Raw genomic sequence first — 230,686 nt, forward strand, 5'->3', positions numbered from 1 at the left:
AAGGATGTTCGGTGGCCACGACGAATCTGGGCACCCGCTGGTCGAGGAATTGCGTCCCGTCATCGACGCGGCAGAACGCCGCGGCGTCGCGGTCGCGCTGCACGTCAGCGGCGAGCTACCCGCCCTCACACCCGCCGAACGCACCCGACTGCTGTCCGCGCCGGTCACGCTGCTCACCGCTGCCCGGGCCCGCGCACGCGTGGTCTTCACCGGATCGACACCGGAGCAGCCGTTCCCGACCATCAGCATCGTCTGCGACTGCGACGACACCGTCCGCGCCACCGCGACCACCATCGCCCCCAACAGCGACATCACCACCGACGAGCAGCTCACCTGGGCAACGTTCACGCTCGATCCCGCCCCGCGACCACTCGAGGAGACAACGCCGTGACCGGCGAGCCGACCACCCCCGTCACCGCCGCGATCATCGACGACCACGAGGTCGTCCACGACGGAATCGCCGGCTGGTGCGCCACCGCGCAACCACCCATCATCCTCAAAGGCAACTACCACGACCCCGGCGACTTCCTCACCGACCCCGCCTGCGACCCCACCACAATCGACGCCGTCGTGCTCGACCTCCAGTTCGACCAACGCGCACCCGACCTGTCGGCGCTGGCCACGCTGTGCCAACGCGGATTCCGGGTCCTGGTGTTCTCCCAGCACACCCGCTCCGACATCATCCTCGACTGCCTCGAACTCGGCGCCGTCACCTACCTGTCCAAAGCGGAAGGGCGCGAACACCTCGTCGCCGCCATCCACGCCGCCCGCTCCGACCGCCCCTACCTCAGCCCCACCATGGCCCAAGCCATGACCGAAGATATCCGCCACACCCGCCCCGCCCTGTCCCCACGGGAACGTGAAGTCCTGCTCGCATGGTTCCAAACCGAATCGAAAACCCTCGTCGGACAACGCCTCTACATCACCACCGGCACCGTCAACACCCATCTCGAACGCATCAGAACCAAATACGCCCAAGCCGGACGCCCCGCCCCAACCAAAGCAGCCCTCGTCGCCCGCGCCATCCAAGACGGACTCATCACCGCCGACGAACTCTGAACCGCCGACGGCATCGTCCTCGCCGCGATCACGTCACCGAGGTGATTGCGATGCTCGGTCCCGATCAGGCGAGCTCCACATTCGATTCCAGCCGTCATTAGCAGACATTGCAGTCCACGGGTAGAGGTAGAACAACGGATATTCGCATCGACGCTCTGGATGCCAGCATCAAGAAGATTGTTTGTTGGCCTGCCCCTGCCGTGGCAGGTATGCGCCTCGGTAGGGCCCCGTTTGATGGAGTGCCTCTTGTCAGCGTGTGATGCGGTGGAAGCGAGCAAATCGCACGATCGATCTCTGCCGGCCCGCCGACGTCGTTGGCTGTCGACCACCGTGCTGGTCGCGACGCTGCTCACGGGATGCGGACAATCGAGCGACTCGACCCCAAGCGAAGCTCGACCTTCCGGTCCAGCCAGCGAATCCCGGTCCGGTCAACGCGTGCCCGAGGTGACTGCAACTGGCGACTGCCGTTCCATGTACCAAGACAATCCGACCTACGATAAGCTGATCGCCGACGCCATCAGCTCCGGCCCCGGCCACCAGTCCGCGCAAACGGGCGAGCAAGACCTGCGTGCCGGAATTGCCGCTGTTCCCGCCGGCGGGATGCGGAACTTCATCCTCGCCACCTGTGCGTTGAACGGAACCAGTACTCCCCGGGCAGGATCGGACACACCCATCGGCGGTGGCAGCGTCGCGGCCGATGCCCAAGGCGTGCTCGTGGCCGTCGGCGAATGTCATGCACTCGGTGCCCTCTACCGAAGCTCCGAACCTTCGGGCATCAGCCGCACCGACTACTTCGTCCAGGTACTCGGCGAGAAAGGCCGGATCCAGGTGCAGTATCTCTGCCCGTAAACCGTGAAGCCGCTCCAGCACGGCCGCCCCCTCCGTGCTCAGATGCGCAGACGGCGTCCCCTGGGCGAATCCATGACCCGGCAACCACCAACTATCGATGTCCGTTGAACGCCGGACAGGCCCAGGGCGAGCTCGCCGTTACCGTTTTTGCACTACGACCGCCCCCGGCCTCGCGACACCGCCCGGCCATCTCTGGGCATCAACAGGACGAGGACAGAAAATGCGCACCTTCCGGTGGTCGACCCCAGTCGGGATCGCAGTGGCAGCGACCGTGCTGGTAGCCGGCTCAGCCTGCACGAACACGCCACCACCTCGAGCGGCAGAGACAACACCAACGGCGCCGGCCACCACAACAGCCACGCCCACCCCGACCTCCGCCGGCCCCGTCACTGTCGCCAACCCGAAACACCTGCCCGTCTCGTTCCGTCGGGGCGTGATGGCGTGGTACTGCAATCACCAGTTCAGCGGCCCGTACAAACCTGAACCGGCAGTGCTGCGGTTGTCGCACAACCCCAACCGCGCGTATGAGATTCCTGCGCCGACCATGCCGAACGAAACCGTCGACCAGGGCGACACCGACACCTGCGCGACCACCGGTGAAGGCGGCGATCTGCGAGTCGTCTACGCGGCTACATCGTTCAAGGCGTCGTCCGGGCTCGAGCCCGAGGCCCACAGCCTCTCGCTCATCTCTTACCGCCTCGGCCAGAGCGCACCCGCTACACGAGTCACCGTGTGGTCGGGCCGCGACCGCCCCGTGGCCGTCAGCTTGCGAGGCACCGCGTCCGGTGTAGCGGTCTCGTTCGACATCTACGGGGTGAACAGCCCCCAGGTGAAAGGCTACGAGGGCACCGATCTGCGCGAGGCATGGTCCATGCCCGGCACAGTCGCAGCCTCGACGAACAAGACCTACGTGGTCACCACACCAGGCGAATGCACGGCCTGCCCAGACAAATGGGTAATCCTCGCAGCCAACGGATCAGTGCTCCACGAACCATCGACCACCATCGCCGTCCCCCTCGATCTGGTCACCGACTACGGATACGGGCTCGAAAGCCCGGACGGCATGCTGTGGTTCGACGAGGCCGCCGGCCGCATCCCCGACGGGGCAGCAGGAGCACTGCGCAACGCCAGCGGGCTGCTCCCGGACCCGATGAGCCCGATGATGGTCGTGAAGTACTCCGAAGCCGGAAAACCCATGTTCAAAGTGCTCGACCGCACAACTTGGCAGGAGCGGCTCGTCATCGACACCGACCGCACCGCGGGCCTGCGAATCGACAGCGTCGCTCTCTACGACGGGCACCTCTACATCCGCAACTCCTCGGACTCGCCGGTGATCAGAGTGTCCGACAGCCAAGTGGTCGCCAAAGGATGGCAGGTGCTACCCGTCGGACGCATCGGCGATACCACCGTCCTGGCCCACGCCCCTGCCGCAGTCGGCTCCAGCAACTGCGTCGAGGACACCCTCGTACTCGACGGCACCTCCCACCACCCCGGGAAGCCCAACATCTACGGGCTGTCGACCTGCACCGAGTTCACCGTCGTGCCCGACGTCGACGGCAAGTTCCCCGGCCCCCGATACTGACGATCCCGGCCCCACGAAACAGGCGAAAACCCCGGGGCGAAGCGTCCAGGCGAGCCGCACACACGCGACGAGATACCGGCCGGCTGCCGTCCTGCCCTCGACGCACCTATGGGCGGACATCGCAATGTAGCCGGCCGATCGAGACCGCTCGCGGGCTGACCCAGGGCTTGTTCAACAAGTTGTGAGATCTCTGTAACACATTGTTAACCAGGGCAGATCTATTTGCCGAACGGCAACCGCCGCGCCACCACAGATGAGGGACAACGACATTGGCTACACCGCAGTACCCGCCCCATGGCTCGGTTCCACCCGGCGGATACCCACCACCGCCCAAGAAGAAGAGCAACACCCTCGTTATCGTGCTCGCGGTCATCGGCGCGGTCATCGTGCTCTGCGGGTTCGGCGGCTGCGTCGCGGCACTGTCCAGCGACGACTCCGACGACACGACCAGCACGACAACCATCACCGCCCCGGCGCCCGGCGAACCTTCACCCGCCGCTGAACCTCCGAAGTCCGACATCGCCCCGGCCGGATCCGCGGTCCGCGACGGCAAGTTCGAATTCGTCGTCACCGCCGTCGACGCCCCGGTCAAGACCGTCGGTGACAACCCGTACCTCCAGAAGACCGCACAGGGCGAATACATCCTGGTGCACATCAACGTCACCAACATCAGCGACCAGCCTCAGACCTACTTCGCCGACAACCAGAAACTGATCGACAGCCAAGGCCGCAAGTTCGGCAACGACACCATGGCCGCGATCAACGTCAACCCCGAAACATCCATCGGATCACCGATCAACCCCGGCAACACCCTCCCGGTAACCATCGCCTTCGACGTCCCACCCGGCACCGTACCGGCAGCCCTCGAACTGCACGACTCCATGTTCTCCGGCGGCGCCAAGGTATCGCTCCAATAGCGACCATCCGTCAGCTGCCCCGGCCACACCACCGTGACCGGGGCAATTCGCCGTACCCATCACCACCTCACGAGGAACTACGTTCGAAATGGGCAGACAACAGCAGCCGTGGCGACCCGGGCAGAAAAGGCTCGGCTGGAGGGCCTGGACCACTATCGGTGCGGGGACATTCGTCGCCGCCACCGCGGTCGGGCTCAACGCCGAGAGCACCGAAACCACCAACACCGCCGCACTATCCACCGCCATACCCGCCTCGACCGCAGCCCCTGCCACCACCGACGTCAGTCCGCCGCCCGGAACCCAGACCCGTGCGGCCGCTCCCGTGCACGAAACCGCACCCAGCCAAGCTCTCGCGGCACTGGCCGCGCTACCGGTCAAAGGCCGAGCGCCGAAAATCGGATACGATCGCGAACTTTTCGGCCAGAGCTGGTCCGATGATGTCTCTGTCGCGGGAGGACACAACGGCTGCGACACCCGCAACGACATCCTCAACCGCGACCTCACCAGCACAACCCACAAGGCCGGCACCCGCAACTGCGTCGTCCTCACCGGCACACTCAACGACCCCTACACCGGCACCGTCATCACCTTCCAGCGCGGCCAAGACACATCGACCGCGGTACAGATCGACCACGTCGTCGCACTGTCGGACGCCTGGCAGAAGGGCGCACAGCAACTCAGCGCCGACGAACGGCAGAACTTCGCCAACGACCCCCGCAACCTGCTCGCTGTCGACGGCCCCGCCAACCAACAGAAGGGAAACGGCGACGCCGCCACCTGGCTACCGGCGAACAAGGCCTTCCGCTGCCAATACGTCACCATCCAGATCGAGGTAAAGACCGCCTACCGACTCTGGATCACACAGCCCGAGAAAGACGCCATGGCCCGCGTCTTGAACAGCTGCACCGACGGTCCCGCTGTCACTCCGTCTGCCGAATCCACGACCTCGAACACGCAACTACCACCGCCGCCACGTTCGGCACCAGAACCGACAACCGCACCCGATCCCCCCATCGCTCCCCCACCCACACAAGCCAGCGTGTACTACGCGAACTGCGCGGCCGCCCGAGCTGCCGGCGCCGCCCCGCTCCACCGCGGCGACCCCGGATACAGCGCCAAACTCGACCGAGACAACGACGGCGTCGCCTGCGAATGAACGATCTGGCATCCAGCCCTCCGGCGCAGGGCAGCATGTGACGGACCCGCAACGCACACATGCCGTCGTGGCACCAATACTGCTGCACGTTGGCGGGTACTGCAGCCAACCACACATGCCGTATCGCAACGCATGGACAGCTGCGCGTCGCACTCCAGACCTGCACCCCATGCCGAAGCGGCGAGGCAACAACTCCGATCACCCTGCCGGCGCCCAGGACACCAGGGTGTGTCCAGTTAACGGCTGATCTTGGTTGTCGATGACTTCAGCTGGTGGGGGTCATGCGGCCTTCGAAGGCGATCTGGAAGGCGTTCAGCGGGGCCTTCCAGCGCATGGTCCATCGTTTTCGGCCCTTGCCGGTCGGATCGAGACTCATCAATGCCATGTAGACGCACTTCAGCGCGGCGGTCTCGTTCGGGAAATGTCCTCGGGCGCGGACGGCTTTGCGGATGCGGGCGTTGACCGACTCGATCGCGTTCGTCGAGCAGATGACCTTGCGGATCTCGACGTCGAAGGCCAGGAACGGCACGAATTCGGCCCACGCATCGGACCAGAGCTTCACGATCGCGGGATACTTGCCGCCCCAAGCCTCGGAGAACTCGAGGAACCGCTCGCTGGCCGCGTCCTCGGTCGCTGCGGTGTAGACCGGTTTCAACGCTTTGGCGATCTTGTCCCAGTCCTGACGGCTGGCGTAGCGGAAACTATTGCGCAGCAGGTGAATGATGCAGGTTTGCACGACGGTCTTCGGCCAGACCGCCTCCACTGCCTCTGGTAGCCCTTTGAGGCCGTCACAGACGAGCATCAGCACGTCGGCCACGCCGCGGTTCTTCAGCTCGGTGAACACGTGCAGCCAGTACTTGGCGCCTTCACCGCCGTCGCCGGCCCAGATTCCGAGGATGTCGCGATGTCCCTCGACGGTGACCGCCATCGCCACATAGATGGGCCGGTTCGCGACCTGGCCGTCGCGGATCTTCACATTGATAGCGTCCACGAACACGACGGGATACACCGGGTCCAGCGGCCGGTTCTGCCATTCGGCCATCCCCTCGATCACCTTGTCGGTGATGACCGAGATCGTCTGCCGCGACACCTCGGCACCGTAGACCTCGGCCAGGTGCGCGCTGATCTCACCGTGGGTCAGGCCCTTGGCCGACAACGACAACACCATCTCGTCCACCCCCGACAACCGGCGCTGCCGTTTGCGCACGATCTGCGGCTCGAACGTGCCGGCAGTATCACGCGGCACCTTCACCCGCACAGGCCCGATGTCGGTGGTCACCGTCTTCGACCTCGTCCCGTTACGGCTGTTACCGCTGCTACGGCCGGCGGGATCGTGCTTGTCGTAGCCGAGATGGTCGGTGACCTCGCCCTCGAGCGCGGACTCGAGCACCCGCTTGGTCAGCTGCTGCAGCAGCCCGCCCTCACCGGTCAATTGCAGGCCGTCGGTGCGAGCCCGATCGACCAGCATCGCGATCAACTGCTCATCCGAAACCCCCGCCGCACCAGACGCGCCGACCTGCCCGGTCACGGCCTCTTCCTCGGCTGCGGTGTCACTCACTTGGCTTCTCTCCCTTGATCATTGAGATCCGCCGTTAATTAGACACTCCCGGGTGCAGCTGCGTCCAGAGGTGTCGGTTCTCGTAGGCGAGAACAACGCGGGCAAGACCACCGTGATCGACGCACTCCGTCATCTCACCGAGGCACTTGACGGGCGGCGGGGCGCGCCGCTTTCCGAGGGAGACGTGCACGACGGTTGTGAGCGAGACGAGCAGATCCATTTGAGCGCAGTCCTCGCCGACATCGCACCGCAGCAGGCAGGCACCTACCGCGACGCCTTTCTCCCTGGTGTCGCGGATGGCGGCGAGCGAACAGCAAAGTGGTCACTCACCTACACTCGACCGACGCTTGGCCGTCGGCGGGGCGTCGTGACTTGGCAACAGGGCGACGGACGCGACTTCCCAGGGGAACCAGCCGTGCGCACGGCGGTTCGCCATGTTCACCTTCCTGCACTTCGAGATGCCGTGCGAGACCTAGGCGTGGCAGGTGGTGCCCGGATACGCGTAATGCTGGAGGCCTTGCTGGGCGAGGAAGCGCAGGTCGATGCATTCGTCGAGCGGGCAGGCGGCATCTTCAGAACGCTCGCGGACGATGAAGCCGTGAAGAAGATCGGAAAGGCTGTAAACCAGCCTCTCGGCGCGATTACAGCCGGTGCGCACCGCCAGCATTCGGGGCTCACAGTAACCGATCCAAACCTAGCCGCAATCTCCCGTGCCCTACGGATGCTCCTGGGAGATGCCGAACTTCCCCTGGACGCGTCGATCGACATCTCCGGACTGGGCTACGCGAATGCCCTATACATCGCGACCGTCCTGGCCGAGCTCGAGACCGCGCGAGAATCGGATCTCACGCTGATTTTGATCGAAGAACCCGAAGCACATCTGCATCCTCAACTCCAGACGCTGCTATTGCGCTATTTGAAGCGTCGGTCTGCCGCGTCCCGTAGTCGCACCATCACCGATCCAGCGCAACCTGCCGGTCATATCCAGATTGTGATAACCAGCCATTCTCCGATCTTGTCCGCGGCGGTCAGCGTAGCGGACCTGGTCGTCATGGCTCGTCGACCGCGGGCAGCGTCTGCCGGCTGGCAGTCCAAGGCCATCGCCGTCGACGATCTCGGCCTGCTACCAAAGCAGGTCAAACAACTCGATCGATACCTCGACGCGACGAAGTCGGCGATGCTCTATGCATCGCGCACCATCCTGGTCGAAGGACTCTCCGAGGCGCTACTCCTGCCGAAGTTCGCGGAGCTCATCCTTGCCGCCGGCCCTGATTCATCCAAAGCGGAGCAGGCAGCGGCGCAGGAGGCGATCGATCGATTTCACGGCTCGTCGCTGATCTTGGTCGACGGTGTGGACTTTGATCCTTACTTGAAAGTGCTTCTTACACCAGTCGGCGGCGTTCGAATCGGTCAGCGCGTCGCTGTGATCACTGATACCGACAATTCGGACGCCCACGAGCCTTCCCGGGTCGAGAAGGCGCGAAGGCTCGCCACTCAGGTAAGCGCGGGGAGCGACGTGATGCGGGTGTTCCTGTCGCATCACACGTTCGAACCAACTTTGATGTGCCCGGAAAACGAGGAGCTGCTCCACGCAGCCTTCATCGAGTGTGCGCCGAAATCGGAGCATCGGTGGCAGGCCATCGCTGCGGCGGACGCCGAAGAGCGTCCTGAGCTGTTTCGACTGTTGTTCGTTTCAAAGAAAAAGGCGGAAGCCGCCCGAGGCGCACCGATCTCGAAAGCCGAATTCGCACACGCGCTTGCCGACAGGCTCACTCCTGATTGCGGATTCAAGGTGCCTGACAATCTTGTCCAGGCTATCCGTTACATCGCCCTGGAAACACCAGAGGGCGCGGCGGAATGACATCAGCCGTTCAGCTTGCCGTCGCTCAGCAAGAGCAAGTGATCGCAGCACCGGCACCCCTGTTCGTTCGTGCCTGCCCTGGAGCAGGTAAGACCCATGTCATCGTCTCTCGACACCTTCGCGGACCTGCTAATACGCTGCGTCACGGTCGTGCATTGTTATCGTTCACCCGTGCAGCGGCAGCACAGACGCGTCGACGTTGCTATCGAGAAGGCCGGCCAGACACAACGGAATTCCCCCACTACATAGGCACCCTCGATGCGTTCATCTGGGACCTGCTCGTAGAGCCGAACCTGCCATCTAACACCCGACTGCAGCGGATCGACAGCTGGGACCGGGTTGAGGCGGAAGTCAAACTTGACAGAACAGTACCTCTCAGCGCACTCACCTTCCAACGCGATTACCGGACCGGCCAGGAGACGATTCGTAAGGATCTTCTCAAACCGCGACATCGCGCTCAGATCGAAGCGAGTAAATACGCCTGGAGAGTCTGGGCTAAGAAGGCCTTCGACACGCGAAGGGCACAATACAAAGCTGGCTATGCGACCGGGCACGAAGCACGATTGCTGGCATTGTGCTATCTGGACCGCGGCGAGACTGTGACCGGCCCGCTGCGCTCCCGGTTCGCCGAAATAATCGTGGATGAGGTACAGGATTGCTCGGTCACAGATCTTGAAATACTCCAACGACTCCACACTGCCGATATTCCGATGGTTGCAGTAGGCGACCCCGACCAGATGATCTACGGATGGCGCGACGCTGACCCGGGCCGGCTTGAAATATTCGAACGCAGTTTGGGAAGCACGCTCAATCTCGTAGGAAACTGGCGCAGCTCGGTAACAGTCTGTCGGCTGGCTTCCACCCTGAGAACAGGTGACAGGGCACCTGATGTGGCAGTTCGCCCACCGAAAGCAGAGCACCCAACGCTCCTCCTGCCCACCCAATTTTCGACTAGTGAGCAGGCAAGACACAGCCGCACCCAGAGTCCGGTCATTGAGGCCTTTCTCGCGCATGCTGATAGACGCGGCATCAATCCCTCTGATTGTCTGGTCACCGCCTACGCGCGAATCGACCTCCCGACGCCCGGTCGCCGGCAGCCGGCAAATCAGGTCACCCTGCTAGCTCGCGCATGGCACGTAATCCAGTCCGGAACTGCCGATCCGGAAGCGTTGGACCACGCGTGCCTAGTTGCTAGCCGGTTCCTGCTCCGGTACTGGTACCCCGATCAGCCTGCAAATGGAAGCCTGCAGGCGCGGTGCAAAACCGCAGGTATCAACTATGGGGAACTCGGCCGCCACGCTTACGCATTCCTGAACAGCCTCCCGGTCCCGCACCCAGATTGGGCCAAGGATGTAAACACTCGCGCGAAGGCTTGGCCGCGGCCGCTGACAGCAGCACCCATCGGATCGAAGGGTCAGCTGCGCGCCAAGCTGGACGACACTGCACCCTGGACAGAGCCTTCTCAGTGTCGAATAGACAACATTGCCCAGGTGAAGGGCGACGAACATGCCGGCGTGCTACTGCTGATAACACCCGAAGACGCCGACACTCGATGGATCCACGGCGACCCTGAAACGGACGAACTCTTGCGAAACTGGTACGTCGCAGTGACCCGTGCTGAAAGCTTCGTCGCTCTCGCTGTGCGAGACAGGCACGTCACGGCAATCTCGAGTCACCTTGCAGCCGCGGGTGTGCCGATTGTGATCGACGATGACGGCCAGTGACCAGGGCGCCAAACCTCGGGGCTTAGCAACTCAGGCTTACTGTGTTCGACACGGCCGTGCTGACTTGGGGCAGAACAGCAGGGACGTACGGCCGGAGTTCTCCGCCGAAGAGTGGACATACACGTGGCACTACTGCACGGACGGCCCTGTGTGCCAATCAATTCCGTCCACGTCTGCAGCCTTCTCGTCTGGAGCGCGACGACCGTGTTTGGCCTCCAGGTCCGCCGCGAGCCATCGATACGCGAGCCATATCAAGAACACGATCGATGGTGCCGCGGCGATCCATCCGATCGCGGTTCGCGTTGGCGATGGGTTCGAAACTCCGAACAACTCAACCGCAATGTACGTCGCCAGGCCATAGGGCAGAGCTATTAGAACCGTTACCGGAACCACAATCACCAGTGGCAGACCTATGCCAGGGAATGGACCTGTGGGATTCTTACGACCTGTCACCCCGACAGATACTACAAGTGCCGACTCAGATACGCACGGCCAGTGCGGCATTCGGCACACAGAAGGGTAAGGTATACGCAAAGGAGACCAACGCAGTCAGGACCATCCCCAGGCAGATCGTCCTCGCCGAGCACCGGCACGATCGCCGGGCCATCATCACCGACCTCGCTATCCAGGTCCGCGCCGGAGCTCGCAATTGGACACCGGCCATTGCCCCGGCCGTGGACGCGACCGCTATAGCGACACCTCGGACATGGACGGCGGGCCCACACGAACTCCACGAGAGCGCCCCAGTGCATCCTCAGCGACACGACCGCGGCTACCAGCCGATGAGCAGCGGTCATATGTCGCCCCCTTGCGACGCCGATGTCGCCCGGGCCAATACGGCGCCGCGGTCCATCTGCCGGTCGCCCACGAGGTCGGCCATCGTCGAGTTCGACGTGACATCCAGCTGGCGCATTAGGACACGCAGCAGGACGATCAGAACTAGGTGTCCCTCGATTCGGACGTGACGAAGCGGCACCTCCGAGAGAACATGAAGGCGATAGCGTACACGCTGCCGGCACCGAAAAGATCATCTCTCGTGGGCGCGATGAAAATTACCGCGAAGAAACCGATGCGGCCTGTGAGGACACCGGATCGTGCGAATCCAGCTCCCCACAGACCGACCTGTTGACCTTACAAGGTTCGGGGCGTCCTGGCGAAACGCAGTTCGGTATCAACCCTTCGGGTGGCTCTCATCGCAACGCGAGTTCCTCGATGGACCGTTTGATGCCGGCTGCCAGGACATCGATGTCACCGGTCGTGTCGTAATCCCCGGTGATTCCGACTGCGAGTTGGTCGGCATAGCTGAGGATCGCGACCGCTGTGCGTAGTCGCATCGCGATGGGAACAGCAGGAAGGAGTTCGAGCACACGGCACCCGTGCAGGGTCAGCGCGTGCCGTGGGCCGGGTACGTTCGTGGCGATCGCGCCGACGCCTCGTTGGGGCAGTTTGCCGACGAGTCTCAAGGTCCATGCGACTGGCGCGAAGGGCAGCCACCTAGCTACTGACAGCACGTTGCGCTCGGCGCTCGACGCGCCGCTCGACTTGTGTTCCTGCATCGTCTCGTGGACCAGGCGCAATCGCTCGACGGGGTCGGGGCAGTGGACCGGCAGATAGGGCAACAGTGCTGACACCCGGTTGTCGAGAACGTATTTGGCGTGTTCGGCTCGCATGGAGACCGGGACCAAGATACGCAGCAGGTGTACCGTGGGCTCCTCGCCTCGTCCGAGGAGAACGTCTCGGTAGCCACCGGCGATCGCGGAAAGTACGACGTCGTTGACGGTGACCGCGTGGGCGGCACTTATGCGAGAGACCGTCGACAGTGGCACGCGAACCGCGGTGTATCGCCGTTGGTGCCCGATCGGGCCGTTCAAGGACGAGCCCGGCCCGGGCTTCACCACGGCGGCGCCCACCGGCGCGAGGTTGCGGATCGTGGTGAGAACGGCACCGGGTATCGCTGCCGGCAGGCGCAGCATGGCAGACAGAGACGGCCGGGTGCGCTGGGGTTGCTGCCTGAGCACCGTGGGACGCGTTTGCTCGGTGACCGGTTCGCAGAGCCGTTCGAACATGGCCACGCCGGAAACACCGTCGAGCAGGCTGTGATGGGCTTTGACTATCAACGCCCGGCGATCGTCGGACACTTCCTCGACTACCACGCATTGCCACAGAGGCCTGTCGCGGTCGAGCCGCTCTTCCAGTTCGACGGCAACCAGTTCCCACAGTGCCGACTCGTCGCGCGGAGTGGGAAGCGCGGCCCAGCGTAGGTGATGGCCGAGGTCGAAGTTCGGGTCGGGCTCCCAGGCCGGTGTGGCTATGTCGAGCGGTGCTCGGTGCACCCGTTGACGTAGCCTCGGCACCTCACGAATCTGACGTTCCAGCGCGTCGAAGAACTGATCACGAGGTGGGGGCGATCCCGCCATGATCGCGACGACCCCGATGCCCAGGCTGACGCGCCAGTCGGCATCTTCGAGTTCCATGAATCCTGAATCAAGCGGCCGGAGGTCGGTCATGGCGTGACCTCCCTGTTGCTCAACAGCGATCGACTCGGTTCGATCGGATACACCAAGAGTCCTCCAGGACATGACGCGCGCGCAGCGGCCGATTGTCACTGCCCGCAGGGCCGGTGGTCGCATGGCTCGATACGCGAACGAAGGCCAGCAGTTGTCGAGTCAGCGATGCGAGCCGCCCTGCTCGAACCAGGCGGAACCAGTGGCCAAGGTCCGTGACAACACCGCCATTCGACACTGTGGCCAAGACCACGTCGGTGCATATGGTGCATGACAGTTGGTCAGTTACGTCTGGGCTCGATGGGAGGCACGGGGCAAATGCGCGCATTGGTGGTCTTCGAATCGGTTTTCGGCAGTACCGCCGCTGTTGCACGCGCCGTCGCCCGCGGCCTCGGTCGGCACGGCACGGTGGAACTCGTTGACGTCGCCGCGGCGCCGGCCACCCGGCCGACCCTGAATGGTGGCGATTTGCTGGTCGTCGGTGGCCCCACCCACGCGTTCGGCATGAGTAGAGTCCGTACTCGACGGCGTGGCGCCGAACGGACCGGCGACACCACGGTCATCGACACCGGCATCAGGGAATGGCTCGCCGCCGCGCCGCCGGCAGAACCAGCCTCATACGCCGCGACGTTCGCCACCCGGGCCGCGAAACCCCGCTGGCTGACCGGCTCGGCAGCACATGATGCCGCCCAGCTGCGGCAATTGGGTTTCGAGCTGATAGCGGGACCCGAGGACTTTCTTGTCGCGAAGACATCAGGACCGCTGCTCAGCGGTGAACTCGAGCGCGCCACACGGTGGGCTGATCGGCTCGGCCAGATAGCGCGCCCTCGTATGTCTCGACCGTACTGACCGGAGAGGACGCACGCGGATGACTCGACTTCCTCCGACCGACTACCTCACGTGGCGATTACAGCGCGATCCCGTTCTCCAGCCGACGATCGTGTCGGTCTTGATGCTCGATAGCAGGCCGGATTGGAACGCGCTCATCGATGCGGTCGATCGTTGCACGCGGGCCGTGCCCGAGCTGCGGCGGCAGCTCATCTCGTCGGCACTGCCACTGACCGCGCCCCATTGGGAATCGGATACATGGTTCGACCTGTCGTGGCACGTACAGCGGGCTTCCCTGATCCCGCGAGTTGATCTCGACGCCGTGCTCGAATTCGCGCGTCGCGAGGCGATGACGCCGTTCGACCCGGACCGCCCCTTGTGGCGCTCCACCTTGCTCACCAGTCCGGACGACAGCAGCGGATCCGCCTTGGTCCTGAAGATCCATCACAGCCTTACCGACGGCATCAGCGGTGTCCGCATCCTCGCCAGGCTCTGCGACCTCGAGCGATCCCCCGATCCAAGCACGATCCGCCCCGCACCGCCCGTGCAGGAGCGTGCGAACCTCCGCAGTTCAGTCATCGGGGAGTGCTCACAGAACTTCAGGTCGATCCAGCGCAATTGCTCAAGATCGGTGGCGGCGTGCTTGGGTCTGGCCAAGCATCCTCGTCAGACCGCTCGTGATGGCTTCGAACTCGCCGTATCCCTGGCGCGCCTGGTTCGGCCGATCACGTCGACCCTGTCCCCGGTGATGGTGAACCGTGGATACGGGCGCCGCCTCGCCGCGTTCGAGGTCCCGGTCGATGCGCTGGTCCGCGCGGCTCATGCCAACGGCGGCACAGTCAATGATGCGTTCTTGACCGCTGTCCTCATCGGCTTGCGCCGTTATCACCTCCTGCATGGGTTCTCGGTGCGAAGCCTGCGGGTCACGATGCCGATCAGTCTCCGGACCCCGGATGACCCGTTGGGCGGTAATCGAATCAGCCTGTCGCGCTTCATGATGCCTGCCGACCGCACCGACCCCGTGGACGTGATGCATCGGGTCCACGAGCTCGTACGCTGCCAAGTGCGCGAGCGTTCGATACAGCACTCCGGCGCCGTGGCAGCGGTCCTGAGCCGGATGCCGATTACGTTGATAGCGGGCATACTCGAACACGTCGACTTCGTCGCCTCCGACGTTCCTGGATCGCCGGCCCCGCTCTACCTCGCAGGCGCGAGGATCGAGCGGCTGTTCGCGTTCAGCCCCACCCTCGGCACGGCGCTGAATGTGACCATGACGTCGTATGCGGGCACATGCTTCATCGGCGTCAATATCGACACGGCCGCTGTACCTGATGTCTCCGCGCTCACGGAGTGCCTCGTCAGCGGCTTCGACGCCGTGCTGGGTCTCTCCGGGGGACGTGCCGCGGAGAGCTGATGAGCGTGCGTGTTGAGCAAGCGGTTGATGCGCGTCCCTCCGCGGCTCGTGCTGGGCCGCTTCGGCCGCACCAACCGTCGCAGCCGATCACTTGCGCCCGTGGGAGTGGCCACCCTCCGTGCGATCGGCCGATTCAACTGATGGCCCGTATCGTGCAGGCGGCCTGTCGCCGGCGCCGGCAGCGCGTTGCGGCAGTAGCCTCATGGCGAACAGGTTCGGGAGTCACGACCGCGTGTGCGAGAACGGGGCTCCCTCGACTGCCGGACTGAACGCTCGGCTCATACCACCGGAGGCGATGATGGTGCGCAGATCCAACCGGAGTCTCGCTGTCGTCGTACTGTTCCTTATGACGACGGGAACAGTGTTCATCGTTGCGATCGGAGCCCTTTCCTTGCTGACGGGCTACCGCCTGACGCTCGGGGCGGTTATCGCGGCCTCGACCGTCGCGGTTCTCGCGACCACTGCACCCCTCGTGTGGTGGCGAGCCCGCGCCGGAATCAAACCCGACCACGGCGACCAGCCCTAGCACTGCGGGCGTTCGAACTCAGTCAGGATGGACCACCATCACCGGACAATGCGCGTGCTGCACCAGATAGTTACTCGTCGAACCGAGCAGCAGTCCGCGGAATCCGCCACGTCCTCGACTACCTACGACGAGCAATTGCGCGCTCTTCGACCACTGCATCAGATGCTGACGTGGACCGGAAAGGTAGACCTCCCGGCTGACCTCTACCGTCGGGTACTTCTCCTGCCAGCCTGCCAACCGCTCCGACAGCAGCGCCTTTTCTCCTGCCTCGAGATCAGTCGTCGGGAGATCCAGGTATGAGGTCCCGGCGAACACTCCCTGGGATAGATCGCTCCAGGCGTGGATGGCGACGAGCCCCGTCGCGCGCTCGGAGGCCTCGTTGAAGGCCGCTTCGATCGCGGGCTCGCCCACCGAACTGCCGTCTACACCGACGACGATGGGTCCACTGTCGCGCACGATGTGCTCGGGATGCGCCTCGCGTACGACGACGATGCGCCCGCGACCATGGCTGACGACGGCCAGCAGGGTCGATCCCAGGTGCGCGAGCGTGCCGACCATGGTCCCGGCACCGATCACCGTCATATAGGCGCTCTCCGACTGCTCGATGAGCAACCGCGCCGGATTGCTTTCCGACAGCTCGATGACGACGTCGAGGTCCGGGTCGATATCAGCTGCTATGCGTTCGGCCGAGGCCAGGACCTGTTCACCATTCTTGCGAACGTTCTCGGCAACGGGCGGCACGACGACGTCGTAAGAGGTGAGCATCGCGCTCGTCGCCCTGAAGTCGTAACCGTGGACGATGACGAGACGACGACCGCGCGCCGACGCGGTTTTCGCAGCCCATTCCACCGCACGGGTGCTCGCGGCTGAGCCATCGGTTCCCACCACCACCGCAGCGGAAGCCAGGGAATGCAGATCACGAGCTGGTTGCGGGGTCATGGCTTATGCCTTCCGTGCCGTTCCGGTAATCCGTTCTCAGTGTCGATCGAGTTCGCGATCTTCCCCAGGGACTTCCGACCCCTCTTGTGAGGACCCGATGCTCTCGGTGTCGACGAGCTGGATTCCGTTGACCAGCGTCGGCTCGATCTCGATCACGTCATCCATGGCCAGGCCGACCCAGGGCCGGAGCAGATCTTGATATCGATTGATCCGATCTCGATCGGTGACCGGCCGCGCGGTTCCTGTCACCACAACCGACCATCCGGTGCGGCTGACCACGTCGATGTCGTCGGCTTGGTAGGCGACGACCATGACCGGCAGATTGTGGACCGCCGCCGAGAAGTCAGAGGCCAGTCGGGTACGGAGGATGACCGAGCCACCGTCGACGATGTGGTTGACCGGCCGGATTGCCGGGAGAGCGTCGCGTGTGTACACGACGCGACCGAAGGGAGCCTTCGCCAGTAGGGCCAGCGCATGGTCGCGCTCCAACTCGACGACTCGCCGGCGCGCTGCATCTGTGGTGATCGAACCGCTCATATTGCTGTCCTTCCAAAGGTTCCCGTCATGGGATGCGGCATGCCGAGAGTCGAATCGCCGATGGCTCGCGGTTCGAGCCGTCACAGGCGGAGTCGTCGATGCGGTTGTCCGCGTCCGTATCTGATGTCCGTCGCCTGAACCGCTCAATATCACCAGGACATCGGATGCGCAGATAGGGCCGAAAGTCGCGGCCGAAGGCGACGAACTACCCCAGTCGGCGAAGATCTGGGCGGCGCGGCGAACGGACTTCCGACGACAAGGGGCCGATGGTCCTCGTCGTACAGGTACGGATGCCCTGTCGGCCGGCACCGACCGAGGGGACGCTCAAAGGTATGAGCGAGATCACCACCGCGAGCTACGTACCCGACGGGCCCACTAAGCGACATGTCGTCGTCGGAGTCGACGGATCATCCACAGCGATCCGGGCTGCTCATTGGGCTGCCGTCGAGGCCGACGCGAGGCAGGTTCCTCTGCTCCTGGTGCACGTGGCACGCCGGCATGCGTGCGCACCCGAGGGTGCCGACATGCTCGAATTCACGCGGCAGGCCATTGTCGAACGGTGGGCACAAACCTCACGGACGGCTCCACCATCCATCACCGCCCTGACGCTGCGCGGGAATCCGGCCACGAAACTGATCGAGTTGTCGACCACCGCCGAACTGCTGGTGATCGGCAGCGTGGGCCGCAGCTCAGGGGCGCGCGCACTGCTCGGATCTGTGGCCACCGACTTGGCCGCGGAATCGCGCTGTCCGGTCGCGGTGATTCGCCCGCTGCAAAGTGGGGCCTCAGCTGTCGGACCGATTCTAGTGGTTACCGAGCCGGCACTCGCGGGCTCACCGAACGCGGTCGCGGAGGCCTTCCAGGCTGCCGCGGACCGCCACAGTGAGGTCTTGGTGGTCGATATCGCCCGACCGACTACGTGGGCTTCATCGGGGCGGGCCATACAACATCATGCCGAGAGTTGGCTCGACGAGCAGCGCCGTTGTCACCCGGCCGTACCGGTCCGCGTGGTGACCTACCTCGGTCACCCCCGGACAGCGATCGAGAAATTCAGTGTCACAGCACAATTGGTTGTCGTCGGACGGACGCTTAAGCAGCACTGGCCACACCTCACCGACGCCATGCGTACGGCGCTGTGCCACACGCGTTGCGCGGTACTGATCGTCCCCGACGGCGATCCTCGGACGCAACAATCCCCCGCACCGCCTACTGCCATCCCAGCAAGGGCCTGACCGGTCTATCGGTCCGGATGTAACGGCTACTGCCGGCTGGTTACCTCGAGGATCTCGTCGACGGTTCGCCTCGGCGTCCGCGGTGGGCGAGCAGCCAACGGCCGACCGACTCGGATCAAGACCTGGGGATGTGCTTCACCAGTGAGCTCGACCAGCATGTTCCTGGCAGCCGGAAGCTCGGTCATGTGAGTCAGAGTGCAGGTGGACAAAGCCTGAACGGTGGATTCGAGCAAGACTGCCGACAATGCCGCCCCGCAGTCGATCAACGCGTTCGGCGAATCGTCGGCGCTCGACAACATGAGCACCGTCGCCTGGTCGTCGACTTCGCTGTCGGAATCGGCGGTGCCGGCCGGAAAGGTTCGGCCGCTGGCCACCCGCGCGCGCTGCTCGGCGGTCGGCAGTGTCGAGGCCGGCACGCCGGGCTCTCCTTCAGGCATGGCCGTCCACCAGGCAAGTTCGGATTGATACTTCGGGTCGTAGCGCCGAAGCCCGGTCGCCACCTGCGAGATCTTGACCAGCTCACGGCGTTGCGCCTCATCGAGGACCAGCAGGGAGACCGAATGTCGACGGCAGAGGTGGTCCAAGACGATCTCGACCGCGGGCCAACCCTCTGGTGCGGCCATCACCATCCTATCGGTGTACCGATCGTCGATCGCGGCGGCAAGCAGCTGGTCCGGCTCTACCGGAACATGGCGGCGGAGCGGGCGCAGAGTCGCGATGTGTGACCGGTCCGGCGGCTCGGGGAACCGGCTGACCTGGACCTCCCAGCCGGCCGCGGCCCACGCCACGGCGGCGTGGTCGAGCATCACACCGCACGCGAGCATGCCTTGGCGGTTGAACGTGTCTGTTGCCGGAAGAAGGCGAGCCGGGGCCAGGAACAGATCCGTGTCGATGCCGTCCCACCGCCACCGCCATGGCTGACTGTTGTGCAGAGAGGGCGCCCGCGATGCGCGCGCCAACACCGAACGGACCGTAGCCAGATCCGGGCTCGGGCTGCTCATCACCTCACCTCTTTCGGCAGTGCGATCAACGCCACGTGGCCCACCGTACACGGCCGGCCAGACGTGGTCCGGTAGCCGATGACCACGGAGTTGATGACCATATGCCCTGGTGGCGACGCCGGGCATGGCCGAATGATGATCCCGAAGGAGCATGCCCATCGGAAGTCAGGAGGTTGTCGTCATGACCACTACAGAGGCTGTCATGCACCCCGACGTGGCCTGCATTACCGTTCGCGACACGATGGATGTCGCTGCCCAGCGAATGCGTCAGCTCGATGTCGGTGCGCTGCCGATCTGCGATGGGGAAGGTCGTCCGGTCGGGATCGTCACCGATCGCGACATCATCATCAAGGTCATCGCGCTCGGCGAGAACCCGAAAACCACCACCGCAGGTGAGCTCGCCCAAGGGGACGAGCTGTTGACAGTCGATGCCGCCGCGGATATCGGCGACGCGCTGTCGTTGATGGAGCAGCATCAGATTCGCCGGCTACCGGTCACGAATCAGGGCAAGCTCGTAGGCATCATCACCGAAGCCGATCTCGCGCGCCGGCTGCCCGAGCAGACCGTCGGGGAGTTCGTCGAAGCGGTGTGCGCCCAACATCTGCCGACTACAACCGAGGCCTGACCTGACCGACACAACAATGGTCTGTCCAGGACCCGACGGATTGCGTCAGCGGTTCGAACAAGGTCATTGGACCCCGCAACCCGGGCATCATGGCTCTCCCGCCCGCACGCCCCGGCGAGAAGTCTTCACAATATGGATAACACCAAGCCCCGCATAGCTATCCTTTACGCGACCGAACAGGGATCGACCCGCGACATAGCCGAGTTCATCGCCGACGACTTGGCCGGGAGAGGCGCCGAGGTAGCGCTGCACGACATCGAACACGCACCGGACTTGTCGCGGTTCGAGACGGTCATCATCGGCAGCGCCATCCACCACATGGACCTGCTTCCGTCGGCGTCCGCCTATATCCGCACGCACCGCGAGGAGCTCGCCGCAGCCAAGGTATGGCTGTTCAGCGTCGGGCTCGGCCCCGCGTTGGGCGGTCCGCTGGGGCGCCGGCTCGGTCGAATCGTTCCGAAGAAGGTTGCCGACCTTCGTGACATGATCAATCCGCAGGAGTACCAGGCCTTCGCGGGACGATACGAACGCGCCGGAGTCGGATGGAAAGCACGCACTCTGTACCGCCTGATGGGAGGCGCCCACTACGGCGATCTGCGGGACTGGGGCGCTATCCGCGCATGGTCGGATCGTGTCGCGAGGGCCCTCGGACTGCCACACCCCGTCACCAACACTGTTCACCCCTGATCCGGATTGCCTACCGAGGCACGACGATAGGACCTGCACGTGCACGATCACGACGACCCGCTCGCCCCGGCGATACACACCGCCTACGAGTGGCTCAGGGCGATCACCGAGGACTTGGGGACCTTCGATCGTGCGTTCGCACACCGGGTGATCCGTGCATGGCTGCACAGCGTGCGCGACCGGCTCGGCGTCGCGACGACCGCCCAGCTCGGTGCCCAGCTTCCGGAGGTCTTCCGAGGAATCCTGTACGAGGGCTGGAGACCCTCACATGTTCCCAAGCGTCACGATACCGACGGATTCCTCGCCCAGTTCGCAGAGGAGGCCGGCGTAACGACCGACGAGGCGGCCGCGCTGGCGGCCATCGTGACCGAGGCATTCTCCGGCCTCTTCTCCGAAGGACAGCTCGATAGAACGTTTGCCGAGCTACCTCGCGATTTGCGTGAACTCCTGCGCGGCGATCTGCTCAGCGGAACGATGCACGACCATGCTGCCCCACATCTCGCACGCCGACGCTCTCCCACTCGAAGCGAAAGCGCCACCGACTAGCCTGGACCCGCAGAACGACTGCGCACGACCAGGCTGTGAGTGGCGGATGAAATCATAGACGCCACGGCGCGGATCGAACACCGTCTGATCACCTGCGCAACTGTCATATATCAGCCAGTTGCCCTGACCCTTCAATAGGGCGGGCTCCACGGCGATTTTTTCGGCGAGCCTGAACTGGGGTGAAGTCTACTTGCGAATATGATTGGCAATGTGATGGCCGATGATTGAAGCCAACGTAGGGCGTCGAGTGGATGTCACGAGGTTGCTCCGAATCCAAGACGCGAGTGATGCGCTCCTCCCGGTATCCGCGTTCGCGAGCTTCTTGAACGATGTGAATTCCGTATACATTGCAGCCGCCCCACTACATCTCGCACGGATTCCTCGGCACAGACTTCACTATTTCGAGAATCCTACCTTCCTAGAAAAATACATCGCCCTAGGCGACGCGGAACGGTACACATTCAGCCGTGAGCCGCTGCCGCTCGTAGTACGAGATGTGCGCATAGGGTCGGTGTGGGTCGACCTAGCGGTAGAAGGTGCTACGACGGGCACCAAACTCGCCGTGGCGTGGGGTTCACTCTGGACCGTTGCGAAGGCGCTCCGGGCTGGACCCGGTCATCTTGCTGACTGGGCTGCCATCGGCCCTACAGCGAAAGCGAAAAGGACGCAGGCACAGGCGGATGAAGCAGAGGCTGAAGTGCGGCTTCGCAATGCGGATTTGGCGCTAGCCCGCATCCGAGCTGCAGCACCGAACCTTACGGCGTTTGTAGTCGACGAGCACGGCACCGAACTCAGAGGCGAACCGCCAGCGCCATCCTAGGGTGTGTTTCCGCAGCTGGTTTCGCGGCAAACAGAACCTGTTGCGGGGCGTGGAAAGTTGGTGATGTGGCGAGATCTCGGCAGTTGGTTGGTCGACCAATATTCAAGTGAACACCGGAGACCTCGTGAACAGCGTAGCGGCGGCGGGCCGTGCCGATCTGACCGATGCCCAATGCTTGGAGTTGAAGCCACTCTTGCCTGCGGGTACGAAACATGGACATCCGACTAGGTGGTCGAACACCAGCTGATCGCCAGCATCGAAGTGGCGGATCGGCGCTGGCATGTCCGTGGCGCGATGTTCCACCGGTGTACCGGGGTGGCGAACCATGTACGGGCTATTGCGCTGGCAACATGACGACACCTAGGGAACGCTCCTCACCGCTCTGCAAGTTCACGCCGATGCCGCGGGCGAGATCGAGTAGATGTTGAGCATGGATTCGGCCGTCGCTGCGCACCTGCACGCCGCTGGTGCCCGTCGCCAGTGAGGCACCGCGAGTCTTCGAATCGAGTGGCAGCCGCCCGGTGAGATTGCAGATGGTGCATTCGATGGCGTACGGCGCCCAGTGTTGCACGGCTTGGAAGATTGGTGGACGGCCACTGCGGTGGACTTTGGCCGCACGATGTTCTGCTTGATCGGCCTGCACTGACCCTCCACAGCGCGCGTCGCGGCGATTAGCCTGCGGTTGTCCAGCCGAAGCCAATGAAACACGGCCTAAAAAATGGCCTCACATTCGCGGGCCTCCGTTTCAGCGGGAGCGAACCACGACGACTGGGCACGTCACGGTGTGCAGTAGGGCATTGCTGGTCGAGCCAAGCAACATGCTGGCGAATCCGCCGCGACCATGGCTTCCGACCACCACCATCTGCGCGTAATCGGATTGATCATGCAGCGCGTGGGTGGGCCGGTTCGGCACAATCAGCCGGCGTACAGCGACATCGGGGTATTTCTCCGCGAAACCAGCGAGCCGCTCCGCCAGGACGGCTCGTTCCGCCTCCCGAACCGAATCCCAATCTTGCACAGGAAGTTCCAGGGAGCTGATGTCGCTCCAGGCGTGCAGGGCGACCACACCGACGTTGCGGCGAGCCGCCGCATCGAATGCGTACTCGATTGCGGGGACGCTGTTTTCGGTGCCATCAACGCCGACGAGGATCGGCTTGCCGGCCGAAACCGGATCGAGGGCGGCGAAATCGTGGGTGACCGCCACCGGGCAATGGGCGTGCCTGGTCACGGCCGTGCTGACCGAGCCCAGCAGGCCACGATGGAACGCGCCCAGCCCCCGGCTGCCAACGGCCAGTATCTGCGCTCTCTTCGAGCGGTCCAGAAGAGTCGGGACGATGAAGTCGGAAGTCACCTCGGTGGTCACCGACAACGCCTGGTCCCCGACAGCTTGACGGGCGACCCTCGCCGCTTCGGTCACGATTCGCTCACCGTCGGTACGCATGTATTCCTGCTCGCTGTCGGAGAGGTCGGTCCCCTCCCGCAACGCCGACGACAACGCCAGCCCTGTCGAGGTGATCAGGTGCAGACGCGCCTGATGCAGCAGCGCTTCGGCCGCTGCCCATGCGCCAGCTTGATAAGAGCTAGCCGATCCGTCGACCGCAGCAAGCACCAGCCGATCACCGGACAGGCGCGGGTTTGCTTCAGACATGTGCATCCCTTTCTTCCATCCTGTCGGTCGGCCGGGTCAGCCGACTACGACATGTCACCGGTGACGGGCTTATCGAAATGCGCCCATTCGCGGTCCCATTGCTGGGCGTTTCGGCGGTCCGCCGCAACCGACGCGACGCGGATGAGTCCCAATCCGAAAAGGCAGGCCGCGGCCATGATGAACGCCGCTACACCGACGCCGGCGAAGACAGCCGTAGCCGGGCTACGCGGAGCTCTGGTCGGTGCGCCCTGATCGTCGAGCCAGACGGAGACGCGGTCACCGATGTCAGTAGTGCGCGGAACGGGGACGGTGCCCGTCCGGGCCGCACCGCCACTATCCCAGCGCACCTGGGCCTCGAAGTCGTGTGCCTCGGTCCATTCCGGCTCGGTGAGCACGGTGGCTTCGACGGATACGGCACTGGCATGCTCGGCTCGGACACGGACCACATCATCGGTGTACACCTCGGTGCCGACCGTCAGCGCCAGCGGCACTGCCAGCACGATGGCGCCGAACACCACCGCGCGCAGGAGGAACAGCATCCGTTCCGACGTGCGCACCAAGGGGCTGGGGTTCCATGGCCGCCCACACCACCACGCCGGAGCACAGCCCATCGAGTGGACCTCTGCGTCGTCGGCCATGGCGAGACCTCCCTCGGAACGGCGAACCCTTGACCTCCTTCGAGCTTCGCGCGCGCAGCGGGCCGAACGACAGGGAAGGAAGTCACCGGAGCGAAGGGTCTACCGGCACCACCGGGCGCGAGGAGGCTTTGTACCCGCTCCGCGAGGACTTCCGACCGGCGCGATCCGGCGCTCACCTGGCATAACGTGCCTGATGAGCGTACGGCGACAAGGAAAGGGACGCAGGCATGTCCGCGCTGGATATCGATGATGAGCGGTGGCCGATCGTGGTCGGCGTCGATGGTTGCGAAGCCAGTGACCTTGCGGTGCGCTGGGCGGCGGAGACCGCCGCGGCGAGAGATCGTCGACTCCGCATCGTACACGCCGTCGACCTGGCAGCCGCAGCGAGTGTGCTCGAGCCCTATGAACTTCTCGTTCCGCCGGTTCGCGAAGCCATGCGCGAGCACGGCGTCGATTGTCTGGCCGCCGCGAAAAGACTCGCCCAGTCCGTCGACGCAGGACTGCGCGTCGACACCGAATCCGTGGACGGCACACCGGCACGAGTGCTCATCGAGCAGTCTGCCACCGCGCACATGACCGCTATCGGTGCGTGGGGTGTCAGCGGCGGCGGTCTTCTCGGTTCGACCGTGCTATCGGTCTCGGCACACGCGCACGGTGCGGTTGTGGTCGTCCGAGACACGGGCACCGAACAGCGAACTCGTCGCTCGGGACCGGTGGTAGTCGGGGTCGACGGCAGCGAGTTCAGTCGTGCCGCGGTAGCTGCGGCCTTCTTCGAGGCCGGCGAACGCCACTGCGAACTCCTCGTCGTCCACTGCTGGAGCGACCTGCGATTCGGCTGGTTCGCCGGACTCCCCGACGCCATCGCCGATCGAGGTGCTGAATCGGCCGCGCAGGAACTGGTGACCCAGCAGCTGGCCGGATGGGCGGATAAGTACCCGGATGTGACGGTGAAGCGCAAGCTCTACATGTCGGGGCCCTGTCATCACTTGGTCGAATGGTCGAAGTCGGCACAGCTCGTGGTGACCGGCAGTCGCGGCCGTGGAGGGTTCGCCGGATTGCTACTCGGCTCGACAAGCAATGCCCTGGTACAGAGTGCTCATTGCCCGGTCATGGTCGTCCATCCGCGGTGACCAGTCATCGTCGCGACGCCGTCAACTCACGATGACGGTGCTGACCGACAGGTACACCAGAATCGACAGTAGATCCTGGACGACCGTGGCCACCGGACCGGACCCGAACGCCGGATCGACGCCGAGTTTCGAGAACAGCCAAGGCAACACCATCGCCACCGCGGCGGCTACCGAGCACGCCGCGAACAATGAGAAGGCGACCGCAAGGGATACCGGCGGCGCGCCCCAGAAAAGCAGTGTTGTGGGATAAGCGACCGCAGCGATCAGTGCGCCGATGATCAAGCCGGTGACTGCCTCGCGCCACACGATGCTGCGCATGCCGACTCCGACGGACAATCCACGGATGACCAGGGCCTCGGTTTGGGTACCGACAGCATCGGCAAGGTAGACCACGCCCGGGATGAAAAAGGCGACCAGGACCTCGCGCTGGAGCTGAGCGTGGAAGGCATCAACGGCCCCGGCTGCCAGCATCGCGCCCATGAGGCCGAAAAGCAGCCATGGCACGCGGTGCCAGAGCCGCCGGCCCACGCGCTCGGTAGTCGCGGAGCGTGCACCCGCGGTCGAGGCCAGGTAGCCCGACAGGCGCGCGACATCCTCATCGTGTTCTTGCAGCAACACCGAGAGCAGCCGCTGTGGCGGGATGACGCCGAGCCAGCGGCCCTCGGCATCGACCACGCCCAGCCCGGCCTCATTGTGGTGCAGCGCCTTCCAGACCGCACGCTCCTGATCTTCGTGGCCGGCCACAACAGGTGGGTCCGGATCCATCACCTCGGCCACTCGAGCATCGGGGCGGGCGGCCAACAGCCCTTCGATCGTGGTCAAGCCGGCGAGGCGGGTGCCGACACAGACCGCGATCACCGATACGCTGGTGAAGCGCTTGCCGTGCAAGCCGGTCAGCACTTGCGCGACAGTCTGATCCGGGCGTGAGACGGGTACGTCCCGCCGCGCGAGCGCTGCCGCCGAAGTCAGCAGCGGAGGTGACGTCATCGACTCACTCGATTGCCGGCTGGCCGGGGATTCCTCGGACCGTCCTGCTGTGTTCGTCGGCGGTTCAATCGACATCGGCTGGGTACAACAGGTCCTCCACCGGTCGACGCGGTGTGGCGGGAATCGGCTCATTGCTGGTCGGCGCCCAGCCGACTCGGATGAACGCGTGCGGATAGCAGGTCCCGTTCAGCATGTCCGACCGGATCCTCTCACGCTGGGCCGGGATCTCGAGCGGTTCGGTGAGCGCACACGAGGCCAACCCGACGTTCGTGGCGGTCAGGAGAACCGCACTCAACGCCTCACCGGCACGCAACCGGGACACACGGTCGTCGGCCGAGGTACCCAGCATCAGCAACTCCGCGTAATCGCGTTCTTTGGCAGGATCGGCCAGTTCAGGGGCTGCGAACGCGCGAGCGGGCAGCTCATCGCCGGCACGCACCGATGGTGTATTGCGGGCCGGCACCCCGTCCAAGCTGCCATGCCTGCCCGACCATACGGCTAGTTCGAAACGATATTCGGGGTCAGCGGCGTGCACGCGCGCCGCTGTCCGGGCGGCGGCAACCAACACATCTTTGTCGGCGTCGCGCACCGGCCGCAGAACTGCCCCCGACGCCGATGCCCGTTCGGTCAGCAAACCGCGGTAACCGGGCGGAATCGGCCACGAGGTGTAGTGGCGGCGATCGGTCCGCCGCTGGTGAATCGCTGCGCTCATCTCAATTTCGAGGCTGGTGGCGCGATGGGCGACCAGGGTGACGGCAGCGAGGTGGTTCGGATCATCCGGGTTCGGCAGCCGGTGAACGACCGTTGCCCAGCCCATCGCCGCGGACGCGACCGACAGGTGGTGCAAAGCAGCACCGCAACTGAGAACCAGGTCGCGCTGATCGGGGTCGGTCGTCGGAAGCGCCCGCGTTTCGTCGAAGTAGAGGTGGACACTGCGATCGGCGATACGCCAGCGCCACGGCTGGATATTGTGCACCGACGGCGCCCGGCCGGCGAGCGCGAGTACCGCCTTAACGGTGTTGTCGTCAGGCAATCCGCGGTCCATGATGTCCGTCCTTCGTTCGAGATGGTTGCCACCACGGTGGCACCGCAGCCACACCGTGGATAAGGGCATGAGGACCCCTCCTGCGGTGACTTCGGACGGCTGTCGCGGTGGCCTGCGGCCGGCGTGGCCCGAACATGTGATGCGCCGCGTCTTTGGTCCTCGACAGCGGTGACCAAGGACCAGCGCCCCTGACTTCATGTACTGCCTAGCCTTCAGCTATCGGGCCGAAAGGGCGCCGCAGTGAACAAGGAAGGGTCCGCTTATGTCCGTACCCACGAATCAACCGGTCGTCGTCGGCGTGGACGGCTCCGAGCAGTCGCTGGTCGCGGTCCGGTGGGCGGCCGAATACGCCGCACACCACCATGCGCCGCTGGAGCTGGTCTACGCGATCGGCGTGCCGGCCGACTTCGTTCCCGGCCTGTCCGGGCCGCCATTGGATTACGAGGGGCTCCGCGAGCACGGTGCGAACGTGCTCGCCGAGGCGGCCGAAGCAGCCACCGAAGCCGCGGCGCCGGCCGCTTCGATCGACGTGACCACCGCGGTAGTCGGCGCGAACCCCATTCCCGTGCTGCGTGACCGAAGCCGCAGGACGCGGCTCGTCGTGGTCGGCAGCCGTGGGTTGGGGGCGTTCCGGCGCACGCTGCTCGGCTCGGTGAGCACGGCGCTGGCCCGGTATGCCGCCGGAGCCGTCGCGATCATTCCCGAGCACGAGGCGCACGGATGGCAGGGCCCGGTGGTGGTCGGCGTAGACGGCTCCCGGCACGGTGCCCGCGCGGTCGCGATCGCGTTCGCGGAAGCGTCTGCCCGAGGCACGAGCCTCGTCGCGGTGCACGCGTGGACCGAATTCGCCCGGTACGAGTCCCGGCCCGCCATGCAGACCGAGGCCGAAGCGCTTCTGTCGGAGAGCATCGCGGGGTACCGCGAGATATACCCCGAGGTAGCGGTGAAACGCGTTGTGGTGGAAGACCGCCCGGTCCGGGCGATACTGCATGCCGCCGAATCCGCACAGCTGATCGTCGTCGGCAGCCATGGCCGCGGTGGGTTCGCCGGAATGACCCTCGGGTCGGTCAGCCAGGCTGTGCTGCACACGGCCGAATGCCCACTCATCATCGTCCGTGAGCCTGGCGACGGGTAATCCCAGCGTAACGACACCGAGGCCCTCAGACACCTGGAACGGTCGCCCCCGATCCCCCACCGGCTTCCGGTTGTGGTCAGCGTGGCTTCAGCCGGAAGACCTGGATACGTCGTCCGATTTCGGCAGTCTTACGTAGGCTTCTCCGCCCTGTGAGCGACCGAACCGTTCGACGAGCCGATAGGCGCGGCCGGTCTCTGTATCCGGATCCACGTATCGCAGAGTCATGGGGCGGTTTTTCCTCGCACACGCCGGCCGTTCGGTTGTTCTTCGGCGACTAAAGGCACTTTTCTTCCCTCGGCATGGCGAGCAAGATCGAGGCGTGCAGGATGCGCACCGGCCCACATCGGGTCCGCAACCAACGACAGGGTCGGTTAAGCGGTTGGAACCGCTATCGGGCTCGTCGCCGCGCACCGCCAACGGCTACGCGGCTGTGGTCTTCGACATGGACGGAGTAGTTACCGACACCGCCACTGTCCACGCCGCCGCATGGAAGACCCTTTTCCACAGGGTTTTGCCGCAGTTGGACGGCAACGCAGCGCCTTTCGATCCGATCCGGGACTACCGTGACTACGTCGACGGCCGAAGCCGGGAGGACGGAGTTCGGTCCTTCCTCGTATCGCGCGGCATCGACCTACCGGAAGGCAGTCCGGATGACGACCCGAGCCGGCTGACCGTCGCGGGCCTGGCCTCGCTCAAACAGAACCTTTTCGCCGATGAACTCGCCGAATCCGGGGTCCGGGTCTTCCCCGACGCCAGGCGCCTGCTTCAGGGCCTGCACGCCGCCGGTGTACCAACTGCCCTGGTGACTGCAAGCCGGAACAGTACGGCCGTCCTCGACACCGCCGGCATCACTGATCTGTTCACTGTCCGAGTCGACGGCACCGACGCTCGACGGCTGGCTCTGCCGGGCAAGCCCGAACCGGCCATGTTCCTCGAGGCCGCGCGACGACTCGGATTCGACCCGAGCGAGGTCGTGGTTCTCGAAGATGCGACCGCGGGAATTCAAGCCGCCGCCCACGGCGGATTCGGCTTCGTCGTTGGAGTCGACCACACCGGAGCTGGAGCACAGCTGGGCTCGGCGGGAGCCGACATCGTCGTCACCGACCTCGCCGACCTCGACCTGATTCCCCGCACCGATTTCCCGCCTGGTCGACGCCTGCGGTGGGGTGCGGGCGCGACCAGCGCGAGTCCGGGCGGATGGAATCTCATCTACGACGACTTCGACCCGGCACAGCAAGGCACCCGCGAAGCACTCTGTACCACGGGCAACGGCTACTGGGCCTCGCGCGGTTCCTTTCCCGGCACGACAGCGGACGGCACCCACTACCCGGGGACCTATTTCGCCGGCGTCTACAACAGGCAGATATCCGAAGTCGGTGGTCACAGCCTCGAAACCGAGCATCTCGTCAACGGACCGGACTGGGCCCACCTCGTCGTCCGCCGAGCCGACGGGACCGAGCTGACGGCCGGAGCACCGGGCATGGTCAGCCATCATCAGAACCTGGATATCCGAGCCGGGGTATTGACCTGCATCGACCGCTATCGAGACCGCGAGGGGCGGTTCACTCGCATCGTCAGCCGGCGGTTTCACTCGGTCACCGACCCGCATCTGGCGGCTGTTCAACTCACGGTCGAGGCGGAGAATTGGTCCGGTACCGTCACAATAACCTCGGCGATCAACTGCCGGGTCGCCAACCGTAACGTCGCCGCCGACCGCGCGCTCAACGCCGACCATCTCGGTTCGTTCCGGCATAGCGAGCTCGATGCCGAAACTCTGTTGTTTGAGGCCATTACCAGACAATCCGAGGTCACGATCGCCACCGCGACCCGCACCCATGTCGCGGACGCCGAACATGTCGAGCGTCGCTATCGCCCGGACTCTCGCTGCCCCGCCCACGAGTTCACCATCGACCTTCGACCCGGAATCCCGGTCGTCATCGAGAAAGTCGCCGCGGCATCGACATCCAGAGATCCGGGCATTTCGACCGCGGCATCCGACGCGGCTTCGCGCATCGAGCAAGCGGCGAGTCTTCCGGTGTTGCTGGCTGCGCATGTGAGCATGTGGGACCAACTATGGGATCGGTTCGGGATTCGCCTCGTCGACGGCTCCCGCCATCGGCTGGCACTCAACCTGCATGTCTTCCACGTCCTGCAGGCAACAGTCACTGCGAACCCCGATATCGACGCCGGGCTGCCCGCCCGTGGTCTGCACGGTGAGGCCTACCGGGGGCACATCTTCTGGGACGAACTGTTCGTGTACCCCATGCTGACCCTGCGCCGCCCCGAACTCACGAGGTCCTTCCTGCTGTATCGGTACCGTAGGCTCGACCGTGCTCGCGCCAACGCGCGCGCCGCGGGCCTGGCCGGCGCACTGTTTCCCTGGCAGAGCGGCAGCGACGGCCGTGACGAAACTCCGCGAGCTTTGCTCAATGTCCGCAATGGCCAGTGGATTCCCGACAACTCGTTCCGTCAGTATCATGTCGGCCTTGCCATCGCCTACAGCGTGTGGCAGTACTACCAGACCACCGCCGATCAGCGATTCCTGATCGACTGCGGAGCCGAGATCGTCATCGAGGTCGCACGACTGTTCGCCTCCCTCGCGGCGCACGATCCCACCGACGACCGCTTCGACATCAGCGGCATCATGGGACCCGACGAATACCACGACGGGTACCCCGACCGTCCGCGCGAAGGCATTCGCAACAACACCTACACCAACGTGCTCGCCTCATGGGCATTGCGCCGCGCGCGCGAGATAGTCACCCTCCTCGAAGGACACGATTGCGGACCACTGTGGGACCGGCTCCGGCTGCGCCCTGACGAACCCCGGCTGTGGGACCGTATCAGCCGCCGGCTTCGCGTGCCCTTCCACCGCGACGGCATCATCAGCCAGTTCGACGGCTACGAGAATCTCGATGAATTCGACTGGGAAGCCTACAGATCCCGATACGGGCACATCGAGCGGCTCGACCTCATCTTGCAAGCGGAAGGCGATACCACCAACCGCTACAAGGTCTCCAAACAGGCCGACGTGCTGATGCTGTTCTATCTGTTCTCCGCCGAAGAGCTCCGGGAGATGTTCGAGCACCTCGGCTACGCGTTGCCACCCGACCTCATCCCACGGACCGTCGATTACTACGTCAACCGCACCAGCCATGGATCGACCTTGAGCCGCCTGGCACACGCATGGGTGCTCGCACGTACCGACCGCGCCAAGTCCTGGTCGTTGTTCACACAGGCGCTGGAAGCCGACCTCGCCGACACACAGCGCGGCACCACTCGCGAGGGCGTCCACATCGGCGCGATGGCAGGAACCGCGGACATGATCCTGCGCTGCTACGGCGGCATCGAGACCCGTCACGACATGCTGCGGTTACACCCGGTGCTCCCTACCGAACTCACCGAAGCCGAGTTCACCGTGTCCTACCGGGAGCAACCCATCACGATTACCGTCACCCACACCCACGTCACCCTTCGACTCCATCCGAGTGCCGCGGCGCCCATACGCGCCCATGTCGAAGACACCGAACGCGACCTAGGACCCGGCCAAATCTGGGAGGTGCCGCTTCAGACGCGCCTCGACCACCTTCGACCCTCGCGATGACGACTTCCGGCACTGTGGACGCCGCCCGTATAGAGCGATCGTTGACTCATGACTCGTCACAAGGATCCTCCAGCTTCTGAATTCGCACGGTGGTCTCTGGTGGCAGCATCGGGGTTCGTCGCCTTCTGGGCCATCGCAGGATTCGTCGGTCTCGCCGGCGGCGGCGCGGATCTCGGAAGCGACATCACTGCACGCCTGCCGTTCGAAAGCCCTGGCCTGGCCGGCGCGCTGCTGCTGGTCATTGTCGGCATACCGATGGCCTGGACATGCGCGGTCGCAGTTTCGCGACCGGCCAAAGCCTCCTTCCTCGCGATGGCCAGCGGTCTTCTGCTCGTCGCCTGGGTGTGTGTCCAGCCGATCGTCATCGGTCGAATTCACTGGCTCCAAATAGCTTTCGGGCTGATGGGAGTGACGGTGGCGCTACTCGGAGCCGGAACACGCAGCCAGCATTCCCCACCGATCGCGCACTCGACGTAGCCCATGCCCGCACTTACGAAAGGAGCTCGCCATGAGCTGGTCAGTAGCTGCTGTCCTCATTGCCGTGATCTTCGCGGCGATGGTGATCGTCTCGACGTATCTGTCCACGAAGAAGCCGTAAACGGTCCAACATCGGCGAGCACCCCCGAAGGTGGTGCTCGCCGTGGCGATCCTCAGAATCGGCCGTCGTTGCGTACCACAGTGATCGACTGTCCGACGGCCTTGGCTGCGGCGCGGATCGGGTCGAGACGCTCGCCGGGTACGAATACGAGTGCCCATCCGTCCGCGTCGAAGTCGAGCGAGACCAGTGCAACGCCAGTCTCGCTGATGCACCGTTCGCCGAACTCCCGCAGGAAGGCCACCGCTGCATCTCCGGATCCCAGCTCGGCTGTTTTCTGGATCAGGGCATCCGACCAGCTAGGGAAACCGCCGTAGCACCCGGAGTACGGATAATCCACGCACGCGTCCGCCGCCAACCGCTGGAGGATCTCCCCTGGTCGATCTTTCCAATCGACGTAGGCATAGGCGAGATACCGTGCCATTTGCTCCAGCAGGGCGTCAAAGGGGTCATCGGCGGCAAGCCGCACCGGCTCCCCGAAGTCGTCGGGCATGTCCGGCCCTCCCAGCAGCTCGGCAAACTCTGCCCACCTCGACCGCTCTACGTCGGATAGCACTGCGAACATCCCCCTTCTCGGTTTCGTGAATCATATCTGCCCAGATGATCCGAGCCGGCGCCCGGCCATCAGCTCGCCCGGGTCAACCCCACCCGTATCCGGCCGTCAACCACTGCAATAGGTTGCAGGTCCCAGGCCGGAGACGCCACCGACTCTCAGCCGACGTCACGACGGCTGAAGCCGATAAACCCCGCAGTAACAAGCGCGATCGCCGCAACAAGCAGTCCGGCTAGTGGGCCCACTGCGGGATCTTCGAGAGGAGCTCGTGGTGTATACCACAGCGGCGAGCCATCTCCGACCCACTGGGGTAGATCGAAGGCATCGATGAAAAGCAGCGTCACGACGCAGTAGGCGAACACCGCCCAGGCCAACACTGCCGCGGCTCGCGGAATCCATCCGAAGCCGAACACCGCGAGCGCAATGATCACCCACACCGCAGGCACATATACCAGTGCGGTCGCGGCGAGTCTGCTCGGTTGCGCTGGCTCAGCGATCGTGACTCCGTACGACACGCCTGCGCCGAATCCGCCGGCCACCGTCACCAGGGCGGTTCCGAACAGCACGACGATCAGATGGCTGCCCAACCAGCGGACTCGACCGATCGGGGCGGCCAGCAGGACGTCGGCGCGGCCCGCGGCTTCTTCGCTCCGAGCTCGAAGGATGGCCGCGATTCCGTAGGCGGCCGCGAGCAACGAGATGATCGAAATCGTCAGTGCGAGGAAGGAGTCGACGGCGTCCTCGACACCGCCGGGCAGGTAGGACGCGATGGCCGGATTGTCTGCCAGGAACTGTTCGATGCTGTCGGCGAATGACCCGTACGCCACTCCCAAGGCGAAGACTCCGCCGCACCAGGCAGCGAGCACACCGCGCTGTAGTCGCCAGGCCAGGCCGAGCGGCGAGCCGAGCCACGCCGACGCGGTCGGTCGGCCGGCACCGTACGGGAGCAGTCCCGCACCGAAATCCCTATGTTCCAACAGAAACGATGCGGTGCCCACCAAGACCGCGGATGCGGCCGCGAGCAGAATCAGCGGCCACCACCGGTTGTCGACATATGGGTACGAGCGCTGCCCCCACCCTATGGGCGATGCCCAGGCCACCGCGCTGTCACCGGCATCGCCGATGGCGCGCAACACGTATGCCCCGGCAATCGTGACCGTGACCGATCCGTAGACGCTACGGGGATTCTCGAATACTTGCGCTGCCACAGCCGTCGCCGCGGCAAAGGTGAATCCGATCCCACCGATCGCGATACCTGCCAAGGCGGAGCCACCGACCGGTAGGCCGCTGCCCGCCGCCGCCGTGAAGACCGCCAGCGCTGCCGCGCAGTTGGCGGCGGCAGCCAGCATGAGGGCGGCAGCCATCGGGGCACGACGGCCGACGCGCGCGGATCGAACCAGCTCCGCTCGTCCGGTTTCCTCGTCGGACCGGGTATGCCGACCGATCAGGAACATGTTCATCAGTGCCGCGACGATCGCGAGGTAGGCGAAGATCTCGAACAGCACCTCGCCGCCGATTGTCTCGAGCAGCCGCGCCGGACCGCCCGTCGCCAGGGCCGCGGCGCTGGCGCCGATGGTGGCCCGCAGTTGAGCCAGCTCCTCGGGAGACCCGTAGAAGCGTTGGCTGCCCACCGACTGCATCATCATCAAGGCACCGAGTCCCAGCAACCACAGCGGGAGAGCGAACCGTTCTCGACGCAGCGCGAAGCGCAGCAGTGCGCCGACACCCGTGATGCCGCTGGGCGGGGCCTCAGTTCTGACCGTCACGACGTCACCTCGGCGTTCATGTCGACCTCCCCGTAGTGGCGCAGGAAGATATCCTCGAGCGTCGGCGCCGTGCTGGTGAGGCTCTGCACGCCGATGTCCGCCAGCACCCGCAGCACTGTGTCCAGATGCGCGGCCTCGGCCTCGAAGCGCGCGTGACGACCATCCATCACCAGGTTGTGCACACCGGCTGTCGTCTCCAGCTCCACCGCCGGGCGATCGGTTTTGACCGTCACCGTTGTTCGGGTGAGATGGCGCAGGTCGTCGAGTGCACCGCTTTCCACGGTGTGACCGCTGCGAATGATGGTGACTCGATCACACAGGGCCTCCACCTCGGCCAGGATGTGACTCGACAACAGGATGGTGCGGCCGCGCGCGATGAGTTCGCGGACACAGCTTTGGAATTCCGCCTCCATCAGTGGGTCGAGACCGACGGTGGGCTCATCGAGAAGCAATAGCTCGGCATCGGATGCCAGTGCGGCAACCAGCGCCACCTTCTGCCGGTTGCCCTTGGAGTAGGCGCGGGCCTTCTTCGTCGGGTCCAGATCGAATCGTTCGAGCAGCTCCGCTCGGCGATGCCGGTCGAGGCCACCGCGCAATCTGCCCATCAGGTCGATGATCTCGCCGCCGGTGATGCCCGGCCACAACGTCACCTCGCCGGGCACATATGCCAGCCGAGCGTGCAGAGCCACGGCATCCTTCCACGGGTCTCCGCCGAGCAGACGAATCCGCCCGGCGTCGGCGCGCAGCAAGCCGAGCAGGATCCTGATGGTCGTCGTCTTTCCCGAACCGTTCGGCCCGAGGAAGCCGTGGACCTCTCCAGCGCGAACCGTCAGGTCGAGTTCATCCAGCGCCTTGGTACGCCCGAAAGACTTGCTCAGCCCGGATACCAAAATCGCTGCATCGGTGATCATTGCTCCATCGTCGTCACCGGTTCGTTCGCGCAGGGAGAGCCGAAGGTCCCGGCAGCTTCAGCTTTGTACCCTGATCGGACTGCGTCGGTTCCCTGGTCCCGGCAGGGTGGGAGCACGACTCTCGCGGTTCTCGAGTTGTATGAGTTCGGCGCCAGCTGGGACAAATGCGCCGCGACACGCAACGAATAGACCGCGTCTAACGGATAATGGGTCGATGTCAGGAAAGATTTGGGGCCCAGCACTCTTTCTGGTCGGTATAGCTGGCTTTGCTGCAGGTGTCTGCCTGTTCATTTGGCTCGGGTTGAGCCGAGGGGATCAGGTGGCCAGCATCGTGAGTGTGTTCGTCGGGATTGCCGGCCTAGGCTTTTCGATAGTCGGTGTGCTGACTGCCCGTCGTGCGGGGACGCGGCCGGCGCAGTCGATCGTGAATTCCTCCGTGGGTGGAAACGCGGAGGTAGTACGAAACGTGGGCGGCGACCTGACCACGCACCGACCGACCTCGACCTCGGCAGCCCCGCCTTCTGTCCCAACAACACGACGACATCGACCCACGGCGGGTAGCACGGCTGAGCAGAGTATCGTCGACGGCCGGATACAGGGCACGGCGCGGTATATCGACAATGTCACCGGGGACGTCGAGACCGACAAATGAAGCCCTTCGGGAGACGTCGCCGCGCCGAGAGAGATCAGACGATCATCGGCAGCGTCATCCATGGTGACGTCATCTACATCTGTGATATCGCCGGAGATGTCACGATCAACAAAGGCGAACGCCGGTACCGGTACTGGTGCGAGCCGTTCCCTGCGGTGACCTCGCCGCGGTCGCAACAGGCCGCAGCGCAGCCGCGGCTCGTCCTCGACCCGGCCTATCAGATCGCGCCGCTGGTGGGTCGCGACCAGGAGCTGGACGACCTCCACAAGTGGCTGGATGGCCCATCATCGGTCGCAGTCCGTCTGCTGCACTCGGAGCCAGGACACGGGAAGACCAGGGTGGTCGAACAGTTGCGTCGCGACGCCGAGCGGCACGGATGGCTGACTGTGCAGGCCGTTCACACGCTCGAATACGTCGACGAGTCAGCCACAGTTGCGATGGGCGAGCGCCGGGCGCTGCTGATGGTCGTGGACGACGCGCATCGTTGGCCCGCAGCTCATCTCGAGGCGGTGGTTGTCAACCTACGCGCCCTCGGTAAGAAGCACCCCGAGTTCACCGCTCGACTCCTGCTGGTAGCGCGCACTCCGGCACCATGGTGGCCAGTACTGGCGGCTCGGTTGCGTCAGCTTGCCGTCGAAGAGAGCGCCGTCGGTCTCGCGCCGCTGGGATTGCGAGTCAACCGGACAGAGATCTTCGACTCTGCGTTCATGGCATTTCGCCAGGCACTGTACGCACCGCCTCCACAGGTCCATCCACCCGACCCAGCCAGATACCGCGCGGACCTCGATCTGGCTGGAACTCAGTTCGATTCAGTTCTCGCGGTCCACATGGCAGCCCTGGTTGCCGTCCACGCGCGCGCCAACCAAACCGAACTGCCGGCCGGCCCCGCTTCAATGGCAGTCTATTTGCTCGACAACGAGTACGCGGAGTGGAGCAGGCGCTATGACACTGGTGAGTTGCGCACCCGCCCGCAGGAGATGCGACGACTCGTCTACCTTGCTGCGCTCACCCGCGGTCTGGCCCGCAAACATGCGCGACGGGTACTAATCATCACTCATTTGGCCGACAACGAATCGCAGGCCGAGGTTCTCCTCGATGACCACGCTCGCTGCTACCCCGACGCTTCCACATCGCTGGCCCCCTTGAAGCCCGAACTGCTTGCCGAGTATTTCCTCGCGCTTAACTCCCCTGGCTATCCAGAAGACACCACGATCTCCTACAGCGCTGATGCCTGGGTCGCTGGCTTGGCCGACGATCTCGCCGGGGCCGATGACATGGCCGGGCCATGGATCCCGCAGATCATCTCGAACCTGATCGAGAGCGCCGGCCGCTGGCCTCACTTGGGCTCGCACATCCTCTTTCCGCTACTGGCACACAACCCGCTGTGGGTGGCGGATGCGGGCGAGGCCGCCCTCACCGGGCTTACACAGCTGCCAGACATCGAACCCGCCGTTCTGCAACGCCTGCACCACCATCTACAAACCACCGGAGATCCTGCAGCCGAGATTCTGCAAACTGCACTCCTGCCATACCTGATCGAAACCAGCATCGACGATGCGGAACGCGCGCGCCTGTACGTCCAGCATGCCGACCAGCTCGGATCAACCCGCCGCTTTCCGCAAGCCTGCGATGCCACCGAACAAGCCGTGAGCCTGTATCGGCGGCTAGCCGAAGAACAACCTCAGGTCTACCTGCCGGACCTGGCAGCAGCCCTCAGCAATCTCGCGAAGAGGTTGAACAGGGTCAGACGGTTTCCGGAAGCGGTGACACTGGCCGAGGAGTCAGTAACCCTGTACCGGCAACTAATCGAGAAACAACCCTCGACCTACCTGCCGAACCTGGCAGCAGCCCTCAGCAATTCCGCGGAGCGGTTGAACAGGGTCAGACGGTTTCCGGAAGCGGTGACACTGGCCGAGGAGTCAGTAACCCTGTACCGGCAACTAATCGAGAAACAACCCTCGACCTACCTGCCCGACCTAGCAGGTTCCTTGAACAGTCTCGGGGTTGTCCTACGACAAATGGGAAGATTTCCGCAGGCGGTCGCCCGGCACGAGGAAGCGGCAGCACTGTATTTCCAGCTGGCCGAGGACCGTCCCATTACCTACCTCCCAGACCTGGCCGGTTGCCTGAACAATCTCGGGGTTGTGTTATGGGAAGTGGGGCGGTTTCGGGACGCGGCCTTGCGAGCGGAGCAAGCGGTGGCTCTGTACCGCCGGTTCGCCGAGAGGCGTCCCGTACGCTTTCTGCCCGACCTGGCATCATCGCTAGCTAACCTCGGAGCCGTGTTGCGGGAGATGGGCCGCATTCGAGAGGCGCTCGCACCATCCGAGGAAGCAGTGGCGATTCTCCGACGGTTGGCCCAGGAACACCCTCTGACCTACCTGCCCGATCTGGCGTCATCCCTGGCTAACCTCGCGGTCGTGCTAGAGGAAGCGGGGAGGTTTCGGGAGGCTGTCGCCCCATCCGACGAAGCAGTGGCCATTTTCCGACGGCTGGCGGAGAAACACTCCGAGACCTTCCTCCCCGACCTAGCGGGCTGTCTGAACAACCTCGGCGTCCACTTCGGAAGAGTTGGGAGATTCAGGGAGGCGGTGGCGCGAGCCGACGAGGCAGTGCTGCTGTACCGGCGATTGGCAGCGGATGACCCGGAGACCTACCTGTCCCGTCTGGCTGGTTGCCTGATCGGGCTCGGAGGCGCACTGAGCGAGGTGCGGCGGTATGGGGACGGAGTAGCCGCGGCCGAGGAAGCAGTGACCCTATACCGGCCGCTTGCCGCAGGTAACCCGGAGACCTACGTGCCCGACCTCGCACTTTCTCTGGCTCATCTCGGGAACCGATTGCGCGAGGTGGAGCGGTTTCGGGAGGCGGTGGCCGCGGCTGACGAAGCGGTGACCCTGTACCGGCAATTAGTCGAGGAGCACTCCGACACCTATGTGGCTCGATGGGCGTTCGCGCTCGTTACGTTCGCGCACACCACAGAACAGGCAGACGACGCCTACTGTGCTGCCGGTGTAGCCGCGGCTGCCGAGGCTACACAGCTTTACGAGCGCCTCGTCGCAGAGCGTCCCGATGCCTACAACCGGGCGCTCAAAGATGCTCGTGACCTCCATGGGCGCCTGTTGGTGCGTTCCGGTGCCCGGGACATATCCCGGTTCACCGACGACGGCTAGCTCTGAATTCACCTCCGTTTGCATTCTCGCCGCCTCCTGGAGCGGCGCGGCCCGTGGTGTTCGGCGAAGCTGATTGGAATCGTTTCGGTCAGGCCCGTTGACGAGTGTCGTCCTTCGGGGCATCGGGCTACTGCCGCAATCAATACGAGCAGGACGACATCAGGCCGAAGGTCCGCGGTCGCAGGTATCACGGCCCTGACTCAGTGCCACTGCCAAGAGGGACGCTGGAGCCGGGACGCGCATTGCACACCCAACGAGATCAACGATGATCGGAGCCGAAGATGGGTGACTACCTGGCCACCTTCGCAGAACTACGCCTCGCCGACGCGAACCGAGCCGGAGGCAAAGGTGCCAACCTGGGCGAGATGGTCGCGGCGCAGCTTCCGGTGCCGCCGGGATTCGTCATCCTGCGCAGCTGCTACGAACACGTGGTGTCGGCCGGCGAAACCGGCAAGGAACTCGAGCGCCTGCACGCTCAGGCCCTCGACAGCTCCGGTGAGCCCCTCCAGCGCCTGTGTACCCGAATGAGGGACCTCGTTCACAGTGCCGCGTTCGGCGACACCGCCCGCCACGCCATCCTCGCCGCGTATCACGACCTCGGCGATGGTGTCGCGGTAGCGGTGCGGTCCTCTGCGGTCGGTGAGGACAGTACGGCATCGTCGTTCGCGGGAATGAACCTCTCGCGCACCAATATCCGTGGCGACGATGCGCTGATCGCCGCCGTCACCGACTGCTGGGCGTCGCTGTTCACCCCACGGGTTGTCACCTACCGTGGCCGGCGCGGCATGCGCCAGGCTCCCGCGATGGCCGTAGTTGTGCAGCGCATGGTCGCGGCTGAACAAGCCGGAGTGGCTTTCACCGCCGACCCGTCCTCCGGTCGCCGCGACCGGATCGTCATCGACGCCGCCAGGGGGCAGGGTGAGGTTGTGGTGTCCGGGGCTGTCGAGCCCGACACCTACATCCTCGATGCGGACGGGCCGCGCCTGATCGAATCTCGCACGGGCAGACAGACTTACGCCATCGTCGCCGGTCCTGACGGAGACAGGCGCGTATCCATCGACGATGAGCAAATGACGGCCCCGGTCCTCACCGAGCAGCAGGCTGTGGCCATCGCGCGGCTCGCGTTGGCCGTGCAAGACCACTACCGCGGCAAGCCGCAAGACATCGAATGGGCCATCGACAGCGAGGGCCTCTGGCTCGTCCAGGCTCGCCCGATCACCATGCTGCCGGATGCCCCGGCCTCGTTCGCACCTGCCTCACCGAGCGACGCCGTCACCATCGTCCGCGGGCTAGCGGTGGCGCCAGGTGTTGCCGAGGGCGCCGTCCGCATTCTCAGCTCACCCGAACAAGGTGATGCGCTGAAGGCGGGCGAAGTCCTCGTGGCACCGATGACCAGCCCGGATTGGCTGCCTACCATCGCACGCAGCGCCGCGGTCGTCACCGACAGCGGCGGCATGACATGCCACGCCGCCATTGTCGCCCGTGAACTCGGCGTGCCGTGTGTCGTGGGCACCCGCACGGCCACCACGACGCTCGTCGACGGTTCGCTGGTCACCGTCGACGGGTCCGCCGGCGAGGTACGCGCCGGACACGCTCCGACTGCGGCGGTCACGGCGACCGCTGCTGTCCCGCCGCCGCCCGGCGACGTAGGGATCCCGACAGCGACCAAGATCTATGTCAACCTCGCGCTGCCCGATGCGGCCGAACGCGTCGCGTCCACCGATGTCGACGGCGTCGGCCTGCTGCGAGCGGAAACCCTACTGTCACAAGCGCTCGGCGGACGACACCCACGAGAGCTCATCGCCCGCGGCGAACAAGGTGCGTTTATCGAGCAGATGTCGCACTCTCTGCACCGCATCACTGCCGCGTTCCATCCACGGCCGGTCATATACCGGGCCACAGACCTGCGTAGCAACGAATTCCGCGCGCTTGACGGCGGCTCCCGATATGAGCCGGTGGAGCAGAACCCGATGATCGGTTACCGAGGCTGTTATCGGTACATCCGCGAACCCGAGGTGTTCGACCTCGAACTAGCCGCGATCGCCCGCGTTCGCGAGGCGACACCGAATCTGCACCTGATGATCCCGTTTGTCGTACGCGATGGGAACTGGAGGCCTGTCTGGAACTGGTCGACGCAAGCCCACTCGGCAAGCACCGCGGGCTGCACCGGTGGGTGATGGCGGAAGTGCCGTCCGTAGTGCACTGGTTGCCGGAATACGTTGGGCTCGGCATCGACGGGGTATCGATCGGAAGCAACGACCTCACCCAATTGATGCTCGGCGTCGACCGCGATTCCGAGCAGTGCGCGGAACTGTTCGATGAATCCGACCCCGCTGTGCTGGATGCGATTTCGCGCATCATCGCCACCGCGCAGCGGCTGGGCATCACTTCGTCGCTGTGCGGTCAGGCCCCGTCCAACCGGCCCGAGTTCGCCGAGCATCTCGTGCGTCTCGGTATTACCTCGATCTCGGTGACGCCCGATGCCGCGCCGGCAGCGCGCCGCGTTGTCGCCGCCGCAGAGCAGCGCCTCATTCTTGACCACGCACTGCGCGCGACGGCGGGCTGAGATATGGAATACAACGACATCGTCACTGTGACCGTCAATCCGACTGTCGATCTTTCGATGGAGGTCGACGAGCTCACCGCTGAGGGCAAGAACCGCGCCCGTATGACATCGGTCCGCGCAGGAGGCGGCGGAATCAATGTCGCCCGGTGTATCGCCCGGCTCGGCGGCAGCGCAACCACGATCCACACCACAGGCAGAGAGACAGGACGGCGACTCGATCGCCTCCTCGACGAGGAAGGCCTACGGCACGTCGGGATAGTCATAAGCTCGGACACGCGGGAAGCATTCGTCATCGCCGACAGCTCGTCAGGGGGCAGCTATCACGTCGTGCCGCTCGGGCCTCGGCTCACGGCACGCGAAGAGTCTCGTCTCCTCACTACGATACGGGCGGCCTCCGCGAACGCCGGTTTCCTTGTCTTGTCCGGCAGCGCCACACCCGAGTTGCGGGTCGACTTCAGTGCGCAACTCACCCGCGAAGCCTCGTCGGGCACCAGGGTGATTCTCGATATTGCCGGCAGCCAACTGCGCACAGCTCTCGCCGAACACAGCTTTCTCATTCGCCTCGATCGACGTGAGGCTGCCACGCTTCTCGGGCATGAGGTCAAGAGCCATGCAGACGCGCGATCGGCGAACGATCTGCTGCTCGCCGGTCGGTCCTGCGACCATGCCGTCACTACGGTGGGTTCGCTCGGCGCGGTCTACTCCGATCAGCGTGCCCACTACGAGATCTCGGCGCCGCACCTCCCCCACCCATTCCGCAGTGATGCGTGCGCCGGCGACAGTCTGGTCGCCGCGATCACGTATCACCTTGCCGTCGGCACCGAGCCCCTGCGCGCATGCGAACTCGGTGTCGCCGTCGCAGCCGCGACCGTGCAATTGCCGGGAACCGACGTCTTCGATGGTGCGAGCGTGGACGCCCTCGTCCGGCAGGTCCGAAGCCGACGAATCGAACGCAGTCCGTCGTTCGCGGCTACGCCTCCGTGAGGTCGGCGCCGCACCGAACTCCACCGGCCGCTGGACACGAAATAGCGCGTCGACATGCCGCGACCCAGCGTTGCCCGGGGCGAAGAAGCTGATATCAGATGCTGCGGTTTCGAGCGGCCCCCGACGGCTGCTCGATGATCAGCGGGAACTGTAGGTGAGGCAGCGAGCCGCATGCTCCCCCGAACCGGGTCCGACGCGGATCTCGGAGGCGGTGCACTCGAGGTCCCGGTTGTGGATGCAGTCGGCGCGCTGACATGCCCCCACCATGCTGGTGACGGTGTCCAGACCGCCCTTCATCGTCAACGGGATGAAGGTTTCGCAGTCGGCGCTGCCGTTGTGCCCAGCTACGTTGATCGCGTAGGCGTGGCAACCGTCGTGGTTGTAGGAGCAGTTGCTGACCGTACATTCGGTGACGTGCGGCATTTCCATCGTCGTCATGTTCAGCCCTCCGTCATCTCGGTGGGAAACACTTCGGTCGAACTCACTCTATGACCGTCCGGAGTGGAAGAAAAGGCAGCTCAGGCTAGCCTCAGACCGATAGTCGGCCAGGTGAAAGCCGGTCGGCTCCCACTGGCCCCCGGTGGACGTTGCCGTACCGGTCAACGCCCACCGTGGCGTCCCGTCGTGATTCGCGTGGGACGGAAACCCACTCAATCAGTAGCTTTGACCTCGACCACCTTGGGTGTTTCCTTCGGTTCTCCCATCGGCACCGCCACCGTCAAGATGCCTTTGTTATAGGTGGCTTCGATTCCCTCCGCCTCGGCACCCTCGGGCAGCGTTACCGACCTGTAGAAGGATCCGTAGTTGAACTCCGACCGTCCCTTCTCCTCCTCCTTCTCGGTCCGCTCGGCCTTGATCGTCAGCTGACGACCCTGCACCGATACTTCGACGTCCTTGGCGGGGTCAATGCCCGGGATCTCGGCCCGCACGATGTAGCGGCCGTCCTCGACCGTGTCCCCCAGACGCAGAAGGTGGGCGCCGAACATCGGGGCCAGCCCGGTCGGCGCGACTGCGTTCCACAGGTCGTTGAGTTCAGGTAGCAACGACTGACGATGATGCGCAGGAAGCAGACTCATGATGTCTCCTCAACTGAGGGCGAATGCTGACACCCCAATCCCACTCCGGCAGCTGAACCACGAATAGAGCACCGCGTCGCCGTCGCCACGGATATCGGGTGCAATACAAGCAGACCAAAGTCCCTCGGATCGGCCCAGATCTGCCCTGGTCACAGTCCGTTCCGCGTCCGAAAACCGGCCACGTCATCGTCCCCAGCTTCGCCTGTCAGGATGCGCGACTTGCTCCCCGTGGGCACCGTCACGAGTCAGAGCACGGTGCCCGACGTTCGGGCATAGCCAGCGCATCCCCGCCCGGCCAGCCACATGTCCTGCAAAGAACCGATACCGCAGGGACCCAAAACTTTTGATAATCAAGGGAATTCAAATCCGGCACAAGGAGAGGTCACGGCAGATGGCAGCCGAAAGCACGGACCCAGCGGTCACTACTGACGAGCTTCGGGCGATCACCACGTTCGAGGAGTTCGGACAGGCGCTGCGGCGCGCCCGCAATCACGCGGGCCTGTCGATGTACGAGTTGATCGGCCGCGGCCGGCAACGAGCTGCGCAAGCCAGAAAGGACCACGAGCCCGGCGCGGACCAGTTTGCTTTGACAAAGCACATCGTCCAGTCCCTCGAGAAGGGCAAGTTCGTCGTGCAGGACAGCGGTGAGTTCTTTGGAGACCGCCGGCTCGACGTGTACCTCTACCTGTGCGACGTCCCCGGCGAGCAGGTGCCGGAATGGCGTGACGCCGCCCGCCGGGCACACCAGGTGGCCACGAACCCGCAGTCGCCCGGCACCGACCCATCGCCGAAACAACCACAAGTCAGTGGATGGTGGAATCGCAGTCGACGAATGGCGATCGCGCAGGCAGGAGCGTTGGTGGTAGTCGCAGCCCTGCTGATCGGCGGAGGGATGTGGGTGACGGACCGCGGCGATGATTCGGTGGCCGGCCCAGGGGCGTCGCCGCCGATCGGCTCAGCAACCGGCCAGGCCGGCCCGCAGGGGCGTCCAGGCGTAACCGAGGGCTGTCCGCACCGCGCACAAGAGGCACCCGCGGTCGCCGATATCTCGATCCTCGCGTGGTGCCTGTACCGGATGACCGAATCAGGTGGGGGTGAGAGCCCGACGCGCAAGCAGATGAAGTTGCGGCCGTGCATCACCAACAACAGCTCGGGCGAACTCGATCTGGGAATAACCAAGACCGCCGACAAGTCCTCGGCGATGCGCCTGCTGGTCAACGCCAAGGACCTGCCGGGGTCGTGGAACCCGCCGCCTGCCACTGCGGCTGCCGGCGACCGGCCAGTCCAGGTGTCCTGGCAGGGCCACACCTATTGGGCAATTCCGGCCAACGTTCCGCACGATGCTGTCGAAGTACCCGTCATCGAGAACGGACAGCAGATCGGAACGACCTGGGATGGCTTCTCGACGATCTGGGAGGACGTCAAGCTCACCCCGGAGAACCGCATTCTGTACGAGCCGATCGAGTACGGCGCCAACGGCTGGCCGATTCAGGAAACCGACCTCGTGTTCAATCTGCCCGGCAGCGACGCCAGCGAGCTCACCATATTCGCGCTCGCCATCGTCGACCGCACGAACCCCTCGATCGTCATCGCCGTGTCGCCGGCGTTCGATCCCGGCGGCGCCTGGCCCGAGAACCAGTGGGCCGCGTACTTCTGACAGTCCCGTCCGACACCGACGTGCGAGCTGCCGCTGCAACCGCGAGTCAGCGGGTTCCACCAGCGTGCTGACATGAACAGGTTCCGAGAACCCATTCAGCAAATGTCTCGCTATCCAATTCGGGATTGACGCGGACTCCCGGCAGGCCGTCCACGCAAGGGTCCGTTCGCGCTGGTTAGCGTGTCAGACCGTGTCAGACTCCGCATATCTGACGAGCATGCGTGGTACCTCGACCTGCGTCTTCGCAGTCAACCAGTCCGAGTATTTGGCTCATGGAAACCTGACAGCAACTCTCCGTCTCGTGGCGGTCACACGGACCACCCGCGGACACACGGAGATGTCATGGACGACACGACTCGACCGGGAACCAACGAGCACGATCGTGACGAGTGGCGGGCAGGCACATCCCGCCGGACCCGGGTGCGCCGGATGACAATCCACCTGGGCGCGACCGGCTCTAGCCTTCTGGGGACCGTGCTCGCAGTCATGGGGCACGAGGAGCTCTCTCTCGCTGCCCACGGCGTCGCGACGAGCTTGCGGGTACTCAACACCGTGCTCGACCACCGCGCCCGCCGGTAGCCGCGCGCACGGCGCACACCAATGACTGAGAGCCCGGAGAACTCGACTCCGGGCTCTCAGTGCGTTCTGGTGCAGGTATTCCGCAGCCGGATGACCATCGACCTGACACCGGCACACCAATGGCCCTAGGGTTTCTCAGCCGCCGAGCGGACGCTGGTTGGCGTGGACAACTCGGCTTCGATACGCAACCGAGCAGGCGCGCAGAAGACCATGCGTACGTGGCGGGTCGACGGACCGGCTCCGATCGATTCAGGTCCTCTACGGATACACGAATCGCCCGTCCCCGCCCCCGAAGCGGGAGACCTTGTGGTGCGGGTGCTGGCCTGCGGGGTATGCCGGACGGATCTGCACGTCGTCGAGGGCGACCTTCCCGTGCATCGTCGCTCTGTCGTACCGGGGCATGAAGTGGTTGGCGAAGTGGTCGAGACCGCCGGGAATACTCGATTCGCCGTCGGTGACCGAGTCGGTATCCCGTGGTTACGACATACCTGCGGCGTGTGCAGGTATTGCCGCCGTGGCGCAGAGAACCTGTGTCCCAACTCGCGCTACACCGGGTGGGACGATGACGGCGGGTACTCCGAATACGCTGTTGCTCCGGCAGATTTCGCGCTACCACTACCCGCCGGGTATTCGGACGCCGAACTGGCACCACTGTTGTGCGCGGGCATCATCGGCTATCACGCCCTGCTGCGTGCGGAACTGCCGGTCGAAGGCGTTCTGGGTATCTATGGTTTCGGCGGAAGCGCGCACCTGACAGCACAAATCGCGATCGCTCGCGGTGCACGCGTGCATGTGATGACACGGGGCGAGGCGGCTCGTGAGCTGGCCGCGGCCCTGGGGGCCGCCTCAGTACAAGGCCAGGCCGACGCACCGCCGGAGCCACTGGACTCGGCGATCCTGTTCGCGCCCGCCGGTGAGCTGGTTCCGCCCGCACTCGAGGCGTTGGACAGCGGGGGCACTCTTGCCTTGGCCGGCATCCACATGTCCGATATTCCGCCTTTGAACTACCAGCGCCACCTGTTCCGGGAACGCCAGCTGCGCAGCGTCACCTCCAACACCCGGGCCCAGGCCCTGGAGTTCCTTTCCTTCGCCGGCCGTCATCACTTGCGCGTATCGATCCATCGCTACACGCTCGACCACGCCGATCGAGCGCTCTCCGATCTCGCCCACGGACGCTTCGACGGCGCCGCCGTGCTCACTGCCTGAGGCCGGCAAGCTCCGGCGGCCTGGGCTTCCGGTGGCTGCCCCACGCGCGTTCGCACGCATCCCCGTTCCGTGGCAGCACGGTATCCGCTGGTCAGCATGGCGCAAAGAATTCTTGGTGACCAGCAATCGCTGGATCATTCGGCCGGCGGCACTGGCGCCGGAACAAGGGAGATCACCATGAAAACCTCGATGAAGCGTCTTATCGTTGCAACGGCTTTGGCGGCACCGCTGATGATTTCGGGAATGGGGCTGGCCGCCGCGGCTCCGTCGGTCACTCCGGGTGGAGCGGGCGCTCCGTTCGACGGCACCGTGAGCGCACCTGCGGGTGAGGTGTGGTCATGCTTGATCACCGCACCGGGCTTCGGGTGGACGGTGGCGACCAGCGTGCCGGTCCCGTTCGTCACAGCACCGCCTGCGGCGGCCCCGGCAGGAGTGTCCGGGTGGTGCGTCGGGCTACCCGGGTTGATCGCACCACTGACCGGCAGCGTGGCCTGACCGAGTCGCCGAATGCCCGGCACCGCAACGAACCGGGTGCCGGGTGTTCACGCGTTCGATGAGCGCAGGTGCTCGAGGACCGCGAGTACGCGGCGGTGATCGTCGGGTTCGGGGTGCAGGCCGAGTTTGACGAAGATCGCCCGAACGTGCGCTTCGACGGTGCGTTCGCCGAGGAACAGGGCGGCGCCGATGGCCTTGTTCGAGCGGCCTTCGGCCATCAATCCGAGGACCTCGCGTTCGCGCTCGGACAGTTCGTCTATCGGCCGTCGCTGACGATGCGGGCGCCCTACCATCCGCTTGATGACGCTCGGGTCGATGGCGCAGCCGCCGTCGGCGACGCGACGCAGGTCGCTGACGAATTCGTCGATATCGGAGACGCGGTCTTTGAGCAGGTATCCCAGTCCCTCGGTACCGGTCGCGATCAGACTCGAGACATGGTCGGTTTCGACATACTGCGATAACAGCAGCACAGCGGTGGCGGGGTACTCGCTGCGGATCGTCATCGCCGCGTCGATGCCCTCGGTGGTGTGCGTGGGCGGCATCCGAATATCGACCACCGCCACCGTCGGATGGTGCGTGCCGACCAGGCGCAGCAGCGACGGCGCGTCAGCTGCTTCACCGACCACGTCGATGCCTTCGTCCTGCAGTAGCCGCACGATCCCGCCGCGCAGCAGCCCAGAGTCATCGGCGATGACAACCCGCAAAGGGCCGTCGCCGTGCACGGCTCCCGTCGGTCCCGAGTCGAGCCGGGTCGCGACGTCGTTCGTCGCAGTAGGGTCGGCGACCAAGCTCGGCTCGACACCGAGTGCCTCGGCTGCCGCGGTGAAGAATGCCCGGCAGGTCGGAAACCGGTCGGCGGGGGCTTTCGCGAGCGCGCGGGCCACCACCGGATCCAGGAGCGCAGAAAGCCCGGGCCGCTGGCGGCTGGGCCGGGGAATCGGCCCGTGACTGTGTGCCTGCCACAGTTGGGCGAGGCTGCGGCCGGAATAGGGTGGCCGGCCGACGAGCAGTGCATAGAAGGTGCAGCCGAGCGCGTAGATATCGCAGCGATCGTCGATGACACTGTCGCCGAACTGTTCGGGCGCCGCGTATTCCAGGCTCGCGACGAACATGCCGGTGCGAGTCAGCCCGGTGGCCTCGTCCAGCGCTTTGGCGATGCCGAAGTCGGCGAGCAGGACGCGTTCGGGCTCGTTCGGGCCCGGTGGCGGACCCAGCAGGATGTTGGCCGGCTTCACATCACGGTGCAACACACCGCAGTGGTGCGCGTAATCGAGTGCCCGTCCGATCTCACTGACGATGTGCAGCGCCCGCCCCGGCCCCACCGGCCCGTCGCGGACCAACTCGGCGGCGGTCGTGCCCGGCACGTACTGCATGGAGATCCACAGCCGGTCTCCGACGTGGCCGCGGTCGTAGACGGCCACGATGTTGGGGTGTTCGAGCCGGGCGGCATGGTCGGCTTCCAGTTCGAAGCGGGCCCGCAGGGAATCGTCGGCGGCGGGTCCGGTGTGCAGAACCTTCAACGCGACCTGACGCGGCAGGTGCGGATGTTCGGCGAGGTACACCGCCCCCATGCCGCCGGTACCGAGCAGCCCCTCGATGCGGTATCCCGCGAAGAGGCTGCCGGTCGTCAACTGCCCGGTGTCCATCGCCAACCACCATCCTTCGCGGCGGCCCACCTCCATTGAACTACGTTCGCGCAGGTCGGGGAACCGGGTACCGACGGTCCGAATCGGGCTCAGGAGCCCGCATCCGGCTCGAGGGGCAGCACAGCGGTGATCCTGGTGCCCTTGCCGACCGGACTATCGACGGTGAGGGTGCCACCGAGCGCCGCGGTGCGATCACTCAGGCCGCTCAGCCCGCCGCCAGGGGTCATGGCCGCTCCGCCGGCGCCGTCGTCGGCGATGACGAGCGACAGGGCGTCACCGTCACAGTGCAGCTCGATGTCGATCAGTCCGGCCCCGGCATGCTTACAGCTGTTCGCCACCGCCTCGGCGGCGATGAAATAGGCCGCGAGCTCGATGCCGGCGGGCGGCCGCGACCGCAGGCCGTCATGGATCTCGACCGGCACCGGGGCCCGCTCGGCCAGTGAGTGCAATGCGGCGGCGATTCCGCGTTCGGCGAGCACCGGCGGATAGACACCACGGGCAAGTTCGCGCAGTTCGGTCAGCGCCGTCGCCAATTCGGTGGCACCGTCGGAGAGCAACGCGCGCAGACGGTCTCCATCCGGTGCGCGCTGCGCCCGGCGCAACAGCAATTCCGCTGCGACCAGGCGCTGCTGTGCGCCATCGTGCAGATCGCGTTCGAGGCGTCGCCGCTGGGCGTCCCCCGCAGCGACGATGCGTTCCCGGGACCGGCGCACCTCGACCAGCTGAGCGCGCAACTCCTGCTGCAACCGCGCATGTTCCAGCGCCAGCACGGTGGCTCCGCGCACCGCCGCCAGCAGTTCCGGCTGTGCACGCAGCGTCTCGTCGTAGACCAGGGCGCCCGCCGGCACCCCCTCGCGTTCGAGAACAGTCGCCGCCCGTGAGCTGTTTCCACGCGGCAGCGTGCGAGGCGAACCATCCTCGTCGACATAGATGCCACGTTCAGCGTCATAGGTCCACAACACCAGCGTCGGGTCGTGCACAGCGCGACGCAGGGCGCCGACGAAACTCTCCTCGATCGGCGCGCTACCGATTTCGACCATCGCATCGCTGATCGCGGCCTTGGCCAAGCGATACCGCACCAAGCCCCAGACCACCGCGATCGGCAGCAGCGCGGTCGTCGGGTACCGCAGGTCGTTGAACCATCCCGCTTGCCAGCCCGGGAACCGGGCAGCGCCGAGCAACAGCCAGATGGTGACCGCCGCCGACAGCAGACACGCCACCGCCAACGGCGTATATCCCGCGCGGAACGCCGCCGAACCGGCCCACCAGCGATACCCGATCACCCCGAGCAACACCGCACCCATCAGCAGCGCGATCGCACCCACACCGATCTGCAACGACTCGGCCAGGGCCGGCACATCCCGGACGAGTAGCAAGTTGACCGAAGTCGAGGGAAAACTACTCAGAGCCCGCCGCGGGTCGAAGAACAACCACTCGGCCGCGACGCCGACCGTCGCGAGCAGCCAGGCCCCGCCCACGAACCAGCGCTCCCAGCGCCGCCGCAGCCGCCCGGAAGGAAACCCGAGCATCATCTGGATCAATACCGGCAGATACAGATTGGTCAACAAAACCCCGGCCGTGAACAACACCGGATCACTGGAACGGCGAATCCCACCCATCAACCACAGCAGACCGGCAACCGCGATCAACGGCCCCGCGAGCACATCCGGACGCGCCCGCCACGCCAGCATCCCGGACACCACGAACGACAACCCCGCACACAGGAACAACACCAGCTCGACCACCCCGAACACCGGCGGATTCGTCCCCTGCGCGGCCACAAACGCTTCCCGCGGCCCGAGCAACAACGCCCGCGCCGGATCGTGGACCGCCTGCTCCGACCAGTCCACGGCGAGCACGACAACCGCCACCACCGCCACGGTGGCCGCGACCATCACCATGAGTGTTCGACGACTCATCGCCAGTCCTACAATCGCCGGTCGACATCCAGCCTCGTCCACCCCGAGCCGACGCGCTACCGTGCCAGCACCGAAAGCCGCGGACGAATCCGGGCCCCAGCGTCGCTGGCGATACCTGCCTTCACGATCACGATCGAGACGTCCGGCGCGCCGACTCCCCTGGTCCGCGGCATCTGGTCGACGAGTCCAGCAACCTCACTTCGATCAATAACTGATAACGCCAGGAACACCTCGCGGGAAACAGCCTCTATTCGGCTGGATTCGCTGGATAATTCGGAAATGCGGAGACGCTTCGTGGTGGCGGTCGTCGGTGTCGCTCTGGCCTTGAGCGGCTGTTCGAATGACGGTGAATCCGGTAGCAATACGACCCCTTCCGTCCAGCGCACCCCCTCAGCAGCACCAGAGGCGCTCGGGGAGGGCGCTCCGACGAGCCCGCTCGGCGGCACGTTGAAGGTCTGGAACGAAAACCAAATGGCCGAGTACACGGTCGCGAATCCGCATCGGGCGAGCAACGGCATGATGGCGTTGGATCTGACCATGGAAGTCCGACAAGGTAACAACTATGTGCCGGGGACCTTCTTTGTCTTGACTGATGCCGGCAAGAAGATTGAGCAATTCATCGACTATCCCCTCGAACCTCATCCTGATTGGTTCGACTACTCGGGGTCGATGGTCGCTGGAGAACGTCGTGAGGGCGAAATCCTGTTCGACGCACCAGAGGGAGCTCGGGTTGAAAAGGTGATCCTCTACCACGGCACCCTCTTCCCGCCCGTCGCGTTCTGGACAGCTTGAACCGTTCGGCCATAGCGTCCGTGGCCCGCATCCGACGTCATAAATCCGCGAGACCTGTCTGCGGCCGTACGACCACCGGCGGCAGCCGTGCAAGGCACGTCGACTATTCGTCAACGTTCACGTCGATTCCCTGCCGGGCCCGGGTCGAAGTCGGCGCCGCAACAGATCGCGCTGAACGGCTGGGGTGGATGATGCGATCGAGCCGTACCGCGGCATAGCCCAGGGTGGACAATGCGCTCACGACCAGCAGTTCGAATGCTCCGAGTAGCTCGGTGCCGAGCAATTCACGTAGCGGCGGCAAATACAGTCCGGCTAATTGCAGGGCGAAGGCGGCGACGACCGCGACCAGCAGCATCGGGTTCGCTGCCGAGCCAGGTCGTGTCCGAGAACCGAGGGCCGCACCCAGTTGTGTCGCGCCTAACGCGAAGAACGCCATGCTCTGCCAAGGACGATCGGTGTGATAGCCCCAGATCGCTACGCCCAGTGTGACCGCGGTCAGCACCACCGCGACTCGCGGCACCCGTTGCCACAGGCCCGCGCCGAGGATGCTCTCGGTCGGTGGACGTGGTTGCTGCTCCATGGCTTTCGGGTCGGCGGGCTCGCCCCCGAGCGCAACACCAGGGAGACCGTGAGTGAGCAGGTTGATCCACAGAATCTGAGCCGGCAACAGCGGTAGCGCCAGTCCGAAGAACGGCCCCGCGAGCATGACGGCGATCTCGGCAGCACCACCGGATAGGCCATACACCAAGAAGCGACGAATGTTCGCATACACCCGCCTGCCTTCCTCGACAGCCACCACGACCGTGTTCAGATCGTCGTCAGCGAGCACGAGATCAGCGGCTTGCCGTGCTACCTCGGTGCCGCGCCCACCCATGGCCACGCCGATATCAGCACGCCGCAAGGCGGGGCCATCATTGACACCGTCACCGTTCATCGCCACGACCTCGCCACTGGTGCGCAACGCTTCGATGATGTCGAGCTTCTGAGCTGGGGTCGCACGGGCAAAGACGGTTCCGGTGGTCAGGTCGGCCTGCGTCATCTGCCTGCAATCGATCACCGGTTCGGATGGGCTGACGATGCCGAGGTCGACGGCGATCGCCTTGGCAGTGCCGGGGTGGTCGCCAGTGATGACGATCGGGCGGATTCCGGCGCGGCGGCATGCGGCGATCGTCGCCGCGGCCGCGCTACGAGGAGGGTCGACGATCGCCACCAGCCCCAGAAGACGAAGTCCAGTTTCGAACTCGCGATCCGTTCCGGGGCACCCTGTCCGCTCTGCCGCGGCCACAGCCAGCACTCGATATCCCTCCGATGCCAGCCGATCCGACCAGGTGGCGGCCCGGGCCAGAACCTGCGGTTGTTCGAGCAGAACTGAACGGTTCAATAGGACCTCTGGCGCGCCCTTGCAGATCACCGTGAAGCGCCCATCACGCATCTCGTGAACCGTCGACATCCGCTTGCGATCGCTGTCGAACGGCCGCTCCGCCACGCGCGGGAAGTCCTCGTGCAGGACCGTCCGGTCGATCCCAACCGGGCGGCCGCAGCCAGGAGCGCGGCTTCGGTCGGGTCGCCGAGGGCTGTCCGTCCCCGACCGTCGCCGTCCGGAGCCCGCAGCCGAGCGTCGTTGCACAGTGCGGCCGCCGACAGCAGTTCGGTGAAATCGCTGCGGTCGGCAACGCCGAGGACTGCCCCACTCTCCGTGACCGCACCGTCCGGCGCGTATCCAGCACCGCTGATGTCGGCCTCGCGGTTCGGGGTCCAAAGCTTCCGGGCAACCATGCGCCCCTCGGTCAGGGTCCCGGTCTTGTCGGTGGCCAGTACCGTGACCGATCCGAGGGTCTCAACGGCCGGCAGTCTGCGGATCAGCGCGTGTCGCTCAGCCATATGTCGAGCGCCCATCGCCAATGCCAGCGTCACCACCGCCGGCAGTGATTCGGGGACAGCAGCAACGGCGAGGCTGATCGCAGTCACCAGCATCAACTCCACCGGCTGCCCGCGAACCAAACCCAGCACCAGGACGATCACGCACAGGGCAATCGTCACTGCCGCGAGCAGGCGCCCGACATCCATCAACCGCTTCTGCAGCGGCGTCGATTCGGCGTCCCGCCCCATCAGATGGGCGATACGTCCCGTAGCGCTCCGAGACCCGACCGACGTCACCACCGCCTGTCCGCGCCCTCGAACCACAACCGTTCCTGCTGACACATGGCTCGCGGTGGTTTTGTCGACAGGGACCGATTCTCCGGTCAAAGCCGACTCATCGACCATCATCGCCGCGGCTTCGCCAATGTTCGCGTCCGCCGGCACGATGTCGCCCTCGGCCAGTATCAGCAGATCCCCGACTACAACGTCCACAGCGGGGACTTCACGCTGGACGCCGTCGCGAACGACACACGCCCACGGTGCCGTCAGCTCCGACAGAGCGGTGATCGCACGGTCCGCACGGACCTCCTGGCCGACGCCCACCACCGTGTTCGCCACGATGACCAGCAGGATGACCGACATGTCGGTCCAGTCGCCGATCACCGCGGTCAGCGCCGTCGCAGCCAGCAACACCACGATCAAGGGATCACGCAGCTGCCGCAGGATCCGCTGCCACATCCGGGTCGGCGGCGGCTGGGGAACCGCGTTCGGACCGTCACGCGCCAGTCGGATAGCAGCCTCCGATGACGTCAGGCCTGCCCCGGCCGACGTCACAGCCCTTGGCGCACCGACAGCATCTCGGCCGCACGATGCCGCTCGCGACTCGGTTTCCGGCACATCCACTGCCCACCTCCGACTCGGCTGAACCGCTGTCATCCGAGTCCAGCAGCCCGCGCTCTACGGCGGCGAGGGACCAAAGTCCTCATCCGTGGGGGCAAGTGACCGTCACCAGCACAGTAAGCCCCGCCACAGCAGAGCGTCTTCGTATGCTGGAACCAGCAGTGAAAGGAGTCGACCGATGGTCCGAGTGTTCCTGGTCGATGACCACGAGATTGTGCGACGCGGGGTAGGCGACCTGATCAGCGCAGAGCCGGACCTCGAGGTCGTAGGCGAGTCAGGCACGGTCGACCACGCCCTCGCCCGGATACCGGCCACCAGGCCGGATGTGGTCGTGCTCGACGTCAGACTCCCCGACGGCAATGGAATCGAGCTGTGCCGCGAATTACTGACTCGCGACGACAGCCTGCGCTGCCTCATTCTGACCTCGTTCACCGATGAGCAGGCCATGCTCGACGCGATTCTCGCCGGGGCAAGCGGGTATGTCGTCAAAGACATCGGTACCACTGATCTCGTCGACGCCATCCGCGCTGTCGGGGCAGGCAAGTCGCTGCTCGACAACCGCGCTGCCGCCGCGCTGATAGCCAAGATCCGCTCCGAGGCAGAAGAGCAGAAAGGGCCCCTCGCCGGACTGACCGAGCAGGAAAGGAAGCTGCTGGCCTTGCTGGGTGAAGGCTTGACCAACCGGCAAATCGCCGCGCGGATGTTTCTGGCCGAGAAGACGGTGAAGAACTACGTCTCGCGGCTGTTGACGAAGCTGGGCGTCGAACGCCGCACCCAGGCAGCGGTACTGGCCTCCAAACTGGATCCGGCCCGGAAGGAAACGCACTGAGCAGCCATGGCAACACCGGCTCCGAGCCTCATCCGGCCCGGACGAACACCGAACGCCATAATGCTGCTATGCACGGTCCTACGGCTGCCTCGAATCAGAACGGCAGGCCCCCGGTGATCGAGACGCTGACCCAATCGCGGCTGCGCGAGCTCCTGCTCGAAGTGCAGGAGCGCATCTCGGAAATCATCGGCGTCCGCGACCAGATGGACCGGCTGATCGAGGCCATGCTGGTCGTCACCGCTGGACTCGATCTGGACAACACACTGCGATCGATCGTGCACACAGCGATCGAACTGGTCGACGCCCGCTATGGCGCACTCGGCGTCCGCGAGTCGGACAAGGGCTCCAAGAAACTGGCAGAATTCGTCTACGAGGGCATCGACGACCGCACCCGGGTGATGATCGGTGACCTCCCGGAAGGACACGGCGTCCTCGGCCTACTCTTCGAACAACCCAAACCGATCCGGCTGGCCGACCTGTCCCAGCATCCCTCGTCAGTAGGATTCCCCCCGCACCATCCACCGATGCGCACTTTCCTCGGCGTCCCCGTCCAGGTCCGTGACGAGATCTTCGGCAACCTGTACCTGACCGAAAAAGCCAACGGCCAAGAGTTCACCGCCGACGACGAGGTCGTCGTCCAGGCCTTGGCCGCCGCCGCAGGCAGCGCGATCGCCAACGCCCGCCTCTACGAAGAGTCCCAAGTCCGCCAGCAGTGGCTGGAGGCGACGCAGGAAGTCGCCACCGCGGCACTCGCCGGTGGCGCTCCCCCCGACCTGCTCCAATTGATCACCGAACGCGCCCTTGCCCTGACGCATTCGGCGACCGCCTACCTTGCGATGCCCGAAGACCCGGACACACCAAGCGAAGAAGTAGGCGAGCTCGTCATTACTGCGGCGGCCGGTGCTGACGCCGCCTCCTCGCTCGGGCGGCGGATACTCGTTCGCTGGTTGTCGACGACTCTGTCGTTTGAACGGATAACCGACCAAACAACAACGGATCTCAAGGCTGGACCTGACGGCGAGGTCGACTCGATCGAGACATTTCAACTGCGCGCCGGGCACTCTGTCCTCGGAGTACTCGCGATCGTACGGCCCGCCGGAATCGCGGCGCTCGACTCGACCGTGCGGAAAATGATGACCGCCTTCGCCGACCAGGCCGCGCTGGCACTGCAACTGGCCGATACGCAACGCCGGATGCGCGAGCTCGATGTCGTCTCCGAACGCGATCGCATCGCCCGCGATCTACACGACCACGTCATCCAACGCCTATTCGCGGTCGGGTTGTCACTACAGGGCACCGTTTCGCGGGCACGCGCGCCCGAGGTGAAAACCCGGCTCACCAACACCGTCAACGACATTCAGTCGATCGTGCAAGAGATCCGGCATTCGATCTTCGATCTGCACGCAAGCTCGAGCGCCGAAACACCAGTCCTGCGCAAACGACTACACGCCGTGGTCGGCGAGATGACCGGCGAAACCGATCTCCGAACCTCGATCAGACTGTCGGGGCCGGTATCAGTGTTGAGCCCCACCATGTTCGACCACGTCGAGGCCGTGCTACGGGAATCCCTGAGCAACGTGGTCCGGCACGCACACGCGAACTCGGTCTCCATCAAGCTCACGATCGGCGACGACGTCGTCCTCGAGGTCGTCGACGACGGCGTCGGCCTCCCCGACATCATCGAACGCCACAGCGGCCTCGCGAACATGGCTGCCCGCACCCAGGAAGCCGGCGGAACATTCGGCGTCGAACCGAACCCCTCCGGCGGGACGATCCTTCGCTGGTCCGCTCCCCTGCCCCAGGTGCCGCAGGACCGCATTCGAAGTACCTGATCGACCAATGACGCCCGCTGGCACTGGCGTTCGCGATTAACACGGCCACAGTGCACGCTTCGTCCGACCGCCGACTAACGTCCGTCGGGCGATGCCTAAACTCGTTCCCTTCCGATAAGCGATTGCTGCCGTTTAAGCTGAATTGTCGCACTCTTTACGATGCCGGAAACAGAGACTTCCTGCACAGTTCCATCGGGTTGCTGAATCGGATATTCCGTTCGGATCTGCTCGTCCAATAGATGTCGGGTGCCGCCGTTATCTGAAACGCTCCGCAGAATACTACGAGGATTGCCGTTGTAGTCTGCGATATTCGACAATTCGCCGACGATGTAGTCTTCCACTTCTTTTCGAGCCTCTGCCACAAGGGCCTTACCGAGGAGCTCGCTCATGTTGCCAATATCCACGGTTTCGGGCTCTCCACTCCCAGACGAAAAGGCCAATTGCACCCTATCAAGTATCAGCATTGTAAGCCACGGCTCCAGTTGCTGAAAGTACTCATATACCATCATCTTATCTGTGGAGTTGTTAATTTCTTCCGTCTCAATCCTTACAGTCCTATTCGTTGTTTCGACAACCTCGGAGTCGGAGACCACGGTCTGCTTCAGACGCCGCGACGTTTCGGTAACTTGCGAGCCCACCGCACCGTGAACCGCCTCACTGAACGCATTCCGTACGGACTCACTTCCACCCTGAGCAGAAACGTCCGCGCTAGCCTCTCCCGAGGCCACGGCAGTTGAGTATTCGCCTTCGAAAGATCCTCGGAAGTCAAAACTAGACTTATCACTACCCTCGCTCTTCGCTCTGGATGTATCGATCCGGCCGTATAGATCCTTGACTGTAGCGTCGTCCTGAGAGTCCAGCACACTACTGTCTCGCTGCACAGATGTAGTTTCGACTGATTCTGTCACGATCTTAACGGTCTTCTTTTTTCTAGGTTCTACGTTCGTCGTGCTCACATGAGCACCACGTTGAGTCTCGCCGGCATACATGTTCAGCCGGTACCTTTCGACCAAAAATAGTACCGGTGCCGGCAGGTGCGCCCGCATGCCAATAATACGATCAGAAACATCGAAGACATCCGACGAAGTTTCTGTAGCCGAATCATACAGAATAGCCGAGGAACCCCTAACAAAATAGATGTCTTCCGCATGGACTCCAGCGCCATAGAAGGCGTAGTCGAAACCGTCGGCGAATGGCTCCGGAATCGAAAACACTGTATTGACAGGGACCGGACCTACAACCTTGTACCCATTGGTCAAGTCATGCCGAATATATTCTCCACCCTTGAATATATGAAGCATCGAAGAAAACCGGCCCACGCCGTGCAACACTGAATCACAGCCTCGGGAGAACCAGTTCCCATCGGCGGACCGCCAGTGGCCAGCGATCGGAGAGGGCCCTTCATCGAATGTGCCCGTTCGGGAGTTGAACCGCGTGTACCTATCACCCTTGAAGAAGTATGTAAGCTCCGGAAATGACGGGCCACCCCATGTTGACGCATCGATTCCTGTTGCAAACACGAGTGGAAACTCGCCACAGTCCAACTCGCTACCAATCGGACACGGACCGCTTTCGAACTGCCCAGTTCGGACGTTCAATCGGTATTGCTCCTCACCCTTGAAAAGGAAGATGCAGTTGGGGTACTTTGTACCACAATCAGCTGCCGCGGAAAACGGCTCGAACGAGCTCGTTCCCGGAATCTGAAAGTCGTCAATAGGTCGTTTGAGCGAAATCAGCAGCGGACTCAAACTTAAACTGCTTTGTAACCTGAATCCATCGGTCGGCATGAGAATATCTCTTCCAGTTAGGCACCGGGGTGTCGTATGAGTATATTTTCAAAGCGCTGTCTCGCACATTTCCAAAACGTCGGTATCTGCAGCGAGAAATATTAACGGTAACCCTATTCAGCGAGAGCCGTAAATCCGCTTCCGCTCAGTGCAACCGCTAACTGAATCCTAATGTCGCTCGGGTTCCCCGTTCCCTCCATGCCGCTCGCGGTCTGATACCGGACGATAGCAGCAGTAGTCAGTGGTCCTAATGCACCGTCGGTGGGCCCTGGGTCGAACCCGAAGTACGCCAGGGCACATTGAATCCCGAGAGTATTCGTGAGATCTACAACGATCGCCGACGGATCATGCCCCTCATCCTTGACCCGCGCCGCATTTCGAAAACTCTGCGCGTTCAGAAGGTTTCGAATCTTGATCGTTCCCTGGTCGGGCTGAAACTTGCATTCGCTAGCCGCACCTGTCCAGTCGGCATTAGCAACGTAGTTCTGGAACCTCGGAAACTTGAATGCTGGACCCATCCCCCACGACATGCTCAGCAAGGCCAACTGGGCGTCGGCAGGCCATTCCTCGAATCCCTTGAATTCATCTCGTGATTTCAGGTAAGTTTCCATCTGATCGAGTTTCACGAAGACCATACGGTCGATCTCTTCGTCCGTGAGCTCTAGCTTGGCAAATTGCTTATATGCCCTATGCCCCTGGGCCGCTAGCCCAAGTTGAGCCTTGACCGCGTCCCAATCATTGGCGACAAGGTCGGGCCCCGCTAGGTCGCCAGCCGGAGTGGTCCATCGGTACTGGTTGGCGAGAGCGAGAGAAGCCTCACGTTCTTCAGCACTCGGTGCCGCCATGGCGTTCTTTGTTGCATCGATGAGGTTACCTACACCCGTACTAACCCACCCCTTCCAATCGCAGTACATGTAGTGCACACGACCTTCGAGCGGCGTGTTGAATGGGATCCAAAAGCTTCTGACTGCGTCTTTCATTGCTGGCCGTCCTACCTGGTACAGAGGTACCCGTTCGCATTTGAGATGCTGCTCGGTGTCTGCGACAGGCTCATCGCAGCTCATTGACAGTCTCAACTCGCGCAGGACGGTTGTGGCGAGTAGTTCGGTACTCGAATATCCGTAGCAGAGCCGTGCAGCACTGAGTGCTCGACGGCGCCTACATCAGCAACCTAGCTACACCCGCGCGGCTCCGGCCGTGTGCTGCTAGGGAAATGGGTCTGGCCCGGGGATGGCAGACTGTAGCCTAAGGCCACTCCTTCCCTTGTCGTCGAACAATCCTTCAGCTAGAGCGCGGCCAGGATCGCATCGCAGCGCTGCGGTGCAGAATTCACAGCGATCTGGAGGTCGACATCGGCTCTCTGATTGCGCGCGCTCTCCAAATCTGCGCGCGTTCAGGCGGAGGCGTTAGCGTCGCTGAGTAAGTCGAGCGCAGCCCGCAGTTTCGCGCCAGCTTCGGTGGCGATGGGTTGCAGCGCTGGGTCGTCGGTCACCTGAACCATGACTTCGGGGTTCATTGCTTCGACAATGATTGTGGCGTCCGCGGCTGGGTCGCGACGGACGACGACGTTGCAGGGCAGGAGCAGTCCGATCTGGCGATCGGCGTTCACTGCTCGGTGAGCTAGCGGTGGGTTGCAGGCGCCGAGAATGAGATAGTCCTCCATCTCCTCGCCGAGCTTGGCTTTGAGAGTCGCTCTCATGTCGATCTCGGTGAGAACACCGAATCCTTGCTGCGCCAGAGCGTCTCGCGTTCGCGAAACGGCTTCATCGAAGCTGGTGTGCAGCGTGGCGGTCAAACCCAGTTGCATCGTATTACTCCTTCCGAACGGTCAGGCCAGGGCCAGAAACAGCTTCTCCAACTCGTCCACGGTCATCGGCTCCGCGCGATCGACGGCACCGCCTTCCAGGCATTCCCGCAGGCCCGTAGCCACGATCTTGAATCCGGCGCGATCGAGTGCACGCGACACCGCTGCCAACTGGGTGACAACGTCTTTGCAGTCCCTGCCTTGTTCGATCATGGCGATCACGCCGGCGAGCTGGCCATGGGCTCGTCGCAGCCTGTTGAGTACCTCGGTGATCGCAGTGTCGTCGCCAACCATGCTCGTCCTCCTCGTATCCGCCCCACCTTCACTATACCCCCGGGGGTATTATGATCTGCTGAGAATGCCCGGCTGTCCGTCTCGCCGCGGCGAGCGGGCGTCATGAGAGGAGCTCCGATGGCTGCCATCACACTGTTCGTGGATCCGGTGTGCCCATTCGCATGGGTGAGCGCGAACTGGCTGCTCGACACCGCCGGTGATGAGCACACCGTCGCTCTCGCCCAGATGAGCTTGGCCGTCCTGAACGATGGGCAGACCGTCGACGCCCAGCATGCCCCGATGATCGCGCGGTCACGCCGCGTGGGACGACTCTTCGCCGCGGCCGCCAGGCGTCAGTTCTCCTTCGCGTCGCTGTACCGCGAGCTGGGATCTCGGCTACATCCGCATGGCGCCCAGACCGACGACAACGCGGTTGCGGCCGCGCTCGATGCGGTCGGGCTCGACCAAGGCCTGGCCGCTGCCCTCGACGACCCCGGCTTCGATGCCGACGTCTCAGCTGCCCACCGCATCAGCCAACAGGCGCTCGGGGGACGAGGCGGCAGCCCGATCATCTCGATCGACGGCCACGGCTACTCAGGCCCCGTGCTCACGGCACCGCCACCGGCGCGTCAGGCACACCGACTCCTCAACGCGCTGATCGACGCGGCGACCACGCCGGGTTTCGCCGCTCTACACCGCCCCTATCAGGGACCACCCAGTTTCACACCCTCCGAGGACGACCGCTGATGTGCTATCCCGTTACCTGCCGGACGTGCGGAAAAACCACCTGGGCGGGCTGCGGCGCCCACGTAGACGCCCTCCGCGCCGCCGTTCCCCCTCCGCGCTGGTGCGGCGGACACGAGGACACGAACACGCCGACCGATCCAGCATTCACCAACCACGCCGCCGCGGCTGGGAACCCACCAGCTGGCCAGGCGCCGCCTTCTCGCGGCTCCGGTAGACGACGTATGGGCGGAAGAGGTATCCGATGGGGGCGCTGAACGCATGGACGAGTCGGGTGAACGGCCACAGCGCGAACAACACCAGCGCGATCACCGCGTGTATCTGGAACGACAGTGGCGCCTGCACCATCAGATCACCGCGAGGCTGCAGGATCCAGATCGACCGGAACCAGGGCGACACCGTCTCTCGGTAGTTGTGCTCCTCCCCCACGACGCCCGAACCGATGAACGTGGTGGCCAATCCCGCCACCAGGGCGGCGACCAGGACGACATACATGATTTTGTCGTTGACAGTGGTGGCCATGAAGACGGGGCCGCGTGTCCGCCGGCGGTAGATCAACAACGCGATTCCCACAAGCGTTGCTACTCCGGCGATCGTGCCGAGAGTGATGGCTTGTACGTGGTAAGCGTGCTGACTCAATCCGACAGCGTCCGTCCATGATTGGGGAATGATCAGCCCGATGACGTGCCCGATGATCACGACGAGGATGCCGAAGTGGAACATCGGGCTGGCGATGCGCAGGAGACGGTTCTCGTAGAGTTGTGATGACCGCGTGGTCCAACCGAATTTGTCGTAGCGGTAACGCCACCAGGTTCCCACTATCACGATCGCCAGCGTGACATAGGGGACAACGTCCCAGAAGATCTCCCCCGCATCCATTTTCATCCGGCTCCTCCATGTCGAGTCGGTTCCGGTGAGGTGCGACGAGGCGGCACCGTGAGAGTGAACGGCTGTAATCCGATGGCTTCGGCCGGTGGGCCGGCCGCGGCGAGTCGGTGGGCTCGCCGTTCTTCCTGATCGGTGACCGGCGGTAGCGTCGCGCACACCGCGTCGACAGCCGGGGCATACAGAGACTTCCGTTCGGTCAATGCGCCGCGCAGGACTTCGAGCGGGATCCGGTGCTCGGTCAGCAGTCGCTCGCCCGCATCCGGGTCCCCGAGAGCGGCGAATTCGAGTACGACGGTCAAATGATCAGGCGCCTCTCGACCCAACGCCCGTACTCCGGCATCTCGGTAGGTTTGCAGGAAGGCATGCATGGCTGAACCACGGCTCCTGGTGTCGCCATCGGTCCAATAGGTCAGGTACATCGTGGCGCCCCGGCGCAGATCGAAGGTATCGACATAGTCGGTTTGCAGTGCGAGAAGGTCGGTGGCCCGCAGTGCATCCAGGGTGTTTTCGAGCAGTCGGCGTGGCTCTCCATTCGTATGGTCGAGCAGCTCTTGAACCACGGCGAGCCGGTTTGCGAGTTGTTCGTCGGGGTAGGACAGCAGCAGCGAGGCCGCCTGGCGGATCAGCCGGTGCTGCGTCGGTGCGCGGTTGGCCCGCGTGTGGCCGCGAAACAGCGATCTCATTGGTCTTCTCCGCGATGGTGCGCAGGTGGACGCGGGAACAGGCCTTCGGGGGCGCCTTTGCCGTCCCAGTTGAGCAGGTTCACCCGTGACGGTCGCGTTCGGTTGGCAGCCAGCGCTTCCGTGGTCTGCCGCTGTTTCAACGCGTGAAAAGTCTCGACAGCGACAGGAACCGGCCCACCGCTGGCCTCACCGAACGGGCCTGAGTCATACATCCCGGGCCCTCCTTCATAGGACAGGGCGCACTCGGTCGCGGTCTCTTCGAGCCGATGGGCCTCGGCCGCGTATACAGTCGGAATCACGTACCGCTGCTCGTACTTGGCCAGTGCGAGCAGTCGGTACATCTCATACATCTGTTCTTCGGAAAGCCCGACAGACTCCGGGATGTGCGGCTGGGTTTCCCTGCCCAGGTTGATGTCTCGCATGTAGGACCGCATCGCGGCGAGCCGCCGTAGCACGGCCGCGACGGCGGCGGTATCGCCAGCGGTGAATAACTCCGCCAGGTACTGGATCGGTATGCGCAGTGCCTCGAGAGCTCCGAACAGGTTTCCGAGGTCCTCGCCGTCGTGGCCGTCGCGACTGACGGCGTCGACGACCGGGGATAGCGGTGGGACGTACCAGACCATGGGCATCGTCCGGTACTCGGGATGCAGCGGCAGAGCCACCTTGTAGGTATTGATCAGAGCATAGACCGGTGATCGCTGGGCCGCTTCGATCCATTCGTCGGAGATTCCGGCAGCATGTGCGCCGGCAATCACCTGGGGATCATGAGGGTCGAGCAGGATCTGGCGCTGCGCCTCGTACAGGTCGGTGTCCTTCTCGACCGAGGCCGCCTCGGTGACGCGATCGACATCGTAGAGCACGAGCCCGATGTAGCGCAGGCGTCCCACGCACGTTTCCGAGCACACCGTCGGCAGACCAACCTCGACACGCGGGTAGCAGAAGGTGCATTTCTCGGCTTTACCGGTCTTGTGGTTGAAATACACCTTCTTGTACGGGCATCCCGACACACACATCCGCCAGCCGCGGCACCGGTCCTGGTCCACCAGCACGATGCCGTCTTCGGTGCGTTTGTACATCGCGCCGGACGGGCATGAGGACACACAGGACGGATTGAGGCAGTGTTCGCAGATGCGCGGCAGATAGAACATGAAGGTCTGCTCGAGTTCGAGCCGGACCTGCTCGCCCACCTTCTTCAAGATCGGGTCATCGGGAAGGATTTCCGGCGATCCGCCCAGATCGTCGTCCCAGTTCGCGGACCATTCGACCTTCATCGGCTTTCCGCTGATCAGGCTGCGCGGCGGTGCGACGGGCATCTGGTCGCCGAGCGGAGCGGTGATGAGGTTGTCGTAGTCGTAGGTCCACGGCTCGTAATAGTCCGACAGGGCCGGCATTTTCGGGTTGGAGAAGATGCGGGCCAGTTTGCTCAGGCGACCGCCATCCCGCAGCCGTATCCGGCCTCGCTTGTCGAGAACCCATCCCCCGCGCCAGCGTTCCTGATCCTCGTAGGTCCGTGGGTACCCTTGCCCGGGCCTGGTTTCGACATTGTTGAACCACACGTACTCGGTTCCAGAGCGATTGGTCCATGCCTGCTTGCAGGTCACCGAGCAGGTGTGGCACCCGATGCACTTGTCCAGGTTCATCACCATCGCGAGCTGTGCCATTACCTTCATGGCGGTGTCCTCCGGTCGGGACCGCGTCGGCCGCAGTCGCTCGTACGTTCCATCAGTAGGTCACCTCCTGGGACCGGCGTCGGACGACTGTCACTTCGTCACGCTGATTTCCGGTTGGCCCGAGGTAGTTGAACGCCCATGCCGTCTGCGCGTAGCCGCCGGCCAGATGGCTGGGTTTGACGAGTAATCGGGTGAGTGAGTTGTGGATGCCGCCGCGGCGGCCGGTGGTCTCCGACAACGGCACGTCGACTACACGCTCTTGCGCGTGGTAGACGTACACGACACCTTCGGGCATCCGGTGGGAGACGGTGGCGCGGCAGACCAGCACACCGTTGCGATTGACGGCCTCGACCCAGTCGTTGTCGCGCACCGAGATCTTGGCCGCGTCGACTGTGCTCATCCACATCGTCGGCCCGCCGCGCGACAGCGACAACATGAACAGGTTGTCCTGGTACTCGGAGTGAATCGACCACTTCGAATGCGGCGTCACATAACGGACGGTCAATCCGATTCCATCGGAGCCTGCGGCGCCGAGAGCCGGTTCGTCGAACAGCCGTGCCATATCCAGCGGAGGCCGGTAGGTCGGCAGCTGTTCGCCGAGTTCTTCGAGCCAGTCATGATCGACGTAGAAGTGCATTCTGCCGGTGAGAGTGTGGAAGGGCTTGAGTTCTTCGATGTTCACCGTGAACGGTGCGTAACGACGCCCGCCGGTCTCACTGCCCGACCATTCTGGGCTCGTGATCACCGGCACCGGCCGGGACTGGGCGTCGGCATAGGTGATACGGCGCTCTTCGCTACCTTCGGCGAGATGAACGAGCGGTCGTCCGGTCCGTTTCTCGAGCTCGCGGAAGCCCTCGACCGACAGGCGACCGTTGGATGTTCCGGACAAGGCGAGGATCGTGTCGGCCATCCGCTCGGCGGCGTTGACGGCAGGTCGCCCCTCGGCGGGCCCGGAGTTCATCACCCCGAACTGCCGGGCCAGTTCGTCGACCTCCTTTCCGGGCTTGGTGACCACGCCTTTGGTGTTCAATCCGAGGGTCTCGACAAGGGGGCCGAGCGCGGCCCACTTGTCTGCTACGGCGGTGTAGTCGCGTTCGACAACCGTGATGGGCCCCATCGTTTTTCCTGGTTCCGGTACCTCACCGGCGCTCCGCCAATCATGTTCTGTGCCATTCGGATATGCCATGGCGGCGGGGGTGTCGTGCTGCAACGTGGTCATGACGACGTCGGCGCGCGTGCCCAGGTGAGTGCGGGCCATAGCGCTGAACGTTCTGGCGATCGCGCCGAAGGCGTCGTAGTCGGATCGCGTCTCCCATGGTGGATCAATGGCGGGTGTGAAGGCATGCACGTACGGATGCATATCCGTACTCGACAGGTCTGCCTTCTCGTACCAGGTCGCTGCGGGCAAGACGACGTCGGACAGCAGCGTGGTCGAGGTCATGCGAAAGTCGATGGACATCAGCAAATCGAGCTTGCCTTCGGGGATGTCGCGCGCGGTATTCACTTGGCGGGGAGCCATTCCGGAATCCGCCGGGGCCGCCTGCAAATTCGACGTGGTGCCCAGCAGATGCTGAAGGAAGTATTCGTTGCCTTTGCTCGATGACCCCAGCAGGTTCGCCCGCCACACACTCAGTACACGCGGCCAATTCTTCGGGTTGTCCGGATCGGTCACGGCGAGTTCGATACTGCCGTCGGCCAGCCCTTCGGCGACGTAGCGCGGGATCTCCTTCCCTGCCGCGCGCGCTTCGTCGGCGATGTCGAGACTTGAGCGGTCGAATTGTGGATAGAACGGAGTCCATCCCATCGCGACGGCGGATGCGAGGACGTCCATGGTGTGCTTGTCCCGGAATCTGCCGCGGCCGATCGGGCTCGCCAGGGCATCGGCGCGGTACCGGTCGTATCGCCATTGGTCGGTGTGTGCGTACCAGTAAGAGGTGCCGGCCATTTGGCGGGGTGGACGTGACCAGTCGGTGCCCATCGCCATGGCTGCCCAGCCAGTGACCGGACGGCACTTTTCTTGGCCGACGTAGTGAGCCCATCCGCCGCCGTTACGACCCATTGAGCCAGTAAGGATCAGTAGCGCGAGGACGGCGCGATAGGTGGCGTCGCCGTGGAACCACTGACAGATACCGGCGCCCATGATAATCATGGATCGGCCGCCGGATTCCTCGGCATTGGCCGCGAACTCCTTGGCGATGCGGGTGGCTTGCTCGGCGGACACACCGGTGATGGGTTCTTGCCAGGCCGGGGTGTACGGCTGGGAGGGGTCGTCGTAACCGGCCGGCCACTGACCTGGTAGGCCAGGCCGTCCTACACCGTATTGGGCGAGCATGAGGTCGAACACCGTGCACACGCGGTGTTCACCGACTCGGCGCACGGGTACGCCGCGGGCGATGCTGTCGCCATGCCCGTCGATGGTGTCGAAGCTCGGCAGATGGATCAGGGCGGACTCCCCCGGCTCGCCGGCCGGATGCCCGACCGTCAGCGCAGGTACGAGATCGCCCAAGTCGAGGTTCCACTTCCCGACACCGGTGTCGCCGTAACGGAACCCCAGCGAGCCATGGGGTACCGCTACCGTGTTCGTCGCGCCGTCGATCAGGACGGGCTTGAATGCTGCGTTCTCGACCTCATGGCCGAGATCGGCCGCGGTGAGGTTCTTGCCGGGTACGAGTTTGCCGTCGCGCTCTTCGAGCTTGATCAGGAACGGCAGGTCGGTGTACTGCCGGACGTAGTCGACGAAGAACGGAACTCGCCGGCGGACAAAGCACTCGGTCAACACGACATGACCCATGGCCATCGCCAAAGCCCCGTCGGTGCCCGCCGCGCACGGCATCCACTCGTCGGCGAACTTGGTGTTGTCGGCGTAATCGGGACTGACACTGACCACCTTGGTGCCGCGATAGCGAACCTCCGCCATCCAATGCGCGTCCGGCGTGCGGGTGACGGGAACGTTGGAGCCCCACATCATCAGATACGCCGCATCCCACCAGTCCCCGGATTCCGGGACATCGGTCTGGTCGCCGAACACCTGCGGCGAGGCGACCGGCAGGTCGGCGTACCAGTCGTAAAACGAGGTCATCACCCCGCCGATGAGCTCGATGAACCGGGATCCCGCCGCGAACGACACCATGGACATCGCTGGGATGGGGGAAAAACCAGCGACACGGTCAGGCCCGTATTCCTTGATGGTGTGCACGTGCGCGGCGGCAACGATCTCGGTGGCTTCCGCCCAACTGATTCTGATCAGGCCACCCTTGCCACGGGCTCGCTGGTACCCGGCGCGGCGCACCGGGTCGCCCTGGATGTCCGCCCATGCCAGGACCGGGTCGCCGAGACGGGCCTTCGCCTCTCGGTACATCTCGATCAGCACTCCGCGCGCGTACGGGTAGCGCACGCGGGTGGGTGAGTAGGTGTACCAGGAGAACGCGGCGCCGCGCGGGCAGCCACGGGGTTCGTATTCGGGGCGGTCGGGCCCGACCGAGGGATAGTCGGTTTCCTGGGTTTCCCAGGTGATGATGTCGTCTTTGACGTAGATCTTCCACGAACAGGAACCGGTGCAGTTGACGCCGTGCGTGGAGCGCACGACCTTGTCGTGACTCCAACGCTCGCGATAGAAGATGTCGCCTTCGCGACCGCCCTCACGAGTGACCGTGCGCCCGTCATCGGAGATCTCACCTGGGACGAAAAACCGCCCGCTCCGGCGTAGCAAATCCTCGATCGGGCCACCGGTGTGCTGTGTGGTCACGGAACCTCCTTCGAGCGGAGCCGCTATCTCGCTTCGGCTGGAACCGGCTCCCTAGCATGCAGTTTCATTGCCGTGTAGGTCAGTGCGATGAGTGCCGTCACCACAAGCAACAGCAGGCCGACTGTGTAGTCGTTGCCGGCGGGGTCGTAGGTCGCTCCCATCACGAGCGGCGGGAAGTACCCGCCCAGGCCGCCCGCGGCCGCGACGACGCCGGTGACCGAACCCACGGACTTCGACGGCGCGCGGCGTGCGACCCACGCGAACACTCCACCGGTCCCGATGCCGAGGAATATCGCCAGCAGGATGAAGTCGGTCGCCGACCACAGGTCCGGGGGCGGCTGGAACACCGCGATCGACGCCATCACCGCCGTTCCGGCCAGTGAGGCGAGCACCACGTACTTGGGCGCGATGCGATCGGCGAGGGCGCCGCCGATCGGTCGGGCGATCACCGCCGCGAGCGCGAACGCCGCGGTGCGCGCGCCCGCATCGACGGCGGAGAATCCGTAGATCGTCTTGATGTAGGTGGGCAGATAGTTGCTGAATGCGACGAAGCCGCCGAACACGACCGCGTACAGGAACGACATCTCCCAGGTCACCCGTAGTTTCAGCGCGGCTTTCAGTTTCGGCACGACCGGGTCGGTGTTCGGATGGAACTCCGGTGAGTTACGCATCACCAGCATGCAGACCACCGCGGTGACCGCGAGGGCCGCCGCCACGATTGCGTGGGTTGCGAAAAGTCCGAACCAGTTGACGAATCGGGGCGTGAAGAAGGCCGAGAGCGCGGTTCCGACCATGCCGGCACCGAAGACGCCGGTTGCGAAGCCCCGCCGTGCGGGCTCGTACCAGTTGTTGGCGAACGGGATGCCGACGGCGAAGATCGTGCCGGCGATGCCGAGGAAGAATCCGAAGATCAGCAGCAGCGGATAGGATTCCGCAGCCCCGGCGGCACCGACGGCCAGAACCGGCAGGATCGATGCCAGCGAGATCGCGATGAACATGATCCGCCCGCCGAACCGGTCGGTGAGCGCGCCGACTGCGATACGGCCGAGCGAGCCGACCAGGATCGGCGTGGCAACCAGCATCGACGTCTCGGTGCTGCTCAGCGACAGGTCGCCGGCATAAGTGGTGGACAGCGGGCCGATCATGTTCCAGGCCCAGAAGTTGATCGCGGACACCCAGGTCGCGAGCGCTAGGTTCGACCCCCGTTGCTTACCGAGGTCGGTAACGGAAACGGTCACCGTCTCAGCAAACCACGACCCGCGGGCTCTCGCAGCGTTTCCTTGATCAAGTCACAGCGGGTGTCGCTGTCCGAGTGGAGTCCGACCCGAGATGCCCCTTATCGACTGCGACCAAAGTCCTCTCGCCGGTGTCGTTCGGCACTGTCGAGGTCGAGCGGCTGGTCATAGCGTCGGGGCCATATCCAAATCCCGATTCCCGAGGAGACCGTGATGCGAGCATGCGTCTACGAATCGATGTACGGCAACACCGCAGAAGTCGCCCGAGCGGTCGCCGAAGGGTTGGGTGTACACGCCACCGTTGAAGTTGTCGAAGTGGCGTCCGCGCAGCAATCCATACCCGCTTCGGTGGACTTGCTCGTCGTCGGCGGACCAACGCACGCGTTCGGACTCAGCAGACCATCGACCCGCGCAGACGCGGCGAGCCGGACCGATGACGCGGTCACGGTAGACATCGGAATCCGGGAATGGCTCGACGCCGCGAAACCGGTTGCCGCGGGTTCTCGCGCGGCAGCGTTCGGCACCAAGGTCGCCAAACCACCCTGGTTGCCGGGGTCGGCGGCACGCGGCGCCGGAAAGCGGTTGCGCAAACTCGGTTATCAGCTCGTCGACAAACCCATGGACTTCCTGGTCGACGGTATGACCGGTCCGCTCGCCGATGGCGAACTCGATCGAGCGCGCCAGTGGGCGCAGCGGCTCGCCGCCGCTGAAATCGAACGAGTCGCGCGCCAGTCCTGATCGCGAAGGTCGCCCGATGCACTACCCCGTCATGGTGGCCGAAATGGAACCCGAAACGGTCCTTCAACTCCACCGCACCGTCAGGGCCGATCACGCCGGCGATGACATCGGCAACGGCATGCAAACGCTGTTCCAGCTCACCGCCGACACCGGTTTCAGCCCGGCCGGGCCACCCTCGACCACCTACCACGGAGACTTCGCGCCCGGCCGGACGACAGAAGTCGATTTCTGCCTGCCCGTCGCGGCCCGCCGCAACAGCAACCTCGACCAACTGACAATCCGCTCAACCGAAGCCGGCCTTGTCGTTCGAACCGTTCACCGCGGCGACTACCAGACGATCACCCATGCCTACCGCGCACTCGACGATTGGCTGCGGGTTTCCCGGTTCCGGCCGATCGGGCCGCCAACCGAGGTCTACCTGGTGGCGCCTGACGAAGCGGTGGCAGCTCGAGACCTGGTCACCGAGATCCGAATCCCTGTCGTGCCGACCGACCTGAGCGTGGATGTCCAGTCGACAGTGGACCAGGCCGTGACGGTCGTACGTGAAGCGCTGATCGACGAAGGTTTCGTCGTGCTGGCCGAGATCGATGTCAGCGCGACGCTGCGCGCCGAGACCGGGCGCGCGGTCGAGGACTGTTCGATCCTCGGTGCCTGCCACCCAACGCTGGCCGCACACGCGCTCGAAGTAGATCCACCAATCGGCGCACATCTACTCTGCAACCTCGTTGTGCGTGCCACCGACGAGGGCGCCATCATCGAGGCGACGGACCCCCGCACACAGATGAACCAGCCGCACTCGTCGGACATGGATGCCATCGCAATGAAGCTACGAGCCGAGTTGGCGGCGGCGATTGCCACGGTCGCGGACCGATCGCCTCGTCTTCACGCGCGAGCAAGCGCCCCGGCAGCGGGGCCCGGCCAGGAACAGTGAGTCCGTAAGTCCCTGCAAATCGTCGACTTTCGCCTGTCGCAATCAGTATGGCGATGCGAAATTCTGAGATCAGCTCATTGCCGAAGGAGGAGCCATGACCGATCCACATGCTCTCGAACTGGCGGGCCGAAGCATCGTCGTCACCGGTGGCGCGCGAGGAATCGGTGCTGCCGTCGCGCGCACACTCGTGAAGTCCGGCGCCGGAATCGTGGTCGCCGATATCTTGGACCACGACGGTGAAGCCACCGCGTCCTCGCTGGGCTCATCGTGCATCTACCGACGACTCGACGTCACCGAGGAAGAGCAATGGCGGCGAGTGCTCGATGACGCCGAAGCGAACTTCGGGCCGCTCGCCGTGCTGGTCAACAATGCCGGAATCGTCGACTTCGGCAGTGTCGAATCCGAATCCCCCGCGATGTTCCGGCACGTCATCGACGTCAACCTGACCGGCGCCTGGATGGGGATGCATGTGGCCGTGCCACGCCTTCGCGCGGCGGGTGACGGGGTCATCGTCAATATCTCCTCGACCGCGGGCCTCATGGGCTACTCCGGTGTCGCCGGATACGTCGCCAGCAAATGGGGACTGCGCGGACTCACCAAGGCCGCGGCCATCGAGCTGGGCAAGGCCGGAATCCGCGTCTGCTCCGTCCATCCTGGCCCCATTCATACGCCCATGACCGCAGGCATGGACGAACAGATCGCCGCCCGACAGCCGCTGCCCCGTTTCGGCGAGCCCGAGGAGGTCGCGGCAATGGTCGAGTTCATCATCACCGAGGCCACCTTCTCCACCGGATCCGAATTCGTCATCGACGGCGGCGCGACGGCCGGCATGGACTTGGTCGAACAGCTGTGAACGCATCCGGCACGGCGGCCGCGGCTGGGGCGCAACTCCATGAAACCCATACCGGGCTGGTCGTTCTGTGCGGCGACCGCGCCAACAAAGTCAAGAAGCCGATCAGCACCGACTTCCTCGATTTCAGCACACCGCAACGTCGCGAGGAAGCCTGCGCGCGCGAGCTCGAACTCAATCGCCGGATGGCGCCGGATGTATACCTGGGCGTCGGGCATCTCACCGACCCGACCGGCGGACCGGCCGAGCCCGTTCTGATCATGCGGCGGATGCCCGAGAAGCTGCGGCTATCGACGCTGCTTGCCGAGTGGGGACCAGAATGTATCGACCTGAATTCACTGGTGGACACGCTGGTACGTTTCCATCGGGCAGCGCGCCGCGGACCCGAGATCGACCGAGCAGGACGGACCGAATCGGTGCGAGAACGTTGGCTGGCGGTGCTCGACACGTTGCGCCACCAATCATCCGACCTCATCGACCCGAGGGCATTGGCCAAGGTCGAGGCGCAGACGATGCGCTACCTCGCCGGCCGCACGCTGTTGTTCGATCAACGCATCGCTGCCGCCCGCATCGTCGACGGACATGGTGACCTGCTCGCACAAGACATCTTCGCGTTGCCTGACGGCTTCCGAATATTGGACTGCCTCGACTTCGACGATGCACTTCGCTACCTCGACTGCGTCGACGACATTGCTTTCCTGGCCATGGATCTCGAATTCCTCGGGCACCGCGGCCTGGCCGAACGGCTTCTGACCGACTATCTCCGCGCTACGGCGGATACCGCGCCGAGGTCGTTGCTCGACCACTACATCGCCTACCGCGCACTCGTCCGGGCGAAGGTCGACGTGATCCGTTTCGCCCAGGGTGAGGAAGCCGCGCGAGGACGGGCTCGTCGCCACGTAGCTCTAGCCGAGGATCATTCCGGCCGTGCCGTCATCCGGCTGGTGCTGATCGGCGGTCTACCCGGCACCGGTAAGTCGACAGTCGCCCAGGCACTAGCCGAAGAGACCGGTGCCATCCGGCTTTCCAGCGATCTCATCCGACGGGAACTCACCGACCGTGGTGCGCTGAGCGGATCGGCCGGCACCTATGGGCACGGGCGGTACTCTGCCGCCGGCAAAGCCATGGTGTACGACGAGATGCTGACCAAGGCGAAAAGGCTCTTAGAACTCGGTGAATCCGTCGTACTGGACGCGAGCTGGATCGACGCCGAGCAACGGGATCGCGCAAGATCCCTCGCCGCCGAGGTTTCCGCAGAGTTGGTGCAGATCCGCTGCTGGTGTCCCAGTGACCTGGCTCGACAGCGCATACGTCACCGCGGCGGCGACTCGGCGTCCGAGGTGACCGTCGACGTAGCCATGTCGATGGCAGCCGATGACGTGCCGCGGCCCGACGCTCATACCGTGTCGACCGACCAGCCACTCGCAAACACCATGGCAGCGGTCCGAGAGGTGTGGCATACCGCCGCGACAACTTCAGGGCATGACGCAACCCCGACGGATGTGGTCCACCCGATGGGATAGGACGATGTGGATCATGTCGCCGGTCGAATCACCCGGACCGCGGAGTCCACGTAACGGCTATCGTGTCAGGCGCGTTTCAAGCCGGCACGGAGGGCCGCCAGCCGCCGCTGATACTCATCGTCATCGATGTCGCCGCGGGCGAACCGATCCGCCAGGACTTGCTCGGGCGATCCGGGGCCGACGGGTGAATGGGAACGCGGTGGTGCCGAGATGATCCGCAGCGTCGCTATGATCGCGACTGCGACCAGCGCCCATGCCAGCACCATGATGAGGATCATCAGCGCGAATCCCCACCCCGTCATTCCATGATCAGACCAGTACATCATTGTGGTTCTCCTGTGTGATCTCTTCGGATCTGACCTCGACGATCTCTCGTACCGACGACGCGCAACAGAGTCCTTCGGTATGTCGGCTTCTGCCGTTGGGCCCAATTCGAGGGGCCTACCGCCGATTCCGAGGCCCTAAAGACCTCACACGGCGTGGCTTTCGGTTCTGTCGAACTCCGTGCCCCACGACAACGATGGAACCATGGCAGACAACGGCGGCTACCGAACGTCCAGGTGGTCGAGTTCGGCGGCCCTGAGCATCCTGCATTGTCCGCTCACCTGCAGGTTTGCGCGTGGTCTCACCGAGCTGCGCTACACCGGGCACAAGACTGGGCGCAACATCGCGCTGCCGGTCGGCTACACCCGACGAGACGACGAGGTCGTGGTCCGAGTGAGCCGCCCCGAGACGAAGACATGGTGGCGCAACTTCCTGACCCCGGCACCGGTCGCGCTGTGGATCGACGGACGGTGGCGCCGTGGCAACGCCCGCGTTCTCACCGTCCGCGATCGCGGATACACCCACGCGCAGATGATTCGGTCTCCGCACCCTCGGCCTGCGGCAACAACCAGTGACCCGCTGGTGCTGATCGATCTCGCGCCGGGCAGCGACGCGCTCGACAGCCCGGGTGCCAAACGCGGAAAGCACCTGTGGCGCCACTGGTTCACGTCGGTCACCGTCGGTGAAGTAGTCGGCTTCGCCGCACCCGCCGCAACCGCTGTTCTCATCGGACCCATCGACACCGCACCTGCGGCCGCGGCAGTGCTGACGGCGGGTGTCGCCGAGGGCCTGGTCCTTGGCGGGTTTCAGGCTCGGGTCCTGCGCACCGCCATTCCGCAACTGGCTTCGCACCGGTGGATCCTGGCGACCGCCGTCGGCGCCTTCATTGCATGGATGGCCGGGATCGGCCTGATGGCCGGCAACGGATGGCAAAACTTGCCGACCACAGCTGCGATCCCGATACTCGCTACCGCAGCACTGATCATCATCTTTTCTCTCGGCGTGCCCCAGTGGTTCGTCCTCCGAGACCATCTCGAAGATTCAGGTGGCTGGGTCGGCGCGACTGCCGCAGCTTGGGTCATCGGATTGTCGGCCTTCACCGCTGTCACCTCGCCGCTGTGGCAACCCGGCCAGCCGAGGTGGCTCACCCTAGTTATCGGCTTCGTCGGCGCTGTCGTCATGGCGGCGGCTATGGCAGCAGTCACCGGAGCTTTCCTGGTGTGGCTACTCAGGGCACAACCGCACGAACGCTCCTCCTTGGCGCGAGAGATCGAATGAGCCGTGATCTATACCCGAATCATGGATTACACGGTTTTCGACAATTCGGCCCCTTGCCCTCACAATGGTCACGATTTGTTCTCACCCCCTCAACGGTCGACTCTCGACCTCGCGAGCCTTGTAAGCTACCGTGTTCGGCCGACTACGGTTCTGTGTCGCGGCACAGGCTATTTCCGAAGGCCGCGATTTGTCTCCGTCGGCAAATAGACGAGCGCTGAGAGGAGTCGAATGCCTACAGATAACGTGGCAATCCATCGGTTCATTATCGGCGAGCTCCGCGCCGCGGGCATCGGCCGAAAAGACCTGGTCGGCGAAATCGGCCTGCCCCCATGGGCACTTGCGACCGACGATATCCAGGTCCCCAGTAGAACCCTCGTGCGACTGTGGGAGGTCGCCGAACATGACCTTGGAGATCCAGATATCGCTATCGCCTTGGCGCGGCGCTTCCGGCTGAAGACGCTTGGTCTCTACGACTATCTATTCGCTACTTCCCCGACCCTTGCCGCCGCATTAGCCACCTCCGAGCAACACCTCACCGCCGTGACAACCAATCACCATTGCAGGGTCGTCACCGACAACACTGGCGAGGTCACCTTGTACCTGGAGATGGTCGAGGGCGACGGACGCGGCCGTGACCACACTCAGCTGTGGATATTGGTCGGGGCGCTGACCAGAGCCCGCCAGGTACTGGATGCATCTATCAACCCCGTACGCGTCATGCTGCGACAAGCACCCCCGCGGCATATCGAGGCCTACACCAGTGTATTCGGCAGCGCGGCACTCGAATTCAGCGCACCTTACGACGCGATAACCTTCCGCGCCGCAGATGCCCATTCCCCCTTGAAGACCAGCGATCCGGCACTCGCTGCCGTCCTGCGTCCCCTGGCCGATTCGCTGCCACCGCCACCCCAGCCGCCAACCACATGGAGAGATCGTGTTGCCGTCGCGCTGTCGGAAGCCCTGGACGACGGCGACGTATCGCTGGACATCGTCGCACGACGCCTGATGACAAGTCCGAGAACACTGCAACGACGCCTCCAGGAGGCGGGCACCACCTGGCGCAACGAGCTGGACCGAGCGCGAGCCGCGCGCCTGGTCTCAGCCAGGTCGAGCCACCTGACGCGCGAACGCCAAGCCCAGCTGCTCGCCTACTCGAGCCCCACGTCGATACGCCGCGCCACACGGCGCTGGACGAGCCCCAACACCCGCTGATCCCGCACCACAACAGCCTGAGCCGCGAACTCGCGGCGCCCCGGCGCCCGTCAGCGAAGCGTTCTACTCGAGACTTCGTGCGGCGGGGTGCGTCTCAGCAGCTATCGGATCCACTGTCGAAGTCGATGCAATCCAGATGGGCAGAGCGATTCAATGGGCAGCCGCTCAGCGCCCACTCGGTTCAGCCGGCCGCGGGCATACAGCCCCGACTCTGGTCGATCACGGCGTCTCAGTCGAGGTCCCTGGCCGTTCCCGGACGTATCGTCAAGATCTCATCGACCGGCCGCCGCGGTGTCGGCGTAGGTGACGCGGTCTCGGCGGGGGCGACACCGACTCGGATCAGTACCTGAGGCACTCCATCGCAGACGATGAGCGGCTCGAGCGCCTTCCGCGCGCTGACCAGCTCGGTGATGTGAGTCAACGCGCACGTCGCCAGGCCTTCTCGCGTGCACTCCAGCAGTACCGCCGACAGAGCCTCACCGACATGCAGCCAGTCGGTCAGGCTGTTGCCCGCCGAGCTCAAGACGACAAGTTTGGCCTGGTCGTCTGTGTCGCCACGACGATCGGAGTGCGGCACTGGCGGGAACGTGCGCGCAACCGGCACGTGAGACGCTTCGGCACTCGAAGGCAAAGCGGTGCGGGGCACCCCTTCGCGCTCGGGTAGATGTCCTGTCCACCAATGGAGTTCAGCCTGGTAGTCCATGTCGTATCGCCGTTTCGCACTGGCCTCTCGCGAGGCGTCCGCGAGCAGCTGTCGAGCACTGTCATCCAGCACATCCAGCTCGATCTCATGGGGGCTTGCCAGCATCCGCGCCGACCGCATGATCTCTTCGAAGCCGGTCGGAGCAGCCATCGGTAGCCGGTCTGTGCGGCGCCGCTCGATCGCCGCCGCCCGAGCAATAACCCCCTCAGGAGGGTCGGGCCACGGCCGGAAGGTCATCCGCGCCAGCAGATCCGGGCGCTCGGGGTCCGGCACCCGTTCCAGCTCGGTACGCCATCCAGATGCCGTGAGTACGGTCCGCAGGTGATGCAGCATCGCACCGCAACTGATCACCAGCTGGCGGCCATTCGGGTCCGCAGCGGTCAATAGGCGGTCATTGTCGCGGTACAGGCTCAACTGAGTGCCGTCGAACTCCCACCGCCACGGCTGCGTGTTGTGGACCGAAGGCGCGCGGCTGGCCTGCTGCAGCGCCGTCCGGACCGTCGTCAGATCTGGAGCCGAGGTCGCCACATTGGCGTTGCTTTCCATCATGGTCCCAGTGTTCTCCCGGGCAAAGACGCTGCGTATGGGCATTGGATCCCTCATCGAGGGCCGATAGTCCCCGGTTCGCCCACCGGTCCAGCTCACTCGGCGAAGATCTCTCGTTTCCGGCGGACTGCTCTCAGGCGCCAGTACGCCCGAGCAGGAAGGCCACCAACTCCTCGCGATTGGTGACGCCGGTTTTCTGGGCGGCTCGGTACAGATGTCCCTCCACCGTCCGGGCGGACAAGTGCAGCCGTTCGGCGATCTTGCGGCTGGTCATGCCTTCGGCCACGAGATGGATGATCTCGCGCTCGCGGTTGGTCAGCGTGACCGGTTGGAACGCGCTGCGCAACGCGGGGGTATCGGCTGTCGCGCACGCCGATGCCAGCCGATGGGCCTCGGTGATCGCGAGTTGAGCGTGGCCATTGCGGCCGCTCGCGGCATAGAGGGTCCCGGCTTGGGCAGTTGCATCGGCCGCGGCGACCATGTCACCCATATTGCGATAACGAATCGCCGCCTGTTCCACGGCAGACGCGTCCCGGCGGGCGAGCGCTGCCGCGTGCTCTGCTGCGACATCGGCACGCGGACCCTGAACGATTCCCGTGAGCGTTGCCAGGCGGTCTGCACCGGATGGATCGCCGAATTGGGTGGCTGTTTGCCAGCAGAGCACCTCGTTGGCGTGCTCACCTCGGCTCTGCGCCCCGGCGGCTGCTTCGTGCACCGCGGCGACGGCCTCCGTAACAGCGCCCTCGGCAGCGAGTGTCCACGCCGCGGACATACTGGCGGCAGTGCGCATGAAAGTGTACTGAGCCGGCATCGCCACCTTCAGATTCGCAAGTGCCGCCGCTGCGGCGTCGTGGTGCCCACTCGCTGCGTGGGCCTCTGCCAGCCACAGCATCACGGCCGCGCGAAGCCCGCTGGATTCCGGATAGATATCGATCCCGGCGCGGGTGTCCTCGAGCCAGCGCACGGCGTCACCGAGGCGGCCGCAAGCAAGTGCGGAGTGCCCGAGCAGGAGGGTGATCTGGGCGCTGGCGATGCCGGGTGGTGCGTGTTCGGCTTGTTCGCGAAGGTGCTGAACGGTCTCCTGGTCCCGGTCCAGGCGACCGGCGAGCCGGTAGGCGCGAGCCTGGAGGGCGCCGAACCAGAACCGCAGATGTGAGGTTTCGGGGCTCTGTCGAGCGAGGGCCTGGCCGCGAGCGGCGGCCGATTCCATGCCCGAGATGTCGCCGATGGCGCCGAGCCCTTGGACGTGCGCCGCCGAGGCCATGACCGCGTGGAATGGCGGGAGGCCGGGGTCGGCCAGTGCTGTGGCTGCGAACTCCGCACCGCGGCGTGGACGTCCCTGCACCACGTGCACGCAGGCAGCGATTGCCTGGTGGGCTGCGTGAAGGCCGTTGAGTGCGGCGTCCGGCTCGTTGGCGCGCAATACGGTTTCCGCGCGCGCTGGGTCGCCGAGCATCCACACCAGGTTCGCGGCTCGCACGGTCGCAGCATGAACACGCACGGTGGCCGGTTCGGCCGATGCGAGACGCTCGAGAACCGCTTCGGAGTCCGCGCCGCGGCCCAACAGCACCAGAACCAGCGCGTAGGTCAGCTGTGTCACCGGGTCACCGCCGGCGATGCTGGCCTCGTGGGCAAGTCGTTCGGCTGTCGCGAGATCCAGAAGGTGCATCGCTGCGCGTGCCGCGACCGTCAACAGCACCGGTTCGGGCCGACGGTCGGAATCGAGCTCGAGCATGGCACGCTGCACGGCAGTCCGGGGGTCGGTGTCGCCCGCACGCGCGAGTGCGTCGGCCAAGCGGCCGCGGAGGGTGCGCAACCGCATCTCGCCCGCGGCCGCACGGCGGGCTTCGCCGAAGAGCGGATGGGCAAGCCGCACCAAGCACCGGCCCGACTCGGTGTCGACCTCGACAATCCGCTGATTCTCGGCTTCTTCGATTGCTGAGGCGCTGGTGAGCTGCGACAGTACCCCCGCCTCGATCGGCTCCGCCAACGCAAGAGCATCGACTACATCGCGCAAAGCACTGTCGAGCCGACCCATCCGCTGGGCGATCAACTCACCAAGACCAGGTGACACCGCCGGCTGCCCTTCCCACACCCACACTGACCCGACCCGGTGCAGGCGCCCCGCGGCACGCTCGTCATCGGTGAGCTGCCGCAGAAACAGCGTGTTACCGCGCGTGATGTCCCACAGACGGCGGAAGGTGGTCGACTCGATGTGGCCACCGAGTGCTGTCACTAGCAGGTGTCGAGTCTCGTCCGCGGAGAGCGGCTGCAACTCGATACGGTCGAGGATGCGCTCCTTCCACAACGCGGTGACCGAGGCCGGGCACGCCGTGTGCGAACGCACGGTCAGAACAACCGAGGCCAGTTGCCGAGTGACCAACTGGTGCACGACGAACGCCGATACGTCGTCGAGCAGATGAGCGTCGTCGATACAAATGAGGGCCCGACGTCCAACAGGTGCCACGCTCAGTGCTGAGACAAGGCGCTGAGTCCGGTCCAGAGTGTCGACGCCGAGCGCTGCCTCGGAAGCCACAGCTCCGAATACACCGAGGGCAATCGACCGGGACGATTCTGTGGCAGCGAACCAGGCCGGCTGCCAGCGCGACCCGGCCTGATGGAAAAGACTGCTCGCCAACCGGGTCTTGCCGATCCCGGCTGCACCGGAGATCACCAACCCGCCGGCCCGTATCGCGGCCTCGGCCGCGCGCACCTCTTCGACGCGACCAGTCAGCGGCCACAGCGCGTCGCTTCCCGGCGCGCCGCTCGAACCGGGAACGCTACTGACCACCATCGCCTTCGGCCAGCGCAGCCCGGAGCTTATCCTCTGCGATGCACAGGAACGTGGTCACGGATTCGGTCGCGATGTCGAGGTACATGGCCAGCTGCTCATCCGAGATTCCGGTCTGACGCAGACGCAGGGCGAGCGAATATGCCTGAGGTAGCCGGCTCAGCGCCTGCTCGATACCCACGCGGTCGTCTGGCGATGGGGCCGTGTCGCCGCCCATTCACCCTCCTGACTGTACCGCCGATGACGAGAATGATCACGCCTCGAATGCTTGGCTCAGTGGCGCTTGCGCAGGTAGCACGGCACCTCGCCGCTGGGGTGCAGCACCAGATCCGCCGTGATCGGCACGTCGCCGGGCGGGGTGACGAACTCGAATTCCCGGGTCAGGCCCGCCAGCACGATCGCCGCTTCCAACATCGCGAATCGCTGTCCGATGCAGCCACGGGGCCCGAATGCGAACGGCATCCAGGCCAGCTTGTGCCGCCGCTGATCATCGTCCGGGGCGAACCGCTCCGGATCGAAGCGCTCCGGGTCGGGCCACAGGTCGTCACGATGATGGACCACCCAGGTCGCGATACCGATGTCAACGCCTGCGGGAATCCGATACCCACAGATCTCGGTCTCGTCGACGCAGTTGCGTGCGACGAACGGAGCCGACGGATACAGCCGAGTCGTCTCCTTCAACACCATCGTGGTGTACACGAGCTCGCCCGCTAACCGCGCATCACGCGGCGCACCGCCCGGCACCTGCCGCACCTCATTCCACAATCGTCGCTGCGTCCAGGCGTTCATCCCGAGTAGCCGGAATGCGAACATCAACGCCGTTGCCGTGGTCTCGTGGCCGGCCAACAGGAAGATCTTCACCTGGTCACGAATCTCGTCATCGGAGAGCGCTTCATCACCACTGCGGGCCGAAACCAGGCGGCCGATCAGATCTGAGCCAGGCTCGGCCGCGGCACGGCGATGGGCGATGATCTCGTCGCAGATATCACCAATGTTGTTCTGTGCCCGAATAATTCGCCGGTTGCCCGGTGTCGGCCAACTCAGCGGCGGCCACACGGGCGACATCGCACGACGCAAAACCGCACGGCCGAGCACCGGAAACGACGCTCGCACCGTGCCGACCATCGAGGCCGCGTCCTCCCCGAAAAGGATTCGCCCGACAATATCGAGGGTCAGCCGTACCATTTCGGCTCGCAGGTCGATCAGACGGTCAGGCATATCCCGCCACTTGGCGACGGTCCGGTCGACCAAATCGGCCATAACCCCGGCATAGGAGTCAACACTTTTAGGCGTGAAGAGCGGCTGAATAAACCGGCGTTGTCGCTGCCAGTCGTCATCTTGGCTGGTGAGCAGCCCGTTTCCAAACAAATCACGAATCGATCCGTACGAAATTCCGTCCTTGCGGAAGTTTCGGCTCGTCCCGGCGTTCAGCACCTGCGCCGCGCCATCAGGATGGTTGATCAGATAAAGCTCCCGCCGCAACCATGGCGGACCTAGTTCGAACCGGGCAACATCACCGCACTCGCGGAATCCACGCATACTCGCGCCCAGCGGATCACGTATGAGATCCATCGTCGATCCGAACAACCACGAACCTGTCACCGTATTGGGCGCAGGCGCTCGAGTCGCTTCCAGCGTCATCGTCCGACTCCTGACTTCTGTAGGCTCACGCGCCGAGCCCGCAGGCCACGGGGCATGTTGGAACGTTCTCAGTCCACCAGCCGGCACCTGCGGCGGAGCGAGTAGTCGCATACTCCATCCGTCTGCGATCGAATGACGAGCCCGCAGGCCAGTCCTGGAGCAACCAAACCGACAAGTCTCGGCCGGCATACCTCACAGTTGAATGGCCGGGCTCTCGTAATTTGCGTAGATGATTACTCACCCTGGCGCTATCGCTCCAGCCGACTCTTGATACAGCGGGGGCAGCGTTGACGGGATGGACAAGAAATCCCCGTTGACTCTCGCTGTTGGAGGAATAGCAATGTCGATCATGCAAACAACCGGACGCGCGGCAGCAATCGCCGCGATCGCAGCAGGTGCAATGATCAGCGCACCGGCCGTTGCGTCAGCTCATCCGGATGCAATTCCGCATTATCACGTGTGGAACGACCTAAACAACACCTGCCCAGACGGCATGAACGAGTGGAACATCTCGGTGCTCAACTTCCAAATCTGGGCGCTGTGCACGAATTAGTCGGCGGACTCAGTAATCGCAGCGGGGCGAACGTGCCGGTAGCTCTGATACCACGGAGATGCGCGGGACCGACTGCCTCGCTCCAAGGCCCTCCTGGCCGCGGCGGATCAGCCGGGCCAGGAGGGCTCATTGGCGCGCTGCCCGGTCCCGAGCGATGAACTCACATCCCTGTCGAGATGCCGAATGCGGACAGTATCGATACGATCACAGGTTTGTCAGATGGCGGACAACACTTTCGATGACATGTCAGATTCTGTCCGGTCAGCGTTGTCGGTGCGCGTTCTTGTTCGACCAAGGGAGCGGTATGGGTACCGACAACGTCACCATCCATCGGTTCATCATCGATGAACTCGAGGACATGGGCATCGCCCGGCACCGCCTGTTCCAAGAGATCGGCTTACCAGCAGGGATTTTGGCTGCGGCGGATGCTTACCTGCCCAGCCAGACGCAACTGCGATTGTGGGAAGTCGCCGAACGCGAACTCGATGACAGCGACATCGCGATCAACGTCGCCGACCGTTTTCGCCTGGGTAGGCTCGGACTCCTCGACTATCTATTCGCCGCTTCGCCAACCCTTCTACACGGTTTGGCAATCAACGAACGCTACAGCACCGCGATCTCGACCAACCACTACTGCAAACTCGATGCCGACACCGGCGACGAGGTGACGTTGTCCATAGAGATCATCGACGGAGAAGGCCGAGGCCGCGATCTCACCCAACTGTGGACACTCGCCACCACCCTGACCAGATGCCGCCTAGCACTCGACGCACCACTCGACCCACTACGAGTCACTCTGCGCCAACCTGCCCCAAAGGACCTCGACGCCCACACCGCGATCTTCGGCAGCGCGATACTCGACTTCGATGCTCCGATGGACGCGATCACCTTCCGGGCAGTCGATACTCGCCGCCAATTGGTCACACAAGACCCGACATTGGCTCGGGTTCTACAGCCGCTCGCAGATGCGTTGCCGCCTCCCCCGACTCCGCCGGACACCTGGATCGAGCAAGTCGCGAGCGCGATATCACAGGCATTGGACGACGGGCAGGTGTCCCTGCCGGTCGTCGCCCACCTATTGATCACGAGCCCCCGGACCCTGCAGAGACGATTACGCGAGGCCGGCACCACCTGGCGCCGCGAACTCGACCGTGCCCGCGCGACGCGGTTGGCCGAGCAAGCTCGCGACGATCTCTCCCGAGACGGTCGCGCACAACTGCTCGCATACGCCGATCCCGGCTCGACGTGGCGGGCCGCCCGCAGATGGTCGGCCACGCTGCCCGCCCATTCACCGAATCCTCGTCAGAAGCCCATTTCAGGCGATCATCGGAAATTCGACAAGCCGGACATCCTGAAAACCCGGGCCACCAGTCGCGGCGGATTGAACTGGAACGAAACATCAGACCGCTCCCCCATCCCCGTCCAAGACCGCGACCAGCGGCGCGCGGCCAGACCTGACCGCTCACGCTCGCCCAACGCGAGACCGAGAGCAGATGCCGAATTACGGACTAAGCCTCAGCATTGACCTGAGGCCAGGTCAACAGCGCGGTTCGCTAACCGCAAGTTCTTCTCCGGCCCGAGGACCCGCCACGCCTTCCCCTCCGGAACGCTGCGTCGCCAGCGTCGTTCGAGCTCTCAAGCCACACGCGCGGCTACAGGCCCGTGAGCTACATCGAATCCAACCTCCACCCACCCTCGACCCGGCTCACCCGACACCACACGCGGACCGAAGTCCGGACGACCATCAGACGCCGTCGGACAATCGGCGGCGATTACGTGGGGTCCCGCGCAGAGGACCGTGCCAGCACGGAGGCCCAGTACCCCGCAGATACCCACACTGGATGCATCCAAGTCGGACCTTCCCCCGAGGAGCAACCATGAACACCAAGATGCTGTCCACGCTCGCCACCGCGGTAGCCATCGCGGCCGCCCCGATGCTCATCACCAGCGCGCCGGCCGGAGCCACAGCGACCGGCTTCGACGCCGTAGGCGGCCGCGAGAAAGTCAAAATCACCGTCCACGCCGACGGCGGCGGCGACACGGGGTGCGCACTCTATCTTCGCGACGGCGGGATCCAGCACCCGAGGTTCGACGTGCCCGCCAACAGCTCGAGGTCCTATGTGTACCCGGTGAAAGAGACCGGCCAAGTATGGATTCAGGTGTACTGCGACCGGCGCGTCGACGGCAAGAACGTGGAGATCCTGCCCGCCAACCCACTGCTGGACGCGGTAGACGCCGCCCTCGCCGGCGCAGGCAGTTCAGCACTGGTGACCGACCCGGCCATGCGTTGACCGCCTGCCGGTGCTCCGAATCATCCATAATCGTGCGATGTCCGGGAGGCTGAGCGCCTATGTCGCACAGGAACGTACGCGAAGGGCCGCGCTGCGCACGCGGTTGAGTAGGGACTCTCGCGCGGCATTGGGCCGCCGTGCGGGACGGATCGGATTGTTTCCTGCGGTCCTGCTGGCGCTGCTGGCTGGTCTGGGCGTGGCGTTCGTCGCGTACGGGCTCTTGCGATTGATCACCCCGGTCGACGCGAGCAGGGCCGCCGCCGAGATCGACGTCACCCGCGTCGCGTTGACCGTCGTCGCTGGCGTCGGCGGCGTCGTCGCGTTGGTGATCGCCTACCGCCGCCAACGCGACCTAGAGCAGTCCCGATTCGTCGAACGCTTCGGCGCCGCGGCCGCCCAGCTCGGGGCGACCGATGTCGCGGTCCGCATCGCCGGGGTCTACGCGATGGCCGGTGCCGCCGACGAATCCGAAGGGCTACGCCGCCAGCAATGTATCGACGTGCTGTGCGGGTACCTCCGCCTGCCATACAGCCCCGAACTCGGAGCCAACCACCAGAGCAAACTTGTCGTCAAACAGCACCGAGCGACAGCCGATGGTACCCTCGCCGACGACCAAGAACACCATCTCGAATACCGGCACAACGACAGGGAAGTCCGTGCCACGATAATTCGCGTCATCGCCGATCGTCTCCGCCAATCAGCCGAGGACAGCTGGTCGACGAGCGCCTTCGACTTCCGCACCGCGCACCTCGAGGACGCAGACCTCAGCGGGGTGACGTTCTCGGGCCCTGCCCGGTTCGACGGGGTGACCTTCGCCGGCCCCGCCTCGTTCGACTGGTCAATCTTCTCCAGCTTCGCCGTGTTCTCCAATGCGACCTTCAGCCGCAACGCTAGATTCAGCGAGGTGGCCTTCGCCAGCTCCGCCGTGTTCGACGAAACAACCTTCTCCGGCAACGCCGTATTCGACAAGGCGACCTTCGCCGGGTCCGCCCGGTTCAACGGGACAACCTTCTCTGGCGACGCCAGGTTCAGCGAGGCGGGCTTCACCGAGCACGGCTGGTTCAGCGAAGTGACCTTTTGTAGCGACGCATGGTTCGAAGGGGCGACTTTCTACAGCTTTGCCTCGTTCGAGCGGGCGGCCTTCTCCGGCCCCGCCAGGTTCAACGAGGCGACCTTTTCCAGCGACGCTTGGTTCGTGAACGTGGATTTCGGTACTGAGACCATATCGTTTGTCCGCCCGAAACGGTGGGGGCCTCCAGCACCGGTGTTCGACTGGGACCAAGCTGCCAGCTCGAAGCCCACCAACGTAGAACCACAGGACTGGCCACCTGCTCCAGCGGCCGCGTCATAACCACACCTGGAGCTGTGTCGGATCCTCTAGTTTTCATGCCTGACCAGATTCAACGGCTCCCCCGACGCAGCTCGCCAGTTTCATCGACGTCCCAGTCACCCGTGCCGTCCACAAGACGGGAATGTTGCTCGCGATCGAAACTTTCCCGGTCGCCTCTGGTCACCGACCACTGGTTCTATCGGTGACCTGTGACGTTACTCATCGGTGAATGTTACGCCTCTGAAACGCCATTGGACTGCCACGACTGCGATGCTCAGTCTCGCGAACCTGCTGCTCGACTCGAGGATGCCGAGGAGGCGGAAACCTGCTGCCGTCGCGTGGCCGACGCCGGCGGCGAGGAGGCGATGTTCGCGCTCGCGAACTTGCTGGTCGAACGGAATGAGGTGGAGGACGCCGAGCATTGGCAACGACGCGCAGCCGAGGCCGAGGCGACGATCTATCTCGCGAGCCTGCTGATCGAACGCGCAACCCGGAAGGAGCCGAACAGTGGCACCGGCGCGCCGCCGACGACGCGACCATCAAAGACCACGCGAACCCCTGACTGCACCGAACATGAGCGCTGCCCCACCCGTGACGCGCCGAACATCGGGTCGAGTAGTCCTCTACTCGCGCGACACCATCGCGAAAGGGCGACGATCAGGTCAGAACCACTCTCACACGACGGGACAAGGAAATGGCCATCGACAGCGAGCCGCGGGCACTGGCAGCAACCGTACTAAGCGAAATCCTCTCCTACATCAAGGGTTCTCGGCCGACGCGCACCGACGGCAAAGCAACCAGCGGATATGTCTATTGCCAGATCACCCCAGGGCTCATGGTCGCGCCGGTGGATTACGCGAAACCATGGGATCCGATTGGCGGCATCCCAGGCCGTACAAGCCAGCCGCCCGAAGGCTCGACGAGCCCTCCGCCCCCAACAGGCGACACCGCCAGGCGAGCCTATAGGGCCTCGTTCTACACCGCTCAGCGGTTCAACAAACTACTCATGGTCACCAACGATGGCACTACCCAGTACTACGCCGGCGGTGGCCGAAACCTTAGTTTCCAGTACGACGGCCTACTCCAGGCGATGGAGGCCCCGCCCGCACCTCCGCGGTCAGCCGAGGAACAGGCCCGAATCACAGCAGCGGAAGCGGTGCTGTTTGATCCTGAGACTGGCGACGACACGACGACATACGCCCGGTATCAACGTAACCAAGCGGCATACGCCGAGGCGCGCGCAGCCAAAGCTGCGGCCGAAATCGCGATCTTGAGCGATCCCGACCGAGCCGGATCCGCACCAGTCCTGCTTCAGCCGCTCGCGGTAAAACTCAATCAAGCGTTCAATAAATGGAAGACGCAAGGCGCCGACGAAATCGAGGAAGCGTTGGCAACGCTCCAGTCTCTCGGAATACCGATGGAACAGGGCATGATCCAGCGTGCCAGAGAACTGCACGAGTCGTGGCTGGTTGACTATCCTGGCCTTTCCGGACTTTCTGGGGCAAAAGAGCCGTACACCTATGTAGATCCCAGCCAGTGGGCTGAGATCGACGCGAACGATATCGGTTGGACAACGCTGGAGCATCAGTCACGGACGTATACCAGCCATTTTGAGCAGCATGGATACAATCTGCATACCGGCGCATGGGGCGGCAGCAGCCAAAACACGAGTGGCACCGCTGGTGTTAGCGTCTTCGGGTTCGGGTTCTCCGGAACGTACGGAGAATGGGGCTCGCAATCTCACTCGAATTTCACTGATACAGGTAGCGACGGTACGGTGCTTCGCGACGACGCGACGGACCTCTCGATAAGACTGGAGTACGGACTGTGCGAAATCAGACGTCCGTGGCTTGTGACCGACTTGTTCCAGATGCAGAACTGGTATCTGCGTGGTGAACGCAAGGGAGCCATCAGCTCCGGGACGGTCGACGATCAAGTCGGTAATACCGACAAGAAGCTCCCGATGATTCCCACCGCGTTCCTTGTCATCCGCAATGTACGGATCACGACGAGCAACTGGGGGTCAACCCGCGATACACTCCAGACCTACTGGCATGCCAATGGTCGGTCAGATCGCAGCGAGGGAAGCTCGGTCAGTGGAGGTGTAAGCATTCCAGTCTGGGGTCCTATATCAATTGGTGGCGGGTACTCGCATAGCGAGCAAGAATACGGCGGTGACTTCCGGGATGAAGGAGGTAACGACGTCCGCAACGATTTCGGCGCGCATTTCGAGGGCGACACATTGGTAATCAACGGCGCGCAGGTGGTCGGCCTGCTCGGAGAGATCATTCCGATGTGCCCACCGATGGATGACCCGGCCCTGGTCGACGACAATCAGTGAGGAGATCGTCATGCCATCGACTATTGATGACCTCGCCGAGGCCCTGCGCCAGTTCTTTGCCACGAAGTTCCCACCGACAGGTAACGGCGGCCAAGGCAGTACGCTCCTCTACTTCGACCCGCTCGGATTCCCATTGAGTGCTTCCGAATTCTCCGGGACCGGACCAGATCACGCAGGAGACCTGCTCGCGCACCAGCGGGCTGCCGAACTCGCTGACCAAATCCCTGCAGCTAATGCCCTTACTCAAGGAACTTACATTCCGCGAGGCGGAAGCAAGCTTTCGCGCTGGTACGCCAGCCTAGTGCGAGGCAGTGGCCGCCCACCGCCCTCCGAGGCCAGCGCGTTGGCAGCGTTCGAAGCAGCAAAGACCGAAGCCATGCAGTCTCTTTCGAATAACGAACTGGCTGTGGTATCCGCACTAGATGGGTCTACCGCTGCCACAGGCACAAACGACAGATACTACGCCACATCTATGACGCCGGTCGATTGGTACGAAGAGACCAGCACCGTATGGCAGACATATTCCCTGGAGGCGACCGATGACCCGACTCCTGCACCGAGCGCGCCACCTTGGGTGCCGCCCAAGCCCCCGATGAGGTACCGCGTGCTCCCGATCCCGGACTGGGACCCGATCGATCCGCACTCAGGTAGAACAATTAGCGCGATAGTTGACTATGTGCGTGTTGCGACAGAATCCGAACGGCTCAGAGAACTCACCACAGGTGAGTCAAACACTCCCGATTCGATGGGTCCGTGGCACAGCGCAGCCGTCGATGAACGCGCGATTCGGGAGCTTGTCCTAACCGGGGAGCTTCCGTCGTTGACTCCAGATCGAATTGGTCTCGCAGTATCTGAACTCACGCAGGAAACCCCACGTCGAACCCGGTTGGTGAACTCGATTCGAACCACACCTGTCGTCGACGACACGGGGTGGCGAATTATCGTTGCAGACGACACCGTTACAGAGACGGCTCTGTTCGGGTGGAACCCGTCAGATTTCGCCGTTGCCGGTGAACGGTCGACGGTCGACGCCGTCTTGGAAGCGACAACCGCTACGGAGCCGAGTTCCAGCGACATCTCCGTCCAATTCGAATACTGTCTCGTCCGCTTTGATCGTCCGTGGTGGGACGACGTCTTTCTCAGCCGCTCCGACTGGCAAGTCGCGGGCTATGCATCAGGGCAACTCAGCAGCGGCGGCGCAGGCCAACCGATAGACCCGTTGACCATGGTCACTGTAGGCATGCTTGTCATTCGCAACCTGTCAATCACGGCTAGGTGGTCCAGCACCGATCTGCAATCTCTGCCCCGAAGTACAAGCATCGGGCCTTTCTGTATCGCCGCCGCATCATTCGATGGCGCTACCGGCAAGCTGACACGCAACGGTTACCAGGCCATAGCTTGGTTGTGCCAGGTGCCACCTAAGCTGCCACCGAAATAGAACATTGACGATAGGTACGACAATCCTCAACTCGCGCTATTTTGGATACGAATAAATAGGAAGGAACTGTTACCGCTGACGCCTCCTAGCATCGGCATCCCCGGATACCTCCGCGCCGTAAGGCGGCGCGGAGGTATCCGAGCAGTAAAGCTCCATTCGATCATTCAACTCGGTACGTCACGTAATAAGCCGATCCTTCGACCTCGGAGTACCCGAATTTGGTCTGGACGGTACCCATCTCGGTTTCGAACGCCTGCACTGAGGCTAGTAGGTCATTGCCGCTGGTATCTTCATCCCACAGCGATATGTTGACGGCATCGGTGAACTCCACTGAGACGTTTGGCGTGAGTAGCTGGCGCCGCTGAATTTCTTGCGTATCCTTATCCGGCGGCCAGATCGAATTGTCGATGTCGCCGTCGGTGTCCGTCGTTATGAAGAGATCGTCTGGGCTCGCCGAGACCTCATCTATCGCTACGACGAGGTCGGCTATCGATTCCACTGCGTCGCCCGGAGAGATTCCGTCACTCAATTCACGTGGAAGAGTCGAGCGGAATGCGTCACCGATCACCGACCCTAGAGAGTCGAGATCGGTTCCGGAGGCTTCTTTGACGCAGTACACCCGAGTGATCGTTACGGTTGCCATGGCTTGCTCCTCGTAAGACTGGTGGTGGCATCTGAGGCTTCCCAGCGTGACGGTGAACACGTGCAATCGCGCGAGTAGGCGGTTACTCGATTCAGGTGGGAACTCTAGCCAGCTGAATACGCTATCTGCGGCCGTTCATGTGACGCCGACCATGCTCCGCACCGAACCACCTGCCTGACAGGTAGCGGAATACTCGTGCTGACCCTCAAAGCTGGGCGCATCCTGAGGGGTACATATCGCGCTACAACGAGCAGGAGGACCTATGGGCACCGGCGTCTATTTCCTACGATCGTCAGAGTACGTTCGGTACGACAGAGGCAACGACGCGGTTGACCATGGTTATCCCCTTGCAACCGCACCGAACTGGCCGGGACTGACCGATGTTGGTTTCGACACAGGTATCGACACAGCGCTGAATCTCGGAGCAGGTAACCTCTACTTCTTCAAAGGTGCCGAATACGTTCGGTATCGCGTAGCCAACGAGGAAGGCGTCGACTTCGGGCCAGAGCTGATCAGCCTTCATTGGCCCGGCCTGGCTGATCGAGGGTTTGCCGACAATCTTGACGCGGCGATCCTCTATGGCAATGGCTACGCATACTTCTTCAAGGGTTCGCACTATGTCAGGTACAAGGTCGGCCAGAACGAAGGCGCAGACGCCGGACCGATACCCATTGGCGCAGAGTGGCACGGCATGGACGAGGCCGGCTTCGGCGGCGACCTGGATGCTGCCATCACATGGGGTAATGGCAGCACCTACTTCTTCAAGGGCGATAGTTACGTTCGTTACGATCATGCTGACAACGCCGTAGCCTCAGGATATCCCCTGTTGATTGCGAACCACTGGCCTGGCATGGCTGCTGCCGGCTTCAACGGAGGGCTGGATGCCGCCATAGATGTGATCGATCTGCGCCAACCGCTTCTCGGTGATACGGCCCAGCAACGGCCAGCCAGCATCGGTGGGCCAGCATTCGTGGACCTGCCGTGGCGGGGCGTACTTCATACCACCGAAGGCACGAATCTCTCAGGCGCGTTGGCTACCTTGGATGCGAAGAAGGCGTGGCCTCACATCACTATCGAACCCGATACCCTCACGATCGTTCAGCACTACCCTTTCTCGCGTGGCGCGAGAGCACTCACAGATCACGGGTCACCTCAGAATGCAGCCCGCTGCATACAGATCGAGATTGTCGGATTCGCCAGTCAGACACAGGACTGGGCGCCCGAACGATTGGCATTCATCCGTGAGGTTATCCGTCAGATCGAAGACCTGGTCCCCATCCCCCGGACGTCCGGGCTCAGCTTTCTCGGCGGTGGAGACCACCCGGCGAATCGGATGTCAGTGGATAGTTGGCGGCGTTTTTCCGGCTGGTGTGGACATCAGCATGTACCGGGCAATACTCACTGGGACCCCGGCGCCCTCGATATCGATGCTCTGTTGTCCGCCTGACATGGTGCCTCAGGTCTGAGCAGCGCTGATCAATCATGACAGCGGCCTGCTGACGGCTTCATGGCCTCACGCGGCGCCGTCGACTCGGTTGCCGAACCCTGTGCCGGTGCGGCCGAGGTGAACTCCGCGGCGGTGTTCAGCGACGGCCACGCCTTGCGCATCGCCGCTGCCGTACGTTGCAGTAGGTCTTCGGTGATGGGTTCGATAGGTGTCCGTGGCGGCGGAAACAGCTGTCGGCTCGAGGCGAGTCGATGTGGCAATGCGTCCATTTTTCTCCAGGGTCAATGGAACTTTCGAGCACGTTCTGCCGGATGCATCGGTCTCGTGGATAGTCGGTGGTTGCGTTGCGGCGCGGAACGGGCACACTCGCAAAGGTTTTGGTGCGTGCGATTGCCGAGCGACCGGAACAAGGTGATCGGCTTTGCTCGCGCTGCTCGCGGACAACACAGACCAGAGCTGCAGAGGGCAGCACGTGCCAACTATGCGTTCGACGGAGGAAGAGGCTAGGTGCTGCGCGGATCGCGTCCACCGGGACGACACACAGCACACCTCGCCGGGGTGTCATATTTGCCCGCCGCTCGGCGATTGACCCGCGGCTGCCAGTTCCGCAGCCACCGGGCGGGTACGGGCGGCCCGGGCTAGTCGGCATAAGCCAGTCCAACACCCTCGCGATCGGCATTTGCGCGTTGCGCGGGGCCGACGCCGGAGCAATCTGATCGCCGGATCCTAAGTGTGCTGAGCTTGGTGGAACTGCCAGGCACTTTCGATGATGTCGGAAAGGTCGGTATGTTGCGGCTTCCAGCCCAGCTCACGGTGCGCTCGTTCACTGGAGGCGATGCAGATTGCGGGGTCGCCGGGGCGGCGGCCTTCTACCCGGACCGGGAACTCGTTTCCGGTGACTTGCCGGACTGTGTCGAGGACTTCGCGGTTGGTGAATCCTTCGCCGTTGCCGAGGTTGTAGATATCGTGGCGGCCGGGTTGGACGGCGTCGAGGGCGAGCAGGTGTGCGGCCGCGAGGTCGGTGACGTGGATGTAATCGCGGACGCACGTGCCGTCGCGAGTTTCGTAGTCGGTGCCGTACAGAGTGAATTCCGGTCGTTGGCCGCCGGCGGCTTGCAGCAGGATCGGGATCAGGTGCGATTCGGGGTCATGGCGTTCGCCCAGGCGCACGCCCTCGGTGGTGAGTACGGCTCCTGCGGCGTTGAAGTAGCGCAATGACGTGGCGCCCAACGTGTCGGAAGCCCCACATTCGCCGGCGATGAGCTGGTCGACGGTTGCCTTGGTCGCGGCGTAGGGGTTCTTGGGCCGGACTTCGGCGGTTTCGTCGAAGGCGGTCTTGCCGTCGCCGGTGTACATCGACCCGGTGGAGGAGAAAATCAGACGCGGCACCTCGGCGGCGCGGATCGCGCGCAGCAGCGCGAGGGAGCCTTCGATGTTGTTGTGCCAGTACTTCTCGGGATTGGCGACGGATTCGGCGACCTCGATGCTGGCGGCGAAGTGCAGCACGCCGTCGAACCCGGCATCGGGCGTGAGGATGTCGGCGGCGTAGTGGATCGACAGCCGGTGGAAGGTGGCCGCGGTGGGCAAGTTGGCTTCGTGGCCGGTGGACAGGTCGTCGATGATCTCCACCTGGTGTCCGGCGTCGATGAGTTGGTGGGTGACGACGGATCCGATGTATCCGGCGCCGCCGGTGACGAGCAGCTTCACAGGGTCGAATTCCTTTCGGGGACAGTGGTTTATCTGACAGTGTCGGTGGCGACGATATAGCCCTTGGGGTCACGCCAGCACTGTCCGGGGTGGGCGGTGAACCAGTTGCGGATGTCGCCGGTGACCGCGTCGAGGATCGCGGCGCGGTGCGGGCTGGCGGCGTCGACGCCGCAGAAGGAGAACAGGGCCTCGGCGAACCGGATCAACGGTTCGGGGGTGTCAAAGACCAAGGCATTGTCGCACTGGTCGATACCGACGTCGCCGAACACCGTGTTCATCATCGCCGGCAGCGTCTGCGAGCTCACTTCATTGACCAGGCCCGCAGGAGGGGCGAGGCCGTGTTCGGCGGCGCGGTCGATGACCAGTTGACGAGTCCGAGCACAGGTGGTGGGGTGGTTGACACTCACCGCGACGCGGCCGCCGGGGCGGGTGATGCGCAACAGCTCTCGGAGGGCCTGGTCGGGGTCTAGCACGTGATAGAGCATGTGGCGGGCGGTGACGGCGTCGAACTCGTCGTCGGCGAATGGCAGGGCTTCGGCGTCGCCGAGGACGCCTTCAACGCCGGGGAGGGCTTCGGCAGCGGTGACCATGGCGGTGGAGTTGTCCAGGCCGACGAGGCGGCCGCGGTGTCCGTGCTTGGCCAGGTGGGCGAGGAATCGGCCGTCGCCGCAGCCGATGTCGGCGAGGTCCTCGCTGCCGGTCAGTGCGAGCGCAGTCAGGACCGTGGCGACGGGGTCGTCGGGGTGTTGGCTGTGGCGGGCGTGGGTGTCGATGCGGACCTGTAACGGGGTGGTGGTGGCGTATTCCGAGGTCAGGCTGGGTTCGGTGGTGCTCATGTGCTGGTGTCCTCCTCGGCTTCGGGTGTCGCGTCGGGGTAGTGCGGGTGTCCGGCTGCCATGGTGAGGATCGGTGTGGTCAGCAGGTTGAGATCGCGGGTCGGGTCGCCGGGGACGGCGATCAGGTCGGCGCTGAGCCCGGCGGCGAGCGTACCGGTGAGATGCCCGATCCGGAGTGCCTCGGCGGCATGGCGGGTGGCCAGGTCGATGACCTCGGCCTGGGACAGGCCGAGGTCGAGGTAGATCGGTAGTGAGTGCGGGTAGCGACCCGGCGGGGTGTGCGGGATGCCGGCGTCGCTGCCGGGGATCAGCCGGACACCGGCGTCGAGCATGACCCGCAGGTGGTCGCGGCGAACCGGCCACGGCAGCCGCCCAGCCGCTGATCGGGCAAGGTGGTTGATGGTGGGGCACACGAGAATTCCTCGGGCTGCGATCTCGCGTACTACCCCGTGGTCGAGCTCGAATCCGTCGGTGGTCATCCAGGTGCAGTGCTCGATCGAGTCGACTCCGGCGGCGACGGCTTGCCGGATCGCGGCGGTGCCGTGTGCGTGGACGGCGACCGGGAGGCCGTGGTCGTGGGCGGCATCGACGGCCGCGCGGACTTGGGCGTCGGTGAACTGCAGCTCGTACGGCGAGCTGGCGCCACCCGTGGTGAACCCACCGCTGCCCATAATCTTGATCCAATCCGCACCACGAGCGACGTTGGCGGACACCAGGTCCCGGATACCGGTGAGGGTGTCTACGGCGCCGCCGAGGCCGTCGCAGTGCCCGCCCGCGATGGTGAGCGGGATGGTGGCAGTCAGGACCCGCGGCCGGTCGTGGTGGCGAGTGAGGGTGTCGATGTCGGTGTAGCAGGGTGCGCCGAGGTCGCGCACCGTCGTGACGCCTGCGCCGAGGAGTTCGGCCAGCCCGGCGCGGATGGTGACGGCGACGTCGAGGTGTGTGATCGCCGGGATCGCCGCCGGCGGATGTGGGGCACCGCCGACTGCCAGGTGCACGTGCGCGTCGATGAGCCCGGGCAGCACGCTTGCTTCCGGCAGGTCGATCTGCTCGACACCGGCACCTTGCCAGTCGCCGGGTAGGTCAGACCCCGGCCCGACCCAGGCGATCTTGCTCTCGTCGACCACGACCGCGCCCGGAGCGTGAGTGGCTCCGCACCCGGTGAGCACCCTGGCGGCGGTGATGATGTGCGTGCTCATGCTGGCCTCTGCGCGGGTGTGTGCCGGTCGGGGTCGGCGAAGATTTCGATCACGAGCGTGCCCGGCGCGACGACGGCCGCATGCGGTTCCTGGTCGGACAGGCGGAAATACTTTCCGCCGCAGACGGTTCGATGTATGTCTCCGACAGCGAGGTCCACCTGCCCAGTGAGCACCAGTCCGAGTTGCGGGCCGTGCTGGTGGCGCGGCACGTTCGCCCCGGCGGGGAAGGACCAGAACACGACCTGGCCGTGAGGCCCGGCCAGCAGGTAGCCAGGGGTGTCGACGACAGGGAGCTTGCGCACCCAGTCCGGCCAGTCATCCACGGTTGCTCCTCCCTGCTGTCGAACCGGCCGCCGGAGTCGGGCCGGTGTAGTTCGTCACCGGGCAAGCACCGAAATTGTGCGGGCCCAGGTGGTGGTAGTAGTCAGCGCGCAAGCCTTGGAGGTGGGCGCGCAGCACCCGGTTCGGGTGGTCAATGCCGCGCCCGAACTCGGCCGGCGAGATCCGCGCCAACCCGTCGAGGGAGTCGAGCGCGGTCGGCACGGTGCCGGGGTCGATCGCCGCCAATGTGACGTGCAGCGCCGAGGCCGCCGCTCGCCGGTACCGGGGCGGCCCGTAGAGGATCACCGTGGCCGCCAACACTGCACGCTGGAACCCGTCGAGCAGATGCATACCGGCCGCAACCGTGTGCAGGGCATCGAGCAGGTCGCGGTGGGTGGTCGGGACGCCGAACAGGTGCGCGGCCGCGGTGCACACCAGCTCGTAGGCGCGGGCGTCGGGAAGCGGCATCGGCCGGCTGTGTTCGCGAGCGCGCACCAGTTCGGCGACCACGTCGCGGCCCAGTACGGCGCAGGCGCCCGGGTCGTCGACCAGGGCGCCGTAGCGCTGCGGTCCATAGACGCAGCCGCCGAAGCTGGCTACGGCCCGCAGTGCTTCCAGCGCGGTCTTGATCCGCCACGGGGTCGCCCCCGGTGGGCTGTCGGGGCAATAGATCGTTGCGAGCTGATGGGCCAGCCCTTCCAGGCCCTCACGCGGGCCTATCGGTGGGTCGGAAACCCCGGCCGGGGCGGGCCCGGCCAGCGGGTGGTGGGCCGCGTGGTGCAGGTCTGCGCCGAAACGGCCCGCGACCCGGGCCACATCCCGGCAGCTGACGGCGAACACGGTACTGTCGATGTCGGGGTGGGCATCCAGCAACGCCCGGGTGAACTTCTCGACCGGTGCCGTATCGCTCGGGTCGTCGACGACGGCAACCAGGTCCACATCCGACCCCAAGGCGTACCCGGACCGGCTGCGCCGTATCGCGGGTTCGCCGCGCGCCAGTGAACCGGACACACAGATGCTGACGTCGTCCCCGAGGCGGAGGCGGGCCTGCTCGCCCACGGTGCGCGCGTAGACGGCCAAGTGGCGGGTGACGCACTGGCGGGCGCGGCGTGGCGCGGTGGCGGTGTGGGAGAACCAATCCGGGGTGCTCACGACCGAGCCCCGATCGCGTCGATGATGGCCGACATCTCCCGAGCACCGAGCCCGAGTTCCAGCGCGCGACTGAACTTCTCGGCGGTGGCGGTGATCAACGGTGCCGGGAGGTCACCGAGCGCGTCCGTAGCATGCCGGAGATCCTTTGCGAGGACACCCAGCGAGCAGTTCGTTAGGTCGTGCTCGCCGCTTAGCATCGCCGCCCCGTAGGCGGCGGCCACCGGAGCGGCCCACCCGTGGCGCGACCACACCGCCATCAGTTGGCCGGCGTCGAGGCCGAGCGCGGCTGCGGCGGTGTAGGTTTCCGCAAGCCCGGTCAGGATCACCGCCGCCAGCGCGTTGTTCAGCAACTTCACCGTCGCCGTCGATTCGGCATCGCCGATCCGGACGACCTCGGCGGCGATCACCCGCAGCAACGGGTCCGCTGCCGCGAGATCATCGGCCGCGCCGGCGGTGAATGCCACCATCGTCCCGTTCTCGGCACCGACACGGCTCCCGGTGACCGGCGCCAGTACCGGCCGCGCCCCCGCCGCTGCGGCTTCGTTCATCCAGCGCTGCGCGTAACCCGGTGACAGCGTGGATGATTCGATCACCACCGCCCCTGCTGCTACCGCGAGCGCGCCCTCGGGGCCGAACCACACCGCGGCGCCGGCGTTGTCGTCGTGGACGAACGACCACACCACCGACGCTTCCTCGGCTGCCTGCGCCGGTGAGGCGCACACGATGGCGGGTCCCTCGATCGCGGCGGTTGTGCGGTTGTAGCGGCGCAGCTCGAACCCGTGAGCGTCCAGGCGGGCTGCGACAGCGTTGGCCATGATTCCGGCGCCGAGAATCGCCACGGTGCGCGGTTCAGTCATCGCCGCCGTCCTTGCCGTAGAGCAGCCACACCATCGTCGGCTGCCACTCGCCACGGACGTCGAGCTGCGAGTACCTAGCGACCACGTCGACCGAGGCGATACAGGCGTCGACCTCACCGTGTGCGGCCGCGCGGGCGGCCAGCGGCTTGGCATCAACCGACACCAGCCGCGCTCCCGGTGCGTACCGTGCGGCGAACACCCTGGTCGCCGGATGCGTAGCCACCGTCGCCACGGGAGCCTGACGGGGCAGGTCGCGCCGGACCGCTAGACACATCGGCTTGGTGGGGCTTTCCCAGCAGCGGTGCAGACGCAGCACACCGGTGTGTGTGAAGTGCTGATCTACCCAGGAATCGGTGGTCCTGTCGCCGGCGTCCAACGCCAGATATCCGGCCGCCACCAATGCGAGCGCCTCCCCGGCGGTCGCGGCCGCCATCGCATCGGCAAACGAATCGACCAGCCGCACCACCGAGGTGTGCTTGCGGGCTTCGGCCTCGGCATCGGTTCCTGCCGGACCTAAGGTCACGATCGTCGCACCCAGCCAGAACCCCGCCGCTCCCCTCTCGCACACGGTGATCGCGTCGTTCGGGCAGCAGGCGGCCGCAGCGTGGGCCTGCTCGATGCTCACTGCGCCACCGTCCGCGGTGGCGATGCCGTCGACGAGATGGAGATGCTGTGCAGCGATCGGCACGCACACCCCGGTGCCCGCGCAGCGGTGGCGGTCGATGATCAATCTCGCGTCCATGCAACGTCCAATCGTTCGAGGGACCTCACCACCCGGCCAGATCGCCAAGTCCCGGAATCAGCGGGATCGGCGAGCCGCAGCCCCGGCAGCCGGGTGATCAGAGCTTCCAGGGCTACCCGGATTTCCAGGCGCGCCAGGCCGGCGCCGACACAGAAGTGCGTGCCGTGGCCGAACGCCAGATGCGGCAGCCGCACCCCGCGGTCGAGCACGAACGAGTCCGGGTTGTCGAAGACCTTCGGGTCGCGGCTCGCGGCATGGGTGACCGGTATGACCGCCTCACCAGCGCGCACCGACACCGGCCCGAGCTTCACATCCGCCGTAGCCACGCGGGTGAATCCGCCACTAACGCCCGCCGGTACGAACCGCAGAAGTTCCTCCACTGCGGCGGGGATCAAGGCACGCTGCTCGACAAGTTGACGATAGCGTCGTGGGTCGCGCAGCAGCGTAAACAACGCGCTGGACAGGAAAACCGACGCGGTGCCCCGTCCACCGATCAGACATGCGATCACCAGGTTCAGCACCTCGGCGTCGGTTCGTTCCGATTGACCCAGCAGCCCGAACAAGCCGATTGGGTTCTGCGCGGCCATCTCTCGTGTCAGCTGCTCACACTGCGCCCGCGCCGCCGCCAGCGTCTCCGGTGTCGCGTCGCGGGCACTGAGCGCCTCTCCCAACTGGAAGATTTCCCGGCGGAAGCACTCAGGGACGGCGAACATGTCGCAGATCACCGCGGCAGCGAACGGTTCGGCGAATCCAGTAACGATGTCCGCCGGCTCACCACCGCCGACGAGGTCGTCGACAAGCCGGTGCGCCCGCATGGTCACCTGCGAGGCGATCGCAGCGGCCTGGCGCGGGGCAAACATCGGCGCGATCAACGTCCGCAACCGGGTATGCCGAGGCGGGTCGGTCGCCAGAATCGCCTCCGGAGGCAGCACTTCGGTCGACAGGCGCGCCACATGCGGCTGGTTCGCCTGCTCCCGGGAGAACCGGGGATCGGCCAGCACCATCCGCACCAAAGCGTGATCGGTGACCAGCCAGCCCGTGGCACCGCTGGGCAACTGAACGAGGGTGACCGGCCCGCATTGGCGATACTCCGGCTCGAGGTCCACAGTTTGCTGGCGGCCGAACGGGTAGCGAAGCGGGCAGGATCGCATCGATTGGTCAGCATTCACGGCTCAGCCTCCGATACGCGCAGACCTGAGAAACACTTGACGTCTACCGCCCGTGCGGTTCCCGCGGGCGCTCATCAAGTTCTCGGATGCGCAGTGATCCGCCGGTGACCTCTTGACGGCGACGCCGCCGAGCATCAACCGTTCCTCCGGGAAACGCTCGCGCACGGGCGGTCCCATCGGCCACCAGTCCTCGAGCTCCACCAGCCCGGGCTCGATCAGCTCCAGGCCACCGAAGTAGGAATTGATCTGTTCTCGGGTGCGATACCACCCCGAACCCAGCCCCATCTCCACGAACTGCCGTTGCAGTCGCACCGCTAGATCCGCCCGGTCAGAACCGTCATTCGGGTTCCAGAAATGGGTGATGGCGACGTAGGAACCCGATGCCAGCGCATCGATGTACCGACGCATGATTCCGACAGGATCGAGGTCGTCGTCAACGTGATGCAAAATCCCGCACAGGATCAGCCCCAGAGGCCGCGCGAGATCGAGGTGGCGCGAGACTTCGTCGTGGGTGAGGAGCGTCTCCGGCCTGACCAGATCCGCGGACACGAAGTGCGTGCGATCGTTGGTCGCAAGTATTGCCTGCCCATGTGCGTTGCACAACGGGTCGTTATCCACATACACGACCGTCGCGCACGGGTTCTGCTCCTGCACGATTTCGTGGGTGTTGCCCACCGTCGGAAGGCCGGCGCCGATGTCGAGGAACTGGTCGATGCCGACTGTGCCCGCCAAGTAGCGGGCCACCCGATGCAACCAACGTCGGTTCATCTTCGACACATCACGCTGACGCGGTGCAACTCGCAGGATCTGTTCGAACGCAGAACGATCGACGTCGTAGTTATCCTTTCCCCCAAGCGAATAGTCATAGACGCGAGCGATACTCGCACGGCGGGTATCAACGCCAACCGGCGCCCGCACGCCGGTCAGCGGCGAAGTCAAATGCATGTATTCCTCACTCGATCAACTCCACTCGTGGTCGACAGCGCGCCAGGCACTCCCGTACGCGCTTCTGCGCCTCGCCTCGGAGCGGAACCGCGTGTTGTCGACATGATCCGGAAGCGCCGTTCGATGGGAAGCCTGTTGTGCTGCGGATTCTTAGCTACGATTCTGTGGACGCGAGCTCGGCCACAGAAGCGCCGAAAATGAATATGTTTTATTCATCCGAGGAATATGACCCGGCAAGGGGGAAGGGCCGATGATCGCTGACCCGCACGTCCCGAATGACCGCTGCCCATGGTGTGGTGGGCGGCCCGGATCGACAATGCTGTGCATCAGGTGCCGAACCACCGACCAGGTCCCCGAACTACCTGACTACGCATGGTGGTCCGGAGACCTTCGCCATGCTTTGGATGCTCGCGATATCGGTGCGGTGATCCGAGCCTTCCGGTCGAATCCATACCATCCGCGAGCGGTCTCGCAGCAGGACATGGCGCGGTGGCTGTCGATCACTCAGGGGTATCTCTCGCGCATCGAAACGGGCCGCGTGTCCGTGTCCAACCTCAACACCCTCATCAGTTACGCCCGCGCTCTTCGCATTCCACCGGCACTGCTCTGGTTCGAGCTGCCCGCCTCACCAGACGAAAACGTCTCGGCGACGCGTTCACCGAGAAGACCCGCGCTACTCCCCGCCCCACTCGCGGATCTGGTCTCGGCTCCCACCGACGACCAGTTGGCCGACACGATGCTCACCATCCTGAGCGCGTATTCCGCACGAGACCAGCTCGCCGGACCACACGATGTGATCGAGGTCGTCCGCCACGACTTCGCCTTTATCAATGCCCGGCTGGCTTCCGTGCGACCTCGCGGCCGCAACCGACTGCAGTACATCGCGGGCCGATACGCCGAGTTCCTGAGCTGGCTCCATCAGGACTCCGGAGACCTCGACACCGCCGCCCATTGGTCCAGCACTGCGCTGACCCACGCCAAACAGGCCGATGACGTCCAGTTCAATGCATATGCCCTGATGCGCAGCTCCAACATCGCCACTGACGCCGGCAACCACACCGAGGCGAAACGATTCATCGATGCTGCGATAGCACAATCCGCGGCGCTGACCCCGCGCCAACGGGCCGTCCTACTGCGCCAACGAGCCCATGTCTCAGCCCTCCGAGCCGCGAACTCGAACGGACGCGACGATATGCGTGAATGTATCGACGCACTGGCCCGTGCCGCTGAAGCCGCAGCCGAGCCCACGGCTGCACCCGATGATCTCGCCGGCTACTGCTCGCCCGAGTACGTCACGATGGAAGCCGCGCACTGCTGGATCGAGCTCGGTCGACCTGAGCAGGCGCTCGCGGTATTGCAGCCGCGTCTGGCCGCATGGGGCACCGAAAGCCGACGCGACCTCGGCATGGGCCTGGCGCGCTTGTCCACCGCCTATGCCGGAGTAGGTTCGTGGGAGGAGACCCTGGAGGCGGCGAGCTACGCGGCTACCATCGTCGCCGACACCCGGTCGCACCGCACGCTTGCCCAGCTACGTACCACCGAGAACGTGCTTGTCGCGGCTGGCCAACCCGATACTGCGCGCGAGCTGGCCCACTGTGTCCGTACCGCGCAACGTGCACGTCCTTCGCATGAGTAGGAGCCCTCCCAGTGGAGCTGATGACCACCGCGACCTCGACCGACATCGCTCGCGCCAAGCCGAGGATTGCGGTGTTGCCGGTCGGCAGCTTCGAACAGCACGGTGACCACCTCCCGCTCGCGACGGACACGATCATCGCCTGCCTGATTGCCCGCGCCCTCGCCGACGCCTATCCCCTTTTCCTCTTGCCGCCAGTGACCATTTCCTGCTCGCACGAGCACGAACAGTTCCCCGGCACCCTCAGCCTCAGCCACACGACGCTCACCGCGGTGATCACCGACATACGCGCATCGCTCGCTCGTACCGGAATCACTGCGCTCGTCCTGATCAATGCCCACGGCGGAAACTACGTTCTCAACAACATCGCTCAGGAAGCGAACATCACCGGCCGCCACGTCCTCATCTACCCAGGCCGTGACGATTGGAATCAAGCCCGGCAGGCGGCGGGGATGGAAACCGACTCCCACGACGACATGCACGGCGGCGAACTCGAAACCTCGATCCTGCTCCACGCCGCGCCTGATCTGGTCCGGTCCTCCTTCCGTAACGCCGACCACCACTCACCCGACCGGCAGCACCTGCATCTACTCGGCATGGGCGCGTACACCAGCAACGGCATCATCGGACGTCCCTCAGCAGCCACCGAGACCAAAGGGAAAGCGGCGCTCGACGCGCTCACCCGAGCATTCTCCGAATGCATCACGCTGTTGACCCACCCCTAGCTCGAACTGGCGTACGCCGCCCAAAGGAGACCAGCCGGAGAGCGCGATCATGTCGCGCGACTGAAGTCGGCGACTAGTCACGGGTCGCGATCCACTTGGTCTACGTCATTGGATGGATCCCGAAATTGGTGGCGACCTGGTGCAAGGTCACCCTCCTTCGTCGCGGCTGCGGGCGACCCGGCATCGTCACGGAACCCCTACGGGTAGGGCTTGGGCACGATGACATCGTGCCAGGCTCACCGCCGCAAGCAAGATCGATATCACCTATCCGTGCCGAAGCCCTATCACTGTCAACGAGGGCCGCGATAGGGAGTTGCCGCAGTCCGGTACGGCACTGTCGAGAAACGAGAACGCCAGCATGCACAGACCATGCGTGGTCAGGCTTGTTGCCCGTCCCGACACCACCGGCTAAACATGCGTTGCGGGTGGAGTCGCGGTGTGGTCAGGCACTCCCGTCTGGGTTTGGGAGGCATGTGTTCCTTGGCCGATGATACCCGCATTGGTGTCGACGTTCACGTTGTACTGCGAGCCGTTAACGTGCACGTGTACCGCCGCATCAGCCTGTTTCCGGGATGGCAACTGGTGTAGGGGAACGTCCTTCGCCATGTCCATCACCATCTCGACAAGTGTTGTCCGAACGATGCTCAGGACACCAAGTAGTGCTGTGGACGGGAGCTTGTAGTAGAGCTGGCTTATGCGTGGGTTGTCTTCGCTCCTTTGCTGATTCCACATCGATGCCACATATGCACAGTTCGGATGCTCGACCTTATGTTCGTCGCCGGCACCTGCCATGCCAGCGAGGTGCTCGATTGGCAGGAGGATAGGGAGCCGCTCCGGAATTAACCGCTCGCCCTCGGCAGGAATCATTGGCCGCGGAAGGGATTGGCCCAGAATCACTTCACCAAAGGGCGATATGGTGTCGGCGGCCAGCGGCAATAGCAGCTTCCGATAGGCAGGTACCTCTGCGGTTTTCTGGTACCCCTTGAGCTCCTGCGCGGCCCACAATCTCAACTGCTTAGATCCCGTTACAGCTCCGAGCGCTAGGCAGGTACGCAAAAGACCTGCCAGAGGCTCGGCTTCGTCGAGGACTCGTTCACGGAGATCTCCAAGCAACTCTGCATCGGCCACCACAGCAAACCAGCATGCCACGGGCCGCCCATGGCTACCAACAGACGGGGATTGCCTACATCGCCGCGATGATCATGTCGATAGTCGCCTGCGCAGACTCCGAACCCACGGTGGTTGCGAACGCCCCACCGAAGAGGTCGGCCGCTCGGCGCAGCGCGCGCCAGCGACTGCGCACTACTTGCGGGTCAGGGTTTTCCTCGCCGATCGCCTGGTCGAGATCGTCCACTGCTCGTTCGGCATCTGCACGATCGTCTTCCTCGTCGATTTCTCTGATTGCGGCGCGCAGCTGCTCAAACAGGGTCGCCAGATCCTGGCTAACGCCCTCGACGTGCTGCGATTGTGACGACCCTGCACCTTGCCCAATTACGCCCGAGTTTGACCCCACATTCACGTGATACTGGTCGTTCGAACCGTGCACGTTAACCTGCACGGCAGAGTCGACTTGGGCACGTGAGGGCAAGCCGTCAAACGGAATACCTCTCGTCATATCTGCCACCATCTCCACCAATGTTGTTCGAATCTTGCCTAACATCCCCGCGACAGCAGCGGCTGAGACCAGGCAGTACGCCTCCTCCACGCGGGTCAAAGGAAGACCCCGTATCGCCTGGACGCCCAGCAGGAGACCCTCGTGGAACCAGCGCAGTGATTCAGCTGAACCGGCAAGCCTCTCCAACTCGTCTACGGACTGCTGAAACGGTACAGCCACGAACGCCTCGCGCACCTCCGCGGGTAGCTGCTCGAAACCGATTGGGATACCGGTTTGACGCAAGCGGGTGTGTCCAGTTAACGGCTGATCTTGGTTGTCGATGACTTCAGCTGGTGGGGGTCATGCGGCCTTCGAAGGCGATCTGGAAGGCGTTCAGCGGGGCCTTCCAGCGCATGGTCCATCGTTTTCGGCCCTTGCCGGTCGGATCGAGACTCATCAATGCCATGTAGACGCACTTCAGCGCGGCGGTCTCGTTCGGGAAATGTCCTCGGGCGCGGACGGCTTTGCGGATGCGGGCGTTGACCGACTCGATCGCGTTCGTCGAGCAGATGACCTTGCGGATCTCGACGTCGAAGGCCAGGAACGGCACGAATTCGGCCCACGCATCGGACCAGAGCTTCACGATCGCGGGATACTTGCCGCCCCAAGCCTCGGAGAACTCGAGGAACCGCTCGCTGGCCGCGTCCTCGGTCGCTGCGGTGTAGACCGGTTTCAACGCTTTGGCGATCTTGTCCCAGTCCTGACGGCTGGCGTAGCGGAAACTATTGCGCAGCAGGTGAATGATGCAGGTTTGCACGACGGTCTTCGGCCAGACCGCCTCCACTGCCTCTGGTAGCCCTTTGAGGCCGTCACAGACGAGCATCAGCACGTCGGCCACGCCGCGGTTCTTCAGCTCGGTGAACACGTGCAGCCAGTACTTGGCGCCTTCACCGCCGTCGCCGGCCCAGATTCCGAGGATGTCGCGATGTCCCTCGACGGTGACCGCCATCGCCACATAGATGGGCCGGTTCGCGACCTGGCCGTCGCGGATCTTCACATTGATAGCGTCCACGAACACGACGGGATACACCGGGTCCAGCGGCCGGTTCTGCCATTCGGCCATCCCCTCGATCACCTTGTCGGTGATGACCGAGATCGTCTGCCGCGACACCTCGGCACCGTAGACCTCGGCCAGGTGCGCGCTGATCTCACCGTGGGTCAGGCCCTTGGCCGACAACGACAACACCATCTCGTCCACCCCCGACAACCGGCGCTGCCGTTTGCGCACGATCTGCGGCTCGAACGTGCCGGCAGTATCACGCGGCACCTTCACCCGCACAGGCCCGATGTCGGTGGTCACCGTCTTCGACCTCGTCCCGTTACGGCTGTTACCGCTGCTACGGCCGGCGGGATCGTGCTTGTCGTAGCCGAGATGGTCGGTGACCTCGCCCTCGAGCGCGGACTCGAGCACCCGCTTGGTCAGCTGCTGCAGCAGCCCGCCCTCACCGGTCAATTGCAGGCCGTCGGTGCGAGCCCGATCGACCAGCATCGCGATCAACTGCTCATCCGAAACCCCCGCCGCACCAGACGCGCCGACCTGCCCGGTCACGGCCTCTTCCTCGGCTGCGGTGTCACTCACTTGGCTTCTCTCCCTTGATCATTGAGATCCGCCGTTAATTAGACACTCCCCCCTGACCTCAACACTGGTGACCCATCGAGAATCGGTCACCAGCACCGAATTCCTCGCCATCACCAACCGCCTGACCGACCTCCTCGCCGAATCCCTTCACGAAGAACACGCCCCGGCCGCCACCCGTCTAGACCGCCTCGCTCGCGAAGCACGCAACTACATCACCAACAACGCCGGCCACTACTGGCTCACCCCCGACGCCGTCGCCCAGCACCTCGGCTGTTCCAAGCGCACCCTCGAGCGAGCATTGCACGCTGCAGGCACAACACCCGCAAGACTCATCCGCGACACCCGCCTCGACCACGCCCACCAACTCCTGACCGACAACCGCAACCGCCAAACGATCCACGAAATCGCCACCACGAGCGGCTTCCCCTCCATAGCCGCATTCAACAAGGCATTCCGCCTCCGCTACCGCGTGCCACCCAGCCACATACGGGACCTTGAGCGGAGCAGCGCCACCAATCGAACCAACCGACCCGACTGACCGTTCGTCCGACACTCAGCTCAGACGCAGTTCGCACGCGCAGCGGATCGTTGGCTCCGAATCCAGGAAAATGTCAGTGAGCCTCGGACCAGACAACGCGATGCGACACAGCTCACCTCCTACCACGCCGGGCTCCAAGGCCTCGCCGACATTCTCAGGCTGAAGGTGGCGATACGCCATCGGCCTGCGCCTGCATGGCGATGGCCGATAGTGGTGGGCCACCATATCGTGCATCCGGCGCGCCAGAGCCACCTGTTCCTGATGGCGGATCTCGGGCTGTTGTCGATGCCAAGATCCCCGTGGTAGCCGAACGCCGCCACGAGGAAGACAATCAGCAGCAGGACGGAGCCGCCAACAACTCGGCCCGGCCCGCGGACAGCCATACGTCGCCAGCGCGACGACGAATGTCATGGGACACCATCTCACCACGATCTTCCGCCCCGAGACCACCGCACGAGTGAGTAGAGCAGGTTCAAGACGGCGACCGTCGAGTAGAGGCCGAGGTCCCCAAACGTCCGCAGTCAGGTCGAGTGCCGAGAGCACCCCGGCCACGCTCCACCCCGCCTGCATCAGCGCCACGGCGAGCACGACACCCAGCGGTCGCCAGGCCAAGCGCGCCCGAACGACTCCCTCGATGGCGCAGACGGCTGCGAGTCTCTTTATCACTGCGGAGAAATCGCGATTGAACCTACGTTCCCGGCACCGGAGAGACTGACCGCGACAGCCGTAAGGGAAATTTCGCCCGCAATCGGCCGAGCCTTTGTGGGATCGGCACACCCTGGACATATGCTTCGAACTGCCTGTTCCTATCTCCTGTGTCGAGCGAGGTACGAATGACCATCCCAGAGGACGAGCGATGGCTCAGCGAGCTTGTCGCGATTCTGAACAGGCAGGTTGTCGTCTACACCGATGTGGTGCCGATCCCGCACGCCGCCATGGAACTGCTGGCATGGCTGCAGGACCCACGCGACTTCCGACCGATCCAGCACCGCGATTGGCAATCGGCGATTCGAGACTATCAGGAGAGCTTCCGCCTCACTGGCCCCCGACTGGAAAGGTTGTTGCAGAATGAGCACCGTACCCTCGAATCTCACCTGAACAGTCTGTTCACGGAGATAAACGGCCGGCACGAACTCGATGAAAATGCGCGCGTCGCGGCAGCGGCAGCGGCCAACACACTTCTCGCGGCGACGGTCTCCGACCCAGCGCTGATCGCAGCCTGGAAGGATATGGTCCGGGAGACTCAGAGCACCGCCAGGCACACCGACTGCCTGGAGTCCCGCAGGCAATGTTGGTCGGCGATCATCGAGCTGCGCTGCCAGGACACGGATGAAATCGTCCGTCGGTGCGCCGAGATTCTGAACGGCAGCGGATCGGTGCCCGAACATCTCCTCAATCTCCTCACGCCGGACCAAATGCGCGACCTCGCGGTTGATGAATCCGGACCACTCCGCTCATTCCAAAAACTGGCCCTGTGTGAAGCCGTACTCACCGCCCCGACTCCGACCGGTGACTGCGTGGTGTGGCTGCGTTTCGACAATGCCCACATAAAGCAGATGGAGATCGCGCACGGCAACATCAACCTCTATGCCGCGCAACTCCTGGGTCCGCTCGTCGGACATGTCGATTCCAGTCCTGCCTTGAAATTCAGGCCACCCGAACTCGCTACACCCATACGAAACCCTCGCACGGGCGAGGAAATCCGGTGGGACGAGGATCCCGGAATCATCTACGTCCGCGTATCATTGGACGCTATCCCGCTGCATCTGGCGGTGCCACAAGCCAGAGCCATCGCCGCCACACTGGTCCAAGTCACCGACCCGCTTCCCGGCACCTGGCATATGCACCACAGCGAAACCGTCTACATGGACGGGAAACTACGACGCGGCGGGATCTGGCCACAAACAAGTGCAACTGACCGACAGGCTCGTCGCCACATCGACGACATCGGCCACCGTCTCGAGGATGTCGGCGCCATGACCACAATCACGGACATCGCGACCATCGACCAGGTGGAGGTCGCGCTGAGTTTGCGTTCGGCACTGAACAGCGCATGGGATACCGGGCCAGTCGAGTTGGTTATGGGGGCAGTCCGAGCGCTCGAACACGTGACCGCGTGGGCGGGTGGTCACGACTGGATGACATTTCTGAGCAAACGATTCCGCAACGCCATCTCCCACGCTCAATTGGTCGAATTCGTCAACACCGTTGTGGACGCGGCTGCGGCGAACACTCCTTCCGATGAACCGTTCGCAGAGCCGCCCGAGGAGTTACGGCGATTGACGAACGAACTGCACGAATGGAACGGCGAGGCAGACCAGCTGATTCCTCTTGCGGCAATCGGTCACGCGGCGGAGCTCCGCGATATCTTCGCCAACCATTGGCTGCACCGCAGCCTAGCCGAGGTAGCGGGTGCATTCGAGTCCGGCACCGCGCTAAACGCGAAACTGGAAGCAATCGACCGGCGGTTCAACCGCCACCTGGATCGCCTCCGCCGCGTACGAAATTCCGCTATCCACGGCGGCCCGATCACAACCGGCGTCTGCGAAACAATCGCCAGTTTCGCTTTCCACCTCAGCCGGTACTGCCTCGAGCAGGTTTTGCTCGCGAACCTCACCGGAGTCGATATTCGTGACCACATCGAACGGTTTTCCGACGACCAAGCATCTCGCCGAAAAATCGCAACTACGCAGCAATCCTACGAGCGACTATTCACCTAGCCCTTTCCAGAGCCCGCAGGGCCATTCCGAGAGGGTGGGGCACACTCCGGGTGTAGATAGAACCGCAACCCGGACGCGATGATCGCGGGCAAGGCATACTCGTCGGCCGCGAACCGGAAGAAATTCCGCTGTCTAGGTATCCGCACCGCCATACCCGAATGTGCCGACCAGGTCGCCCACCCCAAGAAACTTGGCTTTCGCAGTGGGACGGCCGTCGGGCCCCGACCGGGACATCTACAAGCAGCGCAACGTCATCGGATGGGTACTCAACAGAGCCAAACATTACGTGGCGTCGCGACCCGCGTACCGGACGCTCTGCGGAACGGCCCAACGAAGTGGAACCACCTCGCCAACACTGCCTCCACACAGACGGATCCTTCCTGACCAGCACCAGGCTCCGAGTAGTCGGCACCCATCCCGCTACAGGCTAGCCTTCAGCGGGCTCCGGCACGGTTCAAGGAGCCGGAAGCGAGCCTTTCGGCATCTATGCAATCAGGACACAAGCCCTCGCAGGGCATTGCGATATCTACCCGCACCGACACGTTCCTGTGACCGCGTCCGGGACAACCTCGCACGCCCGGCATCGGTCCTGTTCACTGATCACCACGGTCGATCTTGGCGCAACCTGTTCCCGCACAGACGGCCTGTCGCGTCGCGTCGAAATCCTCTTAACCGGCTGCTTCGGCGGCTTCGCCTTGCTGCCCATCCTGACAGCGAGGCGCAGGAAGATCGCCTCGATCGCCGCCCGATCATGAGGCGGGTGACCGGCATCGAGTAGCGCCCGCTGATAGGTGGAAAGACTGGCTGCCGGATTCCGGCGAACGACTTCGGCGACAACAGCTTCGGCTGAACGTCTCGGTTGGCCTGCTCGATCTGCTCGTCGCTTTAGTTTCGCTTGGGCGATCCGACGTCGTTGCTCGGCGGCCATGCTTTTCGTGACGTACGAAAGCCCGGCTGCGTGTGCAGCATCTCTACAGGCGACCGCAGGTCCGTCAGGGTTTTTCGCATACCAGGCTCGGGAGAATGCTATCCACCGGTTTTGCTGCCTTGCCGTCAGGGGTTTCTCCGGCTTGCTACGTCGACCCATCTTGGAACGTTTGCCCGCGCGCGAGGTGGATGTTCTTCCGGAACCGGATTTCTTCCGAGTCGAGGCTTTCCCACCTCGGCGGTGTTCACTTTCCGGTAAGCGGAGGTCCTGAACGGCGCCGAACTCGAATGGGTCGCGGACCTCGTCGTTGGCGGGATCGAAGCCCGGGTCGCGATCGTGACGAAACGCCCGGTTCGCATACCAGCCGCCGACTGACACCGCACCCACCTCATCCCAGCAGACCTTCATCGCCTTGTCCGCAGCATAACCACGAATCCTGCACCGGACGGCGATTCAGAGAATCAGCAACGCCCCGCCACCGATCTGTCGCCGACGTCGAACACAGGTCGCGCCACCGTCGCGCCGCTAGGTGGGAGCAAGCCCGCACACCAACGACTCGAGTTGCGCGCATCCGGCCGAGAGAATGCTCCGCCTGGCCTCCGCACTCAGGCTCCTTGGCCTCGCGCCCAACTCCACTGCGCAACTCCACGACGCAAAAACGTCACTCGCAGAAGAGCCCGGCCCCGCGGTAGTTTCGTGTCCATCTGCAACCAAATGTGCCGGCGCCGACCATGCGAGAAGCTACGGCATCGCGGCTATCCGCGGCGCGACCAAACGCCCAATGGCCTCACGCCCATCCGCATCGACGTCAGAGCCGACAGCAACAAGAAACCCACGCTCGGCATCCACCAGAACGAAAAGATCTGGACTGCAATCGACCGCCTGCATGCCAAGGTCAGCGACTAGGCGAGCGCTGGATTCGCACTGTGATGCTTGGCGCTGATCGAATGCCGCACGGCGGTTGTACACCGTCACTTGTACCCAGGTATCGCCATCGTACGAGCAGCCGATCGGACCATCAGGGGTCCCGACCTGTGCCGTTGTGATGTTGACTCCCGCAGCTTGCGAGATTTCTTCAGGTGGAGCGATCGAGCACGAATCGCCGGCACGCGAGGACTCGCTCGTTCCCTCCTGCGAACCCGATGCGGTTCGGTCGTCGCCGGACGAACACGACGGGATCAGAAGAATCGCCCCAGCCGCAGCAAGAACCCATGAGCGCCGTACTAGTCCATGCGAATGGAGGATTCCCATGGTCATACTGCCATCTCTGATTCGACTGCCAGATTTCGCAACAACCTCAACGCCACCCTTCCTCCGATCCACGCTGACGCGATCCCCTGCGGCGACGTCGTTCGGAGTAGACGCACGGACGCTGCACTTGTTGGATCAACTCCGATGGGCTTCACCCGTCCACTGCCAGATCGTTGATCGCGACCGTACAGCCAACGCCTGCACCCCGGTATCCGCCAAACAACCGACAGCCCAATCTGGCTGCGAGAGACGCCAGCTCACAGACACTGCGTCCTTGGTCAAACCGGACACCCCGTTGTCCCTGGTCAGGCGGTCGCCACCACCGAATCGTTGATCGACCTGATGACGCCCACTAGCCGCTTCGTCTGATCGGGTGCGAACAGCTGTGTCGGCCCGTGCGGCGCCGCATCGGTGAACGGCGGCTCGAACAACAGCTTCGGGTCCATCTCGCCGTGCCGCGTGAGATGACCGATGATCAGGTTGACGAAGTCGATTTGGCTGGCTGTCGCGGTGCGTTCGCCGAGGAACTCCGCGAACGCTTCCTGCACGGCGTGCTGATCGAGGCCGACGAGGGAGCGGATGAAACGGCCCAGTCCGTGTGCGTTGTCGATGGCGCGCGCCATATCGTCGGGCTCGCCGGCGCCGCTGCGGGCCAGCAACTCCTCGAGAGATTCCAGGTCGGCCGCCGTCAGCGGTTTGCCTGAGCGCAGCTTCTGTAGCGCCAGGTTGTCGGGCTGGCGGCGTAGATAGTCGCGCACTTTCGCGGTGTACCGCTCGACATCGGTACCGGACCGCATCTCGGGCATGTCGCGTTCGACGATATCGCCGAGGGTGTCGGTGAAGTCTGTGTAGACGATCACGCGCTTCTTCTTGTCGAGCAGCCCGACAATCGACCGAAGCTCGCGCCGAGCGTGTTCGAGCATCTCGACGGTGACGTCCTCCCACCACTCATCGCCGGCAACCTCCCGCAACAGTTCCTCTTTGGCCTTGACCTTCGGGATGGCAAGTGCGGTCTCGAGCAGTCCGTCCGCGACGCCGCGGATCGTGTCCGCGTGGCGGGGCAGGATGCTGTCGGAGACGACGACATCGAGCTGGCCGCGCAGGATGGCGAGGTCGAACCGTTTCGCCATCTCGTCGGTATCGCGGACGGTGGTGGGCAGGTCGGCGAGGTTCTCGACAATCTCGGCAGAGCGCTGTTCGGTGACCGAGTCCCAGACGGCGCGGTCGGCGTACGTCTCCACCTGACGGCGCCGCGTGCGCACGATGAAGTTGTCCAGTCGCATGCCCGCCACCTGCTCATGCAGCAGATCAGCGGTAGCCCGGCGCAACGCCTCCGATGCCCCCGACCTTTCGAGCGCGGCGAGGAGTTCAGTTCGTGTGGTGAACAGCCGCTGTGACAGCGACGGCGCGAGCGCTCCTTCGGAGGCATCGGGGTGCTGGTCGAAGTAATCGAAGTTGCCGCACACGTCGAAGACGAAGAAATCGGTCTTGTCCTGGCCGGGCCCGTAGAGATCGGGGCGCAGCCGCGTTCCGCGGCCGACCATCTGCCAGAACTTCGACTTCGATCGCACCGGCTTGAAGAATACGAGGTTGACGACCTCGGGGACGTCGATGCCGGTGTCGAGCATATCGACCGAGATGGCGATGTGCGGTTCCTGGTCGGGCTGGGAGAACTTGTCGATGAGGTCCTGGCTGTAGGTGATCGCGTGGGTGATGACGCGTGCGAACGACCCTTTGAACTCCGGATAGTTCACGTCGAATCGGTCGGCGATGAACCGGGCGTGGAGTTCGTTCTTCGCGAAGATGATGGTTTTGCCGAGCCGGTCGCCGCCGGCGACGCGATGCCCGTGGGTCATCAGGGTTTTCAGTACCTTGTCGACGGTGTCGATATTGAACAGCCACTTGTTGACGGCCTCGGCTTCGACAACGTCGGGGATCTCGTCGTCGGCGACATCGTCACCCCAGTCGATGGCCTCGTAGCGCTTCTTCTCCTCATCGGTGAGATCGGCGTAACGGATGCCCGCCAGCGGAAATGTCAGCGGCACGGGTACCGCGCGGGGCGGGACGAGATATTTGTCGGCGATGGCCTGGTCGAGCGAATAGTTGTGTGTCGGCACACCGGTTTCGAGGTGGAACAGCTGGTAGGTGTTGTAGTCCACCTCGTCCTTGGGGGTCGCGGTGAGCCCGAGCAGCAACGAGTCGAAGTACCGGAAGATGTGCCGGTACTTCTGGTACACCGAACGGTGCGCCTCGTCGATCACGATGAGGTCGAAGTAGCCGGGACCGAATTTCTTTGTATTGCCGTCCTTTTCGTCGATAAGACCCATCATCGTCGGATACGTGCAGACATACACTCGGCCCTCGGTGTTCTTGTCGGTCAACAGGTTCACCGGCGAAGAATCGGGCAGGTGCGTCTTGAACGCGCCGACCGCCTGCTTCACGAGGGCCTTACGGTCGGCGAGGAACAGCACGCGCTTCACCCAGTTGGCGCGCATCAGCATGTCGGCGAGCGCGACGACGGTGCGGGTCTTGCCGGACCCGGTGGCCATGACCAGCAATGCGGCTCGCTGGTTCTCGATCTCGAACCGCTCGGTGACAGCCCGGATCGCTTCCTCCTGGTACGGCCGACCGGCGATCTCCTGCGGGACGGGCATTTCGCTGAGAGGTTTCATCGACGTCCGCCGGGCAACGAGGAGTTCGAGCTCGTCGCGGGTGTGGAAACCGGCGACCTCCCGCGGCGGGTAGCGCAGATCATCCCAGAAGTGGTGTTCGAATCCGTTGCTGTAGTAGATGACCGGCCGCCTCCCGAACTTCTGTTCGAGGCAGTCAGCGTACAGTTTCGCCTGCTGTTGACCGGCGATCGGATCGACGGACGTCCGCTTAGCCTCGACGACCGCCAGCGGCAGACCATCCGTGCCCCACAGCACGTAATCGACGAATCCGTTCTTGCCGTCCGGCATTTCGGCGACGGGAAACTCGCGGTCACGCTTCTGGTCAAGTGGCCACCCGGCTTCGTGGAGTATGTCATCGATCAGATCGCGCCGTGTCTGCGCCTCACCATAGTCATGCGTGTCGGGGGTTGCGGCGCTCAATTGTTGCGCAGCCTGGATCTGGGCACGCAGCTCCCCGATCAGCTGCTCGTAGCTGGCCTTCTCGAGTTCCGCCGTCTCGGCGGCCTCGTCGCGGGCCTTCAGCTGCACGATCAGATCTTGTTTCTCCGCCTCGGACTGCTCGAGCAGTGCGTCCTTGGCAGCCAGCTCCGCTTCCAGCTTGCCGAGCTGCGCGACGGTCTTCGCGACGACCGCGCCACCGCCCGGCTTGGGCAAACGGGCAGGGTCGAACTGCTGCTGCGGCGACGGCTTGCTCGACGGCTGCGTCGCATAAGTGCGCGCCAGCCACGACAGAATGTGGAACAGCTCTGCGAGCGCCTTCCGGCCAGAGTCCTTGGATACCGGGTTGACGTCGTGCACCGCGGTGTTGCCGAGCCGGCGGATGAGGTCCATCTTCGTGACCAGTGCGTGCCCGACGACGCTGACGAACTTCCCGTCATGGATCCGGGCCGCGAGATCCGTCTTATACGGCTCGGGCAGATTCTGGGTGCGGTAGATCCACCTGACGGTGTGCTCGACGGTCCGGCGGACGTAGAAGCAGGTGGTGCGCGGGTCGAACAGCGCGTCCCGCTCAGCGTTCTTGGCCTCGGCGTACAGCTGCGGCCATTCGGCCTGTAGGAAGTCGAAGTTCCCCACCATGGGCCCCCTGTCCTTTCACACTCGTATGCGTCGCGCGCAGTGACGTGTCGTTCCGTGCTCGATCATGGCACAGGCACCCGAGCTTTCCCGGAGCCCGAGAACATTACCGGCGGGGTCCGACAAGTTCGCCCCGGCGAAATAGCCCGTGGTGCTTGTCGGTGCGCCCTGTCATACTGTGTGGCTCTCGCATCTGCGGGACGCGTCGGAAAACGACGCAACTTCTCCACAGGAGCACGACATGACCGAGCCGTTCCCCGCCCAGCAGCCCACCGATCTGCCGGCCCCGACCGTGCCGAAGAAGCAGACGAAGTGGGCGTGGGTGGCCGGTGCCATCGTTCTGGTTCCCGCCCTCGCCACCGCTTTCGGCGCCGGCGGCGCAGCCACGACATCTGTACCCACATCCACCAGCCAGGGCACGGTCGCCGTCGTCTCCGCACCTGCCGCACACGCGGCCGCAGCATGGAACAGCACTCCGGCATTGGTCGACGGCGCTCTGGTGGCCGCTGGAGCACCCGCGCCCGCGCATGCGGCCGCATTCACCCCGGCCAGACAGCAGCTCAGCCCTGGCCAGCGCAACGCCGTGCAGGCCGCAGAGCAGTACCTCGAGCTGTCCGCCTTCTCCCGCAGCGGTCTGATCGACCAGCTCGAATACGAGGGCTACTCCACCGAAGACGCGACATTCGCGGTAGATAGCCTGAACGTGGACTGGAACGAGCAGGCCAAACGCAGCGCCGAACAGTATCTTGAGCTCACCTCGTTCTCGCTGTCCGGACTCATCGATCAATTGGTCTACGAGGGCTTCACGCGCGAACAGGCCGAGTACGGAGCCAATGCCGCCTACTGACGCGCTCGTACGGCGATAGTCGTACGAGCCGCCCTTCCGTCCGGGTTCCTTGCGCCTGACGGAAGGGCGGTCGCGTCATCGGCAAGCTCCGACACCGAGCTTCCCGCTCCGGCGGCGGCATCCACGACGAGTTTGCCCATATCGCGCCGCGCAGGGAGGTCCTTCGGACGGCAGGTGTTGGAGAAAGCCTGCCGCGTAGTCACTCGAAGTAGTCTTCGTCGACCTCCACGACGGTGAAGTTCTGTCGCGTCTGGACGGCGACTCCGTAACGGATCATGAGTTCGGCGAGGCGCCTACCGTCGATGAGGATCACGCGGGTGCCGATGCTCTCCGCGTACTCGCGGGCACCTGACGTGAACGCGCTCGTGGTGATAAAGACGCCACGGGCTGCACCGACACCATGCAATGCACCGACGAACGCCTGGATCTCCGGTCGGCCGACGGTGTTCTCCGCCGCGTAACGCTTGGCCTGCACGTAGATGCGCTCGAGACCGAGCGGATCCTGATCGATGACACCGTCCACTCCCCCATCGCCGGAGCCACCGATCCGAGCAGCACGACCCTCAGTTCCTCCGTAGCCCATGGCGACCAGCACGTCGAGCACCGACTGTTCCAGAAACGTCGGATCCTGACCGCGCAGGCGCGCCAGCAGATCCGTCGCGACCTCGGCATGCAAGCGTTCGACGCCGTGCTCGATCTGCTCGAGGGGATCGACGCCTTCATCGGTGTTTTCGGTGCCGGTCGCTGGAGCGACGGTCGACGAGCCCGAACGCAGCGGAGTGTAGTCCCGGTACTCCGGAAGCGCTTTCAGGATCTTCTCGGTGATCCCACCCGGATGGGCCTCGAGCAGCGCACGCCCCGAGTCGGTAATGACGAACGTCGCCCGGTCGGGCTTATCCACCAGTTTCGCTCGGTACAGCCCACTCAGCGCCCACCCGATCCGGTTGTCCGCCCGCCGCTGACCCGACGGCAACACCTCAGCCCGCTGTTCGGCTGTCAGCCCGAGGTGGTCCTCCACCGCTGTGTGCAGGTCACGCTTGCGCCAGACCCGGCCGTCGGTAAGCACTTCCAGCACCGGGGTCAGGAAGCCGGACCATACCGGCATAGCTGAAACCGGGGTGGTCACAGCTCGCCTCGATAGGCGCGGGATTGGAGGGAGGCGAAGAGTGCGTCGAGTTCGGCGAGGGCATTTCGGTGGCATTCAGCCACCGAGCCCAATATCGCTACGTAACTAGCGAATCGCTCCTGCAGGCGGAGGTCCGGAAGGTACATTGCGATCTTCACCATCCGCTTCAATCCAAGATCACGATTCGCGATCCCATGCGTCAGCTCCTGCGACTGCCGATAACAGTAGGCAGTGTTAAGCATCGCCTCAAGCCAGCTTGGATTGACGACATCAGCGATTGGCCTGAGTAATGCGATATGCACCCACACAGCGAAATCCATGTCAGTCCGGACTTCAGCAGCGTATCCAGTAGTGCCGCCCTTGGTATAGAGAATGTCTCCGCGCCTTGGCTTTATCTTCTTCCATTGCGCTTCTGCGTCCTCCGCGGTGAGATATTTGAGATCGTTCCACGAGATTACACCTGGCCGCACATGCCTTGAAGAAAGGAAGGGGACTCCCGACTCCGCATAGGTCGGGCTGACATGCGGTCCATCTTTTGCAAACTCGATGACGTCTCCGAGCACAATTCGTTTGAATCCACGTGGGTTCGCCGCCGGATCACCGAACATGTCGATGAAGATCGACTGCGTCAGCTCGTCGAGGCGGGCGAGGGTTTCGCGGCGCTTGGCGCGGAGGGCGTCGGCATGGTCGAGGATCGCCGCAATCCGCCGCTGCTCATCCAGTGAAGGCAACGGGATGCGCATCTCACCGATGTCAGCGCGGTTAACCTGCAAGAAGGTTGCACCCTTACCTTTCGCGGCAAGCTTTGGTGCGGCGAAGGTTAACCAGTTCCAAAGGAAGCGACCATCCAAGCCATCGCCAACGCGGAGACCAGCAACACCGCGGCCAAGGCAATAGACCTGATCGGCGAGTGTCTTCACACCGATGGTGGCCCGAATTCCGAGAATGATATCGCCCGGTGCGCTCAGTCTGGTCGGATTGGTGGTGAACTTCTTCGGCTTCGGATAGACCGGACCGAAGTCACCAGCTCCAGCAACCAACGGATATCCGATACCCTCTGAGTTGTATGACTCGCCGGGAGGAGCCTGCCCCATCACTATTTCGCAGACATCGGACAGTAACGCGAACTTCACGCAATCATCTCCCGCAGTTCCGCCATACCGTCAGCGATCTCCTTTTCGAGACGATCCAGCTCATCGAGAATCTCATTCGGCGGCCTGTGCTCGACCTCCTCGTGAATGATCTCCTTGTATCGGTTAAGAGACAGGTCATACTCCTGCGCGGCAATGTTGTCCTTCGGCACACAGAAGCTCTGCTCCGTCCGAGCCCGCGCCATCTCTGAGCCGTCGCGTTCAGCCCAGCGCCGCAGCACATCTGGCAGGTTGTTCTTCAAGTGCTCGTCGTCGGACAGCTCAGCGAGGGCACCGAGCTTGCCCTCGTCCAGCAGCGGGTTACGCTTGTCGTCCAGAGACAGGCCGTCCGCCCGCACGTCGTAGAACCACACGTTGTCGGTTCCACCCGAGTTAGTTTTGGTGAAGAACAGGATGGCCGTCGATACACCCGCGTACGGCTTGAACACACCCGACGGCAGCTTCACTACCGCATCGAGCTTCTGCTCCTCCACCAGGATCCGCCGAAGCTCCTTGTGCGCCTTGGACGACCCAAACAGTACACCGTCCGGCACAATCACCGCCGCTCGTCCACCGGGCTTGAGCAGACGCAAGAACAGCGCCAGGAACAGCAGCTCGGTTTTCTTCGTCTTCGCAATCTGTTGCAGATCCTTCGCGGTGTTCTCGTAGTCCAATGAGCCGGCGAACGGCGGGTTCGCGAGGATCAGCGAATACGCTTCGGCGTCACCGGTGTTCGCTTCGGCGAGGGAATCGCGGTAGCGGATGTCGGGCTGTTCGATGCCGTGCAGCAGCATGTTCATCGATCCGATGCGCAGCATCGTGTTGTCGAAGTCGAAGCCGTGGAACATCTTGTGGTGGTAGTGGTGCTTACCCGCGCCCGAGTTGATCGCGTCCGCGTGATTCGCGCGCATGTACTCGGCGACACCCACCAGGAATCCACACGTCCCGGACGCCGGATCGACGACGGTATCCCCCGGTTCCGGGGCCGTCATGTGCACCATCAGCTCGATGATGTGCCGCGGCGTGCGGAACTGGCCGTTCTGGCCGGCGGAGGCGATCTTCGCCAGCAGGTACTCGTAGATGTCGCCCTTGGTGTCACGGTTCTCCATCGGCACCTTGTCCAGGCGATCCACCACCCGCTGCAACATGCCAGGATTCGGGATGGTCAGCCGGGCATCCTTCATGAAATGCGCGTAGGTGGAATCCTCGCCGCGCATCTCCTTGATGAAGGGGAACACCCGGTTGGCGACGATGTCGAACATCTCCTCGGCATGCCGGTCCCGGAACACCGACCATCGCAGGTCGTTATACGGCCGGCCCTCTGGATCGTTCCCTTCCGGGAACGGGTTGCCCTCGAGCGGCTGCTCCAGCAGGTTCGCCCGCTCCAGTGCGCGGGTCTGCTCGTCGTCAAGTCGACGGATGAACAGCAGGTACGTGATCTGCTCCATCACCTCGAGCGGATTAGAGATGCCACCCGTCCAGAACGCGTCCCAGACTGCGTCGACCTTGTTCTTGATCTCACCGGTGATCACGGATACCGAAACCTGCCTGTTCTGCTCGACGACGACCAACAGAACTGTATAGCCCACCCCACCGACACATCTGTACGCCGACCCGTCAGCATCGCTCGACGACCGTGGCGGGTTGATCCTGAATCTGCCGGTCGCCATCGCTTAGCTCGCTCGATCCGCACCCGTCCGATGCAGACCATCAACGGGGTGCGGGGATCTCCTCGGGCACTTTCCGAGTATTCGCCGCCGCACGGCTGCCATCGGAATACCCCAGTCCGATGACGGCATCACCCCTGGACCGCGACCGCGGCTATCCAACCCACACGCGAACTACCTGCATGGCGCGCGAGCCGCCAGCTGCGTGCCGGTCAGCCGCGTCTGTGCTCACACACCTCGGGTCGAACCCTGTCAGCCGGGTCGCGACCCGGCACGGGCCCATGATTGTCGACTGATGCCTAGCGGTGATCAGTCCTTATGCTTCGGCTGAACCAGTGGCGCGACACGTGGCGCTGTGCCCCGCCAGCATCGGCAGTGATGCGGCGACCGGCCCGACGAGCTAGTCGGTGCGCGCAAGTAGGATTCGTGTGCGTTCAGGAGGCTCAGTGCAGTACATAAAGACATTCGCTCAGGCGGAGCAGAACGCTGCGCAGCAGATGCGTGCACTCGGTTACACCGACGCACGAGTAACACCGCCCGGCCCTGACGGAGGCATTGACGTCCTATCGTCGACGGCCGTGGCACAGGTCAAGTGGCGCGGCGCCCAAGTCAGCCGACCCGAACTACATCGGCTGTATGGCGCTCGGGGCAGCCGACATCACCTGGCCATGCTGTTCTTTGCGGCATCGAAGTACAGCGGCCCAGCAATCGAATACGCAAACGAAGTCGACATCGCACTCTTCGAATATTCCCCGACCGGAGAGCTCGACCCTATCAATCGTTCAGCTCAGAGGATTGTTGCAAAAGCCCGGAACCGCCCGCGTCCGGGCGGGAAAGCAAGGTCCAGGGCCGTAGCGACCCATACCCCTGCCGTCACTACCGCAACCGCCACGGCAGGGCCGAAACACCCTGATGCCTGGATGCTGCGCGCGCAAGCACGGTTAGCCGAGGTCGCGCAACGTCTCGATGCCCATACCAAGACACGCGAAACAGGACGGTCCCGCAGCCAGCGCGTAGACCTTTCCAAGAAGGCCCCTCAGCAGCCCGACCCGTGGACGTCGCACGCAAAGGCCCGACTGAGCCAAGTGGCACAACGACTCGAGTCGAAGGCCGCGAGTCGCACGACCGAGCCGCAGCTCTCGAACTCTTCAGCGAAACAACGAAGGAAGGACTACCGAGAGCAGATCCAGACCCTGAACCGGATCAGCGCTTCGTCGCCGAACCGACACCCCAGACCGGTGACCGTCGACGCGGGCTTCCCGCCACCGCCACCGGGAACGTCCGGAGCGCCGAAGCGAGCTTTGTCGGGCTGGACGAGAGAGCTGGCGATTGCCGGTTCCTTGGGCCTGGGACTCCTGGCGGTGGGGTTCCTGGTCCTCGCGGTAACTGCACTGAACGCCGAGGAGGCGGCCCGCACATGGATCACTGTTCTGTCGCTTCTCGTGGCGGTTGTCAGCGGGGGCGGCAGCTTCGCGTTGATCGTTCGGCTGCGCGAGTAGAACACTGGGCCGCCCACTCGTCATCTCAGCGCCGAACGGGCAGAAGCTGCTTTCACGCGTTTGGGCTCGCCGACATGTGCACCACTACCGCGCGACAAGCACGACCAGAAGACAGCCCTGAACATCCGTACTGAGGCGACTGTTCCCAGTGCGACCTCGGCAGCGAAACCCCTTGGCTAGTGTCGGCGGTACCCACGATTCGACTGATCGACGTATAAGCGCCGTGCCAGCACCGCGATCCCCACGGCGAGCAGTCCTGCCACAATGACCGCGGCCGTGATGTCACCTTCATACACGCTCGCGATGATGCCGAGCAACGTGAAGAAGACGACGCCGACCATGACGGCGATTGGGTATTTGTGGATTGCATTTCGGGCGTCAGGATGTTGCTCGGGCGCGTGTGCGGGCGGTGCCGGCACCTGCGGCCGCTCGAATCGCCGAATGCCGGTCAAGCTGAGGGGTTGCTGGCGCGGTGCGGCCTTAATGAGTTGGCGCGCAGCCCCGTTCTGAGCAAACAACTCACCGTCGTACCGCATTACGAATAGAGCGATCCCAACCTCGTCTGCGTAGGCGATGGCGCCTGCCGTGTACTTGATCGCGGCAAAGAAGAGCATCCCAAGGTCGTGCCTGTTGCCTCGCGCGCCATATAGGCGCTGAACGTCGGGACGACCAACGGGATTGATGTGCCATTTCACCTGAGCAACGGCTCCCGACGCGATCACATCGATACCGCCGTCCGGGCCTCTATTCGTAACCCGAGCATCATGGAAGCCGAGCGCACGCATTTTCACCGCGGCTGCCTGCTCGGCCGCTTCGAACGTCGCGATGTACAGCATCCTTCTCCTGCTGGGCTCGGCCTACAGAGTGATGCCAACGACGGCGATCTGAGCACGCTTGCGAAAATTCGTTTCTGATTCGTGTCCGGGACGTGGTTACCTTCGCTCCCTCATTTCCATCGTCATTCGCATGGTTCGACCAGATCGCCACAATGCGTAGCGCCGACCAAGTGGCCGAACATCGGCTGCTGCTCGACGGGCGCAGCGCGGGTCAGGCGGCCTACCTCGCCTTTTGCTCGCGGACGATCCCGACCGCGGCGCGGTGCGTCACGAGTGTCTGCGGGCCGCGCGCTTGATCATGACGTCCGATGCGCACAGCCTCCTCGTCTCGGCCGAGACTGCCGCCGCCACGCGGAGGCGAATCCTTGTCGACCCCACGAATGCCAGATAAACACCTCTTAGGGTCGCCGACCTTCCACACAGCCGCGTCTTGTCACCGTTGAGAGCGCCCTCGACCGCTGCTCGGCGCCGTGGGTGGAGACATAGGTCCAACGACCCAGCAGCGGACTGTGCATCCGCACCAATTGTCCCGCCGCGTGCCCGGTCAAGAGCACCTCCGCGGCCAACGCTAGGCACCTCACATCACGGTGACCGCGATCCGATCGATCCCTGCCCGAATCGCGGCAATCATCACCGGCTCGGCGATGGTCGAGGTCGACATCGTCCGAACCGACACACCGTAGTCGGCCGGAAACCCCGATCAGGACGACCCGGCCGAGCCGGTCCCCACGCCCCTGCCCGGAGCAGACGGGACTGCTCCCCGCTGTGGGGTTACCCCGGTCAACGGCGCACCGCTCACAGTCACCGTTCGCTTGCCCTGCTCGAATCCCCGGCAAGCCCAGTTGATCACGTAGTTGCCTGCCGGCACGTCCACGAACCCCACCGATGCGGCGCTGCGCGCAGGAACTCGTGTCGCGGGCGTGCGGAACGACACCGGGCCAGCCGCGTATGCCTCACAGGTCGTGATGTCGTTGTCGTTGTTGACAAAAGTGAACTTCAAACTGTTGGTGCCGGTTTCGGTGTGCAGCGGAACCGCGGCGGCCGCGGTCGGCGCCGTCAGCATCGAGACGGCCACGACACCTACGGCGCTCGTGAGAATCTGGGTTGTTTTGCGCATTCCTCATCGTTTACGGGTCAGCGGTCGCTGGCGTATCCGTCGATTACCGGACAGACACCGCACACCACGACATCCGACACTTCCGGTGTGTACATCCGAGTGGTAGCCATATGCTGCGTTGCGCCTCTGATTGTTGCCCTGATTGTGTCATGCTCCGGACCGGACCTCATGCGTGACGGGTTAGGCATCGGCGCCGACCCTGGCTGCGTCGACGCACGTGGCCCGAACTCGACACTCGACGAACTAGCCGACGCGATGATGTCAGCGACATTCACCGATCCGACAACAGGGAAACGCACCAGCGCCGAAGAACAAGCGAGAGCAGCGGCCAACGCGTTCGAATCAATGACCGGCCCCTCGGGATCTATCGATACCTCGCCAGCAGGCATCCGCGCCAAGCTCGTCAAGAGCCTTTACTCCGCAGTGCCGGAGGGCGGCGACGCCCGGTTCGCCGCCGCGGTCTGTGAATACGACACTTCCGTCCTTACGCGACTTGGCCCGATGTGGGGCGATCGCGACCAGATCACCCGCACACCGCACCTGCTGCGCGCCAGCGGCCGCACCGTCTGTGGTGGGGTCGGCGACCAGACCGCCGACGCCTACCTCGAAGAGATAGACGAGCAGGCCACCGCGTCCCAGGCAGACCCGCAAGCCTATGTTGCTGGCGAGATCAAAAAGATCGAGGCCGTGCTCGACGGCTGGACATCCGATCCAGAGGAAACCGACGCCGCCCGGCAGATCCGCCAAAGCTTCGAAGAAGCTCTCCAGGTGCTTCGTGCAGAGGACCCCCAACAGATCGCCGACGGCCTGAAAAACTACCGGGACTTCAATTGGCTCGCCATCGAGCACCTGTGCCCAGGCACAAGCGTCTTCGGTTTCGGAGAGGTATGTGGAGAGGTGAGCTCGCCGTTGGGGCACGCGCCCAGGACCGTCCAGACCCATTCAGGGCCCGTGGATTGCGACTCCGCACTTGACATCGTTCAGACCTTCACCGCTGAAGGACCCGCGGCCATCCTGCCGTGGGTATGCGCATACAACAACGACGGCGACACCGCCGAGGACGTCATGATCTACTGCCACAACCAACAAGCCCGCGTTGTCGTACCCCGCAAGACAAGGTGAGGCGCACTCCACAGTAAGCCGAGCCGGAGCCAGACCGACCGTGAGCCTTGCTTTCGTCTGCGGCCGTTGAGGGTGGCGAACCGGTATCCAGACTTGGACCCTCCCTCGATTGCCGCGTTGCGTTCGGCCCGCCCTACAGCTCTTCGATGAGCAGTCGTAGCCTGCGCCATTGATTTGCTACTCAGTTACTGACGCTTCAGATCCGTCGGCGTGTCGTGGCGTGACACGCCGACAAGTACCCGAACCTGACAGCGGTGTTTCGTCAGACTGACTGCGATCGAAACCTCTGCTTGCGTTCCGAGCCGCCGTCGTGTCCGCCACCGCGGCGAAAGATCCACAGCGTGTCGAGCCGTCAACGACCGCATCGGCCGCTTCAAGACGACTCACGAGAGACTCGGCCTCGTCCTGCGAGTCCCGGAATCCCGGCGCACTGCCGTCAACCCGCCGAGTCGATCACACAACTTCGGCGTGCGACGCCGCACAGCTATCGGGAGGGCTGCATACCTGCTGGTCAGACCATCCCGCCGCCCACGGTCACACATCTCCCCGTGTGACCTTTTTGTGGCAGTTTTGAACGTGACACGCCGGTATTCGAGCTGATCTCCAGTGACGACGAAGGCCCCGTACCGGATTGTCTCCGGTGCGGGGCCTCCGCCGAAACAGCAGCTAGGAGCTACTTTTCACTCACTGAGCATCACTTGGTAGCCAGCGCCTTCGCCTCGCGACGACGACGGTGCAGGATGGGCTCGGTGTACCGACTAGAGAACATCGCGCGGCGCCGATTAAGTGCTCGACAGCGCTTCGACCACCCGCCCCGCGATACTCAGTTGATCCGCTCTCTGGCACGGATTACGAAGGTCGTCTCGGCCACTCTCCTTTCGGTGTGGAGGTCTCCCCTGTACCGAGTGGTCGGTTGAATTCGACCGCGCGGTAGGTCCGCTGGGCGTCCGGAAAGAAAGGGGGCCGCCCGCCGGGATCGCCTTGGCGAAGGTCGGCGTCTGCGGGTGCCAGCGGCGGAATCGCCTTGAGAATTATTCGTCTGCGGCAGCAGGAACTTCGCCCCAGCGACTCTGTCGTCTCTGGAATGCAGACATCCGCGGCCGTGGTCGCGTTCGTGCATGATGCTATCGCGTGGTTGCGAAATCGCCGCACTTCGGCTCTCATGGATAGTGGGAGAATCAGCAGGCCTGGAGGATTCATGGCCTTCGATCTCCGGCTTCAAGATTCCGCAAGTGATCCAGGCGCCAGGGGCGCTTCCGAGATCGCCTACTATGCAGCGTTCGCGCATTCATCACCGCAGTCTGTTCACCTCAGCGCACCGATTCGTGGGTCCTCGCAGGGAGATGACCCTGGCCGGTTTGGCACGCACGCCAACCGGTGCAGACGAAGCCCTCGGTCGTCAACCAGCCGACTCCACTTGCCGGCTTTAGCTCAGGACGTGCGTCGTGCGGCCTGATAGCAGCGACTCGCCCGATGACCCAACCCGAAGGGGCACGGAAGGCACAACCGTCAACGTCCCGACCGACCCGCCGATGCTCAACGTCCCAGCAGCTAGGGTGTTGCTAGAGATCATTCTCCGACATGCCCATCGTGCTGATGGCGGGACCGCGGACAGCTCCGGACCAAGTCCACCTCCAATGCCACGGCATACATCCCCGGTCGGGCGTACACGGGTCGGACCAACAGGGTCCAGCCACCATCGAACACCGCGCCTTTCTCAACCAGCAGGAGGAATCGCAGCAAATGATCAGATTCGCTTTCGCCGGGCGGGTCTCCACCGAAGACCAACAAGATCCGGATGCGTCTCGCAACTGGCAGCTGGGAAGAGCGAGCGCCCTGGTCGGTCAGCATGGGCAGATCGTCGCGGAGTTCTTCGACATCGGGCAGTCGCGGTCGATTCCATGGAAGCGACGCCCCGCTGCCGGGCGGCTACTCGAGCTGCTCAGACATCCCGGGCGAGGCTTCGACGCGGTCGTGATCGGTGAACCCCAGCGCGCGTTCTACGGCAATCAGTTCGGGCTGACGTTTCCGGTTTTCGTCCACTACGGCGTGCAACTGTGGGTGCCGGAAGTCGGCGGCCCGATTGATCCGGACTCCGAAGCTCACGACCTGATCATGTCCGTCTTCGGCGGCATGTCCAAAGGCGAACGCAATCGCATCAAAATCCGCGTCCGGGCCGCCATGGCCGCGCAAGCCCAGGTCGAGGGCCGCTATCTCGGCGGGCGACCACCCTACGGATACCGTCTCGCGGATGCCGGCCCCCATCCCAACCCGGGCAAAGCCGCCGACGGTAAGCGGCTGCATACACTCGAACTGGACCCCGTCACTGCGCCAGTCGTGCAGCGAATCTTCAGGGAGTACCTATCGGGTATTGGGATTTTCGCGATCGCGCAACGACTTACGGCCGACGATGTTCTGTGCCCATCGGCATACGACCGCGGACGCAACAGCCATCGCTCGGGCGCAGCATGGTCAAAGAGCGCGGTGCGCGCAATCCTGGGCAATCCGCGCTACACCGGCTATGAGGTATGGAACAAGCAGCGCAAGCAGGAGTCCCTCATCGACGTCGATGACGTCGCCTTGGGCCACCAAACCCGGCTGGCGTGGAACCCGAAGACGGAATGGGTTTACTCCGATCAACCCGCTCATACCGCGCTCATCAGCAAAGACGTCTTCGAACAGACACAACTACGGCTTGCCGCCCGTGGTCCGCAATCGACCGGTCGGATTACGGCCCGACGGAAGCACCCGTACGCCTTCAAAGGGCTGTTGTTCCACAAAGCGTGTGGACGGCGGATGCAAGGAAACTGGAACCACGGGATGCCGCACTACCGCTGCCGGTATCCCTCCGAGTACGCCCTCGCCAACGACCTCGACCACCCGACTACGGTCTACCTGCGCGAAGACCGGCTCAGCGGCCCGATCGACTCGTGGTTGGCCACGATATTCCACCCAGATCGGATCAAGCATTCGCTGACCATGCTTGAAGGCGCCCAGATCGACAACATGTCGGCCATCGAGAGTGCGCGGCGATCACTCGCCGAACACGACCGCAAGCTGTCCCGATACCGAGCAGCACTGGAAGCAGGCACTGACCCAGCCCTTGTAGCGACCTGGACCCAACAGGTCCAGCGCGAACGTCAGGCGACTGCGGCACAGCTCACGGCACTAGAAGCCGAGCAGGCGCCGAACCACCGCATGGACTCAGACGAGATTCACCAACTTGTGACATCCCTGGGTGGGCTGGTTCACATTCTGAAGACGGCTGACCCTACCGACAAACTCGAGATATACCGGGAACTCGGCCTGAAGCTCACCTATGACCATGAAAAACAGGTGGTTGTGGCAGAAACTGCTCCAAAACCACCCGTGTGCGTACTGTCTGTGTCCGGAGGGGGACTTGAACCCCCACGCCCGATAAAGGGCACTAGCACCTCAAGCTAGCGCGTCTGCCATTCCGCCACCCGGACCGGTGTGCCCAGCAAGATTATCGGATGGTGCGGGCAAGCGCCAAATCGCGTCCTGACCTGGGTATCTGTTGCTGGATTGCCGCGCTGCGGCGGCGTCATCGCCTTCGCCATCGAGGTCAGCAGCGCGTTCTCGATGTTCCCGACGTTCCGGTGGTCGCCCCAGCGACCGCGAGGGCCGCGGCCCTCGGATCCGAGGACAAGACCCACACCTCTGTGCCGGGAACTCATTTCGGCGGGCCGATCCGCGAGGGCGCCCCTACGGGGCCGCTCTGGCTGCAGCCGAGATCAGCGACTGGCTCGCCGCAAGGTTCGGGTGAGGAACGAGTTCACGGCCATAGTGGATCGACGGGCGGTAGTGTGCGCTGTGGTCAGCCGGCGAGGTGGCGGCTGATGACCAGGCGCTGAATCTGGTTGGTGCCCTCGAAGATCTGGGTGATCTTGGCTTCCCGCATATACCGTTCGACCCGGAAGTCGCGGGTGTAGCCGTATCCGCCGAGCACCTGCACCGCGTCGGTGGTGACCTTCATCGCCGCGTCGGTGGCCACGAGTTTGGCCACCGACGCTTGACGGGAATACGGCAGCCCGGCGTCGCGGCGGCGGGCCGCATCGAGATAGGTCGCGCGGGCCGACTCGACTGCTGCGGCCATATCGGCGAGCAGGAAACCCAACCCCTGATGATCGATGATCTTGCGGCCGAACGCTGTACGCTCCTGCGCGTAGGACACGGCCTCGTCCAGCGCGGCTTGCGCCAGCCCCACCGCGACCGCGGCGATGCCCAACCGGCCCGAATCCAGCGCACTGAACGCGATCTGCAGACCCTGCCCCTCGGCACCGATCCGCCGCTCCTCCGGCACGAAGGCTCCGTCGTAGTGCGCGGACGTGGTGGGCACCGCATGCAGGCCCATCTTCTCCTCCGGCTTGCCGAAACTCAGACCCTCGGTGCCCTTGGATACGAGGAAACACGAAATCCCCTTGGAACCCTCACCCGTACGCGCGAACAGGTTGTAGAAGTCGGCGATGCCGCCGTGCGTGATCCACGCCTTGGCGCCGTCGATCCGGTACCCGCCGTCGACCGCCGTGGCTTTACATGCCAGCGCGGCGGCATCCGAACCCGCCTGCGGTTCGGACAGGCTGTAGGCGCCGACCGTGGCGCCACCCAGCATCTCCGGCAGCCAGCGCTGCTTCTGTTCCTCGGTCCCGAAAGTCATCAGCGGGTAGCAGGCCAGGCTGTGCACGCTCACGGCCACCGCGACCGCCGCCCAGCGCGCCGCGATTTCCTCCAGCACCTGCAGGTAGACCTCGTAGGGCTGGCCGCCGCCACCCCATTCCTCCGGATACGGCAGGCTCAACAGTCCCGCTTCCCCCAGAGTGGCGAACACGCCCTCGGGGTAGGTCTCGGCCTTCTCGTGCTCGTCGACGATCGGGGACAGCACCTTGTCGGCGATATCGCGGGTGAGCTGGATGAGCTCCCGTGCCTCGTCGGTGGGCAGAAGTCGATCGACAGCCACAGGAAATCCTCCGATGATACGCGGAACAGTACTTTGCTCCCCGTCACAGTACTGCCGCACCGACAGTACTGCAAGGCCCTCCGCAGTACTATTCGGCGGTATGGAGCAGCGTTCAACCTTCGCGACCCGCCGCCGCACAGAACTGTTCGACGAACTGGTCGAGCTGTTCCTCGCCGAAGGATTCGCCCATCTGACCCTCGATGCCATCGCGGCCCGATTGCGCTGCTCCAAATCCACGCTCTACACACTCGCCGGCAGCAAGGAACAGCTGGTCACCGCCGCCACCGTGCACTTTTTCAAACGCGCCACCGCGTCCGTCGAAGCCGAAGTGACCGCAACCATCGGTTCACTCGAGCGCATCGCCGCCTACCTCACCGCCGTCGGCGCGGCGCTGGCCGTGGCCTCCGACCGGTTCATGACCGACCTGGACGCCTTCACCCCCGCCCGCGAAGTCTATGAACGCAACACCCGTATTGCCGCCCGCCGCGTCCAGGAACTCATCGATGAGGGTGTGGCCACGGGCGAATTCCGCGGTGTGCACGCCGCATTCGCCGCGGACCTGGCCGCCACCATGATGGTCCGGATCCAGCAGGGCGGTGTTCGCACCACCACCGGACTCGACGATGCGGCCGCTTACCGCGAGCTGGCCGCCATCCTGACCCACGGCATCAGCGCCCGCTAGCCCCTCCCGGGCTCCCGGCACCTCCCACCACCGGCCACCGGCAGCCCGCCGCCCAGCACGTCCGCCGGGCAAGGACCGCCACAGCACCCCGAGTCGTGCCACCGCACTCAGGCCGCCGGGCCTCGCGCCGAGCGGACGAGCGGTAGGTTGACCACCAGGGCCGCGACCGCCGGCCGGACGCGACGCGGTACGACCTCGTCCACCACCAGAGGAGCATGGGTTGCCAGAGCAGGCCGTCGACGAGAGCGGCGTGGACCGGGGCAGCGTTGCCGGCTAGGCGGATGGTTCGGCATGTCGCGCGACGACACGCGGAGCCACATAGGCCAGCGCCTGCCTCCGCTTAACGCTCCTTCCTGCGCGAGGGACGAGCCGTCACGGTGCGGGGTGACGGAACGCGGCAGCTTGTATGGCCGGCGGCTCGAACTGAGCTGGTGCTCCGCGCCTGGACCGGCTCAATGAACGCGAGTGGGCGCACCGCCCGGTCGTCGTGCTGTGCCGCAGCGCCGAATTCGACTACCTCGCCCGGAAAGGCGACGACAACGGTCTACACGGCGCGGCAACGGTTACCCTCGATCCGCTCGACACCGGTCAGCCCGCTGACTACCTCACGCGCTTCCAGCACCGGGTACACGCCAAACACCCGGCCTGGGACCGGATTGTCACCCACCTACGCGAGCACACCGACACACCGTTGGCCGTGACCGTGCGCAACCCGTGGATGCTCGGCCTGTCCGCCACTGTCCTGCACCAGATCCCGCAGACCGCACTCGCTCTGCTCGACTGCCCCACTGCCGACGCTGTCCGCGATGGATTGTTTGCCGGGCAGATCCCCGCCGCGATCGCAGGCACCGACGACACCGCAAAATTCCGCGACTACACCAGCGACAATGTCGAGAAATGGCTCCGCACACTGGCTCGGCACCTGGAACACCGCCGCGACCTCGGACGAAACGGCACTGCTATCCGCCTCGACGAGATCTGGGAAATTGCCGGTACCAACCGAATCCGCCTGCTCCATGCACTGGTAGTCATACTCCTGGGCGGGCTGGTGTTCGGACTTATGTCCGGGCTTTTTGCCGGACTCCGGAACGGTCTCAGGACTGGGCTCGGGATCGGGCTCATGGCCGGACTCGGAGCCGGCCTCATGACTGGGCTCATGGTCGGGCTCAAAGTCACTGCGGACGAGCAGCTGGCTGTGGGCACCGATGCGCGGCGATTGATCCGCAACGACCTGGAGGCACTGCTCGCCCGGAGTGCTCTCTTCGGACTCGGGATCGGCATCGCCACCGGCGTCGCGGCCGGGCTTCGACCCGGGCTCGGAACCGGGTTGTTGGCAGTGTTCATCGCCGGGATGGTGTTAGGGCTCGTGAGCGGTCGGTACTTGCTGGCTCTACTTCTGTTCAAAATCACCGCGGACTTCCCGGCGCGGCCCGCCGCCTTCCTCAATTGGGCACGCAACAGTGGCCTGCTCCGCGTCAACGCCACCGCGTACCAGTTCCGGCACCAGTCCTACCAGCAGTGGCTGCTCCGGCCGAACTAGGCTGATGACCGCACGGATGCCCACCCGACAGGCGAGGGAGACCATGAGCGCGATTGCCGATCAGCTCGCCGAGCTCGCAGAACGACATGGCCTGACGGTGGCCGTCGCCGAATCGTTGACAGCGGGCAATGTCGCCGCCGCGCTGGGCGCAGCACCGGATTCGGCGGCATGGTTTCGCGGCGGCGTCATCGCCTACGCCACCGAGGTCAAACAGCGCGTACTCGATGTTCCCGACGTTCCGGTGGTCTCCGAGACCGCCGCGACCGCGATGGCCGAGGGCGTCCGGGCCCTGATGGACGCCGACATCGCCGTCGCCACCACCGGCGTCGGTGGACCAGGACCACAAGACGGCGAACCGGCCGGATCGGTGTGGTTCTGCGCTAGCTCGCGCGCAGGCGTGCGGACAAGCCACCGGCAATTCGACGGCGAACCAGAGAAGATCCTCGACCAATCGGTGCAGTACGCGATCGAACTGCTGCTGTCGATGGCGGAAACGATCACAGATAGCGCTCCCTGATCGCGGCACGCCGGCCACGGGTCGAGCGTTGTGCTGTGCGTGCAATGCCGACACCATTCGCCCTGTCGGTTTCCCCATTTTGCTGGTAAGCGGCTGTGCTGAGCGTGCCGCCCAGAGCGACTAGCGGCTGACGATTGCCACCGCGGTCGTCTACCGTTCGCGGAGTGAGTGTGCGTTGGGTGAGAGGCGGCGGCAGTTGCTGGTGTACGACAGCGAGCTGATCGCGGCCGCCGACCGGGCCGCAGCCTTGGATGCGGTGTTCAACGACCATGAGAACCCGCAGTCGGTGACCTTCGTGGCCGACCGGGAAATCAAGCACCGGATGTCGATGGCCGATCTCGGGCCGGGCGTGCATGTGGTGCGCAATACCGGAACCGGGCTGTGTGTCGTGCGCAGCGCACGCCACGTCGCGCAGGGCGCGCCGGAGCAGTTCGCGATGTTCATGCCGGTCCGCGGCGCGGGACTGCTCACCACCGCCGAGGGTGCCGCGCTCACCGAAGCGGGACAGGTGACGTTGATCGACACCTCTCGGCCATATGTGTATCGCCAGTCGGCTGTGTCGGACAACAAGGTCGTGATCTTCGACCCCGGCCTGCTGGATGTGCCGGTCGATGTCATCCGCGACGCGGCACCGTTTCTGCCGGCCAGTCCCGTCTATCCGCTGGTTCGCGCTCACTTCGCGGAGCTGTGCAACACCACCACCGAACTGCCCACGGAGGCGGCCCAGGCGGTTGGGCAGGCCACCGTTCAACTCGTGCGGGCATTGGTGACCACGGCACGAGATGAGCGCAGTGGCCGGGCGGCGATGGACGACAGCCTCGTCGTGCGGGTCGGGCTCTACATCGACGCCCACCTGCACGACCCAGCGCTGACTCCCCGTCGCATCGCCGAAGCGCACGATGTCTCGTTGCGGAGACTGTATTCCCGCTGGGCGGAGGCGGGCCGTCGGACCGGCATCGCCGAATGGATCATTCGCCGTCGATTACGAAGAGCCGCAGCGATTCTCACGAATCGCCGAGCGAGCCGGTAGTCGCCGAGGTGGCCCGGCGCACCGGGTTCACCAACGTGAGCCATTTCAACCGGCGCTTCCGCGCCGAGTACGGCATGGCGCCGCTGCAATGGCGCAGCCTGCAGCGGGCCGGACGATGACCGCACGGCGCCGCATCGGCATTCTGGTATTCGATGGTGTGAAGATGCTCGACTACACCGGGCCTGCCGAAGTGTTCGTGGAAGCCAATCAGTCGCTGCCCGGCTATGACGTGGTCACTGTCTCCCCCGATGGCGAGCCGGTGGTGACATCGCTCGGCACTCAGGTCTGCGTGATGGGCAGCGCCACGGACGCGGGGCCCTTCGACACCGTGCTGATCCCCGGTAGTGAGCTGCCGCCTGCCCGTTTCGTCACTCCCGAGGTTCTCGCCGCCACCGCTCACTTGGCGCGCCGCACCCGCAGACTCGCTTCGATCTGCAGTGGGGCATTCGTCCTGGCCGAACTCGGTGTGCTGAACGGGCGGCGCGCGACGACCCACTGGAAGTTCACCCGTGATCTCGCGGCGCGTTTCCCTGATGTCCTGGTGGATCCTGATGCGATCTATGTGCGAGACGGATCGGTGTACTCCTCGGCGGGTGTCGCCGCAGGCATCGACCTGGCGCTCGCACTGGTCGAGGACGACCACGGTTCGGCGGTAGCGCGCCGGGTCGCCCAGTCCCTGCTGGTGTACATGCAGCGCGGCGGCGGACAGTCGCAGTTCTCGGCGGCGCTGAGCGGTCCCGTTCCGCGTAGTCCCCTGGTGCGCGCACTGGCCGATCTGATCTACGCCGACCCCGCCCGGCCGTATACGGTGCAGCTGCTCGCGGCGCATGCGCGGGTCAGCCCTCGCCACCTCACACGATTGTTTCGTGAGGAACTCGACAGTTCGCCCGCGGAGTATGTGGCGTTCGTACGGTTCACCGTCGCCCGGGACAAACTCGACGCCGGATACACCGTCACCGAAGCGGCCGCGCTGGCCGGGTACGGGAGCAGTGAGGTGATGCGGCGGGCCTTCGTGGCCCGGCTCGGGGTTTCACCGAAGAAGTACCAGCAACGTTTCCGCACCACCATCGCCGATCGCGCGCCCGAGCATGTCTGATTTGTAGGGATTTTTGGCTCGCCGAGCGGGGCGCGGAACCGATTTGGTGACCAAGACTGAAGGCCACAGTTCCTCCTCCTCATCAGGATTGGTCATCATGCCCGGAAATCCCCATGGCCTGCCGCTCGAACCGGCCGCGCAAGCGTTCGTCGACGCCACCTCCGAGCCTCCGTACCTCTACCAGCTGCCGCCGGAGGAGGGACGCAAAGCGGTGGATGCCGTCCAGGACTCCCCGATCGACAAGCCCGCGATCGACGAGGAGTGGATCACCGTCTCCGGCGGTCCTACCGGCTCGGTGCCGGTGCGCATCGTCAAGCCGGTCGATGCCTCGGCCCCCTTGCCGGTGATCGTCTACACCCATGGCGCCGGGTGGGTTTTCGGCGACGCTCACACCCACGACCGGCTGGTCCGCGACCTGGCCGTCGGCGCCGATGCCGCCGTGGTCTTTCCCGAGTACGACCGCTCGCCCGAGGTGGGCTACCCCATCGCGAACGAGCAGTCCTACCGCGTCGCGCAGTGGGTCAGCACCGAGGGCGCGGCCAAGGGCCTGGACTCCTCGCGGATCGCGATCGCCGGAGATTCGGTGGGCGGCAATATGGCCATCGCCCTGACCTTGATGGCGAAAGAGCGCGCAGACGTATCCTTCCGGGCGCAGGTGCTGTTCTATCCGGTCACCGATGCCAACTTCGATACCGGGTCCTATCAGCAGTTCGCCGAAGGTTATTTCCTCACCCGCGACGGTATGCGGTGGTTCTGGGATCAGTACACCACCAGCGACGCCCAGCGGGCCGAGATCACGGCTTCTCCCCTGCGCGCGAGCCTCGACCAGCTCGCGGACCTGCCTCCCGCACTGGTCATTACCGCGGAAGCCGACGTGCTGCGGGATGAAGGGGAAGCCTTCGCGGGCAAGCTCCGGGCGGCCGGTGTGCCCGTCACCGCCGTCCGCTATGGCGGGATCGTCCACGACTTCGTCATGGTCAACTCCCTGCACCAGACCCAGGCCGCACGCGCCGCCGTCGCCCAGGCGGTCGCCCATCTGCGCGCCGCGCTACACGGCTGAAAGGACGCGCGCTCATGCGGACAACGACATTCACCGGATTGCTCGCCGCCGCCCTGTGCGGTATCTGTGCCAGTGCGCTGACGGTGCCGACGGCGCAAGCAGTGTCGCAGGAGCCGACGATCGTGCTGGTGCACGGCGCCTTCGCCGACGGCACCAGCTGGGACGGCGTCGCGGCCGACCTGCGTGCCGACGGACATCACGTGGTGACACCGGCCAACCCGTTGCGCGGGCCGGCTTCCGACGCGCAGGCCATCGAAGGGGTCCTCGCCGGCATCGACGGCCCGATCGTTCTCGTCGGCCACTCATATGGCGGAGCCGTCATCACCAACGTCTCCGATCCCGATGTCACGGCGCTGGTGTATATCGCGGCGTTCGCGCCGCACCAGAACGAGCCGACCCAACTGGCGCTGGATCCGATCCGCTATCCGGGAAGTCGTCTGCTGCCACCCGCCCTGGCGGTGACCAGCACAGACGCCGGTCTCGACGCCTATGTCGATCCCCGCTACTTCCGGGAGGTCTTCGCCCAGGACGTCGGCGAGCAGACCGTCACCGACATGATCGCCCACCAGCGTTCACTCGCCCTCACCGCCAACCTCGAACCCTCGGGTCCGCCCGCCTGGGCCACCGTGCCCAGCTGGTACCTCGTCGCCGAACAGGACCGCGTCATCCCCCCGGCCTCCCAACGCGCCATGGCAGCCCGCATGGGTGCGCGCACCAGCGAGATCTCCGCATCGCATGCGTGCCTCGTTTCCCGGCCCGCCGCCGTCGCCGACCTCATCGCCGAGGCGGCCGATCAGTGACAGGAAATCCGTTGTCCCCCAGTATCGACCAGCACACTCTCGACCAGATCGACCGAGCCAACGGCAGCAGCCACACCCCCGTCGCCTTCATTCACGGCCTCTGGCTGCTGGCCGGCAGTTGGGACCGTTGGGCCGCACTGTTCGCCGACGCCGGTTATGCGCCGGTCGCGCCGTGCTGGCCCGATGATCCGGAGACAGTCGAGCGGGCCCGCGCTCATCCCGACGTGTTCGCGGGCAAAACCGTCGGCCGAGTCGCCGGCCATTACGCCGAGATCATCGGCCGGCTGGACCGCAAACCCGCGGTGATCGGCCACTCCTTCGGGGGTTTGCTCACTCAGATCCTCGCCGGCCGCGGACTGTCCGTTGCCTCGGTCGCCATCGATGCCGCGCCTTTTCGCGGAGTACTCCCACTGCCCATCAGCTCACTGCGCGCGGCCGCACCGGTGCTCGGCAACCCCGTAAACCGCTCCCGCGCAGTGTCATTGACCTTCGAGCAGTTCAGGTTCAGTTTCGCCAACGCCGTCGACGAGGACGAGGCGAAACAGCTGTTCGAAACCTTTGCTGTACCCGCCCCTGGCGCTCCCCTGTTCCAGGCGGCAGCTGCCAACCGCAATCCCTGGTCGGAGACCAAGGTCGACACCCGCAACCCGGAACGCGGGCCGTTGCTGATCATTTCGGGAGAAAAGGACAACACCGTCCCCCGGGCGATCTCGATGGCCGCCTACCGCAAACAACAGGCCAACCCCGATATCACCGAGTTCGTCGAGATACCGGACCGCGGACATTCGATCACCATCGACAGCGGTTGGCGCGAGGTCGCCGAAACCTGCTTGGCATTCATCCGCCGCTTCGCCTGACCGGCACCCAACGAAGCTCGATTGTCGTCTCCGGCCCGGTGCCGGGCCGGGGGTCGCAGCGGGACCCCTGTCCGTGGAGCGTCGTAAGCCTCGAAACGACGGTAGCCCACGACCGCCTCGATCAGAGCATGAGCCGGCGACGATCGTGGAGTCGAGTTCGATCTCGCCGGCCACGACCGAGGCGTGGTCGGCGGGCCCGGGCAGCCGGGGCATCTCGCCGGGCAGGTCGGTCGTTCATCCCGGGCCCGGCGCAGCACCCAGGAAACGAACACGAAGGTTCCCGGCCACCGGGAGACGTCCTTGGGGGCCGGTCGGGCCGAACTTAGTGTGACTCCGGCCACTGGGACGTCCCAGTTCGGCCTTGCCAAGACCCGCTAGGGAGTCCCTATGAACCTGATGAAGTCTCGCCTGTTCGCGATGATCGCAGCGATCGTCGCGGCGGTGGCGCTCATGGCAGTCGGAGCAGGTGGTGCCGCCGCTGCGCCGAAGACCGGTGAAATGTTCCTGACCTTTGTCCGTCACGGCGAATCGGCCGGCAATAGTTCCGGCCTGATCGACACTTCCGTTCCCGGACCCGGCCTGACCGAGACGGGGCGGGCGCAAGCGGCCGCGGTCGCCCAGCTGCTGGCCGATTGCAAGTTCGACGGCGTGTACGCCTCGACGATGGTGCGGACCCAGCAGACGGCGGAGCCGACCTCGCAACTGTGCGGTCATTCCACCGTCGTCGAGGAGGGGCTGCACGAGATCGAGGCAGGCGTCTACGAGGGCACGCCGGAGAAGGACGCGCGCGAGGGCTACCTGGCCGCACCGATCCAGTGGCTGCAGGGCAACCTGGACGCCCGGATTCCCGGCTCGATCAACGGCCATGAGTTCAAGAAGCGCATGGACGATTCCCTCCAGGACATCCAGGACCGCGGCCACAAGCGCGCGGTGATCTTCTCCCATGGCGGCGCCATCATGTTCTGGACGCTCATGTCCGTCTCCAACCCCGACATGAGCAAGCTGCAGTCCGATCCGCTGCACAACACCGGCCGGGTGGTTGTGAAGGGCACTCCGGCGAAGGGCTGGAAGCTCGTCTCGTGGGACGGTCATGCCGCGGGCTGAGTCCGACCGGCTCGTTGTGGCTGCCGCCGTCACGAGTTGATCAGCGACTGAGCGCCACACCATGGTCCGCTGCCGCACTTGCCGGCAGCGGACCATGCGCTTGTCACAGGGGCACGACATACTGATTGGGCCACCCGAGCAAAGGCGCCCGTGGGCACTGACATACGAGCGCATCGCGGACCGGCCCGAACTGTGACTGCTGACACGATTCGGGACGGTGTGGAGGGTGTATCCGGTAGGCGCGGCGTTCGTCGCAGGATCGTCCTGTCCGGATCATGAAGGAGCCCAATCCTTATGCCCGCCGACCGACACTCTCCCGCCCCCGACGAGCGATTGCTGTCCGCGCTGCGCCGCTACATTCGAGCCAGGGGTGCCGGTTACCTCGATGATCCGAATATCACCTCGATCGGTGTCGGCTACAAGATCACCGATGGTGAGCGGACCGATACGGTGTCGTTGCAGTTCACCGTGGGCAGGAAGGTCGCGCTCGAGCGGTTGGAGTCGTTGGGCACGACCGCGATTCCGGAATCGATCGCGGTAGACGAGTTCGACGTGCCGACCGATGTGCTCGAGCGCCGGTACGAACCGTCGTATCGCGTGGTCACCGAGGCCAGCCCGCCGGAGACGAAGGTGCGGCGTGATCCGGTCGTGCCGGGTATCAGCGTTGCCAATATCAACGAGACCGCGGGCACTCTCGGGTGCATCGTCTACGACGCCACCGACGGCACCCCGCTGGTGCTGAGCAATTGGCACGTCCTGCACGGCCCCCGGGGCGCGATCGGCGATGTGGTCGTCCAGCCCGGCCCGCACGACGACAACCGGACCGACCGCAACCGCCTCGGCGTGCTCACCCGCTCGCACCTCGGCATCGCCGGTGACTGTGCCGTCGCCACGATCGAGGACCGCCGGTTCGACACCGGCATCCTCGGCATCGATGTCACCCCCACCGAACTCGGTGACCCGGAACTCGGCGATACCGTGATCAAGAGCGGGCGCACCACCTCGGTCACCCACGGTGTGGTGCGGCGGGTCGACGTCATCGTCAAGATCAATTATGGCGCCGCCGGCGAACAACGGATCGGCTGTTTCGAAATCGGCCCGGATTCCGCGCATCCCGCGCCCGGCGAGGAGATCAGCCGCGGCGGCGACTCCGGGGCGGTCTGGCTGTTCACCGCCGACGGCAAGCCCGGCACCGTGCTGGCCGGACTGCATTTCGGCGGCGAAACCGATTCCAGCCCGGACGAACACGCCCTGGCGTGCCTGCCGCGATCGGTCTTCGAAAAGCTCGAGATCAACCTCACTCCCCCGGCCACGGCCCAGACCACTGCCCCGGCCGGCTATGACGTGGACTTCCTCGGCGTCGGTGTCGATCTGCCTGCCATCGATCCCGGTCTCGCCGACGACACGTTCAGCCTCGACGGCTCCACCACCATCGCCTACACCCACTTCTCCCTCGCGCTCAGCACCTCGCGGCGCTTCCCCCGCTGGGTCGCGTGGAACATCGACGGCGGCGACATCAAGAAACTGGGCCGCAAGGGCCTCGAGTTCGTCCTGGACCCCCGGATCCCGGCCGAGTTCCAGGTCGGCAACGAACTCTACCGCGACAACCGGATCGACCGCGGACACATCGCTCGACGCGCCGACCTGCTCTGGGGCCCACAACCCGAAGCCGAACAGGCCAACAAGGATTCGTTCTACTACACCAACATCGCCCCGCAGATGGACGACTTCAACCAGAGCAGCCGCGACGGCGTCTGGGGGCGGATCGAGGACGCCGTCTTCGCCGACGCCGATGTCGACAACCTGCGCGTCAGCCTCATCGCCGGCCCAGTCTTCCGCGACGACGACCGCACCTACCGCGGCGTCCGGATCCCCCGCGAGTACTTCAAGATCGTCGTCTACCTGGACAAGGGCGTACTGCAGAGCCGGGCATTCCTGCTCACCCAGAACCTCGACCAACTCGAAGCCCTCGACCTCGACGAGTTCCGCACCTATCAGGTCACGGTCCCGGAGATCGAGAAACGCACCGGGCTTCGCTTCCCCGAAGCCGTCCACAATGCCGACACCGCGACGACCGAGTCGACCGGACGAACTGCGCCCCTCGACTCGGTCGAGGACATTCGCTGGTAACCCGCGCCTACGGCACGCTCACCGCACGGCGAGGGCGATGAACTGTGTCGGTGCGTCCATCCCCGGGGTCGCACCGAAGTTGTCGTCGGCGACCAGAATGAGGGTGCGTTCACCGGAGGGCAGCTTCGGCCCCCAGGTCATGCCTTCCACGATGCCGAGGCGCGTGAGACCGAGCCGGCCCAGGTCGGCGACCAGACGTTTGCGGGCCGGCTGGAGATCCGGTTTCGAGGTGAGCGCATCGAGGCCGCTGGTATCGGTGGCGCCGCGCAGGTCGGCCTCGAAGATCTTGATGGTGACCCCGGCGGACGACACCCCGCGCTCGAGAACCAGATACCGATCGGGGTTCTGGCTGCCTGCGGTCAGGATCGCCGAGACGCTGTTGATCCCGGGTCCCGCACCGGCCATCGGGTCGACCGGGTAGGCGACTTGAGTATCGACCCGCCCCTTCCGGTCCTGCACGGTCAACCGCACCAGCGCGCCGTGGTCCGGGGTGGGCTCCGGGCCGTCCTGCGCCAGCGGCCCTTCCAGGATGCTCGCGACGCGGCTGCCGCCCGCACTGAAAGTGAAGGCCTCGATACCTTGATTGGCGCGCGGCCCGCTGCCGTTCTCGTCGACGTGATAGTTGGCGGGCAGCTCGAGGTGACCGGCTGCGCTGCCGTCGGGGGTTGCGCGCCGGATCGAGGGATCGGTCACCAGGTGCGGCGGTGTCCGGTCACCTTCCTGACTCCACCAGATATCCGCGCCGTGCGGGTCGACGCGGATGTCCTCGGGATCTACCGGCGCGAGCTGATCGCAGGTCGCCCGCGATTGCGTGCACGGCTGCGCGGCCCACTGTTCTGCCGACGGATAGGTGCTGCCGTCGGCGCGTCGCAGGCTGTGCTGCCCGGTGAGGCGGACCTCGCCAAGGCCGGTCTCGGTCACCGCGATGTCGGCGGTGTAGAAGCGGGCCGGGTTGATCGCCGACCGGTCATCGGATATCAGCACGTAGGAGCCGGTGCGAGGGTCCCGATCGATACCGGAGAGGCCACCCACCGTGGTGCCCGCGTACTGAAGACCGGTGGGAAGCAGCTGCTCGCCGATCAGCCGGACGCCGTCGTCGGCCGCGGCGGACGCGGGCTGAACGGAGGCGAGCAGCGCCGCCGCGATGGTCGCGGTGATGTATCTGCCAATCATGAGTGGCATCGAAGCCTGGCACGGCCCGCAGGTTGCGGGGTGATCCCGCCTGATGGGAGACCACACCGGAAACCGGATGAATGCGCGCCACCGCTAGCTGAAAACGTAATCCTCCAACGGGAAGTGCCCACTGCGCCATGCGGCCTCCAGGGTCGACGCGGGCCGCAGCGGCACGTCGCCGTGTTTGTCGAAGTAGTAGCGGTTGGCGGTGGCGCAGCTGTCCTGCCAGAACACCTGGCCGCCGCGGCGAGCGAGCACTTCGCGGAAATAGCGGTCGTTGGCTTCCTCGGTGATTTCGATGCGGGCAGCGGCGGTGGCGCGGGCGTGGTGCAGGCAGCGGCCATCGCGGCACAACTCGGCACGATGTTCCTGCCGCCGGAACTCATCGGCGAACCCTAGGCCGCCATGCCGATCGTGGATTGACCACCGCTGCGGACAGCACCCGTCCACGGTAAGGTTCCCGGTGGACACGCCGACATCTTATGCGTGACAGGGGAATTGGGCCGATGCCGCGACTCGGCCGGGAGGGGCAAGGGTGCTGTGGTGGTCGACATTCCCGCGGACATCCCCAGCGAACTCGAGCCCATCGCCAAGGAAATACACCGGATCCACGAGAGCGCGGTCTGGAATAGCCAGGGGCATTTCGAGCAGATGAAGCTCTGGCGGGCGATGAACATGGTGCTCGGTGTGCCGGCCTCAGTGCTGGCCGCCATCGCCGGTGGCACCGGCCTGGCCGCGACGCAAGCCACCAGCGTCCCCGGCATTCTCGCCTTGACGGCCGCCGGATTCGGTGCCGCGCTCACGACCCTGAACCCGTCCCGCCGGGCGGAGCTGGCGCATGCGTCCGCGACCGCCTACCTCGAAATCCAGACCGCGGCCCGGCAACTGCTGACCGTCCGATTGGCGCGGCTGGGGTTCGAGGAGGCCGATGAAGAGCTGCGCGCGTTGACCAGCCGCCGCGATGCCGTGAACAAGTCTGCCGATGCGATCAACAGCTATTCGTACCGCCGGGCACGACGCAACACCTCGGGGATGGGCGTTCAGGAATTCGAGATCGACAAGGTCGCCTGAACAGCGCCTTCGTCGGTAGTTCACAGGCACGGCGCAGCCTCCGACGGTCTCGCCGATGCCGGCTGCCCGCGCCAACGGCAAACGCCCGCAACGAAACCGGCCTCGCCCATACCTCGTGGGCGAATTCCGCCGCCAGGCTATTGCATTACCCGATCCGAGTGGTACGTTGACCTACGAGACATAAGTTACCCGTCAGTAACATAGGTGCAGTTGCGGCTGGTGGCTGCTGGATTGGGGGAAGGTCATGAGCACAGCGACGGTCACACTGGGGCTCATCGGCGTCACGATCACGATTTTCTGCTGGGCCACCTTGGCCGTGGGGCTGAGCCGGATGCTGCGGCTGTTCGGTACCGGCCAACCCGACCGCACACGGCTGCGACCGGTGCTGCCCCGGCTGAAAACCGTTGCGGTCGAAGTCGCCGCGCATACGCGGATGAACAAGTTCCGGACCGTCGGCTGGGCGCACTGGCTGGTGATGGCCGGATTCCTGCTCGGGATGGTCTTCTACTTCGAGTCCTACGGGCAGACCTTCGATCCCGAGCTTCGCTGGCCGATCATCGGCGACACCGCCGGCTATCACCTGCTCGAAGAGATCCTCGGCTTCGGCACGATCATCGGCATCGTGGCGCTCATCGCCATCCGGCAGCTCAACCATCCGCGGCGACCCGAGCGCCTGTCCCGGTTCGGTGGGTCGAATTTCCTTGCCGCATATCTCATCGAGACCATCGTGCTCATCCACGGCATCGGCGATGTGCTGGTCAAGGCAGGCAAAATCGCCACCTACGGCGGCGGGCACCTGTCGACAGACCCGTTCACCATGCAGATCGCCCGGGTGCTGCCCGCCAGTCCGCTGATGATTTCGGTGCTCGCTTTCATCAAGATGCTCGCGGGCGCTGCGTTCCTCTATCTGATCGGCCGCAAACTCACCTGGGGTGTTGCGTGGCATCGGATTTCGGCGTTCTTCAACATCTATTTCAAGCGTGAGGACGATGGTGGTGTCGCCCTGGGTGCGGCGAAGCCGATGATGTCGAAGGGCAAGGCCCTGGACATGGAGAATGTGGATCCGGATACCGACACGTTGGGTGCGGGTCGGATCGAGGACTTCTCGTGGAAGGGTTGGCTGGATTTCACCACGTGCACCGAGTGTGGTCGTTGCCAGTCGCAGTGCCCGGCCTGGAACACCGGCAAGCCGCTGTCGCCGAAGTTGTTGATCATGTCGTTGCGTGATCACGGGTTCGCCAAGGCGCCGTACCTGCTGGCCGGTGGCCGCAAGGACATGGGCGGTGACGAGGTCGGCCTGGTCGACGCCGACGGCAACCCGGACGAGGCCGCGCTGGCCAAGATCTCCGAGACCGCGCGTGCGGAGGCGCAGCGGCCACTGGTCGGTGGCGAGGATGTCAGCGGCATCATCGACCCGGAGGTGCTGTGGTCGTGCACGACCTGTGGTGCGTGTGTGGAGCAGTGCCCGGTCGATATCGAGCATGTCGATCACATCATCGATATGCGCCGCTACCAGGTGCTGATCGAGTCGGAGTTCCCCTCCGAGCTCGCGGGGTTGTTCAAGAACCTGGAGAACAAGGGCAACCCGTGGGGCCAGAACGCCAAGGACCGGCTCAACTGGATCAACGAACTCGACTTCGACATCCCGGTCTTCGGTCAAGACGCCGACAGCTTCGACGGCTACGACTACCTGTTCTGGGTCGGCTGCGCCGGCGCCTACGAAGACCGCGCCAAGAAGACCACCAAGGCCGTGGCCGAACTGCTGGCCACCGCCGGGGTGAAGTTCATGGTGCTGGGTCAGGAAGAGACCTGCACCGGCGACTCCGCCCGCCGTGCGGGTAACGAGTTCCTGTTCCAGCAGCTCGCCGCGCAGAACATCGAACTGCTGGACTCGGTATTCGAGGGTGTGGAGCAGAAGCGCAAGAAAATCGTGGTCACTTGTGCGCACTGCTTCAACGCGCTCAACAACGAGTACCCGCAGGTCGGTGGCAGCTACGAGGTGGTGCACCACACCCAGCTACTCAACCGGCTGCTGCGCACCAAGCAGTTGGTGCCGGTGGCGTCGGTGTCGCAGAACGTCACCTACCACGACCCCTGCTACCTCGGTCGCCACAACAAGGTCTACAACGCACCCCGTGAGCTGATGGAGGCCTCCGGGTCGAACCTGGTCGAAATGCCCCGCCACGGCGAACGGTCGATGTGCTGTGGTGCCGGTGGTGCCCGCATGTGGATGGAAGAACAACTCGGCAAACGCATCAACATCGACCGCGTGGACGAGGCGTTGACCACCAACCCGGCCAAGATCGCCACCGGCTGCCCGTTCTGCCGCGTCATGCTCACCGACGGCGTCACCGCACGTCAGGAAGACGGCAAGGGCGAAGGGGTCGAGGTCGTCGACGTCGCCCAACTCATGCTCGACGCCATCGAACGGGTCGAACCGTCGAAGCTGACCGAGAACCTGACCGTCATCCAGGAACCCAAGGCCGAACCCGAACCCGAATCTCAGCCCGAGCCCGAGGCTGAGCCGGAGCCGGTGGCCGAGGCCACGCCCGCGGCGGCGAAGGCCGCTCCGGCCGGTGGTGGGCTGGCCATGAAGGGCCCCGCCAAGGCACCCGGCAAGGGCCTGGGCATGAAGGGCGCCGCCAAGGCACCCGGCGCCAAGGCATCGGCTCCGGCCGAGACCGAAGCCGCTGCGGCCCCCGCCAAGGGACTCGGCATGAAGGGCGCGGCCAAGGCACCCGGCGGCAAGGGACTTGCCATGAAGGGCGCCGCGAAGGCGGCGGCTCCTGCGGAGGCGGCGCCGGCAGCCGAAGCACCGGGCGAAACCGCTGCGGCAAGCACCGAAACCGCCTCGGCCCCTGCCGGATCCATGCCGACCGTCGCTCCCAAGGGTCTCGCCGTGAAGTCCGGCTTCAAGCGCCCCGGACCCAAGGCCCCCGGCGCCAAGGCACCGGCGGCCGCTTCCGCCGAGTCGGCGCCGGCCGATGCGGCACCGGCTTCGTCCGAATCCGCTTCGGCCCCGGCTGAATCCGCGCCGGCCCAAGCGGACACGGCCTCCGCGGCCACCGCGACCAAATCCACCGAGTCGGAGACCCAGGCCCCCACCGACGGCAACGGCGCCACGCCGGCCCCGCTGCCCACCGCCAAGCCGGGCGGTCTCGGCTTCAAGACCGGCGCCAAGGCACCCGGTGGCAGAAGTCTGGCGGGCTGACCGGCGGTTATCCCTCAGATCCGGGCGCGGGCGCGTCTTGGGGTGCCGCGCACAGGAGTGGGAATGCCGCGGTCCAGGCGGCGAGCACGCGGTCCTCGCGGGCGGAGTCGGCGCGCAGGATGCTGGTGAGGGCTTGGCCGCGGAGCAGTTCGATCAGGGCCTCGAAGGCGACGGAGAATCCTGGCTGCGAGGCGAGTTCGGGGCCGAAGGCCTCGGCGCCGAGGATGCGCAGCTCCTTGCCGACCTGACGTTCGTAGGGAGCCAGGACTTCGCGGAGGTTGTCGTCGGTGCGTGCGGCCATCCACAGTTCGTAGCCGGCAAGGTACAGCGGGCCGGACATGGCGCTGCGCAGGACCGAGATCGCGAACCGTACGCGGTCCTCGGTCGGGTCGCCTTGTGCGAGAGCGGCGCGGATGTCGCGGGCCTGCTGTTCGGCCACGCGCTGTACGGCCGCCACGAACATGTCGGCCTTGCTCGGGAAGTGGTGCAGCAGCGCGCCGCGCGATACCCCGGCGCGGTCCTGAACGCGCAGGGTGGTGGTGCCGGCGTAGCCGAACTCGACGAGACACTGCACCGTCGCCTCGGTCAGGCGGCGGCGCATCTCGATCGGATCGATCTTCCGGCTCGTCACCACTGCACCTCGTTGTCGTTTCCGCCCGGCCCGGCGATGATGCCGGGCCAGGCGGATCATCTTGTCACGAGGCAGCCGGCCACCAGATGACGGCCACGGTGGTGCTGCCCGCGCTCAGCCGACCAGCCCGCCGCTGCAGGCGAGCACCTCGCCGGTCACATAATCCGATTCGGGCAGGCACAGCAGATAGACCGCGCCGGCCGCTTCGCCGGGTGTGCCGAGCCGGCCCAGCGGGGCCATGTGCTGGGCGGCCTGCAGGATCATCGGGTTCACCCCGACCTTGATCTCGCGGCCCTGGATGTCGATGGTCGCGTCGCCGTCGGCCGCGGACTCGGTGAGCCGGGTCTTGATCAGTCCGAAGGCGACCGCGTTCACCGTCACCCGGTAGCGGCCCCACTCCTTGGCCATCGCCTTCGTCAGGCCGAGGATGCCCGCCTTGCCCGCGGAATAGTTGGCCTGGCCGGCATTGCCGTAGAGCCCCGCGAGCGAGGAAATATTGACCACCTTGCGGGTGACCGGAGTCCCCGCTTCCTTCTCCCGCTTGGCGGCGGCGCTGATCACCGGCTGGGCCGCGCGCAGAATCTGGAAGGGCGCCTTCAGATGGACGTCGAGGATGGCGTCCCATTGCTCGTCGCTCATCTTCTGCACCACACCATCCCAGGTGTAGCCGGCGTTGTTGACGATGATGTCGAGCCCGCCGAACTGCTCGACGGCGGTGTCGACGAAACGCTGCGCGAAGCCTTCCTCGGTGACGCTGCCCGGGCAGGCGACGGCCGCACCGCCCGCGCCGACGATGTCGTCGACGACGGCGGCAGCCGCAGCGGGATCCAGGTCGTTGATCACGACCTGCGCGCCCTGGCTTGCGAGCTTGTGGGCGATCGCCGCGCCGATGCCGCGGCCGGAGCCGCTGACGATCGCCGTCTTTCCGGCGAGAGTGCTCATGACTGGGTGGACCTTTCGGGTGCATCCTCGGGGTTGCCGAGGTCGGTGAAGGAGCCGTGTCGTCCGGCACCGCCGGCGAAGCGGGTAGCGCCGGCGAGTGTGTCGGTGGAGATGGAGACGACACCGTGCTCGTATTCATTGGCCAGCGCCTCGGTCTCGCCGAGACCTTCCTGTTCCAGCGCGGACAGCCGGTCCTGGCGCATGCAGGTCTGTGGGAAGGCGGCGAGCTGTTCGGCCAACTGCACCGCGGTGGCCAGCGACCGGCCTGCCGGGGCGACGCGGTTGACCAGGCCCATGCCCTGCGCCTCGTGCGCGCTCACGGGTCGGCCGGTCAGGATCAGATCCATCGCATGTCCGAGGCCGATCACCCGTGGCAGCCGGACGGTGCCGCCGTCGATCAGCGGCACGCCCCACCGGCGGCAGAACACGCCGAGCACCGTGTTCTCGTCGGCGACGCGCAGGTCGGCCCACAGCGCCAGCTCCAGTCCGCCCGCGACCGCGTGCCCGCTCAGCGCCGCGATCACCGGTTTCGACAGACGCATCCGCGACACCCCCATCGGGGCGTCCCCGTCGGAGGCGAAGCGGTTGGGGTCACCGGCGGCGACCGCCTTCAGATCGGCTCCGGCGCAAAATGTTCCGCCTTCACCGGTCAGGATCGCCACGGCGGCGTCGGGGTCGCGGTCGAACTCGCGGAACGCCGCTGCCAGGTCCTCGGCGGTGGCCCTGTTGACCGCATTGCGGACCTCGGGACGGTTGATGCTGACGATCGTGACCGGCCCCTTCTTGCGCACCAGCACCCGGTCGGTACTGCTCGAATCCACAGTCATCAGAGCGACCTCGCAATGATTTCTTTCATGATCTCGTTCGTCCCGCCGTAGATCCGTTGCGCGCGGGCGTTGGCGAACATCTCGGCGATCGGGTATTCGCGCATGTAGCCGTAGCCGCCGAACAGCTGCAGGCACCGATCCACCACCTGGCATTGGACGTCGGTGGCCCAGTATTTGGCCATGGAGGCCGTGGCGACGTCCAGCGTGCCCGCGTTGTGACGCACCACGCAGTCGTCGACGAACACCCGGGCGACCCGCGCCAAGGTCGCACATTCGGCGAGTTCGAACTTGATGTGCTGCTTGCTGAACAGTGGTTTGCCGAACGCCTCGCGTTCCTTCGTGTACGCCAGGGCCAGTTCGACCGCGCATTCGGTGGCCACCACGGCGCCCAGCGCGAGCAGCAGCCGCTCCTGCGGAAGCTGGTTCATCAGCTGGATGAATCCTTGGCCTTCCACACCACCGAGCAGATTCGCCGCCGGCACTCGCGCGTCGTCGAAGAACAGTTCGGCGGTGTCGCCGCTGTGCTGTCCGAGTTTGTCCAACACCCGCCCGCGCCGGAAGCCCGGACAATCGGCAGTGTCGACGAGGAGCAACGAGACACCGTGCGCTCCGGCGCTCGGATCGGTTTTGGCGGCCACCACGACGAGATCAGCGGAGCCGCCGTTGGTGATGAAGGTCTTCGCGCCGTTGATGACGTAGTCGTCGCCCTCGCGCACCGCACGAGTCCGCATACTCGCCAGGTCGGAACCACCGCTGGGCTCGGTCATGGCGATCGCGGCGATCACCTCACCGGTCGCCATCGACGGCAACCACCGACGCTTCTGCTCCTCGGTGCCGTAAGCGACCAGGTACGGCGCGACGATCCCGCTGTGGACGTGGTTGCCGAAACCCGGCTCGTCGATGCGGCCCTGTTCCTCGAGGACCACCATCTCCTGACCGAACGTGCCGCCCCCGCCGCCGTACTCTGCAGGCACCGCGATGCACAGCAGCCCGAGTTCCCCGGCACGCAGCCAGAATTCGCGATCGATGCAACGCTGCTCGGCCCAGCGCCGACGATTGGGCACCGCTTCGGCGGCGAAGAAGGCCCGCGCAGTGTCGCGCAACGCCGTCGCTTCGGCATCCGCGGCCCATTCGGGTGGCGACGTTGACGTGAGGCTCATGCGCGGCACTTTACAGTCAGTCTGGACTGACTGTAAAGGCCGATCAGCACGGCCGTTCCTGGCCGCGGGCGGGCACGCTGACGAGCAGGTGGAGGCCATGTTCCAGGCCTGGTTCAAGGCGGTCACCCTGCAGGTGACGCTCTGGGCACAGCCCTACGCCGGTGCCGACTGGTGAGGTGACCGCGGATCACTCGACCCACAACCGAGGGTCGCGAGCGTCGACCAGCGCGCGGACGTTCTCGACCGCGCGATCCGCCGGCTGAGCAGGTAGCCGACGTCCATCGCGGAGTCGAAGGGCGACCTCCCCGCGAGACACTTCGGCGGCCCCGACGATGAAGTGGTACGGAACCAGCCTCGCTCCACGCACACGGGCAGCCAAGCTTCCCTTGTCCGCACCGGCGACCTGCACCCGCAACCCCGCACGCGAACACCGATCACGGAGTTCGATCGCGGCCGATTCCTCGGCTCCGGAAATCGGTAGCACCACGACCTGCACCGGAGCCAGCCACGCCGAAAACGCCCCGCCGTGTTGTTCGAGCAAGTGCGCGACGGCTCGCTCGACACTGCCGATGACGCTGCGGTGCACCATGACCGGCCGGTGCTTACTGCCGTCGGCGCCGATGTAGTGCAGGTCGAACTGTGCGGGCTGGTGGAAATCGACCTGCACAGTCGACAGGGTCGATTCGCGCCCCGCGTGATCGCGCACCTGCACGTCGATCTTCGGGCCGTAGAACGCCGCCTCACCGTCGACTGCCTCGTACGCGATCCCGGATCGCTCCAATACTTCGATCAGTAGCTCCTGAGCACGCCGCCACATCTGCGGCGCCGCAACATATTTCCCGCCCGCACCGGGTAGCGACAGCCGATAACGCGCACCGGTGATTCCCATGGCGTGATACGCGGATTCGATCATCGCCAACGCGGCAATGGCCTCGTCGGCCACCTGATCGAGGGTGCAGAAGATGTGCGCGTCGTTGAGCTGGATCGAGCGCACCCGAGTCAGGCCGCCCAGCACGCCGGAGCGCTCCCAGCGGTGCATACCGCCCAGCTCGGCCAGCCGCAGCGGCAGTTCACGGTAGCTGTGCGAGCGGGACCGATACATGAGCGCGTGATGCGGGCACAGGCTGGGCCGCAGTACCACCTGCTCACCGCCGAGGTCCATCGGCGGGTACATGTCGTCGTTGTAATACGCCCAGTGCCCGGATATCTCGTACAGTTCGCGTTTGCCGAGCTCCGGCGAATACACGTGCTGGTATCCGGCCTCGTGCTCGACGGCACGCACGTACTCTTCGAGGCTGTGCCGCACGATGGCGCCGTCGGGCAGCCAATACGGTAGCCCGGACCCGATCAGTGGATCGGTGTCGAACAGTCCGAGTTCCCGCCCGAGTTGACGGTGGTCGTACATGTGGGTCTCCTGCCGGTCGAGGGCGGAAGACCACACGGCAAAGCCCCGGGCATCCGCCCGGGGCTTCGAATCAGATCAGAGTTCAGTGCGCCGGGACGTCGTCCGGCGTCGTGGTGGACTCGGCGCGCTGCATGCCGGTCACCGTACTCGCCGTGGTTCGGTGCGGCAAGAGAATTGCCAGTGGCCACGTGCACTTGCGGCCATGTCGACATGATCGATCCATCGGCGAGCGCGGCCTCGCCCTGGTCGAGGGTGTATCGCGAAAAGCCCGGGACCGACATTGTGGATACCTACGAAGGGTTCGTTCACTGCTGCTGAAGAATCCGAACTCCGCTGGATGGATGGCGAGTGTTGTTGTGGCCGTGGTCTTATGGGGCCTCCCGACGCTGGGATACGTCACATACCGAACCGAAGGACGCGACCTGTGCTGCGCATACGAGGACGACGGACCGCACTGACCGCACTGGCACTTGCCGCCAGTGCCGGCCTTGCCGCACCGGCATCGACCATGGCCGCTCCGCGAACGGTGGTGCAGCCGGACGTCCCGGCCATCGCGGAGAATGTTCCCGCCGACGTACTGGCCGCCCTGGCGCCGACGATCATCGGCGCGGTCTCCACCCCAGGCTTCATCGCGGGCGGTGGGACCGTCGGAATTCTCGCCCAGGCCCGCGCCCTGCTCGCCATCCCCGGGATCCCCGCGCAGGTGAAATCGACGCTCGGGCGGGTGATCACCTTCCTCGACGGTAGCGGTGGCGGCGGACCCGACCTCCCGCCCGCGAGCGGCCCACGCATCGCCCAGTTCCTCTACCCGACGATCGGCAAGGGCTGTATCGGCCCCACCTCCGATTCCGTCGGCACCGCCCTCGCCGTCCCCGGCCCCGCTGTACTCCCACCCCCGGGCCCGAAACCAGGCCAAACGGCCTTCGTCCTCACCGCCCTCGGCACCAAAGTCGCGGCCCCCGTGCAGAATCCACCGCTGGTCGTCCAATGGATCAACCTCGACACCCGCCACTCAGGCACCCAGCCCCTCACCACCGAAGCCGCCCTCAACACCGAAGGCCCCGCCACCGTCTCCGCCATCGCCGACACCGGTTCCGGCCGCATCGCCGCCGTAATCTCCGGATCCCTCACCACCACAACCGCCACGTCCGAAACCCGCACCTGCGCCTTCGCCCCCACCCTGGGGTTCTTCACGGTGCCGTGAGCCACCCGCAGGGAGCTGACCGCGTCGCGGATCTGGTCGTCGCGCTGACCGGGCGACTCGACCGAGCCCGGCCGGCGCAGCTCGCGCATACTTGCGAGAGCATCGGCCGGGCTCGGAAACCCGCACGCGCGGACGACGTCGATCAGGCCGCGACGTGGGCGCCTGTCGGTGCCGCGGCGGCATCGGTGCGCTTGTTGTGGGCGTCGAAGGCCCGGTAGGCGCGGTAGTAGGTGAACATCTGCAGGCCCCAGGTCGACAGCGCGAAGATGTAGAAGATCGTGTGCTCGGCGTCGTCGCCGGGGATGTGGACGAAGTCGTAGCTGGCGGCGATCAGGAAACCGCAGGCGGTGGCGATGCCGGCCCACACCGCGTGGCCGCGCTCGCCGATCTCCCAGAGCCGCTTGGAGAAATAGATCAGGAACAACGTCGTTAGGACGTTGACCACGATGTAGAAGATCTTGCCGGGGGTACCGATCTCCTCGGCATAAACACTCAGAACGAAACCTGCCACACCGGCGAGCGCGAACGCGCCGACGTCGACCGCCACCGACGGCTTGTACCGGTGCGTGACCTTCATCAACCCGAGTACCAGGATCAGCGTGATGCCGACCGAGCGCGAGAAGGCGTCCAGGAAGTAGGCGAACGCGTACATCGGACTGTCGTGACCGGCTTTCAGAAGGCCGTAGATCAGGAAGTTCGTTCCCGATGTGGCTACGATGATCCACTCGAGCCCGAGCAGATAGTTCCGGTAATTGCGGATGAACTTGATGCCGTAGGTGAAACCGACGGCGATCATCCAGATGTCCGCGGCCGCGAACAGCAGTTCCTTGATCGACATTGATCTTCTCCTTGAAGGGTGACACCCGCCGGACAGCGGCAATGGGTCGTTTCGTCAGCGCTACCGAGCGATCGAGGAACGGTAGTCGTCTCGTTCCGGCAATCCATGGGTCCGACATCTGGCCGCCGATCGAGGAATGCGGCGGGGGTCGGAATGTGATGCCAGTCATAACGCTACCGCGAGTGGGTCATATGATCAAGCCATTTGACTAACTACTTCCGTCTGCGCGGACCAGGCACCCGCGACAGCCGCAGTCGCGACATGACGAACCGCCGAACCCGACGCACGAATCCGGCGGCTCCAACGACATCGTCAGCCTGAGAGCTGGCCAGGCAAAGTACCGGTGATGATCTGTCGCGCTTCGGCGAGGATGGCATCGACCACCTCGGCGCAGCTGCCGATGTCGTGGATCAGCCCCTGGGCCTGACTGGCCCACCACAGCCCACCGTCGACGTCGCCGTTGCCGTACACCTGCTCGCGGGCCCGTGCGCCGCTGGCCAGGTGGGCGATGTCGTCGAAGCTCGCGCCGGGCCGGCGCGAAACCGCGGCGATCTCCTCCGACACCGCATTGCGGGCGACGCGGGCGGAGTTGTGGAATTCGCGGAACACGATGACGGTGTCGCGTTCGCTGTTGTCGACGATCTGCCGTTTGACGTTGTCGTGAATGGGCGCCTCGGTGGTCGCCATGAACCGCGTGCCCATGTTCACCGCGCACGCGCCGAGCGCCAGTGCCGCGACAAGCCCTGCGCCGGTGGCGATTCCACCGCTGGCAATGATCGGGATGGCCAGCGCCCGCGCGGCGGCGGGGATCAGTACGAGACCGGGAACGTCGTCCTCGCCGGGGTGTCCGGCGCATTCGAAGCCGTCGATGCTGACGGCGTCGACGCCGAGTTGCTGCGCCTTGAGCCCGTGACGGACGGTGACCGCCTTGTGGATCACCTTCACTCCTGCGGCCTTGAAAGTCGGCAGGTGCGGCTGCGGATTGCCGCCCGCGGTTTCGACGATGGTGATGCCGCTGTCGACGATGGCGTCGCGGTATTCGTCATAGGGCACCGGCTTGATGGTCGGCAGGATGGTCAGGTTCACCCCGAACGGCTTGTCGGTGAGATCGCGGCAGCGGTTGATCTCCTTGACCAGCGCTTCGGGCGTGGGCTGGGTGAGCGCGGTGAGGAATCCGAGAGCACCGGCATTGGCCACGGCGCCGATCAGATCCGCGGTGCCGACGGCGGTCATGCCGCCGCAGACGAGGGGGTGCTCGATACCGAACGTCTCGGTGAAGGTGTTCGTGAACATGTAGATCTCAACTATTCATGGTCGTTTGTCTAAGTCATGTATTCAGCTCGCCGGCCAGGTTCCGAGAAGACCTCTGCGAGGACCTCCCCCACACGCGTCGCGCCGGCCGTCGACGGCGAGTGCCTTCTCGACGGCCGGCGCGTCACAGATGTGGTGACTACTTCCGGAGCGAGGACCAGCGGTCGGCGGCCCGGTCGGCGAGCCAGCCCAGGTACAGCGCGGGATTGCTGACGAAGCTGGGCCAGAACCGCTTGTCGCCGTGCCAGATCGCCTCCAGGTCTGCATGCCGCGGCGCTCCAGTGACGTGATCGGCCAGCATATGACCCACGTACTGCGCCTGGGCGAAGCCGTGGCCGTTGCAGGCCGCGGAGTACAGCACGTTCGCGGAGGCCTCGCCGGCGACCGGCAGCCACGTGGAACTCATGCCGATCCAGCCGCCCCAGGCTTGCATCGGCTTGATGTCGCGCAGTCCGGGGAAGCGGTCGTGGAAGCCGCGAATGAGATCGTCGACGACGTTCGTCGCCGGGGTGCGTTCGGGCAGCGGGTTGCGACCTGCCTGGATGCGGCGGGTTCCGAAGGCGATGGTGCCGCGCGGGGTCACGCGATAGCTCTCCAGGATCATGTGCAGTGTCACCAGGGGCGCGCGGCTGGTCCAGCCGATCTCGTCGAGCCGTTCGGGTGGGACGGGTTCGGTTTCGACCAGCGACGTCCACACCGGTGTCGCCAGATGCTTCGGCGCGATGGACAGGCTGTTGCCGGCGGCGTTCGTGGTCAGCAGCGCCTTGCGGGCCCTGACCTTGCCGTGCGGGGTTTCGACGGTGACCCGCCCGCCGGTGTCGACGACGTCGCGCGCGGGCGTCGACTCATAGACGCGGACCCCGGCGGCGATCGTCGCCGCACGCAACCCGAGCGCGAACTTACCCGGATTGACGGTGCCACCGACACCTTCGCGGATGCCGCCGAGAAAGCCCTCCGGCAGGCCCGCTTCGGGGCCTTCGATGAATTCGCCCGACGATCCGGCCTCGGCCAGCACCTTCGCGTTGCGGCGCGCGTGCCGCAGCTGCCCCTTCGAGATCGCACCCATGACGATCCCCTCTTGCCGGTAATCGCAGTCGATGCCGTGGTGCTTGATCGCATCCTCAGCGAAATGCACCGCGTGCTCGGCGTAGCGGTACAGCTCGCGCAACCGCTCACGCTTCAGCAGGAACCCCAGCATCTCCGGATCGGCGGCGACCGAGTTGGTGATGTAGCCGGCGTTGCGGGAGGTGGCACCCCATCCCAGTGTCTTCGCCTCGAGCAGCACCACGTCGACGCCCTTGTCGGCGAGACGCAGGGCGGCCGACATTCCACCACCACCGCCGCCGATCACGACGACGTCGCAGGTGATCTCTTCGGTCAGCGCCGGTTCGGCCGTGTCGGGCTGTCCGGCCCATCCGGTGTCGTCGATCAACTTCATGACGCCTACTCCGTTCCGTTGGCGGGGATGACCGCGGTGCCGCGGGCGCGTACCGCGACCAAGGGCGGTTGCAGGACGTGCGCGCGGCCGGTGTCATCGGAGCCCCGGCAGATCACCCGGAGCTCGAAATCGACTGTGCGGCTGCGGTTGCCCTTCTTCACCAGGGTCGCCTCGGCTTCGACGACGTCGCCGCCGCGGATCGGGGCGAGGAATTCCACCGACGAATAGCCGGCGAACAGGCCTTCGTGGCCATCCAACTCGATCGAGAGGTTGGTGCCGACGTCGCCGAAGAGCTTCAAGGCGTAGGCACCGTCGACGAGGTTACCGGCGTAGTGCGCGTCGGAGAAGGCGACATACCGCCGGTGGACTGCGCTGCTCATGCGATCTCCTCGTGAATCGGGCCGACCGTGCGTGACGGCGTTTCACCGTCGATCTCGACGCCGGGGTAGCCCCGTTTGGCGATCTCGGTACACATGCGGCGGTACTTACCGACCCCGCCGAGGTAGCCCATGAAGGTGTTCGGTTTGCCGTCGATGTTGGAGCCCCGATACCAGGAGTCGGTGGTCGCGTACAGCGTCTGGGATACGGTCCACTCGGTGATGTCCACCCACTCCTGCTGGGCTTCGGCAGTGGCCTCGATCAGGGTGGCGCCGGTGTCGCGGGCGTGTTCGATGAGGTCGGCGATCCAGTCGACGGCCTGCTCGATCGTCACCACCACGTTGCTGGCCAGCGCCGGGCTGAGCGGTCCGCCGACCATGAAGAAGTTGGGGAAGTCGGCGGCCATGAACCCGAGGTAGGAGCGGATCCCGTCACTCCACGCGTCCTGCAGCTTCCGACCGGACGCGCCGGTGATGTTGAGCCCGAACAGCGGGCCGGTGAAGGCGTCGAACCCGATGGCGAGCACGATGGCGTCCACCTCGTAGGTGCCGTTCGAGGTGACGATCGCGTTCTCGGTCATCGTCTCGATCGACTCTTCGCGCAGTGACACCAGCGAGACGTTCGGCCGGTTGTAGGTCTCGTAGTAGTCGGTGCCGAAAACGCTGCGCTTGGCGCCGAGCGGGTGGTACTTGGGCACCAGCCGTTCCGCGGTGACCGGGTCTTTCACGATCTCGCGGATCTTGTCGTGGATGAACTCCGACGCGGTCCGGTTCGCCTCGGCGTCGAAGAGCAGATCGGCGAACTCGCCGCCGACACCCTGGAAGCCGCTGCGTTCGTAGGCCGACTCGTAGCGTCGCTTGCGCTCCTCGTCCGAGACGTCGAACGCCCGGTCGGTGACGGGGCGATCGGGGATGCCGCCCGGCGAGTGCCTGCACTCCTCCCGGATGGCCGGGTAGTCGTCCTTGACGGCGGCGACCTGATCCGGGGTGAGCACGCGGTTGCGGGCGGGCATCACGTAGTTCGGGGTGCGCTGGAAGACTGTGAGGTGTTCGGCGACCTCCGCGATGAGCGGAATGGCCTGTACGCCAGAGGATCCCGTGCCGATCACGGCAACGCGCTTGCCCGCCAGGTCGTCGAGGGAGATGTTCCACCGGCTGGTCGACACCGTCAGCCCGGTGAAGTTCGACAGTCCGGGCACGTCGAAGTCCTTGGGTGTGGACAGGCCGCCTGCACCCGAGATCAGGTAGCGGCTGCGCCGGATCTCGCCGTTGTCGAGCTGGACTTCCCAGAGCCGGTCGGCGGCGATCCACGTGCAGGCCACCACGCGGGTGTTGAAGGTGAAGTGCTTGCGCAGGTCGAAGCGGTCGGCGACGTGCTCGATGTAGCTGAGAATCTCGGCCTGTGGAGCGAACCGCTCACTCCAGGTCCACTCCTGCTGGAGTTGCTCATCGAAGGAGTACGAGTAGTAGATGCTCTCGACGTCACATCGCGCGCCCGGATAGGTGTTCCAGAACCAGGTGCCGCCGACGCTCGGCCCGGCTTCGAATCCCGCGAAGGACCAGCCCGCTGTCGTCAGCCGGTGCGAGAGGTACATGCCGGTGAAGCCGGCGCCGACACCGATGACGTCGACGATCTCGGAGGTAGAGGTGGTGGTCATGTCTGCAGGCTGCTTTCGTGTAGTTGATCAGACGACTCGATCAAATGACTCACTTCTAGTAGACCAGTGGTCCCGCTCACAGTCAAGGGACAGGGTCCTCGTCTAGTGGGAGCACCCGAGGCTCACGAGTACGGCTTTCGCCGCACGCTCACCCGAGGCAGCGGCGTCGGCCAGCGAGGGCAGATCGAGCTGGTAGTCACCGGCGAGGTAGATGCTGCCGAGCGGATCGCGCAACGGCGGCAGCGAGTTCCGCCGACCGGGCGCCCAGAACGGCACGACCCGGCGGTGCCGCCGCACGATGCCCTCCCCCAGCTTTCCCGCCAGCTCCGGGAACACGGTGCACAGGTCGGTCGAGAATCGCGACACGATCTCCTCATCGGACAGCCCGAACAACGCGTCGGCCTGGGCGCCGCCGGCGAAACAGGCCAGCGCTCCGCCCGGTTTACGGTCGGCGCCGGTGCGCATCGCCGCGGCGTGGTTGAACATCGCCTGGAACGACAGTTGGGGCGTCGACACCGCGAAGTTGTCGTCCCAGCGCTGCGGCCCGACCTCGTCGGTGAAGAATCCAACGATGACGTAGCGGCCGTAGGTGATGTCGTTGAATGCGTTGCGGTGCTGTTGCGGTAGGTCCGCGATGATCCGCTCGGCGATATCGGCGGGTGCGGTAACGATCGCGCGGTCGGCCCGCAGCTGCACCGGACGGTCACCGTCGAGGTAGTCGACCACGACGCCGTCGCCGTCCTGCCGCACCGACTGCACAACGGAGTTCAGCCGGATACGGTCGCCGAGATCCCCGGTCAGCACATCGGTCAACGTCTGATTTCCACCCACCGGCAGCGAGAAGTTCGGGATCTTCGCCGGGTCGGCCAGCGCCAGGCCAACCGATGTGACGAACTGGGTGGCGGCGGTCTCCTCCACCTCGCATCCCATCCACTGCGCCGACCACGACCGGACGACAGCTGCGGCGAGCTCCGACCGGACGCCTTTCAGCAGGTAGGACGCGAGTCTGGTGTCGAGCCCGGCGCGAACTCGTTGGGCGATTCGGCTCTTCGATTCCAGGAACGGCGTCACCCGCAGGATGCGGGCGCCGACGATGGCCATGCCGATCCGGTCCATCATGGTCATCCGCGTGCGGAACATGAGCGCGATCGGGTTCGAGGTGTCGACCAACCCGCCGTTGAGGTACAGCGCGACGCTCTTGCCGGCAAGCGAGCCCATCTCGATGCCGTGCCGGTCGAGGGCCTCGATCAATGTGCCGGTGCCCTCGGTGAATTGGGTGCCGACATTGATCCAGTAGTCGCCCTGCCGGACGGTGTCGACGCGTCCACCTGTGCGATCGGTGGATTCGAGCACCACGACGTCGGTCTGCGGTGCCAGCGTGGTTGCCGCCATCAGGCCCGACATACCGGCGCCCACGACCACCACCCGCGCGGTCTCTTTCCGCACCTCATGTGTAGTCATTTCGGTTTCCTCACTCTCGTTCGTTCACCAGCGAGCACCGGCGAACTCCTTGGGCCTCGGCGGCGGTCGGTCTCACGGCGGGCGGCTACATGGGCAGGTCGGGTGAATCGACACCGACCACCCGGTCACCGCAGAACACCCGGACGGACTCACCGGGGGCGTGACCGCCGATTCCCGAAGTGCCCCAGAAGCTTTGGGCCGATCCATCGGCCAGGTCGGCGACCTTGGCGCCGTTCACCCGCACCTCGCCCGAGAGGATCCGCGAGCCGACCTCGATCGCGCGGTCCAGGTCGCCACCGAATACGTAGGCATCCAGACCGGACGGGTTGGCGTTGGCCACGCGCAGGGCATCTTCGTCGGACTCCACGGCGTGCAGGCTGATGAGCGGGCCGAACAGTTCGGCGGTGGCCAGCGACGCGTCGACGCCCGTGGCGACGGTCGGCGACAGGAAGAAGCCATCGAGGCCCGGCAGTTTCGCGGGCTGGTGGATGGTGGCGCCGTTGGCCCGCAGTTCGTCGATGCGACTGTGCAACGTCGCGAAGTGCGGGGCGTTCGAGATGGGACCGAGTGAGGTGGTCTCGTCGAGCGAGTTCCCGATCTCGATCTGGGCGATACGGTCCAGCAGCGCCTCGAGAAGCGGTTCGATCAGGCTCTTGTGTGCCAGTACCTTGCCGGGGCCCTCGCACCACTGACCGTTGAGCTTGGTCATCCCGTCCAGGATGCCGTCGGCGGCCACGTCGATGTCGGCGTCGTCCAGGACCAGGGCCGGGTTGTTGCCGCCGAGCTCGAGCTGGAGCACCTTGAAGTCTTCCGCGGCCGCACGGGCGATCGCGCGTCCCGCATTCGGTCCGCCGGTGAAGGAGACCACCTTCACCCGGTGATCGCCGGTGATGGCCGCGCCGACGTCACCGGCGCCGTGCACGAGCTGCAACGCACCGTCGGGCAGGCCGGCCTTGACGAAGCTCTCGACGATGATCTGGGCGCTGGTCGGTGCGTGCTCCGACGGTTTCAGGATGACGGGGCACCCTGCCGCCAGCGCGCTCACCATCTTCGCGGCGGGAATGAAACTCGGCCCATTCCACGGGGTGAGGATGGCGGCCGGTCCCCACGGGACTTTGTAGAGCCGCACGTCACGTCCGCCGGCCGCCAGCGCGGTCCGGCGCGGAATGGTGCGCAGTTCCGAGGCGGCCGCACGGATGCGATGCGGCAGGAACTGCGCGACAATCCGGGCTTTCGCGATCGGGACGCCGCTGGTGAGCGCGTCGGTGTAGGCGATGTCCTCGATCCGGGACTCGACGATGTCGGCCGCGCGCTCGATGACCTCGGCGCGTTCCTCGCTCGCCGCGTCGTCCCAGCGCTCGAAGCCGTAGGACCGCTCGGCGTGGCGCAGTGCGCGTTCCACGTCCTCGGGGGTGGTGGTGACGGCACGGTGCACCGGCCGGCCGGTGTTGGGGTCGAGGTTCCATGCGCCGGGAATCGTCGCGCATTCGGACCAGTCGTCGGCGATGTAGTTGATCGGTTGGGGTAGTTGCGGATTCGTCATCGGGAGTTCCTTCGGTGCGCGAATGGGCAGGGGCTCACACAGTGAGGTCGGCGACGATGCGGGTGACGTCGCCGGACTTCATCGCCTCGAAGCCCTTGTCGATGTCGTGGAAGCCGATGACGTCGCTGACCATCTCGTCGAGCAGCAGCCGCCCCTGCTGGTACAGGCGCGCGAACTGGGCGATGTCCTCCTGCGCCTGGCCCGAACCCATGTAGGAGCCGATGAGACGCTTCTCGGAGAAGAAGAAGTTCCAGGCGGGCAACGTCAGCTCGGTGCCGTCGGGTGCGATACCGACCAAACACGCGGTGCCGGTGGGGCGCAGCACCTCGAGCGCGGTGGCCGCGGTGCGGCCGCTGCCGACCGCCTCGAACGAGTAATCGACGCCGTCGCCGAGCAGATTCCGAATCTCGGCCGCCACGTCGGCCGCGCCGTTCACGACGTGGGTGGCGCCGTAGGTGCGGGCTGCGGCCAAGCGCGCGTCGTCGAGGTCGACGGCCACGATCGCCGAGGCGCCGGCCAGACGCGCGCCCTGGATGATCGCGGAACCGACACCGCCGCAACCGATCACGGCGACGGTGGAGCCGGGACGCACTTCGGCACCACGGAACACGGCGCCGACACCGGTGATGATGCAGCACGAGAGCAGGCAGCCCACGTGCAGACTCACCTCGTCGGCCACCTTGACCAGCGCGTTCTCCCGCATCAGCGTGTGGCGGGAGAACGCGCCGACATCGCCGAGCCGGTCGACGACCTGACCGTCGGGCGTCTGGAAGGCGGGCCGGGACCGCTGCCGGATCTCGGTGATGCGCTGACACTGCGTCGAGTGTCCGACCTGGCAGTTGCGGCACAGCCCGCACGAGGGGGTGAGAGCGCCGACGACGCGGTCGCCGGGACGCAACGTGGTCACCGCGGAGCCGACCGCCTCGACCACACCCGCCACCTCGTGCCCGACCACTACGGGCAGGTCGGCGCTCACGGTTCCGGTCATGTAGTGCAGGTCGCTGTGGCACAGTCCGACATTCGAGACCGCGAGCCGGACCTCGTGGGGTTCCGGGTCGTCGACCAGGATCTCGGTGAACTCGAACGGTTGCCCGACCGCCGTGAGAACAGCTGCTTCGGTGGTGATCATGATCGACTCCGATCTCGGTTGTGCTGCGCGGACGCCGAGGACGCCGCGTTCTTCGATGTCCAGAAACCCTCGATGCCTTCGCTGAAGGCGCCGGACTCCCAGGCCTCGCGGGCGGCGTCGTCCTCGCGCGCGAACGCGGCCTCGATATCGGCGGGCTGCGGGCGCAGCAGGCCGAGGTGCAAGGCGGTGATCCGGGGATCGGAGTTCCACTGCCGGATCACCTCGACGGCACGGCCGACCAGAGTCTCCGGCGCGACGATCTCGTCGAGCAGTCCGATCCGCAGTGCTTCCTCGGCGCCGATCCGCTGAGATCCGAGGATGATGCGCATCGCGTGATTGCGGACCAGCCGGCCCATAAGGAAGCTGGACGCGTTGGAAATGACGATTCCGCGGTGGTTCTCCGGTTGGAAGAACTCGGCGGCCGGGCTGCCGATCCGCCCGTCACAGCACAGCGTGAACTCCGAGGCGCCACCGACGGCGATTCCGTTCACGGCCGCGATGACAGGGATTTTCGTCTCGAGGATCGCGCGGGTGATGTCGTGGAAGGTGGCGAAAGCCTCGCGGATCTCGGCGTAGGTGGACGGCACGGCCTCGAGGTCCTCACCTGCGGAGAAAGCCCGGCCGGTGCCGGTGAGCACGATCCCGCGTACCAGATCAGCGGTCCCGAAATGGCGGATGGTCTGTGCGAGCAGCACGCGGGTGGCCACATCCAGCACGTTCAGCTTCGCCGGGCGGTTCAGGGTGAGCACCGCGACGTCGTCGTCGATGCGTACGTCCAGATAGTTGTCGGGCATGTCCGGCTCCTCAGTCGCGCGGCGGTCGCAGGTCGTAGGTGGTGCCGGGCTGCTCGGCGGCGCGCGCCTTCAGGGCGGGTTTGGACACGCGTTCGGAGGGGGTGCGCGGGAAGTCGGCGACGAATTCCACGTAGCGCGGAAGCTTGAAGCGCGCCAGCTGGCTCCGGGCGTCGTCCAGGATTCGCTGTGCGGTGTCCCGGCTTACCGGCACGCCGGGAGCCAGTTGGACGAAGGCCTTGACCTCCTCGCCGAACAGCTCGTCCGGCACGCCGACGACGGCCGTCGCGACGACGCGGTCGTCGCGTTCGAGCACGCGTTCGACCTCCGTGCTGGCGATGTTCTCGCCGCCCCGGCGGACCATGTCCTTGAGCCGCCCCACCAGCCGGTAGCTGCCCGCCTCGCGGATCGCGACGTCGCCGGTGTGCAGCCAGCCGTCGCGCAGGACCTGCGCGGTCGCTTCGGGCCGGTTCCAGTAGCCGAGCATCATCGGCCTTCCCGAGGTGATCAGTTCACCGGATTCGCCGTCGCCGACCTGGCGACCCTGGGCATCGACCACCCGGACCCGCTTGGTCGGCACCGGCCGGCCCAGCCGTCCGCTGCCGACGTCCTCGGTGGCTTCCGGCAGGCTCACCAGGTCGACTCCGGTCTCGGTCATCCCGAAGATCTCCCGCCACGGTGCGCTCCATCGCTGTTCGAACTCGGCGTGCAGCGCGGCGGGGATGGCCGAGCACAGCACGATGCGCAGGTCGTTGTCGCGGTCCTGCGGGGTGGGGCGGCTGCTTGAACAGCAGCGTCGGCATGGAACCGAGCACGTAACAGAACGTGGCCCGGTGCTTGCGGACGTCGGCCATGAAACCGGAGGCGGAGAACCGCGGCAGCACCACCAGCGGCGCCCCGATCGTCAGGCACAGCGCGGTGTTCCACTGCGGATCCATGTAGGAGAACGGCTGCGAGGTGAGCGCCACGTCGTCGGCGCCGAGTCCGGCGGCGTTCGCGCACACCCAGCCGAGCCGAGTCCAGTAGTCGTGGGTGAGCATGCAGGCCTTGGGAAATCCTGTTGTCCCCGAGGTGTATTGAAGGTTCGCCAACGTCTCGCCGGCGATGTCCACCGCGGGCGGGTCCGCGGGATACGCCGTGAGGTCGCCGGGTGTGCCGGCATGGATGATGCGGATACCGGCCAGTTCGCTGTTCTCCGCACGCACCTGCTCGGCCAGTGGGGCGTGCTCGGCGTCGGTGACCAGGACCCGGGCGCCGGAATCTCGCAGCACGAATTCCAGGTCCGCCCGCTGATACGAGGAGTTGACCGGAACGGTCACCGCGCCCGCCTTGAGCACGGCCAGCCAGGCAACCGGCCACTGCACCACGTTGGGCAGCATGATCGCGACGCGGTCGCCCGGCCAGACTCCGTCCTCGGCGATCAGTCGCCGAGCCAGTCTCGTGGTCCACTCGTCGATCTCGGCGAAGGTCCACGATCGGTCCGCGAACCGGAGGAACTCGTGGCCGGGACGGCGGCGCGCCTGTTCGGCCAGCAGTCCGGTGAGTGTGCCGATCGGCGGATCCTCGGCCAGACGCGCGAGCACACTCGAGCGTTCGGACTGGATCGGTGCGACGTTGGTCATGTCATCCTCTTCGCGGAGAGCAGGTGGAAGGCCGTCGATCGGCCTTGCAGCCGCCGGGCGGTGGCCTGTTCCGGGGTTCGCCACCATGTGCGGTTTTCGATGGGTCCGGCACGCCAGGGCGGGGAATTCGACGCCGCCAGGCGAGTGGATATGTGAGGCCTGCCATAAAGGTAGCCGAAGTGGGTCATCTGATCAAGGCGGTTGACCTACATTTTGGGACACGCTTTGGCTCGCGCGCTCGTCGCGGGGCTGCTCGTGCTGGTAATCTCGAGCATGACTTGATCAAACGTTCAGATCTATCCGACAGGAGAATCGCATGGCTCGCGTCCCCGCTGCCGAACGTCGCGCCGAACTGGTGGCCGCGGCCGTGCGCGTGATCGCCGCTCGCGGGGTGGATGGAGCCACCACGCGCCGCATCGCCGAAGAAGCCAACGCTCCCCTGGCCACCTTGCACTATTGCTTCGCCACCAAGGAGCTGCTGTTCGCCGCAGTCTTCGAGTATCTGGCCGGCGAATACCGGGATGTGCTGAACCGCAGCGATGTCCACAGCGACGCCCAGAGCACCGCCCGGGGCCTGTTGCGCGGTGTCCTGCACTGGTACCTGGAGAACCCGGACTTCGGTGCGACCATCCTCGAGCTGATCAGCTGGGGTCAGCGGGAGGGCGAGCAGGCCGAGGTCGTTTACACCGAGGCCTATGCCACCATGCGCACGATCCTGGAGGGCACCACAACCGCCTCGGGCCGGCCGCTCGAGCCGGACACGATCGATCAGCTGATCTACGTCGTCTCGGCACTATCGGACGGGTTCGCTCTCAACTGGCTGGTGTTCAGCGACGCCGACGCGGCGCGTGCGCAGGTCGAGCTGACTCTCGGCGTGCTCGACGCGTGGATGGCGGCCAATCTCGGCAACACCGCCGCACAAGCAACCGCGCCGGCCGACACCACACCCGAGCCGACGATGCGGTCACTGGTCTCCTGGGTGCGCACGAACTGACCGCGCCGCTGTGGCTGTCACCGGAATAGTAACGGCCACAGCGGTTCTCGAGCGATCAGCGTCGCCCGGCGGCCGCCTCGACCAGCCAGCGCAGCGCGCCGTCATCGGTGACCATCCACTCCGGATGCCACTGCACGCCGAGCACGGGGGCACCCGGCAGCTCGACGGATTCGGCGACACCGTCGCCGGTGCGGCCGGTGACCACCAATCCGGCGCCACAGGTGTCGATCGCCTGATGGTGCCAGGAGTTGGTCACCAGGCGATCGCCGAACACCTTCTGGGCGATCGTGCCCGCATCGAACGTGACGACGTGCTCGGGTTCACCGTCCGACAGCGGCCCCGTCGCCATGAGGTGACGCACCGGCCCGCCGGGCAAGTCGGGAATCAGGGTGCCGCCGAGAGTCACGTTGAGCACCTGCATGCCTCGGCATACGCCGAGCAACGGAATCTCGCGCTCGAGTGCGACCCGCGTCAACGCGATCTCGAACTCGTCCCGGTTGACGTCGTGGACCGAGGGGTCCAGTACCGGATCGACCTCGCCGACCACCGACTCGTCACCGCCCCAGCACCGCGGATGCACATCCTGACCACCGGTGATCACGACACCGCTGAGCCAATAGCCGAGCGCGGCAGGGTCGGCGTCGTAGGGCAGCATGACCGGTACCCCGCCGGCGCGCGTGATGGCGGCGGCGAAACCGGAGATGAAGCTGTCGGTGAGGCGGTGTCCGTAACCCGGGTGACCGCCATTGATCAGCTCCATCCGGAAGCGCCGGCCGGTCAAACCGATGAGCGGTCGCACCCGTTCCGCGTGTCCGGCGCTCACGGGAACTCGAAGTAGCGGCTGGACTCCCACTCCGACAGCTCGGCGAACGGATCGCCACCGGTGGTGTGGAACTGCATCCATTCCCACCGGCGCGTACCCACCCAGTAGTCGACGAACTCGTCGCCCAGTTGCTCACGCAGGATCAGGTCCGACTCGAGCGCGTCGGCGGCCTTGGTGATGGTGTCGGGCAACCGTTCGAGATCGGGCGCGCACCAGGCCATATCGCTGACCGGGTCGGCCGGTTCGAGCTTGCCGTCGATCCCGGCGATCACGCCCGCCAGAATCGTCGCGACCGCGAGGTACAGGTTGGCGTCGGCACCCGGAACGCGGTACTCGAGACGGGAGTATTTCGGGTGAGCGCAGACCGCGCGCACCGCGGTCGTCTTGTTGGCGATACCCCAGGTCACCGTGGTGGGCGGACCGCTCAGATCGACCAGACGACGGTAGGAGGTGATCTGCGGAAGCATCACCGACGTCGCGCCACGCATCGTCGCGAGCAGGCCGGCGACCGCGTGCCGCATGGTGTCCGACGGCCCGTCGGCGGCGTAGAACGCGTTGACGCCGTCGCGCTGCAGCGACAGGTTGACGTGCGAGGCCTGGCCGTAACCGGCGGTCGGCTTGGCCATGAAGGTGACGGTGTGACCGAGTTCGAAGGCCACCTCGCGCATCACCTGACGGGCGCGGGCCCAGTTGTCGCACACCGAGATCGGGTCGGCGGGAACGAGATTGAGCTCGACCTGGCCGGCCGCGTCCTCGTCGCTCCAGGCCTCCCACTCGATGCCGATCTGCTCGAGCCGCCGCGCGACCGCCGACATGTAGTCGACCCAGTCCTTCGACTTGGCCAGGTTGTAGGCGGTGCCCGCGGACCCGCCGAGCGGGGTCAGATCGCGGTAGCCCTTCGCCCTCGCCTCGTGTACCGACTCCTGAAACAGGGTGGCTTCGATCTCGACCGCGACGGTAGCGGTGAAACCACGGGCCGCGAGCCGGTCGACCATCGCCCGCGCGAGATTACGCGGACAGGTGCCGATCGGGGAACCGTTGGGCTGCCAATAGTCACCGATCACCGACTGCACACCGGGTGCCCACTGCACCAGCGTCGACATGTCGGGCCGGAACTGCAGATCGGCAAGATGACCACGCCAGTCGGGGTAGGCGAAACCGAGCGTCGGCGCGTTGCCGAGGTCGAGGCCGAACAGCAGGTCGGCCATCGCGAAACCCGAGTCCGCACACGCGGCGAACTTCGACGGCGCGATGTTCTTGCCGTGGAACGAGCCGTCGTGGTTGGTCGACTCGATCCGGACGGTGTGCACGCCGGGATCGAGAGTCGTTGCGGCAGTGGCGAGTTCAGACATCGTAACGAACCTTCCAGGATGCGGCGACCAGCACCGACAGCTGCGAGAGCGTGCCGCGCACGCCCATGAGACCGGTGGACAGGGCGGCCAGCAGATCGACCGCGCCGGTGAAGACGGCGGCCAGCAGATCCGGCGGCCCCGCGATGACGTAGTGGCTTTCCCCCTCGCCCACCACGACCTGATCCACGCCGTCGGAACCCTCGGTGGCAGCGATCAGCACGTCCGGGATGCCGGGGACCGAGCGGGCCTTGTCCCAGAAGCTCAGGGCGGCGCTCTTCCAGTCCGGCAGCGGCGGCGACAGCAGGGCGAGGGCCACCGCCGCGAACTCCGCCGAGCCGACGGGTTCACCGACCGGGGCGAAGAACTGGTTGAGGTCAACGGTCGCGTCGAGATCGGGCTCGACGAACACACCTCCCGACACCGCGATCGCACCGTCGGCGAGGGTGATCGTGGCCGCCTGCGGGGTGTCGTGGGAACGGATCGCGATCGCGCCGGTCAACCCGGCCGGCAGCAGCGAGCTGTCGGCGCGGAGGGAGTCGGCAATGGTCCGGGCGATCAGCCGGACGATCGGACTTGCGTCGTCCTCGATCCGGATGTCGACCCCGCCGACCGCGTCGGCCCCGCGCAGGGCGGGATCGATCGTCGTTTCGGTCATTGTGTTGTCCTTTCGATGCGACGAGATCGTGTGCGCGGTAGAGCGTCGACAGCGGATCCCACAGAAACGGAGACTCATGATCACTCGTCTGGATCATATGACTATGATAGTGAGGCACAGATCACTTCTTGTCAACGAACAGTGAGGTTCCCCGATGAACGATGCGGCTCCCGACTGGTGGAATCTGCTCGACGACCAGGCCGCCGGCGTGGCCCGCACGGTCGCCCAGATGCTGCCGAAACCCCTGCGTGAGCTGGGGCCCGAGCGGGCCCGCGCGCTGGTGAACTCCACGCCGTCCGCGGACCCGATCACCCCACTGTCTCATGTTGGTCAAATGACCATACCGACGCGCGCGGGCCGGATCAGGGCCCGCCTCTACCGTGCGGATGACGTCGAAGCCGCCCGTCCCGCCCTCGTCTATCTGCACGGCGGTGGGTTCGTTCTCGGCACCCTGGACGGCGCCGACGAGCTGTGCCGCGCGATTGCCGCCGGCTCCGGATGGACCGTGATCTCCCTCGAATACCGTCTGGCGCCCGAAAATCCGTACCCGGCAGCGCTATACGACTGCGTCGACGCCTACGAGTGGCTATGGAGTTCGGCTGCTGCGCTGGGCATCGATCCGGATCGGATCGCTATCGGCGGCGACTCCGCAGGCGGCAATCTGGCCGCGGCCCTGTGTCTGTATCGCCGCGCCGAGGGCGCGCCTCAGCCCGTGGCGCAGATACTCGCCTACCCGGCCGTCGACGACACCTTCTCCCGACCGTCATGGACGGACTTCGCCGATGCCCCCATGCTCAGCACTCCGGACGCGCGTTGGTTATGGGCGCAGTACGTCGGCGCCACCCACCCCGGCGGCGATCCGCTCGCCGCCCCCATGCGCGCCGACTCACTGCGAAACCTGCCATCCGCCTTGGTCATCACCGCCGAAGTCGACCCTCTCCGCGACGACGCCGAGGCCTACGCGACACGGCTACGCGGCGACGGCGTCGCGGTGACGTCGACCAGATACACCGGCGTCTTCCACGGCTTCCTCACCGAGGTCGCGGTGTTCGAACAGGCGGGGCGAGCGATCGACGAAGTGTGCCGGTACCTGCGCGAGCTCGCGTGAAACCCACCGAGGTGGTATCGAAGCGTCGAGTTCTGGCGGTCACGCTCCGCGGCCCGCGGTGACGGCAGGCCTCCCGATCCACTGCACATACGATCGTCGGCATGAGGTCGACCAAGCTTCCCACCGAGGCGCGGGCTCGGCGGAGCGCCGAGATCAAGGAGTTCCTGCGGTCCCGGCGAGCACGAGTTTCCCCGGATGAGGCCGGACTGGCCGTTGGAGACACTCGCGGACGGCGGACCCCGGGCTTGCGTAGGGAAGAAGTTGCCGTGCTAGCCGGCGTCGGCGTCTCCTGGTACACCTGGCTCGAGCAAGGGCGGGAGATCAACGTCTCCGGGGATGTGCTGGATGCGATCGCGCGGGTGTTGCGCTTGGATGCGGCCGAGCGGGCGCATTTGTATCTGCTGGCGGGGCTGAATCCGCCGCCGCCGGTGCCGGAGGCCCGTCCGGTGCCGGAGGAGTTGCGGCGGCTGATCGACTCGTGGTTGCCGCGCCCGGCGTATCTGTTGGACCGGCATTGGAACCTGGTGGCGGTCAACCGCGCGGCCGGGCTGGTGTTCGGGTACGGCGAGGACGACCACAACTGCCTGGTCACCTTCTTCACCAGCAGTCGCTACCGCTCGTCGCTGAGCCATCGGCATGATGCCGCGCGGGCCATCGTCGCCCAGTTCCGGGCCGACGCCGCCCGGTATCCGGAGGATCCGGAGTTCGGGCGGCTCGCCTCCGACATGTGTTCGGTCAGTGCGGAATTCGCCGAGATCTGGGCCGAGCACGAGGTTCGGGACACCGCGACCGGCACCAAGGTCGTCGCTCATCCGGAGGCCGGCGAACTGGTCTTCGACTACACGACCATGCTGCTGCCCGACCTGCCGGGACATCGTCTGCTGCTGCACACCCCGGCGGCGGGCACGGAGACCGAGAGTCGGCTGGTCACCCTACTCGGAGCTGCCGTGGGATAGCTCTGGCCGATCGGGGATGGCCGTCGGCGAGCTGAGTACGGCGGCACTCACCCGGCGCATGGTGTCCGGGTCAACGGGCTCCGCGGACACGGTTGCGTTCGCCCGGGAGGGTGGTGTTGTCAGACCCATGTTCGTTGCGCACTGCTGCGATCCCACTCCCCCGCGCAGGATCATTCGCATGCAGCGATTCACGAACCGCACTGTCCTGATCACCGGCGGCACCTCGGGCATGGGCCTGGCGACCGCCCGGCGCCTGCTCGACGAAGGTGCCTACGTCGTCATCACCGGACGCGATGACGCCCGGTTGCAGCGCGCCGCAACCGAACTCGACGCCGGGCCACGCGTGCTGACCGTCTGCGCCGACGTGGCCGACCTCGGCGACCTCGATGCCCTGATGCGGTCGATCCATACCTGGCGCGGCCACCTCGACGCCGTCTTCGCCAATGCCGGTACCGGGATCTTCAAACCCAGCACCGAGCTGACCGAGGCCGATGTCGACCAATCCATCGACGTCAACTTCAAGGGCGTGTTCTTCACCGTGCAGAAGGCTCTTCCGCTGATGCGCGAAGGCGGCGCGATCGTCCTCAACGCCTCCTGGACGCTGTACCGCGGCCTGCCGGTCGCCTCGATCTACTCCGCCACCAAGGCCGCCGTCCACAACCTGGCCCGCACCCTCGGCTCCGGCCTGGCTCCGCGCGGCATCCGGGTCAACTCCGTCAGCCCCGGCTACATCGACACCGAGATGTACCGCGACGCCAACACCGACCCGGACGCCGACGCCAACAACGCCGCACAGGTTCCGCTCGGCACCATCGGCCACGCCGCCGAAGTCGCCGCCGCGGTGGCCTTCCTCGCCTCCGACGACGCCTCCTACATCACCGGCCAGGACCTCGTCGTCGACGGCGGTCTGGTCGGCTCGTTCCCGAACCGATGACCGAACAACTGCTCGCCTTCGCCTGCTTTCAGGCGTAACGTCAGTAGTGACGTAATCATGTAATCATGGCGGTGAGCATCATGGGACGTAATTGGCACGGCGGCCGTGGATGGCAGGGCAAAGGTGGCTGGCAGCAGGACGTGCCGGGCGCGCAGGACGCGGCGGCCTGGTTCGCCGGCAGACTGCCGGAGGGCTGGTTCACCGGCTCCCCCACCGTCACGGTGGACCGCGATGAGATCGTCATCGTCGGCGAACTACCGCCCCCGGAGGGCGAGTTCGCCGACGAGGCGGCACGCGCGGCCGCCGAATCGGGCCGGATCAGCCGGTTCCGCGAGGAGACGCGCGAGCAGCGCATCGAGATCGCGCGCCAGGCCGAGCATCGCTATCAGCGCAAGGTCGCGTGGGGCGCACGCATCGGCGACACCATCGAACTGTTCACGACGCTGTCCGCACCGGTGATGACCCGTCTCCGGCAGCCCGAACGCCTCGTCCTCGACACCCTCGTCGACGCAGGCGTGGCCCGCTCCCGCGCGGACGCCCTCGCCTGGGCTGTGCGCCTGGTCGGCGAACACGCGGAGAGCTGGTTGAACGAACTACGCGACGCGATGGGCGCCGTCGACGACCTACGTGCCAAAGGGCCGAAGCTGTCCTAGGGCACGCCTGAGCCCCGCGCTTTGGCCCCCGACTGAGAAGCCCGAGCCCCGGGGCGTGGCCCCGACTGAGAAGCGCGAGCCCCGCGGAGTGGCCCGCGACTCGGAAGCCAGGGGCCACGCCGCGGACTGTGGCCAAAACACGCTCTTCGACCGACGTCGAGTATCTCGCCGGTGAGCCTGTTCAGCGGGTGGCGATGATGGCCGATCCGTGACCGAACAGACCCTGGTTCACCGCGATACCCGCACGCGCATCCTCCACTTGACGCCCGTCGGCCTGCCCGCGCAATTGCCAGGTGAGTTCGCAGACCTGGGCGATGGCTTGGGCGGGGATGGCTTCGCCGAAGCAGGCCAGGCCGCCGCTCGGGTTCACCGGGATGCGGCCGCCCAAGGTGGTTGCGCCGCTGCGTAAGAGGTCTTCGGCGCCGCCTTTGTCGCAGAGGCCGATGTCCTCGTACCAGTCGAGTTCCAGCGCGGTGGACAGGTCGTAGACCTCCGCGAGGGACAGGTTGTCGGGGCCGAGGCCGGCTTCCTCGTAGGCGGCATGCGCTACGGCGGAACGGAATTCGCGGGGCGGCGGTTCGACGGCCACGGCGGAGTCGGTGGCGAAATCGGGTAGGTCGAGCACGGTTTTGGGGAAGGTCGGCGTGACCGTGGACAGCGCCTTGATGCGCACGGGATCGGTGATGCCGTGGCGGCGGGCGTAGTCCATGGACGTCAGCACGAGGGCGGCACCGCCGTCGCTGGTGGCGCAGATGTCGAGTAGACGCAGCGGGTCGGAGACGATGGCGGAGGCGGCGACTTCCTCGGCCGAAACCTCTTTGCGGTAGCGGGCATACGGGTTGTTCAGGCCGTGCCGGGCGTTCTTCACCTTTACCGCGGCGAAATCGTCGAGGGTGGCGCCGTGCAACGCCATCCGGCGGCGAGCGTACAGCGCGAAATAGATGGGGTTGGTCGCGCCGAGCAGGTGGAAGCGCAGCCAGTCGGGGTCGTCGCGGCGTTCACCGCCGACGGGCTGGAAGAAGCCCTTCGGAGCGGCGTCCGCGCCGACCACCAGGGCGACCTCGCACAAGCCGGCCAGAATCTGGGCGCGCGCGTTGGCGATGGCTTGGGCGCCTGACGCGCAGGCGGCGTAGCTGCTCGAGATCCGCGCACCGGACCAGCCCAGCGCCTGCGCGAACGTGGCGCCGGCGACGAAACCGGGGTACCCGTTGCGGATGGTGTCGGCGCCGGCGATGTAGTCGACGTCGCGGTGGTCCACGCCCGCGTCGGCCAGCGCCGCCCGCGCCGCTACCAGGCCGTATTCGACGAAGTTGCGCCCCCATTTGCCCCACTGGTGCATCCCCGCACCGAGGACGGCGATATCGCGGTCATTGGTCTCAGGCATCGACCGGCCTCCACATCCACACCGTGTGCTCGGCGTCCTCGTCCTCGTACAGCACGCCGAGGGTCAGCTCGACCGGCATACCGACGGCCAGATCGTCGACGGTCAGGCCGCGCACCACCTGCCCGAGGATCACCATCTGCTCGACCTCGAGTTCCACCGCCGCCACCACGTACGGCTCGAACGGATCGGGCGACACGTACGGCGCCGGCGGTTTGTATCGGGCATCGGCGTACGACCAGATCCGGCCGCGGGTGGAGAACAGGTATTCGGCCAGTTCGGAGCCGTCCTTGGGGCCGGCGCACTGCGGGTTCCGGCAGGCCAGGGTGTTGCGCGGGAAGTACGGCGTGCCGCAGGTCGTGCAGCGGCTTCCCTTCAGGCGCACCGTGCCGTCGTCGGCGGTGAACCAGTCGGCCACGGCGGGGCGTTGTTCTTTCTGCACGCAGCCGACGTTATAGGAACACGTTCTATTTTGGGCGCAAATTCGGCGTCATCGATGCGCGAGCGCCGGTACCGTGAGGCCAGATCGGGGTAGACGACTGCACCCTGGCGTCGATCTGGAGAGCACCACACGATGGGCACCGAACTCATTGACCCACAGACGATTCGCAATGTCACCGTCGTCGGGGAGCCCGACGATACGGCGCGCGTCGTCCACCGTCTGCTGCGCGGTTTCACCAGAACCGGGACCGGCACTACCGCCGCGATCCAGTGGGTGACCGACCGCCGCGAGCACACGATTCGGATCGCCGAGCTGTCGAGCCGTGCACCCATCGCGAGCCTGGAACGCGGCATCCGGGTTGCCGACGGGGTGATCGCGGTGATGAACGCCGCCTCGACGAGCAGCACCCGACTCGAAGCGATCCTGCGGATTGCCGACGACCACCAGGTCGCACGCCTGTGCCTGGTGACCGGGCTCGACCATCCCGGCGCCGATTTCGACCGCTGCGTCCGCACCATCGCAGACATCCACGGAGCAGCACCCTTGCCGCTGCACATTCCCGACGGCATCGGCACCGAGTTCGACGGCGTCATCGACCTGATGTGTATGACCGAGCTGATCGGGTCCGGTTTTCACGGTATCCACTCGCAAATCGAGCAGTTGCGCCGCGATCTGGTGGTCTCGGTACTGCCAGCCACCGACCCGGGCGACGCTGACCTTCGCAAATTTCCTTCCGAACAGCTGCACGACCGCGTCCGCCACCTCACCCAGATCGGCGACGCCGCCCCGGTCCTGTGCGATACGACCGCCCACCACCACATCGCCCCACTACTGGACGCCGTCGTCCGGTATCTGCCGTCGCCGATGCACGTCTGCCAACCCGAACACGCCCTGGACTACTGAGGAACGGGCCGATCCACGCAAGGTTGTGCGATCAGCCGGCGAAGTCGCAACACCGGCCGCTCCGACGCAGCGTGCGTCATGATGGCCGGGCGCGAATACCGTCCACCGGGTATCGAGGTCGATGGCGGCCCCGATACCCGGCGAGTGCCAGCGGCCGTTAACTCAACGTCTTCAGCGCCGCCGCATCGTAGGGCTTCAGCTCGTCGGTTCGTCCCGCGAGGACCTTCGACGCCCACTCCGGGTCCTGGAGCAGGGCGCGGCCGACGGCGACGAGGTCGAATTCGTCGCGTTCGAGTCGGTCGAGGAGGTTGTCGATGCTGCCGAGTTCGGCGCCGACGCCGCGAAACGCGTGCAGGAAGTCACCATCCAGGCCGACGGAGCCGACGGTGATGGTGGGCTTGCCCGTGAGTTTCTTGGTCCAGCCCGCGAGGTTCAGGTCCGAGCCGTCGAACTCCGGGATCCAGTAGCGGCGGGTGGAGGCGTGGAAGGCGTCGACGCCGGCGGCGACCAGCGGGGCCAGGATCGCCTCGAGGTCCTGCGGGGTGTCGGCGAGGCGGGCATCGTAGGCGTCCTGCTTCCACTGCGAGTACCGGAAGATCACCGGGAACTCGGGCGAGACGGCCGCGCGCACGGCCGCCACGATCTCGGCGGCGAACCGGGTCCGCGCCACCGCGTCGCCGCCGTACCCATCGGTGCGGCGGTTGGTGCGTTCCCACAGGAACTGGTCGATGAGATAGCCGTGGGCGCCGTGCAATTCGACGCCGTCGAAGCCGATGCGCTCGGCGGCCGCCGCGGCCTCGGCGAAGGCGCCGATGACGTCGTCCAGGTCGGCCTGGGTCATGGCTTTACCCGAGCCCTCGGTGCCGTCGACCCGGATACCGGACGGACCGACAGCCGGGGCATCGGGGTAGGGCGCCTCGCCCTGGTTGCGGACCATGCCGATGTGCCACAGCTGCGGCACGATGGTGCCGCCGGCCGCGTGCACGTCCGCGGCAACCTTCGCCCAGCCCGCCAGCTGCTCCTCGCCGTGGAACCGGGGCACCCGGTCGCTCTGCCCGGCCGACTCGTGGCCGATATAGGTGCCCTCGGTGACGATCAGGCCGACGCCGGCGGCGGCACGGCGCGCGTAATAGGACCGCACGTCGTCACCGGGAACACCACCGGGCGAGAACATGCGGGTCATCGGCGCCATGGCGATGCGGTTCGGGACGGTGAGGCCGTTCAGCGCGACGGGCCGGGACAGGACCTCCGCGGTGCGGGAGGCCTCGGACGCGGTGATGGTCACTGCACACTCCTGGTTTTACTTGCCAATGTCAATGGTTGAGTACTTCAAGCAATGGCCACGCTAAGGGTAAGTATTTGAGATAGTCAAGTTTCTGCGGATAGGCTGGTCACATGACCGAAGCTCTCCGCGTCGACACCGCCCAGCTCATGGAGCTGCTGGCGGTATCACTGGGCGCGTACTACGGGGACTTCACGCTCGCGGCCGCCAGCGAGAATCTCACGGCAAGCCAAGCCAAAACGCTCACCGCATTGCGCCGCGGCCCGGTCGCGATGCGCGCACTCGCCGACGCCCTGTCCTGCGACGCCTCCAACGTGACCGGAATCATCAACCGCCTGGAGAAACGCGGCCTCGTGCGCCGCGAGCCCAGCGCCGTCGATCGCCGCGTCACCAACCTCGTCATCACACCCGATGGCGAACAGATCACCGACGCGATCCGCGCCAAAATGCACCGAACCCGCGACGGCCTGGACCGACTCAGCGACGCCGAGCGCACCCAACTGCGCGATCTGCTCGAGCGCGTGTTCACCAAACGCCAAGAGTGAGTCAGGCGATGCGCCGGGGAGCGTGAGCATGTGCGGCGGCGCGCGGCGTCGACGTAGCCCCGGCCGCGAAGTCGCCGAGGCGCTCGCCCCGGGAGTGCCTCGGCGACTTCGAACATGGGCTCCCCGCCGTCGGCGCCGCGGCGACGACGGTCTCTTCGGATCGGCTCACCGGCGGATCCGTCGCCAAGCGAAACGGCCGCGCCAGCAGTGCGGGCGCAGGCAAGGCGTAAAGCCCCATCCCGCCGAAGAATACGGCGGCAAACACCAACACAATGCCCCTCAGCGGCGACCACCGGCACGGTTCCGGAAGCCGGCGGCCGCACCGGCGAGCATCAGTAGACCGACCGCGTCCGCCTTCGCCACGCGGACCAGCGCCGGTCCCACCGGTTGCTCCAGCGCGACGAGCGCGATGAACCCCGCCATGCTCACGGCATTGGCGGCGATGGCGGTAGTGCGCAGCCGCGGACGGAACACGGCCACCAGCAAGCCCACGCCCAGGATCGCGAAATGCATTCCGCGGTGGCGTAAGAGCAGCCGCAGGTCGTCGTCGACCGGGTCGAGCCCATAGGCGCGGCACGCTTGCTCGACAGATACCACCGCGACCGCCGGCAGCAGGTTGAGCGCTGCGGCCGCGGCGAGCAGCAGCCGGCCCCAGAAATGTCGTGACACTGGTCCTCCTCGATGTCGATACCAGCGCTCAGCCTGTCTCGCGCCGTCGCCGGGCGCTTCCGAAAACCTGCTGTCCGCGCGCCGCAAAGAACCGGACTCCGGGAGCGGTACGACGATGCCGAGCGGGATCCATGGGAATCCCGGCCTCAGCGCGGCCCATCCGCCGACACGCGCCACAGCTCCATGAGTCCAGTACCCGCTGCGTAAATATTGCGCACCCAAAAGTTGCCCGGGCGTCCGTGATGAGTTGTCCAGTGTCCCGCAAGCAGCGCAGACGCCCAGCTCGGACGGTCTTACGTTGCCCCCACGGAGGCACTGAGCCTCCGGCTTCGGGACAGAGAGGCGCGAGAATGCCGAGTAACGGCCGGATGCGGCGGCGGGGTGTGGCGGTGGGCCTGGTGGCTACCGCGTTGACGGGGTTGACGGTCGGGGGTGGAGCGGGTTCAGCGACGGCGGCGACTTGTTCCGAGGTTCATGTGGTGGTGGCGCGCGGCACCGGTGAGCCCGGCGGCGCGTGGAGCAAATATCACTTGGGCACCGTGGTCGGGAATCCGGTGTACAACGCGATCGACGCCGCGCTCACCCGCACGACGACGGCCTACCGGGTCGACTATCCCGCCACCACCAATCAGCCGATGTCGGTGCAGGCCGGCAATCGTGATTTGGTCGACCATGTGGTGGCTCGGGCGGCGAGCTGCCCGGATCAGAAGTTCGTGCTGGTGGGGTATTCGCAGGGCGCGAATGTGGTCGCCAATTCCATCGGGATCAGCAGTGAAGGCGCCAAGGTCGGCGGGCCGATCGTCGCCACGCTGCCGGCGAGCGTGCAGTCGCGGATCACCGCATTGTTGTTGTTCGGCAACCCGATTCGCGGCATCGGCAAGGCGATCACCGGCCCGTACGCCGACCGCACCTACGACGTGTGCAACGACAACGATCCCGTCTGCGACCCGGACGGCAGCAACTGGAATGTCCATCTGCGCTACACCCGATTCGCCGACGAGGCCGCCGCCTTCGCCGTCGACCGGATCTGAGGCCAGCAAACGCCTCTCGGCCGCGCATCCGGTCGACGTAAGATCGCCGTACCTCGAAAGGCTGCGCGCCTGGGTGAGGCGGTGCGCCCTGGCTTCGGCACTGCCGGTTCCGGCGCGGGTAGGGAGCGCACGACGGATGGTGAACAGCGGCGGCCACGTCGCCGACCTCAGCAGTTACGTCGGCCGGCGCGACGAGACGGCAGCCGTCGGTGACCTGCTGCGCACCGCGCGCCTGGTGTCGCTGACCGGACCTGGCGGCATCGGCAAGACCCGCCTGGCGCGTCGGGTGGCGCAGCAGCACTCTTCGGACAGCGGCATCGTCATCGTCGAACTCGGCGAACTCGGTTCCGGGCATGATCCGGCCGTCGCGATCGCCGACCGGCTGGATGTGCGGCTGCGGTCCGGCGAATCGGCGACCGCGCGGATCCGGGCCCAGCTCGCGCGGCGGCCACCGCTGCTGGTGCTCGACAACTGCGAGCATCTGCTCGGCCCCTGCGCGAGGCTGGTGGCCGAACTGCTGCCCGCCTGCCCGGGTCTGACCGTGCTCACCACCAGCAGGCAACCGCTGGGTGTGCCGGGTGAGCAGGTGTTCCGGGTGCCGCCGCTGCCGGTTCCGCCGGCCACCGACCTCACGCCGTCCGCGCTGGGTGAGATCGACGCGGTGCGCCTGTTCCTCGACCGCGCCGCCGCCGCTCGCGCCGATTTCACGCTCACCGCCGACAACGCCGCCGATATCGCCGGGCTGTGCCGGGCCGTCGACGGCGTGCCGCTCGCTATCGAACTCGCCGCGGCCCGGGTTCGGTCGCTGTCGCCGCGGCAGATTCTCGAACGCTGGACCGGGCAGCTGGCCTTGTCCACCCCGGGCGCGCGCACCGTCCCGGGACGGCAACGCACGCTGCGCGCCGCGGTCGACTGGAGTTTCGCGCTGTGCACCGATGCCGAACGTGCCATCTGGCAAAGGCTGTCGATCTTCACCGGCACCTTCGATCTGGAGGCCGCCGAATACGTCTGCGCGGACCTCGAAGCGGTCATCGATCTGGTCGACAGTCTGGTGGACAAATCGCTGCTCGAACGCCACGGCGACGAGGTCGTCCGGTATCGGATGTTGCGCCCGCTGCGCGAGTACGCCGCAGAACTGCTCGACGCCGGCGGCGATCGCGAATCGGCGGCGCGCCGCCACCGCGACTGGTTCGACCACCTGATCCGCACCGCCGACGCCGCCTGGTTCGGGCCCGATCAGCAGGACTGGATCAGGCGGCTGCGCGATGACCACGCCGACATCGTCGCCGCGATGGACTGGTCCCTGAACACTCCCGGCGAGGCTGATATCGCGCTGTCGATGGCCTGCCGGCTACCCGAGTACTGGACGCTGCGCGGCGCGGACAAACAGGCCCGGAGCTGGCTGGATCGAGCCTTGGCGAATGCAGCCGCGGACCATCCCGATCGCGGTCGCGCCCTCGCCGTCGCCGCGCTGCACGCCACCTGGCTGTGCGACCTCGACGACGCCGATTCCCTGCTGGCGGCAGCCGAATCGGCGGCCCAGCGCTCAGGCGACGCCATCGTGTCCGCGCAGGTGATGATGATCCGCGCGCAGGGCTGCAAGATCCGGCTCGATAACGCGCGCGCCGCGGAGCTAGCGGGCGTGGCGGTCGAGATCTTCGACGCCCAAGGGGACGAGCGAGGCGCGATCGCGGCCCGCAATATCCTCGCGCTGTCGGTGTTCATGAACGACATCGACACCGCGCTCACCCTCATCGGTGACGCCCTCGCCGCCAGCAATGCCGCCGGCGACACCTACTACCGCGACATGCTGTACTTCACCCTCGCATTGATCGAGATCAGCCGCGGCCGAATCGACACCGCACGCACGCTGGCCCGCACCGCCCTGGCCTCGACCCGGCGGCGCGACAGCCGGTTCGGCGACGCCTACCACATAGAGGAACTCGCCTGGGTCGCCTGCCTCAGCGGCGATCACACCCGCTCGGCGACGTTGTTCGGCGCGGCCGCCTGGGCGTGGGAGCGGCTCGGCGCCGACCCCGACATCATGCTGCCCGTCCCGCACCAGATGTTCTGGCAGCAGACGCGGCAAGCACTCGGCGCCGGCCGATTCGATGCCGCCTACCAGCGCGGGTACACCATGAGTCCGGAGCACGCCCGCGGATTCGCCCTCGGCGACGACGACTCCCCCGCCGGCGAATGCCCGCTCAGCCCACGGGAAATGCAGGTCGCCGAACTGATCGCGCACGGCGCCACCAACCGGGAGATCGCCGAACGCCTGGTGATCGCCGTGCGCACCGCCGATACCCATGTCCAGCACATCCTCACCAAGCTCGCGGTCGCCAACCGGGCCCAGATCGCGGCCTGGTTCACCGCCAACGCAGGTTACGTAGCCACGAATACGTAGTTTCGACGATGCCCGCCGGTGCGCGCGCCGGGCACGCTGAACCTTCCACAGCAGGAGGGAGACGCAGGTGCCGCAGCATCAGTCACCACCGGTCGGGCTGCTACCCCGCCCGGACGACCACCGTGCGCACGCGGCGGCCGGGCCCGAGCGAACGCCGTACGACCTGCCCACGATCGCGGCGCAGTGTGCACGCATCGCACACGCCGACCTCGAATCACTCGATTTCGCCGCCGAACTCGCCTGGGTGAGCGACGCCGCCGCGGCTGCCGCCGCCCGGGGCATCCCGATCGAGGAAATCTTGCAGGCCGTGCACGAAGCCGTCTGCGCGGCGCTCGCTACGCCCGCTCCCGCCACGGTGACCGGCCCGACGACGCCGATGCGCTATCTCGCCCGCACGTCGACCACGGTCCGGGCCCTCGACCTGCTGACCTCCACGATCTCCTCCGCCTACGTGCTCCAGCTGCGCGCACTCACCCACTCGTCCCCGGAAGAGACCTTGGCGGCCGCCCTGCTCGCGGGGACGGCGAGCTCGACGCAAGCACGGCAGTGCGGGATCGAGGCGGCCGACGAATACCACGTGCTGGCTCTGACCATCCCGTCGCGCCGTGATTCGCCGCGGCCCCCGGTCAACCGCCGCCCCGGGCGATCCGGTGCGCTACGCCGGATGCAGGCCGAACTCGCCGGTCGATACCCTGGGCGCGCGCTCGCGGTCCTCTCCGATGACGGCGGGACGCTGCTCATCCCGGTCGACGGCCCACCGGCCGAGGCCGTGATCAGCCAACTCTCCCGGGTCGCCGGAGCACCCATCACCGCAGCGTCGGTTACCGCTGCGACGGCCGAGATCCCCGAGGCCGCCGAGCGCGCCCACACCACCCTCGACGTGGTGCAGCGCCTCGGATTGCCCAGCGGCATACACCATTTCACCGATCTAGCCCTCGAATACCAGCTCACCCGGCCCGGACCCGGACGCGAACATCTGGGACGACTGCTCGCCCCGCTCGACGACCACCCCGAACTCCTCACCACCCTGCGCTGCCATCTGGCCAGCGACCTCAGCCGCAGCTGCACCGCGCGCCGGCTGCACGTGCACGCCAATACCGTCGATTACCGGCTCAAGCGCATCGCCCAGCTCACTGGGCTCGACCTCACCCGCGCTGACGGTGTGTGGTTACTTCGCAGCGCCTTCGTCGCCCACAGCTATGCACGGGGTGGTCGGGTCGGGGCGTGACCGCAGCGATCGCTCCCGGACGCGGCGGCGATGGCGGTCATCGGGCGGCTTCGGTGGTGTCGGGCCAGCCGCGGCCTGTCCGCCCCTGCCCTGATGACCCGCTGGTCCTGACGGGGTGCGCTCGCAGGACCGGCCAGAATCAGCCCCACTGGAAACACTTGCCTCACGCCTCCACGCGAATGCCCGGCGCAGCAAAGCTGCTGCGCCGGACATTTTGGCGGCTATCGGCGAGTGGTGCTCGACGCGGCTGGTTCAGCCGTTGTACGAGCACAACCATTCGGTGCCGTAGTGCTCGGCGTCGCTGCCTTCGAGGTGCTGCCAGCGGCCGCGGCCGTCGTCACCGCAGGGTGCGCCTTCGACCGGGGTGTTGTTGTTCGGGGCCGGGTTGGGCACCGTGGTGGTGGGCGCCGGCGGGGCCGTAGTGGTTGGGCCCGGGGCGTTTTCGGGGCCGGCGCCGTGGTTGGGGTTGGTGCAGATCGTGCCCTCACACGGCACCCAGGTTCCGTCGCCGTTCGGGTTCGGGATGGCGTTGGGGCCGACGTAAGAGCCTGCTGGGCAGCCCGGATCCTGGTTACGGGCGCAGTATTCGGCGCTCAGATTGTTGCCGGTGGAACCGTCGGCACCGCGTTGGCCGGTGATGGTAGGCGCCGGCGGCGGGGCCTCACCGTTGGTGGTCGGGTTCGCCGGAGTCGTGGTCGACGCGGCCGCCGCGGAGGTGGTGACGGCGTGGCTCGTCGTGGTGGTGGCGGGTTTCTGCTCGTCGGAGTCCGAACAGCCCACCAGGCCCGCGGCCAGGGCGATGCCGGCGGCGGCGATGAGGAGACGTTTCACTGCGGTGGCCTTTCGACGAAGGAGGTGGACGAGAAGCCTGACTGCTCAGCCGCAGAAGATGGGCTGCAGTGAATTCAGGACCGGCAGCAGTGGGCTGTCGTGCCCGCCGGTGAGTTCGATCGCGATCGCGGCCGGGTAGGAGAAGGCCGTGCACAGCGGGCTCGGCGGCGGCGGTGTCGCGGCCGCGGGGGCGGCCGTCGCGACCGCACCGGCAGCCAGTGCGGCGATCATCGCGCCGCCCACTGCTGTACTCGCCATCAATTTCCGCATGGTCGTCAACCTTTCGCGAAAAGGGTGCGCGACGATCGCGCCCCGGCAACTCGACAGCAGCTCGCCGACAGCATCCGATCAGCATCGCCGAATGGCGCGCCGGGGCAACCTCCTGAATCGTCGGCATTTGCGCTGACAGTCAACCGGTTCGACCCGGTCACCGCCCCGCTCAGCAGCTATCTGACGCTTTTTCTACCGGGCCGGACATGGTTTGGCAACTGTTCAGCACACAACATGCCGACGGCGGCGGTCCACGATGGGCCCCCTCTCCGGCGACGTGCAGCTGTCCGCAGGCGGAGTCGGCGGCCGACATGCGCGCGACGCATACCGCGAACGCAGCGCCGACATGGGCGTATTCCCGGGTCAGGATCGCAGCATCCTGGCGCACCGGGGCACAGCGAGCGGGATCAGGCTCCCGACGCGCCGGCCAGTTCGCGTTCCTCGGCTGTGGGGCGGGCGCTGAACGGGCACTGCCAGTCGGCGGGCTTGGGGCGGCCGGAGTAGCGGCGGGCTTCGGAGAGCTTTTCGTATTCGAGCAGGTTGGGGTTGATGTCGCCCTGCAGGGCGATGTCCTGTTTGCGGATCTTCTCGGCCAGGCGGTCCCACATGCCCGCTGCCTTGATCAGGCCGAACTGCTGGTGGGAGTTGAACGCCAGCGTCGGGAACGGTGGGCGGCGGCCGAAGCGGCGGTGGGTTTCGTGCAAGCCGATGACGAAGAACGGGTGGCCGGCGACGCTGTAGCCGAACTCGCCGGACTGCGGGTCCGAGGAATAGCCAGGCGCCCAGGCGTACTTCTCGGCGTCGGCCTCGTGCAGCAGCTGCAGGTGCTGCCACAGCAGTTCCTCGAAGCGCAGCTCGTCCACGCCGCGCGGTTGCTCGAAGGTGGCCACGAAGCTGGTGAACTTGCGTGGGTTCCAATTGGCGGCGCCGACGAATTCGGCCAGATCCAGGGCCATCAGCCGCGCCGATTCCTCGCCGCCCATCACCTCGTAGTGGCGGTGCGTGATGCCGCCCTGCCGCCAGGCGGAGCGGCCCGCCAGACAGGCGAACCGGTCTCCGAGCAGAAAAGCCTCCAGCTCAGCCCGCGCGTCCGTCGTCAATCCCGGTGTTCCTTTCCAACCACATATCCCTGGATCGAGGGGGAAATCACTCGATCCACGTGGCGAATGGCACCCACCTCGACAGCACTGCGCCGGTGATCCTGTCAGCCGACCGGCAGGTTGCGCGAATCGAACGGATCGGCGCCGCGACGAGGTTGCCAGGTCGAAGGCCGGAAATGCGCGATGGGCATGGTGCGGATCACACCGCCGGTGCCGAGACGGGCCCGACACGCGCCAGATCAGGCACGGTATCGGGCGACCGAAACGGGCCGAGCCCCCACCCGTACGCGGGGCGGAGGCTCGGGAGTCTGCGGGTCAGGGTCGGTCGAACTCGCCTTGGGTGGCGCCGCTCAAGAAGGCGTCCCATTCGGCCGGGGTGAACACCAGGGCCGGGCCCGTGGGGTTCTTGGAGTCGCGGACGCCGACCATGCCGCCATCGAGGTGGGCGATTTCCACGCACGCATCCGCGTTCGCGGACCGGCTGCTCTTGAACCAGCGGGCACCGGATAGGTCAACGCTCATGCCTCGAACTCCTTTGCTATCTCCAGGATTAGCGACCTGGTGGCTTCTTCGTCCAACGCTACACGCCTCAGCCGCTCCAACGCGGTGCGATAACGCTCGATCTCCGCCTCGTGCTCCAGGTACAAATGCCCGGCAAACACTTCGACGTAGACCACCGGCGGCTCGATCATCCGCGACGACGGCAGTGGCGGAAATTCGAACAGCACGAACGAGCCGACTTGAAGGCCGATGTGCCCATCAGCCCGCAGTGGAATCACTCGAATCGAAACGTTCGGCCGTTTGCTCACCTCCACCAGGTGCCGAAGCTGCCGAGCCATAACGGACGGCCCGCCCACGCGGTGACGGAGTACCGCCTCGGACAGGATGACATCCATGCTGAATCCGTCCTCGTCCAGCTTCGCCTGTCGACGAGTGGCCAGCTCGACCTTTCGCTCCGCCTCCTCCGTGGGGATGGCCGGATCGTCCACCCAAACCATGTCGCGGCGGTATTCGGCGGTCTGCAGCAGCCCGGGCAGCAGCGTCAGTTGGAAGGTCGTGATCTTCTGCGCCGCATCCTCCATCCCGAGGTAATGATCGAACTTGGGCGCAACCGGATAGCTCCTCCACCACCCGTTCCCGGCCTTCTTCGCCTCCTCCACCTCTCCCGCCAGCGTCAGCAATCGTTCACGCTCCGCCGTGCTCGCCGCGTACTCGTCGCACAGTGCATTGACGTATACCCGCGACAGCTTCGTGGGTAGTCCGTCCTCCATGCGTCCGATGGTTTGCGGCGAGACCTCGATGACCTTGCCCGCCGCCGTTTGGCTCTTGCCCGCTCGCATCCGCAACCTGCGCAGTTCCCGCCCGGCCGCCCGTTGAGGGAGTGTCGACCCCGCTGCCATGTAATTAGCCTCGCTATCGGATTGTTCGAATTATGGAACGCCTCGCCATGGAGCACGAGGTTGTGATCGGCCCACCGCAGAATTTGGGTGTCTCGGCGTAAGAAACCCGACCATGGACATTCCAAAGCCCTTGCGCGGCGTGTCTACTGAGCTCAGCTCCCGAGCGCCGGGCGAGGTCCGACCCCACCGGACCCCTGGCTCTCGGGGCACACCAACCGTTTACGCGACCGGAGGTGCCCACGATTATGAATGCCGTTCCCCCTTTTCGCCACAATGCCGTACTGACCATGACCGTCGAACTCGCCCACCGGGTGATGCAGGAGCACATCGACTGCCCGGTCACCGTCTGCGCGATCAAATCGCAGGCGAAAACGCTACTGGTGCAGCACAACCGCATGTCCCCGGCCAACCGCGTGAAATTCGGGTACTGAGCCGTGGACCGACTGCGCGAGATCGAAATCGATGTCCTGCGTGAGGTGATCGAAGCCGTCGACGCCCGCCTCGACACCCTGCCCCGCCTCACCGTCCCCCGCTCCCAGGTCTACGCCGCGATCATCTACGCCGTCCTGTCCAGCGCCCGCAGCACCGGCCACTACGGCGCCGGCATGCTCGCCAACGCTCCCCTGCTCGATTCCATCCTCTCCGGCGCCGAAGGCACCGACCACGGCGCCACCATCCTCGCCACCCTGATCGACCTGAACGCTCTGGAGTGACCCACATCACTATTGAGGTTGACCTCGGGTCAGGGTGGACGCTCGTCGCGGCGGCACGAAGCCGGCCGGGACGTACCGATTCCAGGAGCACACCATGTCGATCGACCACCACGCCACCGACACCCTCGACGCCACCCGGGCAGACGGGGCACACAGCGCCACCATCGGGCCGAATGCCGTTGCCGGGCAGCAACGCCCACGGCTTCAGACGGCGCTCGAGGAGATCGCCGAGTCCGGATTCGTCGGGGTGTCGGTGCGGGTGAACGACGAGCGGGGCGAATGGGTCGGCACCGCCGGAACGGCCGAACTGGGCGGGTCCGCGAAACCGCCGGTCGACGGGCACGTCCGAATCGCCAGCAACACCAAGACCTTCACCGCGGCCCTGGTCCTGCACATGGTGGCCGAGGGCGCGATCGAACTCGACCGACCGGTGGCCGACTACCTGACCGAGTTCGGCCTCGACCCGCGGATCACCGTCCGGATGCTGCTGCAGCACACCAGCGGGATATTCAACTTCACCGGCGAACTCTATGACGATGGGACGGTGGTGCTCGGGATCCCCGCACCGGGCACCCCCGCCGGCGAGCAGTGGGTGGCCCACCGATTCACCACCCACCGACCGCGTGATCTGGTGGCGCTGGCCCTGTCCAAGCCGGTGCGTTTCGCGCCCGGAACCGGCTGGAGCTATTCCAACACCAACTATGCGCTGGCGCGGCTGCTCATCGAGAAGGTGACCGGTCGGCCCTTCGCCGAGCAGATGCGGGAGCGGATCCTCGACCCGCTCGGACTCTCGGAAACCGTGGTGCCGGAGACCTCACCGGAGATCCCCGAACCGCATGCTCATGCTTACTACCGGTGTCTCGAGAACGACGAGGAAACCATCGTCGACGTCACCCGGCACAACCCCTCGTGGAATCCCTGCGGCGGCGACATGATCTCGACCACCCGCGATCTGCATATCTTCCTGTCCGCGCTGCTGCGCGGGCGCCTGCTGCCGGCCGAACTGCTCGCCCAGATGTGCGCGCCGCACCCGACCGGCATCCCCACCATGGACTACGGCCTCGGCGTATTCGTCCGTGACCTGCCCGGCGCCGGGGTCCTCATCACACACAACGGCGCCCACGCGGGCTACGCCACGCTGATGTACAGCACCCCGGACGGCGCAACGACCATGACCGCCGCCCTGACCTGCGTCGATGATTCCGCCCTGTCCATCGCCGCGCCCTTCCAGCAGGCACAGCAGCGGCTGCTCGCCGAGGTTTTCGGGGCCGAGCTTCCCGGTCAGGCCGACTAGCAGGTAGCGGCGGCCGCATCGAGCTCGACCGGCTCGGTGCCGCCGCCCAACGGAGGAGTTCCCATCATGCGCACCGTCGTAGACACACCATCGAACGGGCTGGTCGAGCTGCTTGTGGGCGACCGCCACTCCCTGCCGCTGTCGGTCGCCTTGCATCTTGTCCCCGGCATCCTGATCGTGGCCATTTACCTGCTCATCGCCGAACCGTTCGTCGCGGCCGTCGGGTTTCCGGCGTTCCTGGGCTGGGCGATCGCCCTGTGCCTGGTGCTGATTCCGGTCCTGGCGGGCCTGCTGTGGCTGGGCCGCCGGCGCAACGGCCGGGTTTCGTTGCGCGGCGTACTGCACTACACCGGCAGACCCGTTCCACGCGCGAAGCTGGTGGCGATGGTCGCGGCACTCATCGCATGGATGACGGTGTCCGGGCTCGCGCTGGCCCCGCTCAACAATTTCTGCAAAGGCTGGTTCACCTGGCTGCCGTACGCGAACACCGGCGGCAGCGGTAACAACAACTACCTCGATCTCGACGGCTACTCGTACTCGACACTGCTCACCACGATGCTGATCTGCCTGCCGTTGACCGGAATCGCCCTGCCGCTCATCGAGGAGCTGTACTTCCGCGGTTTCCTGCTTCCCCGGATCGCCCATCTCGGTGGATGGGCGCCGGTGTACAACACGGTGTTGTTCGCGCTGTACCACTTCTGGTCACCGTGGGTGTTCATCTCGCGGGTGATCTTCACGTTTCCCGGGTACTGGCTGGCATGGCGGCACAAGGACATCCGGCTGTCCATCGGGATGCACGTCGGCGTGACCACGCTCGTAGCGACGTCCGGCACGGCCGCCTTCGCGCTCGGCCTCACCTGATGCGGAAGGCTGAGACGATGCGAACCGGAGTCACGATCGGGCAGGCAGCGGCATTCGTCGGCGTCACAGTGAAGACTGTGCGCCACTATCACAAGCTCGGCCTGGTCGCCGAGCCCGGACGCGACAGCTCGGGCTTCCGGCGATACGGATCGGCCGAGTTGTTACGACTGGTGCGAGTGCGGACACTGGCCGCGGCCGGGGTGCCGCTCGCCGATATCGGGCCCATGCTCGCCGCCGACCCGGCCTCCTTCGCCGCCGCGCTCGCCGACGTCGAGGACCAACTCACCGCACGGATCGAGGAGTTGATCGCGCGGCGCGACACACTACGGCGTTTCGCCGACGGCGACCGGGCACTGCTGGGCGAGCGCGCCGTCGCACTGCTGGAACGCATGGCCGGCCTGGGTTTTCCGGCCGGTGAAGTGGCGGCCACCAGGGAGGGCTGGGTACTGGCCAGGGCTCTGGTCCCCGACGGCTTCGACCGGTACCTCACCGACCTGGAACAGGCGCTGGACGATCCCGGATACGTCGCGCTGATCCAACGCGCCGCCGAGGCCGCGGCCTGGGATCCGGACGACCCCCGCATCGACGAACTCGCCACCGCGATGGCCGACCACTATCTGGCCAATCCCGCCCATCTCGAGATCGTGACCGGCCTGCAAGCAGGCACCGAGGCCGCGACGCGATACCAGTTGATCGCCCACCACGGCGCGGAACACGGATCGGCGACCGCCCGTGCGCTCGCGCTGGTGGAAGCCAAACTGCGCGCAGCCGGTGTTCGAATCCCCAGACCGGACACCCACTGATACACCCCGAGGCCGGGCGCCCCGGTATACGGTGTGATCGTTTCACTGATCGATCACGGAGGGAACCAGCGGTGGGGGCATTGGAGCCGGGGTCGGTGTTCGCCGGATACACGATCGAACGTCTGCTCGGGGTGGGCGGCATGGGCGAGGTGTATGTCGCCCGGCATCCGCGGTTGCCGCGTTCGGATGCGATCAAGGTGCTCGGGGCGCAGTTCACCCGGGACGAGTCGTATCGGCGCCGGTTCGAGCGGGAAGCCGATCTCGCGGCCTCGCTGTCGCATCCGGGGATCGTCAGCGTGCACGACCGTGGTGAATTCGACGGGCGGTTGTGGATCGCGTTGGCGCTGATCGACGGGGTGGACGTGTCGGCGTTGCTGGCCTCCGCGCCGGGCGGGCTGCCGAATGCCGAGGTGGCGCGGGCGATCACGGCGGTGGCCGACGCGCTCGACTACGCGGGTGCGCGCGGGCTGGTGCACCGCGATGTGAAGCCGGCGAACATCCTGCTCGCGCGAACCGGGCATTTCCTGCTCACCGATTTCGGCATCGCGCGCATGGGGCCGGAGAGTTCCGATCTGACCGGCACCGGGATGACCATCGGGACCATCGCCTACGCCTCACCGGAACAGATGCAGGGCCTGCCGGTGGAGCCGCGTTCGGACCAGTACGCGCTGGCCGCGACCGCGTTCCACCTGCTCACCGGCGCGCAACCGTTCACCGGCACCAGCCCGGTCGCGGTGATCATGGCGCACGCCCAGCAGCCGGTGCCCAGTGTGCGCGAGCGGCGCCCCGATCTCGCGCCGCAGGTGGATGCGGTGTTCGCGCGGGCGATGGCGAAGTCTCCGCAGGAGCGGTTCGCGACGAGCAAGGAGTTCGCGGCGGCGCTCGGGCACGCGCTGTCGTTGCCGGGGCCGCATGGTCCGGGCTCAGGCTCGGCGGCCGATCGCCTGGCGCCCACGGTTGTCAATCCGGGCGCCGGGCAGTCGGGTTCAGCCGGGCATCCGGGTTCAGCCGGGCATCCCGGTTCGCCGGGGCATCACAGTTCGCCGGCGCATCCGGGTTCGCCCGGACATTCCGGCCTGCCCGCGCATTCCGGTGCACCCATGCATCCGGGTTCGTCCGCGCATCCGGGGCGCCCCGCGCATCCCGCGCCGATCGGCACGAGACCGCGGCACAGCCGGGTGCCGCTGGTGTTCGGTGGCGTCATCCTCGCGATCATCGTGGCGATCGGTGTGGCGTTGGGCATTCAGACCTACCAACGCAACACCGCCGGCGCCGAAGAAGCCGCGCAGCTGCCGCGCCGCCCGGTCACCCCCACCCTGCCCGCGCTTGGCGCACGACCCGACCAACCGGTGTGGACCCTGCCGGAAGTGGCAGGCCGGCCGGGTGCACGAACGCTCAACGCGAAGGTGCTCGGCGGCGATTCCGAGATCGTGCTGTACGCCCGTACGGTCCGGGTGGGCAGCACGGATCGGGCCGAGTACCTCGAGATCGTCGATGCGAACACCGGCCGGCTCGTCGACGGCACCGTGCCCATCGCGATCGACACCGGGGATCGAAACCTGGACGACTGTGTGGTCAGCGCGAATCATGCGGCGGCGGCCTGCGGATTGTCCGGAAGTACCGACGCTGTCCTGGTGGTCGACGTCGCCACCAGCCGGATCACCGAGACGGTGGAGGTGCGCGGCGATGTCTCCCGCCTGACCGCCGTCGCCGACCGATTCGTCTTCGTGGACCGGCCCGATCATCGGCAATCACCGCTGCTGCGGGTGCTGGGCCTGGACGGGCGGGAACTGGCTCCGCTCAGCGGAACCGACATCGCGTCGACCACGCCGTCGGGGCAACCACGCCATGAGATCGAACTCTTCGGCCTGGTCCGCCTCGCCGTCGTCACCTCAGCACCAGACCCGTCGAACCCGCTGTCGAAGTACGAGTTTCGGGTGATCCGCCTGGAAGACGGCGCGGAAATCCTGCGACGCGAGACCGTCGAGCCCCTGGAGCGCGGCAGCTGGAACGTCTTCATCGACGGGTTCGTTCTCGACGACGGCGACACACGCGGGATCTACGACCGCAACGGCACCAAGACCGCCGACCTGCCGGCGGGTTGGCGGCCGAGCCAGCGACCCTACTACACCGACCCGAGCCCGCCGGAGACCTCCGTGCCGATCGTGATCAAAACCGACGGCAACAAGACCACCTACGCCGGTGTGAGCCCGCGCAACGGGATCGTGCTGTGGGAGCAGCAGTCCTACGGCGCCGACGACAGTCCCGAACAATTGCTGTTCCGCGGCGTCGGCACCCTGATCACGACCTACGAGATGAGCCGGATCGTGGACGCGTACTCCGGTGAGTACGCGATCAGCGCCGCCTCGCCCGACGACTGCACCATTCTCGGCACCGACGGCACCCGCATCGCCATCGCCCGCGACTACGGCTCCTCGGGCAACCGGCTCGAGGTATGGGACAGCAAGGGGCAGGTCTGGGAAGTCACCAGCGAGCACATGGCTGTCGCGGTGGGCGGCAAGGTCTATCTGGGGAATCTGCGGCTGTTCTGAGCGCAGCCGCGCCCATCACCGGCCGTGAACCCGGCCCGATCTAGCTGAATACCACCGTTCTCAACGCTGCGAGCAACGAAACTCATTGCACAGCAGTCAGTACCGTGCGACAGCCCACGGTCAGGAACGCCCCTGCGCGGCATCACGCTCCGCGATGCGCGCCCATACCGCCGGATCGGTGCGCGGCCCACCCGGCATGTTCGCCCCGTACCGCTCGATCTCGGCGTCGATATCGAGCGGCCCGGTCAACGCCGCACCCGGCCGCAGCGCCTCTTCGACCCGCGCATCGGGCACCAGCCAGCACACCTCGAACTCGATGCCATCCGGGTCGCGCCCGTAGAGCGCCTTGGTCGAACCATGATCACCGGAACCGGTGAGCGCACCCGCCCGCGCCAACGCGGCCCGCATGGCGGCGAGCTCGGTCAAGGTGTCGACCTCCCACGCCACGTGATACAGCCCGACCGACCCGGGCGGCGCCGCCACCGCCCTACGCGCCTGGAACAACCCCAGGTCGTGATCGTTGGCCGACCCCGCATGCCGCAGGAACGCGCCACCGGGGAACCCCATCGGCAGCCGCTGGAAGCCGAGAACGTCCTCGTAGAAAGCGAGACTGCGTTCCAGGTCCGACACGTACAGCACGACGTGGTTGATGCCCCGCATACCCATACTCCTCACCTCGCCGCCTCCGCCACGCCTCGGACGCGCGGAACCATCGCCTTCCATAGTGCTCTCGCTCCGGTTCCGGCGGCCGATCGCGTCCCGGAGATCGGGACTCCGCCCGGTCAGGCCCTGGGTAGTTCACCTCATGCTCGTGCGCCGACAGGATGGGCTGTTCGCCCGATGAGGGACCCCCGCCCCCGGTCCTACTGTTCGACCATGAGCACCGTGACACAAGACCGGCACACCGCCGGCACCACCTATCGTCCATTGATCGAATCCGAACTCACGGAGGCGGACGAGATCTTCCGCCTCGCCTTCGGGACGTTCATCGGCTTGCCCGACCCGATGGCGTTCGCCGAAACCGCCGACCTGGTACATACCCGGTGGGCGGCCGACCCGAGTGCCGCCTTCGCCGCCGATATCGACGGCCGGCTGGCCGGGACCAACTTCGGCACGCACTGGGGCAGTGTCGGTGTCGTCGGCCCGTTGACGGTCCGCCCCGAATACTGGGACCGCGGTCTGGGGTCGCTACTGATGGAGCCGGTGATGGAGCGCTTCGCCGCCTGGGACACCACCATCCAGGGGCTGTTCACCTTCGCCCAGAGCCCCAAACACGTCGAGCTGTACCGCAAATTCGGCTTCTGGCCGCGCTATCTCACCGCGATCATGCGTAAACCCGTGCAGCGCACGCAGCCGGCACCGGGATGGATGGCCTACTCCGAACTGTCCGGGGCCGAGGAGTCCACGGTGCTGTCGATGTGCCGCACCCTGACCGATTCGGTGTATCCGGGATTGGATCTGTCGGGCGAAATGGCCCGTGCCCGCACCCACGGCGACACCGTGCTGCTCACCGACGGCCGATCGGTGACCGGGATGGCAGTCTGCCACCTCGGCGCGGGCACCGAAGCCGGACACGACGTCTGCCTGGTGAAGTTCGGTGCCGTCAGCCCGGGCCCGGGCGCGGCGGAACGGTTCGACCGACTCCTCGACGCATGCGAGGATCTCGCCGCCGAACGCGGCACCGGAGTACTGGAAGCCGGCACGAACCTGGCCCGCACGCACGCCTACAGCACCATGATCGCGCGCGGATACCGCACCTACCTGCAGGGCATCGCGATGCATCGTCCCGGCGATCGCGGCTACAGCGATCCCGAGTCCTATGTGATCGACGATTGGCGTTAGGCGAGATCGTGGCGGTAGGCATAGGCCGTCGCGGCGGCACGCGAAGAGACCCGATCTTGGTGAAGATATTGCTGAGATGGCGAGCGACGGTCTTATCGCTCAGCGAAAGCGATTGCGCGATAGCGTGATTGGTCAGCCCGCCGGAGACCAGGCGCAGCACCTCGGCCTCGCGTTCGGTCAGGCCGGCCGGTAACGGCGACAGCCCGCGATCGGCGAGCAACGCGTCGGTGGCCTCGACATCCGGCCCAGCGCCCAGCCGAGCGAAGATCGACCGGCAGGCCGCCCATTCCACAGCGGCGGCCTCCTCGTCGCCGACCGCCCGGCAGGCCGTGCCGATCAGTCGGCGGGTGCGCGCGAGTTCGTAGGGGATGTCGAGTTCCGCCCAGATCCGTACCGCGGACCGTAGCTCGGGCAGCGCCGCGACCGGATCGTCGTCGGCCAGGTGCAGCGCTCCGCGCGCATAGGCGGCGCGGGCCCGCGCCGCCGGTCCGATATCGGCCAGCTCGTCCAGCTCGGCCACCACCTGCTGCGCCCGCGCGTACTCCCCCGCGGTCGTCGTCAATTCGGCCATGGCCGGCAACAGTGACGCGCGGGCGAGGCGGTCGGCGGGCCGTTCGGCCAACGCCCGCGCCAACCCCGCCGCGGCCGCCTCGGAACGCCCCTGCGCGGCGCGCAGCAACGCCATCCCGGGCTGGACCTCGCTGCCGTATCGGCCGGCATGCGCGAACGCCTCCTCGGCGCCGCTGAGATCGCCGACCACGCGCCGGATCTCACCGACCTGGTACCAGGCGCGGCCGGCGTCCATCGCGACCGTGCCGTTCTGCTCCTGGCAGGCCAGCCGCGCCTCGCGTTCGGCCTCGGTCCACGCACCGTGCAGCCACAAGATCACCGACCGGTGCATCCGGCACGATCCGGAAATCGGCGTCCCGGCACCGTGCGAACACGCCCACTGCTCGAACGCCGACGTCCACGCCTGCGCCCGGGCGATATCGGAGATGGCCTCGCAGACGTTGATCGAGCTGCAATAGATGCCCGCGCTGACCAGCGGACTTCGCACCTCACCCGAGAGCACGGCCAGCATCGCTTCATCGAGCAGGGCCACAGCGGCAGCGATATCGCCGAGGGCGGCGAGCGCGCGCCCCTGCTGGTGCAGACCGTAGCCGACCAGATCGCGATCGCCGTGGCGTTCGCCGATCGCGGTGACGCGACGCCCGAGTTCCAGCGAGAGGTCGAGGTTGCCGGCGAAGTAGTTCGCCTCGGCCTCGGCCAGGCACAACATAACCGTGCGCCGCGCATTCGGGCTCAGTGGCGAGCAGGCGCTGGGCACGCGCCAGCCAGCCCATCGCCGCGGCCATATCGCCGCGCAGACTCAGCACCAGGTGGATGCGATAGGCACACAGTGCGGCCTCGCGGTGCGCGCCACCCTGCACATGCTGCGCGTACAGCCGGCTGCGCAGCTCGATGCTGTGCTCGGTGTGCCCGAGCAGGTGGGCGCATTCGGCGAGGATCTCCTGGTCGGTGGGATCGAGTTCGGCGGTTTCGGCGGCCCGGCCCAGCAGCGCATACGCCTCGTCCCACGCGGCGGCGCGGAACGCGGTTCGGCCCGGCTCGACGTCAGCGACCACATCAACACGGTCCCCCTCGCGGCACGTGCACGCAAGGGTCGACGGCACTACGCTGGCCCGCGACCTGCGAAAGGAGCCGTATGAGCACCGCCACCGCCGACCGGCTGGCCGAGATCGCATTTCCCCTGACACCGTGCCCGGACTTGAACCGGGCGTTCCATGAGCATTGGCCGGTGCGCCTCGGCGACACCGACGGCCAGGAGCGGCTGCGGCTCGACGCCGTGGCGCGCTACCTTCAGGACATCGGCTACGACCATCTGCAGGTGGTGGAGGACGGCGATCTGCATCCGGGCTGGATCGTGCGGCGCACGGTCATCGACGTGCTGGCGCCCATCGAATTCGGCGACCGGGTGCATCTGCGGCGCTGGCCGTCGGCGCTGTCGAACCGCTGGTGCAATATGCGCATCCAGGTCAGCAGCGAAAACGGCGGGCAGATCGAGACCGAGATGTTCCTCATCCACGTCGATATCGAGGCCGGCCGCCCGGCCCGGATGACCGACCGGTTCATGGCGCCGATGCTCGCGGCCACCGACCAGCACCGGCTGCGCTGGCGTCCGGCGCTCGAGGAATCCACCGGCGTCGACGCCGACCTGCGGCCGTTCCCGCTGCGGGTGACCGACGTGGACCGCTACGGCCACGTCAACAATGCGGTGCACTGGGAAGCCGTCGAAGAAGCCCTCGCCCGCTTCCCCGACGCACCCGCCGCGCCCTACCGGGTGATCCTCGAACACGCCGGACCGGTCATGGCCGGCGACGAGGTGCAGATCCGCTCCTGGCAGGGCGCGGACGGGCTGCGCGTACAGCTCGAAGTCGACGGCAGCGCACGGACTTTGGCGCGTATCGAGAGCGTCTGACCGGAGCGGGAGCGGAGCGGATCCGTGTCCGCTCCGCCTCCCCGCACTCAGCTGGTCTGGATCTCGCTGCGATCCCCGCTCCACAGCGTGTGGAACTTGCCTTCGGCGTCGATGCGCTCGTAGGTGTGGGCGCCGAAGAAGTCGCGCTGACCCTGGGTGAGGGCGGCGGGCAGGCGTTCGGCGCGCAGGGCGTCGTAGTAGGACAGCGACGAAGCGAACGCGGGCACGGGGATGCCGAGCATGGTCGCGGTAGCGACGACCCGGCGCCAGCTGTCGATGCCGGTTTCGATGGCCTCGCGGAAGTACGGCGCCAGGATCAGGCTCTCCAGATTCGGGTTCTCGTCGTAGGCCTCCTTGATCCGGTTCAGGAACCGGGCCCGGATGATGCAGCCGCCGCGCCAGATGGTGGCCAGATCACCAGGCTTGAGGCCCCAGCCGTATTCGGCGCTGCCGGCGGCGATCTGGTCGAAGCCCTGCGCGTAGGCGACGACCTTCGAGGCGTAGAGCGCGCGGCGGATGTCCTCGGTGAAGGTCTCCACATCGGTGGGCTTGTCGGCCAGCGTGCCCGCGGCCAAACCCTTGGCGGCGGCGCGCTGGGCGCGGGAACCCGACAGCGCGCGAGCGAAGACCGCCTCGGCGATACCGGTGACGGGAATGCCCAGATCCAGCGCGGACTTCACCGTCCAGCGGCCGGTGCCCTTCTGCTCTGCGGCATCCACGATGACGTCGACCAGCGCCTTGCCGGTCTTGGCATCCACCTGGTTGAGCACCTCGGCGGTGATCTCCACCAGGTAGCTCTCCAGATCACCGGAATTCCACTGGGTGAACACATCGGCGATCTGCTTGGCGTCGAAGCCGAGCGCGTCGCGGAACAGGTGGTAGGCCTCGCCGATGAGCTGCATATCGGCGTACTCGATGCCGTTGTGCACCATCTTCACGAAATGCCCGGAACCATCGGGGCCGATGTGGGTGCAGCAGGGAGTGCCGTCGACCTTCGCGGCCACCGATTCCAGCAGCGGGCCCAGCGATTCGTAGGACTCGGCCGGGCCGCCCGGCATGATCGACGGACCGTTGAGCGCGCCCTCCTCACCACCGGAAATGCCAGCGCCGACGAAGTTGAGCCCGCGCTCGCGCAGCGACGCCTCGCGCCGGATGGTGTCGGTGTAGAGGGCGTTGCCGCCGTCGATGATGATGTCGCCCGGCTCCATGGCCGCGGCCAGTTCCTCGATGACGGCGTCGGTGGCCTCACCGGCCTTGACCATGATGAGCACCCGGCGCGGCTTCTCCAGCGCGGCGATCAGTTCCTCGATCGACTCCGTGCGCACGAAGTCACCGTCGCCGCCGTGCTCGGCCAGCAGGGCGTCGACCTTGGCGATGCTGCGGTTGTGCAAGGCGACGGTGTAGCCGTGCCGCGCGAAATTGCGGGCGATATTGCTGCCCATGACCGCGAGGCCGGTGACCCCGATCTGTGCGCGCGCGGTGGGAGATGTCATCGGCGGGTTCTCCTTGTCGATCGAGCTCGATGTGAACCCCCGCAGTCTAGGCAGCGCGCCGATGGCCGCCCGGCCCGCGCTCGGTCGCGGCGCTACTACTGGCCCACCGCGCCGGTTCCGGTGACGAAATCGCGCTGCGCCGAGATCGACGCACCCATCCAGCGCCGCAGGTAGGCGCGCAATTCGTCCTCGGTGCGCGGCGGATCGCCCGGCGACACCAGGAACGAATGCATCGTGCGCAGCACGAATTCGACCAGCTCTTGCAGGGCGGGTTCGTCGTAGCCGTGGCGGGCCCAGTCGACGTCGAAGCGATGGATCATCGTCATGCCGAAGGTCTTGGCCTGCACCGAGGTCATGCTGTCGGGGTCGATGGCCGAGTACGAGCTCGTCAGCACGATGCGCAGATGCGGGGTGCGGCGCACGTCGGCGAGGGTGAAGACCGCGGCTTCGGTCATCGCCTCGGCCGGATCGTCGAGGCCGGCCACGTGCGCGGCCAGCCGGTCCAGGAAGCCGTCGACCGAGGCGATGGCCGCGGCCGTCAGCAGCGATTCGGCGCTGGGGAAATAGCGGTAGACGGTCTGGCGGATGACGCCGAGCGCGTCGGCCACATCGGCGATGCTGATCGCCGACCCGGTCCGCCCGATCAGCTCGACCGCGGTGGCGACGATGCGCCGACGGGCTTCCTCGTCGTCTTCGGGCGGACTCCCGCCCCATCCGCGTCTGCGCGCCACCGGCCGGACACTACCACCGCCTTCTCCCGGGTCGGCGATCTTCCTAAAGCAATCATACAAACAGATGCTTGGTTGTATGGTTACACCCGCAGCGCTGCCCCGCGCAGCGACAGACCCATCCCCTACGCGAGGTACTCCCTGTGACGAATGTGCAGCCCCGAAAGATGGATTTCGGATTCGAGGACGCGGATGTCCCGTTCCTGTGGAACCCGCAGAATCCCGCCTGGTCGAGCATGTCGAACGCGGTCTCGTTCCTGGCCGTCGGCTTCGAGAAGATGATCGTCAAGCTGATCATGCAGCTCAAGCCCGTGTTCACCGACCCGGAGGTGGCCGCGGAGGCCACCGCCTTCATGCGCCAGGAAGGCCATCACTCGACCGCGCACCGCCAGCACGTCAAGGCGCTGATCAAGAAATACCCGGGCCTTCAGAACACCCTCGACGCGGTGATCGGCGAATTCGACCTGCTCACCGAGGCCACCTCGCACAACTACCGCCTCGCCTACACCGCCGACCTCGAGGCCACCTTCACGCCGGTGTTCAAGCTGATGCTCGACAACGAGGACACCCTGTTCCGGCCCGGCGACGACCGGGTCGCCTCGCTGTTCATCTGGCATTTCGTCGAGGAGGTGGAGCACCGCAGCTCGGCGCTGATCCTGTTCAACGCCGTGGTCGGCGACGAGCTCTACCGGATGCGGATGGCGCCGTCGATCTTCGCGCACGTGCTCAAGGTGATCCGAATCGCCTGCATGGGCTTCAACCAGCACGTTCCCCTCGCCGACCGGCAGGTCGACGCCATGGCGATGTTCGCCCGCCACCGCGCCAAGCAGCGGGTGCTGACCTTCTTCGCGCCGTACCTGACCAAGGGCCCGATGCCGCGCGCGTTCGACGGACTCCCGCGCAAGGAACAGCTCACCGCCCTGGCCGGGGTGTTCCGCAGCCAGATGCCCAAGCACGACCCGACCCACGAGAACCTGCCCGAGCTGGCGGATCGGTGGTTCGAGCGCTATGACGCCGGCTACGACTGCACCCGCTGGTACACCGCCGACCAGAACGACACCTCGGTGGCCTCGGCGGTGAACTCATGAGCGATCTGTGTACGCCCACTTTCGCCGATCTCGCCGAACGCATGGGTTTTTCCTGTGACGAGACCGGCGGGCTGGTCGAATTCCGCAATCCGGCCGCACTCGAGAACTGGACGCTGCTCGCGCTCGAGGTGACCATCGTGCTCGGCTCGGTGCTCGCACTGGTCTACGCGATCATGCGGCTGCGCAAACACGGTGACCCGACCAATCTGGTGCTCTGGTTCGGCGCCACCGCGTACCTGTTCGTGATCGAACCGCCGCTGTATTTCCCCGGCGCGTTCGGCATCGACGAGCACGTGGACACCATGTTCGCGCACAACCTGTTCACGGTGGAATTCCTGTGGGGCAGGCTGCCGCTCTACATCATCGCCATCTATCCGTTCATGGCGACGGTGGCCTTCGAAATCGTGCGCATGCTCGGCATTTTCCGCCGCCATGGTGTGCTGCTCGGCGCGGCGTGCGTCGGGTTCGTCCATCACGCGTTCTACGAGATCTTCGACCACATCGGCCCGCAGCTGCGCTGGTGGGAATGGTCGCTGGACAATCCGATCAACCAGCCGTTCTTCGATGCGGTGCCGCTGCCGAGCGTGGTCGTCTTCGCGGCGCTGTGGCCGATGTCGCTGGCGTTGTGCGTGCAGTATTTCGTGGGCCGGCACGTCGATGCGGGCACCGAATTCACTGGGCTGCAATTGGTGTGGCGCACCGTGGTGATCGGCTTGCTGGCTTCGGTCGGCACCTTCGTCTTGCCGTTGCCCGCCACGATCATCGGTATCGGCAGCGACGCGGTGCGCGGATTCGTCTATGCCGCAGAACTTGTCGTGCTGTCGGTGGTTGCGGCGGTGCTGATGTACCGGCAGTGGGCAGCGTCGCGGGCCGGGTCCACGCCGGTGTACGGGTACCGCAATCGGTTCGTGCAGGTGTACGCGCTGGTGTATCTGGCCGTGATGGGAGTGCTCTGGGTGAGCGCACTGCCCGACTACTTCGCGGCGGTCGACGGCCTCACATCGGAGGGCGATCCGGTCGGCAACCTCTGGTACACCCTCGCCTGCTTCGCGATCGCACTCGTGTCCGTCGCCGCGACGTTCACGATGCCGCAGGGTCAACCCGAGAAAGACAGCGGATCGGAGCAGGACGCCGCACCACAGGCACAGGCCTCGGCACCCGAGCCCGCCTAGGTTCTGTCTCGAATTCCGCGAGGGGTGGCACTGTACGTCGGTGCCACCCCTGTCGTCGGCCCTGGTTCGGGATCGGCTGGTCGGGCATGATGGCGGCATGAAGTACGTGTTGCTGATCTGCGACGACGAAACGACTTCACCGACGATGGAAGAGATCGCCGCCGATCCGGCATATCGGGCCTATGACGACGAGGTGGAGCGGCGGGGCACCGGCCTCGGCGGCGCGCGACTACGTCCGGTGGCGGACGCGACGACCGTCCGTCTCCGCGACGGCGAAACGCTCGTCTCCGATGGGCCGTTCGCCGAGACCAAGGACTTCATCGGCGGCATCGACATCATCGACTGCGCGAATCTGGACGACGCGATCGCCATCGCCGCACGTCATCCGTACGCGGCCCGGGGGTGCATCGAGATTCGCCCCGTCTGGGAATGACTGCGCCACAAGAGGTTCGCGCCGCGGTGGATGCGGCGTTCCGCGACGAGTGGGGTCAAGTGGTCGCGACTCTCATCGGGCTCACCGGCGATTGGGACCTCGCCGAGGACTGCGCTCAGGAGGCGTTCGCGGCAGCGCTGACCACGTGGCCGCGCGATGGTGTTCCGAGCCGTCCGGGGGCCTGGCTCACGACCACGGCGCGCAACCGGGCAACCGACCGGCTGCGCCGGGAGACCGCCGCGGCGGCGAAGCTGCGCGGGCTCGCCGTGCTGGCACGTGACCCGATCGAGCCGCCGACGGACCGGATTCCGGATGAGCGGTTACGGCTGATCTTCACCTGCTGCCATCCGGCACTGCCGTTCCCGGCCCGGGTCGCGCTCACCCTGCGCACGCTGGCGGGCCTGAGTACCGCCGAGATCGCGAAGGCGTTCCTGACGGCCGAATCCACGATGGCGCAACGCCTGGTGCGAGCGAAACGCAAGATCACCGAGGCGGGCATCCCGTACCGCGTGCCACCGCCGGAGCTGCTGCCACAACGACTGCCCTCCGTCCTGGCGGTGTTGTATCTGATCTTCAACCAGGGCTACGACGACGAGGACGGGACCCGTGGGCTGGCAGGCGAGGGAATCCATCTCGGGCGGGTCCTGGTGCGGCTGCTGCCCACCGAGCCGGAGGCACGCGGTCTGCTGGCCCTGATGCTGCTGCTCGAGGCCCGCCGCGAGCACCGCACCGACCACGGCGTGCTGGTCACGCTGGAACACCAGGACCGATCCCGATGGGATCGCGCGCTGATCGCCGAAGGCGTGCGGACACTCGACGACGCGCTGGCCCTGCGGCGTCCCGGCCCCTATCAGGTGCAGGCCGCGATCGCCGCCTGCCACGCCACCGCGCCCGACGCGGCGGCCACCGACTGGCCGCAGATCGCCGCCCTCTACGGCGAGCTCGCCCGGCTGGCGCCGTCCCCCGTTGTCGACCTCAACCGCGCCGTGGCGGTGGCGATGGCCGAGGGGATCCCCGCGGGCCTCGCCCTCGTCGACGAACTCGCCGAGTCCGGCCGCCTGGACGGCTACTACCTGCTGCCCGCGACCCGCGGCGATCTGCTGCGCCGCGACGGCCGGCTCACCGAGGCGGCCGCGGCGTACGAGGCGGCGCTGGAACTCGCACCCACCGAGGCCGAGCGTCGCTACCTGGCCGAACGCCGCAGCGAATGCTGACACGCCTCCGTTTCCGGATCCCGCAGAATTTTTCTCGCGCCGATGTCGATCCCGCGCACTCTCGTTCGTCGGTGGTGCGAACCACCCGATAGAGAGAGGTAAGACAATGTCGAACACCGAGTACCTGAGCGCCACGATGTCGGTCGACCGCACCCCGGAGGAGGTCTTCGCCGCCGTCACCGACGTGCGCGGATGGTGGAACCAGAACATCATCGGCGACACCGCCGCCGTCGGCGACGAGTTCGTCTTCACCGACGACGTCAATTACGCCGGCGAGACAGCGAAGACGAACAAGGACGGCATCCGGTTCAGCCGGTTCCGGATCACCGAGGTCGTGCCAGGCCGGCGGATGGTCTGGCACGTCGTGGACTCCGATCTCAGCTTCATCGACGACCGCGACGAGTGGACCGGCACCGACGTCGTCTTCGACATCACCGCCGACCAGACCGGCACCACCCTGCACTTCACGCACCAAGGCCTGACCGCCGCGAAATCCGAGTGCTTCGATGCCTGCTCGCAAGGCTGGACCTACTACATCACCAAGAGCCTGCCGCAGCTGATCACCACCGGCACCGGCCTGCCCTTCGCCAAGTACGACGCCTGAACCGCGCCGACCTGCCGTCAGGCCTCGTGGCCCGGCGACAGGTCGGCCACCGCGCCGAGGTGCAGGGCCGACGTGGCCGCGGTGGACGGCGGCGCGGCGGCGGTGATCGGCTCGAGCAGATGGCCGACGTGGTCGCCGAGGTCGCTGCGGGCGATGATGCGCCCGGCGAACCAGCCGGCGGCCCCGTCGAGAATCGGCAGACCGTGCGGTCCGCCGGACCAGGCGCACTGCGCGAACTTGTCGGTGCTCTCCCCCGTCGTCGTGGCGAACAGGCGGGCGAGGTCGAACTGGTCGCCGGTCAGCAGGTGCACGGCGAGATAGTCGGCGTTGCGGGCGATCCGGTAGGTGTGGTTGTTCTTCGACACCGCCACCAGGAACCGCCGCGGGTCGATGCTGACCTGGCAGGCGAACCCGACCAGGCAGCCGGCCCGGCGACCGCCCGCGACCGTGGTGACGATCCATACCGGGCTGTCCGCGGCGGCGACGAGCGCGTCGAATGCCTCGCCGACCTCGTCGTGGGTCATCGCGCCTCCTGTGCGCTCGTGCACGTCTCCGGCCCCAGGGCAACGATAACGCCCGTCGCACAACAGATGTCGGAAGTGACGGGCGCGGCATCGACTTGAAACCGGCTTCACCCGAGTGCTATAAGAAATCTATGTCGGATGGCATAGATTATGTGAGCGGCTCGGCCGAGTGGCGGCACGGCACCGTGGCCTGGTTCAACGCGGAGAAGGGATTCGGATTCCTCACCCCCGACGACGGCAGCGAAGCGGTCTTCGTCGACTTCACCGCTATCGAGACCACCGGCTACAAAACCCTGTCCGCCGGCCAGCCCGTCGTCTTCACCACCACGCGCACCCGCAGCGGTCCCGAGGCCGCGCGGGTCCGCCCGTACACGCGGGCGCCGCACCGTCCACACCTGACGTCCCGGCCGAAAGGTATTCGATGGCACCACAACACGCGCACCAATACATCCTCGCCTTCCTCGCCTGCCTGGCCGTCCTCGCCGGCCTCGGTACCGCACCGGTGATCCTGATCGGGCTCAGCCTGCTCGCCGCCACGGCCATGCTGATCGCACTGGTCGTCGATACCGGTGCGCGGACCGGTCACTAGCCGGGTCGGCGTCGTCGCGGTCGGTCCGGCGCTCGGATTCGTCCGGTATGCCGGCGGCGGCCAGCAGGGCGGCTGGCGGCATGTACTCGTCGATCAATTCGCGTGACCACCAGGCACCCGTCCTGCGGCGCTCGCCGCGAGAAGTGAATCGGTAGATGTAGAGCAGGGCGCGCACGTATTCCGGCGGCCGCTGCGGGAACGGATTGGTGCCCAGTAACCGCAGCGTCGCCGGATCGCCGTGCAGCAGTTTGGCGATCAGGCTCATGAACCAGGTTTCGGCGTAGCGGCTCGACATCGCCGCGAACCACATCATCCAGTCCAGCCGCAGGTGATAGGGCGCCACCTGGCGCGGGCGGCGGGTCGGCGTGCCGGGTTTGGCTTTGAATTCGTAGGGCTGCCAGGTGGGGTTCTCGTCGGGGTCGTCGTCGGTGCCTTCGATCACGATCTCGAACCGGGTGCGGGTGATGTGGCCGAACAGGCCGTAGGTGTTGCCCAGGTAGAAGCGGTTGAACGCGGCATTCATCACCTGGTTGCGCGAGGCCATATTGCGCACCGGCGCCCAGCTCAGCGCGATCATCAGCACGGCGACCGCCGTCACCAGGACGGTGAACCACAGCGGCCCGTCGGGCGCGGCAGCGGGCTCGATCGGCAGGATCGCGTTCAGCAGCCGGCCGTCGAGGGCGAGCGTGGCCAGGGTGATCGTCAGCAGATTCAGCCAGGCGAAATTGCCGCTGACCATCAGCCACAGCTGCGTCACGATGATGATCACCGCCGACACCGTCGCGATCGGCTGCGGGCACAGCAGCCCGAACGGCACGATCAGCTGCGCCACATGGTTGCCCAGCACTTCCAGCCGGTGCACGGGCTTGGGCAGATGGTGGAAATACCAGCTGAACCGGCTCGGCAACGGCTGAGTCTGGTGGTGGTAGTAGAGCGCGGTGAGATTGCGCCACGCCGGATCGTTGCGGATCTTGATCAACCCGGCACCGACCTCGAGCCGCACCAGCACCCACCGCAGCAAGAAGATCACCAGGATCGGCGGCGCGGTCTGCGCGTTGCCCAGGAAAATCGCCAGAAATCCCACTTCCAGCAGCAGCATCTCCCAGACGAAGCCGTAGAAGGTGCGCCCGGCGTGCACGAACGACAGATACAACACCCACAGGCAGGCCCAGATCGCCATGGCCACCGGCAGCGGCACCACATCGAGCACACCGGCGACGACGGCCGCCGACAGCAGCACGCCCAGCCCGGCCAGCACCGTCGCCATCCGATCGGAGTAGTGCAGCTGGAACAGGCTGGGCGCGCGCCGGAATCCCGCCGCCCGCAGGTACCGGCGCGCCGGCAGCAGGCCGTGATCACCGCACAGGGCCCGGAACTGGGCCAGCGTCGACCAGAAGGCAACCAGGTACACCAGGCCGAGCAGCCGCTCGAAGATCAGCCGGGCCAGTACGTATCCGGAGTCGTAGAACCCGAACATCGCCGATCGCCTAGGTTCGACACATCACCGTCTGTGTAGGAAAACACCTGATCGGGCGGTGTTCTTCCGGCACGGCTCAAGTGAGGCCGGTGACCTCCTGGGCGATCGCGGCCAGCCGGGTCTGCGCCGCGGAGACCACACCGTGGCGGTCCTTGTGCGCCTCCTCGTAGGCGATGATGACGCGCACGTCGGCGGGTTCGGTGAGCTCCTTGACCGCGGCGACCGCCTGTCCGACATTCAGCTCGTCATAGTCCTCGATCGGCAGCTCCTCCGGCTCGAGCACCCCGGTGACAGCGCGCAGGGAGTGCACGGCATCGGCGGCCGAATCGGCACCTTCGCGCCGGACCACCCGCTCGGCGGTTTCCAATGCGGCGTCGCGGGACGCGGTGAGGGTCTTGACCGCGACATCGCCGGCGTGAGCGCCCTGGGCGAGCAGGTCACCGAGCGCGGGCGGGGTGGCGCGGACGGTGTCGACTACCCGCTCCAGGCTGCGCGCCGACCAGTTGACAGGCAGATTCACCAGCTTCACCGCGGTACCCGTGGCCGCTTGGAGCGGGGTGCGGCGCAGGGCGGCGGGTCCGCCGAGGGCGTCCTCGGCGAGCACGGTGGTGAGCCAGTCGACGGTGGCCGAATGCGCGGTGATCAGCCGGTCGGCCAGGGCGATGATGTCGGTCTGTTTATCGGCGGTCGCGAGCGCCTTGATGTAGCGGGCCCGGTCCAGAAGCTGGTGCTCGAGAGTGAGATCGCCCAGCAGGGCCTCATCGAACGGCTGGGCCTGTTCGGCCATCGCCTTCACCGCGGCGAACGCGCGGCCGATGAACGGCCCGATCAGCGGTGGCACGCCGCCGAGTTCGCGGACGGCGGCCTCGATGGCTTCGGCGCGGGCGCGGGCATTGCCGGCGTTCTCCGACAGTTCGCGCCGCACCGCCTCGGTCCGGGCCTGCGCGATGCGGGTTTCGGCGATCTGGATTTCGGTGTTGGTGAGGTCGAGGACAGCGCGAAGCTGCGCCAGAAGCGTCGTGGTGTTGCTCATGCGGGTCTCGTCCCTTCGGAATATCCGGTATGGGTCGGCGCAACGCTGCACCGTTACCGTGACTACCCCGGACCGCGGAGCCATAACAGGCCCGCCCGCAGCCGTGCGATCGCCGATCAGCAGATGAGGTTGACGTCGGCGCTGGGCGCGAACGACACGTGCACATGGTCGTAGTGGTTGGCGGTCGGGCTGCCGCGGTCTTCCATATAGGACCAGCCGCTGCCGTCGTTGTAGCGCTGCTGCCAGATCACGTAGGTGACGCCGAATCGCTCTTTGTTCGCCAGCACGAAGTCGGCGATGGCGGTGCCGTGGGCGGGATCGGAGGTCATGAAGTCCAGCGCCAGCCCGGCGCCGTGGTCGTCGTTGCCGCGACCGATCGCGCCGCCGATATCGGCGACGGCGAAGGTCTTGCCGATCAGATGGCCCACTTGCGCCACATGCGGAAGTGCGCCGGCCAGCACCGAGGAACAGGGTGAATGCTGAATCGCCGCCTTGGCCATCAGCGCCGGATCGGCTGCGGCGGCCTGCTGGATCGGGGCCGGTGCGAGCGGTGCGGGTGCTGCGGCCGGCGCTTGGTCACGAGCCGGCTCCGGCCGGGCCTCGGCGACGGGCGCGGGCTGCGCGGCCTGGGTGGATCCCATCTCGACCGTCACGATGCCGATGACGGTGGCCGCGACGCCGCAGACGGCCAGTGGTGCGAGTTTCCGGGTTGCCGTCGGTTTGCGATGCTGACCGGGCATAAAACTCGACCACCGCCTAGTCTCGGGAACAGATCACGGCTAGATTACGAAACCGTCGCGGAAAAGTCACGTCGGACGCGCGGTGCGGCGCCCGGTGTCGGCTCGATCGTTTTCCGGCGGGTCGCGGCGCGCCCGGGAGTACGCTCACACCCGTCGGCGTGGCGGTGACCTCTGGAGGTCGGCGATGGACGTGATGCTCGGAATCGGAACGCGCAAGGGCCTGTTCCTGGCGCGCAGTACCGACGGCCGGTCGAGCTGGGAGGTGAGCACACCCCAGTTCCCGGTCGCCGATGTGAAGGCGCTGGCGATCGACACCCGGCGCTCGACGCCCCGGCTGCTGACGGGCGTGCTCAACAGCCATTTCGGTCCGACGATGGTCTCCAGCGACGATCTCGGCGAGACCTGGACCGAGCCCGACGACGCACCCCTGGCCTTCCCCGACGACACCGGCGCCGCCTTGCAGGGCGTCTGGCAGATCGCGCCGGCGAGCGCGGCCGAACCGGAGGTGGTCTACGCAGGCGCCGAACCCGCGGCGCTGTTCCGCTCCACCGACGGCGGACGAACATTCGAGCTGGTCCGCAGCTTGTGGGAGCATCCGCATCGCCCGCAGTGGCAGCCCGGCGGCGGCGGTTTGGCGCTACACACGATCCTGCCCCACCCCACCGATACCCAGCGGCTCGCGGTCGCCATCTCCACCGGCGGCGTCTATCAGAGCGAGGACGGCGCGGCCTCGTGGACACCGACGAACAAGGGCGTGACCGCGGACTTCATGCCGGACGAGCTGCCGGAATGGGGCCAATGCGTGCACAAAGTGGTCCGTGACGCCGAAACTCCGAGCACGCTCTACCTGCAAAACCACGGTGGCGTGTTCCGCAGCGTCGACGACGGCCGCAGCTGGCAGCGCATCGACGGCGACCTGCCGCCGTCCAACTTCGGTTTCCCGATCGTCGCGCACCCGCGCCGCCCCGGCGTCATCTACACCTTCCCGCTGGATGCGGACATGGAGCGGTTCCGGTTCCCGCCGGATGCCCGCTGCGCGGTGTATCGCAGCGAGGACGGCGGCGACACCTGGTCGGCGCAGACCGACGGCCTGCCGCAAGTCCCGTTCTGGGCGGCGGTCATGCGCGATGCCATGTGCGCCGACGACGCCGACCCGACCGGCATCTATATCGGCACCCGCAACGGCGAGGTGTATTGCAGCCCCGACGAAGGCGACCACTGGCAGCTGGTGGCCGACAAGCTGCCGGACGTGCTGTGCGTGCGCGCCGCGGTGATCGGCTGACGACATGGCCAGCGTGCGGCTGCCGTCGGTCTTGCGCCCGTACGTCGGCGGGGAGAAGGAACTCGACGTCGACGCTGCGTCGCTGCGCGCCTTGCTGGACGCGTTGCGGGACAGCCATCCCGCGCTGGAGCGGCGGCTGCGCGATGAGAGCGGCCGGTTGCGTCGTTACGTGAACTTCTACGTCGACGGCGACGAATGCCGCTCCCTCGACGGCATCGACACGGCCCTGCGGCCCGGTTCCGAGGTCATGATCATTCCCGCGGTCGCCGGCGGGTAGCTCACCGCACTGCTCAGGCCAGTCGAGCCGCCAGGCGTTTCGCGTTCATGTAGGCGATGGCCTCGATGGTCACCATCGGATTGACGCCCGAGGAGGTCGGGAAGCACGAGGCGTCGGCGACGACGATATTCGGCACCTCCCAGGTCGCGCCGTCCGGATCGGTCGCCGAGAGTTCGCGCGAACCGCCCATCCGGGCCGAGCCCATGATGTGCAACGCCGCCATCGAGCATTGGCCGGGACCGTAGCCCGCGGCGTCACCGGCAGCGACGAACTCCGCATGCGAGCCGCGGGTGCCGGGCTCGTAGGCGACGCCGGCCTGATGTCCGGAGAAGATGCGCCGGGCGCCGGCTGCTTCGAGAATCTGTGCGGCCCCGCCGATTCCGGTGCGCAGGTGCGCGCGGTCGTAGTCCGACAGCCGGTACGACACGACCGGTTCCCCGCTGCGGTCGACGGTGACGCGGCCGTGGTCGCGGTCGCGGGTGATGACGCCGACGACACCGGTGTGGGCGAGGTCGAGCATGGTCGCCCGATGCGCGGCGGCTCCCCGCCAGTTCATGAACCCCACCGCCAGACCGGGCTGCACCGGCCCGGTCTCGTAGATGACGCCGTAACCGTTGCCGTCCAGATTCTGGTCGTGACGGCAGATCCGCGCCTGCAATCCGCCCTCCCACGGCCGGATCTCCTCATCGAAGACGCCGTAGACGGCGGCCGCCGGATGCAGGCGCAGGTAGCGGCCGATGGTGTCATCGCGCAGGCCCGAGCGCCGCAGCAGCGCCGGGGTCTGGATGGCACCGGCCGCGACCACCACGGCGCGGGCACGGACATCGATGCGAACGCCGGTGCCGGTCTCGGCTGTAACGCCTTCGGCGCGACCGTTTTTCACCTCGATCCGGCGCACGTTCGCATCGACGACCAAGCGGGCGCCGTGACCGGCGGCATCCTGGAGCCAGGTCTTGGTGACCGACTGCTTCGCGCCGAGGCGGCAACCGTAACCGCAGCTACCGCAGTCGACACCGGTGTCGCAGGCGTCGGAGACATTGCGCGGCAAGGTGTCGACGTCCCAGCCGAGCGCGGTGGCACCGCGTTCGAGGACGGCGTCGCGGGCCGACAGCGGTGAGTGGTCGCGATTGACACCGAGACGCTGCTGCACGACTGCCAGGGCATCGTCGAATTCGGTTGCGGTGAACTGGGGTACGCCGAAGTCGGCCCATTCCGCGCGCACGTCGTCGGGGGTGGGCAGCGAGGTGCTCCAGTTGACGACGGTGCCGCCGCCGAGGCAGCTGCCCGCCGCGAGGGTGAGCTGGCCCTCGGTGGTCGCCTGCGGTCCGGGGGCGTACAGGCGCAGCAGGCCGTCCATTTCGCCGGTGCCGAAATCGCGGTCGTCGTAGTAGTCGCCGCGTTCGAGCACGACGACATCGAGGCCGGCGTCGGCCAGGACCGCGGCCGCCGTGCCGCCGCCCGCGCCGGAACCGACGATGACCACGTCACACTCGAGGGTCGTCGGCTCGGTGAGGCGCAATGGCTCGAGCGCGGGGCCGGTGGCCGTCGCGCGCGGACCGGGCGGCGCGGGGTAGCCCATCTGCTTCCACAGCGGGTTCTCCCCGGTCGGGCCGGGTGTCACGTTGTAGGAGAGCAGCGCTGCCGACTTCAGGGCTTGGAACAGTGTGCGTTTGACCGCGAAGCGGGAATCGCCGAACCGCAGCAGAGCTTGCTCGCGCTCATCGGGCGTCAGTGCCGAGAATCGGCGCGGACCGCTGCCGGTCAGGACGCCGAACAGCCGGGTATCCCACAGGTTCAGCAGCGTGAACAGCTGCTTGGTCTCGGCTTCACGCGGGTTGCGTTCGAGCATTCGCAGAACCGTGTCGATCGCGCCCAGAACGGTGGCCGAGGGCAGCTCCTGGCCGTCGCCGGGGGCGAACGTATCGCAGATCAGGCCGAGTGCCGCGCGCTGGCGTGCTGTGGGCTCCATGCACTTCCCTTCCTACCGGTGGGTGTGTTCTACCACGGTCGGCGGGCGCTCGTTAACTTAACGAAGATTCTCATCATTGCGGTCCCACTGTTGCGCTGACCGGCGCGGCGCTTCCGGTCTCGAACAGAATGATCGCGGAGTCGGCACCAACGACCTAAGTTAATGCGTATTCTTTAGGCTGCGCCCTGATCAGACGCACCATCGCACGCACACGACTGGAGACCGCCGATGGCATTCCGAGGCACCACTCCCGCGCCCCTGCGCCCCGTCACCGACGCGGCCGCGGCCCTCGCCGTCCTCACCCGGCGCGGCATGATCGACCCGCGCCGCCCGGCCGATATGGTGCGCACCCTGCGCGACGCCGCGGTCTTCGGGCCGTTCGTCACCGTGCTGCGCCACGGCCTGCGCCGCAATCCCGCACGGGTGGCCATCATCGACGACCGCGGTCCCCTCACTTTCGAAGAGCTGGAGCAGCAGTCGAACGCCCTGACCCATGCGCTGCGAGCCGAGGTGCTGGCGCCCGGCGAGGTGATGGGCGCGCTGTGCCGCGATCACCGCGGCATGGTGCTGACGCTGCTCGCCGCAGGCAAGCTCGGCGTCCGCATCGTGCTGTTGAACACCGGTTTCGCCGCACCGCAACTGGCCGAAGTGGCCCGCCGCGAACACATCCGGGCCATCGTGCACGACGCGGAGTTCGACACCGTGCTCGCGCAGGTTCCGGGCGAGGTGTCCCGGTATCTGTCCTGGGTCGACTCGGCCACCTCCCCCGATGCGCCCGCCACCCTCGATTCGCTCATCGCCGCGAACCCCACCACGCCGGCACCGAAACCGAAACGGCCGGGCGGCATGGTCATTCTCACCAGCGGCACCACCGGCACTCCGAAAGGCGCGCCCCGCGACAAGGTTCCACCGCTGCAATCGGCCCAGTTCCTGGACCGGGTGCCGCTGCCGCGCGAGAACACGATGGTGATGGCCGCGCCCATCTTCCACGGCACCGGTCTGTCGCAATTCACGCTGGGCTGGGCGCTGGGCAATACGATCGTCTTCCAGCAGCGCAAGTTCAACGCCGAACGCACCATCGCCGCGGTCGCCACGCACCGCGCGGCCACTCTCGTGGTGGTGCCGACCATGCTGCAACGGATCCTCGACCTGGGCCCCGAGGTGCTCGCCCGCTACGACACCTCCTCGCTGCGGGTGATCTTCGCGGCCGGGTCGGCGGTGGCGCCGGATCTGAGCCGTCGTACCGCCGAGGCATTCGGCGACGTGCTCTACAACCTCTACGCCTCCACCGAAGTGGCCGTGGCCGCCGTCGCGACCCCGCTCGATATGCGGGAGGCGCCGGGGACGGTCGGACGCCCGCCGGTGGGCTGCCGGGTGGCGATCTACGACGAGAACCGCAATCGGATCACCACGCCCGGCGTGGTCGGGACCATCTTCGTCTCCAGCGGGCTGAGCTTCAGCGGCTACACCGACGGCCGCAACAAGGAGATCGTCGACGGCTTGCTCTCCTCCGGCGATGTGGGGCATTTCGACGCCGAGGGCAGGCTGTTCATCGACGGCCGCGACGACGAGATGATCATCTCCGGCGGCGAGAACGTCTATCCGTCCGAGGTGGAGAACCTGCTCACCGAACGGGCCGACATTCTGGAGGCCGCGGTCATCGGCGTCGCCGACCGGGATTTCGGGCAGCGACTGCACGCCTATGTCGTGCCCGCCAGTGGGGCCACGCTCGAACCGCAGGAGATCCGCGATTACGTGAAGGCCCATCTGGCCCGGCACAAGGTGCCGCGCGAGGTCAGCGTCATCGATGAGCTGCCACGCAATGCCACCGGGAAGTTGCTGCGCCGTCAGTTGATCGCGCAGGCCGCCGAGAGCTGAGGGTTCCTGCTCCCGTCAGCTCGTGCCGGGAGCAGGACTGCTGCGCTTCCTAGACAGGCCGGTGGCGCATATGCGGTTTGCGCCAGTGCCTGCGCGACTCCGTTTCGGGCGCGTCGGCCGGTACCACCGGTTCGTCGATACGACGCCCGGCCGCCTCGGCCGCCACCTCGCGCCGGGCGAAGGCGATATCGCGTGCGCTACGCACCGACAGCCGGCCCAGCGAGGTCGCGGCGAAGAACAGGATGAGCGCGCCGAGCCCGTAGAAGAAGGTCAGTTGCAGCAGCGCGCGTTTCAGGTCGGAGGTCGCGACCGGCTCACCGATATCGCCGAGCCGCAGCAGATCGGCCAGCACCGGCCCGATCACGAACCACACGCCCGCCGCCACCGACAACCATCCGCCGAAACTGGCCACCACGCGGTTCCTGCTCATCAGCATGAGCAGTCCACCCACGATCGCCGCCACGCCCGGCAGCACCTGCAACCAGCCGCGGGCCGCGGTCCACACCCAGGGATCGTCGGGTGTGTAGGTGAAGTCGAAGTACGGTCCGATGAACGGGATGAGCGCGCCCCAGATGCCCAGGAGCAGCACCACCAGCCCACCCACGGCGCCACGGCTGCGCGGAATACGCAACCGGCTGCCCTGTCCGGTCGAAACATTCTCGTCGACGTCGGTCATGACGCCTCCAATCATCGATAGCTGATGTGGATATCGCATACCCGGTTCGCACCCGGATACGCACCCGAGCGCGGCCACAACCGCGAGGAACGGTGCCGACCGCGTCGAACGACAATGGCGGCGGCGCGCTGCTAGGAGTGCTCACAACATCTAGCGACAGCCCTGCTGGCGTGCGGCCCGGCGCCCTACATTTTCAGCACAGACCCGCGACGATCGGGGTCGGCCTCGGGGCAGCGAGACATCTGGTTCGCCGGTTCGAGGCCATCGAAGGTGGTGAACTGACCATGACAGCGTTGTCTCCCCTGGCCTACGGCTATTTGCGCGACGAACTGCTCGTCGATATCGAACCGCTGCGCTGCGATCAACGCCTGATCGCCATCGCCCGCCGGATGGGTTTCGATATGGCCGCCATCTTCCACGAGCGCACCGACTTCTCCTCGCTCGTGCCGGGCGCGTTCCTGGATCTGGTGCAGGAATGCCGGCGGGCCCGCGCCCGGATGGTGTTCACCCTGCCCGGGCATATTGCGGGACTGACCGTGCCGGCGGCGTCATTGCTGCACGTGCTGGCCGACCGTGGCGAGGCGGCCGTGTTCGAGGTGCCCGAATCCGCGTGGCGCGATCCGTGGGATGCGGCCTGGTTGTGACGTCCACCGACTCCGAGGGCGCGCGCGATGCTGCCGCCCGGCCCGAGCGCACCGGTCTGCCGGCCGAGGTGCCACCGATTGCCTGGCGAGAATTGGCGGTGCTTGCCGTCCCGCTCGCGCTGATCCTGACCATCCGGCTGGGCCGGTATCCGTTGTGGGGCGATGAGCTGTACATGGTGCCGGCCGGGCGTCGGCTGTCGTGGAGTTACGCCGATCAGGGGCCGCTGGTGCCACTGCAGGCGTATCTGTCCGATCTGGTGGTGCCGGGTTCGGCTGTGCTGCTTCGCCTTCCGTCCGTCGCGCTCACGGTGGCGACGGTGCTGCTGGCCGCACTCATCGCCCGGGAACTCGGCGGCGGCCGGGCCGCGCAGCTGATCGCGGCGCTCGGGTATGTCTGCACCCCGTTCTCGGTGCAGCAGTCGGCGGCGATCAGCACCTTCGCCTATGACGCGGCGTTGACCACGCTGATCTGCTGGCTGTTGATCCGCTGGATGCGCACCCGCCAGGATCTGCTGTTGCTGGTGGCCGGTGCCGTCGCGGCGGTCGATTTCCAGGTGAAGTGGCTGGTGGTGGCGGTGTGGGCGCTGCTGGGGCTGGGTGTGCTCGGGTGGGGTCCGCGGGAGTTGTTGCGCAGGCCGGCGCTGTGGGCCGCGACCGTTCTGCTCGCACTCTCGACGGTTCCGGCGCTGCTGTGGCAGGCCGGGCACGGCTGGCCGCAACTGGCCATGGGCGCCGCGATCCGGGCGGAGCAGACCACCATGGTCGACAGCCATCTCGCCTCGACGGTCCGGGAACTCGTGCTCACGACGGGGCCGAGCGGAATTCTGCTGCTGATCGGTATCTGGACGGTGGCGCGGGCGCCAGGGCTGCGGCCGTACCGGTTCCTGCTGCCGATGGGTGTGCTGCCGCTGCTGGCGGTGCTCGTGGCCGGGCTGCGACCGTACTACCTGGGCAGTGGGTTCGCGGTCTTCTTCGCGACCGCCGCGGTGTATCTGGCCGGTGACGGGCTGCGCGGCTGGATGCGCAGGCTGCTGCCGGTCTACTTCGCGGGCGGGGTCGTGGTCGTCGTCGCGGCGGTGTGCGTGCTGCCGCTGCCGCATACGTTGCTGCACACTCCGGCCATCCGCAACGGGGATATGGCGGTGCGCGCGCAGTTCTTCGGGCTGCGTGGATGGCCGCAGCTGGCCGACACCGTCGAGGGGGCCGTGGCGGCGCTGCCGGAGCCCGATCGCGCCCAGGTGGTGATCGTGACGCAGAACTATTGGCAGGCCAGCGCTCTGGAAGTGCTCGGTGATCGCGAGCTACCACCGGTGTTCAGTCCGAGCCGCGGCTACGGCTATTTCGGCCCGCCACCGGATACCGCGACGCGCGTGCTCTACGTCGGCGGCGACAGCATCACGGAAACGGTGTCGGAGCGCTTCGCCACCGCGATTCCGGTTGCGCGCCTGGACGATCCCGTCGGATTTCAAGGCGTGAACCATGGGATCCGGGTCTGGTTCTGCACCGAGCCGGTGCGGCCGTGGTCGCAGATCTGGCCCGAGATGATGACGTTGCCTATCGAGCACGGGACGTGAACGAAGGGATGCTCCCGCGCGGGCTGCGGATCCCGCGCGGGAGCCCGCCGCGGCCGATCGACGGTCCATCGCAGGGGGCGCGGCAAGCAAGTGGTCGCGAATGGGCTTGCCGTTCACATCGTTTCCGACCAGGGCAGTTCTCACGGTACGCAGGGCACCGGGATGGCCCCATGCCTTCCGGCTACGTCTGGGCAAATCACTGCTCGACCGGATGCCGGTTGGTTGCGACCACAACCTGATGTCCCTTGCGGTCCCATGGACGTCGCCTGTAGCGCTCGCGCCGGCGCGCCGCAGCGCATACCGTTCGCGGCGGTGGCGTTGCGTGCCGGTGACGGGCCACCGATTCGCTGGCTCACCGGCCGCCCGGGTGCGTCGGTTGCGCGTGCCCACGCAACCGGAAGGACCTCCTATGGACAACGCGCTCTACGACTACAGCCCGATCGTGGATCGCGAGCCGATCCAGTGGCCCGGCGGCGCCCGCGTCGCGTTCTATGTCGGTCTGAATATCGAACATTTCACGGTCGACGCGCCCGCCACCAGCCCCAACGAGGCCACCGCCGGACTGGTGCCCGACCCGCTCAACTACGGGTGGCGCGATTACGGGCCGCGAGTGGGCATCTGGCGTATCGCGGAGATCCTCGATCGGCACGGCATCCGCGCCAGCGCGCTGGTCAACAGCGCGGTCTGTGAGCGGTATCCGCAGATCATCGCCGCCGGGCAGCAGCGCGACTGGGCGTGGCTGGCGCACGGTCGCGACAATGCCACCGTGCAATCGGCCGTCGAGGACGAACGCGCCTACCTGACCGACGTGGTCGCCACGATCGAGAAGGCCACCGGGCAGCGGCCGCGCGGCTGGCTGGGACCGGCCCTCAGCGAAACCTTCGACACCCCCGCGATCCTGGCCGAACTCGGCCTGACCTACCTGCTCGACTGGACCGCCGACGACCAGCCGTTCCGGCTCAACGTGCCCGGCATGGTGAGCGTGCCGTATTCGGTCGAACTCAACGATCTGGGCCTGTTCACGATGAACAGCTTCACCGGCCCCGAATTCGTGCAGATAGTGACCGATCAGTTCGACCAGCTCTACGCCGATTCCGCCCGCAGCGGCCGGGTGATGGCGCTGGCCCTGCACCCGTTCGTCACCGGCCAGCCCTACCGCGCGAAATACCTCGACCAGGCGCTGGACTACATCGCCGGCCATCACGGCGTCTGGCTCACCACCAGCGATGAGATCGCCGAGCACTACGCGGCCACCACGCAGGGCTGAAACCCCCCGCAGCCGTCCGCTCGCTATCCTTGACTCGGTCGTTCGTCCGATATTTCTCGTTACGCAGCTCTCGACGTGCGAGGCGCGATCGGCCGGATGAGGAGGAACCGATGGCCTACGTCAAAGCAGCCGAACGCGAGGGACAGATCGTCGCGGCGGCGATCCGGGTGCTCAGTGCGGTCGGAGTCGGCGGTATCACGACGCGCGCGGTCGCGGTCGAGGCCGGCATTCCCCTGGGCACGTTGCATTACGTGTTCCCGAGCAAGGACAAGATGCTGCGCGCGGTCATCACCGCCGTGGTCGATGACGCCCTGGCAACGGCGCGCGCCGGCGTGGAACTCGACCAAGGCGTCGAACACGCCATCCGGCACGCGGTCACCAACGTCTGGGAAAAGCTCGTCGAACACGACCCCGGACTCCAGGTCATGCAGTACGAGCTGGCCATGTATTCGGTGCGCAGCGAGGGGCCGGGCGGGCTGGCCCGGCTGCTGTGCGAGCGCTATGCCGCATTGATCAGCGAATTCTGCGAAGCGGCCGCGCGGGCATCGGGTGAACGCTGCGCGGTGGATTTCGACACGCTCGGCCGGCTCGGATTCGCCGCGGTGGACGGCCTGATCATGCAGTACGTCACCAATCCCGACCCCGCGCGCGCCCGCCGCGATCTCGACCGCGCGGTGGACATGATCGTCGGTTTCGCCGATCCGCGGCCCGTCTCGCAGTAGCGCACGCAGCGCCGAGACCGAAACCACCTTTCCAGGCTCGCCTCCACTCTTGCGCGTCCGGCGACCGCCGCTTATCGTAAAAGTCGTACGGGCGACCGACTTATTCTGGTTAGCGCTACCGGGATCTCTTGCCGGGTACGCGTCCCAACACTCTGCGAAGAAGGGCTGAGCCATGGGTAACGAACCAAGTGGACGGACAGTGGTCGTGGTGGGCGCGGGCCTGTCCGGGTTGACGGCGGCCCGCACGCTGCACCGCCGCGGCGTCGAAGTGATCGTGCTCGAAGCGGCCGAGCGGGTCGGCGGACGAGCGATGAGTGAGACCACGATCCTGGGCTCACGGGTGGACCTCGGCGGTCAGTGGATCGGCCACGATCATCATCGGCTCACCGCGCTGGCCGCCGATTTCGGCCTCACCCCCTTTCCCATGCACACCGGGCGCTTTCCCGCCGTGGTGTCGGGATCTCGCCGGCTGTCACCGATCGACCCGTCGATGATCGCGGCCGGGCTCGTCCTGGCCGGAGTCGAAGTACTGTCGCGGACCGGCACGCCGTCGCGGTGGAACGACACCACCGTCCAGCAATGGTTGGCGCGGGTGCCCGGCCGCACCGCGCGCCGGCTGCTCGAGGTGCTCGCCCTGGTCTCGTGGACGGCCGACCTCGACCGGCTCTCCATCCAGGCCATGAGCACGATGATCCGGTCCCAGGGCGGACTGCGAAACATCCTGTCGACCGGGGGTGGGGCGCAGGAATTTCTGCTGACCGAGGGTGTGGGCACGCTCGTCGACGGTTTGGCAGGCGAACTCGGTGCGCGCGTGCGGTGCGGGCAGCGGGTCACCTCGATCAGCCGCGGCGAGGGTGGCGTCACTGTGCGCACCTCGGCGGAGGAGATCCACGCCGCGAAGGTGATCGTCACCGTGCCGGCTCCGATGCAGCGTCACATCGCCTTCGAACCAGCCCTGCCACCGAGCCGCACTGCCCTCAATCACAACACCTACATGGGTTCGGTCTACAAAGCGATCGCGATCTACGAACGCCCGTTCTGGCGAAGCCGCAACGCCGCCGAATTCCTCCTGCTCGACAACCCCGGCAGCGCCGTCTTCGATACCAGCCCGCCCGGCGGCCCCGGCCACCTGTGTGTCCTCACCTCCGGCCCCCAAGCCCGCGACCTCGACCACCTCGACCCCGCCGCCCGCCGATCCGCCATCCTCGGCCCATTGGTCCCACATATCGGCCCCGAAGTGACCGAACCGGCCGATTGGCACGAAAAGGCCTGGCACCGTGACGAATACGCAGGCGGCGGCTACGTCGCCCTCCCCGAACCCGGCACCACCGACGGTTTTTCACCCTTCCCCTCCACCCCGGTGGGCGATCTCCATTGGGCCGGAGCCGAAACCGCGAACAGCCACCCCGGCTACCTCGACGGCGCCATCGAATCGGGCACCCGAGCGGCCCACGAAGTCCTGGTGGCGTTGAACGAGCTGGATCCTGCCGGCCGCTAGTACGCGCCACTCGCCCAACGCACCGCGCACGACAGACCCACGCGCCGCGCCGCCGAGTCGATTACTGTGGCGGCGTGGGGTTTACCGAATACGCGCCAGGCGATGTCGTGATCTTCCCGGAAGGCCCGTTCAGCGGGGGTCTGCGGAGTGGTCTGGGAAGTGGACGCGCGGCGGGAACGGCTGCGGATCGGGTTCAGCGAGGGCATCGCGCACCGTGAAGGGGGCGTGCTGCGGGAACGGCAGCATCGGATGACGGTGGAGTTCGACGAGGTCGAGTTGGTGTAGGGCGGCGATCAGCACCGGTCGCCGGCGGGGTTGTCGGCCAGGCGGAACTCGAAGCGCACCGCGCCGGGTGAGGAGGCCGGCAAGACGATGGCGGCGCCGCGGTGGGTGGGCCAGTTGCGTGGAAGCAAGACGTATTGGTCGCCGATGTGGGTGAGCATCACCAGGCCGTCGTAGCGGAACCGGTAGCCGGCATGGTCGGCCGGATCGCAGGCGATTTTGCGCACGTCCGCGCTGGACAGGTGCAGGTCCTTTTCGCTGTAGACGATAACGCCTGGGCTGTAAGGGATTTCCGCGGTCGACATATGGGCGCGGGAGCTGCCGACGGCCGCGGAATAGTCGGTGGCGATCCAGAACAGGCTGATGCCGACGACGACGAACAGGATCGTCCACTCGATCACCGCCGCCGCCTCCGACCGCGGCGACGCCTCGGGATCACGCTCCCGCAACCGCTGCCTGCGTTGCAGGACGACGTACCAGAGCAAGCCGACACCGGCGATCACCGACAACGGCGCTGCGCCGAGCATGTTGTTGAGCGGGAACACGAGGAACAATCGGCTCAACCCGAAAGCCAGCAACAGCACCGCGATCGCGGTCAGCGCCCGCAACAACCACCGCCTGGGTGGGGCGCCGCGCATCGATTCCGGTAGGGCGAGATAACCCCAGGTCAGGCCCATACCGATCACCCCGGCGACGATCAGCGGGACGAACAGCGCGTCGACACTGCGGATCAGATAGTCGGTAATGCTGGGATGCAGACTGGCCGACTCGACGCCGAAATGGCGGAAATACCAATACACGTGGTTCCAACCGAAGTAGAACAGCAACGCGGTCAGCAGCGTCGTCGGCGCGACAAATTGACCGAAAGTCGCTGCTACCTTGCCGAATCCTTCGAATGGCGAGGATGACGACGTATCGCTATCCGGCTCCGCGCTGTCGGGCGCTGGTTCACGGGACTGCTGCGCCATCACCGGTCTCGGGGGTCTCGGTCACACCCTCGCCAGAGCTTCCGCCTTCGTCTGTACCGCCGGTGTCACCCTCACCTGGACCGCCGGAGTCACCCTCACCGGTACCACCAGTGTCACCTTCACCTGTACTACCAGGGTCACCCTCGCCTGTACCACCAGTGTCACCGTCGCCCGTGCCGCTGGTGTCTTCCTCACCCGTGTCCCCATCGGAATCCTCGGGCTCGCAGGGCCTCGATCCGGTCAGCAACACCACCGTGCCACCCGGCGCCACAGTGAAGTAGGACTTGTCGTCGCCAGGTGATTGGGGAACCGGTTCGCCACCTGTGAAGTCGTTGGCGTACTCGCATTGTGTGTACGTGTCGTCCTGCTTCACAGCTGTCGTCACCGTCACGCACCCGACGCACTGTTTGCTGATCTGAACTTCCATCCAGTTGACGACCACGTGTATGGGAAACCCCTGCATGAAACCTGGCGTTTGGATCTTGATCGGCGCTACAGGCACACCTCCTCCTCCACCACCACGATTGGGCTGCCCTGGAACCGGCACCGGCCCACCGGTTCCCGGACCAGGGCGTGGCGCCTGCCCGCCCTGCGAATTTCCGGGAACGTGACCGTCCGGTGGTGTCGCGACCGCCGGACCGTTCGGTGCCGTCGCGACAGCCGAATTCGCGCTCGGCGGAGTGTGTGGTGCGCGAGCAGTAGGGGGCGCGGTCCCACAACCCGCACAGATCAACGCCGACGCCGCCGCGATGACGAACATCGGAACGATCCGCGCGCCTGTTCTCCCCCGATCATCCCCGACCACACCGTCAAGACCGAGAGCCGAAATAGTCGCCTGCGGAGCCATCGCCCACCCTCCACTCCCGGCAATCGACCTCGCCGGATAGCTAATTGAAGCAGGTCAGCAGGCCCACCGGACGAAATTCCGTGGTGGGATTCGGAATTGTTCTCCGGCGCGAACGCGGTAGCGCTCGCGTCCGGATCAGCGGCCGTTGGTCGGGCTGTATCCGCCCTCGTGTCCGGTCGGTGACTGATCGGTGACCGGCAGTCTGGTCTGCTGGTGACGCGCCCGCGGAGCCACCGACCCGCGCCGGGCGAGTTCGAGCCTCGTCAGCGCGCTCACCACCGTCGAATGGATCGGTAACCGCGCGACACGCGGGTCGACGCTCGCCAGCCGGAAGACGGTGGAACTCGTGCTGACCAGACACACCGGGACGCCCTCGCGCCCATAACGCTGCGCGTCTTCGGCCAGCGTTGCCAGGGTGCGCCAGGACAGGAAGTTGAGCCGGGTGGTGTCGACGATCAGCCCGCCGCCTTTGGCGCGTGCTTCGTCGGCGGCTTCGATGATTTCCTGCCGCCAGACCGGCAGCGTGAAGGCGTCGGCCTCACCGCGTATCGACAGCACGATGGATCGCCCGCGGCGCCGGCGGCAGCACACCAGCCGGTCCTTCGGGTCGGGCTGCCCGCACAGCGAGGAGATCTCACGACGCGGTGACGGGGTGGTGTCGAACTCCGAATGTGGTGCCATCATGCTCCCGAATCAGGTCCGTGCGCCTCAGCGCCCTGATCAGGCCACCCTGCATTCTGAAGGCAAACCTCGAATACCGACCAGTCTACGACATCGCGTCGCCGGAACGGCCGGATCGGCACAACGCGGCGGTCAGCTCGCGATGATCTGCGGGGAGAGCACCTTCAGCATGGCGTTCGTCCAGCGCAGCTGGCGTAACGTCTGCGGATGGCAGGTCTGTGCCAGTTCCAGCAGATCCGGTTTCCGCAGCGCCTGCGCGGCCTGCGCGAGCAGTTCCCAGTCCAGCGAAACGCCCGCGCTCACCCGGTGCAGGTGGCGCAGGTCCATGAGCAGCACGATGCCGGGTTCCGGGCGACGGGCCAGCAGGTCGCTGACCTGTCGCTGGAGTGGGGCGGTGATCGATCTCAGGCTGCCCAGCCGGTGCGTTCCGGCGCCGTGCTGCGGGCCGACGCGTTCGAGCCGGTCCAGATGGTCGCGCGACCACGCTGCCAGGTCGCGTGCGATATAGCGGATTTCGTGCTCGGCGTGGTGGCGCGCCGATACGGCGGTGAGGTCGTGTTCGAGCCGGTGCTCACCGCGGTGTAGTTCATCGAGCAGCAGTTCCAGTTTCACAGCGAGCTCCTCGATGCCGTCGTCTCCGAATCCGCCATCGCCTGCGCTCCCCCGCGGGTGGGCGGCACCGAATCGTCCAGCGGCGCCGAGGCGGTGTTGGTCGGCGCGGGGGCGGGGTCGCTTCCCCGGGCGAGGATGCGGACCGACGCCGCAGAAATCTTGAACAGGGGTTGTTTGGACACCGGATCCCAGTCGGTGACGGTGATTTCGTTGGCGGCGCGATCGTGGCCGGGATGCTCGACATCCCAGTATCCGTAATGGAAGGGCACGAACAGCACGCCCGGCCGGATCCTCGACACACGGGCGCGGGCCCGGATGGTGCTGCGCGCGGAAGCCAGTTCCAGCAGATCGCCCTCGGTGATGCCGAGCTCGGCGGCGTCAGCGGCGGCGATCTCCACCCACGGCGCCGGTGCGGCGGCGCGCAATTGCGGCACTCGCCCGGTCTTGGTCCTGGTGTGGAAGTGGAAGAGCGTGCGGCCGGTGATCAAGGCGAACGGAAAGCGGCCGCTGGGCCGCTCATGGGCGGGCAGGTATTCGGCTGCCTTGATCATCGCCTTGGCGTCGGGGTTCATCGCCCGGTATTCGACCGGTTCCAGCGGCGCCCCGGTGATCAGGTCTTTGCCATATTCTTCGCAGTAGTCGGGGCTGCTCCAGAAGCGGCCTCCGGCGTAGAGGCGCTCGGTGCCCTCGGGCGCGGACTCATGGCACGGCCATTGGATCCCGGATCCGCCACGCAGCAGGCCGTAGCTGATGCCGCTGTAATCGCAGGGCCGCCCGGCCGAGCAACGCTTCCACTCCTCGAACGCCGATTCCGGATCGTGCCACGACGGCAGGGGTTGCCCGTCCTTGTCGCGGAAATCCATGCGGCGGGCGTAGTCGAGGAAGATCTCGAGGTCCGATCGCGCCTGGCCGGGTGGCGCCAAGGCCTGCTCGGACAGGTGCACGGTGCGGTCGGCATTGGTGAAGGTTCCGGTCTTCTCGCCCCAGGCCGCCGCGGGCAGGACCACGTCGGCCAACTCGGCGGTCTCGGTGCGGAAAATATCCTGCACCACCAGCAACAGCCGGTCCTGGGCCAGGATCTCACGGACGCGTCCCAGCTCCGGCAGCGAGACCGCCGGATTGGTGGCGCTGACCCACAGCATGGCCAGCGAGCCCTGTTCGGCGTAGCGCAGCATCTGCATCGCGTGTGTCGGTGGCCCGTAATGCGGAATCTGCTCCGGATCCAGATTCCACACCCGCGCCAGATCCGTGACATGGCTGTCGTTGGCCCAGTTGCGGAAGCCCGGCAGGTCGCCGTCGGCACCGCATTCGCGAGTGTTCTCTGCGGTGGGCTGGCCGTTCATCTGCAAGACACCGCAACCGGGCCGGCCCAGCATCCCGCGCACCAGATGCACATTGTTGACCTGCACCGCGGCGGCGGTGGCCTGGTGGGATTGATAGAAACCCTGCAGCACCGTCGACAGCAACCGGCGTGCGGTGCCGAGCAGCCGCGCCGCGCGGCGGATATCAGCGGCGGGAACGTCGCAGATCGCGGCGGCCTGCTCCGGCGGATAGTCCGCCACCCGGCGTCGCAGCTCGGCGAAACCGACCGTGTGCGCGCCGATGTAGTCGTAATCGACCCAGTCGTTGGCGATGATCTCGTGCAACAGTGCGTTCATCAATGCCACATTTGTGCCAGGGAGCGGGCGCAGGTGCACTGTGGCGCGTTCGGCCACCGGGGTGGTGCGCGGATCGACGCAGACGATCGCGGGCGGCTCGGGCCCGGCGAGCCGGTCCAGCATCCGCGACCACAGCACGGTCTGGGTCTCGGCGACATTGTGGCCGAACAGGGCGATCACGTCGGCGTGGTCGACATCGCTGTAGGAGCCGGGCTGGCCGTCGCAGCCGAACGATTCCTTCAACGCGGCGGCGGCGGTGGCCGTACAGAGCCGGGTGTTGCCGTCGAGATGGTTGGTGCCGATCGCACCGTGAGCGATCAGCGCCAGCGTGTAGTACTCCTCCAGGAACAGCTGACCCGAGGTATAGAAGCCGATCGATGACGGACCCCGTTCGGCCAGCAATCGCTTGCTGTGCGCCACGATGCGGTCCATCGCGGTGTCCCAATCGGTCTCCACCAACTGACCGCCGACCCGGACCAGGGGCCGGGTCAGCCGATCCGGGGCAGCGTTGGCCTGCCAGCCGAACAGATCCTTGGGGCCGAGGCGGCCGCGGTTGACGCGATCGACCCCGCGCCCGCGCACCCCCACCATCGCCCCGTCGCGCACCGCGATGTCGAAGGCGTCGCCATCGGAATGCAGGACCGAGGCCGTCTGCACCCAGCGCACCGAGTCCGGGTCAACGCCCTCGGCGAGGTAGCTGTCGACACGCTGGGGCCACTGCTGTCCCGGCGCATAAGGGGTGCGGGCACCCCACGGGTCGGCGATGCGATCACGGTTGTCCATGCATGCCGCATACCCGCGATGGCCGGACTCAACAAGGCGCACAGCCACGGGCATGCCCGGAGGTGGGTGCCTCGCCCGGATCGGTGTAGCCGATGTCCACAAGCCCGTCGAGCTGTGGCGTGAGAGCGCATGTCATCACGTGAGGTGATCAGCCGCCCGGCGCCCGGAGCGGGCAGCCGCCTACTCGCGCGGGATGTCGGCGCGGCGCGGTCGATAGCGGTGCAAGTGAATCTGTGCCGCCGGCGCTCGTCTTACCGCTGATCAGCGAGTCGGTGCGGAATACTCGCGAGGATGGACGAGGTGGTGGTGGGCGGGAGACGATCTCCACCGCGGCCGTGGCGCCGCAGGAGGCGTTCGACATGTGGGAAGCCGTGATCAGCGACGGCATGACCTCGTGTTCGATGCAGCCGATCAGTGCGGGTCCGTTTCATGCGGCGCTGACCCCACTGGTGTATTCCGACCCGATCGCGCTCGCGACGGCACGCAATGCCGCCGAACTCGCGCGGCGCACGGCCCGGCACATCGCGCGCTCGGATCGGTCGTCGGTGGTGGCGGTGATGCCCCTGGTGGGCGGCTGCGAGGTCGAGATCGATCGGCAGCGGTTGAGCGCTCCGGCCGGATCGATGTACATCATCGACGACGACCACCCTCAGCTGCTGCAGACCGACGGGTTCACCGCGTTGATGGTCCGCGCCGACCGCGACCTGGTGCTGGCGGCGTCCGGCCTAGGTGCCGACCGTTTCCCGACCGCGGTGGTCCTGGATCCGGGCGGTCCGGGGGCACTGGTGCTCGACTTCTTCCACCGGCTGGCGGCCGGGCCCATCCCGGAACCGGCCGCACCGGCGTTGCTGCGGGCCGGGATCGAACTCCTCGGCGCCGGGATGGCGCTCGGATCCGGTGGGCGGCCCAGCGAACCGGCGGCGCTCACTGTCGAGCACGAACGGGTGATGGCGTTCGTCAACCATCACCTCACCGATCCGGAACTGGATGTCGAGACGATCGCGCGGGGCTGCGGGATGTCGCGGCGGCGGGTGCACCGGCTGCTGGCCGAGCCGTGGGGCGGGCCGATGAAGCTGGTGCGACAACTGCGGATCCAGCGCGCCCGGGCACTACTGGTGGACCATCCGGACCAGACGGTGGCTTCGATCGCGCACGCGTGCGGGTTCGGCGGTGACCGCAACTTCTTCCGGGTGTTCCGTGCCGAAACCGGGATGAGCCCGGCCGAGTTCCGGGAGCGGGCGCTGGCCGCGGAGCGGTCCGGGACCGGCTGAGGACACCGCTGGTGATCGGTAGGTGATCCGGCCGGTCACCGTCAGGCACTCATCCAGGGCCAGGACGTCCAGGAGCGCTTCGGCCAGGCCCACGTCGTCGTCGGGCGACCCGTAGATCGAGATCGACAGGCCCGGCCGGTTCGGCGCCGAGAACGTCATCGGTTCGATCACCACCGGGCACACGGCGTGCAGCGTCAGGGTGGTGGCGAGGTCGCCGGCGAGGTCGCCGGTGCCCATATCGGCCTCGGCGACAACGGCCTCGATCACGTCGACCGGGCAGCGCGCCCCGGGTGCCAATCCCGCGAGCTCAGTCGGCGACCAGCGACGCAGCACCGCAAGTCCGCCGGCGTTCACCCGGCCCCGCCAGCGGTGCGACGACCGTTCCAGCAACTCGGACACTCTCGCCGCGCAGCGGACCGGATCGCGCACGACGACCAGTAGTTGCACATGACGGCGATCGGCGCCGGTCGCGCACGCGCCGGCCACGGTCATCGCACGCCCCTGTCGGCGAGCTCCCGCGGCGGGTATCCGGCGGCGAGCCGGCGTTCCGAGGCGACTCGGACCACAGCGCGATCACTGCCCACGGCGCGCGAACGCGGCCGGGCCCGGCGCCACGCCATGACGAGCAGCGCGGCCGCGGTGCCCGATGTCAGCACGGTCGCCACCAGCGCCAACCCCAGCGACCAGGCCGGCGCCGTGCCCGACAGCGCGGCGCCGTGACGTCGCATCAACAGCGCGGCGGTCACCGGACCTGCCAGTGCGGCGGTGGCCGCGACCAGTACCAGTGCGCCGGTGACCAGATCCACCGCCGACAACGGCCGACTGCTCCGCGCCCGGACCGCACGATGGCGTCCACTCAGCGAATTCCGCTCTCCCCTGATCGCGACCACGACTTCCCCTTCCGTTTTCCCTGCTAGAACGCATTCGAACCGGAGGTTGAATCGTAGGACGAAACGCCCGGGCACGACGAGAATGAGATAGAAAGGTAGCCGAAACCGTCATCAGCAATCATGCAGCGACTATTTGTGCCGGAGGCGAGGAACGACCCGTCACGTCCGGGATCCCGGATAACTATCGGGTCGCTGCGCATGCCGGATTCGCCCGGATATCGGGTGAATGCCGGGTAACAGTCCAGGCATACCGTGGTTCGACTTGCTCCGCGCTGCGATGCTGCGGATACGCTGTGACGGTGGTCGCGGTTCCGGCGCCGATGCTGGCCGTCGCAGGACGGCCGCCCGATGATGCCGACTGGGCGGTCGAGATGAAGTGGGACGGGGTGCGGGCCATCGTCGTCTGCCGCGGCGGCGAATGCCGGCTCTACAGCCGCAATCAGCGCGACATCACCGGGTCCTATCCCGAACTCGCCGGCGCACTCGGCGCAGTGGCAGGCGGGCGCGAACTGGTCCTCGATGGCGAGATCATCGCCCAGACCGCGACCGGCGCACCGTCCTTCGCCCTGCTGCAACGCCGGATGCATGTCGTGCGGCCCACCAAGCAGTTGATCGCCGCGGTGCCGGTGCAATTGCACCTGTTCGACATCCTCGCCGACGGCGGCGACTCGCTGACCGGGCTGCCGTACCTGCGACGACGCGACCGCTTGCAGGAACTCGACTTCACCGAGGCACCCGTACGCACCCCACCGCACTGGCTCGACGTCGACGCCGAACACTTGATGGCCGCCGCCCGCGACAACCATCTCGAAGGCATCGTGTCCAAACGCATCGACTCCACCTACCAGCCCGGCCGCCGCTCCCCCGCCTGGATCAAAACGCCGCTGCGCAAGAACACCGAAGCGATCGTGACCGGCTGGACCACCGGAAACGGCGCCATGGCACCCACTTTCGGCTCCCTCATCCTCGGTGCCAACGACCCCGACGGCCGCCTCGTCTACATCGGCAACGTCGGCACCGGCTTCACCGCCGCCGTCCGCCGCTCCCTGCGCACCCGCCTCGACACCCTCGCCCGCCCCGACCCCCCATTCCCCCAGCCCCCACCCCGCTCCGCCGTCGGCACCGCCCACTGGGTCGACCCGGTCCTCGTCGGCGACATCGAATACCGCGAATACACCGGAGAAGGTCTGCGCCACCCCAGCTGGCGTGGACTGCGCAACGACAAGACGCCGGACCAGGTCGAACTGCCAGAGACGGTGAGTTGAACCGGATTCGCCACTCGGCCGGATGCTCGTCCGGTCGACGTCGGCGCCGGGTGTGCCAGTGGATTTGGGTTATGGGCCGGGCAGAACATTGCCGGTAACGTTGCCTGCCACACTGATCGGCCGGAACGAAGAGGGGGTGATCACCGTGCACGAATCGGCGGCTGCGCGGGCGGAGGCAGCGTGGGCACAGTGCCGGACGGCGCGCTATCGGTTCGCGGCAGGGCTTGCCGTTGCGGGTTCGCTGGCGTGGGCGGCACAGGCCTTCGGTGCCTGGATGCAGTCTCAGGAAGGTAAGTGGCAGGGCAACGAATACCTGTCCGTCGGCGGTTCGTCGATCACCGCCGACAACCTACTGACGCTGCTGTCACTCGCTTACCTCCTCGTCGCCGGGCTCCTCGGCCGAGGTGCGGTACTTCTCCTGCGCGACAGGGTTTCCGGGCGCTCGACGCTCATGGCCGGGG

Annotated in this window: 194 protein-coding genes, 1 tRNA gene and 6 pseudogenes (2 of these 201 only partly in view); 100 read left to right on the forward strand and 101 right to left on the reverse strand. The window is 65.8% G+C overall.

Annotated features, from left to right (window positions below; genetic code table 11):
* The 6 genes from NOCYR_RS14380 to NOCYR_RS14405 all read left to right on the forward strand — a co-directional run.
* Positions 1–391: the end of a sensor histidine kinase gene (locus NOCYR_RS14380; protein ID WP_014351113.1), read on the forward strand. Its footprint begins 1,871 nt before the window's first position; only the last 391 of its 2,262 coding nucleotides appear in the window; its start codon lies off the left edge, out of view; its stop codon occupies positions 389–391.
* Positions 388–1,059 carry a LuxR C-terminal-related transcriptional regulator gene (locus NOCYR_RS14385; protein WP_014351114.1) on the forward strand — a complete coding sequence of 224 codons (672 nt, stop codon included), beginning with the start codon at positions 388–390 and terminating at the stop codon, positions 1,057–1,059. Before NOCYR_RS14380 ends, NOCYR_RS14385 begins: the two co-directional genes overlap by 4 nt.
* A 435-nt stretch (positions 1,060–1,494) precedes the next feature.
* Positions 1,495–1,908 carry a hypothetical protein gene (locus NOCYR_RS14390; protein WP_148280642.1) on the forward strand — a complete coding sequence of 138 codons (414 nt, stop codon included), beginning with the start codon at positions 1,495–1,497 and terminating at the stop codon, positions 1,906–1,908.
* Between the two features lie 544 nt (positions 1,909–2,452).
* Positions 2,453–3,490, forward strand: a complete 1,038-nt coding sequence (locus tag NOCYR_RS14395) for a hypothetical protein (protein WP_014351116.1) — start codon at positions 2,453–2,455, stop codon at positions 3,488–3,490.
* Positions 3,491–3,759: 269 nt separating this feature from the next.
* Positions 3,760–4,407 carry a DUF4352 domain-containing protein gene (locus NOCYR_RS14400; RefSeq protein ID WP_231855930.1) on the forward strand — a complete coding sequence of 216 codons (648 nt, stop codon included), beginning with the start codon at positions 3,760–3,762 and terminating at the stop codon, positions 4,405–4,407.
* Positions 4,408–4,495: 88 nt separating this feature from the next.
* Positions 4,496–5,563, forward strand: a complete 1,068-nt coding sequence (locus NOCYR_RS14405) for a GmrSD restriction endonuclease domain-containing protein (protein ID WP_014351118.1) — start codon at positions 4,496–4,498, stop codon at positions 5,561–5,563.
* Between the two features lie 265 nt (positions 5,564–5,828).
* On the opposite strand, the gene NOCYR_RS14410 is transcribed toward NOCYR_RS14405, so the two are convergent.
* Positions 5,829–7,031: an IS256 family transposase gene (locus tag NOCYR_RS14410; protein ID WP_197538421.1), complete on the reverse strand. Its 1,203-nt coding sequence runs from the start codon at positions 7,029–7,031 to the stop codon at positions 5,829–5,831.
* A gap of 142 nt (positions 7,032–7,173) precedes the next feature.
* Here NOCYR_RS14410 and NOCYR_RS14425 point away from each other — a divergent pair, with 142 nt between their 5' ends.
* Positions 7,174–8,982, forward strand: coding sequence for an ATP-dependent nuclease (locus NOCYR_RS14425; protein WP_014351119.1), 1,809 nt, complete (start codon positions 7,174–7,176; stop codon positions 8,980–8,982).
* Positions 8,979–10,706 carry a UvrD-helicase domain-containing protein gene (locus NOCYR_RS28410; protein ID WP_081505404.1) on the forward strand — a complete coding sequence of 576 codons (1,728 nt, stop codon included), beginning with the start codon at positions 8,979–8,981 and terminating at the stop codon, positions 10,704–10,706. Before NOCYR_RS14425 ends, NOCYR_RS28410 begins: the two co-directional genes overlap by 4 nt.
* A gap of 1,190 nt (positions 10,707–11,896) precedes the next feature.
* On the opposite strand, the gene NOCYR_RS14440 is transcribed toward NOCYR_RS28410, so the two are convergent.
* A complete protein-coding gene (locus NOCYR_RS14440) occupies positions 11,897–13,213 on the reverse strand; it encodes a wax ester/triacylglycerol synthase family O-acyltransferase (protein ID WP_014351121.1) in 1,317 nt (438 codons plus the stop codon).
* Between the two features lie 315 nt (positions 13,214–13,528).
* Here NOCYR_RS14440 and NOCYR_RS14445 point away from each other — a divergent pair, with 315 nt between their 5' ends.
* Together NOCYR_RS14445 and NOCYR_RS14450 are read left to right on the forward strand one after the other, a co-directional pair.
* Positions 13,529–14,059: a hypothetical protein gene (locus tag NOCYR_RS14445; protein ID WP_048833371.1), complete on the forward strand. Its 531-nt coding sequence runs from the start codon at positions 13,529–13,531 to the stop codon at positions 14,057–14,059.
* A gap of 19 nt (positions 14,060–14,078) precedes the next feature.
* Complete coding sequence (locus tag NOCYR_RS14450; protein WP_048833372.1) at positions 14,079–15,452, forward strand: wax ester/triacylglycerol synthase domain-containing protein; 1,374 nt, start codon at positions 14,079–14,081, stop codon at positions 15,450–15,452.
* Positions 15,453–15,996: 544 nt separating this feature from the next.
* Here NOCYR_RS14450 and NOCYR_RS14460 read toward each other — a convergent pair.
* Together NOCYR_RS14460 and NOCYR_RS14465 are read right to left on the reverse strand one after the other, a co-directional pair.
* Entirely contained in the window at positions 15,997–16,869 is an 873-nt protein-coding gene (locus NOCYR_RS14460; RefSeq protein ID WP_330981611.1) for a universal stress protein, read from the reverse strand.
* An 84-nt stretch (positions 16,870–16,953) separates the two neighbouring features.
* Entirely contained in the window at positions 16,954–17,454 is a 501-nt protein-coding gene (locus NOCYR_RS14465) for a pyridoxamine 5'-phosphate oxidase family protein (RefSeq protein WP_014351124.1), read from the reverse strand.
* Between the two features lie 332 nt (positions 17,455–17,786).
* On the opposite strand from NOCYR_RS14465, the gene NOCYR_RS14470 reads away from it, so the two are divergent.
* Positions 17,787–18,686 (forward strand): universal stress protein, encoded by a 900-nt coding sequence (locus NOCYR_RS14470; protein WP_048833375.1) that lies wholly within the window; start codon positions 17,787–17,789, stop codon positions 18,684–18,686.
* Between the two features lie 26 nt (positions 18,687–18,712).
* On the opposite strand, the gene NOCYR_RS14475 is transcribed toward NOCYR_RS14470, so the two are convergent.
* Positions 18,713–19,687 carry an Acg family FMN-binding oxidoreductase gene (locus tag NOCYR_RS14475; protein ID WP_081505405.1) on the reverse strand — a complete coding sequence of 325 codons (975 nt, stop codon included), beginning with the start codon at positions 19,685–19,687 and terminating at the stop codon, positions 18,713–18,715.
* Between the two features lie 181 nt (positions 19,688–19,868).
* Here NOCYR_RS14475 and NOCYR_RS14480 point away from each other — a divergent pair, with 181 nt between their 5' ends.
* From NOCYR_RS14480 to NOCYR_RS14490, 3 genes are all read left to right on the forward strand, one after another.
* Positions 19,869–20,312 (forward strand): CBS domain-containing protein, encoded by a 444-nt coding sequence (locus tag NOCYR_RS14480; protein WP_048833376.1) that lies wholly within the window; start codon positions 19,869–19,871, stop codon positions 20,310–20,312.
* 132 nt (positions 20,313–20,444) lie between these two features.
* Positions 20,445–20,999 (forward strand): flavodoxin domain-containing protein, encoded by a 555-nt coding sequence (locus NOCYR_RS14485; RefSeq protein WP_014351128.1) that lies wholly within the window; start codon positions 20,445–20,447, stop codon positions 20,997–20,999.
* Positions 21,000–21,038: 39 nt separating this feature from the next.
* Positions 21,039–21,545, forward strand: coding sequence for a DUF2267 domain-containing protein (locus NOCYR_RS14490; protein ID WP_014351129.1), 507 nt, complete (start codon positions 21,039–21,041; stop codon positions 21,543–21,545).
* A gap of 1,154 nt (positions 21,546–22,699) precedes the next feature.
* Here the strand turns inward: NOCYR_RS14490 and NOCYR_RS14495 are convergent.
* The 3 genes from NOCYR_RS14495 to NOCYR_RS14505 form a co-directional block, all read right to left on the reverse strand.
* Positions 22,700–23,008 carry a hypothetical protein gene (locus tag NOCYR_RS14495; RefSeq protein WP_146089026.1) on the reverse strand — a complete coding sequence of 103 codons (309 nt, stop codon included), beginning with the start codon at positions 23,006–23,008 and terminating at the stop codon, positions 22,700–22,702.
* Positions 23,009–23,110: 102 nt separating this feature from the next.
* Positions 23,111–24,013, reverse strand: a complete 903-nt coding sequence (locus tag NOCYR_RS14500) for a universal stress protein (RefSeq protein WP_048834171.1) — start codon at positions 24,011–24,013, stop codon at positions 23,111–23,113.
* 44 nt (positions 24,014–24,057) lie between these two features.
* Complete coding sequence (locus tag NOCYR_RS14505; protein ID WP_148280643.1) at positions 24,058–24,651, reverse strand: hypothetical protein; 594 nt, start codon at positions 24,649–24,651, stop codon at positions 24,058–24,060.
* A gap of 227 nt (positions 24,652–24,878) precedes the next feature.
* Here NOCYR_RS14505 and NOCYR_RS14510 point away from each other — a divergent pair, with 227 nt between their 5' ends.
* Complete coding sequence (locus tag NOCYR_RS14510) at positions 24,879–25,781, forward strand: universal stress protein (RefSeq protein WP_014351133.1); 903 nt, start codon at positions 24,879–24,881, stop codon at positions 25,779–25,781.
* A gap of 21 nt (positions 25,782–25,802) precedes the next feature.
* On the opposite strand, the gene NOCYR_RS14515 is transcribed toward NOCYR_RS14510, so the two are convergent.
* Both NOCYR_RS14515 and NOCYR_RS14520 read right to left on the reverse strand, forming a co-directional pair.
* Positions 25,803–26,681 carry a magnesium transporter gene (locus tag NOCYR_RS14515; RefSeq protein WP_014351134.1) on the reverse strand — a complete coding sequence of 293 codons (879 nt, stop codon included), beginning with the start codon at positions 26,679–26,681 and terminating at the stop codon, positions 25,803–25,805.
* 151 nt (positions 26,682–26,832) lie between these two features.
* Complete coding sequence (locus tag NOCYR_RS14520) at positions 26,833–27,813, reverse strand: Acg family FMN-binding oxidoreductase (RefSeq protein WP_014351135.1); 981 nt, start codon at positions 27,811–27,813, stop codon at positions 26,833–26,835.
* A gap of 262 nt (positions 27,814–28,075) precedes the next feature.
* Here NOCYR_RS14520 and NOCYR_RS14525 point away from each other — a divergent pair, with 262 nt between their 5' ends.
* The 3 genes from NOCYR_RS14525 (at position 28,076) to NOCYR_RS14535 (ending at position 33,029) form a co-directional block, all read left to right on the forward strand.
* Positions 28,076–28,948 carry a universal stress protein gene (locus NOCYR_RS14525; protein ID WP_014351136.1) on the forward strand — a complete coding sequence of 291 codons (873 nt, stop codon included), beginning with the start codon at positions 28,076–28,078 and terminating at the stop codon, positions 28,946–28,948.
* 223 nt (positions 28,949–29,171) lie between these two features.
* Positions 29,172–32,552: a beta-phosphoglucomutase family hydrolase gene (locus tag NOCYR_RS14530; protein WP_081505407.1), complete on the forward strand. Its 3,381-nt coding sequence runs from the start codon at positions 29,172–29,174 to the stop codon at positions 32,550–32,552.
* A 48-nt stretch (positions 32,553–32,600) separates the two neighbouring features.
* On the forward strand, positions 32,601–33,029 hold the full coding sequence (locus NOCYR_RS14535; RefSeq protein ID WP_148280644.1) for a hypothetical protein: 429 nt from the start codon (positions 32,601–32,603) through the stop codon (positions 33,027–33,029).
* Between the two features lie 173 nt (positions 33,030–33,202).
* On the opposite strand, the gene NOCYR_RS14540 is transcribed toward NOCYR_RS14535, so the two are convergent.
* The 3 genes from NOCYR_RS14540 to NOCYR_RS14550 form a co-directional block, all read right to left on the reverse strand.
* Positions 33,203–33,712, reverse strand: a complete 510-nt coding sequence (locus NOCYR_RS14540; RefSeq protein ID WP_048833382.1) for a DUF6630 family protein — start codon at positions 33,710–33,712, stop codon at positions 33,203–33,205.
* Between the two features lie 146 nt (positions 33,713–33,858).
* Positions 33,859–35,466: an ABC transporter permease gene (locus NOCYR_RS14545; RefSeq protein ID WP_014351139.1), complete on the reverse strand. Its 1,608-nt coding sequence runs from the start codon at positions 35,464–35,466 to the stop codon at positions 33,859–33,861.
* Positions 35,463–36,377 carry an ABC transporter ATP-binding protein gene (locus tag NOCYR_RS14550; protein WP_014351140.1) on the reverse strand — a complete coding sequence of 305 codons (915 nt, stop codon included), beginning with the start codon at positions 36,375–36,377 and terminating at the stop codon, positions 35,463–35,465. The genes NOCYR_RS14545 and NOCYR_RS14550 overlap by 4 nt, the downstream gene beginning before the upstream one ends.
* Positions 36,378–37,025: 648 nt before the next feature.
* Here NOCYR_RS14550 and NOCYR_RS14555 point away from each other — a divergent pair.
* The 3 genes and pseudogenes from NOCYR_RS14555 (at position 37,026) to NOCYR_RS14565 (ending at position 43,749) form a co-directional block, all read left to right on the forward strand.
* Complete coding sequence (locus NOCYR_RS14555) at positions 37,026–40,199, forward strand: tetratricopeptide repeat protein (protein ID WP_014351141.1); 3,174 nt, start codon at positions 37,026–37,028, stop codon at positions 40,197–40,199.
* Between the two features lie 281 nt (positions 40,200–40,480).
* Positions 40,481–42,765: pseudogene (ppsA, locus tag NOCYR_RS14560) on the forward strand (phosphoenolpyruvate synthase).
* Positions 42,766–42,768: 3 nt separating this feature from the next.
* Positions 42,769–43,749 (forward strand): 1-phosphofructokinase family hexose kinase, encoded by a 981-nt coding sequence (locus tag NOCYR_RS14565; protein ID WP_048833383.1) that lies wholly within the window; start codon positions 42,769–42,771, stop codon positions 43,747–43,749.
* Between the two features lie 138 nt (positions 43,750–43,887).
* Here the strand turns inward: NOCYR_RS14565 and NOCYR_RS14570 are convergent, their stop codons facing one another.
* Positions 43,888–44,187 (reverse strand): DUF1540 domain-containing protein, encoded by a 300-nt coding sequence (locus tag NOCYR_RS14570; RefSeq protein ID WP_014351145.1) that lies wholly within the window; start codon positions 44,185–44,187, stop codon positions 43,888–43,890.
* Positions 44,188–44,399: 212 nt separating this feature from the next.
* Positions 44,400–44,825: an Hsp20/alpha crystallin family protein gene (locus NOCYR_RS14575; protein ID WP_014351147.1), complete on the reverse strand. Its 426-nt coding sequence runs from the start codon at positions 44,823–44,825 to the stop codon at positions 44,400–44,402.
* A gap of 391 nt (positions 44,826–45,216) precedes the next feature.
* On the opposite strand from NOCYR_RS14575, the gene NOCYR_RS14580 reads away from it, so the two are divergent.
* Both NOCYR_RS14580 and NOCYR_RS14585 read left to right on the forward strand, forming a co-directional pair.
* Positions 45,217–46,482 carry a hypothetical protein gene (locus NOCYR_RS14580; protein ID WP_048833384.1) on the forward strand — a complete coding sequence of 422 codons (1,266 nt, stop codon included), beginning with the start codon at positions 45,217–45,219 and terminating at the stop codon, positions 46,480–46,482.
* 789 nt (positions 46,483–47,271) lie between these two features.
* Positions 47,272–48,267 (forward strand): zinc-binding alcohol dehydrogenase family protein, encoded by a 996-nt coding sequence (locus tag NOCYR_RS14585; protein WP_048833385.1) that lies wholly within the window; start codon positions 47,272–47,274, stop codon positions 48,265–48,267.
* 134 nt (positions 48,268–48,401) lie between these two features.
* Here NOCYR_RS14585 and NOCYR_RS14590 read toward each other — a convergent pair whose 3' ends face one another.
* The 3 genes from NOCYR_RS14590 to NOCYR_RS14600 all read right to left on the reverse strand — a co-directional run bounded on the left by NOCYR_RS14590 (position 48,402) and on the right by NOCYR_RS14600 (position 52,327).
* Positions 48,402–48,671 (reverse strand): hypothetical protein, encoded by a 270-nt coding sequence (locus NOCYR_RS14590; protein WP_148280645.1) that lies wholly within the window; start codon positions 48,669–48,671, stop codon positions 48,402–48,404.
* 138 nt (positions 48,672–48,809) lie between these two features.
* A complete protein-coding gene (locus tag NOCYR_RS14595; protein ID WP_048834172.1) occupies positions 48,810–50,408 on the reverse strand; it encodes a protein kinase domain-containing protein in 1,599 nt (532 codons plus the stop codon).
* Positions 50,409–50,497: 89 nt separating this feature from the next.
* Positions 50,498–52,327, reverse strand: a complete 1,830-nt coding sequence (locus NOCYR_RS14600; RefSeq protein ID WP_104361691.1) for a sensor histidine kinase — start codon at positions 52,325–52,327, stop codon at positions 50,498–50,500.
* A 294-nt stretch (positions 52,328–52,621) separates the two neighbouring features.
* Between NOCYR_RS14600 and NOCYR_RS29285 the strand changes: the two genes are divergently transcribed.
* Positions 52,622–53,119: a hypothetical protein gene (locus NOCYR_RS29285; protein WP_148280646.1), complete on the forward strand. Its 498-nt coding sequence runs from the start codon at positions 52,622–52,624 to the stop codon at positions 53,117–53,119.
* Positions 53,120–53,222: 103 nt separating this feature from the next.
* Here NOCYR_RS29285 and NOCYR_RS30465 read toward each other — a convergent pair whose 3' ends face one another.
* A complete protein-coding gene (locus NOCYR_RS30465) occupies positions 53,223–54,605 on the reverse strand; it encodes a cation-translocating P-type ATPase (protein WP_014351155.1) in 1,383 nt (460 codons plus the stop codon).
* Entirely contained in the window at positions 54,527–55,915 is a 1,389-nt protein-coding gene (locus NOCYR_RS30470; RefSeq protein WP_231855931.1) for an HAD-IC family P-type ATPase, read from the reverse strand. The genes NOCYR_RS30465 and NOCYR_RS30470 overlap by 79 nt, the downstream gene beginning before the upstream one ends.
* Before the next feature lie 142 nt (positions 55,916–56,057).
* Between NOCYR_RS30470 and NOCYR_RS14615 the strand changes: the two genes are divergently transcribed.
* Together NOCYR_RS14615 and NOCYR_RS14620 are read left to right on the forward strand one after the other, a co-directional pair.
* A complete protein-coding gene (locus tag NOCYR_RS14615; RefSeq protein WP_014351157.1) occupies positions 56,058–56,708 on the forward strand; it encodes a response regulator in 651 nt (216 codons plus the stop codon).
* 68 nt (positions 56,709–56,776) lie between these two features.
* The gene (locus NOCYR_RS14620; RefSeq protein ID WP_048833388.1) at positions 56,777–58,540 is read left to right on the forward strand and encodes a GAF domain-containing sensor histidine kinase; all 1,764 of its coding nucleotides are present in this window, start codon (positions 56,777–56,779) and stop codon (positions 58,538–58,540) included.
* A gap of 95 nt (positions 58,541–58,635) precedes the next feature.
* On the opposite strand, the gene NOCYR_RS28420 is transcribed toward NOCYR_RS14620, so the two are convergent.
* The 4 genes from NOCYR_RS28420 to NOCYR_RS14635 all read right to left on the reverse strand — a co-directional run bounded on the left by NOCYR_RS28420 (position 58,636) and on the right by NOCYR_RS14635 (position 62,425).
* On the reverse strand, positions 58,636–60,288 hold the full coding sequence (locus NOCYR_RS28420) for a hemopexin repeat-containing protein (RefSeq protein ID WP_158430166.1): 1,653 nt from the start codon (positions 60,286–60,288) through the stop codon (positions 58,636–58,638).
* Positions 60,289–60,440: 152 nt separating this feature from the next.
* Positions 60,441–61,307, reverse strand: a complete 867-nt coding sequence (locus NOCYR_RS30165; RefSeq protein WP_197538385.1) for a peptidoglycan-binding protein — start codon at positions 61,305–61,307, stop codon at positions 60,441–60,443.
* Between the two features lie 413 nt (positions 61,308–61,720).
* Complete coding sequence (locus NOCYR_RS14630; RefSeq protein WP_014351162.1) at positions 61,721–62,134, reverse strand: DUF302 domain-containing protein; 414 nt, start codon at positions 62,132–62,134, stop codon at positions 61,721–61,723.
* Positions 62,135–62,155: 21 nt separating this feature from the next.
* Complete coding sequence (locus tag NOCYR_RS14635; protein ID WP_014351163.1) at positions 62,156–62,425, reverse strand: metal-sensitive transcriptional regulator; 270 nt, start codon at positions 62,423–62,425, stop codon at positions 62,156–62,158.
* A gap of 117 nt (positions 62,426–62,542) precedes the next feature.
* Here NOCYR_RS14635 and NOCYR_RS14640 point away from each other — a divergent pair, with 117 nt between their 5' ends.
* Positions 62,543–63,151, forward strand: a complete 609-nt coding sequence (locus tag NOCYR_RS14640; RefSeq protein WP_014351164.1) for a hypothetical protein — start codon at positions 62,543–62,545, stop codon at positions 63,149–63,151.
* Between the two features lie 144 nt (positions 63,152–63,295).
* Here NOCYR_RS14640 and narI read toward each other — a convergent pair whose 3' ends face one another.
* From narI to NOCYR_RS14665, 5 genes are read right to left on the reverse strand one after another with little or no spacing between them, the layout of a single operon-like run.
* On the reverse strand, positions 63,296–64,027 hold the full coding sequence (gene narI, locus NOCYR_RS14645; protein WP_048833390.1) for a respiratory nitrate reductase subunit gamma: 732 nt from the start codon (positions 64,025–64,027) through the stop codon (positions 63,296–63,298).
* 2 nt (positions 64,028–64,029) lie between these two features.
* Complete coding sequence (gene narJ, locus NOCYR_RS14650) at positions 64,030–64,719, reverse strand: nitrate reductase molybdenum cofactor assembly chaperone (RefSeq protein ID WP_014351166.1); 690 nt, start codon at positions 64,717–64,719, stop codon at positions 64,030–64,032.
* Positions 64,716–66,389, reverse strand: coding sequence for a nitrate reductase subunit beta (gene narH, locus NOCYR_RS14655; RefSeq protein ID WP_014351167.1), 1,674 nt, complete (start codon positions 66,387–66,389; stop codon positions 64,716–64,718). The genes narJ and narH overlap by 4 nt, the downstream gene beginning before the upstream one ends.
* A 52-nt stretch (positions 66,390–66,441) precedes the next feature.
* Positions 66,442–70,134: a nitrate reductase subunit alpha gene (locus tag NOCYR_RS14660; protein WP_014351168.1), complete on the reverse strand. Its 3,693-nt coding sequence runs from the start codon at positions 70,132–70,134 to the stop codon at positions 66,442–66,444.
* Positions 70,135–70,157: 23 nt separating this feature from the next.
* A complete protein-coding gene (locus NOCYR_RS14665; RefSeq protein ID WP_081505411.1) occupies positions 70,158–71,372 on the reverse strand; it encodes a nitrate/nitrite transporter in 1,215 nt (404 codons plus the stop codon).
* Positions 71,373–71,606: 234 nt separating this feature from the next.
* On the opposite strand from NOCYR_RS14665, the gene NOCYR_RS14670 reads away from it, so the two are divergent.
* The 4 genes from NOCYR_RS14670 (at position 71,607) to NOCYR_RS14685 (ending at position 75,411) form a co-directional block, all read left to right on the forward strand.
* Complete coding sequence (locus NOCYR_RS14670) at positions 71,607–72,107, forward strand: flavodoxin family protein (protein WP_231855932.1); 501 nt, start codon at positions 71,607–71,609, stop codon at positions 72,105–72,107.
* A complete protein-coding gene (locus tag NOCYR_RS27930) occupies positions 72,028–73,038 on the forward strand; it encodes a DUF302 domain-containing protein (RefSeq protein ID WP_081505412.1) in 1,011 nt (336 codons plus the stop codon). Before NOCYR_RS14670 ends, NOCYR_RS27930 begins: the two co-directional genes overlap by 80 nt.
* A gap of 94 nt (positions 73,039–73,132) precedes the next feature.
* Positions 73,133–73,891 (forward strand): SDR family NAD(P)-dependent oxidoreductase, encoded by a 759-nt coding sequence (locus NOCYR_RS14680; protein ID WP_014351172.1) that lies wholly within the window; start codon positions 73,133–73,135, stop codon positions 73,889–73,891.
* Complete coding sequence (locus NOCYR_RS14685) at positions 73,888–75,411, forward strand: AAA family ATPase (RefSeq protein WP_014351173.1); 1,524 nt, start codon at positions 73,888–73,890, stop codon at positions 75,409–75,411. Before NOCYR_RS14680 ends, NOCYR_RS14685 begins: the two co-directional genes overlap by 4 nt.
* 65 nt (positions 75,412–75,476) lie before the next feature.
* On the opposite strand, the gene NOCYR_RS14690 is transcribed toward NOCYR_RS14685, so the two are convergent.
* Positions 75,477–75,713, reverse strand: a complete 237-nt coding sequence (locus NOCYR_RS14690) for an SHOCT domain-containing protein (RefSeq protein ID WP_231855933.1) — start codon at positions 75,711–75,713, stop codon at positions 75,477–75,479.
* A 226-nt stretch (positions 75,714–75,939) separates the two neighbouring features.
* On the opposite strand from NOCYR_RS14690, the gene NOCYR_RS14695 reads away from it, so the two are divergent.
* Together NOCYR_RS14695 and NOCYR_RS14700 are read left to right on the forward strand one after the other, a co-directional pair.
* Complete coding sequence (locus NOCYR_RS14695; RefSeq protein WP_014351174.1) at positions 75,940–77,013, forward strand: hypothetical protein; 1,074 nt, start codon at positions 75,940–75,942, stop codon at positions 77,011–77,013.
* Positions 77,014–77,241: 228 nt separating this feature from the next.
* The gene (locus NOCYR_RS14700; protein WP_014351175.1) at positions 77,242–78,225 is read left to right on the forward strand and encodes an AraC family transcriptional regulator; all 984 of its coding nucleotides are present in this window, start codon (positions 77,242–77,244) and stop codon (positions 78,223–78,225) included.
* Between the two features lie 229 nt (positions 78,226–78,454).
* On the opposite strand, the gene NOCYR_RS14705 is transcribed toward NOCYR_RS14700, so the two are convergent.
* The 4 genes from NOCYR_RS14705 to NOCYR_RS14720 all read right to left on the reverse strand — a co-directional run bounded on the left by NOCYR_RS14705 (position 78,455) and on the right by NOCYR_RS14720 (position 83,906).
* Positions 78,455–79,477 (reverse strand): Acg family FMN-binding oxidoreductase, encoded by a 1,023-nt coding sequence (locus NOCYR_RS14705; RefSeq protein WP_048834177.1) that lies wholly within the window; start codon positions 79,475–79,477, stop codon positions 78,455–78,457.
* Positions 79,478–79,607: 130 nt separating this feature from the next.
* Entirely contained in the window at positions 79,608–82,268 is a 2,661-nt protein-coding gene (locus NOCYR_RS14710) for a helix-turn-helix transcriptional regulator (RefSeq protein ID WP_048833392.1), read from the reverse strand.
* Positions 82,255–82,482, reverse strand: coding sequence for a hypothetical protein (locus NOCYR_RS14715; protein ID WP_014351178.1), 228 nt, complete (start codon positions 82,480–82,482; stop codon positions 82,255–82,257). Before NOCYR_RS14715 ends, NOCYR_RS14710 begins: the two co-directional genes overlap by 14 nt.
* Before the next feature lie 56 nt (positions 82,483–82,538).
* The gene (locus NOCYR_RS14720; RefSeq protein ID WP_048833393.1) at positions 82,539–83,906 is read right to left on the reverse strand and encodes a cytochrome P450; all 1,368 of its coding nucleotides are present in this window, start codon (positions 83,904–83,906) and stop codon (positions 82,539–82,541) included.
* Positions 83,907–84,201: 295 nt separating this feature from the next.
* Here NOCYR_RS14720 and NOCYR_RS29295 point away from each other — a divergent pair, with 295 nt between their 5' ends.
* The 6 genes from NOCYR_RS29295 (at position 84,202) to NOCYR_RS29300 (ending at position 91,859) form a co-directional block, all read left to right on the forward strand.
* Positions 84,202–84,459: a hypothetical protein gene (locus NOCYR_RS29295; protein ID WP_146089039.1), complete on the forward strand. Its 258-nt coding sequence runs from the start codon at positions 84,202–84,204 to the stop codon at positions 84,457–84,459.
* Between the two features lie 304 nt (positions 84,460–84,763).
* Positions 84,764–85,984, forward strand: a complete 1,221-nt coding sequence (locus NOCYR_RS14725) for an AraC family transcriptional regulator ligand-binding domain-containing protein (RefSeq protein ID WP_081505414.1) — start codon at positions 84,764–84,766, stop codon at positions 85,982–85,984.
* A gap of 352 nt (positions 85,985–86,336) precedes the next feature.
* A complete protein-coding gene (locus NOCYR_RS14730) occupies positions 86,337–86,750 on the forward strand; it encodes a hypothetical protein (RefSeq protein ID WP_014351181.1) in 414 nt (137 codons plus the stop codon).
* A 37-nt stretch (positions 86,751–86,787) separates the two neighbouring features.
* Positions 86,788–88,101 (forward strand): pentapeptide repeat-containing protein, encoded by a 1,314-nt coding sequence (locus NOCYR_RS14735; RefSeq protein WP_081505415.1) that lies wholly within the window; start codon positions 86,788–86,790, stop codon positions 88,099–88,101.
* A gap of 673 nt (positions 88,102–88,774) precedes the next feature.
* A complete protein-coding gene (locus NOCYR_RS14745) occupies positions 88,775–90,421 on the forward strand; it encodes a hypothetical protein (RefSeq protein ID WP_146089040.1) in 1,647 nt (548 codons plus the stop codon).
* A 10-nt stretch (positions 90,422–90,431) separates the two neighbouring features.
* Complete coding sequence (locus NOCYR_RS29300; protein ID WP_146089041.1) at positions 90,432–91,859, forward strand: hypothetical protein; 1,428 nt, start codon at positions 90,432–90,434, stop codon at positions 91,857–91,859.
* A gap of 160 nt (positions 91,860–92,019) precedes the next feature.
* Here the strand turns inward: NOCYR_RS29300 and NOCYR_RS14750 are convergent, their stop codons facing one another.
* The gene (locus NOCYR_RS14750) at positions 92,020–92,502 is read right to left on the reverse strand and encodes a hypothetical protein (protein WP_146089042.1); all 483 of its coding nucleotides are present in this window, start codon (positions 92,500–92,502) and stop codon (positions 92,020–92,022) included.
* Between the two features lie 262 nt (positions 92,503–92,764).
* Here NOCYR_RS14750 and NOCYR_RS14755 point away from each other — a divergent pair, with 262 nt between their 5' ends.
* Positions 92,765–93,949 carry a hemopexin repeat-containing protein gene (locus NOCYR_RS14755; protein WP_014351185.1) on the forward strand — a complete coding sequence of 395 codons (1,185 nt, stop codon included), beginning with the start codon at positions 92,765–92,767 and terminating at the stop codon, positions 93,947–93,949.
* Positions 93,950–94,675: 726 nt separating this feature from the next.
* On the opposite strand, the gene galE is transcribed toward NOCYR_RS14755, so the two are convergent.
* From galE to NOCYR_RS14800, 9 genes are read right to left on the reverse strand one after another with little or no spacing between them, the layout of a single operon-like run.
* Entirely contained in the window at positions 94,676–95,656 is a 981-nt protein-coding gene (gene galE / locus NOCYR_RS14760) for a UDP-glucose 4-epimerase GalE (protein ID WP_014351186.1), read from the reverse strand.
* Between the two features lie 29 nt (positions 95,657–95,685).
* Entirely contained in the window at positions 95,686–96,492 is an 807-nt protein-coding gene (locus NOCYR_RS14765) for a class I SAM-dependent methyltransferase (RefSeq protein WP_014351187.1), read from the reverse strand.
* Positions 96,489–97,691, reverse strand: coding sequence for a metal-dependent hydrolase family protein (locus NOCYR_RS14770; protein WP_014351188.1), 1,203 nt, complete (start codon positions 97,689–97,691; stop codon positions 96,489–96,491). The genes NOCYR_RS14765 and NOCYR_RS14770 overlap by 4 nt, the downstream gene beginning before the upstream one ends.
* Entirely contained in the window at positions 97,688–98,014 is a 327-nt protein-coding gene (locus NOCYR_RS14775) for a hypothetical protein (protein WP_014351189.1), read from the reverse strand. Before NOCYR_RS14775 ends, NOCYR_RS14770 begins: the two co-directional genes overlap by 4 nt.
* Positions 98,007–99,164, reverse strand: a complete 1,158-nt coding sequence (locus NOCYR_RS29735) for a hypothetical protein (RefSeq protein ID WP_014351190.1) — start codon at positions 99,162–99,164, stop codon at positions 98,007–98,009. Before NOCYR_RS29735 ends, NOCYR_RS14775 begins: the two co-directional genes overlap by 8 nt.
* On the reverse strand, positions 99,161–100,021 hold the full coding sequence (locus NOCYR_RS14785) for an NAD(P)-binding domain-containing protein (RefSeq protein WP_014351191.1): 861 nt from the start codon (positions 100,019–100,021) through the stop codon (positions 99,161–99,163). Before NOCYR_RS14785 ends, NOCYR_RS29735 begins: the two co-directional genes overlap by 4 nt.
* Positions 100,014–100,763 (reverse strand): ferredoxin, encoded by a 750-nt coding sequence (locus NOCYR_RS14790; protein ID WP_014351192.1) that lies wholly within the window; start codon positions 100,761–100,763, stop codon positions 100,014–100,016. The genes NOCYR_RS14785 and NOCYR_RS14790 overlap by 8 nt, the downstream gene beginning before the upstream one ends.
* Positions 100,748–101,932, reverse strand: a complete 1,185-nt coding sequence (locus NOCYR_RS14795) for a cytochrome P450 (protein WP_231855934.1) — start codon at positions 101,930–101,932, stop codon at positions 100,748–100,750. The genes NOCYR_RS14790 and NOCYR_RS14795 overlap by 16 nt, the downstream gene beginning before the upstream one ends.
* 3 nt (positions 101,933–101,935) lie before the next feature.
* Entirely contained in the window at positions 101,936–102,877 is a 942-nt protein-coding gene (locus tag NOCYR_RS14800; RefSeq protein ID WP_081505416.1) for an SAM-dependent methyltransferase, read from the reverse strand.
* Between the two features lie 400 nt (positions 102,878–103,277).
* Here NOCYR_RS14800 and NOCYR_RS14805 point away from each other — a divergent pair, with 400 nt between their 5' ends.
* Entirely contained in the window at positions 103,278–104,513 is a 1,236-nt protein-coding gene (locus tag NOCYR_RS14805; RefSeq protein WP_158430169.1) for a helix-turn-helix domain-containing protein, read from the forward strand.
* Positions 104,514–104,524: 11 nt separating this feature from the next.
* Positions 104,525–105,235 (forward strand): creatininase family protein, encoded by a 711-nt coding sequence (locus NOCYR_RS14810; RefSeq protein WP_014351196.1) that lies wholly within the window; start codon positions 104,525–104,527, stop codon positions 105,233–105,235.
* A 408-nt stretch (positions 105,236–105,643) separates the two neighbouring features.
* Here NOCYR_RS14810 and NOCYR_RS29305 read toward each other — a convergent pair whose 3' ends face one another.
* Genes NOCYR_RS29305 through NOCYR_RS14820 form a run of 3 tightly spaced genes read right to left on the reverse strand, consistent with a single transcriptional unit; the run spans position 105,644 to position 108,378 of the window.
* Entirely contained in the window at positions 105,644–106,366 is a 723-nt protein-coding gene (locus tag NOCYR_RS29305) for a hypothetical protein (RefSeq protein WP_148280649.1), read from the reverse strand.
* A 52-nt stretch (positions 106,367–106,418) separates the two neighbouring features.
* Positions 106,419–107,132: a hypothetical protein gene (locus NOCYR_RS14815; RefSeq protein WP_048833397.1), complete on the reverse strand. Its 714-nt coding sequence runs from the start codon at positions 107,130–107,132 to the stop codon at positions 106,419–106,421.
* Between the two features lie 43 nt (positions 107,133–107,175).
* Positions 107,176–108,378, reverse strand: coding sequence for an IS256 family transposase (locus tag NOCYR_RS14820; protein ID WP_197538421.1), 1,203 nt, complete (start codon positions 108,376–108,378; stop codon positions 107,176–107,178).
* A gap of 157 nt (positions 108,379–108,535) precedes the next feature.
* On the opposite strand from NOCYR_RS14820, the gene NOCYR_RS14825 reads away from it, so the two are divergent.
* The 3 genes from NOCYR_RS14825 (at position 108,536) to NOCYR_RS14835 (ending at position 113,560) form a co-directional block, all read left to right on the forward strand.
* Entirely contained in the window at positions 108,536–109,006 is a 471-nt protein-coding gene (locus NOCYR_RS14825; protein ID WP_014351198.1) for a helix-turn-helix transcriptional regulator, read from the forward strand.
* Positions 109,007–109,839: 833 nt separating this feature from the next.
* Positions 109,840–111,726 (forward strand): hypothetical protein, encoded by a 1,887-nt coding sequence (locus tag NOCYR_RS14830; RefSeq protein ID WP_148280651.1) that lies wholly within the window; start codon positions 109,840–109,842, stop codon positions 111,724–111,726.
* Between the two features lie 1,624 nt (positions 111,727–113,350).
* Positions 113,351–113,560, forward strand: coding sequence for a hypothetical protein (locus NOCYR_RS14835; protein ID WP_138453146.1), 210 nt, complete (start codon positions 113,351–113,353; stop codon positions 113,558–113,560).
* Positions 113,561–114,210: 650 nt separating this feature from the next.
* Here NOCYR_RS14835 and NOCYR_RS14840 read toward each other — a convergent pair.
* Positions 114,211–117,654, reverse strand: a complete 3,444-nt coding sequence (locus tag NOCYR_RS14840) for a DEAD/DEAH box helicase family protein (RefSeq protein ID WP_014351201.1) — start codon at positions 117,652–117,654, stop codon at positions 114,211–114,213.
* Positions 117,655–117,892: 238 nt separating this feature from the next.
* Here NOCYR_RS14840 and NOCYR_RS14845 point away from each other — a divergent pair, with 238 nt between their 5' ends.
* Positions 117,893–118,498: an Ltp family lipoprotein gene (locus NOCYR_RS14845; RefSeq protein ID WP_014351202.1), complete on the forward strand. Its 606-nt coding sequence runs from the start codon at positions 117,893–117,895 to the stop codon at positions 118,496–118,498.
* Between the two features lie 199 nt (positions 118,499–118,697).
* On the opposite strand, the gene NOCYR_RS14850 is transcribed toward NOCYR_RS14845, so the two are convergent.
* Genes NOCYR_RS14850 through NOCYR_RS14865 form a run of 3 tightly spaced genes read right to left on the reverse strand, consistent with a single transcriptional unit; the run spans position 118,698 to position 122,286 of the window.
* Positions 118,698–119,603: a restriction endonuclease gene (locus NOCYR_RS14850; RefSeq protein ID WP_014351203.1), complete on the reverse strand. Its 906-nt coding sequence runs from the start codon at positions 119,601–119,603 to the stop codon at positions 118,698–118,700.
* A 17-nt stretch (positions 119,604–119,620) separates the two neighbouring features.
* Complete coding sequence (locus tag NOCYR_RS28430; RefSeq protein WP_014351204.1) at positions 119,621–120,757, reverse strand: restriction endonuclease subunit S; 1,137 nt, start codon at positions 120,755–120,757, stop codon at positions 119,621–119,623.
* Positions 120,754–122,286, reverse strand: coding sequence for a type I restriction-modification system subunit M (locus NOCYR_RS14865; RefSeq protein WP_014351205.1), 1,533 nt, complete (start codon positions 122,284–122,286; stop codon positions 120,754–120,756). The genes NOCYR_RS28430 and NOCYR_RS14865 overlap by 4 nt, the downstream gene beginning before the upstream one ends.
* 581 nt (positions 122,287–122,867) lie before the next feature.
* Here NOCYR_RS14865 and NOCYR_RS28435 point away from each other — a divergent pair.
* On the forward strand, positions 122,868–123,920 hold the full coding sequence (locus tag NOCYR_RS28435; protein WP_081505419.1) for a restriction endonuclease: 1,053 nt from the start codon (positions 122,868–122,870) through the stop codon (positions 123,918–123,920).
* A gap of 176 nt (positions 123,921–124,096) precedes the next feature.
* Here NOCYR_RS28435 and NOCYR_RS27935 read toward each other — a convergent pair whose 3' ends face one another.
* Both NOCYR_RS27935 and NOCYR_RS14880 read right to left on the reverse strand, forming a co-directional pair.
* Positions 124,097–124,756, reverse strand: coding sequence for a restriction endonuclease (locus NOCYR_RS27935; protein ID WP_052315505.1), 660 nt, complete (start codon positions 124,754–124,756; stop codon positions 124,097–124,099).
* Positions 124,757–125,456: 700 nt separating this feature from the next.
* Positions 125,457–125,873, reverse strand: coding sequence for a hypothetical protein (locus tag NOCYR_RS14880; RefSeq protein WP_014351207.1), 417 nt, complete (start codon positions 125,871–125,873; stop codon positions 125,457–125,459).
* Between the two features lie 168 nt (positions 125,874–126,041).
* Here NOCYR_RS14880 and NOCYR_RS14885 point away from each other — a divergent pair, with 168 nt between their 5' ends.
* Positions 126,042–126,995, forward strand: a complete 954-nt coding sequence (locus NOCYR_RS14885) for a hypothetical protein (RefSeq protein WP_138453139.1) — start codon at positions 126,042–126,044, stop codon at positions 126,993–126,995.
* Positions 126,996–128,738: 1,743 nt separating this feature from the next.
* Positions 128,739–129,686: pseudogene (locus tag NOCYR_RS30475) on the forward strand (recombinase family protein); the annotation flags it as partial.
* Between the two features lie 694 nt (positions 129,687–130,380).
* On the opposite strand, the gene NOCYR_RS14900 reads toward NOCYR_RS30475, so the two are convergent.
* Positions 130,381–130,465, reverse strand: a tRNA-Leu gene (locus NOCYR_RS14900).
* Positions 130,466–130,833: 368 nt separating this feature from the next.
* Entirely contained in the window at positions 130,834–131,973 is a 1,140-nt protein-coding gene (locus NOCYR_RS14905) for an acyl-CoA dehydrogenase family protein (protein WP_014351210.1), read from the reverse strand.
* Positions 131,974–132,073: 100 nt separating this feature from the next.
* On the opposite strand from NOCYR_RS14905, the gene NOCYR_RS14910 reads away from it, so the two are divergent.
* From NOCYR_RS14910 to NOCYR_RS14955, 11 genes are all read left to right on the forward strand, one after another.
* A complete protein-coding gene (locus NOCYR_RS14910) occupies positions 132,074–132,655 on the forward strand; it encodes a TetR/AcrR family transcriptional regulator (RefSeq protein ID WP_014351211.1) in 582 nt (193 codons plus the stop codon).
* 487 nt (positions 132,656–133,142) lie between these two features.
* On the forward strand, positions 133,143–134,195 hold the full coding sequence (locus NOCYR_RS14915) for a hypothetical protein (RefSeq protein WP_014351212.1): 1,053 nt from the start codon (positions 133,143–133,145) through the stop codon (positions 134,193–134,195).
* 43 nt (positions 134,196–134,238) lie between these two features.
* On the forward strand, positions 134,239–134,712 hold the full coding sequence (locus NOCYR_RS14920; RefSeq protein WP_014351213.1) for a CinA family protein: 474 nt from the start codon (positions 134,239–134,241) through the stop codon (positions 134,710–134,712).
* Positions 134,713–134,887: 175 nt separating this feature from the next.
* Positions 134,888–135,742, forward strand: coding sequence for an AraC family transcriptional regulator (locus NOCYR_RS14925; RefSeq protein ID WP_158430171.1), 855 nt, complete (start codon positions 134,888–134,890; stop codon positions 135,740–135,742).
* On the forward strand, positions 135,676–135,861 hold the full coding sequence (locus NOCYR_RS31020) for a helix-turn-helix domain-containing protein (RefSeq protein WP_081505420.1): 186 nt from the start codon (positions 135,676–135,678) through the stop codon (positions 135,859–135,861). Before NOCYR_RS14925 ends, NOCYR_RS31020 begins: the two co-directional genes overlap by 67 nt.
* Entirely contained in the window at positions 135,858–136,838 is a 981-nt protein-coding gene (locus NOCYR_RS14930; RefSeq protein WP_014351215.1) for a GlxA family transcriptional regulator, read from the forward strand. The genes NOCYR_RS31020 and NOCYR_RS14930 overlap by 4 nt, the downstream gene beginning before the upstream one ends.
* 97 nt (positions 136,839–136,935) lie before the next feature.
* On the forward strand, positions 136,936–137,898 hold the full coding sequence (locus NOCYR_RS14935) for an alpha/beta hydrolase (RefSeq protein WP_014351216.1): 963 nt from the start codon (positions 136,936–136,938) through the stop codon (positions 137,896–137,898).
* 14 nt (positions 137,899–137,912) lie between these two features.
* Positions 137,913–138,698: an alpha/beta fold hydrolase gene (locus tag NOCYR_RS14940; RefSeq protein WP_048833406.1), complete on the forward strand. Its 786-nt coding sequence runs from the start codon at positions 137,913–137,915 to the stop codon at positions 138,696–138,698.
* 11 nt (positions 138,699–138,709) lie between these two features.
* Positions 138,710–139,555 (forward strand): alpha/beta hydrolase, encoded by an 846-nt coding sequence (locus NOCYR_RS14945; protein WP_014351218.1) that lies wholly within the window; start codon positions 138,710–138,712, stop codon positions 139,553–139,555.
* A 387-nt stretch (positions 139,556–139,942) separates the two neighbouring features.
* Entirely contained in the window at positions 139,943–140,659 is a 717-nt protein-coding gene (locus NOCYR_RS14950) for a histidine phosphatase family protein (RefSeq protein ID WP_014351219.1), read from the forward strand.
* 294 nt (positions 140,660–140,953) lie between these two features.
* Positions 140,954–142,789: a DNA/RNA non-specific endonuclease gene (locus NOCYR_RS14955; RefSeq protein ID WP_014351220.1), complete on the forward strand. Its 1,836-nt coding sequence runs from the start codon at positions 140,954–140,956 to the stop codon at positions 142,787–142,789.
* 18 nt (positions 142,790–142,807) lie between these two features.
* On the opposite strand, the gene NOCYR_RS14960 is transcribed toward NOCYR_RS14955, so the two are convergent.
* Both NOCYR_RS14960 and NOCYR_RS14965 read right to left on the reverse strand, forming a co-directional pair.
* On the reverse strand, positions 142,808–143,962 hold the full coding sequence (locus NOCYR_RS14960; RefSeq protein ID WP_014351221.1) for an esterase-like activity of phytase family protein: 1,155 nt from the start codon (positions 143,960–143,962) through the stop codon (positions 142,808–142,810).
* Between the two features lie 93 nt (positions 143,963–144,055).
* Positions 144,056–144,301 (reverse strand): annotated as a pseudogene (locus NOCYR_RS14965) (NAD(P)/FAD-dependent oxidoreductase); the annotation flags it as partial.
* Positions 144,302–144,505: 204 nt separating this feature from the next.
* Here NOCYR_RS14965 and NOCYR_RS14970 point away from each other — a divergent pair.
* Together NOCYR_RS14970 and NOCYR_RS14975 are read left to right on the forward strand one after the other, a co-directional pair.
* Entirely contained in the window at positions 144,506–145,033 is a 528-nt protein-coding gene (locus NOCYR_RS14970; protein ID WP_014351223.1) for an SLATT domain-containing protein, read from the forward strand.
* 244 nt (positions 145,034–145,277) lie between these two features.
* Positions 145,278–148,244 carry a (Fe-S)-binding protein gene (locus NOCYR_RS14975; RefSeq protein WP_014351224.1) on the forward strand — a complete coding sequence of 989 codons (2,967 nt, stop codon included), beginning with the start codon at positions 145,278–145,280 and terminating at the stop codon, positions 148,242–148,244.
* Between the two features lie 7 nt (positions 148,245–148,251).
* Here the strand turns inward: NOCYR_RS14975 and NOCYR_RS14980 are convergent, their stop codons facing one another.
* From NOCYR_RS14980 to thrS, 5 genes are all read right to left on the reverse strand, one after another.
* Positions 148,252–148,875, reverse strand: a complete 624-nt coding sequence (locus NOCYR_RS14980; RefSeq protein WP_148280654.1) for a TetR/AcrR family transcriptional regulator — start codon at positions 148,873–148,875, stop codon at positions 148,252–148,254.
* A 114-nt stretch (positions 148,876–148,989) separates the two neighbouring features.
* Complete coding sequence (locus NOCYR_RS14985; protein ID WP_014351226.1) at positions 148,990–149,817, reverse strand: SDR family NAD(P)-dependent oxidoreductase; 828 nt, start codon at positions 149,815–149,817, stop codon at positions 148,990–148,992.
* Positions 149,814–150,644, reverse strand: a complete 831-nt coding sequence (locus NOCYR_RS14990; protein WP_014351227.1) for a crotonase/enoyl-CoA hydratase family protein — start codon at positions 150,642–150,644, stop codon at positions 149,814–149,816. The genes NOCYR_RS14985 and NOCYR_RS14990 overlap by 4 nt, the downstream gene beginning before the upstream one ends.
* On the reverse strand, positions 150,644–151,804 hold the full coding sequence (locus NOCYR_RS14995; RefSeq protein ID WP_014351228.1) for an acyl-CoA dehydrogenase family protein: 1,161 nt from the start codon (positions 151,802–151,804) through the stop codon (positions 150,644–150,646). The genes NOCYR_RS14990 and NOCYR_RS14995 overlap by 1 nt, the downstream gene beginning before the upstream one ends.
* A 187-nt stretch (positions 151,805–151,991) precedes the next feature.
* Complete coding sequence (gene thrS / locus NOCYR_RS15000; protein WP_330981612.1) at positions 151,992–153,245, reverse strand: threonine--tRNA ligase; 1,254 nt, start codon at positions 153,243–153,245, stop codon at positions 151,992–151,994.
* A 388-nt stretch (positions 153,246–153,633) separates the two neighbouring features.
* On the opposite strand from thrS, the gene NOCYR_RS29740 reads away from it, so the two are divergent.
* The gene (locus tag NOCYR_RS29740) at positions 153,634–154,413 is read left to right on the forward strand and encodes a hypothetical protein (RefSeq protein ID WP_048833407.1); all 780 of its coding nucleotides are present in this window, start codon (positions 153,634–153,636) and stop codon (positions 154,411–154,413) included.
* 142 nt (positions 154,414–154,555) lie between these two features.
* Here the strand turns inward: NOCYR_RS29740 and NOCYR_RS15010 are convergent, their stop codons facing one another.
* The 11 genes and pseudogenes from NOCYR_RS15010 to NOCYR_RS30490 all read right to left on the reverse strand — a co-directional run.
* Positions 154,556–155,251, reverse strand: a complete 696-nt coding sequence (locus NOCYR_RS15010; RefSeq protein ID WP_014351231.1) for a hypothetical protein — start codon at positions 155,249–155,251, stop codon at positions 154,556–154,558.
* A gap of 312 nt (positions 155,252–155,563) precedes the next feature.
* The gene (locus NOCYR_RS15015; RefSeq protein WP_014351232.1) at positions 155,564–156,544 is read right to left on the reverse strand and encodes an NAD(P)H-dependent flavin oxidoreductase; all 981 of its coding nucleotides are present in this window, start codon (positions 156,542–156,544) and stop codon (positions 155,564–155,566) included.
* 157 nt (positions 156,545–156,701) lie between these two features.
* Positions 156,702–158,000, reverse strand: coding sequence for an NAD(P)/FAD-dependent oxidoreductase (locus tag NOCYR_RS15020; RefSeq protein ID WP_014351233.1), 1,299 nt, complete (start codon positions 157,998–158,000; stop codon positions 156,702–156,704).
* Between the two features lie 5 nt (positions 158,001–158,005).
* Entirely contained in the window at positions 158,006–158,380 is a 375-nt protein-coding gene (locus NOCYR_RS15025; protein ID WP_014351234.1) for a hotdog domain-containing protein, read from the reverse strand.
* Positions 158,377–160,035 carry a flavin-containing monooxygenase gene (locus NOCYR_RS15030; protein WP_014351235.1) on the reverse strand — a complete coding sequence of 553 codons (1,659 nt, stop codon included), beginning with the start codon at positions 160,033–160,035 and terminating at the stop codon, positions 158,377–158,379. The genes NOCYR_RS15025 and NOCYR_RS15030 overlap by 4 nt, the downstream gene beginning before the upstream one ends.
* 102 nt (positions 160,036–160,137) lie before the next feature.
* Positions 160,138–161,496, reverse strand: coding sequence for a flavin monoamine oxidase family protein (locus tag NOCYR_RS15035; RefSeq protein WP_014351236.1), 1,359 nt, complete (start codon positions 161,494–161,496; stop codon positions 160,138–160,140).
* Positions 161,497–161,581: 85 nt separating this feature from the next.
* Positions 161,582–163,039, reverse strand: a complete 1,458-nt coding sequence (locus NOCYR_RS15040) for an aldehyde dehydrogenase family protein (protein ID WP_014351237.1) — start codon at positions 163,037–163,039, stop codon at positions 161,582–161,584.
* Between the two features lie 34 nt (positions 163,040–163,073).
* Positions 163,074–164,168 (reverse strand): Zn-dependent alcohol dehydrogenase, encoded by a 1,095-nt coding sequence (locus NOCYR_RS15045; protein WP_014351238.1) that lies wholly within the window; start codon positions 164,166–164,168, stop codon positions 163,074–163,076.
* On the reverse strand, positions 164,165–164,962 hold the full coding sequence (locus NOCYR_RS15050) for an enoyl-CoA hydratase/isomerase family protein (RefSeq protein ID WP_014351239.1): 798 nt from the start codon (positions 164,960–164,962) through the stop codon (positions 164,165–164,167). Before NOCYR_RS15050 ends, NOCYR_RS15045 begins: the two co-directional genes overlap by 4 nt.
* A 10-nt stretch (positions 164,963–164,972) precedes the next feature.
* Positions 164,973–165,449 (reverse strand): class I adenylate-forming enzyme family protein, encoded by a 477-nt coding sequence (locus tag NOCYR_RS30485; protein ID WP_330981629.1) that lies wholly within the window; start codon positions 165,447–165,449, stop codon positions 164,973–164,975.
* 42 nt (positions 165,450–165,491) lie between these two features.
* A pseudogene (locus tag NOCYR_RS30490) lies at positions 165,492–166,668 on the reverse strand (AMP-binding protein); the annotation flags it as partial.
* A 229-nt stretch (positions 166,669–166,897) separates the two neighbouring features.
* On the opposite strand from NOCYR_RS30490, the gene NOCYR_RS15060 reads away from it, so the two are divergent.
* Positions 166,898–167,575, forward strand: a complete 678-nt coding sequence (locus tag NOCYR_RS15060) for a TetR/AcrR family transcriptional regulator (RefSeq protein ID WP_014351242.1) — start codon at positions 166,898–166,900, stop codon at positions 167,573–167,575.
* A 55-nt stretch (positions 167,576–167,630) separates the two neighbouring features.
* Here NOCYR_RS15060 and NOCYR_RS15065 read toward each other — a convergent pair whose 3' ends face one another.
* The 3 genes from NOCYR_RS15065 to NOCYR_RS15075 are packed head-to-tail and all read right to left on the reverse strand — an operon-like array spanning position 167,631 to position 170,405.
* A complete protein-coding gene (locus tag NOCYR_RS15065) occupies positions 167,631–168,398 on the reverse strand; it encodes a gamma-glutamyl-gamma-aminobutyrate hydrolase family protein (RefSeq protein WP_014351243.1) in 768 nt (255 codons plus the stop codon).
* Entirely contained in the window at positions 168,395–169,750 is a 1,356-nt protein-coding gene (locus tag NOCYR_RS15070) for a glutamine synthetase family protein (RefSeq protein ID WP_048833408.1), read from the reverse strand. Before NOCYR_RS15070 ends, NOCYR_RS15065 begins: the two co-directional genes overlap by 4 nt.
* Positions 169,743–170,405, reverse strand: coding sequence for a hypothetical protein (locus NOCYR_RS15075; RefSeq protein ID WP_014351245.1), 663 nt, complete (start codon positions 170,403–170,405; stop codon positions 169,743–169,745). Before NOCYR_RS15075 ends, NOCYR_RS15070 begins: the two co-directional genes overlap by 8 nt.
* A gap of 154 nt (positions 170,406–170,559) precedes the next feature.
* Between NOCYR_RS15075 and NOCYR_RS15080 the strand changes: the two genes are divergently transcribed.
* From NOCYR_RS15080 to NOCYR_RS15095, 4 genes are all read left to right on the forward strand, one after another.
* Entirely contained in the window at positions 170,560–171,513 is a 954-nt protein-coding gene (locus NOCYR_RS15080) for an alpha/beta hydrolase (RefSeq protein WP_014351246.1), read from the forward strand.
* Between the two features lie 101 nt (positions 171,514–171,614).
* Positions 171,615–172,469 (forward strand): helix-turn-helix transcriptional regulator, encoded by an 855-nt coding sequence (locus tag NOCYR_RS15085; RefSeq protein ID WP_048833409.1) that lies wholly within the window; start codon positions 171,615–171,617, stop codon positions 172,467–172,469.
* Positions 172,470–172,647: 178 nt separating this feature from the next.
* Positions 172,648–173,403 carry an SDR family NAD(P)-dependent oxidoreductase gene (locus NOCYR_RS15090; protein WP_014351248.1) on the forward strand — a complete coding sequence of 252 codons (756 nt, stop codon included), beginning with the start codon at positions 172,648–172,650 and terminating at the stop codon, positions 173,401–173,403.
* 65 nt (positions 173,404–173,468) lie between these two features.
* Complete coding sequence (locus tag NOCYR_RS15095) at positions 173,469–174,056, forward strand: hypothetical protein (RefSeq protein WP_014351249.1); 588 nt, start codon at positions 173,469–173,471, stop codon at positions 174,054–174,056.
* Between the two features lie 181 nt (positions 174,057–174,237).
* On the opposite strand, the gene NOCYR_RS15100 is transcribed toward NOCYR_RS15095, so the two are convergent.
* On the reverse strand, positions 174,238–175,440 hold the full coding sequence (locus NOCYR_RS15100) for a lipid-transfer protein (protein ID WP_014351250.1): 1,203 nt from the start codon (positions 175,438–175,440) through the stop codon (positions 174,238–174,240).
* Positions 175,433–175,855, reverse strand: a complete 423-nt coding sequence (locus tag NOCYR_RS15105; protein WP_014351251.1) for a Zn-ribbon domain-containing OB-fold protein — start codon at positions 175,853–175,855, stop codon at positions 175,433–175,435. Before NOCYR_RS15105 ends, NOCYR_RS15100 begins: the two co-directional genes overlap by 8 nt.
* 156 nt (positions 175,856–176,011) lie before the next feature.
* On the opposite strand from NOCYR_RS15105, the gene NOCYR_RS15110 reads away from it, so the two are divergent.
* Positions 176,012–176,782, forward strand: a complete 771-nt coding sequence (locus NOCYR_RS15110) for a GTP-binding protein (RefSeq protein ID WP_014351252.1) — start codon at positions 176,012–176,014, stop codon at positions 176,780–176,782.
* A gap of 157 nt (positions 176,783–176,939) precedes the next feature.
* Here NOCYR_RS15110 and NOCYR_RS15115 read toward each other — a convergent pair whose 3' ends face one another.
* The gene (locus NOCYR_RS15115; RefSeq protein ID WP_014351253.1) at positions 176,940–178,067 is read right to left on the reverse strand and encodes an NADH:flavin oxidoreductase; all 1,128 of its coding nucleotides are present in this window, start codon (positions 178,065–178,067) and stop codon (positions 176,940–176,942) included.
* A gap of 110 nt (positions 178,068–178,177) precedes the next feature.
* Between NOCYR_RS15115 and NOCYR_RS15120 the strand changes: the two genes are divergently transcribed.
* Entirely contained in the window at positions 178,178–178,609 is a 432-nt protein-coding gene (locus tag NOCYR_RS15120; protein ID WP_014351254.1) for a MarR family winged helix-turn-helix transcriptional regulator, read from the forward strand.
* A gap of 279 nt (positions 178,610–178,888) precedes the next feature.
* Here NOCYR_RS15120 and NOCYR_RS15130 read toward each other — a convergent pair whose 3' ends face one another.
* Positions 178,889–179,278 (reverse strand): hypothetical protein, encoded by a 390-nt coding sequence (locus NOCYR_RS15130; RefSeq protein WP_014351255.1) that lies wholly within the window; start codon positions 179,276–179,278, stop codon positions 178,889–178,891.
* A gap of 368 nt (positions 179,279–179,646) precedes the next feature.
* Between NOCYR_RS15130 and NOCYR_RS15135 the strand changes: the two genes are divergently transcribed.
* The 3 genes from NOCYR_RS15135 to NOCYR_RS15145 all read left to right on the forward strand — a co-directional run bounded on the left by NOCYR_RS15135 (position 179,647) and on the right by NOCYR_RS15145 (position 183,941).
* Positions 179,647–180,309: a cutinase family protein gene (locus NOCYR_RS15135; protein WP_048833411.1), complete on the forward strand. Its 663-nt coding sequence runs from the start codon at positions 179,647–179,649 to the stop codon at positions 180,307–180,309.
* Positions 180,310–180,445: 136 nt separating this feature from the next.
* Positions 180,446–182,713, forward strand: a complete 2,268-nt coding sequence (locus tag NOCYR_RS15140) for an ATP-binding protein (protein WP_014351257.1) — start codon at positions 180,446–180,448, stop codon at positions 182,711–182,713.
* Between the two features lie 67 nt (positions 182,714–182,780).
* Positions 182,781–183,941 (forward strand): PucR family transcriptional regulator, encoded by a 1,161-nt coding sequence (locus tag NOCYR_RS15145; protein ID WP_014351258.1) that lies wholly within the window; start codon positions 182,781–182,783, stop codon positions 183,939–183,941.
* A 252-nt stretch (positions 183,942–184,193) separates the two neighbouring features.
* Here the strand turns inward: NOCYR_RS15145 and NOCYR_RS30495 are convergent, their stop codons facing one another.
* From NOCYR_RS30495 to NOCYR_RS15170, 5 genes are all read right to left on the reverse strand, one after another.
* Positions 184,194–184,772 (reverse strand): hypothetical protein, encoded by a 579-nt coding sequence (locus tag NOCYR_RS30495; protein ID WP_014351259.1) that lies wholly within the window; start codon positions 184,770–184,772, stop codon positions 184,194–184,196.
* 45 nt (positions 184,773–184,817) lie between these two features.
* Positions 184,818–185,042, reverse strand: a complete 225-nt coding sequence (locus NOCYR_RS15155) for a hypothetical protein (RefSeq protein WP_048833412.1) — start codon at positions 185,040–185,042, stop codon at positions 184,818–184,820.
* A gap of 407 nt (positions 185,043–185,449) precedes the next feature.
* Positions 185,450–186,142 (reverse strand): guanitoxin biosynthesis heme-dependent pre-guanitoxin N-hydroxylase GntA, encoded by a 693-nt coding sequence (gntA, locus tag NOCYR_RS15160; RefSeq protein ID WP_014351261.1) that lies wholly within the window; start codon positions 186,140–186,142, stop codon positions 185,450–185,452.
* 315 nt (positions 186,143–186,457) lie between these two features.
* Entirely contained in the window at positions 186,458–186,664 is a 207-nt protein-coding gene (locus NOCYR_RS15165; protein WP_014351262.1) for a DUF397 domain-containing protein, read from the reverse strand.
* Positions 186,661–187,542, reverse strand: coding sequence for a helix-turn-helix domain-containing protein (locus tag NOCYR_RS15170; RefSeq protein WP_048833413.1), 882 nt, complete (start codon positions 187,540–187,542; stop codon positions 186,661–186,663). Before NOCYR_RS15170 ends, NOCYR_RS15165 begins: the two co-directional genes overlap by 4 nt.
* 287 nt (positions 187,543–187,829) lie before the next feature.
* Here NOCYR_RS15170 and NOCYR_RS28450 point away from each other — a divergent pair, with 287 nt between their 5' ends.
* The 6 genes from NOCYR_RS28450 (at position 187,830) to NOCYR_RS27940 (ending at position 193,765) form a co-directional block, all read left to right on the forward strand.
* Complete coding sequence (locus tag NOCYR_RS28450; RefSeq protein ID WP_014351264.1) at positions 187,830–187,973, forward strand: hypothetical protein; 144 nt, start codon at positions 187,830–187,832, stop codon at positions 187,971–187,973.
* A 3-nt stretch (positions 187,974–187,976) separates the two neighbouring features.
* Complete coding sequence (locus tag NOCYR_RS30805; protein WP_014351265.1) at positions 187,977–188,255, forward strand: hypothetical protein; 279 nt, start codon at positions 187,977–187,979, stop codon at positions 188,253–188,255.
* Positions 188,256–188,349: 94 nt separating this feature from the next.
* Positions 188,350–189,549 (forward strand): serine hydrolase domain-containing protein, encoded by a 1,200-nt coding sequence (locus tag NOCYR_RS15180; protein ID WP_014351266.1) that lies wholly within the window; start codon positions 188,350–188,352, stop codon positions 189,547–189,549.
* A gap of 66 nt (positions 189,550–189,615) precedes the next feature.
* Positions 189,616–190,410, forward strand: coding sequence for a CPBP family intramembrane glutamic endopeptidase (locus tag NOCYR_RS15185; RefSeq protein ID WP_014351267.1), 795 nt, complete (start codon positions 189,616–189,618; stop codon positions 190,408–190,410).
* A gap of 17 nt (positions 190,411–190,427) precedes the next feature.
* On the forward strand, positions 190,428–191,213 hold the full coding sequence (locus tag NOCYR_RS15190) for a MerR family transcriptional regulator (RefSeq protein ID WP_048834185.1): 786 nt from the start codon (positions 190,428–190,430) through the stop codon (positions 191,211–191,213).
* Between the two features lie 71 nt (positions 191,214–191,284).
* Positions 191,285–193,765, forward strand: coding sequence for a serine/threonine-protein kinase (locus NOCYR_RS27940; protein ID WP_148280655.1), 2,481 nt, complete (start codon positions 191,285–191,287; stop codon positions 193,763–193,765).
* Between the two features lie 120 nt (positions 193,766–193,885).
* Here NOCYR_RS27940 and NOCYR_RS15200 read toward each other — a convergent pair whose 3' ends face one another.
* Positions 193,886–194,425, reverse strand: a complete 540-nt coding sequence (locus NOCYR_RS15200) for a VOC family protein (RefSeq protein WP_014351270.1) — start codon at positions 194,423–194,425, stop codon at positions 193,886–193,888.
* 216 nt (positions 194,426–194,641) lie between these two features.
* Here NOCYR_RS15200 and NOCYR_RS15205 point away from each other — a divergent pair, with 216 nt between their 5' ends.
* Positions 194,642–195,607, forward strand: coding sequence for a GNAT family N-acetyltransferase (locus tag NOCYR_RS15205; protein WP_014351271.1), 966 nt, complete (start codon positions 194,642–194,644; stop codon positions 195,605–195,607).
* Positions 195,608–195,668: 61 nt separating this feature from the next.
* On the opposite strand, the pseudogene NOCYR_RS30910 reads toward NOCYR_RS15205, so the two are convergent.
* Positions 195,669–196,886: pseudogene (locus NOCYR_RS30910) on the reverse strand (LuxR C-terminal-related transcriptional regulator); the annotation flags it as partial.
* Between the two features lie 4 nt (positions 196,887–196,890).
* Between NOCYR_RS30910 and NOCYR_RS15215 the strand changes: the two are divergent.
* Both NOCYR_RS15215 and NOCYR_RS15220 read left to right on the forward strand, forming a co-directional pair.
* Complete coding sequence (locus NOCYR_RS15215; RefSeq protein WP_048833416.1) at positions 196,891–197,316, forward strand: hypothetical protein; 426 nt, start codon at positions 196,891–196,893, stop codon at positions 197,314–197,316.
* Positions 197,313–198,086 carry an acyl-[acyl-carrier-protein] thioesterase gene (locus tag NOCYR_RS15220; RefSeq protein ID WP_014351273.1) on the forward strand — a complete coding sequence of 258 codons (774 nt, stop codon included), beginning with the start codon at positions 197,313–197,315 and terminating at the stop codon, positions 198,084–198,086. Before NOCYR_RS15215 ends, NOCYR_RS15220 begins: the two co-directional genes overlap by 4 nt.
* Before the next feature lie 47 nt (positions 198,087–198,133).
* On the opposite strand, the gene gndA is transcribed toward NOCYR_RS15220, so the two are convergent.
* Together gndA and NOCYR_RS15230 are read right to left on the reverse strand one after the other, a co-directional pair.
* Positions 198,134–199,579 carry an NADP-dependent phosphogluconate dehydrogenase gene (gene gndA, locus NOCYR_RS15225; protein WP_014351274.1) on the reverse strand — a complete coding sequence of 482 codons (1,446 nt, stop codon included), beginning with the start codon at positions 199,577–199,579 and terminating at the stop codon, positions 198,134–198,136.
* Positions 199,580–199,674: 95 nt separating this feature from the next.
* Positions 199,675–200,310, reverse strand: a complete 636-nt coding sequence (locus NOCYR_RS15230; RefSeq protein WP_014351275.1) for a TetR/AcrR family transcriptional regulator — start codon at positions 200,308–200,310, stop codon at positions 199,675–199,677.
* Between the two features lie 140 nt (positions 200,311–200,450).
* Between NOCYR_RS15230 and NOCYR_RS15235 the strand changes: the two genes are divergently transcribed.
* The 5 genes from NOCYR_RS15235 to NOCYR_RS15255 all read left to right on the forward strand — a co-directional run bounded on the left by NOCYR_RS15235 (position 200,451) and on the right by NOCYR_RS15255 (position 204,818).
* Positions 200,451–201,395: a metal-dependent hydrolase gene (locus tag NOCYR_RS15235; RefSeq protein ID WP_048833417.1), complete on the forward strand. Its 945-nt coding sequence runs from the start codon at positions 200,451–200,453 to the stop codon at positions 201,393–201,395.
* Positions 201,392–202,567: a hypothetical protein gene (locus tag NOCYR_RS15240; protein WP_014351277.1), complete on the forward strand. Its 1,176-nt coding sequence runs from the start codon at positions 201,392–201,394 to the stop codon at positions 202,565–202,567. Before NOCYR_RS15235 ends, NOCYR_RS15240 begins: the two co-directional genes overlap by 4 nt.
* 97 nt (positions 202,568–202,664) lie before the next feature.
* Complete coding sequence (locus NOCYR_RS15245) at positions 202,665–203,000, forward strand: YciI family protein (protein WP_014351278.1); 336 nt, start codon at positions 202,665–202,667, stop codon at positions 202,998–203,000.
* A complete protein-coding gene (locus NOCYR_RS15250; RefSeq protein ID WP_048833418.1) occupies positions 202,997–204,214 on the forward strand; it encodes an RNA polymerase sigma factor in 1,218 nt (405 codons plus the stop codon). The genes NOCYR_RS15245 and NOCYR_RS15250 overlap by 4 nt, the downstream gene beginning before the upstream one ends.
* A 106-nt stretch (positions 204,215–204,320) precedes the next feature.
* Positions 204,321–204,818 (forward strand): SRPBCC family protein, encoded by a 498-nt coding sequence (locus NOCYR_RS15255; protein ID WP_014351280.1) that lies wholly within the window; start codon positions 204,321–204,323, stop codon positions 204,816–204,818.
* Positions 204,819–204,835: 17 nt separating this feature from the next.
* On the opposite strand, the gene NOCYR_RS15260 is transcribed toward NOCYR_RS15255, so the two are convergent.
* Complete coding sequence (locus tag NOCYR_RS15260) at positions 204,836–205,342, reverse strand: flavin reductase family protein (RefSeq protein WP_014351281.1); 507 nt, start codon at positions 205,340–205,342, stop codon at positions 204,836–204,838.
* A 131-nt stretch (positions 205,343–205,473) separates the two neighbouring features.
* Here NOCYR_RS15260 and NOCYR_RS30505 point away from each other — a divergent pair.
* A pseudogene (locus tag NOCYR_RS30505) lies at positions 205,474–205,704 on the forward strand (cold-shock protein); the annotation flags it as partial.
* A 156-nt stretch (positions 205,705–205,860) separates the two neighbouring features.
* Here the strand turns inward: NOCYR_RS30505 and NOCYR_RS15270 are convergent.
* The 3 genes from NOCYR_RS15270 to NOCYR_RS15280 form a co-directional block, all read right to left on the reverse strand.
* On the reverse strand, positions 205,861–207,408 hold the full coding sequence (locus NOCYR_RS15270; protein ID WP_014351283.1) for a lipase maturation factor family protein: 1,548 nt from the start codon (positions 207,406–207,408) through the stop codon (positions 205,861–205,863).
* A 76-nt stretch (positions 207,409–207,484) separates the two neighbouring features.
* Positions 207,485–208,441, reverse strand: coding sequence for a hypothetical protein (locus tag NOCYR_RS15275; protein WP_014351284.1), 957 nt, complete (start codon positions 208,439–208,441; stop codon positions 207,485–207,487).
* A 116-nt stretch (positions 208,442–208,557) separates the two neighbouring features.
* The gene (locus NOCYR_RS15280; RefSeq protein ID WP_014351285.1) at positions 208,558–209,181 is read right to left on the reverse strand and encodes a hypothetical protein; all 624 of its coding nucleotides are present in this window, start codon (positions 209,179–209,181) and stop codon (positions 208,558–208,560) included.
* Between the two features lie 184 nt (positions 209,182–209,365).
* On the opposite strand from NOCYR_RS15280, the gene NOCYR_RS15285 reads away from it, so the two are divergent.
* Positions 209,366–210,463, forward strand: coding sequence for a WD40/YVTN/BNR-like repeat-containing protein (locus NOCYR_RS15285; RefSeq protein ID WP_014351286.1), 1,098 nt, complete (start codon positions 209,366–209,368; stop codon positions 210,461–210,463).
* 4 nt (positions 210,464–210,467) lie between these two features.
* Entirely contained in the window at positions 210,468–210,740 is a 273-nt protein-coding gene (locus NOCYR_RS15290; protein ID WP_014351287.1) for a MoaD/ThiS family protein, read from the forward strand.
* 13 nt (positions 210,741–210,753) lie between these two features.
* Here the strand turns inward: NOCYR_RS15290 and NOCYR_RS15295 are convergent, their stop codons facing one another.
* Positions 210,754–212,709 carry a GMC family oxidoreductase N-terminal domain-containing protein gene (locus NOCYR_RS15295; protein WP_014351288.1) on the reverse strand — a complete coding sequence of 652 codons (1,956 nt, stop codon included), beginning with the start codon at positions 212,707–212,709 and terminating at the stop codon, positions 210,754–210,756.
* Between the two features lie 228 nt (positions 212,710–212,937).
* Here NOCYR_RS15295 and NOCYR_RS15300 point away from each other — a divergent pair, with 228 nt between their 5' ends.
* Positions 212,938–214,587: an acyl-CoA synthetase gene (locus NOCYR_RS15300; RefSeq protein ID WP_014351289.1), complete on the forward strand. Its 1,650-nt coding sequence runs from the start codon at positions 212,938–212,940 to the stop codon at positions 214,585–214,587.
* Between the two features lie 49 nt (positions 214,588–214,636).
* Here the strand turns inward: NOCYR_RS15300 and NOCYR_RS15305 are convergent, their stop codons facing one another.
* Positions 214,637–215,263, reverse strand: coding sequence for a hypothetical protein (locus NOCYR_RS15305; RefSeq protein WP_014351290.1), 627 nt, complete (start codon positions 215,261–215,263; stop codon positions 214,637–214,639).
* A 284-nt stretch (positions 215,264–215,547) separates the two neighbouring features.
* Here NOCYR_RS15305 and NOCYR_RS29745 point away from each other — a divergent pair, with 284 nt between their 5' ends.
* From NOCYR_RS29745 to NOCYR_RS15335, 6 genes are all read left to right on the forward strand, one after another.
* Positions 215,548–215,907, forward strand: a complete 360-nt coding sequence (locus tag NOCYR_RS29745; RefSeq protein WP_014351291.1) for a hypothetical protein — start codon at positions 215,548–215,550, stop codon at positions 215,905–215,907.
* Complete coding sequence (locus NOCYR_RS15315) at positions 215,904–217,481, forward strand: ArnT family glycosyltransferase (RefSeq protein ID WP_014351292.1); 1,578 nt, start codon at positions 215,904–215,906, stop codon at positions 217,479–217,481. Before NOCYR_RS29745 ends, NOCYR_RS15315 begins: the two co-directional genes overlap by 4 nt.
* A gap of 409 nt (positions 217,482–217,890) precedes the next feature.
* Positions 217,891–218,748 carry a polysaccharide deacetylase family protein gene (locus NOCYR_RS15320; protein ID WP_014351293.1) on the forward strand — a complete coding sequence of 286 codons (858 nt, stop codon included), beginning with the start codon at positions 217,891–217,893 and terminating at the stop codon, positions 218,746–218,748.
* A gap of 110 nt (positions 218,749–218,858) precedes the next feature.
* A complete protein-coding gene (locus NOCYR_RS15325; RefSeq protein WP_014351294.1) occupies positions 218,859–219,470 on the forward strand; it encodes a TetR/AcrR family transcriptional regulator in 612 nt (203 codons plus the stop codon).
* A gap of 172 nt (positions 219,471–219,642) precedes the next feature.
* Positions 219,643–220,968, forward strand: coding sequence for a flavin monoamine oxidase family protein (locus NOCYR_RS15330; protein ID WP_048833420.1), 1,326 nt, complete (start codon positions 219,643–219,645; stop codon positions 220,966–220,968).
* Positions 220,969–221,115: 147 nt separating this feature from the next.
* A complete protein-coding gene (locus tag NOCYR_RS15335; protein ID WP_231855935.1) occupies positions 221,116–221,253 on the forward strand; it encodes a hypothetical protein in 138 nt (45 codons plus the stop codon).
* Positions 221,254–221,261: 8 nt separating this feature from the next.
* Here the strand turns inward: NOCYR_RS15335 and NOCYR_RS15340 are convergent, their stop codons facing one another.
* From NOCYR_RS15340 to NOCYR_RS15355, 5 genes are all read right to left on the reverse strand, one after another.
* Positions 221,262–222,218, reverse strand: coding sequence for a hypothetical protein (locus tag NOCYR_RS15340; RefSeq protein ID WP_048833421.1), 957 nt, complete (start codon positions 222,216–222,218; stop codon positions 221,262–221,264).
* Positions 222,199–222,720 carry a hypothetical protein gene (locus NOCYR_RS29330; RefSeq protein ID WP_148280656.1) on the reverse strand — a complete coding sequence of 174 codons (522 nt, stop codon included), beginning with the start codon at positions 222,718–222,720 and terminating at the stop codon, positions 222,199–222,201. Before NOCYR_RS29330 ends, NOCYR_RS15340 begins: the two co-directional genes overlap by 20 nt.
* A gap of 480 nt (positions 222,721–223,200) precedes the next feature.
* A complete protein-coding gene (locus NOCYR_RS15345) occupies positions 223,201–223,746 on the reverse strand; it encodes an STAS domain-containing protein (protein ID WP_014351299.1) in 546 nt (181 codons plus the stop codon).
* A gap of 132 nt (positions 223,747–223,878) precedes the next feature.
* Positions 223,879–224,358 carry a hypothetical protein gene (locus NOCYR_RS15350; RefSeq protein ID WP_014351300.1) on the reverse strand — a complete coding sequence of 160 codons (480 nt, stop codon included), beginning with the start codon at positions 224,356–224,358 and terminating at the stop codon, positions 223,879–223,881.
* A complete protein-coding gene (locus NOCYR_RS15355; protein WP_014351301.1) occupies positions 224,355–226,799 on the reverse strand; it encodes a molybdopterin oxidoreductase family protein in 2,445 nt (814 codons plus the stop codon). Before NOCYR_RS15355 ends, NOCYR_RS15350 begins: the two co-directional genes overlap by 4 nt.
* Positions 226,800–227,071: 272 nt before the next feature.
* On the opposite strand from NOCYR_RS15355, the gene NOCYR_RS15360 reads away from it, so the two are divergent.
* Complete coding sequence (locus NOCYR_RS15360; protein ID WP_148280657.1) at positions 227,072–228,070, forward strand: AraC family transcriptional regulator; 999 nt, start codon at positions 227,072–227,074, stop codon at positions 228,068–228,070.
* A gap of 488 nt (positions 228,071–228,558) precedes the next feature.
* Here NOCYR_RS15360 and NOCYR_RS29750 read toward each other — a convergent pair whose 3' ends face one another.
* Positions 228,559–228,885: a hypothetical protein gene (locus tag NOCYR_RS29750; protein WP_014351303.1), complete on the reverse strand. Its 327-nt coding sequence runs from the start codon at positions 228,883–228,885 to the stop codon at positions 228,559–228,561.
* Between the two features lie 395 nt (positions 228,886–229,280).
* Between NOCYR_RS29750 and ligD the strand changes: the two genes are divergently transcribed.
* Complete coding sequence (gene ligD, locus NOCYR_RS15375; protein ID WP_048834189.1) at positions 229,281–230,225, forward strand: non-homologous end-joining DNA ligase; 945 nt, start codon at positions 229,281–229,283, stop codon at positions 230,223–230,225.
* 136 nt (positions 230,226–230,361) lie between these two features.
* Positions 230,362–230,686, forward strand: partial view of a hypothetical protein gene (locus NOCYR_RS15380; protein WP_014351305.1) — the 5' portion only. It continues 191 nt past the right edge of the window; the window shows 325 of its 516 coding nt (coding positions 1–325); it begins with the start codon at positions 230,362–230,364; its stop codon lies beyond the right edge, outside the window.

It is taken from the genome of Nocardia cyriacigeorgica GUH-2 (assembly GCF_000284035.1).
Lineage (GTDB): Bacteria > Actinomycetota > Actinomycetes > Mycobacteriales > Mycobacteriaceae > Nocardia > Nocardia cyriacigeorgica_B.

Excerpts from the sequence above, each read along its gene's own strand:
- NOCYR_RS14395 (WP_014351116.1), top strand. The coding sequence starts at position 2,453 with ATGCCGAACGAAACCGTCGACCAGGGCGACACCGACACCTGCGCGACC.
- NOCYR_RS14405 (WP_014351118.1), top strand. The coding sequence starts at position 4,496 with ATGGGCAGACAACAGCAGCCGTGGCGACCCGGGCAGAAAAGGCTCGGC.
- NOCYR_RS14410 (WP_197538421.1), bottom strand. The coding sequence starts at position 7,031 with ATGCTGGTCGATCGGGCTCGCACCGACGGCCTGCAATTGACCGGTGAG.
- NOCYR_RS28410 (WP_081505404.1), top strand. The coding sequence starts at position 8,979 with ATGACATCAGCCGTTCAGCTTGCCGTCGCTCAGCAAGAGCAAGTGATC.
- NOCYR_RS14440 (WP_014351121.1), bottom strand. The coding sequence starts at position 13,213 with ATGACCGACCTCCGGCCGCTTGATTCAGGATTCATGGAACTCGAAGAT.
- NOCYR_RS14445 (WP_048833371.1), top strand. The coding sequence starts at position 13,529 with ATGCGCGCATTGGTGGTCTTCGAATCGGTTTTCGGCAGTACCGCCGCT.
- NOCYR_RS14450 (WP_048833372.1), top strand. The coding sequence starts at position 14,079 with ATGACTCGACTTCCTCCGACCGACTACCTCACGTGGCGATTACAGCGC.
- NOCYR_RS14465 (WP_014351124.1), bottom strand. The coding sequence starts at position 17,454 with ATGAGCGGTTCGATCACCACAGATGCAGCGCGCCGGCGAGTCGTCGAG.
- NOCYR_RS14470 (WP_048833375.1), top strand. The coding sequence starts at position 17,787 with ATGAGCGAGATCACCACCGCGAGCTACGTACCCGACGGGCCCACTAAG.
- NOCYR_RS14475 (WP_081505405.1), bottom strand. The coding sequence starts at position 19,687 with ATGAGCAGCCCGAGCCCGGATCTGGCTACGGTCCGTTCGGTGTTGGCG.
- NOCYR_RS14480 (WP_048833376.1), top strand. The coding sequence starts at position 19,869 with ATGACCACTACAGAGGCTGTCATGCACCCCGACGTGGCCTGCATTACC.
- NOCYR_RS14485 (WP_014351128.1), top strand. The coding sequence starts at position 20,445 with ATGGATAACACCAAGCCCCGCATAGCTATCCTTTACGCGACCGAACAG.
- NOCYR_RS14500 (WP_048834171.1), bottom strand. The coding sequence starts at position 24,013 with ATGTCTGAAGCAAACCCGCGCCTGTCCGGTGATCGGCTGGTGCTTGCT.
- NOCYR_RS14505 (WP_148280643.1), bottom strand. The coding sequence starts at position 24,651 with ATGGCCGACGACGCAGAGGTCCACTCGATGGGCTGTGCTCCGGCGTGG.
- NOCYR_RS14510 (WP_014351133.1), top strand. The coding sequence starts at position 24,879 with ATGTCCGCGCTGGATATCGATGATGAGCGGTGGCCGATCGTGGTCGGC.
- NOCYR_RS14520 (WP_014351135.1), bottom strand. The coding sequence starts at position 27,813 with ATGGACCGCGGATTGCCTGACGACAACACCGTTAAGGCGGTACTCGCG.
- NOCYR_RS14525 (WP_014351136.1), top strand. The coding sequence starts at position 28,076 with ATGTCCGTACCCACGAATCAACCGGTCGTCGTCGGCGTGGACGGCTCC.
- NOCYR_RS14530 (WP_081505407.1), top strand. The coding sequence starts at position 29,172 with ATGGGGCGGTTTTTCCTCGCACACGCCGGCCGTTCGGTTGTTCTTCGG.
- NOCYR_RS14535 (WP_148280644.1), top strand. The coding sequence starts at position 32,601 with ATGACTCGTCACAAGGATCCTCCAGCTTCTGAATTCGCACGGTGGTCT.
- NOCYR_RS14540 (WP_048833382.1), bottom strand. The coding sequence starts at position 33,712 with ATGTTCGCAGTGCTATCCGACGTAGAGCGGTCGAGGTGGGCAGAGTTT.
- NOCYR_RS14550 (WP_014351140.1), bottom strand. The coding sequence starts at position 36,377 with ATGATCACCGATGCAGCGATTTTGGTATCCGGGCTGAGCAAGTCTTTC.
- NOCYR_RS14555 (WP_014351141.1), top strand. The coding sequence starts at position 37,026 with ATGAAGCCCTTCGGGAGACGTCGCCGCGCCGAGAGAGATCAGACGATC.
- NOCYR_RS14565 (WP_048833383.1), top strand. The coding sequence starts at position 42,769 with ATGGAATACAACGACATCGTCACTGTGACCGTCAATCCGACTGTCGAT.
- NOCYR_RS14570 (WP_014351145.1), bottom strand. The coding sequence starts at position 44,187 with ATGACGACGATGGAAATGCCGCACGTCACCGAATGTACGGTCAGCAAC.
- NOCYR_RS14575 (WP_014351147.1), bottom strand. The coding sequence starts at position 44,825 with ATGAGTCTGCTTCCTGCGCATCATCGTCAGTCGTTGCTACCTGAACTC.
- NOCYR_RS14580 (WP_048833384.1), top strand. The coding sequence starts at position 45,217 with ATGGCAGCCGAAAGCACGGACCCAGCGGTCACTACTGACGAGCTTCGG.
- NOCYR_RS14585 (WP_048833385.1), top strand. The coding sequence starts at position 47,272 with ATGCGTACGTGGCGGGTCGACGGACCGGCTCCGATCGATTCAGGTCCT.
- NOCYR_RS14595 (WP_048834172.1), bottom strand. The coding sequence starts at position 50,408 with ATGGACACCGGGCAGTTGACGACCGGCAGCCTCTTCGCGGGATACCGC.
- NOCYR_RS14600 (WP_104361691.1), bottom strand. The coding sequence starts at position 52,327 with ATGAGTCGTCGAACACTCATGGTGATGGTCGCGGCCACCGTGGCGGTG.
- NOCYR_RS30470 (WP_231855931.1), bottom strand. The coding sequence starts at position 55,915 with ATGACAGCGGTTCAGCCGAGTCGGAGGTGGGCAGTGGATGTGCCGGAA.
- NOCYR_RS14615 (WP_014351157.1), top strand. The coding sequence starts at position 56,058 with ATGGTCCGAGTGTTCCTGGTCGATGACCACGAGATTGTGCGACGCGGG.
- NOCYR_RS14620 (WP_048833388.1), top strand. The coding sequence starts at position 56,777 with ATGCACGGTCCTACGGCTGCCTCGAATCAGAACGGCAGGCCCCCGGTG.
- NOCYR_RS30165 (WP_197538385.1), bottom strand. The coding sequence starts at position 61,307 with ATGAAAGACGCAGTCAGAAGCTTTTGGATCCCATTCAACACGCCGCTC.
- NOCYR_RS14630 (WP_014351162.1), bottom strand. The coding sequence starts at position 62,134 with ATGCAACTGGGTTTGACCGCCACGCTGCACACCAGCTTCGATGAAGCC.
- NOCYR_RS14635 (WP_014351163.1), bottom strand. The coding sequence starts at position 62,425 with ATGGTTGGCGACGACACTGCGATCACCGAGGTACTCAACAGGCTGCGA.
- NOCYR_RS14640 (WP_014351164.1), top strand. The coding sequence starts at position 62,543 with ATGGCTGCCATCACACTGTTCGTGGATCCGGTGTGCCCATTCGCATGG.
- narI (WP_048833390.1), bottom strand. The coding sequence starts at position 64,027 with ATGGATGCGGGGGAGATCTTCTGGGACGTTGTCCCCTATGTCACGCTG.
- narJ (WP_014351166.1), bottom strand. The coding sequence starts at position 64,719 with ATGAGATCGCTGTTTCGCGGCCACACGCGGGCCAACCGCGCACCGACG.
- narH (WP_014351167.1), bottom strand. The coding sequence starts at position 66,389 with ATGAAGGTAATGGCACAGCTCGCGATGGTGATGAACCTGGACAAGTGC.
- NOCYR_RS14670 (WP_231855932.1), top strand. The coding sequence starts at position 71,607 with ATGTACGGCAACACCGCAGAAGTCGCCCGAGCGGTCGCCGAAGGGTTG.
- NOCYR_RS27930 (WP_081505412.1), top strand. The coding sequence starts at position 72,028 with ATGGCGAACTCGATCGAGCGCGCCAGTGGGCGCAGCGGCTCGCCGCCG.
- NOCYR_RS14680 (WP_014351172.1), top strand. The coding sequence starts at position 73,133 with ATGACCGATCCACATGCTCTCGAACTGGCGGGCCGAAGCATCGTCGTC.
- NOCYR_RS14690 (WP_231855933.1), bottom strand. The coding sequence starts at position 75,713 with ATGACGGGGTGGGGATTCGCGCTGATGATCCTCATCATGGTGCTGGCA.
- NOCYR_RS14695 (WP_014351174.1), top strand. The coding sequence starts at position 75,940 with ATGGCAGACAACGGCGGCTACCGAACGTCCAGGTGGTCGAGTTCGGCG.
- NOCYR_RS14700 (WP_014351175.1), top strand. The coding sequence starts at position 77,242 with ATGCCTACAGATAACGTGGCAATCCATCGGTTCATTATCGGCGAGCTC.
- NOCYR_RS14705 (WP_048834177.1), bottom strand. The coding sequence starts at position 79,477 with ATGATGGAAAGCAACGCCAATGTGGCGACCTCGGCTCCAGATCTGACG.
- NOCYR_RS14710 (WP_048833392.1), bottom strand. The coding sequence starts at position 82,268 with ATGGTGGTCAGTAGCGTTCCCGGTTCGAGCGGCGCGCCGGGAAGCGAC.
- NOCYR_RS14715 (WP_014351178.1), bottom strand. The coding sequence starts at position 82,482 with ATGGGCGGCGACACGGCCCCATCGCCAGACGACCGCGTGGGTATCGAG.
- NOCYR_RS14720 (WP_048833393.1), bottom strand. The coding sequence starts at position 83,906 with ATGACGCTGGAAGCGACTCGAGCGCCTGCGCCCAATACGGTGACAGGT.
- NOCYR_RS29295 (WP_146089039.1), top strand. The coding sequence starts at position 84,202 with ATGGACAAGAAATCCCCGTTGACTCTCGCTGTTGGAGGAATAGCAATG.
- NOCYR_RS14725 (WP_081505414.1), top strand. The coding sequence starts at position 84,764 with ATGGGTACCGACAACGTCACCATCCATCGGTTCATCATCGATGAACTC.
- NOCYR_RS14730 (WP_014351181.1), top strand. The coding sequence starts at position 86,337 with ATGAACACCAAGATGCTGTCCACGCTCGCCACCGCGGTAGCCATCGCG.
- NOCYR_RS14735 (WP_081505415.1), top strand. The coding sequence starts at position 86,788 with ATGTCCGGGAGGCTGAGCGCCTATGTCGCACAGGAACGTACGCGAAGG.
- NOCYR_RS14745 (WP_146089040.1), top strand. The coding sequence starts at position 88,775 with ATGGCCATCGACAGCGAGCCGCGGGCACTGGCAGCAACCGTACTAAGC.
- NOCYR_RS29300 (WP_146089041.1), top strand. The coding sequence starts at position 90,432 with ATGCCATCGACTATTGATGACCTCGCCGAGGCCCTGCGCCAGTTCTTT.
- NOCYR_RS14750 (WP_146089042.1), bottom strand. The coding sequence starts at position 92,502 with ATGGCAACCGTAACGATCACTCGGGTGTACTGCGTCAAAGAAGCCTCC.
- NOCYR_RS14755 (WP_014351185.1), top strand. The coding sequence starts at position 92,765 with ATGGGCACCGGCGTCTATTTCCTACGATCGTCAGAGTACGTTCGGTAC.
- NOCYR_RS14765 (WP_014351187.1), bottom strand. The coding sequence starts at position 96,492 with ATGAGCACCACCGAACCCAGCCTGACCTCGGAATACGCCACCACCACC.
- NOCYR_RS14770 (WP_014351188.1), bottom strand. The coding sequence starts at position 97,691 with ATGAGCACGCACATCATCACCGCCGCCAGGGTGCTCACCGGGTGCGGA.
- NOCYR_RS14785 (WP_014351191.1), bottom strand. The coding sequence starts at position 100,021 with ATGACTGAACCGCGCACCGTGGCGATTCTCGGCGCCGGAATCATGGCC.
- NOCYR_RS14790 (WP_014351192.1), bottom strand. The coding sequence starts at position 100,763 with ATGGACGCGAGATTGATCATCGACCGCCACCGCTGCGCGGGCACCGGG.
- NOCYR_RS14800 (WP_081505416.1), bottom strand. The coding sequence starts at position 102,877 with ATGCATTTGACTTCGCCGCTGACCGGCGTGCGGGCGCCGGTTGGCGTT.
- NOCYR_RS14820 (WP_197538421.1), bottom strand. The coding sequence starts at position 108,378 with ATGCTGGTCGATCGGGCTCGCACCGACGGCCTGCAATTGACCGGTGAG.
- NOCYR_RS14830 (WP_148280651.1), top strand. The coding sequence starts at position 109,840 with ATGACCATCCCAGAGGACGAGCGATGGCTCAGCGAGCTTGTCGCGATT.
- NOCYR_RS14840 (WP_014351201.1), bottom strand. The coding sequence starts at position 117,654 with ATGGTGGGGAACTTCGACTTCCTACAGGCCGAATGGCCGCAGCTGTAC.
- NOCYR_RS14845 (WP_014351202.1), top strand. The coding sequence starts at position 117,893 with ATGACCGAGCCGTTCCCCGCCCAGCAGCCCACCGATCTGCCGGCCCCG.
- NOCYR_RS14850 (WP_014351203.1), bottom strand. The coding sequence starts at position 119,603 with ATGCCGGTATGGTCCGGCTTCCTGACCCCGGTGCTGGAAGTGCTTACC.
- NOCYR_RS27935 (WP_052315505.1), bottom strand. The coding sequence starts at position 124,756 with ATGCTGTACATCGCGACGTTCGAAGCGGCCGAGCAGGCAGCCGCGGTG.
- NOCYR_RS14880 (WP_014351207.1), bottom strand. The coding sequence starts at position 125,873 with ATGCGCAAAACAACCCAGATTCTCACGAGCGCCGTAGGTGTCGTGGCC.
- NOCYR_RS14885 (WP_138453139.1), top strand. The coding sequence starts at position 126,042 with ATGCGTGACGGGTTAGGCATCGGCGCCGACCCTGGCTGCGTCGACGCA.
- NOCYR_RS14910 (WP_014351211.1), top strand. The coding sequence starts at position 132,074 with ATGGAGCAGCGTTCAACCTTCGCGACCCGCCGCCGCACAGAACTGTTC.
- NOCYR_RS14920 (WP_014351213.1), top strand. The coding sequence starts at position 134,239 with ATGAGCGCGATTGCCGATCAGCTCGCCGAGCTCGCAGAACGACATGGC.
- NOCYR_RS31020 (WP_081505420.1), top strand. The coding sequence starts at position 135,676 with ATGGATCATTCGCCGTCGATTACGAAGAGCCGCAGCGATTCTCACGAA.
- NOCYR_RS14930 (WP_014351215.1), top strand. The coding sequence starts at position 135,858 with ATGACCGCACGGCGCCGCATCGGCATTCTGGTATTCGATGGTGTGAAG.
- NOCYR_RS14935 (WP_014351216.1), top strand. The coding sequence starts at position 136,936 with ATGCCCGGAAATCCCCATGGCCTGCCGCTCGAACCGGCCGCGCAAGCG.
- NOCYR_RS14940 (WP_048833406.1), top strand. The coding sequence starts at position 137,913 with ATGCGGACAACGACATTCACCGGATTGCTCGCCGCCGCCCTGTGCGGT.
- NOCYR_RS14950 (WP_014351219.1), top strand. The coding sequence starts at position 139,943 with ATGAACCTGATGAAGTCTCGCCTGTTCGCGATGATCGCAGCGATCGTC.
- NOCYR_RS14955 (WP_014351220.1), top strand. The coding sequence starts at position 140,954 with ATGCCCGCCGACCGACACTCTCCCGCCCCCGACGAGCGATTGCTGTCC.
- NOCYR_RS14960 (WP_014351221.1), bottom strand. The coding sequence starts at position 143,962 with ATGATTGGCAGATACATCACCGCGACCATCGCGGCGGCGCTGCTCGCC.
- NOCYR_RS14975 (WP_014351224.1), top strand. The coding sequence starts at position 145,278 with ATGAGCACAGCGACGGTCACACTGGGGCTCATCGGCGTCACGATCACG.
- NOCYR_RS14985 (WP_014351226.1), bottom strand. The coding sequence starts at position 149,817 with ATGAGCACTCTCGCCGGAAAGACGGCGATCGTCAGCGGCTCCGGCCGC.
- NOCYR_RS14990 (WP_014351227.1), bottom strand. The coding sequence starts at position 150,644 with ATGACTGTGGATTCGAGCAGTACCGACCGGGTGCTGGTGCGCAAGAAG.
- NOCYR_RS14995 (WP_014351228.1), bottom strand. The coding sequence starts at position 151,804 with ATGAGCCTCACGTCAACGTCGCCACCCGAATGGGCCGCGGATGCCGAA.
- NOCYR_RS15010 (WP_014351231.1), bottom strand. The coding sequence starts at position 155,251 with ATGTCGATCAAGGAACTGCTGTTCGCGGCCGCGGACATCTGGATGATC.
- NOCYR_RS15015 (WP_014351232.1), bottom strand. The coding sequence starts at position 156,544 with ATGTTCACGAACACCTTCACCGAGACGTTCGGTATCGAGCACCCCCTC.
- NOCYR_RS15020 (WP_014351233.1), bottom strand. The coding sequence starts at position 158,000 with ATGAAGTTGATCGACGACACCGGATGGGCCGGACAGCCCGACACGGCC.
- NOCYR_RS15025 (WP_014351234.1), bottom strand. The coding sequence starts at position 158,380 with ATGAGCAGCGCAGTCCACCGGCGGTATGTCGCCTTCTCCGACGCGCAC.
- NOCYR_RS15030 (WP_014351235.1), bottom strand. The coding sequence starts at position 160,035 with ATGACCACCACCTCTACCTCCGAGATCGTCGACGTCATCGGTGTCGGC.
- NOCYR_RS15035 (WP_014351236.1), bottom strand. The coding sequence starts at position 161,496 with ATGACTACACATGAGGTGCGGAAAGAGACCGCGCGGGTGGTGGTCGTG.
- NOCYR_RS15040 (WP_014351237.1), bottom strand. The coding sequence starts at position 163,039 with ATGACGAATCCGCAACTACCCCAACCGATCAACTACATCGCCGACGAC.
- NOCYR_RS15045 (WP_014351238.1), bottom strand. The coding sequence starts at position 164,168 with ATGATCACCACCGAAGCAGCTGTTCTCACGGCGGTCGGGCAACCGTTC.
- NOCYR_RS15050 (WP_014351239.1), bottom strand. The coding sequence starts at position 164,962 with ATGCCCGACAACTATCTGGACGTACGCATCGACGACGACGTCGCGGTG.
- NOCYR_RS30485 (WP_330981629.1), bottom strand. The coding sequence starts at position 165,449 with ATGATGCTCGGCTACTGGAACCGGCCCGAAGCGACCGCGCAGGTCCTG.
- NOCYR_RS15060 (WP_014351242.1), top strand. The coding sequence starts at position 166,898 with ATGGCTCGCGTCCCCGCTGCCGAACGTCGCGCCGAACTGGTGGCCGCG.
- NOCYR_RS15070 (WP_048833408.1), bottom strand. The coding sequence starts at position 169,750 with ATGTCTGAACTCGCCACTGCCGCAACGACTCTCGATCCCGGCGTGCAC.
- NOCYR_RS15075 (WP_014351245.1), bottom strand. The coding sequence starts at position 170,405 with ATGACCGAAACGACGATCGATCCCGCCCTGCGCGGGGCCGACGCGGTC.
- NOCYR_RS15080 (WP_014351246.1), top strand. The coding sequence starts at position 170,560 with ATGAACGATGCGGCTCCCGACTGGTGGAATCTGCTCGACGACCAGGCC.
- NOCYR_RS15085 (WP_048833409.1), top strand. The coding sequence starts at position 171,615 with ATGAGGTCGACCAAGCTTCCCACCGAGGCGCGGGCTCGGCGGAGCGCC.
- NOCYR_RS15090 (WP_014351248.1), top strand. The coding sequence starts at position 172,648 with ATGCAGCGATTCACGAACCGCACTGTCCTGATCACCGGCGGCACCTCG.
- NOCYR_RS15095 (WP_014351249.1), top strand. The coding sequence starts at position 173,469 with ATGGCGGTGAGCATCATGGGACGTAATTGGCACGGCGGCCGTGGATGG.
- NOCYR_RS15100 (WP_014351250.1), bottom strand. The coding sequence starts at position 175,440 with ATGCCTGAGACCAATGACCGCGATATCGCCGTCCTCGGTGCGGGGATG.
- NOCYR_RS15110 (WP_014351252.1), top strand. The coding sequence starts at position 176,012 with ATGGGCACCGAACTCATTGACCCACAGACGATTCGCAATGTCACCGTC.
- NOCYR_RS15120 (WP_014351254.1), top strand. The coding sequence starts at position 178,178 with ATGACCGAAGCTCTCCGCGTCGACACCGCCCAGCTCATGGAGCTGCTG.
- NOCYR_RS15135 (WP_048833411.1), top strand. The coding sequence starts at position 179,647 with ATGCGGCGGCGGGGTGTGGCGGTGGGCCTGGTGGCTACCGCGTTGACG.
- NOCYR_RS15140 (WP_014351257.1), top strand. The coding sequence starts at position 180,446 with ATGGTGAACAGCGGCGGCCACGTCGCCGACCTCAGCAGTTACGTCGGC.
- NOCYR_RS15155 (WP_048833412.1), bottom strand. The coding sequence starts at position 185,042 with ATGCGGAAATTGATGGCGAGTACAGCAGTGGGCGGCGCGATGATCGCC.
- NOCYR_RS15165 (WP_014351262.1), bottom strand. The coding sequence starts at position 186,664 with ATGAGCGTTGACCTATCCGGTGCCCGCTGGTTCAAGAGCAGCCGGTCC.
- NOCYR_RS15170 (WP_048833413.1), bottom strand. The coding sequence starts at position 187,542 with ATGGCAGCGGGGTCGACACTCCCTCAACGGGCGGCCGGGCGGGAACTG.
- NOCYR_RS28450 (WP_014351264.1), top strand. The coding sequence starts at position 187,830 with ATGACCGTCGAACTCGCCCACCGGGTGATGCAGGAGCACATCGACTGC.
- NOCYR_RS15180 (WP_014351266.1), top strand. The coding sequence starts at position 188,350 with ATGTCGATCGACCACCACGCCACCGACACCCTCGACGCCACCCGGGCA.
- NOCYR_RS15185 (WP_014351267.1), top strand. The coding sequence starts at position 189,616 with ATGCGCACCGTCGTAGACACACCATCGAACGGGCTGGTCGAGCTGCTT.
- NOCYR_RS15190 (WP_048834185.1), top strand. The coding sequence starts at position 190,428 with ATGCGAACCGGAGTCACGATCGGGCAGGCAGCGGCATTCGTCGGCGTC.
- NOCYR_RS15200 (WP_014351270.1), bottom strand. The coding sequence starts at position 194,425 with ATGCGGGGCATCAACCACGTCGTGCTGTACGTGTCGGACCTGGAACGC.
- NOCYR_RS15205 (WP_014351271.1), top strand. The coding sequence starts at position 194,642 with ATGAGCACCGTGACACAAGACCGGCACACCGCCGGCACCACCTATCGT.
- NOCYR_RS15220 (WP_014351273.1), top strand. The coding sequence starts at position 197,313 with ATGAGCACCGCCACCGCCGACCGGCTGGCCGAGATCGCATTTCCCCTG.
- gndA (WP_014351274.1), bottom strand. The coding sequence starts at position 199,579 with ATGACATCTCCCACCGCGCGCGCACAGATCGGGGTCACCGGCCTCGCG.
- NOCYR_RS15240 (WP_014351277.1), top strand. The coding sequence starts at position 201,392 with ATGAGCGATCTGTGTACGCCCACTTTCGCCGATCTCGCCGAACGCATG.
- NOCYR_RS15245 (WP_014351278.1), top strand. The coding sequence starts at position 202,665 with ATGAAGTACGTGTTGCTGATCTGCGACGACGAAACGACTTCACCGACG.
- NOCYR_RS15250 (WP_048833418.1), top strand. The coding sequence starts at position 202,997 with ATGACTGCGCCACAAGAGGTTCGCGCCGCGGTGGATGCGGCGTTCCGC.
- NOCYR_RS15255 (WP_014351280.1), top strand. The coding sequence starts at position 204,321 with ATGTCGAACACCGAGTACCTGAGCGCCACGATGTCGGTCGACCGCACC.
- NOCYR_RS15260 (WP_014351281.1), bottom strand. The coding sequence starts at position 205,342 with ATGACCCACGACGAGGTCGGCGAGGCATTCGACGCGCTCGTCGCCGCC.
- NOCYR_RS15270 (WP_014351283.1), bottom strand. The coding sequence starts at position 207,408 with ATGTTCGGGTTCTACGACTCCGGATACGTACTGGCCCGGCTGATCTTC.
- NOCYR_RS15275 (WP_014351284.1), bottom strand. The coding sequence starts at position 208,441 with ATGAGCAACACCACGACGCTTCTGGCGCAGCTTCGCGCTGTCCTCGAC.
- NOCYR_RS15280 (WP_014351285.1), bottom strand. The coding sequence starts at position 209,181 with ATGCCCGGTCAGCATCGCAAACCGACGGCAACCCGGAAACTCGCACCA.
- NOCYR_RS15285 (WP_014351286.1), top strand. The coding sequence starts at position 209,366 with ATGGACGTGATGCTCGGAATCGGAACGCGCAAGGGCCTGTTCCTGGCG.
- NOCYR_RS15290 (WP_014351287.1), top strand. The coding sequence starts at position 210,468 with ATGGCCAGCGTGCGGCTGCCGTCGGTCTTGCGCCCGTACGTCGGCGGG.
- NOCYR_RS15295 (WP_014351288.1), bottom strand. The coding sequence starts at position 212,709 with ATGGAGCCCACAGCACGCCAGCGCGCGGCACTCGGCCTGATCTGCGAT.
- NOCYR_RS15300 (WP_014351289.1), top strand. The coding sequence starts at position 212,938 with ATGGCATTCCGAGGCACCACTCCCGCGCCCCTGCGCCCCGTCACCGAC.
- NOCYR_RS15305 (WP_014351290.1), bottom strand. The coding sequence starts at position 215,263 with ATGACCGACGTCGACGAGAATGTTTCGACCGGACAGGGCAGCCGGTTG.
- NOCYR_RS29745 (WP_014351291.1), top strand. The coding sequence starts at position 215,548 with ATGACAGCGTTGTCTCCCCTGGCCTACGGCTATTTGCGCGACGAACTG.
- NOCYR_RS15320 (WP_014351293.1), top strand. The coding sequence starts at position 217,891 with ATGGACAACGCGCTCTACGACTACAGCCCGATCGTGGATCGCGAGCCG.
- NOCYR_RS15325 (WP_014351294.1), top strand. The coding sequence starts at position 218,859 with ATGGCCTACGTCAAAGCAGCCGAACGCGAGGGACAGATCGTCGCGGCG.
- NOCYR_RS15330 (WP_048833420.1), top strand. The coding sequence starts at position 219,643 with ATGGGTAACGAACCAAGTGGACGGACAGTGGTCGTGGTGGGCGCGGGC.
- NOCYR_RS15340 (WP_048833421.1), bottom strand. The coding sequence starts at position 222,218 with ATGGCGCAGCAGTCCCGTGAACCAGCGCCCGACAGCGCGGAGCCGGAT.
- NOCYR_RS15345 (WP_014351299.1), bottom strand. The coding sequence starts at position 223,746 with ATGGCACCACATTCGGAGTTCGACACCACCCCGTCACCGCGTCGTGAG.
- NOCYR_RS15355 (WP_014351301.1), bottom strand. The coding sequence starts at position 226,799 with ATGGACAACCGTGATCGCATCGCCGACCCGTGGGGTGCCCGCACCCCT.
- ligD (WP_048834189.1), top strand. The coding sequence starts at position 229,281 with ATGCTGGCCGTCGCAGGACGGCCGCCCGATGATGCCGACTGGGCGGTC.